214 protein-coding genes, 2 pseudogenes and 1 riboswitch (1 of these 217 cut by a window edge) are annotated in these 224,239 nt (G+C 66.2%); of the genes and pseudogenes, 132 read left to right on the top strand and 84 right to left on the bottom strand.

Features of this window, described 5'->3' with window-relative positions; translation table 11 throughout:
* The first annotated feature begins 249 nt into the window (after positions 1–249).
* The 8 genes from BSY239_RS20780 (at position 250) to BSY239_RS20745 (ending at position 7,469) form a co-directional block, all read left to right on the top strand.
* Positions 250–1,662 carry an NAD(P)/FAD-dependent oxidoreductase gene (locus BSY239_RS20780; protein WP_069048486.1) on the top strand — a complete coding sequence of 471 codons (1,413 nt, stop codon included), beginning with the start codon at positions 250–252 and terminating at the stop codon, positions 1,660–1,662.
* Complete coding sequence (locus BSY239_RS20775) at positions 1,659–2,483, top strand: DUF1365 domain-containing protein (RefSeq protein ID WP_069048485.1); 825 nt, start codon at positions 1,659–1,661, stop codon at positions 2,481–2,483. Before BSY239_RS20780 ends, BSY239_RS20775 begins: the two co-directional genes overlap by 4 nt.
* Entirely contained in the window at positions 2,480–3,709 is a 1,230-nt protein-coding gene (locus BSY239_RS20770) for an SAM-dependent methyltransferase (protein WP_069048484.1), read from the top strand. Before BSY239_RS20775 ends, BSY239_RS20770 begins: the two co-directional genes overlap by 4 nt.
* Before the next feature lie 10 nt (positions 3,710–3,719).
* On the top strand, positions 3,720–4,280 hold the full coding sequence (locus BSY239_RS20765) for a chalcone isomerase family protein (RefSeq protein WP_069048483.1): 561 nt from the start codon (positions 3,720–3,722) through the stop codon (positions 4,278–4,280).
* Positions 4,277–5,620 carry an MFS transporter gene (locus BSY239_RS20760; protein ID WP_156775547.1) on the top strand — a complete coding sequence of 448 codons (1,344 nt, stop codon included), beginning with the start codon at positions 4,277–4,279 and terminating at the stop codon, positions 5,618–5,620. Before BSY239_RS20765 ends, BSY239_RS20760 begins: the two co-directional genes overlap by 4 nt.
* 9 nt (positions 5,621–5,629) lie before the next feature.
* Entirely contained in the window at positions 5,630–6,169 is a 540-nt protein-coding gene (locus tag BSY239_RS20755) for a DUF3833 domain-containing protein (protein ID WP_069048482.1), read from the top strand.
* 83 nt (positions 6,170–6,252) lie between these two features.
* Entirely contained in the window at positions 6,253–7,032 is a 780-nt protein-coding gene (locus tag BSY239_RS20750; protein WP_069049128.1) for an SDR family NAD(P)-dependent oxidoreductase, read from the top strand.
* A gap of 8 nt (positions 7,033–7,040) precedes the next feature.
* Entirely contained in the window at positions 7,041–7,469 is a 429-nt protein-coding gene (locus BSY239_RS20745; RefSeq protein WP_069049129.1) for a nuclear transport factor 2 family protein, read from the top strand.
* A gap of 6 nt (positions 7,470–7,475) precedes the next feature.
* Here the strand turns inward: BSY239_RS20745 and BSY239_RS20740 are convergent, their stop codons facing one another.
* Positions 7,476–8,090, bottom strand: a complete 615-nt coding sequence (locus BSY239_RS20740; RefSeq protein ID WP_069048481.1) for a glutathione S-transferase N-terminal domain-containing protein — start codon at positions 8,088–8,090, stop codon at positions 7,476–7,478.
* A 110-nt stretch (positions 8,091–8,200) separates the two neighbouring features.
* On the opposite strand from BSY239_RS20740, the gene purB reads away from it, so the two are divergent.
* Positions 8,201–9,637 (top strand): adenylosuccinate lyase, encoded by a 1,437-nt coding sequence (gene purB, locus BSY239_RS20735; RefSeq protein ID WP_069048480.1) that lies wholly within the window; start codon positions 8,201–8,203, stop codon positions 9,635–9,637.
* A gap of 52 nt (positions 9,638–9,689) precedes the next feature.
* Here the strand turns inward: purB and BSY239_RS20730 are convergent, their stop codons facing one another.
* Complete coding sequence (locus tag BSY239_RS20730) at positions 9,690–10,091, bottom strand: DUF3717 domain-containing protein (RefSeq protein WP_069048479.1); 402 nt, start codon at positions 10,089–10,091, stop codon at positions 9,690–9,692.
* 415 nt (positions 10,092–10,506) lie between these two features.
* On the opposite strand from BSY239_RS20730, the gene BSY239_RS20725 reads away from it, so the two are divergent.
* Positions 10,507–11,232, top strand: coding sequence for a TerC family protein (locus BSY239_RS20725; protein WP_069048478.1), 726 nt, complete (start codon positions 10,507–10,509; stop codon positions 11,230–11,232).
* Positions 11,233–11,280: 48 nt separating this feature from the next.
* The gene (locus BSY239_RS20720; RefSeq protein WP_069048477.1) at positions 11,281–11,625 is read left to right on the top strand and encodes a phage holin family protein; all 345 of its coding nucleotides are present in this window, start codon (positions 11,281–11,283) and stop codon (positions 11,623–11,625) included.
* Between the two features lie 41 nt (positions 11,626–11,666).
* Here BSY239_RS20720 and BSY239_RS20715 read toward each other — a convergent pair whose 3' ends face one another.
* Positions 11,667–13,367 carry a M48 family metalloprotease gene (locus BSY239_RS20715; RefSeq protein ID WP_083240097.1) on the bottom strand — a complete coding sequence of 567 codons (1,701 nt, stop codon included), beginning with the start codon at positions 13,365–13,367 and terminating at the stop codon, positions 11,667–11,669.
* Positions 13,368–13,425: 58 nt separating this feature from the next.
* On the opposite strand from BSY239_RS20715, the gene moaC reads away from it, so the two are divergent.
* Positions 13,426–13,950 carry a cyclic pyranopterin monophosphate synthase MoaC gene (moaC, locus tag BSY239_RS20710; RefSeq protein WP_069048475.1) on the top strand — a complete coding sequence of 175 codons (525 nt, stop codon included), beginning with the start codon at positions 13,426–13,428 and terminating at the stop codon, positions 13,948–13,950.
* Between the two features lie 3 nt (positions 13,951–13,953).
* Here the strand turns inward: moaC and BSY239_RS20705 are convergent, their stop codons facing one another.
* The 10 genes from BSY239_RS20705 to sucC form a co-directional block, all read right to left on the bottom strand.
* Positions 13,954–14,751 carry a hypothetical protein gene (locus BSY239_RS20705; RefSeq protein WP_069048474.1) on the bottom strand — a complete coding sequence of 266 codons (798 nt, stop codon included), beginning with the start codon at positions 14,749–14,751 and terminating at the stop codon, positions 13,954–13,956.
* A 32-nt stretch (positions 14,752–14,783) separates the two neighbouring features.
* Positions 14,784–16,487, bottom strand: coding sequence for a PglL family O-oligosaccharyltransferase (locus tag BSY239_RS20700; protein ID WP_069048473.1), 1,704 nt, complete (start codon positions 16,485–16,487; stop codon positions 14,784–14,786).
* A gap of 73 nt (positions 16,488–16,560) precedes the next feature.
* Positions 16,561–17,061: a pilin gene (locus BSY239_RS20695; RefSeq protein WP_069048472.1), complete on the bottom strand. Its 501-nt coding sequence runs from the start codon at positions 17,059–17,061 to the stop codon at positions 16,561–16,563.
* 205 nt (positions 17,062–17,266) lie between these two features.
* Positions 17,267–18,070, bottom strand: coding sequence for an MBL fold metallo-hydrolase (locus tag BSY239_RS20690; RefSeq protein WP_069048471.1), 804 nt, complete (start codon positions 18,068–18,070; stop codon positions 17,267–17,269).
* Positions 18,067–19,803 (bottom strand): CHASE2 domain-containing protein, encoded by a 1,737-nt coding sequence (locus tag BSY239_RS20685; protein WP_069048470.1) that lies wholly within the window; start codon positions 19,801–19,803, stop codon positions 18,067–18,069. Before BSY239_RS20685 ends, BSY239_RS20690 begins: the two co-directional genes overlap by 4 nt.
* Positions 19,804–19,882: 79 nt before the next feature.
* Positions 19,883–20,512, bottom strand: coding sequence for an FHA domain-containing protein (locus tag BSY239_RS20680; protein ID WP_069048469.1), 630 nt, complete (start codon positions 20,510–20,512; stop codon positions 19,883–19,885).
* A 45-nt stretch (positions 20,513–20,557) separates the two neighbouring features.
* Positions 20,558–21,343 (bottom strand): Stp1/IreP family PP2C-type Ser/Thr phosphatase, encoded by a 786-nt coding sequence (locus BSY239_RS20675; protein WP_069048468.1) that lies wholly within the window; start codon positions 21,341–21,343, stop codon positions 20,558–20,560.
* 37 nt (positions 21,344–21,380) lie between these two features.
* Complete coding sequence (locus tag BSY239_RS20670; RefSeq protein WP_236944114.1) at positions 21,381–24,068, bottom strand: CHASE2 domain-containing serine/threonine-protein kinase; 2,688 nt, start codon at positions 24,066–24,068, stop codon at positions 21,381–21,383.
* Positions 24,069–24,295: 227 nt separating this feature from the next.
* Positions 24,296–25,189: a succinate--CoA ligase subunit alpha gene (gene sucD, locus BSY239_RS20665; protein ID WP_069048466.1), complete on the bottom strand. Its 894-nt coding sequence runs from the start codon at positions 25,187–25,189 to the stop codon at positions 24,296–24,298.
* Positions 25,190–25,242: 53 nt separating this feature from the next.
* Positions 25,243–26,403 carry an ADP-forming succinate--CoA ligase subunit beta gene (gene sucC / locus BSY239_RS20660; RefSeq protein WP_069048465.1) on the bottom strand — a complete coding sequence of 387 codons (1,161 nt, stop codon included), beginning with the start codon at positions 26,401–26,403 and terminating at the stop codon, positions 25,243–25,245.
* Positions 26,404–26,594: 191 nt separating this feature from the next.
* Between sucC and argC the strand changes: the two genes are divergently transcribed.
* Entirely contained in the window at positions 26,595–27,506 is a 912-nt protein-coding gene (gene argC, locus BSY239_RS20655; RefSeq protein ID WP_069048464.1) for an N-acetyl-gamma-glutamyl-phosphate reductase, read from the top strand.
* A gap of 107 nt (positions 27,507–27,613) precedes the next feature.
* Positions 27,614–29,137, top strand: a complete 1,524-nt coding sequence (locus BSY239_RS20650) for an MFS transporter (protein WP_069048463.1) — start codon at positions 27,614–27,616, stop codon at positions 29,135–29,137.
* A gap of 3 nt (positions 29,138–29,140) precedes the next feature.
* Here BSY239_RS20650 and recX read toward each other — a convergent pair whose 3' ends face one another.
* Complete coding sequence (gene recX / locus BSY239_RS20645) at positions 29,141–29,602, bottom strand: recombination regulator RecX (RefSeq protein WP_069048462.1); 462 nt, start codon at positions 29,600–29,602, stop codon at positions 29,141–29,143.
* Positions 29,603–29,675: 73 nt separating this feature from the next.
* Complete coding sequence (gene recA, locus BSY239_RS20640; protein ID WP_069048461.1) at positions 29,676–30,791, bottom strand: recombinase RecA; 1,116 nt, start codon at positions 30,789–30,791, stop codon at positions 29,676–29,678.
* A gap of 135 nt (positions 30,792–30,926) precedes the next feature.
* On the opposite strand from recA, the gene BSY239_RS20635 reads away from it, so the two are divergent.
* The 3 genes from BSY239_RS20635 to BSY239_RS20625 all read left to right on the top strand — a co-directional run bounded on the left by BSY239_RS20635 (position 30,927) and on the right by BSY239_RS20625 (position 33,749).
* On the top strand, positions 30,927–31,454 hold the full coding sequence (locus BSY239_RS20635; RefSeq protein WP_069049127.1) for a MarR family winged helix-turn-helix transcriptional regulator: 528 nt from the start codon (positions 30,927–30,929) through the stop codon (positions 31,452–31,454).
* Between the two features lie 125 nt (positions 31,455–31,579).
* A complete protein-coding gene (locus tag BSY239_RS20630) occupies positions 31,580–32,254 on the top strand; it encodes a response regulator (protein ID WP_069048460.1) in 675 nt (224 codons plus the stop codon).
* A 52-nt stretch (positions 32,255–32,306) separates the two neighbouring features.
* Positions 32,307–33,749 carry a sensor histidine kinase gene (locus BSY239_RS20625; protein ID WP_069048459.1) on the top strand — a complete coding sequence of 481 codons (1,443 nt, stop codon included), beginning with the start codon at positions 32,307–32,309 and terminating at the stop codon, positions 33,747–33,749.
* 21 nt (positions 33,750–33,770) lie between these two features.
* On the opposite strand, the gene BSY239_RS20620 is transcribed toward BSY239_RS20625, so the two are convergent.
* Positions 33,771–34,418 (bottom strand): glutathione S-transferase family protein, encoded by a 648-nt coding sequence (locus BSY239_RS20620; protein WP_069048458.1) that lies wholly within the window; start codon positions 34,416–34,418, stop codon positions 33,771–33,773.
* A gap of 17 nt (positions 34,419–34,435) precedes the next feature.
* Positions 34,436–37,402 carry a DNA topoisomerase III gene (locus BSY239_RS20615; protein ID WP_069048457.1) on the bottom strand — a complete coding sequence of 989 codons (2,967 nt, stop codon included), beginning with the start codon at positions 37,400–37,402 and terminating at the stop codon, positions 34,436–34,438.
* 97 nt (positions 37,403–37,499) lie between these two features.
* On the opposite strand from BSY239_RS20615, the gene BSY239_RS20610 reads away from it, so the two are divergent.
* From BSY239_RS20610 to BSY239_RS20600, 3 genes are read left to right on the top strand one after another with little or no spacing between them, the layout of a single operon-like run.
* Complete coding sequence (locus BSY239_RS20610) at positions 37,500–38,039, top strand: SET domain-containing protein (RefSeq protein ID WP_069048456.1); 540 nt, start codon at positions 37,500–37,502, stop codon at positions 38,037–38,039.
* A gap of 7 nt (positions 38,040–38,046) precedes the next feature.
* Positions 38,047–38,850, top strand: coding sequence for a biotin--[acetyl-CoA-carboxylase] ligase (locus BSY239_RS20605; RefSeq protein ID WP_069048455.1), 804 nt, complete (start codon positions 38,047–38,049; stop codon positions 38,848–38,850).
* On the top strand, positions 38,844–39,644 hold the full coding sequence (locus BSY239_RS20600; protein ID WP_069048454.1) for a hypothetical protein: 801 nt from the start codon (positions 38,844–38,846) through the stop codon (positions 39,642–39,644). The genes BSY239_RS20605 and BSY239_RS20600 overlap by 7 nt, the downstream gene beginning before the upstream one ends.
* Positions 39,645–39,651: 7 nt before the next feature.
* On the opposite strand, the gene BSY239_RS20595 is transcribed toward BSY239_RS20600, so the two are convergent.
* From BSY239_RS20595 to tkt, 5 genes are all read right to left on the bottom strand, one after another.
* Positions 39,652–41,655, bottom strand: coding sequence for a S8 family peptidase (locus tag BSY239_RS20595; protein WP_069048453.1), 2,004 nt, complete (start codon positions 41,653–41,655; stop codon positions 39,652–39,654).
* A 73-nt stretch (positions 41,656–41,728) separates the two neighbouring features.
* Complete coding sequence (locus tag BSY239_RS20590; RefSeq protein ID WP_069048452.1) at positions 41,729–42,628, bottom strand: alpha/beta hydrolase family protein; 900 nt, start codon at positions 42,626–42,628, stop codon at positions 41,729–41,731.
* 22 nt (positions 42,629–42,650) lie between these two features.
* The gene (locus tag BSY239_RS20585) at positions 42,651–43,244 is read right to left on the bottom strand and encodes a TetR/AcrR family transcriptional regulator (RefSeq protein WP_069048451.1); all 594 of its coding nucleotides are present in this window, start codon (positions 43,242–43,244) and stop codon (positions 42,651–42,653) included.
* Between the two features lie 112 nt (positions 43,245–43,356).
* Positions 43,357–44,355 carry a type I glyceraldehyde-3-phosphate dehydrogenase gene (gene gap / locus BSY239_RS20580; RefSeq protein ID WP_069048450.1) on the bottom strand — a complete coding sequence of 333 codons (999 nt, stop codon included), beginning with the start codon at positions 44,353–44,355 and terminating at the stop codon, positions 43,357–43,359.
* Between the two features lie 42 nt (positions 44,356–44,397).
* The gene (gene tkt / locus BSY239_RS20575; protein WP_069048449.1) at positions 44,398–46,470 is read right to left on the bottom strand and encodes a transketolase; all 2,073 of its coding nucleotides are present in this window, start codon (positions 46,468–46,470) and stop codon (positions 44,398–44,400) included.
* Positions 46,471–46,713: 243 nt separating this feature from the next.
* On the opposite strand from tkt, the gene BSY239_RS20570 reads away from it, so the two are divergent.
* The 8 genes and pseudogenes from BSY239_RS20570 to BSY239_RS20535 all read left to right on the top strand — a co-directional run.
* Positions 46,714–47,418 (top strand): nucleotidyltransferase family protein, encoded by a 705-nt coding sequence (locus tag BSY239_RS20570; RefSeq protein ID WP_069048448.1) that lies wholly within the window; start codon positions 46,714–46,716, stop codon positions 47,416–47,418.
* A gap of 46 nt (positions 47,419–47,464) precedes the next feature.
* Positions 47,465–48,862 carry an aminopeptidase P N-terminal domain-containing protein gene (locus BSY239_RS20565; protein WP_069049126.1) on the top strand — a complete coding sequence of 466 codons (1,398 nt, stop codon included), beginning with the start codon at positions 47,465–47,467 and terminating at the stop codon, positions 48,860–48,862.
* A 4-nt stretch (positions 48,863–48,866) separates the two neighbouring features.
* Complete coding sequence (locus BSY239_RS20560) at positions 48,867–49,442, top strand: MOSC domain-containing protein (RefSeq protein WP_069048447.1); 576 nt, start codon at positions 48,867–48,869, stop codon at positions 49,440–49,442.
* Between the two features lie 29 nt (positions 49,443–49,471).
* The gene (locus tag BSY239_RS20555) at positions 49,472–50,419 is read left to right on the top strand and encodes a 1-phosphofructokinase family hexose kinase (protein WP_069049125.1); all 948 of its coding nucleotides are present in this window, start codon (positions 49,472–49,474) and stop codon (positions 50,417–50,419) included.
* Between the two features lie 92 nt (positions 50,420–50,511).
* On the top strand, positions 50,512–50,988 hold the full coding sequence (gene bfr / locus BSY239_RS20550) for a bacterioferritin (RefSeq protein WP_069048446.1): 477 nt from the start codon (positions 50,512–50,514) through the stop codon (positions 50,986–50,988).
* Positions 50,989–51,187: 199 nt separating this feature from the next.
* Positions 51,188–53,515, top strand: coding sequence for an NADP-dependent malic enzyme (locus BSY239_RS20545; RefSeq protein ID WP_069048445.1), 2,328 nt, complete (start codon positions 51,188–51,190; stop codon positions 53,513–53,515).
* A 221-nt stretch (positions 53,516–53,736) separates the two neighbouring features.
* The gene (locus BSY239_RS20540) at positions 53,737–54,171 is read left to right on the top strand and encodes a ribonuclease domain-containing protein (protein ID WP_069048444.1); all 435 of its coding nucleotides are present in this window, start codon (positions 53,737–53,739) and stop codon (positions 54,169–54,171) included.
* Between the two features lie 54 nt (positions 54,172–54,225).
* Positions 54,226–54,621 (top strand): annotated as a pseudogene (locus BSY239_RS20535) (barstar family protein); the annotation flags it as partial.
* A gap of 192 nt (positions 54,622–54,813) precedes the next feature.
* Here the strand turns inward: BSY239_RS20535 and rsmA are convergent.
* The 3 genes from rsmA to BSY239_RS20520 are packed head-to-tail and all read right to left on the bottom strand — an operon-like array spanning position 54,814 to position 59,438.
* Positions 54,814–55,578, bottom strand: a complete 765-nt coding sequence (gene rsmA / locus BSY239_RS20530) for a 16S rRNA (adenine(1518)-N(6)/adenine(1519)-N(6))-dimethyltransferase RsmA (protein WP_069048442.1) — start codon at positions 55,576–55,578, stop codon at positions 54,814–54,816.
* Between the two features lie 28 nt (positions 55,579–55,606).
* On the bottom strand, positions 55,607–56,980 hold the full coding sequence (locus tag BSY239_RS20525) for a peptidylprolyl isomerase (protein ID WP_069048441.1): 1,374 nt from the start codon (positions 56,978–56,980) through the stop codon (positions 55,607–55,609).
* Positions 56,973–59,438, bottom strand: coding sequence for an LPS-assembly protein LptD (locus BSY239_RS20520; RefSeq protein WP_236944112.1), 2,466 nt, complete (start codon positions 59,436–59,438; stop codon positions 56,973–56,975). Before BSY239_RS20520 ends, BSY239_RS20525 begins: the two co-directional genes overlap by 8 nt.
* A gap of 143 nt (positions 59,439–59,581) precedes the next feature.
* Between BSY239_RS20520 and BSY239_RS20515 the strand changes: the two genes are divergently transcribed.
* The 4 genes from BSY239_RS20515 to BSY239_RS20500 are packed head-to-tail and all read left to right on the top strand — an operon-like array spanning position 59,582 to position 63,123.
* Positions 59,582–60,685, top strand: coding sequence for an aminoglycoside phosphotransferase family protein (locus BSY239_RS20515; protein ID WP_069048440.1), 1,104 nt, complete (start codon positions 59,582–59,584; stop codon positions 60,683–60,685).
* A complete protein-coding gene (locus tag BSY239_RS20510) occupies positions 60,685–61,428 on the top strand; it encodes a 16S rRNA (uracil(1498)-N(3))-methyltransferase (protein WP_069048439.1) in 744 nt (247 codons plus the stop codon). The genes BSY239_RS20515 and BSY239_RS20510 overlap by 1 nt, the downstream gene beginning before the upstream one ends.
* On the top strand, positions 61,425–62,600 hold the full coding sequence (locus tag BSY239_RS20505; RefSeq protein WP_069048438.1) for an MFS transporter: 1,176 nt from the start codon (positions 61,425–61,427) through the stop codon (positions 62,598–62,600). Before BSY239_RS20510 ends, BSY239_RS20505 begins: the two co-directional genes overlap by 4 nt.
* Before the next feature lie 25 nt (positions 62,601–62,625).
* Positions 62,626–63,123 carry a YidB family protein gene (locus tag BSY239_RS20500; protein ID WP_069048437.1) on the top strand — a complete coding sequence of 166 codons (498 nt, stop codon included), beginning with the start codon at positions 62,626–62,628 and terminating at the stop codon, positions 63,121–63,123.
* A 4-nt stretch (positions 63,124–63,127) separates the two neighbouring features.
* On the opposite strand, the gene BSY239_RS20495 is transcribed toward BSY239_RS20500, so the two are convergent.
* The 5 genes from BSY239_RS20495 to BSY239_RS20475 form a co-directional block, all read right to left on the bottom strand.
* On the bottom strand, positions 63,128–63,991 hold the full coding sequence (locus BSY239_RS20495) for an alpha/beta hydrolase (RefSeq protein ID WP_069048436.1): 864 nt from the start codon (positions 63,989–63,991) through the stop codon (positions 63,128–63,130).
* Positions 63,992–64,025: 34 nt separating this feature from the next.
* Complete coding sequence (locus BSY239_RS20490) at positions 64,026–65,528, bottom strand: M20 family metallopeptidase (RefSeq protein ID WP_069048435.1); 1,503 nt, start codon at positions 65,526–65,528, stop codon at positions 64,026–64,028.
* A 113-nt stretch (positions 65,529–65,641) separates the two neighbouring features.
* Positions 65,642–67,213 carry a methyl-accepting chemotaxis protein gene (locus tag BSY239_RS23020; protein WP_069048434.1) on the bottom strand — a complete coding sequence of 524 codons (1,572 nt, stop codon included), beginning with the start codon at positions 67,211–67,213 and terminating at the stop codon, positions 65,642–65,644.
* 28 nt (positions 67,214–67,241) lie between these two features.
* Positions 67,242–69,041 carry a methyl-accepting chemotaxis protein gene (locus BSY239_RS20480; protein WP_069048433.1) on the bottom strand — a complete coding sequence of 600 codons (1,800 nt, stop codon included), beginning with the start codon at positions 69,039–69,041 and terminating at the stop codon, positions 67,242–67,244.
* Positions 69,042–69,089: 48 nt separating this feature from the next.
* Positions 69,090–69,617, bottom strand: a complete 528-nt coding sequence (locus BSY239_RS20475) for a chemotaxis protein CheW (RefSeq protein WP_156775545.1) — start codon at positions 69,615–69,617, stop codon at positions 69,090–69,092.
* A 211-nt stretch (positions 69,618–69,828) separates the two neighbouring features.
* Here BSY239_RS20475 and BSY239_RS20470 point away from each other — a divergent pair, with 211 nt between their 5' ends.
* Positions 69,829–70,509, top strand: a complete 681-nt coding sequence (locus BSY239_RS20470) for a transglutaminase-like domain-containing protein (RefSeq protein ID WP_069048432.1) — start codon at positions 69,829–69,831, stop codon at positions 70,507–70,509.
* A gap of 6 nt (positions 70,510–70,515) precedes the next feature.
* On the opposite strand, the gene metW is transcribed toward BSY239_RS20470, so the two are convergent.
* Both metW and metX read right to left on the bottom strand, forming a co-directional pair.
* A complete protein-coding gene (metW, locus tag BSY239_RS20465; protein WP_069048431.1) occupies positions 70,516–71,097 on the bottom strand; it encodes a methionine biosynthesis protein MetW in 582 nt (193 codons plus the stop codon).
* A complete protein-coding gene (metX, locus tag BSY239_RS20460; RefSeq protein ID WP_069048430.1) occupies positions 71,094–72,263 on the bottom strand; it encodes a homoserine O-succinyltransferase MetX in 1,170 nt (389 codons plus the stop codon). Before metX ends, metW begins: the two co-directional genes overlap by 4 nt.
* Positions 72,264–72,329: 66 nt before the next feature.
* A riboswitch (SAM riboswitch) is annotated at positions 72,330–72,405 on the bottom strand.
* A gap of 51 nt (positions 72,406–72,456) precedes the next feature.
* Between metX and BSY239_RS20455 the strand changes: the two genes are divergently transcribed.
* Both BSY239_RS20455 and BSY239_RS20450 read left to right on the top strand, forming a co-directional pair.
* Entirely contained in the window at positions 72,457–73,272 is an 816-nt protein-coding gene (locus BSY239_RS20455; protein WP_069048429.1) for a formate/nitrite transporter family protein, read from the top strand.
* Between the two features lie 210 nt (positions 73,273–73,482).
* On the top strand, positions 73,483–73,914 hold the full coding sequence (locus BSY239_RS20450) for an RNA recognition motif domain-containing protein (RefSeq protein WP_069048428.1): 432 nt from the start codon (positions 73,483–73,485) through the stop codon (positions 73,912–73,914).
* 116 nt (positions 73,915–74,030) lie between these two features.
* Here the strand turns inward: BSY239_RS20450 and BSY239_RS20445 are convergent, their stop codons facing one another.
* The 4 genes from BSY239_RS20445 to BSY239_RS20430 are packed head-to-tail and all read right to left on the bottom strand — an operon-like array spanning position 74,031 to position 77,073.
* Complete coding sequence (locus BSY239_RS20445) at positions 74,031–74,837, bottom strand: SDR family oxidoreductase (protein WP_069048427.1); 807 nt, start codon at positions 74,835–74,837, stop codon at positions 74,031–74,033.
* 5 nt (positions 74,838–74,842) lie between these two features.
* Entirely contained in the window at positions 74,843–75,514 is a 672-nt protein-coding gene (gene lptC, locus BSY239_RS20440) for an LPS export ABC transporter periplasmic protein LptC (protein ID WP_083240094.1), read from the bottom strand.
* The gene (locus BSY239_RS20435; RefSeq protein WP_069048426.1) at positions 75,511–76,074 is read right to left on the bottom strand and encodes a KdsC family phosphatase; all 564 of its coding nucleotides are present in this window, start codon (positions 76,072–76,074) and stop codon (positions 75,511–75,513) included. Before BSY239_RS20435 ends, lptC begins: the two co-directional genes overlap by 4 nt.
* Complete coding sequence (locus BSY239_RS20430) at positions 76,075–77,073, bottom strand: KpsF/GutQ family sugar-phosphate isomerase (protein ID WP_069048425.1); 999 nt, start codon at positions 77,071–77,073, stop codon at positions 76,075–76,077.
* A 72-nt stretch (positions 77,074–77,145) separates the two neighbouring features.
* Between BSY239_RS20430 and BSY239_RS20425 the strand changes: the two genes are divergently transcribed.
* The 3 genes from BSY239_RS20425 (at position 77,146) to BSY239_RS20415 (ending at position 80,856) form a co-directional block, all read left to right on the top strand.
* On the top strand, positions 77,146–79,131 hold the full coding sequence (locus tag BSY239_RS20425; RefSeq protein ID WP_069048424.1) for a monovalent cation:proton antiporter family protein: 1,986 nt from the start codon (positions 77,146–77,148) through the stop codon (positions 79,129–79,131).
* 126 nt (positions 79,132–79,257) lie between these two features.
* Positions 79,258–80,220, top strand: coding sequence for an MBL fold metallo-hydrolase (locus BSY239_RS20420; RefSeq protein ID WP_069048423.1), 963 nt, complete (start codon positions 79,258–79,260; stop codon positions 80,218–80,220).
* A 90-nt stretch (positions 80,221–80,310) separates the two neighbouring features.
* Entirely contained in the window at positions 80,311–80,856 is a 546-nt protein-coding gene (locus tag BSY239_RS20415; RefSeq protein WP_069048422.1) for an adenine phosphoribosyltransferase, read from the top strand.
* 24 nt (positions 80,857–80,880) lie between these two features.
* Here the strand turns inward: BSY239_RS20415 and BSY239_RS20410 are convergent, their stop codons facing one another.
* From BSY239_RS20410 to rpmH, 7 genes are all read right to left on the bottom strand, one after another.
* Positions 80,881–81,540, bottom strand: coding sequence for a hypothetical protein (locus BSY239_RS20410; protein ID WP_069048421.1), 660 nt, complete (start codon positions 81,538–81,540; stop codon positions 80,881–80,883).
* 100 nt (positions 81,541–81,640) lie between these two features.
* Positions 81,641–82,132, bottom strand: coding sequence for a Crp/Fnr family transcriptional regulator (locus tag BSY239_RS20405; RefSeq protein ID WP_069048420.1), 492 nt, complete (start codon positions 82,130–82,132; stop codon positions 81,641–81,643).
* Between the two features lie 106 nt (positions 82,133–82,238).
* Positions 82,239–83,633, bottom strand: coding sequence for a tRNA uridine-5-carboxymethylaminomethyl(34) synthesis GTPase MnmE (gene mnmE / locus BSY239_RS20400; RefSeq protein WP_069048419.1), 1,395 nt, complete (start codon positions 83,631–83,633; stop codon positions 82,239–82,241).
* Positions 83,634–83,819: 186 nt separating this feature from the next.
* The gene (gene yidC, locus BSY239_RS20395; RefSeq protein ID WP_069048418.1) at positions 83,820–85,532 is read right to left on the bottom strand and encodes a membrane protein insertase YidC; all 1,713 of its coding nucleotides are present in this window, start codon (positions 85,530–85,532) and stop codon (positions 83,820–83,822) included.
* Positions 85,529–85,816, bottom strand: coding sequence for a membrane protein insertion efficiency factor YidD (yidD, locus tag BSY239_RS22250; RefSeq protein ID WP_083240093.1), 288 nt, complete (start codon positions 85,814–85,816; stop codon positions 85,529–85,531). The genes yidC and yidD overlap by 4 nt, the downstream gene beginning before the upstream one ends.
* Positions 85,806–86,225, bottom strand: coding sequence for a ribonuclease P protein component (locus tag BSY239_RS20390; RefSeq protein ID WP_083240231.1), 420 nt, complete (start codon positions 86,223–86,225; stop codon positions 85,806–85,808). Before BSY239_RS20390 ends, yidD begins: the two co-directional genes overlap by 11 nt.
* An 80-nt stretch (positions 86,226–86,305) precedes the next feature.
* Entirely contained in the window at positions 86,306–86,440 is a 135-nt protein-coding gene (rpmH, locus tag BSY239_RS20385; protein WP_006299042.1) for a 50S ribosomal protein L34, read from the bottom strand.
* A 222-nt stretch (positions 86,441–86,662) separates the two neighbouring features.
* Between rpmH and dnaA the strand changes: the two genes are divergently transcribed.
* The 4 genes and pseudogenes from dnaA to BSY239_RS20365 form a co-directional block, all read left to right on the top strand.
* The gene (gene dnaA / locus BSY239_RS20380) at positions 86,663–88,081 is read left to right on the top strand and encodes a chromosomal replication initiator protein DnaA (RefSeq protein WP_156775544.1); all 1,419 of its coding nucleotides are present in this window, start codon (positions 86,663–86,665) and stop codon (positions 88,079–88,081) included.
* A gap of 162 nt (positions 88,082–88,243) precedes the next feature.
* Positions 88,244–89,350 carry a DNA polymerase III subunit beta gene (gene dnaN / locus BSY239_RS20375; protein WP_069048416.1) on the top strand — a complete coding sequence of 369 codons (1,107 nt, stop codon included), beginning with the start codon at positions 88,244–88,246 and terminating at the stop codon, positions 89,348–89,350.
* 80 nt (positions 89,351–89,430) lie between these two features.
* Positions 89,431–92,049 (top strand): DNA topoisomerase (ATP-hydrolyzing) subunit B, encoded by a 2,619-nt coding sequence (gyrB, locus tag BSY239_RS20370; protein ID WP_069048415.1) that lies wholly within the window; start codon positions 89,431–89,433, stop codon positions 92,047–92,049.
* 658 nt (positions 92,050–92,707) lie between these two features.
* Positions 92,708–93,583, top strand: a pseudogene (locus BSY239_RS20365) (DUF2130 domain-containing protein); the annotation flags it as partial.
* A gap of 286 nt (positions 93,584–93,869) precedes the next feature.
* On the opposite strand, the gene BSY239_RS20360 reads toward BSY239_RS20365, so the two are convergent.
* Together BSY239_RS20360 and BSY239_RS20355 are read right to left on the bottom strand one after the other, a co-directional pair.
* Complete coding sequence (locus BSY239_RS20360) at positions 93,870–94,199, bottom strand: hypothetical protein (RefSeq protein ID WP_069048414.1); 330 nt, start codon at positions 94,197–94,199, stop codon at positions 93,870–93,872.
* 46 nt (positions 94,200–94,245) lie between these two features.
* Positions 94,246–96,156 carry a DNA/RNA non-specific endonuclease gene (locus tag BSY239_RS20355; RefSeq protein WP_069048413.1) on the bottom strand — a complete coding sequence of 637 codons (1,911 nt, stop codon included), beginning with the start codon at positions 96,154–96,156 and terminating at the stop codon, positions 94,246–94,248.
* Positions 96,157–96,502: 346 nt separating this feature from the next.
* Here BSY239_RS20355 and BSY239_RS20350 point away from each other — a divergent pair, with 346 nt between their 5' ends.
* Positions 96,503–96,910 (top strand): hypothetical protein, encoded by a 408-nt coding sequence (locus tag BSY239_RS20350; RefSeq protein ID WP_069048412.1) that lies wholly within the window; start codon positions 96,503–96,505, stop codon positions 96,908–96,910.
* Positions 96,911–97,554: 644 nt separating this feature from the next.
* On the opposite strand, the gene BSY239_RS22245 is transcribed toward BSY239_RS20350, so the two are convergent.
* Both BSY239_RS22245 and BSY239_RS20330 read right to left on the bottom strand, forming a co-directional pair.
* A protein-coding gene (locus BSY239_RS22245) for an IS3 family transposase (protein WP_236944111.1) occupies positions 97,555–98,912 on the bottom strand; the annotation gives its coding sequence in 2 pieces (ribosomal slippage) (positions 97,555–98,445 and positions 98,448–98,912; 1,356 coding nt in all).
* A 955-nt stretch (positions 98,913–99,867) separates the two neighbouring features.
* Positions 99,868–100,419, bottom strand: a complete 552-nt coding sequence (locus BSY239_RS20330) for an SDR family oxidoreductase (RefSeq protein WP_257784881.1) — start codon at positions 100,417–100,419, stop codon at positions 99,868–99,870.
* A gap of 72 nt (positions 100,420–100,491) precedes the next feature.
* On the opposite strand from BSY239_RS20330, the gene BSY239_RS20325 reads away from it, so the two are divergent.
* The 17 genes from BSY239_RS20325 (at position 100,492) to BSY239_RS20240 (ending at position 117,835) form a co-directional block, all read left to right on the top strand.
* Complete coding sequence (locus BSY239_RS20325; RefSeq protein ID WP_069048408.1) at positions 100,492–101,295, top strand: GntR family transcriptional regulator; 804 nt, start codon at positions 100,492–100,494, stop codon at positions 101,293–101,295.
* Between the two features lie 20 nt (positions 101,296–101,315).
* Positions 101,316–102,518, top strand: coding sequence for an ABC transporter substrate-binding protein (locus BSY239_RS20320; RefSeq protein ID WP_069048407.1), 1,203 nt, complete (start codon positions 101,316–101,318; stop codon positions 102,516–102,518).
* Between the two features lie 16 nt (positions 102,519–102,534).
* Positions 102,535–103,407 carry a branched-chain amino acid ABC transporter permease gene (locus tag BSY239_RS20315; RefSeq protein WP_069048406.1) on the top strand — a complete coding sequence of 291 codons (873 nt, stop codon included), beginning with the start codon at positions 102,535–102,537 and terminating at the stop codon, positions 103,405–103,407.
* Positions 103,404–104,384, top strand: coding sequence for a branched-chain amino acid ABC transporter permease (locus tag BSY239_RS20310; RefSeq protein WP_069048405.1), 981 nt, complete (start codon positions 103,404–103,406; stop codon positions 104,382–104,384). Before BSY239_RS20315 ends, BSY239_RS20310 begins: the two co-directional genes overlap by 4 nt.
* Complete coding sequence (locus tag BSY239_RS20305; protein WP_069048404.1) at positions 104,381–105,157, top strand: ABC transporter ATP-binding protein; 777 nt, start codon at positions 104,381–104,383, stop codon at positions 105,155–105,157. Before BSY239_RS20310 ends, BSY239_RS20305 begins: the two co-directional genes overlap by 4 nt.
* Entirely contained in the window at positions 105,154–105,864 is a 711-nt protein-coding gene (locus BSY239_RS20300; RefSeq protein WP_069048403.1) for an ABC transporter ATP-binding protein, read from the top strand. The genes BSY239_RS20305 and BSY239_RS20300 overlap by 4 nt, the downstream gene beginning before the upstream one ends.
* A 6-nt stretch (positions 105,865–105,870) precedes the next feature.
* Entirely contained in the window at positions 105,871–107,157 is a 1,287-nt protein-coding gene (locus BSY239_RS20295) for a 3-isopropylmalate dehydratase large subunit (protein ID WP_069048402.1), read from the top strand.
* Positions 107,154–107,657: a LeuD/DmdB family oxidoreductase small subunit gene (locus BSY239_RS20290; protein ID WP_069048401.1), complete on the top strand. Its 504-nt coding sequence runs from the start codon at positions 107,154–107,156 to the stop codon at positions 107,655–107,657. Before BSY239_RS20295 ends, BSY239_RS20290 begins: the two co-directional genes overlap by 4 nt.
* Before the next feature lie 35 nt (positions 107,658–107,692).
* Positions 107,693–109,345: a hydantoinase B/oxoprolinase family protein gene (locus BSY239_RS20285; protein ID WP_069048400.1), complete on the top strand. Its 1,653-nt coding sequence runs from the start codon at positions 107,693–107,695 to the stop codon at positions 109,343–109,345.
* Entirely contained in the window at positions 109,342–111,414 is a 2,073-nt protein-coding gene (locus BSY239_RS20280) for a hydantoinase/oxoprolinase family protein (RefSeq protein WP_069048399.1), read from the top strand. The genes BSY239_RS20285 and BSY239_RS20280 overlap by 4 nt, the downstream gene beginning before the upstream one ends.
* Positions 111,411–112,013 (top strand): cysteine hydrolase family protein, encoded by a 603-nt coding sequence (locus BSY239_RS20275; RefSeq protein ID WP_069048398.1) that lies wholly within the window; start codon positions 111,411–111,413, stop codon positions 112,011–112,013. Before BSY239_RS20280 ends, BSY239_RS20275 begins: the two co-directional genes overlap by 4 nt.
* Positions 112,014–112,017: 4 nt before the next feature.
* On the top strand, positions 112,018–113,433 hold the full coding sequence (locus BSY239_RS20270) for an FAD-dependent oxidoreductase (RefSeq protein ID WP_069048397.1): 1,416 nt from the start codon (positions 112,018–112,020) through the stop codon (positions 113,431–113,433).
* Complete coding sequence (locus BSY239_RS20265) at positions 113,430–114,329, top strand: isocitrate lyase/PEP mutase family protein (protein ID WP_172823135.1); 900 nt, start codon at positions 113,430–113,432, stop codon at positions 114,327–114,329. The genes BSY239_RS20270 and BSY239_RS20265 overlap by 4 nt, the downstream gene beginning before the upstream one ends.
* 509 nt (positions 114,330–114,838) lie before the next feature.
* Complete coding sequence (locus BSY239_RS20260; protein WP_156775543.1) at positions 114,839–115,315, top strand: Spy/CpxP family protein refolding chaperone; 477 nt, start codon at positions 114,839–114,841, stop codon at positions 115,313–115,315.
* Positions 115,315–115,572 (top strand): SHOCT domain-containing protein, encoded by a 258-nt coding sequence (locus BSY239_RS20255; RefSeq protein ID WP_083240091.1) that lies wholly within the window; start codon positions 115,315–115,317, stop codon positions 115,570–115,572. Before BSY239_RS20260 ends, BSY239_RS20255 begins: the two co-directional genes overlap by 1 nt.
* A 459-nt stretch (positions 115,573–116,031) precedes the next feature.
* Positions 116,032–116,688, top strand: coding sequence for a hypothetical protein (locus tag BSY239_RS20245; RefSeq protein WP_069048394.1), 657 nt, complete (start codon positions 116,032–116,034; stop codon positions 116,686–116,688).
* A gap of 19 nt (positions 116,689–116,707) precedes the next feature.
* Positions 116,708–117,835 (top strand): acyltransferase family protein, encoded by a 1,128-nt coding sequence (locus BSY239_RS20240; protein WP_216637489.1) that lies wholly within the window; start codon positions 116,708–116,710, stop codon positions 117,833–117,835.
* Here BSY239_RS20240 and cphA read toward each other — a convergent pair.
* Entirely contained in the window at positions 117,781–120,372 is a 2,592-nt protein-coding gene (gene cphA, locus BSY239_RS20235) for a cyanophycin synthetase (protein WP_069048392.1), read from the bottom strand. The genes BSY239_RS20240 and cphA overlap by 55 nt on opposite strands.
* 56 nt (positions 120,373–120,428) lie before the next feature.
* Positions 120,429–122,579 carry a cyanophycin synthetase family protein gene (locus tag BSY239_RS20230; RefSeq protein ID WP_069048391.1) on the bottom strand — a complete coding sequence of 717 codons (2,151 nt, stop codon included), beginning with the start codon at positions 122,577–122,579 and terminating at the stop codon, positions 120,429–120,431.
* A 213-nt stretch (positions 122,580–122,792) separates the two neighbouring features.
* On the opposite strand from BSY239_RS20230, the gene BSY239_RS20225 reads away from it, so the two are divergent.
* The 6 genes from BSY239_RS20225 (at position 122,793) to BSY239_RS20200 (ending at position 128,884) form a co-directional block, all read left to right on the top strand.
* Positions 122,793–125,090, top strand: a complete 2,298-nt coding sequence (locus tag BSY239_RS20225) for a cyanophycin metabolism-associated ABC transporter (protein WP_069048390.1) — start codon at positions 122,793–122,795, stop codon at positions 125,088–125,090.
* Positions 125,087–125,575 (top strand): cyanophycin metabolism-associated DUF1854 family protein, encoded by a 489-nt coding sequence (locus BSY239_RS20220; protein WP_069048389.1) that lies wholly within the window; start codon positions 125,087–125,089, stop codon positions 125,573–125,575. The genes BSY239_RS20225 and BSY239_RS20220 overlap by 4 nt, the downstream gene beginning before the upstream one ends.
* 77 nt (positions 125,576–125,652) lie before the next feature.
* Entirely contained in the window at positions 125,653–126,243 is a 591-nt protein-coding gene (locus BSY239_RS20215; RefSeq protein ID WP_069048388.1) for a TetR/AcrR family transcriptional regulator, read from the top strand.
* Between the two features lie 107 nt (positions 126,244–126,350).
* Positions 126,351–127,058, top strand: a complete 708-nt coding sequence (locus BSY239_RS20210) for an SDR family oxidoreductase (RefSeq protein WP_069048387.1) — start codon at positions 126,351–126,353, stop codon at positions 127,056–127,058.
* 19 nt (positions 127,059–127,077) lie between these two features.
* Positions 127,078–128,436, top strand: a complete 1,359-nt coding sequence (locus BSY239_RS20205) for an MATE family efflux transporter (protein ID WP_069048386.1) — start codon at positions 127,078–127,080, stop codon at positions 128,434–128,436.
* 31 nt (positions 128,437–128,467) lie between these two features.
* Entirely contained in the window at positions 128,468–128,884 is a 417-nt protein-coding gene (locus tag BSY239_RS20200) for a PaaI family thioesterase (protein WP_069048385.1), read from the top strand.
* Here the strand turns inward: BSY239_RS20200 and BSY239_RS20195 are convergent, their stop codons facing one another.
* Entirely contained in the window at positions 128,885–129,049 is a 165-nt protein-coding gene (locus BSY239_RS20195; protein WP_069048384.1) for a DUF1328 domain-containing protein, read from the bottom strand.
* A gap of 125 nt (positions 129,050–129,174) precedes the next feature.
* Positions 129,175–131,304 carry an AsmA family protein gene (locus BSY239_RS20190; RefSeq protein ID WP_069048383.1) on the bottom strand — a complete coding sequence of 710 codons (2,130 nt, stop codon included), beginning with the start codon at positions 131,302–131,304 and terminating at the stop codon, positions 129,175–129,177.
* A gap of 106 nt (positions 131,305–131,410) precedes the next feature.
* Here BSY239_RS20190 and BSY239_RS20185 point away from each other — a divergent pair, with 106 nt between their 5' ends.
* The 5 genes from BSY239_RS20185 (at position 131,411) to BSY239_RS20165 (ending at position 136,492) form a co-directional block, all read left to right on the top strand.
* Positions 131,411–132,568, top strand: coding sequence for an MlaE family ABC transporter permease (locus BSY239_RS20185; protein ID WP_083240090.1), 1,158 nt, complete (start codon positions 131,411–131,413; stop codon positions 132,566–132,568).
* Between the two features lie 4 nt (positions 132,569–132,572).
* The gene (locus BSY239_RS20180) at positions 132,573–133,340 is read left to right on the top strand and encodes an ABC transporter ATP-binding protein (protein WP_069048382.1); all 768 of its coding nucleotides are present in this window, start codon (positions 132,573–132,575) and stop codon (positions 133,338–133,340) included.
* Positions 133,337–134,344: an MlaD family protein gene (locus tag BSY239_RS20175; RefSeq protein ID WP_069048381.1), complete on the top strand. Its 1,008-nt coding sequence runs from the start codon at positions 133,337–133,339 to the stop codon at positions 134,342–134,344. The genes BSY239_RS20180 and BSY239_RS20175 overlap by 4 nt, the downstream gene beginning before the upstream one ends.
* Positions 134,341–134,937, top strand: a complete 597-nt coding sequence (locus tag BSY239_RS20170; RefSeq protein WP_069048380.1) for a PqiC family protein — start codon at positions 134,341–134,343, stop codon at positions 134,935–134,937. Before BSY239_RS20175 ends, BSY239_RS20170 begins: the two co-directional genes overlap by 4 nt.
* Positions 134,938–135,076: 139 nt before the next feature.
* Positions 135,077–136,492: a phospholipase D-like domain-containing protein gene (locus BSY239_RS20165; protein WP_069048379.1), complete on the top strand. Its 1,416-nt coding sequence runs from the start codon at positions 135,077–135,079 to the stop codon at positions 136,490–136,492.
* A gap of 15 nt (positions 136,493–136,507) precedes the next feature.
* Here the strand turns inward: BSY239_RS20165 and BSY239_RS20160 are convergent, their stop codons facing one another.
* A complete protein-coding gene (locus BSY239_RS20160) occupies positions 136,508–137,140 on the bottom strand; it encodes a response regulator (RefSeq protein WP_069048378.1) in 633 nt (210 codons plus the stop codon).
* A gap of 254 nt (positions 137,141–137,394) precedes the next feature.
* On the opposite strand from BSY239_RS20160, the gene BSY239_RS20155 reads away from it, so the two are divergent.
* From BSY239_RS20155 to BSY239_RS20130, 6 genes are all read left to right on the top strand, one after another.
* Positions 137,395–137,640 carry a CsbD family protein gene (locus BSY239_RS20155; protein WP_069048377.1) on the top strand — a complete coding sequence of 82 codons (246 nt, stop codon included), beginning with the start codon at positions 137,395–137,397 and terminating at the stop codon, positions 137,638–137,640.
* Positions 137,641–137,723: 83 nt separating this feature from the next.
* Positions 137,724–138,167 (top strand): BON domain-containing protein, encoded by a 444-nt coding sequence (locus BSY239_RS20150; RefSeq protein WP_069048376.1) that lies wholly within the window; start codon positions 137,724–137,726, stop codon positions 138,165–138,167.
* 38 nt (positions 138,168–138,205) lie between these two features.
* Complete coding sequence (locus BSY239_RS20145; RefSeq protein ID WP_069048375.1) at positions 138,206–138,517, top strand: BON domain-containing protein; 312 nt, start codon at positions 138,206–138,208, stop codon at positions 138,515–138,517.
* 109 nt (positions 138,518–138,626) lie between these two features.
* Positions 138,627–139,049, top strand: coding sequence for a response regulator (locus BSY239_RS20140; protein WP_442905754.1), 423 nt, complete (start codon positions 138,627–138,629; stop codon positions 139,047–139,049).
* Between the two features lie 49 nt (positions 139,050–139,098).
* Entirely contained in the window at positions 139,099–140,475 is a 1,377-nt protein-coding gene (locus BSY239_RS20135; protein WP_069048374.1) for a sensor histidine kinase, read from the top strand.
* A gap of 54 nt (positions 140,476–140,529) precedes the next feature.
* Positions 140,530–141,174 (top strand): 3'-5' exonuclease, encoded by a 645-nt coding sequence (locus BSY239_RS20130; protein ID WP_069048373.1) that lies wholly within the window; start codon positions 140,530–140,532, stop codon positions 141,172–141,174.
* On the opposite strand, the gene BSY239_RS20125 is transcribed toward BSY239_RS20130, so the two are convergent.
* Positions 141,155–141,649: a hypothetical protein gene (locus tag BSY239_RS20125; RefSeq protein WP_069048372.1), complete on the bottom strand. Its 495-nt coding sequence runs from the start codon at positions 141,647–141,649 to the stop codon at positions 141,155–141,157. The two genes, BSY239_RS20130 and BSY239_RS20125, sit on opposite strands and share 20 nt — an antisense overlap.
* 167 nt (positions 141,650–141,816) lie before the next feature.
* Between BSY239_RS20125 and BSY239_RS20120 the strand changes: the two genes are divergently transcribed.
* Positions 141,817–142,926 (top strand): 3-deoxy-7-phosphoheptulonate synthase, encoded by a 1,110-nt coding sequence (locus BSY239_RS20120; protein WP_069048371.1) that lies wholly within the window; start codon positions 141,817–141,819, stop codon positions 142,924–142,926.
* Between the two features lie 61 nt (positions 142,927–142,987).
* On the opposite strand, the gene infA is transcribed toward BSY239_RS20120, so the two are convergent.
* The 8 genes from infA to BSY239_RS20080 all read right to left on the bottom strand — a co-directional run bounded on the left by infA (position 142,988) and on the right by BSY239_RS20080 (position 147,888).
* Positions 142,988–143,242: a translation initiation factor IF-1 gene (gene infA, locus BSY239_RS20115; protein WP_056265133.1), complete on the bottom strand. Its 255-nt coding sequence runs from the start codon at positions 143,240–143,242 to the stop codon at positions 142,988–142,990.
* Positions 143,243–143,270: 28 nt separating this feature from the next.
* A complete protein-coding gene (locus BSY239_RS20110) occupies positions 143,271–143,540 on the bottom strand; it encodes a hypothetical protein (protein WP_236944110.1) in 270 nt (89 codons plus the stop codon).
* A 706-nt stretch (positions 143,541–144,246) separates the two neighbouring features.
* On the bottom strand, positions 144,247–144,507 hold the full coding sequence (minE, locus tag BSY239_RS20105) for a cell division topological specificity factor MinE (RefSeq protein ID WP_069048370.1): 261 nt from the start codon (positions 144,505–144,507) through the stop codon (positions 144,247–144,249).
* Between the two features lie 3 nt (positions 144,508–144,510).
* Positions 144,511–145,326: a septum site-determining protein MinD gene (minD, locus tag BSY239_RS20100; RefSeq protein WP_069048369.1), complete on the bottom strand. Its 816-nt coding sequence runs from the start codon at positions 145,324–145,326 to the stop codon at positions 144,511–144,513.
* 33 nt (positions 145,327–145,359) lie between these two features.
* Positions 145,360–146,130: a septum site-determining protein MinC gene (minC, locus tag BSY239_RS20095; RefSeq protein WP_069049115.1), complete on the bottom strand. Its 771-nt coding sequence runs from the start codon at positions 146,128–146,130 to the stop codon at positions 145,360–145,362.
* Positions 146,131–146,531: 401 nt separating this feature from the next.
* Positions 146,532–147,098, bottom strand: a complete 567-nt coding sequence (locus tag BSY239_RS20090) for a Spy/CpxP family protein refolding chaperone (RefSeq protein WP_069048368.1) — start codon at positions 147,096–147,098, stop codon at positions 146,532–146,534.
* Between the two features lie 65 nt (positions 147,099–147,163).
* Positions 147,164–147,685 carry a Cu(I)-responsive transcriptional regulator gene (gene cueR, locus BSY239_RS20085; protein ID WP_083240089.1) on the bottom strand — a complete coding sequence of 174 codons (522 nt, stop codon included), beginning with the start codon at positions 147,683–147,685 and terminating at the stop codon, positions 147,164–147,166.
* Positions 147,686–147,690: 5 nt separating this feature from the next.
* A complete protein-coding gene (locus BSY239_RS20080) occupies positions 147,691–147,888 on the bottom strand; it encodes a heavy-metal-associated domain-containing protein (RefSeq protein WP_069049114.1) in 198 nt (65 codons plus the stop codon).
* A gap of 113 nt (positions 147,889–148,001) precedes the next feature.
* Here BSY239_RS20080 and BSY239_RS20075 point away from each other — a divergent pair, with 113 nt between their 5' ends.
* Together BSY239_RS20075 and BSY239_RS20070 are read left to right on the top strand one after the other, a co-directional pair.
* Positions 148,002–150,272, top strand: a complete 2,271-nt coding sequence (locus BSY239_RS20075; protein WP_069048367.1) for a heavy metal translocating P-type ATPase — start codon at positions 148,002–148,004, stop codon at positions 150,270–150,272.
* A 94-nt stretch (positions 150,273–150,366) separates the two neighbouring features.
* On the top strand, positions 150,367–150,963 hold the full coding sequence (locus BSY239_RS20070) for a hemerythrin domain-containing protein (RefSeq protein WP_069048366.1): 597 nt from the start codon (positions 150,367–150,369) through the stop codon (positions 150,961–150,963).
* Here BSY239_RS20070 and BSY239_RS20065 read toward each other — a convergent pair.
* Positions 150,911–152,311, bottom strand: coding sequence for an aspartate aminotransferase family protein (locus tag BSY239_RS20065; RefSeq protein ID WP_069048365.1), 1,401 nt, complete (start codon positions 152,309–152,311; stop codon positions 150,911–150,913). The two genes, BSY239_RS20070 and BSY239_RS20065, sit on opposite strands and share 53 nt — an antisense overlap.
* A gap of 95 nt (positions 152,312–152,406) precedes the next feature.
* On the opposite strand from BSY239_RS20065, the gene BSY239_RS20060 reads away from it, so the two are divergent.
* The 3 genes from BSY239_RS20060 (at position 152,407) to BSY239_RS20050 (ending at position 155,997) form a co-directional block, all read left to right on the top strand.
* Positions 152,407–153,618, top strand: coding sequence for a YbfB/YjiJ family MFS transporter (locus tag BSY239_RS20060; protein WP_069048364.1), 1,212 nt, complete (start codon positions 152,407–152,409; stop codon positions 153,616–153,618).
* A gap of 142 nt (positions 153,619–153,760) precedes the next feature.
* Positions 153,761–154,690, top strand: coding sequence for an agmatinase (gene speB / locus BSY239_RS20055; protein WP_069048363.1), 930 nt, complete (start codon positions 153,761–153,763; stop codon positions 154,688–154,690).
* A 2-nt stretch (positions 154,691–154,692) separates the two neighbouring features.
* Positions 154,693–155,997: an NAD(P)/FAD-dependent oxidoreductase gene (locus BSY239_RS20050; protein ID WP_069048362.1), complete on the top strand. Its 1,305-nt coding sequence runs from the start codon at positions 154,693–154,695 to the stop codon at positions 155,995–155,997.
* A gap of 7 nt (positions 155,998–156,004) precedes the next feature.
* Here BSY239_RS20050 and BSY239_RS20045 read toward each other — a convergent pair whose 3' ends face one another.
* Together BSY239_RS20045 and pdxR are read right to left on the bottom strand one after the other, a co-directional pair.
* Positions 156,005–157,132 (bottom strand): beta/gamma crystallin-related protein, encoded by a 1,128-nt coding sequence (locus BSY239_RS20045; RefSeq protein ID WP_069048361.1) that lies wholly within the window; start codon positions 157,130–157,132, stop codon positions 156,005–156,007.
* A 147-nt stretch (positions 157,133–157,279) separates the two neighbouring features.
* Complete coding sequence (gene pdxR, locus BSY239_RS20040) at positions 157,280–158,761, bottom strand: MocR-like pyridoxine biosynthesis transcription factor PdxR (RefSeq protein ID WP_069048360.1); 1,482 nt, start codon at positions 158,759–158,761, stop codon at positions 157,280–157,282.
* 217 nt (positions 158,762–158,978) lie between these two features.
* Between pdxR and BSY239_RS20035 the strand changes: the two genes are divergently transcribed.
* From BSY239_RS20035 to BSY239_RS19980, 12 genes are all read left to right on the top strand, one after another.
* Positions 158,979–159,788 carry a gamma-glutamyl-gamma-aminobutyrate hydrolase family protein gene (locus BSY239_RS20035; RefSeq protein ID WP_069048359.1) on the top strand — a complete coding sequence of 270 codons (810 nt, stop codon included), beginning with the start codon at positions 158,979–158,981 and terminating at the stop codon, positions 159,786–159,788.
* Positions 159,789–159,835: 47 nt separating this feature from the next.
* A complete protein-coding gene (locus tag BSY239_RS20030) occupies positions 159,836–161,206 on the top strand; it encodes a glutamine synthetase family protein (RefSeq protein WP_069048358.1) in 1,371 nt (456 codons plus the stop codon).
* 21 nt (positions 161,207–161,227) lie between these two features.
* Complete coding sequence (locus BSY239_RS20025; RefSeq protein ID WP_069048357.1) at positions 161,228–162,667, top strand: aspartate aminotransferase family protein; 1,440 nt, start codon at positions 161,228–161,230, stop codon at positions 162,665–162,667.
* A gap of 153 nt (positions 162,668–162,820) precedes the next feature.
* Positions 162,821–163,999, top strand: coding sequence for an extracellular solute-binding protein (locus BSY239_RS20020; RefSeq protein WP_069048356.1), 1,179 nt, complete (start codon positions 162,821–162,823; stop codon positions 163,997–163,999).
* 107 nt (positions 164,000–164,106) lie between these two features.
* Positions 164,107–165,210 carry an ABC transporter ATP-binding protein gene (locus tag BSY239_RS20015; protein WP_069048355.1) on the top strand — a complete coding sequence of 368 codons (1,104 nt, stop codon included), beginning with the start codon at positions 164,107–164,109 and terminating at the stop codon, positions 165,208–165,210.
* Positions 165,211–165,212: 2 nt separating this feature from the next.
* Positions 165,213–166,124, top strand: a complete 912-nt coding sequence (locus BSY239_RS20010) for an ABC transporter permease (RefSeq protein WP_069048354.1) — start codon at positions 165,213–165,215, stop codon at positions 166,122–166,124.
* An 8-nt stretch (positions 166,125–166,132) separates the two neighbouring features.
* Complete coding sequence (locus BSY239_RS20005) at positions 166,133–166,993, top strand: ABC transporter permease (RefSeq protein ID WP_069048353.1); 861 nt, start codon at positions 166,133–166,135, stop codon at positions 166,991–166,993.
* A 119-nt stretch (positions 166,994–167,112) separates the two neighbouring features.
* Positions 167,113–168,582: an aldehyde dehydrogenase gene (locus BSY239_RS20000; protein ID WP_069048352.1), complete on the top strand. Its 1,470-nt coding sequence runs from the start codon at positions 167,113–167,115 to the stop codon at positions 168,580–168,582.
* A 61-nt stretch (positions 168,583–168,643) separates the two neighbouring features.
* A complete protein-coding gene (gabT, locus tag BSY239_RS19995) occupies positions 168,644–169,942 on the top strand; it encodes a 4-aminobutyrate--2-oxoglutarate transaminase (RefSeq protein ID WP_083240088.1) in 1,299 nt (432 codons plus the stop codon).
* Positions 169,939–171,267 (top strand): type III glutamate--ammonia ligase, encoded by a 1,329-nt coding sequence (locus BSY239_RS19990; protein ID WP_335583411.1) that lies wholly within the window; start codon positions 169,939–169,941, stop codon positions 171,265–171,267. Before gabT ends, BSY239_RS19990 begins: the two co-directional genes overlap by 4 nt.
* A 110-nt stretch (positions 171,268–171,377) precedes the next feature.
* A complete protein-coding gene (locus BSY239_RS19985; protein ID WP_069048351.1) occupies positions 171,378–172,139 on the top strand; it encodes a hypothetical protein in 762 nt (253 codons plus the stop codon).
* Between the two features lie 78 nt (positions 172,140–172,217).
* Positions 172,218–172,475 carry an SWIB/MDM2 domain-containing protein gene (locus BSY239_RS19980; protein ID WP_069048350.1) on the top strand — a complete coding sequence of 86 codons (258 nt, stop codon included), beginning with the start codon at positions 172,218–172,220 and terminating at the stop codon, positions 172,473–172,475.
* Between the two features lie 24 nt (positions 172,476–172,499).
* Here the strand turns inward: BSY239_RS19980 and BSY239_RS19975 are convergent, their stop codons facing one another.
* The 5 genes from BSY239_RS19975 to BSY239_RS19955 form a co-directional block, all read right to left on the bottom strand.
* Positions 172,500–173,270 carry a class II aldolase/adducin family protein gene (locus BSY239_RS19975; protein WP_069048349.1) on the bottom strand — a complete coding sequence of 257 codons (771 nt, stop codon included), beginning with the start codon at positions 173,268–173,270 and terminating at the stop codon, positions 172,500–172,502.
* A gap of 101 nt (positions 173,271–173,371) precedes the next feature.
* Positions 173,372–173,563 carry a YgaP family membrane protein gene (locus BSY239_RS19970; RefSeq protein ID WP_069048348.1) on the bottom strand — a complete coding sequence of 64 codons (192 nt, stop codon included), beginning with the start codon at positions 173,561–173,563 and terminating at the stop codon, positions 173,372–173,374.
* Between the two features lie 92 nt (positions 173,564–173,655).
* Positions 173,656–173,949 carry a YkgJ family cysteine cluster protein gene (locus BSY239_RS19965; RefSeq protein ID WP_069048347.1) on the bottom strand — a complete coding sequence of 98 codons (294 nt, stop codon included), beginning with the start codon at positions 173,947–173,949 and terminating at the stop codon, positions 173,656–173,658.
* A 16-nt stretch (positions 173,950–173,965) separates the two neighbouring features.
* Positions 173,966–174,556, bottom strand: coding sequence for an NADPH-dependent FMN reductase (locus BSY239_RS19960; RefSeq protein WP_069048346.1), 591 nt, complete (start codon positions 174,554–174,556; stop codon positions 173,966–173,968).
* 23 nt (positions 174,557–174,579) lie between these two features.
* Entirely contained in the window at positions 174,580–174,969 is a 390-nt protein-coding gene (locus tag BSY239_RS19955; protein WP_069048345.1) for a hypothetical protein, read from the bottom strand.
* A 208-nt stretch (positions 174,970–175,177) separates the two neighbouring features.
* On the opposite strand from BSY239_RS19955, the gene mnmG reads away from it, so the two are divergent.
* The 6 genes from mnmG (at position 175,178) to BSY239_RS19925 (ending at position 180,805) form a co-directional block, all read left to right on the top strand.
* Positions 175,178–177,166, top strand: coding sequence for a tRNA uridine-5-carboxymethylaminomethyl(34) synthesis enzyme MnmG (gene mnmG / locus BSY239_RS19950; protein ID WP_069048344.1), 1,989 nt, complete (start codon positions 175,178–175,180; stop codon positions 177,164–177,166).
* Positions 177,163–177,837 carry a 16S rRNA (guanine(527)-N(7))-methyltransferase RsmG gene (gene rsmG / locus BSY239_RS19945; RefSeq protein WP_069048343.1) on the top strand — a complete coding sequence of 225 codons (675 nt, stop codon included), beginning with the start codon at positions 177,163–177,165 and terminating at the stop codon, positions 177,835–177,837. Before mnmG ends, rsmG begins: the two co-directional genes overlap by 4 nt.
* 79 nt (positions 177,838–177,916) lie before the next feature.
* Positions 177,917–178,531: a LysE family translocator gene (locus tag BSY239_RS19940; RefSeq protein ID WP_069048342.1), complete on the top strand. Its 615-nt coding sequence runs from the start codon at positions 177,917–177,919 to the stop codon at positions 178,529–178,531.
* Positions 178,532–178,540: 9 nt separating this feature from the next.
* Positions 178,541–179,311 (top strand): ParA family protein, encoded by a 771-nt coding sequence (locus tag BSY239_RS19935; protein ID WP_069048341.1) that lies wholly within the window; start codon positions 178,541–178,543, stop codon positions 179,309–179,311.
* A 16-nt stretch (positions 179,312–179,327) separates the two neighbouring features.
* On the top strand, positions 179,328–179,867 hold the full coding sequence (locus BSY239_RS19930; RefSeq protein ID WP_069049111.1) for an RBBP9/YdeN family alpha/beta hydrolase: 540 nt from the start codon (positions 179,328–179,330) through the stop codon (positions 179,865–179,867).
* 23 nt (positions 179,868–179,890) lie between these two features.
* Positions 179,891–180,805: a ParB/RepB/Spo0J family partition protein gene (locus BSY239_RS19925; protein ID WP_069048340.1), complete on the top strand. Its 915-nt coding sequence runs from the start codon at positions 179,891–179,893 to the stop codon at positions 180,803–180,805.
* A gap of 42 nt (positions 180,806–180,847) precedes the next feature.
* On the opposite strand, the gene BSY239_RS19920 is transcribed toward BSY239_RS19925, so the two are convergent.
* From BSY239_RS19920 to BSY239_RS19910, 3 genes are all read right to left on the bottom strand, one after another.
* A complete protein-coding gene (locus BSY239_RS19920; protein ID WP_069048339.1) occupies positions 180,848–181,180 on the bottom strand; it encodes a YegP family protein in 333 nt (110 codons plus the stop codon).
* A gap of 101 nt (positions 181,181–181,281) precedes the next feature.
* Positions 181,282–182,706, bottom strand: a complete 1,425-nt coding sequence (locus tag BSY239_RS19915; RefSeq protein ID WP_069048338.1) for an FAD-binding oxidoreductase — start codon at positions 182,704–182,706, stop codon at positions 181,282–181,284.
* 79 nt (positions 182,707–182,785) lie between these two features.
* Positions 182,786–183,022, bottom strand: coding sequence for a hypothetical protein (locus BSY239_RS19910; protein ID WP_069048337.1), 237 nt, complete (start codon positions 183,020–183,022; stop codon positions 182,786–182,788).
* Positions 183,023–183,182: 160 nt separating this feature from the next.
* On the opposite strand from BSY239_RS19910, the gene BSY239_RS19905 reads away from it, so the two are divergent.
* The 7 genes from BSY239_RS19905 to hprK all read left to right on the top strand — a co-directional run bounded on the left by BSY239_RS19905 (position 183,183) and on the right by hprK (position 188,829).
* Positions 183,183–183,749: a cob(I)yrinic acid a,c-diamide adenosyltransferase gene (locus BSY239_RS19905; RefSeq protein ID WP_069048336.1), complete on the top strand. Its 567-nt coding sequence runs from the start codon at positions 183,183–183,185 to the stop codon at positions 183,747–183,749.
* Positions 183,746–184,102 (top strand): hypothetical protein, encoded by a 357-nt coding sequence (locus BSY239_RS19900; protein ID WP_069048335.1) that lies wholly within the window; start codon positions 183,746–183,748, stop codon positions 184,100–184,102. The genes BSY239_RS19905 and BSY239_RS19900 overlap by 4 nt, the downstream gene beginning before the upstream one ends.
* 359 nt (positions 184,103–184,461) lie before the next feature.
* Positions 184,462–185,454 carry an iron-containing redox enzyme family protein gene (locus BSY239_RS19895; RefSeq protein WP_216637488.1) on the top strand — a complete coding sequence of 331 codons (993 nt, stop codon included), beginning with the start codon at positions 184,462–184,464 and terminating at the stop codon, positions 185,452–185,454.
* 103 nt (positions 185,455–185,557) lie between these two features.
* Positions 185,558–186,601, top strand: a complete 1,044-nt coding sequence (locus BSY239_RS19890) for a phenylacetaldoxime dehydratase family protein (protein ID WP_069048334.1) — start codon at positions 185,558–185,560, stop codon at positions 186,599–186,601.
* A gap of 327 nt (positions 186,602–186,928) precedes the next feature.
* A complete protein-coding gene (gene hpf, locus BSY239_RS19885) occupies positions 186,929–187,258 on the top strand; it encodes a ribosome hibernation-promoting factor, HPF/YfiA family (protein WP_069048333.1) in 330 nt (109 codons plus the stop codon).
* Positions 187,259–187,401: 143 nt separating this feature from the next.
* Positions 187,402–187,872 carry a PTS sugar transporter subunit IIA gene (locus tag BSY239_RS19880; RefSeq protein WP_069048332.1) on the top strand — a complete coding sequence of 157 codons (471 nt, stop codon included), beginning with the start codon at positions 187,402–187,404 and terminating at the stop codon, positions 187,870–187,872.
* A 6-nt stretch (positions 187,873–187,878) separates the two neighbouring features.
* Positions 187,879–188,829 (top strand): HPr(Ser) kinase/phosphatase, encoded by a 951-nt coding sequence (gene hprK, locus BSY239_RS19875; RefSeq protein WP_069048331.1) that lies wholly within the window; start codon positions 187,879–187,881, stop codon positions 188,827–188,829.
* Between the two features lie 21 nt (positions 188,830–188,850).
* Here hprK and fur read toward each other — a convergent pair whose 3' ends face one another.
* Entirely contained in the window at positions 188,851–189,291 is a 441-nt protein-coding gene (fur, locus tag BSY239_RS19870) for a ferric iron uptake transcriptional regulator (protein WP_069048330.1), read from the bottom strand.
* A 158-nt stretch (positions 189,292–189,449) separates the two neighbouring features.
* On the opposite strand from fur, the gene BSY239_RS19865 reads away from it, so the two are divergent.
* The 7 genes from BSY239_RS19865 to holA all read left to right on the top strand — a co-directional run bounded on the left by BSY239_RS19865 (position 189,450) and on the right by holA (position 196,495).
* Positions 189,450–190,040 carry an outer membrane protein assembly factor BamE gene (locus tag BSY239_RS19865; protein ID WP_083240087.1) on the top strand — a complete coding sequence of 197 codons (591 nt, stop codon included), beginning with the start codon at positions 189,450–189,452 and terminating at the stop codon, positions 190,038–190,040.
* On the top strand, positions 190,037–190,855 hold the full coding sequence (gene dapB / locus BSY239_RS19860) for a 4-hydroxy-tetrahydrodipicolinate reductase (RefSeq protein ID WP_069048329.1): 819 nt from the start codon (positions 190,037–190,039) through the stop codon (positions 190,853–190,855). Before BSY239_RS19865 ends, dapB begins: the two co-directional genes overlap by 4 nt.
* Positions 190,852–191,526 carry a MotA/TolQ/ExbB proton channel family protein gene (locus tag BSY239_RS19855; protein ID WP_069048328.1) on the top strand — a complete coding sequence of 225 codons (675 nt, stop codon included), beginning with the start codon at positions 190,852–190,854 and terminating at the stop codon, positions 191,524–191,526. The genes dapB and BSY239_RS19855 overlap by 4 nt, the downstream gene beginning before the upstream one ends.
* A 79-nt stretch (positions 191,527–191,605) precedes the next feature.
* Positions 191,606–192,037: an ExbD/TolR family protein gene (locus BSY239_RS19850; RefSeq protein ID WP_069048327.1), complete on the top strand. Its 432-nt coding sequence runs from the start codon at positions 191,606–191,608 to the stop codon at positions 192,035–192,037.
* Positions 192,038–192,149: 112 nt separating this feature from the next.
* A complete protein-coding gene (gene leuS, locus BSY239_RS19845; RefSeq protein ID WP_069048326.1) occupies positions 192,150–194,882 on the top strand; it encodes a leucine--tRNA ligase in 2,733 nt (910 codons plus the stop codon).
* A 10-nt stretch (positions 194,883–194,892) separates the two neighbouring features.
* Complete coding sequence (locus tag BSY239_RS19840; protein ID WP_069048325.1) at positions 194,893–195,435, top strand: LPS-assembly lipoprotein LptE; 543 nt, start codon at positions 194,893–194,895, stop codon at positions 195,433–195,435.
* A 7-nt stretch (positions 195,436–195,442) separates the two neighbouring features.
* The gene (holA, locus tag BSY239_RS19835; RefSeq protein WP_069048324.1) at positions 195,443–196,495 is read left to right on the top strand and encodes a DNA polymerase III subunit delta; all 1,053 of its coding nucleotides are present in this window, start codon (positions 195,443–195,445) and stop codon (positions 196,493–196,495) included.
* A 4-nt stretch (positions 196,496–196,499) separates the two neighbouring features.
* Here holA and BSY239_RS19830 read toward each other — a convergent pair whose 3' ends face one another.
* The gene (locus BSY239_RS19830) at positions 196,500–197,459 is read right to left on the bottom strand and encodes a helix-turn-helix domain-containing protein (RefSeq protein WP_069048323.1); all 960 of its coding nucleotides are present in this window, start codon (positions 197,457–197,459) and stop codon (positions 196,500–196,502) included.
* 196 nt (positions 197,460–197,655) lie between these two features.
* Between BSY239_RS19830 and BSY239_RS19825 the strand changes: the two genes are divergently transcribed.
* The 7 genes from BSY239_RS19825 (at position 197,656) to BSY239_RS19795 (ending at position 204,349) form a co-directional block, all read left to right on the top strand.
* Positions 197,656–198,855, top strand: coding sequence for an amino acid ABC transporter substrate-binding protein (locus BSY239_RS19825; protein WP_069048322.1), 1,200 nt, complete (start codon positions 197,656–197,658; stop codon positions 198,853–198,855).
* A 112-nt stretch (positions 198,856–198,967) separates the two neighbouring features.
* Positions 198,968–199,870: a branched-chain amino acid ABC transporter permease gene (locus BSY239_RS19820; protein ID WP_069048321.1), complete on the top strand. Its 903-nt coding sequence runs from the start codon at positions 198,968–198,970 to the stop codon at positions 199,868–199,870.
* Positions 199,867–200,895 (top strand): branched-chain amino acid ABC transporter permease, encoded by a 1,029-nt coding sequence (locus tag BSY239_RS19815; protein WP_069048320.1) that lies wholly within the window; start codon positions 199,867–199,869, stop codon positions 200,893–200,895. Before BSY239_RS19820 ends, BSY239_RS19815 begins: the two co-directional genes overlap by 4 nt.
* Positions 200,885–201,685: an ABC transporter ATP-binding protein gene (locus BSY239_RS19810; RefSeq protein ID WP_069048319.1), complete on the top strand. Its 801-nt coding sequence runs from the start codon at positions 200,885–200,887 to the stop codon at positions 201,683–201,685. The genes BSY239_RS19815 and BSY239_RS19810 overlap by 11 nt, the downstream gene beginning before the upstream one ends.
* Positions 201,682–202,497, top strand: a complete 816-nt coding sequence (locus BSY239_RS19805; protein WP_069048318.1) for an ABC transporter ATP-binding protein — start codon at positions 201,682–201,684, stop codon at positions 202,495–202,497. Before BSY239_RS19810 ends, BSY239_RS19805 begins: the two co-directional genes overlap by 4 nt.
* Positions 202,498–202,529: 32 nt before the next feature.
* Positions 202,530–203,984 carry an aldehyde dehydrogenase gene (locus BSY239_RS19800; RefSeq protein WP_069048317.1) on the top strand — a complete coding sequence of 485 codons (1,455 nt, stop codon included), beginning with the start codon at positions 202,530–202,532 and terminating at the stop codon, positions 203,982–203,984.
* A gap of 92 nt (positions 203,985–204,076) precedes the next feature.
* A complete protein-coding gene (locus tag BSY239_RS19795; protein ID WP_083240086.1) occupies positions 204,077–204,349 on the top strand; it encodes a 2Fe-2S iron-sulfur cluster-binding protein in 273 nt (90 codons plus the stop codon).
* Positions 204,350–204,431: 82 nt separating this feature from the next.
* Here BSY239_RS19795 and BSY239_RS19790 read toward each other — a convergent pair whose 3' ends face one another.
* On the bottom strand, positions 204,432–205,136 hold the full coding sequence (locus BSY239_RS19790; RefSeq protein WP_172823134.1) for a winged helix-turn-helix transcriptional regulator: 705 nt from the start codon (positions 205,134–205,136) through the stop codon (positions 204,432–204,434).
* Positions 205,137–205,264: 128 nt separating this feature from the next.
* On the opposite strand from BSY239_RS19790, the gene BSY239_RS19785 reads away from it, so the two are divergent.
* A complete protein-coding gene (locus BSY239_RS19785; RefSeq protein ID WP_069048316.1) occupies positions 205,265–206,164 on the top strand; it encodes a class I SAM-dependent methyltransferase in 900 nt (299 codons plus the stop codon).
* 33 nt (positions 206,165–206,197) lie between these two features.
* Here the strand turns inward: BSY239_RS19785 and BSY239_RS19780 are convergent, their stop codons facing one another.
* Entirely contained in the window at positions 206,198–206,512 is a 315-nt protein-coding gene (locus BSY239_RS19780) for a flagellar basal body rod protein (protein ID WP_069048315.1), read from the bottom strand.
* A 118-nt stretch (positions 206,513–206,630) separates the two neighbouring features.
* Between BSY239_RS19780 and BSY239_RS19775 the strand changes: the two genes are divergently transcribed.
* From BSY239_RS19775 to BSY239_RS19760, 4 genes are all read left to right on the top strand, one after another.
* The gene (locus BSY239_RS19775; RefSeq protein ID WP_069048314.1) at positions 206,631–207,911 is read left to right on the top strand and encodes a glutamate-5-semialdehyde dehydrogenase; all 1,281 of its coding nucleotides are present in this window, start codon (positions 206,631–206,633) and stop codon (positions 207,909–207,911) included.
* A gap of 25 nt (positions 207,912–207,936) precedes the next feature.
* Entirely contained in the window at positions 207,937–208,212 is a 276-nt protein-coding gene (locus BSY239_RS19770) for a DUF2277 domain-containing protein (RefSeq protein WP_069048313.1), read from the top strand.
* A gap of 118 nt (positions 208,213–208,330) precedes the next feature.
* A complete protein-coding gene (gshA, locus tag BSY239_RS19765) occupies positions 208,331–209,623 on the top strand; it encodes a glutamate--cysteine ligase (RefSeq protein ID WP_069048312.1) in 1,293 nt (430 codons plus the stop codon).
* A gap of 132 nt (positions 209,624–209,755) precedes the next feature.
* Positions 209,756–211,624, top strand: a complete 1,869-nt coding sequence (locus BSY239_RS19760) for a potassium transporter Kup (RefSeq protein WP_069048311.1) — start codon at positions 209,756–209,758, stop codon at positions 211,622–211,624.
* Positions 211,625–211,743: 119 nt separating this feature from the next.
* On the opposite strand, the gene BSY239_RS19755 is transcribed toward BSY239_RS19760, so the two are convergent.
* From BSY239_RS19755 to BSY239_RS19745, 3 genes are read right to left on the bottom strand one after another with little or no spacing between them, the layout of a single operon-like run.
* On the bottom strand, positions 211,744–213,387 hold the full coding sequence (locus BSY239_RS19755; RefSeq protein WP_069048310.1) for a GMC family oxidoreductase: 1,644 nt from the start codon (positions 213,385–213,387) through the stop codon (positions 211,744–211,746).
* Entirely contained in the window at positions 213,384–213,680 is a 297-nt protein-coding gene (locus tag BSY239_RS19750) for a putative signal transducing protein (protein ID WP_069048309.1), read from the bottom strand. The genes BSY239_RS19755 and BSY239_RS19750 overlap by 4 nt, the downstream gene beginning before the upstream one ends.
* A 13-nt stretch (positions 213,681–213,693) precedes the next feature.
* Entirely contained in the window at positions 213,694–215,211 is a 1,518-nt protein-coding gene (locus tag BSY239_RS19745; protein ID WP_069048308.1) for a CoA-acylating methylmalonate-semialdehyde dehydrogenase, read from the bottom strand.
* A 111-nt stretch (positions 215,212–215,322) separates the two neighbouring features.
* Here BSY239_RS19745 and BSY239_RS19740 point away from each other — a divergent pair, with 111 nt between their 5' ends.
* Together BSY239_RS19740 and BSY239_RS19735 are read left to right on the top strand one after the other, a co-directional pair.
* Positions 215,323–216,291 carry a LysR family transcriptional regulator gene (locus tag BSY239_RS19740; protein ID WP_156775541.1) on the top strand — a complete coding sequence of 323 codons (969 nt, stop codon included), beginning with the start codon at positions 215,323–215,325 and terminating at the stop codon, positions 216,289–216,291.
* A 145-nt stretch (positions 216,292–216,436) separates the two neighbouring features.
* Entirely contained in the window at positions 216,437–217,327 is an 891-nt protein-coding gene (locus BSY239_RS19735; RefSeq protein ID WP_069048306.1) for a Tim44 domain-containing protein, read from the top strand.
* Between the two features lie 86 nt (positions 217,328–217,413).
* Here the strand turns inward: BSY239_RS19735 and BSY239_RS19730 are convergent, their stop codons facing one another.
* Positions 217,414–217,842 carry an ankyrin repeat domain-containing protein gene (locus BSY239_RS19730; RefSeq protein ID WP_069048305.1) on the bottom strand — a complete coding sequence of 143 codons (429 nt, stop codon included), beginning with the start codon at positions 217,840–217,842 and terminating at the stop codon, positions 217,414–217,416.
* 279 nt (positions 217,843–218,121) lie between these two features.
* Here BSY239_RS19730 and BSY239_RS19725 point away from each other — a divergent pair, with 279 nt between their 5' ends.
* Positions 218,122–219,405 carry a BLUF domain-containing protein gene (locus BSY239_RS19725; RefSeq protein ID WP_172823133.1) on the top strand — a complete coding sequence of 428 codons (1,284 nt, stop codon included), beginning with the start codon at positions 218,122–218,124 and terminating at the stop codon, positions 219,403–219,405.
* On the opposite strand, the gene BSY239_RS19720 is transcribed toward BSY239_RS19725, so the two are convergent.
* Genes BSY239_RS19720 through BSY239_RS19710 form a run of 3 tightly spaced genes read right to left on the bottom strand, consistent with a single transcriptional unit; the run spans position 219,381 to position 221,591 of the window.
* Entirely contained in the window at positions 219,381–220,049 is a 669-nt protein-coding gene (locus BSY239_RS19720; RefSeq protein WP_069048303.1) for a hypothetical protein, read from the bottom strand. The genes BSY239_RS19725 and BSY239_RS19720 overlap by 25 nt on opposite strands.
* Positions 220,042–221,127: an extracellular catalytic domain type 1 short-chain-length polyhydroxyalkanoate depolymerase gene (locus BSY239_RS19715; RefSeq protein ID WP_236944109.1), complete on the bottom strand. Its 1,086-nt coding sequence runs from the start codon at positions 221,125–221,127 to the stop codon at positions 220,042–220,044. Before BSY239_RS19715 ends, BSY239_RS19720 begins: the two co-directional genes overlap by 8 nt.
* Before the next feature lie 29 nt (positions 221,128–221,156).
* Entirely contained in the window at positions 221,157–221,591 is a 435-nt protein-coding gene (locus tag BSY239_RS19710) for a CopG family transcriptional regulator (protein ID WP_236944108.1), read from the bottom strand.
* Positions 221,592–221,719: 128 nt separating this feature from the next.
* Here BSY239_RS19710 and BSY239_RS19705 point away from each other — a divergent pair, with 128 nt between their 5' ends.
* Complete coding sequence (locus BSY239_RS19705; protein WP_069048300.1) at positions 221,720–222,949, top strand: AI-2E family transporter; 1,230 nt, start codon at positions 221,720–221,722, stop codon at positions 222,947–222,949.
* Here BSY239_RS19705 and BSY239_RS19700 read toward each other — a convergent pair.
* Positions 222,946–223,833 (bottom strand): LysR family transcriptional regulator, encoded by an 888-nt coding sequence (locus BSY239_RS19700; protein ID WP_069048299.1) that lies wholly within the window; start codon positions 223,831–223,833, stop codon positions 222,946–222,948. The two genes, BSY239_RS19705 and BSY239_RS19700, sit on opposite strands and share 4 nt — an antisense overlap.
* Positions 223,834–223,924: 91 nt before the next feature.
* Here BSY239_RS19700 and BSY239_RS19695 point away from each other — a divergent pair, with 91 nt between their 5' ends.
* A protein-coding gene (locus BSY239_RS19695) for a tellurite resistance TerB family protein (RefSeq protein WP_069048298.1) crosses the window boundary here: on the top strand, positions 223,925–224,239 show its 5' portion. The gene runs 108 nt beyond the window's last position; the window shows 315 of its 423 coding nt (coding positions 1–315); the start codon lies at positions 223,925–223,927; its stop codon lies beyond the right edge, outside the window.

The following is a 224,239-nucleotide window of genomic DNA, read 5'->3' as shown; positions in this document are numbered from 1 at the left end:
GACCGGAATCCCAGCCCCCGAGCACCCGTCCGGAACTTTTTCGAGCGTGTTTTTCTCTCAGTGGTCGGGCCGGTTTCAACGCCGGCCCCCGAATTTGTTTTTGCACTGCGAAGCCTGTCCGGTCCTTGTGATCGGGCTGAAATCCCGAGGCGCTTCTCCTCCTCCTCCCTCCCTCCCTTGTTCGTTTCGGGGCGCTTCGCAGGCTTTTGTATCCCGACCAGCACCGCTGGCTCCCACTGAGGTCCGACGATGTTCACGGACCTCCCCAGCACCCCGCACCTCAGCGCCAACCGCACACCACGCGTGGCCATCGTCGGCTCCGGCATCTCGGGCCTGGCCGCCGCCCACGCCCTGCAGGGCCTGGCCGACATCACGCTCTTTGAAGCGGGCGACTACTTCGGCGGCCACACGCACACGGTCGACATGACCTTGCCGAACGCGCAAGGCGTGGCCACCACCTTTGGTGTGGACACCGGTTTTCTGGTGCTCAACGAACGCACCTACCCCAACCTGCTGGCCTTGTTTGCGCAACTCGGTGTGCCCATTGCCAAGTCCGACATGTCGTTTTCGGTGCAGGCACCGGGTGCCGCGCCGGGCGGTGGGCCGCTGGAGTGGAGCGGCTGCAACCTCTCCACCGTGTTCGCCCAGCGCCGCAACCTGGTCAACCCGCGCTTCCTGCGCATGCTGGCGGACATCGTGCGCTTCAACCGCGTCACCACGAAGCTGGCCGAGCAGGGCGAAGACCTGCGCGAGAACAGCCCGCTGTTGCAACCGCTGGGTGACTTTCTCAAGGCGCAACGCTTCTCCGACGAATTCCGCGACTGGTACTTCCTGCCCATGATGGGTTGCATCTGGAGCTGCCCGACCGACCAGATGCTGGCCTTCCCGGTGGCCACCATGGTCCGCTTCTGCCACAACCACGGCCTGATCCAGGTGACCAACCGCCCGCAGTGGTACACGGTGGAAGGCGGCGCGCGCCAGTACGTGCAGAAGATCACCGACAACATCGCCGACAAGCGCCTGAACACCCCCGTGCAGCAAGTGCTGCGCGATGGCCAGGGCGTGCGCGTGGTCACCGAAGGCCACGTCGAGCGCTTTGACGCCATCGTGCTGGCCTGCCACAGCGACCAGGCCTTGCGCCTGCTCGGTGGTCAGGCTTCGGCGGATGAACGCGAGGTGCTCGGCGCCATCCGTTACCAGCCCAACCTCGCGGTGCTGCACACCGACAGCTCGGTGCTGCCCAGGAGCGAACTCGCCTGGGCCGCCTGGAACTACGAGCGCGCGCCGAGCCGAGGCGTGGAATCGGCCCAGGTCTGCCTGCACTACCTGCTCAACCGTTTGCAGCCGCTGCCGGTGGCGCAGCCGGTGGTGGTGTCGCTCAACCCGCAGCGCGAGATCGCAGCGAAACATGTGGTGGGCGAGTACGCCTACGACCACCCGGTGTTCGACCTGGCCGCCATCCGCGCGCAAGCCCGCGTGCCCGCCATGCAGGGCAAGCTCAACACGTACTTTGCGGGCGCGTGGACCGGCTACGGCTTCCACGAAGACGGCTTGAAGTCGGGTCTGCACGCGGCACGCTCGCTGATCGATGCACACCAACTGGTGCCCACGACCCAGCGGGAACAAGCCCAGCGCGCGGCCCTGCCTGGAGTGTTTGCGTGAGTTCGCCATCGGTCGCACAGATCGGCTTCGGCCAGGTGCGCCACACGCGCCACCGCCCGCAGCGCAACGCCTTCACCTACCCCACCTATTTCCTGATGCTGCCCATGCGCAGCCTGCGCCTGCACGGCCCTGGAGAGCTCGCACGCAACCGCCGCGCAGCGCTCAGCTTCAACGACGCCGACCACGGCGACGGCCGCGCCGACAGCCTGCAGTGGCTCGACGACTTGCTGAACCAACACGGCATTGATGACGCAGCTGGCGAGGTGTGGCTGCACACCTACCCGCGCGTGCTGGGCTACACCTTCAAACCGGTGAGCTTCTGGTACTGCCACCGCCTGGACGGCACGCTGCGCGCGGTGCTGGCCGAGGTGAACAACACCTTCGGCGAGCGCCACTGCTACCTGCTCGACGCGCCGCACTACGGCCAGCCGACCGAAGCGAGCAAGGTGTTCCACGTGTCGCCGTTCTGCCCGGTGCGCGGGCGTTACCGCTTTGTCTTCATGCGTGCCGATGGCGCCACGCCGCGCACCGTGGCGCGCATCGACTATTTCGACGACTTGAGCGGCGACGCCGACAGCGAGCCCCTGCTCAACACCAGCGTGAGTGGTGAACTGCAGCCGCTGAACGCGCGCAGCCTGCGCCGCGCGTTGTGGTCCTACCCCGCCATGACCTTCGGTGTCATGGCCCGCATCCACTGGCAGGCCGTGCGCCTGTGGATCAAACGCGCGCCCTTTTTCCGCCAGCCGCCCGCCCCGGGCGACTTTGTCACCGCCGCCTCCTTGCCGGCCTCTCCCGTGAACGCCGAACACAGCCACCCATGAACAGCTCCACCGCCTCCACCAGCCCCGCCGGTTTTTCGCTGCCGCGCAACGCCCCCGCCGCCGCCCGCACCACACTGCAACTGCTCCAGCGCCTGGTGCACGGCAGCCTCACACTGCAATTGCCCGACGGCTCGGTGCAGCGCTTCGGCCAGGTCGAGGGCCAGCACGCGAGCATGAAGCTCAACAACTGGAACGTCTGCTCTGCCTCGCTCAAGTCGGGCGACATCGGCTTTGCCGAAACCTACATTGCCGGCGACTGGACCACATCGAACCTGCCCGCGCTGCTCTCGCTGATGGTGGCCAACCGACGCGAAGTGGAAGACGTGATCTACGGTTCGTGGCTTGGACGTTTCGCCTACCGCGTCAAGCACCTGCTCAATCGCAACAGCAAGACCAACAGCCGCAAGAACATCCACGCCCACTACGACCTGGGCAACGCGTTCTACGGCCTGTGGCTGGACGACACGATGAACTACTCGTCGGCGTGGTTCGAAACCCCCGACCAGGCCATGGAAGCCGCGCAACACGCCAAGGTGCGCCGCGCGCTGCGCATGACCGATGTGAAGCCGGGTGACCGCGTGCTGGAGATCGGCTGCGGCTGGGGCGCGCTGGCCGAAAAGGCCACCACCGAGTTCGACGCGCACGTCACCGGTGTCACGCTGTCCACCGAACAACTGGAATTTGCCAACGAGCGCATGCAGCGCCTCGGCCGCGCCGACCGGGCCGACCTGCGCCTGCAGGACTACCGCGACATCTCCGACGCCCCGTTCGACGCGATCTGCTCGATCGAGATGGTCGAAGCCGTGGGCCGGGAGTACTGGCCGACCTACTTCCAGACGGTGTCGCGCCTGTTGAAACCCGGTGGCAAGGCCTGCGTGCAGAGCATCGTGATCGACGACGAACACTTCGAGCGCTACATCAAGGGCACCGACTTCATCCAGCAGTACGTGTTCCCCGGCGGCTGCCTGCCGTGCCCCCGCGAGTTCCGCGCCCAGGCCGCCAAGGCCGGTCTGGAAGTGGTGGACGAATTCGCATTCGGCCAGGACTACGCACGCACACTGGCCATCTGGCGCGAGCGTTTCCTGCACGAGCAGGAACGCGTGCTGCAGCTCGGCTTCGACCAGCGTTTCCTGCGCATCTGGGAGTTCTACCTGGCGTACTGCGAAGCCGCGTTCGAGCAGGGCAGCACCGACGTGGTCCAGTACACCTTGCGCAAGCCGGTTTGAGGGCCACACCATGAAGCGTGCTGCCCTTTCATTCGCATTGGCCCTTGGCTGTCTGGCCAGCGTTCCTGCGGGCGCACAGGCGCCCGAGCCCACGCTCAGCGCAGCCTTGCAGGACAAGACGACCGTGGGCAAAGCGCGCCTGCGCTACTGGGGCTTCGACGTGTACGACGCCAGCCTGTGGGCGTTGCCCGGCTTCGACATCGGCCGCTTCGAGAACCAGCGCTTCGGTCTGGAGCTGGCCTACCTGCGCGACTTCAAGGGCGCGGACATCGCCGAGCGCTCCATCGACGAGATGAAAGGGCTGGCCACCATCGAGCCCGCCCAGGCCACGCGCTGGACGCAGGCCATGAGCAAGCTGTTTCCCGACGTGAAGCGCGGCGACCGCATCACCGGTGTGCATGTGCCCGGCAGCGGTGCGCGTTTCTACTTGAACGGCAGGCTGCTCGGTGAGGTGGCGGACGATGCGTTTTCCCGCCTGTTCTTCGGCATCTGGCTGTCACCCAAAACCTCGCAGCCGCGCATGCGCGAGAACTTGATCCAGAACATCGCCGGCGCGACGCGCACGCCATGAACACCGCTGCGGTCGCGCCGCTGGATCCAGCCAGCGACTTCATGGGCGCGGGCGCCTGGCGCCGCGGCCTGAGCTACGGTCTGCTCGGCCTGCCGCTGGCGTTTGTGGCGCTGCCGCTGTACGTGATCCTGCCCAACCACTACGCGCGTGAATTCGGTGCGCCGCTGGCCTTGCTGGGTCTGGTGTTGCTGGCCGCGCGGCTGGTGGATGCGGTGCTCGATCCCATCATCGGCCGCTGGTGCGACCGCCTCTTTGCGCGCTCGATCGCGGCCGTGCTCGGCGCCTCCGCGGTGTCCGCCGTGGTGCTCGCGCTCGGCCTGTGGGGCCTGCTGTTTCCACCCGCCGGCGTGCGTGAAGCCGGCACCACGGTGTTGCTGGCCTGGGCCGGGTTGCTGATGGCCATCACCTACACCGCCTACAGCGTGGTCGCAGTGGCTCACCAGTCCTGGGGCGCGCGCCTGGGTGGCAACGAGGCGCAACGCAGCCGCGTGGTGGCGTGGCGCGAAGGCTTGTCGCTGCTGGGCGTGCTGATCGCTGCCGTGCTGCCCGCCACGCTGGGTCTCGGCGCCACCGTCTCCACCTTCGCCGTGTTGCTCACGCTGGGCTGGTGGGCCTGGAGCCGATCGGCCACACCCATCGCCCTGAAGACCACCGGACCCGCCATGAGCCTGGGCCCATCGCCTTTGCGTCAACCCGCGTTTCTGCGCCTGCTCGCCGTGTTCGTGATCAACGGCACCGCCAGCGCTGTGCCCGCCACGCTGGTGCTGTTCTTCGTGCAGGACCGCCTGCAGGCCTCGCCCTCGGTGGAGCCCGCGTTTCTGGCCACCTACTTTCTGTGCGCGGCGCTGTCCATCCCGCTGTGGGTGCGGCTGGTCGCGCGCATCGGCCTGGCACGCACCTGGCTGCTGGGCATGGCGCTGGGGGTGGCGGTGTTCATCTGGGCCGCCACCCTGGGCGCGGGCGATGTGATGCCCTTCCTCGTCGTCTGCGCGCTCTCGGGCATTGCCCTGGGCACCGACCTCACCCTGCCCAGCGCCATGCTCGCCGGCCTCATTGGCCAGCTTGGCGAACGTGGCCAGCGCGAGGGCGCCTACTTCGGCTGGTGGAGCTTCGCCACCAAGCTCAACCTGGCCCTGGCCGCCGGCCTGGCCTTGCCGCTGCTGGCGCTGTTCGGCTACGAGCCCGGCGCGCGCGACCCGGCCGCGCTGCAAACCCTGACCATCGCCTATTGCCTGCTGCCCTGTGTGCTCAAGCTGCTGGCCGGCGGTGCGCTCTACGCGCTCGTGATCCGGCCCGAGCAACGCGCCGGCCTCACCCCCCAAACCTCCCTTCCTTCCTGAGACCACCCCATGCAAAGACGACTCTTGCTCGCCGCCGGCATCACCTCCGCCGTCGCACTCGCTGGTTGCGCCGGCCCGCAGATCGGCCAGTACGCGAGCGAAAAGCCGGTGCTCGACCTGCGCACCTATTTCAACGGCACGCTGGACGCCTACGGCGTGTTCACCGACCGCTCGGGTGCGGTGGTCAAGCGCTTCACCGTGGTGATGGTCTGCACCTGGAACGGTGACGACGGCGTGCTGGACGAAACCTTCAACTACAGCGACGGCACCACCGGCAAACGCATCTGGCGCATGAAGCACCTGGGCAATGGCCGGTTCAGCGGCACCGCGGACGACGTGGTGGGCACCGCGCTGGGCGAACAAAAGGGCAACGCGTTTCGCTGGGGTTACACGCTGCTGTTGCCGGTGGACGGCAAGACCTACGAAGTGCAGTTCGACGACTGGATGTACCTGATGGACCAACGCGTGATGCTCAACAAGGCGGAGATGAGCAAGTTCGGCGTGCGCCTCGGCGAGGTCACGCTGTCGTTCGTGAGGCGCACATCATGAGCACGCCGCGCGCCTTCGTCGATGCGCCGACGCAAACAGCTGCCGTGGCCGCTGCACCGAGCGGCTTCTCGCTGTTCAAACCCATGAACCCACCCATCACCGACTGGCGCGGCCTGCGCGTGTGGCTGGTGGGGGCTTCCAGCGGCATTGGTGAGGCCACTGCCTCGGCGCTGCACGCGCGCGGCGCGCAGGTGCTGGTGTCGGCGCGCAGCCACGAAGCACTCGACCGCTTTGTGCTGAACCACCCACCGCAACACGGTGTGACGGCACAGGCCTGGCCGCTGGACGTGACGGATGCGGATGCGGTCACCGCCACCACCCGCGAGATCCTGGCGCAGGGGCCCCTGGATCTGGTGGTCTATTGCGCCGGCCACTACCGCGAGATGCGCGCCACCGAGATGGACATGGCCGACCTCAAGCGGCACATCGACATCAACTACCTCGGCGCGCTGCACGTGCTGGACGCCATCGTGCCCGCCATGAGCGCGCGCGGCCGGGGCCACATCAGCCTCATCAGCAGCGTGGCGGGTTTTCGCGGCCTGCCCAAGAGCCTGGCCTACGGCCCGACCAAGGCGGCACTCACCAACCTTGCGGAAAACCTTTACCTCGATCTGGGCCCGCTGGGCGTGGGCGTGAGCGTGGTGCACCCCGGCTTTGTGCAGACACCGCTGACGGCACAGAACGACTTCACCATGCCCGCGCTCATCACGCCGCCGCAGGCCGCGCAAGCCATGATCGACGACTGGGGCCGGGGCGTATTCGAAGTGCACTACCCCAAGCGCTTCACGCGCTGGATGAAGCTCATGCGCCTGTTGCCCTACCGCGCCTACTTCCCGGCGGTGCGCCGCGCAACCGGCCTGTGAGCGAAAACATGCGTGCGGCAGTGGACCGCCTCTGCGCGTACTTCGAAACGATCTCGCCGCAGTCGGTGGTACGCATCGGCGAGTTCTACACAGCCGACGCACGCTTCAAGGACCCGTTCAACGAAGTGCACGGCATCCCCGCGATCGAGCAGGTGTTTGCCCACATGTTCGAGAGCCTGCACGGACCACGCTTCGTGGTCACCAGCCGCATCGTGGACGGCACGCAGTGCTTTCTGGTGTGGGAGTTCCGTTTCCACTTCAAACGCTTCGACACCACCACCGAACAGGTGGTGCGGGGTGGCTCGCACCTGGTGCTGACAGCCGACGGCCTGGTCAGTGACCACCGCGACTACTGGGACGCGGCGGAAGAGCTCTACGAAAAACTGCCCGTGGTGGGCAGTTTCATGCGCTGGCTCAAACAGCGCGCCAACAACTGAGCAGACTCAATCAGGCTTCGTGTCGACGAAGCTCGGGCGCTGGTTGAGCTTTTCAGCCAGACGCGCCAAGTTGGGGTACGGCGTGCGCCAGTCGATCACCGGGAAACGGAAATCGAGGTAACCCAGCGCGCACCCCACAGCCACGTCGGACAGGCTGATGTGGATGCCCGAGCAGAAGGGCTTGTCGCCCAGTCCCTGGCTCATGCTCTTCAGGCTCGCTTCGATCTTGCCGATCTGGCGGTCAATCCAGGCGGTGCAACGCTGCTGGTCGGTACGCCCGGCCCAGGTGGATTCGAGGCGGGCCAGGATGGCGGCATCGAGCAGGCCGTCGGCCAGCGCTTCCCAGGTTTTCACCTCGGCGCGCTCGCGGCCTTGCGACGGGATCAACTTGCCCACCGGGGACAACGTGTCGAGGTATTCCACGATCACGCGCGAGTCGAACACCGCTTCGCCGCCTTCCATGACTAGGCAGGGCACTTTGCCCAGCGGGTTGGAGGTGGTGATCTGCGTGTCAGCCGACCAGACGTCTTCCTGGATGAAGTGGTAGTCCAGCTTTTTCTCGGCCATGACGACACGCACTTTGCGCACGTAAGGGCTGGTGATGGCGCCGATGAGTTTCATGAAGGGCTGGAGAGTGAAGACGGTTGCCCGTGGGAACGCGATTTTAGCCAGCCCGGCCTTCGGTCCGACTGACAAGGCCCATTGAAAGCCCCGCCTCCTACAATCACCGGATGCGCCCCACCACCCCATCGGCTTCCGCCTCCACACCCTCTGCCGCCGCTCCTTCTGCGGCCTTGTCTGCCATTTCCGCTCTGTCCCCGCTGGACGGCCGCTACGCCGGCCGCCTGGGCCAGCTGCGCCCGTTCATGAGCGAACTGGGCTACATGCACCGCCGCGTGCAGGTTGAAATCGCATGGTTCATCGCCTTGTCCGATGCGGGCCTGACCGAATTCAAGCCGCTGTCACCCGGCGCGCGAACCTACCTCATGGGCCTGGTGAAAAACTTCAGCGAAGCCGACGGTCAGGCCATCAAGGACATCGAGAAGATCACCAACCACGACGTCAAGGCGGTGGAGTACTGGATCAAGTCGCGCTTTGAAGCGCGGCCCGAGCTGGAGAAAGCCGCCGAATTCGTGCACTTCGCCTGCACCAGCGAAGACATCAACAACACCAGCCACGCGCTGCAGCTCAAGGGCGGTCGCGACGCCGTGCTGCTGCCCTCGCTGGACGCCGTCATCACCAAGCTGCGCGAGATGGCCCACGCGTTTGCCGCCGTGCCCATGCTCAGCCGCACCCACGGCCAGACCGCCAGCCCCACCACGGTGGGCAAGGAAATCGCCAACGTGGTGGTGCGCCTGGCCGCCGCGCGCGAGAAGATCGCCAGCGTGAAACTGCTGGGCAAGATGAACGGCGCGGTGGGCAACTACAACGCCCACCTGAGCGCCTGGCCCGACTTCGACTGGGAAGCCTTCAGCCGCAACGTGATTGAACAGCCCGAGCCGCTCGGCCTGGGCCTGACCTTCCAGCCCTACAGCATCCAGATCGAGCCGCACGACTACATGGCCGAGCTGTTCGATGCGATCGCACGCACCAACACCATCCTGATCGACCTCTCGCGCGACATCTGGGGCTACGTGAGCCTGGGTTACTTCAAGCAGCGCCTGAAGGCCGGCGAGATCGGCTCGTCGACCATGCCGCACAAGGTCAACCCGATCGACTTCGAGAACGCCGAAGGCAATCTGGGTCTGTCGAACGCGCTGTTACGCCACCTCAGTGAAAAGCTGCCGATCAGCCGCTGGCAGCGCGACCTGACCGACTCCACCGTGTTGCGCAACATGGGCGTGGCCCTGGGCTACGCGGTGCTGGCCTACCACTCCATGGGCGTGGGCCTGGGCAAGCTGGAGATCAACGAAGAAGCGCTGGCCGACGACCTCGACAACGCCTGGGAAGTGCTGGCCGAGCCGATCCAGACCGTGATGCGCCGCTACGGCGTGTCGGGCGCCTACGAAAAGCTCAAGGAAGTCACGCGCGGCAAGACGGTGACCGCAGAAGCCCTGCACGAGATGATCCGGGGCCTGGAGATTCCCGAGTCGGAAAAGGTCCGTCTGCTGGCCATGACGCCCGGCAGCTACACAGGCAAGGCTGCCGAGCTGGCCAAAAGGGTCTGAAACAAGGGCCCCCGCGCCGCGCCTTGGGGCGGCCCGGGGCTGGCTCGGTGTTTTACCTCGCCCGTTCCGCGTAGCGGTTGAAGCGCCAGGCGTCGTCTTCGATGGTGATGCGGCGCCACGTGGCGCGCTTCTCACCGGGCGACATCTCGGTCCAGCGCTGCACCTCGTCAAAGAGGCGGCCGCAGCCTTTGCAGACCTCATCACCTTGGCTGGTGGAGCAAATGGCAATGCACGGCGTGTCGGGCGTGGTGTCGTACCAGGCCAGCCAGGCTTCGCGCGCGGCGGCGGGCAGGGTGGCCTCGTCGGCTTCGGATTCGTGGAGATACACCATCAGCGCATACACCTCGGCCAAGGCCCGCGTGGGCTTGGGCAGGGACACACCGTCGGGCGAGGGCGCACGTTCGCGCCAGAAATTGATCGCGGCTTCGATGTCGGTGATGTGAATGCCGGCCATGGGTGGGTTTCTTGAGGGAGGCCGATCATAGCCAGATCGGCCCCCCTCCTCGGGCCCCGACGGGTGATGGCGCCGCAGGCGCTGTGGGAACTGCGTATCGCGGCAAAGCAGCGCAGGCCAGTACAATCGCGGGCTTCGAAGGGGAGTAGCTCTCCGTTCCATCGCCAAGGCCCGTGGCCCGCACCGCTGGACATTCGGTTTGTCGTCAATACGAAGCCTCTGGCTTCCGGCAACCCGGGCCTGGTGACCCCGTCACTGTGTCGAGCAAGACCTTTGATGGACTCACCGCGGGTCGATCAAGGCACTGTCCTCCCCTTTGTACGCGCAGCAGCGCCCGCAGGCGAGAACGACAGCGCCGGTCGATCACGAGATGTCCCATGCCTTGCTCTTTTGAACAAACGACAACGAGGAATTTATGGATTTCCTGACTTCGCCGGCCTTCTGGATCGCCCTCGGGCAGATCATCATGATCGACATCCTGCTCGGCGGCGACAACGCGGTGGTCATCGCGCTGGCCTGCCGCAAGCTGCCGCCCGCGCAACGCACCAAGGGCATCATCTGGGGCACCGCCGGTGCCATCGTCCTGCGCGTGATCCTGATCTTCTTCGCGATGACGTTGCTGGCCCTGCCGTGGCTCAAGTTCATCGGCGCGCTGCTGCTGGTGTGGATCGGCGTCAAGCTGCTCGCGCCTGACGAAGACGGCCACGGCGATCTGGCCACCAGCGACAAGCTGCTGGCCGCCATCAAGACCATCATCGTGGCCGACCTGGTGATGAGCGTGGACAACGTGATCGCCATCGCCGGCGCAGCGCAGAACGCAGGCGAACACCAGATGCTGCTGGTCGTGCTGGGTCTGCTGATCTCCATCCCGATCATCGTCTGGGGCAGCCAGCTGGTCATCAAGCTGATGGCACGCTTCCCGATGATCATCACCGCCGGCGGCATGCTGCTGGGCTGGATCGCTGGCGGCATGCTGGTGTCCGACCCGGTGCTGGCCAACCCCGACCGGTGGCAGTGGATGCTCAAGCTGCCGCAGAACGACATGATCAAGTACGGCGCTTCGGTCGCTGGCGCCCTGATCGTGCTGGTCATCGGCAAGTACGTGGCGTCGCGCCAGGCCAATCCTGCCCAAGCGCACTGAACCAGGCTCTCCCCGAAGCGCCTTCGGGGCCGCTGCTATGCTGATCGGATGAAACTCATCCTCAAATGGCTGCTCGCAGCCTGCGCCCTGTTGCTGGTGGCCTACCTGTACCCTGGCGTGCAGATCCAGAGCTTCACCGCCGCGCTCATTGCCGCGGCGGTGATCGGTCTGTTCAACGTGGTGCTGCGCCCGGTGCTCGTGATCCTCACGCTGCCAGTGACGGTGATCACGTTGGGTCTGTTCCTGTTCGTGATCAACGCGCTGCTGTTCTGGGCGGCTGCCAGTCTCATGGACGGCTTCGGCGTCAACGGCTTCTGGGCCGCCATGCTGGGTTCGCTGATCTACTCGGCGCTCATGCTGGTGGTGGACGCGGCGGTCAAAGCCATTCTCTGAGCCTGACACCACGCTCCGCCGCTGCGCGGGTTGCTTCCGACTCAGCGCTTGCTGTCTTCCTCTTCGCGCACGCTCTCGCGCAGCAACACCTCCACATCGCGCCGGCGGCTGTCGACGATGGCCATCTCCATCGAATCGGCACTGCGCTCGGCCACGGGCAAGGATTGTGCGGCCCGGAAACGGTCGACCGCACCCGAATAGTCGAGGTGCGCGACCCGCGCTTCCGCTTCGGCCCGCACAGCACGCAACGGCTGGCCCTGTACCTGGTAGGCCCGGGCCAGGGTCTGCCAGGCCAGCGCGTCTCGCGACTGCAGCACCACCCAGCTTTGCAAACGGCTCACCGCGCGCTGCGGCTGACCCGAGGCAATGGCCGCCTGAGCACCCAGCATGACGGCGGCTCGCGACGCGCCCGCCAGAGACCTGTCGCGCAACTCGGCCAGCAAGGCGGTCTGCGCCGGCGTGGCAGGGCTGGTGGAGGGCGACAGAAGCAACTCCAGCATCAAGGCATCGGCCGCAAAGCGGGCGTCGGGCGCCACCGTGTCGCGCAGCTTTTGTGCCAGTTCCAAAGCCTTGTCTCGCTGGCCCAGGCGCAGCGCCGACAGCGCCGCCGCGTAGCGTTCACCCGGCCTGGCAGTGGGCCCTTGGCCCACCTGCAACCAGCTGCGCATGCGATCGGGTCCGTTTTCTGCCAACACCCTCGCACGGGACGACATCAAGGTGTGCAACTCCACGCTCGGCCCTGGCCGGCCGGCAGCCACGGGAGCCGCAGCGGTTCCCGGGCGAACCCCGGGCAGGTCCAGATTGAGAATCGAGGGCGCCGGCGCAGGAGAAGCCACGAGGTTGGCAGCGGGCGCCTGGGTTGCCATCGGACCTTGAGGCAAGCGCGCCCGCATGTCGGCGATGCGCTCGCCGCTCAGCGGGTGGCTGCGCAAGTAGGGGAATGAGCCGTCGTCGTTCAGGCGCGAGGCCTGTTGCAACTTGTCGAACATGCTCACAAATCCCTGGGCATCAAACCCCGCGCCCGAGAGCACGCCGAAGCCCACGCGATCGGCTTCGCGCTCCATGTCGCGCGAGAAATTCAGCTGCGTTTGCGCCGCAGCCGCTGTGCCGCCGGCGATGGCGGCGCTGGCCACCTGCGCGTTCGACCCAGCCGCCAAAGCACCCAAAATCATCGCGCCCATCATCCAGGGCGCCATGCGTTCCTCGCGCGACATCAGGCGAGCGATGTGCCGTTGCGACACGTGGCTGAGCTCGTGCGCAAGCACCGACGCCACTTCCTCAGGCCGCTCGGTCACCGCCAGCAGCCCCAGGTTCACGCCCAGGTAACCACCCGGCAAGGCAAACGCGTTGACCGTGCGCTCACGCGAAATCATCAACTCCCAAGCCATGCGCTCGGCCAGCTCGGGCGGAACGTCCCCCCGCGCGCGAGCCGAACCCAGCAGGGGCTGCCAGAGCGCCTGCAAGTAATCGACGAGCAAGGGGTCGTCGAGGTAGTCGGGGTCCTGGTAGATGGAACGCGCAATGCGGTCGCCCAGCCGGCGCTCGGCCGAAATCGAGATGCCCTCCCCGCCACCCAGGCTGGGCAACGCCGATGTGTTCGCAGGATCGGACACCACCTGCGCGCTGGACAGCGAAACCGGCAACAACGCCGAAGCTGCCACAACCACCGCGCAGGCCCACGGCACAGGTCGGCGAACCGAGGGAGAAGTCTTGATCAACGCGGACAAGGGTGTGAAACGCATCGCCGTATGATGCCGCCAAGCCGCCCCGGTTCAGTCAAGCCCACGCAAAACACACCCGATGTCCGTTACAAACCAGCCCCCTTCAGACGCCGCAACCAGCCCGCTCACCCACTTTGACACGCAAGGCCAGGCCCACATGGTCGATGTGGGCGACAAGGCCAATACCCGCCGTATCGCCGTGACCGAAGGCCGCATCACCATGCTGCCCGAAACCCTGACACTGATTCAGGCTGGCAACGCCAAAAAAGGCGACGTGCTCGGCATCGCCCGCATCGCCGGCATCCAAGCCGCCAAAAAGACCAGCGACCTCATCCCCCTGTGCCATCCGATTGCTCTGACCCGCGTGGCGATCGAATTCGAGATCGAACCGGACACCCACAGCGTGCTCTGTCGCGCCACCGCCGAATGCACGGGTCAGACTGGTGTGGAAATGGAAGCCCTTTCAGCCGTGTCGGTGGCTTTGCTCACGATCTACGACATGTGCAAGGCGGTGGACCGGGGGATGGTGATTGGGGGGGTGCGGTTGATGGAGAAGATGGGGGGGAAGAGTGGGCGGTTTGTGGCGCACACGGCGGAGCAATGAAGGTCAAGGGACCGCGAAGGCATCGCCTGGCAAGTAGCCCAAGACAGACCCCTGCCGGTCAAGAATGGCAATCCAATATTGCCTGCCGACTACCGGCAAGAACAGTGCTTCCTCAATTCCGATCCGATGCGCGTCAAGAACAGCCTTGGCGTCTTGGACCGTCTGCGGGTAGTGATCGACGAAGCGGCTGAGTTCAAGAGCCCTATGCGAGGCCCCTTGGAAGTACGTGGCGCTATATTCAACATAAAACTCCGGACGCTGAGAAAAGTCTCGACCGCCCACCACGGCCTCCATCATGACTTTGGTGCGCTCATCGTTGTCCCGCGCTGGACGTGTCCCAACAAGAACTGGGCCAGCCAGCGATTTGGGCTGGAGCTTTCGCGGCAGACTGGCGATCGCCGAGACGACGTCCGCGCCCAAGTAATCTGCACGCGAGATGACCCTGAAACGATCCACCTCATGCACCAGAAACAAAGGGCGTGCTTGCCACGCCGTGTGCAAACCGTAGCCCAGTGCAATTAGTTGAATGACAACAACAAAACTCAGGTCACGCACCAACTCAGCCACGGGTTTGCGACGATCAAAGAGCACCATCGTTAGAACCGGACCACAGACAAGATCGACGCCCACCAGAAGTAAGAAAAGCTCCCGCCCCCCGGCTACGTAGGCGTAAGGGTACGGATACCACACCGCTATCACTAGTGCAGCAGCGAGACTGGCCACCACAAAAGTAGCAAGTAAGTGCACTCCACCCGCTGGCAGAGCACCGACAACACGCCTGTACAAAATTCCTGAATCCATCGCCTGTTTTTGTCTGAAAGGGCCACCGTCCTTTAAGGTAGCCCTGAAAGATCCACATTCGCGATACGCGCATCTCTCGCGGAGGCTATTGCCCAATCTTTTTTCACCTGCTCACACACGATGCGCGAAAAAACCGCGCACAACCCAAGCAGTTGCACAGTCGCAGCCTCTGAATGTCCCGACATGGCAAGGAGAAGCGCGTATTTGTAGCGGAACGAAGGGTAGGGGTAACGCTCTGCAACGTCCTGGACCCATTGCAGGTCTGAAGGAGAGGAATGGGTTAAAGGAGAATACCTTTGCAGTTGCATCATCCCCTGCAACTGATCAAGAAGTCGGGGCTGTACCAAGCTCTCGGTCCGGGCTCCTTCAATGCGCGCCTCTACGAACTGCTGCTCGCGCCAGTCTTCTTCAAAGGGCAAGTAGTCCCTTGTGACAACCAACAGCATGGCAACAGTTGCAAAGCTGGCACCAACGACGACCAAGCGTCCTCGACCGTACAACTTCGTTCTTTCTATTTGTGCCGCTGGCTCCGTTGCTGCGGTGACAACTCCCATCCAGAAACTTGTTGGCACAAGAAAATATGCGTAGGTGATAGGGAATTCGACCATCGAATGGCCAAAAACGATACAGACAGCCATCAGCGACAAAAATGCGTTGGCATCACGACAGCGCTGCAAGCATTTGAACAACCACCACACGAGGAGAAGCGTGCAAAGGATTGCCACTGGGAAACCTAGCCAGATTACGAGATCAAGTACTACGTTATGGGTATTGAAGAATATGTCCGTAAGTCCGGGGTGATCCTCTGCAACACGAAACTGCGCCGCACCGATTTGACCCCAGCCATATCCCCACAAAGGCTCCAACATGGCAGCATCCAAGAAGGCACGCCAAGCCAAGATACGCAATTGCGTTTGTCCTAGGCGCTCAACTGCTGCCCCCGTATCTGCCAGCACAAGCCATACTTCGATCGCTGGCATGGCATAGCTCAACGCGAAAAAGAAGAGCACAAAAGTGCCCAGGAAAGTGAGCTTCAGCCGAAGTCCACAGCGAGCCTTGGCCCAAGCAACGACTGGAACAAACCAGGCAATCGCCAGCCAAACGGAGCGTGATCCCGTAAGTACCGTACCGATTAGAAGATATACGAGCGCCAAACATGCCGTGGGTGTACTTAACCACTTCTTTTCCCAACCGTACCACACGCCAACGATTGCCAACAGAAGTAGGCTAGCAAGGTGATTGGGCTGCGCCAAATTGGCAAACGGGCGCCCTCCTGGTGGTAGGTCTGCAATGAAAATACCGCTCAGCCCAAGATCGAGCCATTGATGAGCCGCCATCCCTACTGACACGATTGCCGCAGCGATCAGTGCCAACCACAAGGGCTTCAGAAGCTCATCGTGTTCTGCGGTGGTATTGGCACGCTGTGAAATCGCATAGCCGGCGAGCATCGCCCAAACGGCAGCCATCAAATAGAGGGCATGCACCCAAGCATCCCCCCCATACGGGATGAGACCGAACGCCCACTGCAAAAAGGGAGTCACCGCGAGAACCAGGAAAAGCCAAGTCAGCCATGGGACGCGCTGAACTTTGCATGCAGCCCAAATACCTAAAGGCACTAGCGCGACTGCCGCCAGCGCCTCTTGGTGAAAACTCAGCCATGGCGAGTAGTGATTTGGCAATAGAAAAGCCAAGCACAAGAAGAGGCTCAACCATGCCAGGGGCAGCGATGCAGACATTCGGATGCCTATTGACGAAAACAAAAAGGGGCGCGTGAACACGCGCCCCTTCCAACTCAGAACCAACCAGGGATCAGGCTCCGCGGCATGAGCCAGGGAGGTACTTTGTCGACATGCCGTTGGTCGCGCCTGGGCCACACACCCACTTGAACACAGTAGCGCCCACGTCCGTGTTGACGAGTACTGCGGTGTCGCTCTTGTACGGCGTCAACGTCACCGTTTTGCTGGCAGCATCCTTCAAGTCGGCAGCGGCGCCAGTGGTCACCGTCACCAAGCCTGCTTCGGTGGTCACGATCGACAGTACATATTTGCTGGGAGCACTGGCAGCAGAGCCAGCAATGTTCTGCTCACAACCCCACCCGTTGGCAGCGGGCAGCGTGGCTCCGTTCGCAGTTTGAACGGTCTCCGTGATGCTGGTACGGCACTGAGAAGCGGCCAACACCACTTCGGACACCTTGGCACGGATGGTGTAGTCTTGGTAAGCCGGCAGAGCCACAGCAGCCAGAATACCGATGATGGCCACCACGATCATCAGTTCGATCAGGGTGAAACCTTTTTGCATGGAACGCTTCATGGAAAAAACTCCTTGGGGGTTTGGGTTGGGAACGCATGTCTATGAGCAGACGGCGTGCCAACCGGAACTGGGGTGTTTTTTGCGGCCTATTTCACGCTTAACCGCCCCACAGTGACGGTTTGTGACATCTGGGTCGGTTCTTGACCGACATTTTTTGTCACCCCGGTCGGCTTCGACCGTTTTTGTCACCCAATTTCTGCCCTTGTCAGAGGTCGAACGTCTGCCCTGCGCTCAGCCAGCGAATGTCGTGGCGGGTGCTGTCTGCACCGGTCGGCACATCGTCGAAACGGCGGATCTCGTCCATGATCAGGCCGGTTTCGGCGGGCTTGGTGTGGGTGATGTAGATGGGGTAGTGCTGGCTGGGGTCGATGTGCGCCAATTCCTCGGCGAGCAGGCCCGGCGCAAGATGCAGACTGCGTTGGGCCAGGGCCTCTTCGCGGTCGCTGAAGGCGGTTTCGATCACCAGCAGGGCCACGGGCAACTGGTTAACGCGTTTCCAGAAAGCGGGGTTGCGGCCGGTGTCGCCGCTGAACACCCAGTGGCCCGACGGCGTGTTGGCGGCGAAACCAACCGCGGGCACGGTGTGCACCGCCGGCAGCACTTCAATCGCCTTGCCACACACCTGCAGCACCTCGCCCACAGCAATGGGCACAAAACGCATGAGTGGGCGATCGGCACTGGGGATGGCCGAGAAATCGGGCCAGATCAGGTTGTTGAAGATGTGGGCCTTGAGTGCGGCGATGGTGCCGGGCAAGGCGTGCACCTGCAAGGGCTGTGCGCCTGCCGAGAGCCTGCGCGCGGCCACGGCATCGAGCATGAGGGGCAGCGAAGCCACGTGGTCCAGGTGCGAATGGGTGAGCAGCACGTGGTCGATCTGCGCCATCTCGTCCAGGGTGAGGTCGCCCACGCCGGTGCCTGCGTCGATCAGCACGTCGTGGTCGAGCAGGAACGAGGTGGTGCGGCAGCCGTGGGCAATGGCTCCTGAGCACCCCAGCACGCGGACTCTCATGGACTCTTTGACATGGTGTGGCCGGTGGAACCGGTCCGGGATGGCGGAGCTTGAAGCGAATCGAGGGTCGCTGCGCCGTCCCAAGCAGGATCGAGCGGCAACAACCTGCGTGAGGCTACTCTGTCGACATAAAGGCGGTAAAGGACTTTTTTGGCATTTTGCCGCTGGAGGTTGAGCAGATGGACATCGCACGCATCCCAGTCTTGCGCGCGCCACGCTCGCAGGGCTTGTTGCCATTGGCGCAGTTCGTCTCGCAGGTCGGTTGCCAACTCGCCGCTCGCACCCAGTGGGGCGTAGATGGGACTGGGCGGTTCCCCCGCCGTCAAGCACAGGCGGTCGAGCTCTTGCCAGACGAGGCCGGGTTGTCGCTGCCGGTCTTGTTCAAATGCGATCTGATCCACTCCGTAGATGGCGCAGAGCTTGGCCAGAAGCGGCTTCGGGAGCCCAACTGGACCGCGCTCCGCCCAGAACCGGAGGGTCAGGCCAACTGCGGCCGTGAGCAGAATCATCAACACGGAGCCCGCCAACGGCAGCACCAGGCCGTGGCGGACCTGCAGCCAGCTGTTGAGCACGATCACCAGGGCGAGGAGTGTGGTGCCCAGCGCTGCGCCGGACCAGACGCCCAGGACCGGCAACAACCAGATGAGCAAGAGGCTGGCAGCCACCAGTACCAGCATCTCGTAGCCCAAGGCGTAGTCGGGCTTCACCGGCAAGTGTCCGTCGAGCAGGCCGGTGATCAGGTTGGCGTGGGCTTCCACGCCCGGGTAATTGGCGCCCACGGGCGTGAGGCGCAAGTCTTTCAGGCTGGGGGCGGTCGTGCCCATCAGAACGATCCTGCCTTCCAGTCGAGCAGGGGGCACGCGCCCCGACAGGAGATCGACGGCCGAGACATAGGTGAACGAGCCGCCTTCGGGGCCGCCAGGCCCCCGATACGGTACAAGTGCGGAAACGCGCTCGTCCACGGGAATCGCGAGTGTCTGCCCGTCGTGCTGCAGACGCAGGCTCTCCAGACCACTCTGGCGGCGGCTCATCATGAGCCCGTTGGCGAAACCAGGCTCGACCGGCGGCGCGCCCAGCACGCGGCGGAAAACCGCAAGCGCCAACGACTCGTAGGTCTGTCCCTGGTGCTCGGCCAGCATGGGCACCGAACGCACCACGCCGTCGCTGTCGGGCAAGGCGTTGAAAGCGCCGGCAGTCGGCGCGGCCAAGGCCAGTTCAAGCAGGTTGGATTCAAACGCGTCCCAGCGTGTGATGCGCACCGGACGGCCGTACAGCACTTCGCCGCCCATCACCGGCGCAGGCAGCACCCCCTTGTTGATGGCGCCGGGTACGTTGCTGAAGAAGTAGCCCAGGACCACCGGGCGATCGCGCAGCGCGGTGGCCAGGGCGGCATCGCCGCCGGGTTGCGGGTCGGGCTTGGGGAACACGATGTCAAAGCCGAGCACGGCGATCTTTTGCTGCTCGAACAGCGTGTCCACCAGGCGCGCCAGCTGCGCGCGCGGCCAGGGCCAGGGGCCGATGGCGGCAAGGCTTCGCGAATCGACGTCAACGATCACCACCCGCGGCTCCTGTGTGCCGGGCATGGTGGCCCTCAGGCGCAAGTCGTAGGCGGAGTTGTCGAGTCGGTGGAGTGCGTTGGTGGGGACAAACCCCAGAGCGTGCAGCGCCGCCAACATCAGCGGGACAAGCATGAGCAGGACGCGCAGACTGCGCTGTTTCAGTGTCTGCGGCATGACGGGCTGGGCGGATGGCCTGAGACCGAGATGGTCAGGCGCCGCCGGGGTTCGTGGAAGGCGGGAGGCCTGTTCGGGCTTACTGCTGCACGAACTGCATCTTCGTCCCGGCCAGCTCCAGCATGTCGCCGTGGCGCAGGTTCACCGCGTCGGTACCGATGGGGCTGCCGTTGATGGTGGGCTTTTGCACACCCTCGACCATGGCCACCACAAAACCGTGGGGGCGGCGGGTGATGGCAGCAACCGCCACACCGGGCTTGCCGATGGTGGTGACCACTTTCACCAAGGGCACTTCGCGACCAGCTGCGGTGCCGGACATGACTTTGATGGCGGCGTTGGCCACCACCATGGCCACCGTGGGCTCGGGTGGAACCACCGCGCCGGCACTGATCACCATCGTCTTTTCGTGGCTCTCGTTGGCGCCTTCGTGAACGAACTTGATCTTGTACTTGCCGATCTCGACCGTGTCGCCGCTTTGCAGCTGCTGCTTCTTGATCGCCTTGCCGTTGACGTAGGTTCCGTTGGTGCTGTTGAGGTCTTCCAGGAACACGTCGCTGCCGGACATCTGCATGACGGCGTGTTCACCACTGACGGCCAGGTTGTCGATCACGATGTCGTTGTACGGACGGCGACCCAACGTGGTGCGGTCTTTGGTGAGCTGCACTTCCTTGATGACAACACCGTCGATGGAAACGATCATTTTCGGCATGGCCGACTCCTCTGGAACCTGTAAATCTGTTGGTCTGACACGAAATCACTTACCCAGCATGCGCGAAAGTAGGCCTTTGCGCACCGGTTTCGAACGAGCATACGCCAGTATCACCGATATGTTGTCCCGCCCCCCGGCATCGTTGGCAGCGTCCACCAGGGCCTGGGCTTTTTCCTCGAGTGTGCCCGCCGTCACGAGTATCGCGGCGATGCGCTCGTCGCTCATCATGTCGCTCAAGCCGTCCGAGCAAAAAAGGTAGAGATCCTCGTCCTCGACCCGGTATTCGTTGACTTCGAGCAACACCGTGTCTTCCACGCCGAGCGCGCGGGTCACGAGGTTCTTGTGGGTGGCGTACTGAGCCTGCTCCAGCGAAATCAGGCCGGCATCGATCTGCTCCTGCAACAGCGAATGGTCGCGCGTGATCTGCAGGAAGTTGCCCTCACGCAGGCGGTAGCAGCGCGAGTCGCCCACGTGCCCGATCATGGCGCGCGCGTCCAGGAACACACCCATGACGAGGGTGGTGCCCATGCCCGCGTACTGCGGGTTGGAATTGGCGGCGTTGAAGATGGAGCGGTTGGCGTTGTCGATGCAGATTTCCATGGCGCGGCGCAGTTCGCGCACGCTGGCCTCATTGCCACCTTCAGCCATCCACCGCCCCAGCTCTGTCTTGATGAAGGTGGTGGCCATGGCGCTGGCGACTTCGCCGGCGTTATAGCCACCCATCCCATCGGCCAGGACCGCAATCTGGTTCTCCGCGTCCAGCGACACGGAGTCCTCGTTGTTGTCCCGAACCAGTCCCGGGTCGGTCAGACAAAAATACTCAAAATTCATAGAGTTCAAGTTATACTCGCAGAACGAAGCTGTCTTTTCAGGAACCGCGTGACGAAGCGGGCGGCGGCGTGACAAGGGTGGCAGCCATGGCGTTTTCCGATGCGCGCGGGAAGGCGTGCGTGGCTTCAAACGTGCTCTCGGCCGCAGGCAGCACCGCTCCCGGCATGGGCGCATCGTCTCCAGAATCCACGCAGCGCCGCAGGTGGGCAGCCAGTTCGGCACCGGACTGGTATCGATCGCCGGGCGACTTGGCCAGGGTCCGCGCCAGCACGTCGGCCAGGGCTTGTGACAGATCGGGGCGCAGGCTGCGCACGCTGGGTGCGGGCTGGTTGGCGATCTGGTACATCAGCGCCGCCATGGAGTCGCCCTTGAGCGGCAGGCTGCCGGTCAGCAACTGGAACAGCATGACGCCCAGCGAATAGAGGTCGGAGCGGCCGTCCACGTGCAGGCCGGCGAGCTGCTCGGGCGACATGAAGCTGGGCGTGCCCAGCACCATGCCGGTTTTGGTTTTGCTCGACCCGGTGATGCGCGCGATGCCGAAGTCGGTGACCTTGACCGACTGGGTCGCCACATCAAACATCACGTTGGCCGGTTTGATGTCCCGGTGCACCACTTGCTGGCGGTGGGCGTGATCCAGGGCCAGCGCCACCTGCTCACCAATGCTCAGCACGGTGGTCACCGGCAGCAGGCCGCCCGGGCGCGAGAACTCCACGAGATCGCGGCCCGGCAAAAACTCCATGGCGATGAAGGCCAGGTCGTGCTCCTCGCCGGCGTCAAAAATGGTGACGATGTTGGGGTGCTGCAGCCGGCCCGCGGTTTCGGCCTCGCGGAAGAAGCGCTCGCGCACATCGACCAGCTCGGAGCCCTCGAACTCGGCGCTGAGCGCCAGCGTCTTGATGGCCACCGTGCGGCCGATCTTCGGGTCACGGCCCTGGTAGACCACACCCATCGCGCCCTTGCCGAGTTCTTTCTCGACCTGGTAACGACCGAGCATGGGTTTCTCCACGCCGCCGTTGTCCAGCAACAGCGTGCCGCCCGGGTGCGACGAACCGCCGCCCAGCACCACGGTTTCCGACAAGTTCTTTGCGCGCTTCAAGCGCCGCTGCACGTCGGCATCAGAGCGGTCCAGCTTGGCCATGTGCTCGTACACCGCTTCGGCCTTGTTGAACTGGCGCTTGCGCTCGAAATCGAGTGCGAGGTGCTTGAGGTTGTCCATCAGGGCGTCGCTGAAGGGCACACGGCGCATGCGGTCAAACGCCATGTCGAGCTGCCCCTGGCCCTGCAGCGCCAGACCCATCATGCGGTTGGTTTCGGCCGACTCTTCGTCCGACTTCGCCTTGCCCGCTTCGGTGACCAGGAAACGGCGCGTGGTGAGCGCCAAATGCCCGATGAGCAGAAGCGACGCCGGAAACACCAGTTGCAGCCACGTGGCTGCGGCCGACAACAAACCGAACTCGGCACCCAGCAAGGCCACGAACAGCGCACCGGTGCAGGCCGCGCCGGCCGCTGCAGACAGCCGTGGCAGCAGCCACACGATGTAAGCGGCGATCAGCAACAGGGCGGCGAACACCGCGTAGCCGCCCCAGAGCGGTTGCACGATGTGGTGGTTGCTCAGGATGCTGGAGGTGATGTGGGCCAGGATGGCGGCGGGCGACATGGCGGCAGACACCGGCGTGGTGAACAAGGTGCCCACCCCCGCAGCGGTGGCGCCAATGATCACGATCTTGTCGGCGTACTTGCTGGCCGGGATGCGGCCGGAGAGCACGTCGTAGAAAGAGTCCACCGCGAACGCCGCCCGGCCGTCACGGTCGGGATAGAACTGCGGCAGCAGGCGGGCCGTGTCGTCGGTCGGAATCACGTTGCGTCCCAACTGCACGCCTTCGCCGGGCAACAGTCGCAGGTCTTTGGCCGTGAGGTTCAGGCTGTTGGCAGCGATCGCCAATGCCATCGAGGGCACGGCAAAACCATCGAACTGGACCAGCAAACCCTCCTGTCGCACCGCGCCGTCCACATCGGGCAGCTGGTTGAGGTGCCCCACCGCCCGGGCCGCCTCACCAATCGCCGGCAGCGGTTGCTGCGAGCGCAGCGCCGGCACGCCAAAGGCCGCGTTGTCGGCGATGGCGCTGCGCCGTGCAAACGCGGGCAGCGGCTGATCCACCGGACCCTGGGGTTCGCCAAGTTCGTACACCGAAGGCACGACGACATTGCCCGCGCGCGCCATGCTGGCCACCAGGCGGGCGTCCGAGTCGAGTTGCTCCTCGGCCTGGCCGATGAAACCCAGCAGGCGCTGACGGCCCTGGTCGCCCAGATCGGTCAACGGCGCGCCGCCCGTTTGGGAGCCGTCGAGCAGGCCGCGCAGTTCGCGCAGTTGCACCAGACCGCGGTCGGTTTGAGGTTCAAAAAAGAAGGCGGTGTGCGCCACGGTTTTGGCGCCAGCCGCACCGAGTTGGTCGATCAGCTGGGCGTGCACCTCGCGTGGCCACGGCCAGCGGCCAATGTTGGCCACGCTCTGGTCGTCGATGGCGATGACCGCGATGCGGTCACTGGGCAGCCGGCTGGTCTGTGTGCTGGCCAGGTCGTAGAAGCGGCGCTCCAGACCACTGAAAAAATCCGTGGCGGCGTTCAGGGCAACCACCGCCAGCACAACGGCGAGCCCCATGGCGGCGTCGGAGCGCCACAAGGCGCTCTTGCGCTTGGGCCGGTTCTGGCGTTGGCTGGTGGACACGAATGAAGGGCCGGGTTGGTTCAATGCGGGCGGTCGAGCTCGCATTGAAACGCGGCCCTGCAATTCTCATCGGGTGTCAGCGGCAGGCATTGAACCCAAGATGTAGCATTTTGTTTCACGCTCGCCCCCCAGAGCAAGCATTTATGTGTGTTTGAGGCCGAACACAAACACCGGACGAAAAAAAGGCAACGCAAGCGTTGCCTTTGTCACGTCGGCCGCAGCGCAGCTTACAGCTGCGCCTTGAGCAGCTTGCCCAGTTCGGATGGGTTGCGCGTGATGATGAAGCCCGACTCTTCCATGATGGCGAGCTTGGCATCGGCCGTGTCGGCACCGCCGGAAATCAGCGCGCCGGCGTGGCCCATGCGCTTGCCGGGGGGGGCGGTCACACCGGCGATGAAGCCGACGATGGGCTTCTTCATGTTCGCCTTGCACCACAGCGCGGCTTCGGCTTCGTCCGGGCCACCAATTTCACCAATCATGATGACGGCGTCGGTGTCGGGATCGTCGTTGAAGGCCTTCATCACATCGATGTGCTTCAGACCATTGATGGGGTCACCACCAATACCGACGGCGCTGGACTGGCCCAGACCCACTTCGGTCAGCATGGCCACGGCTTCATACGTCAGCGTGCCCGAGCGGGACACCACGCCGATGCGGCCCTTGCGGTGGATGTGGCCGGGCATGATGCCGATCTTGATCTCTTCGGGCGTGATCAGGCCAGGGCAGTTCGGGCCCAACAGCAGGGTTTTCTTGCCGCCGGCGGCTTCCTTGGCCTTCATGCGGTTGCGCACTTCGAGCATGTCCTTGACCGGAATGCCTTCGGTGATGCAGATCGTCAGATCCAGGTCGGCTTCAACAGCCTCCCAGATGGCCGCAGCGGCGCCGGCAGGCGGCACGTAGATCACCGACACGGTGGCGCCGGTCTGCTGGGCGGCTTCCTTGACGGAAGCGTAAATCGGGATGTTGAAGATCGACTCGCCGGCCTTCTTCGGATTCACACCGGCCACGAAGGCATTTTTGCCGTTCGCGTATTCCTGGCACTTTTCGGTGTGGAACTGACCGGTCTTGCCGGTGATGCCCTGGGTGATGACCTTGGTGTCTTTGTTGATGTAGATCGACATGGTGTATTTCCTAGTCAGTCGGGGACAGAGCTAAAGGTCTGCCCCCAAGGTCATTACTTAACGGCGGCGACGATCTTCGTCGCGGCTTCGGCCATGGTGTCGGCCGCGATGATGGGCAGGCCGGACTCGGCCAGCATCTTCTTGCCCAGCTCTTCGTTGGTGCCCTTCATGCGCACCACCAGCGGCACGCTGAGGTTGGTTGCCTTGCAGGCGGTGATCACGCCGGTGGCGATGGTGTCGCACTTCATGATGCCGCCGAAGATGTTGACCAGGATGCCCTTGACCTTGGTGTTCTTGAGCATGATCTTGAAGGCTTCGGTGACCTTCTCGGCGGTGGCGCCACCGCCCACGTCCAGGAAGTTCGCCGGCTCGCCGCCGAACAACTTGATGGTGTCCATGGTGGCCATGGCCAGACCGGCGCCGTTGACCAGGCAGCCGATGTTGCCGTCCAGGCTGATGTAGGCGAGGTCGAACTTCGACGCTTCAACTTCGGCCGGATCTTCTTCGTCCAGATCGCGGTAGGCGACGATTTCGGGATGGCGGAACAGCGCATTGGCATCGAAGTTGAACTTCGCGTCCAGGGCCATCAGGTTGCCCTTGGAATCGCAGTTCAGCGGATTGATCTCCACCAGCGACGCATCGGTGTCCATGTAGCACTTGTAGATCTTGGCGAAGATGTCCACGGCCTGGTCCACGGAGGCGCCGGTCAGGCCGATGGCAGCCGCAACCTTGCGGGACTGTGCCTCGGTGATGCCGGTCAGCGGATCGATCATCTCGGTGATGATCTTTTCGGGCGTGGAGTGCGCCACTTCCTCGATGTCCATGCCGCCTTCGCTGGATGCGATCAGGGCCACCTTCTGCGTTGCGCGGTCGGTCACCAGCGACACATACAGTTCGTTCTTGATGTCGGCGCCGTCTTCAATGTAGAGGCGACGCACCTTCTGACCTTCGGGGCCGGTCTGGTGGGTCTTGAGCTGCATGCCCAGGATCTCGCCCGAGATGCGCTTGACGTCTTCAACGGTCTTGGCCACTTTCACGCCACCACCTTTGCCACGGCCACCGGCGTGGATCTGGGCCTTGACCACCCACACGGGGCCGCCCAGTTTCTGGGCAGCTTCGACCGCCTCCTGCACCGTGAAAGCGGGGATGCCGCGGGGCACCGGCACACCAAACTGGCGCAAGATTTCCTTGCCTTGGTATTCGTGGATCTTCATGAGGACTCTCTCAGGAATGGGTAGAGGGATCGTCGACCGATCCGCATCGGGTGGTCGAAAGAGTGGCGCTGAAAACACAGCAACCGGTAACTGTATCATGGTGCATTGCACCAAAATCGCGCACGGCGAACCGCCAGCAGGCACGATTGTTGGACGCTCTCCTGAACCCACACTGACAAGGCGGACCAGCCATGGCCAAGGTTTTCATCGACGGCGAAGCCGGCACCACCGGACTCCAGATTCGCGAGCGGCTGCAGCGCATGCCCGCCATCGAGGTGGTGAGCATCGCCCCCGAGCACCGCAAGGACCCGGCCGCCAAACGCGAATTGATGGCCCAGGTGGATCTGGTCATTCTGTGCCTGCACGACGACGCCGCGCGCGAGTCGGTGGCCATGATCGACGCGATGGTCGGCCACCAGCCCAAGATCATCGACGCCTCCACCGCGCACCGCACGGCTCCGGGCTGGGTGTTCGGTTTCCCCGAGCTCGCAGCCGATCAACGCCAGGCCGTGGTGAATGCCAGGCGCGTGGCCAACCCGGGCTGTTACGCCAGCGGCGCCATCGCCATGCTGCGCCCCCTGATCGATGCCGGCGTGCTGCCCGCCGATCACCCGGTCTGCCTGCCCGCCGTCAGCGGCTATTCGGGTGGTGGCCGCACCATGATCGAGGCCTACCAGAAGAGTGAAGCACCGGCCTACGAGCTCTATGCGCTCGGTCTGCAACACAAGCACATCCCGGAAATCATGGCCTACACCGGCCTCACGCGTCGCCCGATCTTCATCCCGGCGGTGGGCAACTTCGAGCAGGGCATGCTGGTCGAGCTGCCCCTGCACCTGGACACCTTGCCGGGTCAACCGACGCTGGCCGACCTGCACGCCGTCTATGCCAAACACTACGCCGGCAGCGAGTGGGTGAGCGTCGAGCCCGCCACCGAAAGCGGCAAGCTCGACGCACTGGCGCTGAACGACACCAACAAGCTGGAGATCCGCGTGTTCGGCAACGACGCGGCACACCATGCCCTGGTGGTGGCGCGGCTGGACAACCTGGGCAAGGGCGCCAGCGGCGCTGCGGTGCAAAACCTCCAGCTGATGCTGGGCCTGTAGCGCGCCCGCGCAGGCTGTCGAAAGACGGGGCCTGCGATCGTCGTGGGTGCACAGGCTTCCGCTTTGTTGCGGGGAGCCGCGCTCAACGAACGCCGGGGACTCTTCGCATGACCGCTGCACCGCAACTTCCTGCCATGGCGCCGCCCAAGGCCACGCGCCGCGAATGGGTCGCCCTGGGCGTGATCGCCCTGCCGTGTCTGGTGTACGCGATGGACCTCACGGTGCTCAACCTGGCCCTGCCCGCCATCAGCGCCGACCTTCAACCCACCGCAGCGCAGCTGCTGTGGATCATCGACATCTACGGCTTCATGGTCGCGGGCTTTCTCATCACGATGGGCACGCTGGGCGACAAGCTGGGGCGCCGGCGCATGTTGCTCATCGGCGCGGCCGCGTTCGCCTCGGCCTCGGTGGCCGCCGCCTTGTCCACCACGGCCCACGCCCTGATCGCCACGCGTGCCCTGCTCGGCATCGCCGGTGCGACGCTGGCACCTTCCACGCTCTCGCTGATCTCCAACATGTTCCGCGACGAGCGCGAGCGGCGCGTGGCCATCGGCATCTGGATTTCCAGCTACTCGGTGGGCGGCGCCATCGGGCCGCTGGTGGGCGGTGTGATCCTTCAATACTTTGCGTGGCCCGCGATCTTCTGGGCCGCGGTGCCGGTGATGCTGCTGTTGCTCGCGGTCGGGCCCTTTCTGCTGCCCGAATACCGCGACCCGCAGGCCGGTCGGCTCGACCTGGGCAGCGTGGCACTGTCGATGGCCGCGGTGCTCGGTGGTGTGTTCGCCCTCAAGCAGGCAGCCGAAGGGCAACCGGGTCTCACAACCCTGCTGGCCGCTGCGCTCGGCCTGGCGGCGGGCGTTGCCTTTGTGCGCCGCCAGCGCCGCATTGCTTACCCGCTGCTGGACCTGAAGCTCTTTGGCCAGCCCCGCTTCGCCGCGGCGATCTGCACCTACGCGCTCACCTCGTTCGCGATGTTCGGGGTGTACATCTTCGTGTCGCAACACCTGCAGCTGGTGCTGGGTCTCTCGCCGCTGGTCGCGGGCCTGTGCACCGTGCCGTGGGCGCTGTCGTTCGTGGCGGGATCGATGCTCACGCCCGCGATTGCACAGCGGCTCGGCGCTCCGCAAACCATGATCGCCGGGCTCACGGTGGCCGCCGTCGGCTTTGCCGCCATGGCGATGGTGGACGCTCCCCACGGGCTGGCGTGGCTGATCGGCGGCATGGTGCTCATGGGACTGGGCATGGCCCCGGTGTTCACGCTGGGCAACGACATCGTGATCGGCTCGGCACCACCCGAGCGCGCGGGCGCCGCGTCGGCGCTGTCGGAAACCAGCTCGGAGCTCTCGGGTGCGCTGGGCATTGCGGTCTTCGGCAGCCTGGCCACCAGCCTGTACCGGGCCGGCATGTCGGGGCAGGTTCCGGCCGACACCATGGCCGGCGTTCACACGCTGGGAGGTGCACTCACCGTGGCCGACGGCTTGCCCGCGGCCATGGCAGAGGCTTTGCGCCACGCAGCGCGATCGGCCTTTGTGGACGGGTTTCAAGCGGCCGCGCTGCTGGGCACGGGGATCATGGTGGCCAGCGCGCTGCTGGCCTGGCGGATGCTGCGCACGCCCGCCTTGCGCGGTTGAAGCTCAGTCGTCGGCGTCCAGACCGGGCGCGCCGCGCACCACGCGCCGCACCACGTCGGCGCCGAAACCCCGCGTGAGCAGAAAGCGCATCTGCTTGCCGTGTTCGGCCGCGTCGCGGGGCGGCTCGCCGAACTTCTTGCGCCACACCTCGCGCGCGCGCGCTTCTTCGGATCCCTGCAGACCGGCCACCGCGTCAGCCACGGCCTGCGGGTCCAGGCCCTTGGCCTGCAACTCCTGGCGCACGCGTGATGCGCCCAGCTTGACCGAGCGCCGGTGCACCACCGACTCGATCACGCGCTGCTCGCTGATGAAACCCTTGGCCTCCAGCTCGTCCAGCGCCCGGGCCAACTCGCCCGGTTCGGTTTCATGCGGGCGCAGCTTGCGCAGCAACTCGGCCTTCGAGTGTTCGCGGCCTGAAAGCAGGCGCAGCGCCCGGCCCTTCAGGGATATCTGGTCAAAGCCCATGTCGGGACCTTCGCCGGGGAGCGTGGGGGCTCATGGTGTCACTCGCTCACGGCCGAGGCCGTGAGTGCTGCTCTCACTCGGCCAGCGGGGCGGTGTTGGCTTCGGCCTTGGCAGCGGCTTTTGCAGCCTTGCCGCCTTTGGCCGGCGCCGGCGCTTCGTCCACCGGCAGCAGCGGCACGCCCAACTCGGTGCGTACCTTGTTCTCGATCTCGACGCGCAACTCGGGGTTCTCGCGCAGGAATTCGCGCGAGTTGTCGCGGCCCTGTCCGATCTTTTCGCCGTTGTAGGCGTACCAGGCGCCCGACTTCTCGACCACGCGGTGCACCACGCCCAGGTCCAGGATCTCGCCTTCGCGGCTGATGCCTTCACCGAACAGGATGTCGAACTCGGCCGTCTTGAAGGGCGGCGCGACCTTGTTCTTGACGACCTTGACCTTGGTCTCGTTGCCGATCGCGTCGTCGCCCTTCTTGATCGTGCCGGTGCGGCGGATGTCCAGGCGTACCGAGGCGTAGAACTTCAGCGCGTTGCCGCCGGTGGTGGTTTCGGGGCTGCCGAACATCACACCGATCTTCATGCGGATCTGGTTGATGAAGATGACCATGCAGTTGGTCTTCTTGATGTGCGCGGTGAGCTTGCGCAGCGCCTGGCTCATCAGGCGGGCCTGCAGGCCGGGCAGCGAATCGCCCATCTCGCCTTCGAGTTCGGCCTTGGGCGTGAGCGCGGCGACCGAGTCCACCACGATCAGGTCGACCGCGCCGGAGCGCACCAGGCTGTCGACGATCTCGAGCGCCTGTTCGCCGGTGTCGGGCTGGGAAATCAGCAGGTCCTGCAGGTTCACGCCGAGCTTCTGCGCGTACTGGATGTCCAGCGCGTGTTCGGCGTCGACAAACGCGCACTGGCCGCCGAGCTTCTGCATTTCGGCGATCACCTGCAGCGTCAGCGTGGTCTTGCCCGACGATTCCGGGCCATAGATTTCCACCACGCGGCCGCGCGGCAGGCCGCCGACGCCGAGCGCGATGTCCAGGCCGAGCGAGCCGGTGGACACCACCTGGATGTCCTCGATCACCTCGCCTTCGCCCAGTCGCATGATGGTGCCCTTGCCGAACTGCTTTTCGATCTGGGCCAGCGCGACCTGCAAGGCCTTGGCTTTTTCGCTGTTGAGGGGATTGGGCTTGACGGCTGCGTCCATGGGGGCTCCTGGGCTGGTTGGAAGGGTTGGCAAGACCTGTGTGGTTGTGTACAGGCTGGATGCTTGAACAGCAGTTTACAGGCGCATTGAAATCAAACAACCCGATATTTGGTCAGTTTGCCTTACCATTCGCCCATGATCGACAACACCCCCGAATCCCCCGCCGAACCCGACGACCGCTGGCGCGGCGGCCACCTCGGTCGGCTGATGGGCCTGGCGCTGCGCCGCTTCGACGAGCGTGTGCTCAGCCTGATGGCGCACGACGTCAACGTGCCGCTGGCGCTCTCGCACCTGGCCGCGCGCGCGCAGGTGGGCGCGGCCCACATCCACATCACGCGCCACCTCGGCCTGCACGGCTCGCGCCTGACCGAGCTGGCGCACCAGGCCGGCATGAGCAAACAGGCCATGGGCGACCTGGTGACCCAGTGCGAGGCCTGGGGGCTGGTGCGGCGCGAGCCCGACCCACGCGACGCCCGCGCGCGACGCATCGTGTTCACCGACACCGGACTGCTCTGGCTGGAGGCGTTCCGCACGGCGGTGGCGCAGGCAGAAACCGAGTTCCGATCGCAGGTGGGCGACGCGGTGGCCACGGTGGTGGCGCTGGGCCTGGAGGCCTATGGGTCGGAGGCGCCCGGTGCCCGTGCAGCCGTGCCAGCCCGGTGAAACCCTGCCAATCAACCGGCTGCAACGCGGGGTATGCGACCTAAAATGAATCCGGCCTGAATGCCGCCCGCCCACGCGCCGCGGCCCCATAACAACGCTGCCCGAGCAGCCCAGGAGACTTCACCATGCGCATCCTGATTGCAGAAGACGACCAGGTCCTGGCCGACGGCCTGTTGCGCAGCCTGCGCGCGGCCGGCGCTGCGGTGGACCACGTGTCCAGCGGCAGCGAGGCCGACGCCGCGCTCATGACCAACAACGAGTTCGACCTGTTGATCCTCGACCTCGGGTTGCCGAAGCTGCACGGCCTGGAGGTGCTCAAGCGGCTGCGCTCGCGCGGCTCTGCGCTGCCGGTGCTGGTGCTCACCGCGGCCGACAGCATCGAAGAACGCGTGAAGGGCCTGGACTATGGCGCCGACGACTACATGGCCAAGCCGTTTTCGCTGCAAGAGTTGGAGGCACGCGTGCGCGCACTCACCCGCCGCGGCATGGGCGGCAGCACCAACACCATCCGCCACGGCCCACTCGAATACGACCAGGCCGGCCGCGTGGCCACCATCGACGGCAAGATGGTCGAGCTCTCGGCGCGCGAGCTGGGTTTGCTCGAAGTGCTGCTGCAGCGCGCCGGGCGTCTGGTGAGCAAGGACCAGCTGGTCGAGCGCTTGTGCGAGTGGGGCGAAGAGGTGAGCAACAACGCGATCGAGGTCTACATCCACCGGCTGCGCAAGAAGATCGAAAAAGGTCCGATCCGCATCGCCACGGTGCGCGGCCTGGGCTACTGCCTTGAAAAAATCGCCAGCTGACGGCCGGGTCTTCAGTGAGCCGCTGCCACCGGTGGGAAGCCGGTCGGCGCCGATGCCCTTCGGGCTGTTCCAGCGCGAACAGCGCAGCCTGTTCGGCGAAATCCTGGACTGGATGCTCACGCCGCTGCTGCTGCTGTGGCCGTTGTCATTGGTGCTGACCTGGTTCGTCGCGCAGGGCATTGCCAGCAAGCCGTTCGACCGCGCGCTCGAGTTCAACCTGCAGGCGCTCACCCAGTTTGTGGTGCGGGAAAACGACCAGATCACCTTCAAGCTCAACGCACAGGCGCGCGACCTGCTGCGCGCCGACGACAGCGACCTCGTGTACTACCAGGTGCTCGATCCCCGCGGCACGCTCATCAGCGGCGAGATGGATTTCCCGCCGCCGCGCGACAACGAAACGCCGGAGCCCGGGCGGGTGATGCTGCGCGACGACGTGGTGCGCGACGACGAGGTGCGGGTGGCCTACACCTGGCTGGCGCGCAACGACCCGCAGCGCCTGGTGCTGATGCAGGTGGCCGAGACCAAAGGCAAACGCTCCACCCTGGCCGCCGAGATCGTCAAGGGCGTGATGGTGCCTCAGTTCGTGATCCTGCCGCTGGCGGTGCTGCTGGTGTGGCTGGCGCTGGTGCGCGGCATCCGCCCGCTCAACGAACTGGAGCAGCGCATCCGCGCTCGCAAGCCCGACGACCTGAGCCCGATCGAGGAATCGTTCATCCCGCAAGAAGTGGCGCCACTGGTGTCGTCGATCAACGACCTGCTGACGCGGCTGAAGGCCTCGCTCACCACGCAGAAACGTTTTCTGGCCGACGCCGCGCACCAGCTCAAGACGCCGCTGGCCGGCCTGCGCATGCAGGCCGAACTGGCGCAGCGCGAAACCGACCCGGTGGAGATCCGCGGGTCGTTGCAGCAGATCGCACGCTCCAGTGCGCGAGCCACCCACACCGTGAACCAGCTGCTGGCGCTGGCGCGCGCCGAGACCACCGGCCGCACGCTGCCGAGCGCGCGCATCGACCTCGGCCGGCTGGTGCCCGACGTGGTGCAGGACGCGGTGCCCCGCGCGCTGGAGGCCGGCATCGACCTCGGCTTTGAAGGCCCGGACGACACCCCCGACGACTGCCTGGTGAATGGCAACCCGACGCTCTTGCAGGAAATGGTGCGCAACCTGGTGGACAACGCGATCCACTACACCGGGCAGGGCGGCGTGGTCACGGTGCGCGTGCTGCTGGACCGCTTCAGCGGCGTGCAGATCCTGCAGGTGGAAGACGACGGTCCGGGCATTCCGGAGAACGAGCGCGAGTTCGTGATGCAGCCGTTCTACCGCGCGCTGGGCACCAACGTCGACGGCTCGGGCCTGGGTCTGGCGATTGTGTTGGAGATTGCGCAGCAGCACGGCGCCACGGTGTCGATGGAAGACGCGCACCCCGAGCGCAGCCGGCGCGGCCTGCGGGTGTCGGTGCGTTTCACGCCGACCAAAACGAGGGCGGCGCAGGAATAGCCGCTGTGCGGTCGGGGCGCATCAGGCCGCCTTGTACACGTTGAGTTGCAGTTTCTCGCGCTCGATGGCGCGCGCCACGCAGGGCAATTCGGCGAATCGCTGCACCAGTTCCCACGTGGCCGGGAAGTCCACAGGGTTGATGCCCGCGTAACCGCCCCAGCGCAGCAAGGTGAGCGCGTATGCATCGAGCGCACCGGGCCGGGCACCCACCATCCATGGCGCCGCTTTGGATGCCAGCGCTTCGATTTCGCCCAGCAGCTCGCGGTAACGCGCCGCACCGAATTCGCGAATGGCTTTCTGCGCGGCGTCGTCGTCGGTGAACTTCTGCGGCATGAACACATGGGTGAAGGTGGGGTGCACCGTGTTGTTCATCCAGGCCAGCACCTGCAGCGCGCGCGCACGCTCCAGGCCCGCAGGCGGCAGGATGCCGGCCAAGGGCAACTTCTCGTCCAGGTACAGCAGGATGGCCACGATCTGCGTGACGACCTCGTCGCCATCGACCAGCACCGGCACCTGGCCGCGCGGGTTGAGCGCCAGGTACTCGGGCGAACGCTGTTCACCCTTGTGCAGTTTCACCATCGAGGGTTCAAATTCAGCGCCGGCCAGCTCGAGCATGGCGTGCGGCACGAAGGAGCAGGCGCCGGGGGCAAAGAAGAGTTTCAGGCTCATGGGTCTCTCTCTCGTGGTCAGTTCAGGTGTGGGCTCAAAAGCCCGGCAATTTCAAACATCGTGACCTGCGGCTTGCCGAACACCGCCGCCAGCTTGGCGTCTGCGTTCACGCGGCGCTTGTCGCCCGCGTCCTGCAGGCCGTTGGCCTTGATGTAGTCCCACAGCTTCTTCACCACTTCGGGTCGGGACACAGCGCCCTCGCCGATCACCGCCGCCAATGCGGCGCTGGGTTGTTTGCCGGTGGCGGCGGTGGTCTTGCGGGGTGCCTTGGCCGCTTTGACCGCAGGCGTTTTTTTCGCCGCGACCTTCTTGGCCGGTGCGGCTTTGGCGGACACCTTCTTCGCCGGTGCACCCTTGGCCGGCGCGCCGGCCGCCGTCTTGCGCGGAGGGAACTTGGACGGCGCGAACTCGAAGTTCACCTTGCCGGCTTCCTTGTCCCAGGCCAGGAAGGCCTTGAACGCGCGGCGCGTGCGCATGGAGACGAACTTGTCGAGCAGATCGGTCTTGCCGGTTTCCAGCAGCTTGCTCATCTGCTCGCGCGCCACCGGCTGCTGCAGGATGATCTTGCCGCTCTTGAAGTCGCAGGTCGGTGTGGGCTGCTGCTCGGTGGGCACGGAGCGGATGCACACGTAGTTGCTGCCGTGCTCGTGCACCGCGCCGCCGCACTTGGGGCAGGCCCCCAATGATTCGCTGGCGCTGAAGTCGACGATCTCGCCGCTTTCTTCGCCTTTCTTGTCGTCGCCGAAGTCGAACTCGAGCTTCCAGTTCTTGTCGTCCTCGCTGTACTTGAGCACGATCTCGGCCACGAAGGGCCAGCCCGCCTTGGAGCGGAAACCATCCAGCGGGCCGATCTTCTTGTCGCGCAGGAGTTGCTCGGATTCATCGGGCTCGAAGGTGCGCCCGGCCGGTGATTTGCCAAACGAGAAGCCGCAGCCTTCGCTGGCGCCGTCCTTGCCGGTGCAGGTGTAGCGGCGGTAGTTTTCCTTCACCACACCGCCGCAGTTCGGGCAGGGCGTGGCCAGCGTGGCGTAGTTGCCCGGGATGGTGTCGCGGTCGTATTCCTTGGCCTTCTTCACCATGCGCTCGGTCATCTGCGCGATCTCGGCCATGAAGGCGCTGCGGCTGAGCTTGCCGTGTTCCATCTGAGCCAGCTTGTATTCCCACTCGCCGGTGAGTTCGGCCTTGGAGAGTTCTTCCACGCCCAGGCCGCGCAGCAAGGTCATGAGCTGGAAAGCCTTGGCGGTGGGGATGATCTCGCGGCCTTCGCGGAACATGTACTTTTCGGTCAGCAGGCCTTCGATGGTGGCGGCGCGTGTGGCTGGCGTACCCAGGCCTTTTTCCTGCATGGCTTCGCGCAACTCGTCGTCGTCGATCATCTTGCCCGCGCCTTCCATGGCGCCCAGCAGCGTGGCCTCCGAATAGCGCGCCGGCGGCTTGGTCTTCAGGCCCTTGCTCTCCACCGACTCGGTGCGCACCGTTTCGCCTTCGCGCACCGGCACCAGGTTCTGGCCCTTGTCGCCCTCTTTCGCATCGGCCACGTCCTCGGCCGCTTCCTTGCCGTACACCGCCATCCAGCCCGGCTTCACGAGCACCTTGCCTTCGGTCTTGAAGTGGTGGCCGACCGACGAGGTGATGCGGGTGGTGACCATGAATTCGGCGCTGGGGAAGAACACCGCGAGGAAGCGGCGCACCACCAGGTCGTACAGCTTCTGCTCGGCGTCGCTCAGGCCGCTGGGCGCCTGCAACGTGGGGATGATGGCGAAGTGGTCCGACACCTTGCTGTTGTCGAAGATACGTTTGCTCGGACGGATGTAGTTGTTGTTGAGCGCGGTGAGCGCGTGTGGCGCCAGGTGCTTCATGCCGCTGTCGGCCAGCATCTCGAAGGTCTGCTTCACCGTGGGCAGGTAGTCCTCGGGCAGGGCGCGCGAGTCGGTACGCGGGTAGGTCAGGGCCTTGTGGCGCTCGTACAGGCTTTGCGCGAGCTGCAGCGTGGTCTTGGCCGAGAAGCCGAAGCGGCCGTTGGCCTCGCGCTGCAGGCTGGTCAGGTCGTACAGCAAGCCGCTGGCCTGGGTGGTGGGCTTGCTTTCTTCCTTGACGCTCGCGGCCTTGCCGCGCACCGCGTCGGCAATCGCCAGGGCCTGGCGCTGATCCCACACACGGTCGGCGCGCTGCTCGGGGTCGGCGTCGTCACCGGTGGGTTTCTTGAAGGCGGGGTCGAACCACTTGCCCGGGTACTCGCCGGCCTCGGCCAGGAAGCTGGCGTGGATTTCCCAGTAGTCGCGGCTGCGGTGGGCGCGGATCTTCTCTTCGCGCTCGACCACGATGGACAGCGTGGGAGTCTGCACCCGGCCGACCGTGGTGAGGAAAAAACCACCGTCGCGCGAGTTGAAGGCGGTCATGGCGCGTGTGCCGTTGATGCCGACCATCCAGTCCGCCTCGGAACGGCTGCGCGCGGCGTCGGCCAGGCCCTGCATCTGCTCGTTGGTGCGCAGGTGCTCAAAGCCATCGCGGATGGCCGCGGGCGTCATGGACTGCAACCACAGGCGCTGCACCGGCTTGCCCAGGGTCTGGTAGCTGCCGCCTTTCAAGCCACCAGCGTATTGCTCGATCAGGCGAAAGATCAGTTCACCCTCGCGGCCCGCGTCACACGCATTGATGAGCTTGCCCACGTCCTTGCGTTTGGCCAGCTTGACCACCGCACTCAAACGAGACTTGGTTTTGTCGATCGGCTTGAGTTCAAAGTAAGGCGGCAGCACCGGCAGGTGGGCAAAGCTCCACTTGCCGCGCTTGACGTCGAATTCTTCCGGCGCGGCGATCTCCACCAGGTGACCCACGGCAGAGGTGACCACGTACTGGTCGTTCTCGAAGTGGTCGTCGTGCTTCTCGAACTTGCCCGCCACCGGGGTGAGCGCACGCACGATGTCCTGGGCCACGGACGGCTTCTCGGCAATGACCAGCGTTTTGGCTGAACCTTCGTTTTTCATCTCTACAATCAACTTTCCACGCGCGTGTACACGCGCACATGGGCACGCGCACACTCGCGCGCACCTGCATGAAACAACCTTACCAAATATTCCGGCCGTGACGAAAAGCCCCAAAAAGTCGACTGCGCCCGCTGAAAAACCAGCCCCGGCCGAGCAGCCCAACGGCACTGGCCGGCGCATCCAGACGCGCAAGTCCGGCGTGCACGGCCGCGGGGTCTACGCCGTGGTGGACCTGGCCGAAGGCGAAACGCTCATTGAATATGTGGGTGAGGTGATCACCTGGGACGAGGCGCTGCGCCGCCACCCCCACGACCCGACCGATCCGAACCACACCTTCTACTTCCACATCGACGAAGAACACGTGATCGATGCCAAACACGGTGGCAACTCGGCGCGCTGGATCAACCACAGCTGCGCGCCCAACTGCGAAGCCGAGGTGGACGAGGGCCGCGTGTTCATCCGCGCACAACGCAACATCAAGGCCGGCGAAGAACTTTTCTACGACTACGGCCTGGTGATCGACGAACCGTACACGCCCAAGCTCAAGGCCGAGTACCCCTGCTGGTGCGGCGCGAAGAAATGCCGCGGCACGCTGCTTGCGCCCAAGCGCGCAGGCAAAGCCTCGAAACTCGGCTGAACGGCCCATGGCCGACACCCTGACCCATCACGCCGAAAACCTGTGGCTGGCCGTTGAGCCCAGCCTGCCCGGCTTCACGGTCGAGGTGCTGCCCAGCATCGACTCCACCAGCAGCGAACTCATGCGCCGCGCACGCAGCGGCCTGATGGAGCCGGTGTTGCTCGCCGCCGAGGACCAGACCGCAGGGCGCGGGCGCTTGGGCAAGGGCTGGCACAGCAAGCCCGGTCAATCGCTCACCTTCTCGCTGGCCATGCCGCTGGCGCCTCAGAGCTGGTCGGGCCTGTCGCTGGCGGTGGGCGTGAGCCTGGCGCACAGCCTTCACCCCGACGTGCGCCTGAAATGGCCCAACGATCTCTGGCTGCACCAGCGCAAGATCGGCGGCATCCTGGTGGAAACCGCCAGCACTGGCGAGGCCGGGCAAGGCCAGCGCATGGTGGTGATCGGCGTGGGCATCAACGTCGCGCGGCCGGAGGTGTCGGCGGTGGCCGCGCTGGTGCCGGACGGCTCTGCGGTGACGGCCATGGCACCGGCAGGGCTGTCCGAAGTGCTGGTGGGCATCACGCCGGGCGAGGTGCTGGAGCGCGTGGCGCCGGCGCTGGTGCGCGACATCCAGGCGTTCGCCTCACAGGGCTTTGCCGCCTTTGCCCAGCGCTTTGCCCAGCTGGACGCCCTGCGGGGCCAGGCGGTGCAGCTGTCGGACGGCACGCGCGGCACCGCCTGCGGCGTGAACGACGACGGTGCCCTGCAAGTGCACACCGAGCGCGGCATGCAGACGGTGACCAGTGCCGAAGTGAGCGTGCGCCCATGCTGAAGTGGGCCGTCTGGTTGCTGGTGCTCGGCAATGCCGGCTACTTTGCGTGGTCGCAGGGGTACCTGGACACGCTGGGTCTCAAGCCGGAGGAACAGCGCGAGCCGCAGCGCATGGCGCAGCAGGTGCGCCCGGAAGTCTTGCGCCTGCTCAACGGCCCCCGGGCCGAGACCGCGCCCGTGGTGGCGGCACCCGCTCAGGCGGCTGAATGGCCCGCCGCCCCGGCTGCGGTTGCACCACCGGTTGCACCCCCCACTCCCGCGCCCATCGCCCCTGAACCGGCAGCGGCGGCATCCGTTCCAGCACCTCCGCCCACGGTGGCGGTCGCAGCCGGCAATGGCCCGCGCGCTTGCTGGCAAGCCGGTGGTTTCACCGACGACCAGGCCGAACTGCTGCGCGCCGAGCTGGCTCTCCTGGGCCTGCCTGCGTCGGGTTTCGTCTTCACCGAAGTGCGCAGCGGTGGCCGCTGGATCGTCTACATGGGCCGCTACGACAACCAGCAGCAGGTCGACCGCAAGAAAGACGAGTTGCGCGCGCTGGGCGTGTCGTTCCGTGAGATCAACGCCCCCGGGTTGGCCCCTGGCCTGGCCCTGGGCACTTACTCCACCGAGGCTGCGGCCCAGCAGGCCTTGCAGAAGGCCGAACGCGACGGCATCCGCACGGCCAAGGTGGCGCAGGAGCGGGCAGAGAGCCAGAGCGTCACGGTGCGGCTGCCGGCCATCACCGAGACCCAGCGCGCCGCCATCGACGGGCTGGGTGAAGCTATGGCGGGCAAGCGCCTGCAGCGCTGCGGCTGAAGCCGGCTCAGGCGTTGCGCCGGGCGCGCATTTGCTGCCAGCAGACCGCCAGCACCCAGGCCCACAGAGCGATGCCCCACAAGACGCTGGTGGAGCCACCACCGCCTCCACCGCTGGTGGCCGGGTAGGCAGCCACCACGGTCACGGTGTCGCTGCCGCTGCGAGCGGTCGGCATGAAATCGTCGGTGACGGTGAGCCGGAACACATAGGAAGCCTGCAAGTTGGGCAGGCTCACGCCGGCCACTGCGGCTTGTGCGTTGGTGATGGCCACGGTGGGTCCGCTGACCTGGGTCCACTGGTGGCTGACGATGCTGCCTGTGAGCGCCACGCTGGCCGAGCCGTTGAGGGAGATCGCGGTGCCGGGGGTGACGGTGCCGATGGGCGCGATGACGGCCGCAGGGCCGGTGGCCAGCTGGACCGAGGCGGCGGCGTCGAGCAGGCCGGCACCGCAGGTGGTGGTGGTGCACTCACACAAACCACCGCTGGGCAAGGCGCATTGGCCAAAGGCGACGTCGATGTGGCCGCGGGCGGCGGCGGCCTGCTTCATTCGTTCGATCAATGCGTTGGGTGTCAGCGCGCTGTTGACCGACAGCATCAGACTGGCCACACCCGCCGCCTGAGGGGCTGAAAAACTGGTGCCTTGTTTGTATCCGTAGTGATCAGCCGGGTCTGGCAATGCGCTGTAAAGCACAGGCGTGGTGAGTCCCGGGTTGTCGGCGGAAAGCAGCAGGTTCGCATTGCCGGCCTCATCGGAGCCGCCCGGCGCGGAGAGCGCCACCTGCGGCCCGAAACTGGAGTAGTCGGCCTTGGCGCCGTCCTTGCGCACCGCAGCCACCGCCATGACACGCTGGCAGTCGGCCGGCCGCCGGAGAGCGCCGCTGCCATTGCCCGCGGCCACCACCACCAGAGCGCCGGCGTCGGTGGCGGCGTTGATGGTGTCCTGGTAGGCCGCGCTGCAGGGAGCGTCACCACCGAAACTCAGGTTGATCACGCGCGCCGGGTTGCTGTTGATCGGCACACCCGCCACCGGCAGGCCGGCCGCCCAGCGCACACCGTCCAGCAGGTCCGACACCAGCGCGCCGCATTTGCCCGCCACTCGCACCGGCAGGATGCGTGCGCCCCAGTTGATGCCGGCCACCCCCTGGGCGTTGTCCGTGGCGGCTGCGATCTGGCCGGTGATGAAGGTGCCGTGCCAGGAGCTCTGGCTCAGATTCGGGTCCGCACCACTGAAGTCCCCGCACGCACCCGCGTCCACGTACTGCTGGACGGCCGGAGCGTTGCCAAATCTGGTCACCCAGTCTCCGGGGTCTTCGGCGTTCGAGTCCCTCCCATCCGAGTCGTTTGCAAACTCCAACTCGCTCACGAAGTCGTAGCCCCGCAACATGCGCGAGCCTGAGTTCATCGGAATGCGAGGGTCTGGCGGCAGATCCGGATGTTCAAACCGCACACCGCCGTCCACCACTGCCACCACCGGCGCTCCCACGGTGCCAGTGGTCCGGAACCAGGCACTGGGCAAGTTCATTGCCGCGGGGTTGAGCAGGTCGGGAGTCTGTAAATGCCATTGGTTGGTTAAAAAGAAAGTGTCGTTGGGCGTCACGGTCTGCAGCCGTTTCACAAGCACATTGGGCTCGACCCAGGCCACATCGGGGTGCAGGCGCACGCGGCGCATGGTGTCTTCAAGGTCGCGGCCCTTCAAGGGTCGATCGAACCTGAGCAGGGCGGCGTTGCCCGCTTCGCTGGCGCCACGCATCGAGATACCGAGGTCGCTGGCCAGGCGGGTGGTGCGGGCGCGGTTCAGCTCGGCGGCTGCCTTCCACTGCGCCGCCGCGCGCGCCCGGTCGCGTCGTGGACTGTGGTCTGGGGTTTCGGTATCGGTTTCAGCGGCCCGGTAGCCGATGATCAGCCCCAAGGCCGGTTCGCCGGATCCTTGCGCGAACGCCGAGACGCAGGTCAACAGGCTGGGCAGAAGCACCGCGGCAAGGCGGATGAAGGAGTGGGAGAGCGATGGCATTGCGGTTTGTAGCATGACCTCCCTGAGTTTCGGCGCGAGATGCCTGGGCTTTACACCGCAACACCCGGCCGGTTCACGAGGCCGCCGAACGGCTCAGCCCCTGGCTTGAAAACCAGTCCAGCGCTTCGTTCCACAGCGGCATCGCCCGTGGTCTGAAATACCCCATGTGGCCGATGGGGCCGAGCCCGGCTCGCTGGCTATCCAGCGTCACGCTGCGCACCTCGGCATTGCGGTAGCCGGCCATGAAGGCGTCGCGCGAGGCGGGCGGCGCCCAGGCGTCGTCCAGCGCGTTCACCGCCACGATGGGGAAACGCACATCGTTGAAGCGCTCGGTGGTCGCCCGCATGGCCGGGTCGTCGAAGAAGTAGCGCGGAAAGCGGCACCACTGGCGCCATTGGCGGTACACATCGATCGGCAGGTCTTCGCCCATGCCCAGCCGGCTCCACGGCAGATAGCCGGCCATGCGCGTCCACACAGGCCCCAGCACGCGCCACATGAAGAGCACGCGCAGGCGCTCCAGCGGCGGCATCCAGCCGTGCCAGCCGGCGCCGGTGGCAAAGGTGTAGGCACCGTCCACCGCACCGGGGTCGGGCAGCAGACCCAGCGCGTGGCCGCCGTAGGAATGGCCCACCAGGTACAGCGGCATGCCGTCCTGGCGCATGGCCTCCACGCCGGCCGCGAGGTCGAGCCGGCCCCAGTCGAGGTAGTCCATGCGGAAGCCCTTGAGCGTGCTGGGGGCCGACTGGCCGATGCCTCGGTAGTCGAGCGTGAGCACGTCGAAGCCGCGGCGTGCCGCGTGTTCGGCAAAGCGCTTGTAGAAGCCCTGCGGCACGGCGGTGGCGCCGCCCACCACCAGGTGACCGCGCGGCGGCGTGGGGCTGTGAAAGCGGTGTGCGACCAGCGGGTAACCGTCAGCGGCGGTGAGCGTGATGCGCTGAATGCGCACGTCCTCGGTGGACTCGAAGGGGGACATGGTGGTTCTCCTGGTGGGGCGGTCAGTGGCTCGACCGGGCGGCGAGCAGCGACAGCAAGGTGTCGGTGGCCTGCGTGATCGGCTCGGTGCTCTGGGCCACGCGGGCCTGCAGCAGCCCACCCTCGTAGGTGGCCACGATCAGCGCCGCGATGCCCCGGGCCCGGGCCTGTGGCTCGCCGTGCTGCTCCAGCGCAAGTGCAATGCGTTCGCGCAGCGTGGCGAACGCGCGGGCCAGGGCTTCGCGCAAGGCGGGATCGTCGGGCGTGGTTTCCAGCGCCACGGTGGCCAGCGGGCAGCCGGACTCGAAGCCGGTCTCGCTCAAGCGCACGGTGGCGCCCGCCATCCAGCGGCGCGTGGCATCGATCGGGTCGGCCTTGGCGGCGAGCAGGGTGTCGAGCCCGCGCAGCATGCGCGCCACCACGTCGTCGATGGCGGCCACGGCGAGCTCGGTCTTGCCGCCGGGAAAGTGGTGGTACAGCACGCCCTTGGGCGCACCAGCCTGGGCCAGCAGTTCGGTCAGGCCGATGCCGTGCAGACCCCGCCGGCGCAAGGCGTCGGTCATGGCTGCGATCAGGCGTTCGCGGGTGCCGGGGGTGTTGGGTGTGGCGTCGGGCATGTGCGAAATCTATAGACCGGTCGGTCTAGTGTCAAGTTAACGGGTGTCGCGCAGATTCACCGGACAACAAAAAAGCGCCCGAAGGCGCTTTTTGTTGGATGCAAGCGGGCGCTTACTTGGCGACCACGCGAACCATCTCCAGGCATTTGTTGGAGTAGCCCCACTCGTTGTCGTACCAGCTCACCACCTTGACGAAGGTGCTGTCCAGCGCGATGCCGGCGTCGGCGTCGAAGATGGAGGTGCGGGTGTCGCCACGGAAGTCGGTGGCCACGACCTTGTCGGTGGTGTAACCCAGCACGCCCTTGAGCGCGCCTTCGCTTTGCGACTTCATCTCCGCGCAGATCTCGGCGTAAGTGGCGGGGCTGTTGAGTTCCACCGTGAGGTCGACCACCGACACATCGGACGTGGGCACGCGGAAGCTCATGCCGGTGAGCTTCTTGTTCAGCTCGGGGATCACCACGCCCACGGCCTTGGCGGCTCCGGTGCTGCTGGGGATGATGTTTTCCAGGATGCCGCGGCCGCCGCGCCAGTCCTTGTTGCTCGGGCCGTCCACGGTTTTCTGCGTGGCGGTGGCGGCGTGCACCGTGGTCATGAGACCGCGCTTGATGCCCCACTTGTCGTTGAGCACCTTGGCAATGGGCGCCAGGCAGTTGGTGGTGCACGAGGCATTGGAGATGATGGCCTCGCCTTTGTAGGTGGCGTGGTTCACGCCGTAGACGAACATGGGCGTGTCGTCCTTGGAAGGCGCGGACAGGATGACCTTCTTCGCACCGGCGTCCAGGTGTTTCTGGGCCGTGACCTTGTCGAGGAACAGGCCGGTGGACTCGATCACGATGTCGGCGCCGACCTCGTTCCACTTCAGGTTGGCGGGGTCGCGCTCCTGCGTGAGGCGGATCTTCTTGCCGTTGACCACCAGGGTGTTGCCCTCGACGCTGACCTCACCCTTGAAACGGCCGTGCACGCTGTCGTACTGCAGCATGTACGCCAGGTATTCGGGCTCCAGCAGGTCGTTGATGGCGACAACTTCGATGTCGGAAAAGTTCTGCAGCGCGCTGCGCAGAACGTTGCGCCCGATGCGGCCGAAGCCGTTGATGCCGATCTTGATGGTCATGTCTCGTGTCTCCTGGAGGGTTTCAAACAAAGATGAACAAACTCAATTCGCCAGCACGGCGCGCACCGTGTCGGCCACATTGGCGGGCGTGAAGCCGAAGTGCTCGAACAGCACCGGGGCCGGAGCCGACTCGCCGTAGGTGTCCAGACCCACGACCGCGGCCACGCCGTATTTCCACCAGCCGTCGGTGGAGCCCATTTCCACCGCCACGCGCGGCACGCCGGCGGGCAGCACCGAGGCCTTGAAGGCGGCGCCCTGGCGGTCAAACGTGGTGGTGCTGGGCATGGAGACCACGCGCACGGCGATCTTGTGTTCCTTGGCCAGCAGCTCCTGCGCCTTCAGGGCCAGCTGCACTTCGGAGCCGGTGGCGATGATCACCGCCTGCGCCTTTTTCTTCAGACCCACTTCGCTCGGCTCGGCCAGCACGTAGCCGCCCTTGCTGATGTCGCCCAGATCGCTCTTGGGTGCGTAAGGCAGGTTCTGGCGGCTGAGCAGCAGCGCGGTCGGGCGACTCGCGTTTTCCAGCGCCACGGCCCAGGCCACGGCGGTCTCGGCCGTGTCGGCGGGGCGCCAGACATCCAGGTTGGGGATCAGGCGCAGGCTGGCCGCGTGTTCCACCGACTGGTGCGTCGGGCCATCTTCGCCCAGGCCGATGGAGTCATGGGTGAACACATGGATCACGCGCTGCTTCATCAGCGCGGCCATGCGGATGGCGTTTCGGCTGTAGTCGCTGAAGGTCAGGAAGGTGCCGCCGTAAGGAATGAAGCCGCCGTGCAGCGCCACGCCGTTCATGATCGCGGCCATGCCGAATTCGCGCACGCCGTAGTTGATGTGGCGCCCGCCCTGGCCTTGCTCGTTCTTCACCACGTCACCGGCCAGGTTGAAGCGCAGGCTGGGGGTGGACTTGGTGTTGGTGAGGTTGGAGCCGGTGAGGTCGGCGCTGCCGCCGAGCAGCTCGGGCAGTGCAGCGGTGAAGGTCTCCAGCGCGAGTTGGCTGGCCTTGCGGCTGGCCACGGTTTCGGCCTTGGTGTGGGCGGCCACCGCCGCGTCAACTGCGGTTTGCGCAAAGTTCTTCGGCAGCTCGCCCTTCATGCGGCGCACGAACTCCTTGGCGAGTTCGGGGAAGGCGGCTTTGTAGGCGGCGAAGGTGGCGTTCCAGGCGGCTTCGGCGGCCTTGCCGGCGTCCTTCGCGTCCCACGCGGCATACACGTCTTTCGGGATCGTGAACGGTGCGTGGTTCCAGCCCAGGGCCTCGCGGGTGAGCTTGATCTCTTCAGCTCCCAGCGGCTCGCCGTGGGCCTTGGCGGTGTTGGCGCGGTTCGGGCTGCCCTTGCCGATGTGGGTCTTGCAGATGACAATGGTGGGGCCGTCGGCCTTGTTCTTCGCATCGCTGATCGCGCGGTCCACGGCGTCGGCGTCGTGGCCGTCGATCGGACCGATCACGTTCCAGCCGCAGGCGGCAAAACGCAGCGCGGTGTTGTCGATGAACCAGGGCGTGACCTGGCCGTCGATGGAGATGCCGTTGTCGTCGTACAGCGCGATCAGTTTGTTGAGCTTCCAGGCGCCGGCCAGCGCGATGGCTTCGTGGCTGATGCCTTCCATGAGGCAGCCGTCGCCCAGGAACACATAGGTGTGGTGGTCCACGATGGCATGGCCGTCGCGGTTGAATTCGGACGCCAGCAGCTTCTCGGCCAGCGCCATGCCCACGGCGTTGGTGATGCCCTGGCCCAGCGGGCCGGTGGTGGTTTCCACGCCGGGTGTGTGGCCGACTTCGGGGTGGCCGGCGGTCTTGCTGCCGAGCTGGCGGAAGTTCTTCAGTTCACCGATCGGCAGCTTGTAGCCGGTGAGGTGCAGCAGCGCATAGATCAGCATGGAGCCGTGGCCGTTGGACAGCACGAAGCGGTCGCGGTTGGCCCACTGCGGGTTGGTCGGGTTGTGGCGCAGGTGCCGGCCCCACAGGGCAACCGCCATGTCGGCCATGCCCATGGGCGCGCCCGGGTGGCCCGAGTTGGCGGCTTGCACCGCGTCCATGGCCAGCGCGCGGATGGCGTTGGCCTGGGTCTGGGCTGACACGGCGGGGGCGGTGGAGGTGGGGATGCTGACGGTGTCGGACATGGGGGTGCTGGAAGTGGGGTGAAGCGGGGAAGACCGGGCTGGGCCATCGGCTTGTTCGATGGCGCAAAACAACGGATTTTATCGGCCAGCCCATTGCGGGCAGCGTTGCACGGCAACCGGCGAGCGCGTCAGCCCATAATTCTTTGACGCGTGCGGCCCTGCGCGCCCGGCACGCGCACCCACCCGCCACCCATGACCCGACTCGCCACCGCCTCCCCCTCACCATCCCCCCTGGCCACGGCCATGGTGCTCGCTGCCGGGCGCGGCATGCGCATGCGCCCGCTCACCGACGTGACGCCCAAGCCCCTGCTGCCGGTGCAGGGCAAGCCCTTGATGCAATGGCCCATGGAGGCCTTGCTCGCGGGCGGCTTCGGGCGAATGGTGGTCAACACCGCCTGGCTGGGTGAACAGATCGACGAACACTGCGTGGCCTGGAGCCGTGAGCACCCGGGCTGCGACGTGACCCTGTCGCGCGAAGGCACCGACTTCGGCTATGCGCTGGAGACGGCCGGCGGCATTGCGCGCGCCCTGCCGCTGCTGGCCGACGTGTTCTGGGTGCTGGCGGGCGACATCTACGTGCCCGACTTTCAGTTCACCCAGGCCAGTGTCGAGCGTTTCGAGGCCAGCGGCCTGCTGGCCCACATCTGGCTGGTGCCCAACCCGCCGCACAACCCGCGCGGCGATTTCGGCCTGGGCGCCGACGGACTGGCGATCAGCCGGGCCGACGAGGCCTGGACCTTCAGCACCATCGGCCTGTACCGGCGTGAGCTGTTCGAGCTGCCCTGGTGCGAGGTGCTGCCCGGCAACCCGCAAGGCACGGCCGAGCCGCTGGCGCCGCTGCTGCGCCGGGCGATGGATGCGGGGCAGGTGAGCGCTGAAATTTACAGCGGCACCTGGGTTGACGTGGGCACCCCCGAGCGCCTTGAAGAACTGAACCAGCAGGACTGATCCCCCCAACACACGGGCGTGCGCCCAAAGTCAGAGAATGGCACCCATGGACTCCACCACCCACACCCACCTCTACGCCGAACGCCGCGCCCGCGTGGCCGCCTCGCTCGGCTCCGGCGGCATCGCCATCGTGCCCACCGCGCTGGAGCGCCCGCGCAACCGCGACAGCGACTTCCTCTACCGGCACGACAGCTACTTCTACTACCTCACCGGCTTCACCGAACCCAACGCGTGGCTGGTGATCACGGCCGAGGGCAGCACCACGCTGTTCTGCCAACCCAAGGACCTGGAGCGCGAGATCTGGGACGGCATCCGCTTGGGCCCCGAGGCCGCACCGCAGCACCTGGGCGTGAGCGACGCGTTCTCGGTCGCCGAACTCGACCAGCGCTTGCCCAAGCTGCTGGAAAACCGCCAGACCGTGTGGTACCCGTTCGCCACCCACACGGGGCTGGAGAGCCGGGTCAACGGCTGGCTGCAACCGGTGCGTGCCCGCGTTCGTTATGGCGCACTCTGCCCCGAATCGCAGCGCGACCTGTGCGGCGTGCTCGACGAGATGCGCCTGGTGAAGGACGCCTTCGAGCAGGACACCATGCGCCGCGCCGCGCAGATCAGCGCCAAGGCCCACATCCGCGCCATGCAGCGCAGCGCCGCCATGCTGCGCGCGGGGCAGGACGTGCGCGAGTACCACCTGGACGCCGAGCTGCTTCACAGCTTTCGCGAACACGGCTCGCAGTACCCGGCCTACGGCAGCATCGTGGCCGCCGGGGCCAACGCCTGTGTGCTGCACTACCGCGCCGACACCGCGCCCATCCGCAGCGGCGAGCTGGTGCTAATCGACGCCGGCTGCGAACTCGACGGCTATGCCAGCGACATCACCCGCACCTTCCCCGCCAACGGCGTGTTCACCGGTCCGCAGCGCGAGTTGTACGACCTGGTGCTGGCCAGCCAGATCGCGGCGGTGCAGGCCACGAAAGCGGGCGCGCGCTTTGTTGATCCGCACGAGGCCACCGTGGCCGTGCTCGCCCAAGGTTTGCTTGACGTGGGTCTGCTCGACAGGAACAAGGTGGGCAGCGCGCAGGACGTGATCGCCAACCGCGCGTATTTCCAGTTCTACATGCACCGCACCGGCCACTGGCTGGGCATGGATGTGCACGACTGCGGCAGCTACGTGGAGCCCTCCGAACTGGGCACGGTGAACGAGCGCAAGGACCCCTTGAGCGGCGAGACCATCAAGGACCGTCCGAGCCGCATCCTGCGCCCGGGCATGGTGCTCACCATCGAGCCCGGCCTCTACGTGCGCCCGGCCGAAGGTGTCCCGGAAAAGTTCTGGAACATCGGCATCCGCATCGAGGACGACGCCATCGTCACGGAAACCGGTTGTGAACTGATCTCGCGCGGCGTGCCGGTCGAGGCGTCCGAGATCGAAGCGCTGATGCGCGGCTGAGGCCGTGCGCGTCGTCAGCGTCAATACCGGTGCGGTGCGCCCGCTGCGCATCGGTTCGCGCAACGTGGTCTCGGCCATCGGCAAAGCCGCCGTGAGTGGGCCGGTGGCGGTGATGCCGCTGGGTCTGCTGGGCGACGAGCAAGCCGACCTCAGCGTGCACGGCGGCCTGGACAAGGCGGTCTATGCCTACCCTCTGGAGCACTACGCGCGGTGGGAGGCGCAACGCAGCCAGCAGGGTGCCAGCCTCTTCAGCGAAGCGCTGCCCATGGGGTTCATGGGCGAGAACCTGACGATCCACGGCCTGTTGGAGACCGAGGTATGGATCGGTGACCTGCTGCACTTCCCTGGCTGCAGCCTGCGCGTGACCGCACCGCGCGAGCCTTGCTACAAGTTCAATGCCGTGATGGGCCTGCGCGATGCCGGCCGGCTCATGATGGAGGAGCTGTGCCCTGGCTTTTACTTGTCGGTGGCACAGCCCGGCCCCATCGAAGCGGGGCAGGCCTTCACGCTGGAGCCCGGCACACGCGGGCTGCGCGTGAGCGAAGCGTTTGCGGCCAAACGCCTGAAACACCTGCGTTGACATCGGCGCGCATGGGGTACAACGCCGGCATGACCTCACCTGCCGACACCGTGCTGTGCCTCACCATGAACCCGTCGGTGGACGTGTCCACCCACACCGAGCGGGTGGTACCCGCCGACAAACTGCGCTGCGGCCCCGCGCGGCGCGACGCTGGCGGCGGCGGCCTGAACGTGGCGCGGGTGGTGCAGCGCCTGGGCGGGCACAGCAGTGCCCTTTTTCCCGCCGGCGGCCCGGCGGGCGACTGGCTGGTGAACCATCTCCAGTCCGCGGGCCTGCCGGTGCGGCGCCTGCCGCTGAGCGAGGACACGCGCGAAAACTTCACCGTGCAGGCGCAAGACACGGGCGCCGAGTTCCGCTTTGTGCTGCCCGGCCCCACCCTGACCGAAAGCGAGTGGACGGCCTGTCTCGCCGCCATCGAAACCCTGCCGCTTCTGCCCGCTGTTGTGGTGGCCAGCGGCAGCCTGCCGCCCGGCGTGCCGACCGACTTTTACGCCCGTCTGGCCTTGATCGTGCGCTCGCGCGGGTCGCGGCTGGTGCTCGACAGTTCCGGGCCGGCGCTGGCGGCCGGCGTGGCCACGGGTGTTTACCTGGTCAAACCCAACCTTCGCGAGCTGCGCGACCTGACGAACCTGCCACTGGAAACTCCCACGCAATGGCGCCAGGCCGCTCAGACGCTGGTGGATGCGGGCCGTGCCGAGGTGGTCGCGCTCACGCTGGGCGAACAGGGCGCCCTGCTGGTCACACAAGACGGCACCTGGCGCGCGGAGGCCTTGCCGATCACCGTGGCCAGCTCGGTCGGCGCGGGCGACAGCTTTGTCGGCGCCCTGGTCTGGGCCCTGCAGCGCGGCGAGACCCTGCCCGACGCCTTCACCTGGGCCGTGGCCGCGGGCTCGGCGGCCCTGCTCACACCGGGCACCGGGTTGTGCCGGGTGGAAGACGTGCAGCGCCTGCGCCCGCTGGTTCGGCTGCAGCGCTGAGCGTTTGGGCGCACGAACCCTGCGGGCGAATCCAATGCGCCACGGTCAGCGCGCACAATGGTCCCCTGAAATCATCACTGAAAGGAACAGCCATGAAAGGCGACCCCCAAGCCATCTCGCATCTGCAGGCGCAGCTCAAGAACGAGCTGACCGCGATCAACCAGTATTTCGTCCACTACCGCATGCTCAAGCACTGGGGCCTGGACAAGCTGGCCGCCAAGGAATACGAGGAGTCGATCGGCGAGATGAAGCACGCCGACAAGCTGATGGACCGCATCTTCACGCTGGATGGCCTGCCCAACCTGCAGGACCTGGGCAAGCTCGGCATCGGCGAGGACGTGCCCGAGATCCTGCGCAGCGACCTGGCGCTGGAGACCGGCGCGCAGAAGACCATCAAGGACGGCATTGCCCATTGCGAGACGGTGCGCGACTACGTCTCGCGCGACCTGCTGCAAGGCATCCTGGACGACACCGAAGAGCACATCGACTTTCTGGAAACGCAGATCGAGTTGATCGACAAGGTCGGCCTGCCCAACTACCTGCAAAGCCAGATGGGTTCGGTCAGCTGATCGGCCCGATGAGCCAGGCCTCAAGCTCCGCACCCGCGGGGCTTTTTTTGCGCCCGCTTGTCCGCCATTCCCTCCCGAAAAGTCACGACCGCCGCCACGCTCTACGCAGTATTCCTGACTGGGGTTTTCCCGGGCACGGAACTAGAATGCGCAACTCGCTTTCACATAGCAAGAATTCAGCACGACCGGAGACAAGACCATGACGATGGACAACAGCCCAGAGAACAAGCGCGCCGAACTGCGCCGAGCCGCCCTCGAATACCACGAGTTTCCGACGCCCGGCAAGGTGGCCATTGCCGCCACCAAGCAGCTCACCAACCAGCGCGATCTGGCCCTGGCGTACTCGCCCGGCGTGGCCGCTCCGTGTGAAGAGATCGTGGCCGATCCGGTCAATGCCTTCAAGTACACCAGCCGCGGCAATCTGGTTGGCGTCATCACCAACGGCACCGCCGTGCTGGGCCTGGGCGACATCGGCCCGCTCGCGGCCAAACCGGTGATGGAAGGCAAGGGCGTCCTGTTCAAGAAGTTCGCCGGCGTCGACGTGTTCGATATCGAGATCGACGAGAAGGACCCGGTCAAGCTGGTCGAGATCATCGCCGCGCTGGAGCCGACTTTCGGCGCAATCAACCTCGAGGACATCAAGGCACCGGACTGCTTCTACGTGGAGCGCGAGCTGCGCAAGCGCATGAAGATCCCCGTGTTCCACGACGACCAGCACGGCACGGCCATCACGGTGGCGGCGGCGATGCTCAACGGGCTGAAGGTCGCGGGCAAGGACATCGGCCAGGTCAAGCTGGTCACCTCGGGAGCGGGCGCAGCAGCGCTGGCCTGCCTGAACCTGCTGCTCAAGGTCGGTCTGAAGCGCGAGAACGTGTTCGTCACCGACCTGGCCGGCGTGGTCTACGAGGGCCGCGAGGAGCTCATGGACGACGACAAGCGCCAGTACATGCAGAAGACCCAACTGCGCAAGCTCGCCGAGGTGATCGAGGGCGCCGACGTGTTCCTCGGCCTCTCGGCCGGCGGCGTGCTCAAGCCCGCGATGGTGGCGTCGATGGCACCCAGGCCGGTGATCTTCGCGCTGGCCAACCCGAACCCCGAGATCGCCCCCGAGGACGCGCACGCGGTGCGCAGCGACATCATCATGGCCACGGGCCGCACCGACTACCCGAACCAGGTCAACAACGTCCTGTGCTTCCCCTACATCTTCCGCGGCGCGCTCGACAGCGGAGCGACCACCATCACCGACGAGATGGAGATCGCCGCGGTGCACGCCATCGCCGAGCTCGCCCAGGCCGAGCAGAGCGAGGTGGTGGCCGCCGCCTACGCGGGTGAACAGCTGGCCTTCGGTCCCGAGTACCTGATCCCCAAGCCGTTCGATCCGCGCCTGATGATGAAGATCGCGCCGGCCGTGGCCCAGGCCGCGGCCGAGAGCGGCGTGGCCCTGCGCCCCATCACCGACATGGCGGCCTACCGCGAGCGCCTGCAAAGCTTCGTGTTCGCGTCCGGCACGATCATGAAACCGATCTACGCCGCGGCGAAAACCGCCGCGCGCAAACGCGTGGCCTACGCCGAAGGCGAAGAAGAACGCGTGCTGCGCGCCTGCCAGATCGTGGTGGACGAAGGTCTGGCGCGCCCCACGCTCATCGGCCGCCCGACCGTCATCGCGCAGCGCATCGAAAAATTCGGCCTGCGCCTGCGCGAGGAACTCGACTACGACATCGTCAACGTCGAGCAGGACAACCGCTACCGCGACTTCTGGCAGACCTACCACCGCATGACCGAACGCAAGGGTGTGACCCAGCAGCTCGCCAAGATCGAGATGCGTCGCCGCCTCACGCTGATCGGCTCGATGCTGCTGCACAAGGGTGAGGTCGACGGCCTGATCTGCGGCACCTGGGGCTCCACCCACAACCACCTGCAATACATCGACCAGGTGATCGGCAAGCGCGCGGGCGGCAGCCCCAGCACGGCCCAGGACGTGCGCATCTACGCCTGCATGAACGGCCTCATGCTGCCCGGACGCCAGGTCTTCCTGGTCGACACCCATGTGAACCACGACCCGACGCCCGAGCAGCTGTGCGAGATCACGGTGATGGCCGCCGAAGAGATGTTGCGCTTCGGCCTGCAGCCCAAGGCCGCGCTGCTGTCGCACTCCAACTTCGGCTCGAGCAACGAGCCCAGCGCCATCAAGATGCGCCGCACGCTGGAGCTGCTGCGCGAGCAGGCGCCCTGGCTGGAGGTGGACGGCGAAATGCACGGAGATGTGGCACTGGACCCCGAGGCGCGCGCCAGAATGATGCCGAACTCCACCCTCAAGGGCGCGGCGAATCTGCTCGTGCTGCCCAACATGGACGCGGCCAACATCGCCTACAACCTGCTCAAGACGGCAGCGGGCGGCAACATCGCCATCGGCCCTGTGCTGCTGGGTGCCGACAAGCCGGTGCACATCCTCACCGCGAGTGCCACGGTGCGCCGCATCGTGAACATGACAGCCCTCACCGTGGCGGACGCCAACGTTTCCCGTTGACGCGTAGCGAAAAAGCAAGCACTAACTTTTTCACACACTTCAGGCCTTCTGATTTGCCCGATTTTTCAGCAACCGCTTGCGTTTTCGGGCCGCCTCAGGCACACTAGCGCGCTTGGAATACAGGGTTAACCCGCCCCGTGACACCTCTGCAAATCCCGCCAGAAGCGGTGCATTTGTGGGATGTTGGTGGCGGGTTGATTGCATCAGGAGCAAGGGATTTCATGGACCTGAAGCGGATCCGGGCGCGGATCGGGGATGTGAAGGTCGTGGCCACACTGGCCTTGGCGCTGGTTCTGACGGCATCGCTGGGCACCTTTTTGGTGCAGGCTCGAACACCGACAGACCAGGCATTCTCCGGCGCGAACGCCGTCTCCCTCACCGAATCCGGCCTGCCCACACAGGGCCGACAGGTGATGGAGCAGATCCGGCAAGGCGGGCCATTCCGGTATGAAAAGGACGGCACGGTGTTTGGCAACCGGGAAAGGTTGCTGCCGAACCAGCGGCGCGGGTTTTACCGGGAATACACGGTGCCCACGCCAGGTCTGAACCACCGGGGCGCGAAAAGGATCGTGTGTGGTGGATTGCAGCCCAGGGCGCCTGAAGCTTGTTATTACACCGAAGACCACTACAGCAGCTTCAAGCTGATCGTGCAGTGAGCCTTGGGTGGTGTGAGCGGTTTTTTAACTTTGACCTTTGAAAGAGACGCGGAGATGGACACGCCACTTCGTAACGTACGACCCAATATCGTTCAGTCGATTCGCGCCCACGGCGTGAAAGACCTGCAGGCCGCGGCCGAGCACTTGGGGCACCACTTCCTGTACGCCAACCTGGCCAAAGCCCAGAGCAAGCAGGACGTGCTGGAATTGATCGCAGCGCAATACACCTTGCCCTCGCACTTCGGCAAGAACTTCGACGCGCTCTACGACTGCATGACCGACATGGTCCACAAGTCGGGCGCGCAAACCGGGTTCATCGTGGTGCTGGAGCACATCCCTGCGCACGCCAAGTTCGACAAGGAAGCGCGCGAGCAGTTGCTGGACATCTTCCGCGACGCCGCCGACTACTGGTCGGATCGCAAGATCCCGTTCCGCTGCTTCTACTCGTTCTCGGTGGCCCGCTCGCCCAAGGGTGAAGAGCCGATCGAAGTGCAGAGCGATGAGCCCATGCCCACGGACAAGATCCTGGACGTGAGCCCGATGGCGCTGCGCATGAGCAGCCCGTTCAACGCAGGCTACTGGTTGGCCGCGGCCTGAGCCCGGTCCTCCCCAAAAAAGCCGCTGCAACTGCAGCGGCTTTTTTTACGTAGGCAGTTTTTGAATCAGCCCGACGTATTCGCTCACCGGCACTTCTTCGGCCCGGCGCTGCAGGTCGAATTCGCCGGCAAAGCCTTGATCTTCCAGCCAGCGGCCCAGCGTGTTGCGCAGAATCTTGCGCCGCTGGCTGAAGGCCACCTGCACCATCGCCGAGAAACGCGCGATGTCGATCGCCGGCGGCTCGGCCAGCGGGACCATGCGCACGATGGCACTGTCCACACGCGGTGGCGGGTCAAAGCTCTCGGGCGGCACGAACAGAACGTTGTCCATGGCGTAGCGCCACTGCAGCATCACCGAGAGCCGGCTGTAATCGGAGGTGGCCGGACGCGCCACCATGCGGTCGATCACTTCCTTCTGCAACATGAAGTGCTGGTCCTGCACCACGTTCACATGATCGAGCAGGTGAAACAGGATGGGAGTGGAGATGTTGTACGGCAGGTTTCCAACCACGCGCAGCTTGGGCGCTGCCAACTGCGCGGCCAGCGAAGTGAAATCCACCTTCAACACATCGGACTCCACCACCTGAAGCTGGGCATGGGTTCGCAGCCGCACTGCCAGATCGCGATCGAGCTCGATCACCGTGAGGCGACCCAGCCGCTCCACCAGCGGCTGCGTGAGTGCGGCCAGGCCGGGTCCGATCTCCACCATGGCGTCGCCCGGTTGGGGCGCGATGGCGTCCACGATGGCGCCGATGATCGCGCCATCGGTCAGGAAGTGCTGACCAAAGCGCTTGCGGGCGATGTGCTTCATGCGCAGGCCGCCGGGATCGCGCGCGGCATCACTGCGGCGCGTCGCGGTACTCGACGTAGGCGCGACCACGCACGTCTTGTATCCAGGTGCGCAGGGCCTCGTTGATCTTCTTCTCGCGCACCAGGCCTCGCACCATTTCGCGTTGGTCGCGCGCGGTGAGCGTGCTCTGGCGGCGTTCCTCCACCCGGATCAGGTGCACGCCGAACCGCGACACGACGGGCGGCGAAACCTCGCCCGGACGCAGGCGGCTCATGGCGGCCTCAAACTCGGGAACAAACTGCCCGGCTTGCGCCCAGCCGAGGTTGCCGCCGTCCTGAGCCGAGCCGTCCTGGCTGTGCTCACGGGCCAGGGCCTCAAACGTGGCCTGACCGCTGACCAGCTGCTGGCGGAAACCCGCCAGCCGGGCCACGGCGTCTGCTTCGCTGAGCTGCGGGGTCAGGCGCAGCAGGATGTGGCGGGCGCGGGTTTCATTGACCGTGGCATCGGGCAGGCCCGACTGGCGCTTTTCGATCACCTTGAGCACATGAAAACCCGCCGGGCTTCGCACCGGGCCGGCCACGGCGCCCGCGCTCAGCGAGCGGGTCGTTTCCACGAACAATTCGGGCAGGCGCTCGGCCGGGCGCAGGCCGAACTGGCCGCCATTGGCGCGTTCCGCGCCGTCGGAGAACTCGCGCGCCAGTTCGGCGAAGTCGCCACCGGCGCGGGCCCGGTCGGCCACGCTTTGTGCACGCGCCTGCAGGGCCTGGACCCGATCAGGGGCCGCGCCTTCCGGCACCAGCACAAACACCTGTGCCAGGTTGAGCTGCAGGCTGGCCACATCGTTGTTGCCCTGCCGCTCGCGGATGAAGTCGTCGATGTCGGCTTCGGTCACGCGCACCTTCGACTCCACCTCCCGCTCGCGCAGGCGCTGCAGCAGGATCTGGTTGCGCAGATCGTTGCGCAGCTGGTTGATGTCGACACCATCGGCGGCGATGCGGCGGCGGAATTCTTCGGGCGTGAGCTGGTTCTGCGCGGCGATGGACTGCTCGGCCTGGGCCAGCGCGGCCTCGTCCACGCGGATGCCGAGTTCGGCAGCGAGCTGCAACTGGGCACGTTCGCTGACGATTTGCTCGAGCACCTGGCGGGCGAGCTGATCGCGCGGCGGCACGGGAGCGGATTGCTGGGTGAGTTGTTGCTCCAGACGCACCACGCGCTGGCGCACTTCGCTGTTGGTGATGGGCTCGGAATTGACCAGCGCCACGATGAAATCGGCGGTGCGGGCCACCGACGTGCTGGGCATCGCAGGTGCCCGAATACCCGTGGAGGGGCGCAGCGCCTGGGCCTGCACGCTGGACACGGCGAGCAGCGAGCAGCACAACAGCCACGTGGCGGAGCGGGACGAGAGGGGGAAGCGGTCAGTCATATTGTTGGAACCGGCTGGGCGGGTTGATTTCTTCGCGCAGGTACTGGTAGCGCGGCACGTTGTCTTTGAGCGTTTTCAGCGGGTTGGAACCCAGACGGGAGAAGCCGCTGAACTCCAGCTGGAACAGGATACGCTGATTGGCCGAGGCGTTGCTGCGTTGCAGGCGCTCCAGCACGATGCGCCCGAGCCAGCAACCGGCGTCGAATTCGAATCCAGCCACCAGGTCGACCACCTTGCGGTCGGGCACGCTGTAGTTGATGCGGCCCACGCTGTACCACTGGCCGGGGCCCAGGGCGCGGCCGCGCACCTCGGGGCCGGCGGGCTCACCGAACAGGTCGCCGAGCGGCCACTGCCAGCCCACATCGAACTGTTCGCTGCTGCCGCGCTGCAGGCGGTAAGCGGCGCTGAGCACGCGGAAGTTGCTGGGTGTGTAACGCCCGCTGAGCGTGGTGCGCACCGATTCCCGGTTGCCCGGGCTGTACTGCACGTTGGCGTCGGTCAACCAGCGCGGGCTCCACTGCACGCGCGCGGCCAGCAGGATGTCGCTCAGGCGCTCGTTGATCGGGTCGCCACCGGCCAGGCCCGTGGCGTTGGGCAGAAACACCTCCTGATCGCGGAACAGGTAACGCTGGGCCACGCCCAGGCGAACCACCTCGGCGCCGGTGTCGGGATCGAGCAGGCGCGAGCTCACGCCCACGGTGACGGCGCGGGTGTCGGAAATGCGGTCGTTGCCCCCGAACGCGTTCTCGGTGTAGATCGACGCGAGGTTGAAGTCGTTGGCGGCCGAGTCGTAGTTGGGCAACAGGCGCTGGTCGCGGTAGGGCGTCCAGGTGAAGAAGGCGCGTGGCTCCAGCGTCTGCGTGAAGCCGCGGCCGAAGTAACTGGCGTCGCGCTCGAAGATCAGGCCGCTGTCCACACTGACGGTGGGCAACACGCGCGAAGCGCTGCGCGAGCCGTTGGCCAGCGCGCTGTCGAAGCTGTACTGCGTGGCGTGCAGCTGGGCGCGCGGTTTGACGAACCAGCCGGGCGCCTGGAAGCGGCGGCTGATCTCGGCCACGGTGAGCGCGCGATCGCCGTTGGTCTGGCGGGTGAGCGAAGGCACCGACTGGAAGCGTGTGTACTCGGTCAACACCGACCAGTCGACCCCGCTGAGGTTGGCCACTTGCGTGTCGCTGCGGCCATAGCGAACCGCCACCGAGGGCAAACGGTCGTAGGGCGGGGTGATGGGCGCGTCAATGTCCTGCAGCGTCTGCCAGGTGTAGGCGCCCGCGCTCACCGACCACGGCCCCTGGCCCCAGCTGTAGACCGCGTCGCTGGCGAGCAGGCGGGTGGTGAGCGAGGTGGTGGCGCGCGGGAAGTCGCGCCAGTAGTCGTCGTCGCTCACGCGGTTCAGGTTGAGGTAGAGACCTGCCGAACCGCCAAACGCAGCGCTGCTGCCGGTCAGGTTCTGGTTGTGCTGCGCGGTGTAACCCCAGCGGTTGGCGTCGCGCAGCTGGTCGGAAGGCATGTAAGCGCCCCGCAACTGGCCAGCGTACGTGGGCTGCAGGTAACGCAGCTCGCCACCCAGGTCGACACCGCGCTTGCTCATCAGCGTGGGGTAGAGCGTGGCGTCCAGGTTGGGCGCGATATTCAGGTAATACGGCAGCGTGACTTCCAGGCCGCTGATGTTGTCGATGTTGAGCGTGGGCGGCAGCAGGCCGGACTTGCGCGCATCGGTCAGCGGAAAGGAGAAGTAGGGCCAACCGAGAATGGGCACGCCCTTGAACTCCAGCGCGCCGTTGGTGGCCGTGCCGGTTTCGGCCACGTTGTCGAACTCGATCTTCGTGGCGCGAACCATCCAGTCGGGCATCCAGTCGGCGCCGGGTGTGCGCGGGCAGGTGGAGTAACGCGCGTCGTACGCCACGGCCTTGTCTTCGCCCAGAAAGTCCACGCGGCTGGCGTCGCCCTTGCCTTCGTTCTTGAGCAGGTTGAAGGTGGGCTGGGTGAACGTGCCTTCAAAGGTGTCGACGTTGATATTGAGCTCAGGGCCCTCGAAGCGGTCACCATTGCGGTTGATCAGCACATTGCCCTTGGCCTGCGCCTCGTTGCTGCGCTGGTCGAGCTGCAGGCGGTCGGCGCGGATCACCATGTCGTGGCGGCGCAGTTCGGCTTCGCCCTCCACCGCCGTGACGCCGTCGGTCTGGCCTTCGATGCGCTCCCCCGAGATGAAACTGGGCGCCTGCTGCTTCACGTCTTCAGGCAAGGCCTCGAGCAGCATGCCGCTGGAGCGCAGCGACACGCCGGGCCGGGGCGCCTCGTCGCCGTCGCCCGACTGGGCGTGGCCCAGGGTGTGTGCGCCGAGCGCCAGCAATGCGATCAGTCCGCGCACCGCCAGCGCCACGGGCGCCGCCTTGAGACGAGGCTGCAGATGCCCACCGGGCAGGGCTGGAACACAGGACGGGTGGGTACGGCGATTCAAGGGGAGGAAGTGTTTGACCGAGTCGATCAAAAGCGTGCGGGGCCCGCGGATCGGCACAGGGGGTTTGTAGAATCAACGGCCATTATCCACTGCGCCATCCCGCGCGCGGCACGTTGACCAGCGGCGCAAAAACACCCTCCACCATGACCCCGTCCAACACCGCCGCCAACACCGCCGTCGAGTGGGCCGATCCCCAACGCGAGGCCTCTTTTTCGGCCTGGCTGCGCCCGCTCACCGACCGGCTGGGTTTGCTCCCCACGACCCTGCGCGCGGCCTCGGCCGACGCCAGCTTCCGGCGTTACCTGCGCATCGACACGCAGGGCGGGCACAGCCTCATCGTGATGGACGCTCCACCCGCGCACGAGAACTGCCAGCCCTTTGTGCACGTGGCGACGCTCATGCGCGAGGCCGGCCTGCTGGTTCCCGAGGTGCTGGCGTGGGACGAACCGCAGGGCTTCATGCTGCTGAGCGACCTGGGCCACCGGACCATGCTCGACGGCATCGACCCCGACAATGCACAAGCCAATCACGGACGCTACATGCAGGCGCTGGACGCGCTGCTGGCGTGGCAGCTGTCATCAAAACCGGGCGTGCTGCCGTCCTACAACGAAGCCCTGCTGCGCCGCGAACTGCAGTTGTTTCCTGACTGGTACCTGCAGCAGCACAAACAGTTTGCGTTGAACGCCACGCAGTCCAACACCTTGCAGAAGGCCTTCGACTCGATCGTCGCGCACAACCTCAACGCTCCGAGCGTCTATGTGCATCGCGACTTCATGCCGCGCAACCTGATGCTGCCACGAGAGCCCGGTGAGACGCCCGCCCAGCAGCTCGGTGTGCTCGACTTCCAGGACGCGGTGCACGGCCCCATCACCTACGACATCGCCAGCCTCATGCGCGATGCCTTCCTCACCTGGGACGAGGACTTCGTGATCGACGTGACCGTGCGCTATTGGGAAAAGGCGCGCAAGGCCGGCTTGATGGACTTCGAAGACTGGCACGCCGACTTCGGCGCCTTCTACCGCTCGGTCGAATGGATGGGTCTGCAGCGCCACCTGAAGGTGGCCGGCATCTTCGCGCGCCTCACGCTGCGCGACGGCAAGCCGAAATACCTGGCCGATGCGCCGCGTTTCATCGGCTACATCCGCCACACCGCGCACCGCTACCGGGCGCTGGGCCCCTTCCTGCAACTGATCGACGAGGTCGAGGGCCTGCAGGCCGCATCCGGCTACGCCTTCGGGCGCCTCTGATGCCGCGCTTTCACTGCCCCGCGCCGCTGCACGCCGGCCAAAGCCTGAGCCTGCCCGCGTCCGCCGCGCGCCATGTGCAGGTGCTTCGCCTGCAACCCGGGCAGACCATCACGCTCTTCAACGGCGAGGGCGGTGAGTGGAGTGCCACCATCACCCGCATGGGCCGCTCCGACGTGGACGTGACCGTCGGCACCCACGCCGCAGCCGAACGCGAACCGGGCCGCGCCGTGACACTCGCCATGGGCATGCCCGCCAACGACCGCATGGACTGGCTGGTGGAGAAAGCCGCCGAAATCGGTGTGACCGGTCTGCAGCCGCTGCACACCGCGCACAGCGTGTTGCGGCTCTCTGGCGAGCGCGCCACCAAGAAACAGGCGCACTGGCAGTCGGTGGCCATGGCGGCGTGTGAACAGTGCGGCGGCAACCGCCTGCCCTCCGTCCAACCCGTGGCCGACTTCGCCACCTGGCTCAAGGCCCTGCCGCCGGTGAACGCCACAGCGCCCGAACTGCGCTGCCTGCTCTCGCTGGCCGATGGCACACAGCCGCTCGCCCAAGCCCTGCAGGCGGTGTCCAGCGACACGCCCGTGTGCTTCCTCAGCGGCCCCGAAGGTGGCCTGAACCCGCAGGAAGACGCCCAGGCCCGCGCTGCAGGCTTCATCCCCGTGACCCTGGGCCCGCGCGTGCTGCGGGCCGAGACGGCGGCGCTGGCGGCCTTGGTCGTCGCAACAGCGTCCGTCCCATGAACAAAAACCTCTGGCTGCTCGCTGCCGCGCAAGGCCTGTTTCTCACCAACAACGTGGTGTTCATCGCCATCAACGGTCTGGTGGGCCTGTCGATCGCGCCGCTGGGCTGGATGGCCACCCTGCCGGTGATGGGCTACGTGGTGGGTGGAGCGCTGTCCACGCCACTGGTCGCGCGCACCCAGAGTGCGTTCGGGCGCAAGGTGTCGTTCCAGATCGGGCTGCTGGTGGCGCTGGCCTCGGCCTTGTTGTGTGCCTGGGCGGTGATGACGCACAACTTCTGGCTGCTGGTGGCCGCCACCGTGATCGCCGGCTACTACAGCGCGAACGGCCAGCTCTACCGCTTTGCGGCGGCCGAACTCAGCGCGCCGGCGTTCCGCGAAAAAGCCATCTCGCTGGTGCTCGCTGGCGGGCTGGTGGGCGCGGTGCTCGGGCCCAACCTGGCCAGCCGCACCCGCAGCCTGTTCGACGTGCCGTTCGTGGGCGCCTATGTGTCGCTGGCGGTGGTCGCCCTGGTGTCCATGGCGGTGATGGCTTTTGTGCGTTTCCCCCCGGTGCCACCCAAAACCGCCAGCGCCGACGCGGGCCGACCGTTGAGCGTGATCATGCGCCAGCCGGTGTTCATCGTCGCCACGGCCGGCGCCGCGCTGGGCTATGGTGTGATGAACCTGCTGATGGCGGCGACACCGCTGGCCATGCAGGTCTGCGGATTTCCGTTTGAAGACGCCGCGCTGGTGCTCGAATGGCACGTGATCGGCATGTTCGCGCCGGGCTTTTTCACCGGGCACCTCATCAAACGGTTCGGCGTGCTCAGCATCATGGGCACGGGGGTGGCGCTCAACGTGATCTGCGTGGCCATTGCACTCTCGGGCGTGGAACTGCAGCAGTTCCTGATCGCCCTGTTCCTGCTCGGTGTGGGCTGGAACTTCCTCTTCACCGCCAGCACCACGCTCTCGCTGCAGTCGTACCGGCCGGAAGAAAAAGACCGCGCGCAGGCGGCCATCAATTTCTGCGTGTTCGCCACCATGGCGCTGACCTCGTTCGCCTCGGGCGCGCTGGTGACCACGCAGGGCTGGCAGTGGTTGAACCTGGGTTCATTGCTGCCGCTGGCACTCACCGCCCTGGCCCTGGTCTGGCTTGCGTGGCGCGGTCGCCAGGCCCACAATCTCAATTGAATCAACGGCTTCACGGAGACATGCCATGGGACTGCTGGACTCTTTGATCGGCGCGGCCACCGAAGCCGCCATGGGTGCCCAGCGCGGCACGGGTGGCGCCCCGGCGGGCGCTGCAGGCGGGCTGAATCCGCAGCTGCTGATCACCCTGGTGAGCACCTTGCTCAACAACGCAGGTGGCCTGAAAGGGCTGCTGGCCAGGCTGCAGTCCGCTGGCCTGGGTGAGGCAGCGCAATCCTGGGTGGGGACCGGCGTCAACCAGCCGGTGAATCCCGACCAGCTCGGCGAGGCCCTCGGCCCCGATCTCATGGGCATGATTGCGGCCCAGCTCGGTGGCAACCGGGACCAGGCGTCCACCACCCTGGCCGATCTCCTGCCCGGCCTCGTCGACCAACTCACACCGCAAGGGCAGGTGCCCGCCGACAACGGCCTGGGTGCACTCGGCGCCTTGCTCGGTGGCCAGGACAACCCGGCGCCAGGCGACCTCATGGGCATGCTCGGCGGCCTGATGCAGCCGCGTCGCTAAAGCCTCAGGCGGCCCGGGGCAGCGGGGCCTGCACGTCCAGCCACGCCTTGAGCGTGCCGAACACGGCCGAAGGATCGGCCTCGTTGAAGATCTCGTGGTACAGGCCTTCGAAGGCCTGGGCGTGCACGGTGTTGCGCGGTGCGGCCGCCGCAAACGCGCGGCTGCCTTCGGGTTTCACCAGGTGGTCATCGCCCGCGTACATGAGCAAGGTGGGCACGCTCCAGCCGGGTGCCGCGGCCAGCACGCGCGGTCCGTTGCTGTCGATGAAATGCGCCAGTCGCGCCGAGATGCGGTCGTGCACGCGGCGGTCTTTTTCGTAGGCCGCCACGGTGGCCGGGTTGTGCGAGATCTTGCTCGCGTCCAGCCCGTTGGACAGGGTCTTGTTGGGCGCGTAGCGGTAAAGCAGCCCGATGAACTTGCGCTGCAGCGCGCCGATGCCGGCATTGAGCGCGGGCGACGACAAGACCAGGCCATCCACCTTGCCGAGACCACGCTGCACGAAGGTGGCCGACACCAGGCCACCCATGCTGTGGCCCATGAGGATCAGCGGACACGACCACGGCTCGGCGATGTGGCGACGCGTGTCGTCCAGCACCTCGTCCAGGTCTTCCAGCAGTGTGTCGTCCTCGGGCAGCGTGCCCTGAGCGCCGCCCGAGTCACCGTGGCCGCGCTGGTCGTAGGCGCGCACCACAAAACCCCAGTCGTTGAGGCGGCGCGCCACCGCGTCGTAACGCCAGGCGTGTTCGCCCAGACCGTGCACGATGAGCACCACGCCGCGCGGGCGTCGGCGCATCGGCAGCGGCCAGTCGTACAAGGCCACGTTGAGGCCGTCGCGCAGGGTGAAGGGCGCCTGGGTCGTGTCGGTCATGTCGGCACTGGGGTGGTGATGAAACGGATCGTGCTCAGGGCATGCGGGCAATGACTTGCGCCACGGTGGCGGTCAGGCGTTGCGCGTAGTCCAGGTGCAGGAATTCGTTCGGGCCGTGTGCGTTGCTCTTGGGGCCGAGCACACCGCACACCATCATCTGCGCGGTGGGGAAGCCCTTGCTGAGCATGTTCATGAGCGGGATGGTGCCACCCTGGCCGATGGTGCCGCAGCCGGCACCAAAGTGCGCCTGCGAGGCGTCTTGCAGGGCCTGCTCGAACCAGGGCGTGGTGGCCGGTGCGTTCCAGCCGCTGGCCGCGCCTTCACCTTCAAAGGTCACCTTGGCCTGGTAGGGGGCGTTGTCTTCCAGCAGGGCCTTGAGTTCCTGCACGGCCTGGGGAGCATCCACCAGGGGCGGCAGGCGCAGGCTGAGCTTGAACGCGGTGTAGGGGCGCAACACGTTGCCGGCGTTGCGCAGCTCGGGGAAACCGTCGGCGCCGGTCACGGAGAGCGTGGGCCGCCAGGTGCGGTTGAGCAGCGCGTCCACCGGGTCGGTGGTGGTGGGCAGCGCGAACACGGTGGAGCCCCCGCAGTCGTGGTGGGCCCAGGGGAAGCGTTTGTAGATTTCGTCGCCGAGGATGGCGGCGGTGGCGCGCGCCTGCTCCACGCGCTCGGCCGGCACCTCGCAGTGGAAGCTGGCCGGCAGCAGGCGGCCGGTGGCGCTGTCTTCCAGACGGTCCAGCACCTGCCGCATGATGCGAAAGCTCGACGGCACCAGGCCCGAGGCGTCACCGGAGTGGATGCCCTCGGTGAGGATTTCGACCTTGAGCACACCGCTGGCCATGCCGCGCAGGCTGGTGGTGAGCCAGAGCTGGTCGTAGTTGCCGGCACCGCTGTCCAGGCAGATCACCAGGCCGACATCGCCCAGTCGTGTCCGCAGCGCGTCCACGTAGGGCAGCAGGTCGCCCGAGCCACTTTCTTCGCAGGTTTCGATCAGGCCGACGATGCGCGGGTGCGCCGCGCCCTGCGCCTTGAGCGCCTGCAGGGCGGCAATGCTGGCGTAGACCGCGTAGCCGTCGTCAGCGCCGCCACGGCCATAGAGCTTGCCGTTGTCGATCTTGGGCGTCCAGGGGCCCAGGTCGCTGCGCCAGCCGGTGAACTCGGGCTGCTTGTCCAGGTGGCCATACATCAGCACGGTCTGGCCCGAGGCCGGCGCTGGCGTGCCGTCTTTGCCGGCGCAAGCGGGCACTTCAAAGAACAGCACCGGCGTGCGCGGCACACCGTGGGCGTCGTTGAGCTGGATCACCTCCAGCGTGAGGCCCTCGACCTTCTGCGCTCGCACCCAGTCGGCCGCGCCGCGCAACACGCGGTCCAGCAGGCCGTGGCGGGCCCAGTCGGGATCGAACGCGGGGGACTTGGCCGGCACCTCGATGTAGCGCACCAGCTCGGGGATGATGGTGTGCTGCCAGGCGGATTCGATGTGGGCCTGCAAGGCCAGGGGATCGAGCGGGGGCAGTGCGTGGGGCAGGCGGGCGTTCATGCGGCAGTCTCCAGCGGGCGCCCCGCGAAGACCGGGGCGTTACCCGGAACAGTATAGGCAGAGCGGCATCCCCCTGCCGCTCCTGCCCAAGCTGGTCAATCGCGTCAGGGGCCTCAGGCGTGTGCCGAACCCGCCAGGCGGAACACCCGCACGACCCCGGCCAGGCGGCTGGCCTGGTCCTTCAGGCTCTCGGCCGCAGCCGCACTTTGTTCCACCAGCGCGGCGTTCTGCTGCGTCATCTGGTCGAGCTGGCTCACGGCGGCGTTGACCTGGCCAATGCCTTGCGATTGCTCCTGGGCGGCGGTGGTGATGTCGCTGATGAAGGCAGAGACCTTTTCGGCGTTGGCCACGATCTCGCTGATGGTGCTGCCGGCCTGGGTCACCAGGCGAGAACCGGTCTCGACCTTGCCAACGCTGGCTTCAATCAACACCTTGATCTCCTTGGCGGCCTGCGCGCTGCGCTGGGCAAGGCTGCGCACCTCGGCCGCCACCACGGCAAAGCCGCGGCCCTGCTCGCCGGCGCGCGCCGCTTCCACCGCGGCGTTGAGCGCGAGGATGTTGGTCTGGAACGCAATGCCATCGATGACGCCGATGATGTCGCCGATCTTCTGACTGCTCTGGTTGATCTCGTTCATGGTGGTGACCACCTGGCTCACCACCTGGCCGCCGCGCACCGCCACCTCGGCGTTGGCCACCGCCATCTGCGTGGCCTGGCGCGCCGAGTCCGCGCTCTGGCGCACGGTGCTGTTGATCTGGTCGATGCTGGCTGCCGTCTGCTGCAGGTTGCTGGCGGCCTGCTCGGTGCGGGCGCTCAGGTCCTGGTTGCCGCTGGCGATCTCTTCGCTGGCGGTGCCGATGCTGTCGGTGCTGTTGCGCACCTCGCCCACGATGCGCGAGAGCGAGGCCTGCATGCCGCCCAGGGCCTGCATGAGGGCCGCAAGTTCGTCCTTGCCGACCACGTGCACCGTCTGGGTCAGGTCGCCGTTGGTGATGGCTGTGGCCACGCGCTGCGCTTCATCCAGCGGCTGGCAGATGCTCTGCATGTTGGACAGCGTCGTGGGCACCACGATCAGCGCGGCCAGCGCCACGGCAATGCCGAAGATCAGCAGGATCTGGGCGTTGATGTCTTTCTCTTCCAGCTGCAGGGTGGCGGCCTCCACCTTGAGCACCTCTTCCACCCGCTTGAGGTTGACCAGGATGCCGGCGTACTGCTCGTGCGCGCGCGCCAGCATGCGGTTGGCCACGGTGGCGGTGTCGTAGCCGTTGTCGGCCAGCTGGCGCGTGACCGGCTCCACCGCGTTGCCGTAGGCCGTGAGCTGGTCCTTCATCTCGCGCACCACGGTGTTGTCGCCGTCTTCTTCGCCCTCCAGCATGTGGTCCATCTGCTGCAGGGCCGCGTCGCGCGCGCCCTGCCACTGGGTCTTGGCCTTGGCCACTTCCTCGGGCTTCTCATAGCCGATGATCATGTCCTTCTCGAACCGGCCCATGTCGCCCAGCGCCACTTGCAGACGCGACAAGGTCAGCGTCTCTTCAAAGGCGTGATCGACAAACTCCACGCTGAGGGCGTGCAGGCGGTTCATGCCCCACAGGCCGGCGCCGCCGATCATGGTCAGCAGGACCAGAACGACGCCGATGGCGCCCATCATTCGGGTGCGGATGGAGAACTGTCGCATCAAGGCTTGCATGGTTTGTCTTCTTGTATCGGGTCGCAGATCAGAAACTTTCCCAGTCGCCTTCGGCGCCGGCGGCCACCGCGGGTCGGGCAGCGGGCGCAGGGCGCGCAGCCACCGGGGCCGCCGCTGGACGCGACGGCTCGGAGGGTGCAGCCGCCTTGGAGGCCACCACCTTGGGGGCGCCCAAGGCGAGGTTGGCGGGTTTGAGGCTGGCAGGCTTGTGAGCCACCGGCTTGAAGGTGCTGGCCGGCTTGGCCGCCACCGCCGCAGCCGCGGCCGGGGCGCTGTAGGCATGCGCAGCGTCGATGCGGAAGATCTTGATGACTTCGGTCAAACGGCTGGCCTGGTCTTTCAGGCTCTCGGCCGCCGCCGCGCTCTCTTCCACCAGCGCGGCGTTCTGCTGCGTCATCTGGTCAAGCTGCGTCACCGCCACGTTCACCTGGCCAATGCCGTCGCTCTGCTCGCCAGCGGCCGCCGTGATCTCGCCAATGATGTCGGAGACGCGCTGCACCGAACCCACGATCTCGCTCATGGTCTGGCCCGCGTCGGCCACCAGCCGGGAGCCCGCTTCCACGCGGTCCACGCTGGCTCCGATCAGGGTCTTGATTTCCTTGGCCGCCTCGGCGCTGCGCTGCGCGAGGTTGCGCACTTCTCCGGCCACCACCGCGAAGCCCCGGCCCTGTTCGCCGGCGCGCGCCGCTTCCACCGCGGCGTTCAAGGCCAGGATGTTGGTCTGGAAAGCAATGCCGTCGATGACACCGATGATGTCGCTGATCTTTTTGCTGCTGTGGTTGATCTCGTCCATGGTCGTGACCACCTGGCCCACGACCTGACCACCGCGCACGGCGATCTCCGCGGCGCTGGCGGCCAGCTGGTTGGCCTGGCGCGCAGCGTCCGCACTCTGGCGCACGGTGCTGGTGAGTTGTTCCATGCTCGCCGCGGTCTCTTCCAGGTTGCTCGCCGCCTGTTCGGTGCGCGCGCTCAGGTCCTGGTTGCCCGAGGCAATCTCAAACGACGCGGTGTTGATGCTGTCGGTGGCGCTGCGCACCTGGCCCACAGTCTGGATCAGCGAGGTCTTCATTGCCGCCAACGCGTGGAGCAGGTCGCCGAGTTCGTCCTTGCGGGTGGTCTGCACGTGACCGTTCAGGTCGCCCGCAGCCACCGCCGAAGCAATGCCCACGGCCTCGTGCAACGGTGCGGTGACCGACACCGTGATGCGCCACGCCACCAGCGAGGCCAGCACAACAGCCAGCGCCGCCAGGGCCAACATGGACATCGACTGGCGGTTGACTGTCTGTTCAGAGGCGGCCACGGCCGCCGTGACCAGCTCGCGCTGGTACTTCTGCAGTTCCCCCATGGTGTCGGTGTAGCGGTTGGCCGCCGGCAACAGCGCCGTATCCAGCTGCTGCGCCGCCACCGCGGTGTCGCCAGCCTTGAGTGTGTCGAAGTAGGTCTTGCGCACGGCAATGTATTCGGCGCGACGCTCGGAGATGTCCTTGAGCAAGGCCTTACCTCGCTCACTGGTGATCGCGGCGTCGAGATCTTTCTGTACCTCGTTGATGCGCTCGGTGGTCTGAGCGATCAGGGGTTTGAAGTAGGCGTCCACCTCCGGATTCGCACCCGACTTGGCTACGCCGAGCACGCGGTTGATGTTCAGGCGGGTGCTCGCCAGCCACTCCTCCATCGCCGAAGAACGGTGCTCCATCTCGATCACTTTTGCAGTGGCCTCATGCGCGGCCTGCAGGCTGGTCCAGGCCAGGGCCGTGAGTGCCACCAGCAGCACGAGCACGCTGGCGAAGCCGAGCGTCAGGCGTTGGCCGATCTTGAGGCGGTTGAACATGATGTGTCTCCTGCAAAAATGAAAAAGGAAGCGCTGCCGCCGGCGCGCTTACTGAAGGGACTGGGTGGTGTCCATCAGGCCCATGTCGGTGCTCGACATGAGGGCTTCGATGTCCATCAGGATCAGCATGCGTTCACCCACGCTGGCGATGCCGGTGATGAAGCTGGTGTCCACGTTGGTGTTCATCTCCGGTGCGGGCTTGATCAGCTCGCCAGCAAGTTCAAGCACGTCCGACACCGAATCGACCACCGCACCGACCACGCGGCCGTGCACATTGAGCACGATCACGACGGTGAAGCCGTTGTATTCCACCTTGTCGCAACCGAGCTTGATGCGCAGGTCCACCACGGGAACGATGACGCCGCGCAGGTTGACCACGCCCTTGATGAACGAGGGTGCGTTCGCAATGCGGGTGGGCTCTTCGTAGGAGCGGATTTCCTGCACGCGCAGGATGTCGATGCCGTATTCCTCACCGCCCAGGCGGAAGGTCAGAAATTCGGCGCTGGCCTTTTGTGCGGCCGCTGCGCGGGCGCTGTCGTGGCGGGCGATGTGGCTGGCTTCGTTGCGCATGTCCATGGGTTGGTCCTCGGTTTTTCGGGTTGGTCCATGGAATATCGGCCGGCCGGGCGCGGGCTGAAGTCGGAAAAAAGCGGACAAAGCGTGTCCATTCCCGCTGCTTGAGGCGCGACGCAGTACTTAAGTGCAAACAACAGGTCGGCGGTGTGCGCCTTGGCGTTCAGTCCCGCACGCGTCGCCAGCGATCCGCGGTGTCTGCTAACTTGCACCCATGCCCACCGCCCGCCCCACGCCCCAACACCTGTCAGCCACGCCCCAGATCAACAGCGACCACCCCGCCGTCGTGTCGTTTGCGCAGACCCATGCGCAAGGCGCAGACGACCGGGAAAAGGCGGTGGCGCTCTACCTCGCGGTGCGCGACCAGGTGCGCTACGACCCCTACCGCATCGACCTGTCCGACCACGGCATGACCGCCAGCACCGTGCTGGCGCAAGGCTTCGGCTGGTGTGTGCCCAAGGCGGTGCTGCTGGCAGCGGTGGCGCGTGCGGCAGGCATTCCGGCGCGGCTGGGGTTTGCCGACGTGAAGAACCACCTCTCCACCGAAAAGCTGCGCCAGACCATGAAGACCGACGTCTTCGCCTGGCATGGCTACACCGAGTTGTGGATCGAGGGCGCCTGGCGCAAGGCCACGCCGGCCTTCAACATCGAGCTGTGCGACAAGTTCGGCCTGCTGCCGCTCGAGTTCGACGGCGTGCACGATTCGCTGTACCACGCGTTCGACCGCGCGGGCCGCCAGCACATGGAGTACGTGAACGATCACGGCAGCTTCGACGATCTGCCACTGGAGCAGATCCGGACCGTGTTTGCCGAGGTCTACCCGTCGATCACCGCGGACCAGCGGATCGAAGGCGACTTTGCAGCCGACGCGGCGCGGGAGGCCGCGCGCGCCTGAACCGGCTCAGGTCGTGAACCTGAAGACGGCCGTGCTGGCCATGAGATTGGGCCAGCGGTGCACTTCTTCGCCCTCGTGCAGGCCGAAACTTTTCTCGATGGTCAGACCGTTGCGCCGGGCCAGCACCTCGAAGTCGGCGTGCGTGCCCACGCGGATGTTGGGCGTGTCGTACCACTGGTAGGGCAGGCGCTTGGTCACCGGCATGCGGCCCTGCACCACGGCCAGCCGGTTGGGCCAGTGGGCGAAGTTGGGAAAGGCCACCACACCGATGCGGCCCACGCGCGCCGTCTCGCGCAGCATGGTTTCGGCATTGCGCAGGTGTTGCAGCGTGTCGATCTGCAGCACCACGTCAAACGCGTTGTCGCCGAAGGTGCTCAGGCCGTCTTCCAGGTTGAGCTGCAACACGTTCACACCGCGGCGCACGCAGGCCAGCACTTTGGCGTCGTCGATCTCCACCCCGTAGCCGCTGCAGGCGCGCGTGGCCTGCAGGTGGGCCAGCATGGCGCCGTCGCCGCAGCCCAGGTCGAGCACGCGCGAGCCGGGCGGCACGAGGCGGGCGATGGATTCCATCAGGCGGGTATCGCTCATGTCAAACCTCCCGCGATGGTCTGGTCAAAGTAGGCGCGCACCGCGTTGAGGTAGCGCGGATCGTCGAGCAAGAAGGCGTCGTGCCCGTGCGGCGCATCGATCTCGGCGTAGCTCACGTCGCGCCGGTTCTCCAGCAAGGCCTTGACGATTTCGCGGCTGCGCTTGGGCGAGAAGCGCCAGTCGGTGGTGAAGCTCACCAGCAGGAACTTTGCGCGCGCCTTCGCCAGCGCGGCACTCAGATTGCCGTCGTGCTCGCGCGCGGGGTCGAAGTAGTCCAGCGCGCGGGTGATGAGCAGGTAGGTGTTCGCATCGAAGTACTCGCTGAACTTGTCGCCTTGGTACCGCAGATAGCTCTCGATCTGGAACTCCACATCTTGGGTGGTGTAGCGGTAGGCCAGTTCGGCCGCCGCTGTCGGATCGGCGTCGTTGCTCGACCTCAGGCTGCGTCCAAACTTCTCGTTCATCACGTCGTCGCTCAAGTACGTGATGTGGCCGATCATGCGGGCGATGCGCAGGCCGCGCCGGGGCAGGGTGCCCTCGCGCAGGTAGTGGCCGCCATGGAAATCGGGGTCGGTCACGATGGCGCGGCGCGCCACCTCATTGAAAGCAATGTTCTCGGCCGTGAGGTTGGGCGCGCTGGCCACCACCACCGCGTGGCGCACACGGTCGGGGTACTGCAGGGTCCAGCTCAGGGTCTGCATGCCGCCCAGGCTGCCACCCATCACGGCGGCCAGGGTCTGGATGCCCATGGCGTCGAGCAGCCGTGCCTGCGCGTCCACCCAGTCTTCCACCGTGACCACCGGAAAGTCCGCACCCCAGGGCGCTCCCGTGGCCGGGTTGATGTGGGTGGGGCCAGTGGAGCCGAAACACGAGCCCAGGTTGTTCACGCCGATCACGAAGAAGCGCTCGGTGTCCACCGGCTTGCCGGGTCCGATCATGTTGTCCCACCAGCCTTCGCTGCGCGGCATCGGCTTGCCGTGTTCGTCGGCGTGCCGGCCCGCCACATGGTGCGATGCATTGAGCGCGTGGCAGATGAGGACCGCGTTGGAGCGCTCGGCGTTGAGGGTGCCGTAGGTCTCCACCACGAGTTCGTAGGCGGGCAGGCTGGCGCCGCTGCGCAGCGGCAGCGGTTCGGTGAACCGGAACGTTTGGGGCGTGACGATCAATCTGGTGTCCTGTGGGCGGCGCGCGCCCGAAAAAAATCCCGATGCCGCCAAGAGCGAGACCGGGAAGCTGGACCAGGAGTCTCTTCTTTAGCGGCATTTTTAAAGCGCCCGCAATTCGGAACAAATCGGCGCTGTCATTTGACAGTATAAATTGAAGCGCCCGATCCCGCGGCTCCCAACACCTCCACCCGCCATGTCGGAACTCTACGGACTCGATGCCTATGCGCCGCGCGAAGTGGCCCAGCGCGTGGAAAGTGTGGGCGTGGCCAAGGCGCGCATGGCCACGCTGCCACTGTGCCTGCTGGGCGTTCTGGCCGGCGCCTTCATCGGCTTGGGCTCGCTGTTCTTCGTGATCGTCAAATCCGACCCGGGCCTGGGCTTTGCCACCGGGCAGCTGCTCGGTGGCCTGGTGTTTTCGCTTGGGCTGATGCTGGTGGTGGTGGCCGGCGCCGAACTCTTCACCGGCAACAACCTGCTGGCCATGGCCTGGGCCGACCGGCAGATCAGCACCCGCGAGCTGTTGCGCAACTGGCTGCTGGTCTGTGCCGCCAATTTCGTGGGTGCCGCAGGGCTCGCATTGCTCGTGCATGCGAGCGGCCACACCGCCATGAACGGTGGCGCGATCGGGGAACAGGTGGTGCGCATCGCGTTGGCCAAACAAGCCCTGCCGTGGTCCGAGGCGTTCTTTCGCGGGATGCTGTGCAACGTGCTTGTGTGCCTGGCCGTCTGGATGGCGATGGCGGGGCGCAGTGTGGTCGACAAGGCCATTGCCGTGGTGTTTCCCGTCACCACCTTTGTGGCGGCCGGGTTCGAGCACAGCATCGCCAACATGTACCTGTTTCCCCTGGCCATGCTGGTTCAGGCTTCCGACAGCGCCGGCGCCAACGCGGTGACCTGGGCGGGCATGGCGGGCAACCTGCTGCCGGTGATCGCCGGCAATCTGATGGGCGGAAGCGTCCTCGTGGGCCTGGCCTATCACCTGATCTACCGTCGCCGCCCCTCGTCTTGAGCTCGGTGTTGTTCAGCCGCGTCGGGGCCAAAAGGGGCGGGAGCGTCCTGAAAAATAGTTACTGTTTTCGCGGCGCTGCGCGCATAATCCTCTGGCGAGCGCCCAAGGCGCTCGTTTTGACAAGTGATCGGTCGGTTTCGCGTGCTACAGGTTTTGTGTGCTAACGGGGCTCCATCGCTATTTTCATCAGTGTTATTAGGAGTCCCGAACATGGGCAACAAACTGTACGTTGGCAACCTGCCATACACCGTCCGCGACGAAGACCTGCAGCAAGCATTCAGCGCTTATGGCTCGGTCAACAGCGCCAAAGTCATGATGGAGCGCGATACCGGCCGCTCCAAAGGTTTCGGCTTTGTCGAAATGGGCAACGATGCCGAAGCGCAAGCCGCTGTTGAAGGCATGAACGGCCAGTCCCTGGGCGGTCGCAGCCTGGTGGTGAACGAAGCCCGTCCGATGGAAGCCCGTCCTCCCCGCTCCGGTGGCGGCGGCTTCGGCGGCGGCCGCAGTGGCGGCGGCGGCTACGGTGGTGGCGGCGGCGGTGGCGGCAGCGACGGCGGCTTCCGCAGCCCCTACGGTGGTGGCGGCGGTGGCGGTGGCCGTCGTGAAGGTGGCGGCGGCGGCGGTGGCCGTGGCGGCTACTGATCGACTACCCGATCAGCTCGATGCAGCGAGTCTGAGGATTCGCTGATCAGCCAGGACAAAAAGCCCTGCGGCATGGCCCCAGGGCTTTTTTCATGGGCGCTGCAAAAGCGGTCTAGTCAAGCGTCGCTCTTGCCCCCGCCTTGGCGGTGCTTGCGCGCTCGACCCGCCAGGGCGCGATCGAACCAGGCGTTGGGCAACAGGCGCAGCAACTTGGCCACCACGCCCATCTGCCACGGAATCACGCGGTAGCTCACGCCGCCCACGATGGCATCAAACGCCCGGTCGGCAAAGGTCTCCGGGCTCAACAGGAACGGCATGGCATAGCGGTTCTCGCGCGTCAGCGGGGTGTCCACGTAGCCGGGCAACAAGGTCACCACCGACACGCCACTGCCGCGCAGTTCACCACGCAAGCTCTCGCAATACGCCACCACGGCAGCCTTGCTCGCGCAGTACGCGCCGTGCCCGGGCAGGCCGCGGATGGCGGCCACGCTGGCGATGCCCACCAGCGCGCCGCTGCCGCGCGCGGCCATGGCCGCCACGAACGGGTGGAAGGTGGCGGCCACACCGGTGTTGTTGAGTGCGAAGGTGCGTGCCATCACGTCCAGGTCGTCGCGTTCGCGCGTGTCCATGCCGATGCTCACACCCGCGTTGGCCACCACCACGTCGGGCACGCCCTGTGCTGCCAGGCACGCCTGCCCCGCGGCCACGATGCTCTGGATGTCGGCCACATCGGCACCATAGACGCGGCAGCGGTCGGGGCCCCAGCCGTGGGCATCGGCAAAGGCCTGCATGTCGGCGGTGCGCCGCGCCACCAGGGCGAGCCGGTAGCCGCTGCGGGCAAAGCGGGCCGCCAGGGCCTGGCCGATGCCGCTGGAAGCGCCGGTGATGAATGCCAATGGCGCTGGGGAATGTGGGTTCGACATGGCGCTCAGCGGGGAATCAGCTGGGCCTTCACCCGGCCCTTGAAATCGGCCACGCCGGTGTCGCCGCGGTAGTCGAGCGAGTTGGCGACCAGGCGGTCGGTGCCGCGCAGCAGGGTGACCGGCTGGTCGGAGATGACCCGTTCGGGGTCGACGAACACCTTGAGGTACTCGCCCCGGAATTCCAGCCGGGGCAAGGTCTCGCCGTCCGGCCCGACGGCGGCTTCGCGCACCACCACGGCGTCACCCTGCAGGATGAACTGGCTGTTGTCGGCGTTGGTGGTGACGAGCTTCGCCGTGGCCACGGTGGGCCGGCCTTCGGGGCCGATGTTGCGGATGCGCGCGTTGTCGATTTCGATGCGGTCGTCGTCGGGGTGGTGCCGCGCTTCGTCGCCCAGCACTTCCGATTTGAGCGAACCGTCGGCATCGAAGGCCTTGACCGAAAAACCGCGCATGAAATAGTCGGGCTCGCTGCTCACCGGGCGTGCTGCCTGCGGCGCTTCTGGTGCCGGTGTGGCGCGCAACAGCCAATACGACGCCAGCGCCAACAGGCCCATGAGCATCACGGGCAGGTAGATGGAGATGCGGTCCAGCAGCTTGGGTTTGCGCTTGGGCAGCCGGGCGGCGGGCTCGGTCAGATCAACCGTGTCCAGAAAGTCCAGCGGGTCGGACGGACTCATCGGGCCGCCGCTTCGAGTTCGCGGGCATAGACACCACTGGCCACGAGCAGCAGGTCGCACAGGTCGCGCACGGCACCCGCACCGGGCAGGCGGGTGGTGACGTGGTGCGCCACGGCCAGCACCTCGGCATGGGCGGTGGAGGGCGCGCAGGCCAGGGCGGCGCGGCGCAGCATGGGCAGGTCGGGCCAGTCGTCGCCCATGGCGGCGGCGGCCGACCAGTCCAGGCCCAGTTCGGCCAGGATCTCTTCGGCGGCGGGGCACTTGTCTTCGGTGCCGAAGCGCGCGTGTGCCACGCCCAGGGCCTTCAGGCGCGCGCGCAGCGCCGCCGAGTCGCGGCCGGTCACCACCGCCGGCGTGATGCCGGCGCGCTGCAGCAGCTTGATGCCGTGCCCGTCCAGGGTGTGGAAGCGCTTGAGGGTTTCGCCCGACTCGCTGAAGTACAGGCCGCCGTCGGTGAGCACACCGTCCACATCAAGGAACACCACGCGGATGCCCTGCGCCTGCAGCAGCAGGTCGGGTGCGAAGTTCAGCGCCGGGCGCAGGGCGGGCAAGGCGTTCATTCAGATCACTTTCGAACGCATCAGGTCGTTGGTGTTGAGCGCACCGATGAGACGACCCTGCGCATCGACCACCAGCACGCTGGTGATGCGGCTGGCTTCCATCACGCCGGCGGCTTCCACCGCGAGCGCGTCGGCCCGCACGGTGCGCGGCTGGGCGTGCATCACGTCGACCGCGCGCAGGGTGCGCAGGTCGGCGCTGCTGCCGGTCTTTTCAATCAGGCGGCGCAGGTCGCCGTCGGTGAAGATGCCGAGCACGTTGTCGTCGGCGTCGACCACCGCGCTCATGCCCAGTCCCTTGGCGCTGATGACGCCCATGAGCTCCATCAGGCTGGCCTCTGGGCTCACGCGCGGCACGTCGTCCCCGCTGCGCATCACGTCGCTCACATGGGTGAGCAGCTTGCGCCCGAGCGCGCCACCGGGATGCGAGCGGGCAAAGTCATCGGCCTTGAAGCCGCGCGCATCGAGCAAGGCCACGGCGAGCGCGTCGCCCATGGCCAGTTGAGCGGTGGTGCTGGCGGTTGGGGCCAGGTTGTGTGGACAGGCCTCCTTGTCGACCGAGCTGTCCAGCACGGCGAGCGCGTGGCGCGCCAGCGTGGAACCGGACCGCCCGGTGAGCGCGATCAGTGGCACGCCCATGCGCTTGATGAGCGGGAGGATGGCGGTGAGTTCTTCGCTCTCGCCGCTGTTGCTGATGCCCAGCACCACGTCGGCGGCGGTGACCATGCCCAGGTCGCCATGGCTGGCTTCGGCGGGGTGCACAAATTGCGCGGGTGTGCCGGTGGAGGCCAGCGTGGCGGCGATCTTGCGGCCGATGTGGCCGCTTTTGCCCATGCCCATGACGACCACACGGCCGCTGCACGACAACATGGTGGCCACGGCGGTGGCAAAGCTGTCGTTCACGCGCAGGGCCATGGCTGTCACGGCCTGCGCCTCGATGCTCAGCGTCTCACGGGCCATCGCCAGGGCGCGGGCGGCATCAAAGGTGGCGGGCAGGGTCATGGCTGGATTATCGCCGTGGGTCTGTCGGCAGTGCCGCCCCCGCCGCAAGAGCACCGGCCGTTAACATGCCGCATGACCTCGCTCGACATCGCGCTCCTGTATCTGCTGGCCTCGGTGCTGGGCGTGGTGGCTTGCCGGTTCCTGCGCCTGCCGCCCATGCTGGGCTATCTGGTGGTGGGCGTGCTGATCGGGCCCAACGCGCTGGCGCTGGCACAGGATTCCAGCGGCATCCGCTATCTGGCGGAATTCGGCGTGGTCTTCCTCATGTTCGTGATCGGCCTGGAGTTCAGCCTGCCCAAGCTGCGCGCGATGAAGCGCCTGGTGTTCGGCCTGGGTCTCTCGCAGGTGGTGCTCACCGTGCTGATCACGACCCTGGCGTCGCTGGCGCTGACTGTGCTCTTGCCCACCTGGTGGGACATCAGCTGGCAGACCGCGCTGGCGCTGGGCGGCGTGATGGCCATGAGCAGCACGGCCATCGTGATCAAGCTGGTGGCCGAGCGGCTGGAGCTGGAGTCGGAGCACGGCAAACGCGTGTTGGGCATCCTGCTGTTCCAGGATCTGGCCGTCGTGCCCTTGCTGGTGCTCATCCCGGCGCTGGCCGCCGCGCCCGAAGACCTGCTGCCCGCGCTGGGTTGGGCCACGCTCAAGGCCATCGTGCTGCTGGGGCTGCTGCTCACCGGCGGCCAGAAAGTGATGCGCTGGTGGCTCACGCTGGTGGCGCGGCGCAAGAGCGACGAGCTCTTCATGCTCAACCTGCTGCTGATCACACTGGGCCTGGCCTGGCTGACCGAACACGCCGGCCTCTCGCTGGCGCTGGGCGCCTTTGTGGCCGGCATGCTGATTTCGGAAACCGAGTTCAAGCACCAGGTGGAAACCGACATCCGCCCCTTCCACGACGTGTTGCTGGGCCTGTTCTTCATCACCATCGGCATGATGCTGGACTGGCGCCTGGTGTTCGACCGCTGGCCGCTGGTGTTGCTGCTGCTGTCCTTGTCGGTGGGCTTCAAGCTGGCGCTCATCACCGGGCTCACGCGCATGCTCGGTGCGCCCATGGGGGTGGCGCTGCGCACCGGCCTGTACCTCGCGCAAGCCGGTGAATTCGGCCTGGTGCTGCTCACGCTGGCCGGCAACAACAACCTGATCCCGCCCGCCCTGTTCAACCCCATCCTGGCGTCGATGGTGCTGTCGATGCTGGCCACGCCGTTCGTGATCCTGTACGCCAACACCATCGTGACCCGGCTGGTCGGCAGCGACTGGCTGATGCAGTCGGTGCAGATGACGACGATCGCGCGCAAGGCCATCAACGCCGACAAACACGTGATCATTTGTGGCTATGGCCGCTGCGGGCAAAACCTGGCGCGCCTGCTCGAAGCCGAGAGCATTCCCTACATGGCGCTCGACCTGGACCCCGACCGCGTGCGCCAGGCCGCCGCCGCCGGTCATTCGGTGGTGTTTGGCGATGCCGCACGGCTGCAGGCGCTCATGGCCGCGGGCCTGCACCGCGCCAGCGCGGTGGTCATCACCTATCTGGACACGCCCAGCGCGCTCAAGGTCTTGCGCCACACGCACGAGCAGGCGGTGAACGTGCCGGTGGTGGTGCGCACAGTGGACGACACCGACCTGGAAAAGCTGCGCACGGCCGGCGCCACCGAGGTCGTGCCCGAGGCCATCGAGGCCAGCCTCATGCTGGCCAGCCATGCGCTGGCACTGGTGGGTGTGCCCATGCGCCGCGTGATCCGGGTGGTGCAGGACCAGCGGGACGCGCGCTACAACCTGCTGCGCGGTTACTTCCACGGTGCCGACGACAGCGGCGCCGACGAAATCGACCACGAGCGACTGAACACGGTGACCCTGCCAGCGGCGGGGCGCAATGTGGGCAAGACGCTGGAGAGCCTGGCACTGCACGCGGTGGGCGTGCGGGTGGTCAGCCTGCGCCACGCCAGCGGCATGCCTGCGACGCTGACGGATGAGACGGTGCTCCAGGGCGGCGACACGCTTGTGATCAGCGGCAAGGCGCCGGCGCTGGCGCTGGCCGAAGACAAGCTGCTCTCGGGTTGATCCCCCTCCCACGCCGCACCGGTGAAATCCCCGAACGGTGAGTGGGCATTCAGAGTCTCGGGTATGAGTTGTGACCGTTCAGTATGTATGCTCACGGTTTTTCAACCCCCCACCCGGAGAGTTTTCATGATGGATCGCCGTTTGTTCCTGGGCGCAGGCGTGGCTGGCGCGTCTGCGCTGACCTTCTCGTCCGTGTTCTCGCAAAACACCCCCAACTTCGGCGCGCCGGTGCTGCCGACGCCAGGGTTCCGCAAGATGAAGCTGGGTGCGATGGAGATCATTGCCATCAACGACGGCGCGCTGCGCCGCCCGCTGGGTGAAGAGTTCGTGCGCAACGCGCCGCTGGAGCAGGTCAAGGCCATGCTCGCGTCGCAAAACCTGTCGACCGACTACGTGGACATCCCGTTCACGCCCTACCTCATCGTCAGCGGCAACACCAAGTTCCTGATCGACACCGGTTTTGCCGACAACGGCCCACCGACCACCGGTCGTCTGGCGACCAACATGGCCGCCGCTGGGTACAAGCCCGAGGACATCGACCACGTGGTCATCAGCCATTTCCACGGCGACCACATCAACGGCCTGGTCAAGAAGGACGGCTCGCTGATGTTTCCCAAAGCCAGGATCCACGTGCCCACCACGGAGATGGCCTTCTGGATGGACGACGCCAAGATGGCCGCTGCGCCGCCCGCCGCCCAGGGTGGTTTCCAGAACGCCCGCAACGTGTTCGGCAAGATCCCGGCCGACCGTCTGGTGCGGTTCGAGCCCGGCGCCGAACTCGCCCCGGGCATCCAGTCGTCGGCCGCATTCGGCCACACGCCGGGCATGGCGGTGTTCACTGTCCGTTCTGAGGGACAGTCGTTCATGTACACCGCCGATGTGACCAACGTGCCCTCGTTGTTCGCCCGCAGCCCCGACTGGGCCGTGGCCTTCGACATGGACGCCGAGATGGCACGCCAGACCCGTCGCCGCATCTTCGACACGCTGGTGAAGGACAAGATGGCCATGGGTGGTTTCCACTTTCCGTTCCCCGCACTCGGCACGCTGGAGGCATCCGGCAGCGGTTACCAGTTCAAACCCATGGCCTGACAGGGTCGCCATGGTCTCCTGCCCCGGCCTTCGCGCCGGGGTTTTTTTTGCGCCATCGATAATGGGCCACACCCTCACGACCCCACGCCCATGGACACCTCCGCCTTCCTCAAAGCCCACATCCGCACCGTGCCCGACTGGCCGGCGCCCGGCGTGCAGTTCCGCGACATCACACCGCTGCTGCAAGACCCGCATGTGTTTCGTGTGCTGATCGACGCCTTTGTGCACCGCTACATGGACCCGGCCCTCAAGCCCACCGTGGTGGCCGGGCTGGATGCGCGCGGTTTCATCATCGGATCGGTGCTCGCCTACGAACTGGGTGTGGGCTTTGTGCCGATCCGCAAAAAGGGCAAGCTGCCGTTCACCACCGTGGAGGAAACCTACGAGCTGGAGTACGGCAGCGCCACGGTGGAGCTGCACACCGACGCGGTCAAGGCCGGCGACAAGGTGGTGTTGATCGACGACCTGATCGCCACCGGCGGCACCATGATGGCCGGGCGGCGCTTGCTCGAGAAACTCGGTGCCGAGGTGATGGAGGGCGCGGCCATCGTCGACCTGCCCGAGCTGGGCGGTTCACAGAAGCTCAAGGAATCCGGCCTGAAGCTCTTCACCCTGGTCGACTTCGCGGGACACTGAGCGTCGCGTGTCGACAGAGAAGGGTCAGAGCTTGCCGTGCTGCGTTTCGCTCAGGGCGGCAAAGTCGCTGTGCGACTCCGGCACCGGCAGTTTGGCTTCGTCGGGTGACGGGTAAGCCGGCTTCGCCGCAGACTGCAGGACCTCACGGAAAGCCGCCACTTCGTCATCGCCCAGCGCCTGCATGGGCGCGTGTGACGAATCGATGTTGGGCTTGGGAATGGCCGTGGGATTGAAAACCTCGGCATCGCGGCGGGTCTGCGCCGACACCGCGGCGCGCAGGGCCACACCCACCTGATCGTGGGTGGCGCGGCGGCGCCAATACACCGAACGCACGAGCATGCCGTGGCGGGCCTTGGCGCTTTGCTGGATCCAGCGCTCGATCTCGAGCAGGTACTCGTCGGGCATGCCGTCGGCGGGCAGCGCCAGATCGATCAGGACCAGAAAGCAGTCTCCGTTGGCGTCCAGCGTGAGCACCTTGAATTCGTAGCTGGTGGACAGCACCCCGGCGCGAATGAGCGACTCGCGCACCACACCGAACAACTGCTCGCGTCGCAGGATGCGACGGCCCTTGCGGGGCGAGATCAGGGGCAGCGTGGTCTGGCCGAACGACTTGCGCGCTCGCGCCAGACGCCCTTTGCCCGACCCATTGGTTTTTTTGGCTTGCAGCCAGCTCATGAAGGACATGGTCAAAGTATGCAGAAAGCCAGAAACAGAATGGGTCGGAAGTGCGGCGTGAATCCGGTGCTGCTCGGGCGAATGACCGCTCACCGCACAGCCACTGGCATCAGGTGACCGCCACCCGTTTGGGTTTGTTGTACATGCGGCGCGCCAGCACGGCCGACATCGCCACCGTCAGTTCCAGCGCCACCTCGGGATGGCGGGTTGAGAGTTCACGAAAACGCAGCGGGGTCATGCACCACAGACGGCAGTCGCTGCCGGCGTGCACCGTGGCGCTGCGGGGGAGGTGACTGAAAAAAGCGCCCTCACCAAGCAACGAGCCGGAGCCCACCACCGCGATGCGAACGCGCTCCTTGTCGTCTTCGTAGTGCACGGTGAGCGTGCCGCTCTCGACAAAGTAAACCGTGCGGTCCTTCACCCCTTGTTCGATCAGCACCTGACCCTGCTGCAAGACCACAGGCTGCAGGTAGTTGGCCAACATGGGCCACTGCATGTCGGTGAGGTTCAGGGGCACCGCGTCCAGGGCGCTGCTGTGCCGCATGGACTCGGCCAGGCCCTTGATGTCGAAGCGAAGAGATGTCGGTGGTGTGACATGCATCGCGTCAAGATACCCGCGCCCCACGCCCCCACGCAAGCTGTAATTACCTGTGTTTACATCTGCACCGCCGAGCGGCATTCGCAGCGTCCCGGGCGGCGCTGCCGGTCTACTTTCCGATGCAGAAACGCGAAAAGATCTCGCCCAACAAATCGTCGGCGGTGAACTCACCGGTGATCTCGCCCAGGGCCCGTTGTGCCAGCCTCAGCTCTTCGGCCAGCAGGTCCAGGTGCTCGGCGCGGGCGGCGAGCAAGGCATCGGCTTGCACCAGATGGTCGTCCACCAGCGCCAGTGCCTGCAGGTGACGTGCGCGCGCCATGAACAAACCATCACCGGATTGCTGCCAGCCCGCGAGGGCCAGCAGGCGCCGGCGCAGCACGTCCAGACCCTCTCCCCGCTTGGCGGAAATCGCCACCCCGTCTTGCAGGGCGGTCGGCGCCTCGGGGCTCTGGTCAAGCTTGTTCCACACGTGCAGCACCGGCACCGTGGCCGGTACCGCCTGCGCCAGGTTGGCCGCAATGGCAGCGTCGGCGCGCTGGTAGGTGGCGGTGTCGGTTCGGGTCAGGTCGTGCAGGAACAGCACCACGTCGGCTTGCCGGATCCGCCCCCAGGCGCGCTCGATGCCGATCCTTTCCACCTCGTCCACATCGGGACTGTCGCGCAAGCCGGCGGTGTCGACCACGTGCAGCGGCACACCTTCGATCTGGATGGTCTGCTGCACCACGTCGCGCGTGGTGCCCGCCACCGGCGTGACGATGGCCAGCTCAGCCCCGGCCAATGCGTTGAGCAACGAACTCTTGCCGGCGTTGGGCTGGCCCGCAATCACCACCTGCAAACCATCGCGCAACAGCGCACCCTGCCGGGCTTGTGCCAGCACAGCGGCCAGCGCCTCGCGCAAGCGCCGCAGCTGCCCGGTGGCGTCGGCCTTCTGCAAAAAGTCGATGTCTTCCTCGGGGAAGTCCAGGGTGGCCTCCACCAGCATGCGCAGGTTCACCAGCGCGTCGCGCAATTCGTGGATGCGGCCCGAGAACACGCCGGCAAGCGATCGCGACGCGCTGCGCGCCGCCGCTTCGGTGCTGGCGTCGATCAGATCGGCAACCGCCTCGGCCTGCGCGAGATCCAGCTTGTCGTTGAGGAACGCGCGTTCGGTGAATTCACCCGCGCGGGCCACGCGCAAGGCGGGCAACAGCTCGCGCGACACGTCCAGGCAACGAGCCACCAGCAGCTGCAACACCACCGGACCGCCATGGCCCTGCAGCTCCAGCACGTCTTCCCCGGTGTACGAATTCGGGCCCGGAAACCACAAGGCCAGGCCGTGGTCGATGGGTTGCCCCGTTGCATCGGCAAACGGGACATAGGTGGCTTCGCGCGGCTTCAAAGCCCGCCCCAGCAGGGCCGTCACCAACGGCCCCAACCCCCGCCCCGACACCCGGACAATGCCCACCCCACCCCGACCGGGCGCGGTGGCAATGGCAATGATGGGGTCACGCGAGGCAGCGAGCATGGGAGTCGAGCATAAAGGGCCAGGCCCAGAAACAACGAGGGCCTGCAAAGCAGGCCCGGCGGGTGGAGAGAAGCTGCCTTCGCCCCAGGGGCGTCAAGGGTCCGGCTCCGCCGGCCCAAGACGCCGCCCCCTTTCAGGGGGGAAGCCGCGTCAGCGGCGCAGGGGGGTCATACGTGCCCTTGGGGGTCACGCCTTGAAATTCGGCATGCTGAACTTCAGCGGCACACCCATCTTCTTGTTGATGAAAGCCTGCTGCAGGATGGTCAGCACGTTGTTCGTGATCCAGTACAGCACCAGGCCGGACGGGAAGAAAAAGAACATCACCGAGAACATCAGCGGCATCAGCCACATCAGCTTGGCCTGCAGGGGATCCGGCGGCAGCGGGTTGAGCGCGGTCTGGATCATGGTGGTGACAGCCATCACCAGCGGGAGGATGAAGAACGGATCGGGCGAGGACAGGTCGGTGATCCAGGCCATCCATGGTGCGTTGCGCATTTCAACGCTGGAGAGCAGCACCCAGTATAGCGCGATGAACACGGGGATCTGGATCAGGATGGGGAAGCAGCCGCCCAGCGGGTTGACCTTTTCTTCCCGGTACATCTTCATCATTTCCTGCTGCATGCCCTGCGGGTTGCCCTTGAGGCGCTCGCGCATTTCCATGATGCGGGGGTTGATCTTCTTCATCTTGGCCATGCTGCGGTAGGCGCTGGCGTTGAGCCAGTAGAACGCGGCTTTGATCAGCACCACCAGCAGCACGATGGACCAACCCCAGTTGGCCACGAAGCCGTGAATCTTCTCCAGCAGCCAGTACAGCGGCTTGGCCAGGATGGTCAGCCAGCCATAGTCCTTGACCAGTTCCAGGCCAGGGGCGATGGTCTCCAGCACCTTCTCTTCTTGCGGACCGACGAACAGGCGGGCCTGCACGCTTTGTGTCTGGCCGGGCTCGATGGCCGACAGGTTGGTGATGCTGCCCGCCGCGAACAGGTTGGTGTCCACCTTGCGAACGAAGTTGTCACGCGCAACGCCTGCGTCCAGCAGCCAGGCCGACGCAAAGTAGTGCTGCACCATGGCCACATAACCATCGCTGGCGGTTTTGGTGAACTCGGCCTTGTTTTTCTCGATGTCGGCGAATTCGACCTTCTGGTATTTCTTCTCGTCGGTGTAGACCGCGGGACCGGTGAAGGTCGAATAGAAAGGCGTTTCGCTGCTGAGCTTGCTGCCGTCGCGCACCAGCTGCACGTACAGCTGCGGGCTCACGGCCTGCGTGCCCAGGTTCTGCACTTCGTGCTTCACCGCGATGTCGTAGCGACCACGCGTGAGCGTATAAGTCTTGATCAGCTTCACACCGCCCACGTCGGCCGACTCAAAGCGCACCTGCAACTCGTTCTGGCCATCGGCCAGCGCGGTCTCGGGTGTGAGCAGCGTCATGGGTGTCTTGTGGGTGGGAAAGGCACCACCGATCAGACCGGTCTGTGCCACGTAGATGCGGTCGGCGTTCTGTGTGAGCAGGGTGAACGGCTGTTCGCTCTGGTCCTTGCTCTGTTGCGTGGCTTCGGCGTGCTTGAGCAACTCTGCGCCGATCAGCGACCCGCCTTCGGTGTTGAACACCAGCTTGAACACGTCGGTGGTCACCTCGTGGCGTGCGGCCACCGGGCTCGGGGCTCCGGCGGGCGCTTCGCCCGGCACGGCGCTGGCAGCGGCGGCGCCCGCAGGCGCGGCCACCGCCGTGGGCAGGCTCGCGTCTGCAGCCGGGGCAGGTGCTGCGGCCGGTGCCGCCACGGTGGTGGATCCCGGGAAAAAGGTGGGCTGCTGCCCATTGTGGATTTGCCATTTGTCCCAGATCAGGACCATGGACAGACCAAACACCACCCACAGGATGGACCGACGGATGTCATTCATGACGCGTTCTTCTTTGCTGAGGAGGGTGAAATCAGACGGGAAAAGAGGGCGGGCCGGGACTCGGGCACCGGATCGAAACCACCTTCGCACCAGGGATGGCAGCGCACCAGACGCGCCGCCGTGAGATACGTGCCTGCTGCTGCGCCGTGCTGTTCCAACGCGCCAAAGGCGTAAACAGAGCACGTGGGCTCAAAGCGGCAACCGCTGCCCAACGAGGGACTCAGCAACAGCCGATAACCCTTGACGAGACCCACCAACGCCTGGCGCGGCCAGTCAGACCACATCACGGGCCTCCACTGGCGCGGCGGGTTGGGGCACCGGGACGCGCGCCAGCAGCTGTTCCAGCTCCTGCCGAACGGCGCGCTTGAGTGCGTCGGATGTGGCGCTCACGAACTGCTTGCGGCTGAACTCGCTGCGCAGGCGCACCACCCAGGCGGCCTGCGGCAGCGGGGCAGCGCGGTGCCTCGCCACTTCGTAGATCTGGCGGCGGATGGCGTTGCGCGTGACGGCACGGCGCGCCCAGCGTTTGGGCAGCAACACGCCCAGCCAGGCATCGGCCACCGGAAACAACGGCCTGCCCTCGACGGGGACGTCCAGGGCTGCGCGGTGCAGGGCGAAGTGGGGAGTCTTGGCCACGGGCGCTCCAGCCATGACGGCCTGGAACTGCTGGCGGGACCTCAGGCGCTGGGTCACTGCGCAACCGCCGCCGACCGGCGGCAGGCGGGCCGGGCACAGGGACGCCGGCACGACAGGCGCCGATTCAAGGCGCCGACTCAGACAGCCAGGCGCTTGCGGCCTTTGGCGCGGCGGGCGTTGATCACGGCACGGCCGCCACGGGTCTTCATGCGAACGAGAAAGCCGTGGGTGCGGGCGCGGCGGATCTTGGAGGGCTGGTAGGTGCGTTTCATGGTGGTCTCTTACAAATCGGGAAAACCCGCAATTATCGCAAAGAAATCCCTAGAGCGGCAAGCACTTGGCTGGACGTGCCGACGATTCACTTCAGGAGCACACCCCTCTTGCGGCGCCGGGGCGGTGTCTCGAACGTCTTGTGGATAAGTCGCTGGCGCCCCTACAATGCCCGACGCGCCCCGCATCATTTGTCCACAACCACAACAACACCGCATCCCAGCATGATCGAGGGCCTTCCCCCCAGCGCGTCCCTGTCTTCCGGCGGCGCAGACACCCTCTCATTGTGGTCGGCCTGCATGGACCGGCTCTCGCAGGACATCCCGGAACAGCAGTTCAACACCTGGATCCGCCCTCTCTCCGCAACCGTCGCGCCCGACGCCTCCCGGGTCACCGTGTCGGTGGCCAACCGCTTCAAACTGGACTGGATCCGCACCCAGTACGCCACCCGGATCACCGCCTTGCTGGAGGCCATCCAGGGCACACCCGTCGCGCTGGAGTTGGTGCTTGCTCCGCGCGAAGGGCCCAGCCGCACGTCACCAGCGCCCCGCACGGCACAAGAACAGGTGCTGGCCGAACTGCCCGACCTGGCACCGGCCGAAGTGGCCGCGCCCAGTGGCCCCAAGACCCGGCTGAACCCGGCGCTGGCGTTCTCCACGCTGGTGGAAGGCTCGGCCAACCGCATGGCACGCGCCGCCGCCATGCACATCGCCGGCAGCCTGGGTCAGCTGTACAACCCGCTCTTCATTTACGGCGGAGTGGGCCTGGGCAAGACCCACCTGGTGCACGCCATCGGCAACCACCTGCTGGCCGACCGTCCACAGGCCAAGGTGTTGTACATCCACGCCGAGCAGTTTGTGTCGGATGTGGTCAAGGCTTACCAGCGCAAGACCTTCGATGAATTCAAGGAGCGTTACCACTCGCTCGACCTGCTGCTGATCGACGACGTGCAGTTTTTCGCCGGCAAGGAAAAGACGCAGGAAGAATTCTTCAACGCGTTTGAAGCCCTGCTGGCCAAGAAGAGCCACATCGTGCTGACCAGCGACACCTACCCCAAGGGCCTGGCCGACATTTCCGATCGCCTGGTTTCACGCTTCGGCTCGGGCCTGACGGTGGCGATCGAGCCGCCCGAGCTCGAAATGCGCGTGGCCATCCTGATCAACAAGGCAGCGGTGGAGAACGCAGTGATGCCCGAAGAGGTGGCGTTTTTCGTGGCAAAGAACGTGCGCTCCAACGTGCGCGAGCTCGAAGGTGCGCTGCGAAAGATCCTGGCCTATTCGCGCTTCAACCAGAAAGAGATCTCGATCGCGCTGGCGCGCGAGGCGCTGAAAGACCTGCTGTCGATCCAGAACCGGCAGATCAGCGTGGAGAACATCCAGAAGACCGTGGCCGACTTCTACAAGATCAAGGTGGCGGACATGTACAGCAAGAAACGCCCGGCCAGCATTGCGCGGCCGCGCCAGATTGCCATGTTCATCGCCAAGGAACTGACCCAGAAGAGCCTGCCCGAGATCGGCGAACTGTTTGGTGGGCGCGACCACACCACGGTGCTGCACGCGGTGCGCAAGATCGGGGCCGAACGCCAGCAGAACACCGAGCTCAACCAGCAGCTGCACGTGCTGGAACAGACCCTCAAGGGCTGAGGCATGAAGCTTAAGTTTGGGAGCCGTTTTTGAGCGAGAAGCCGTTTTGCCGGGGGCGTCCTCAAAACAGCGAAAATAGCGAAGATTTGGCTCCGACAAACGCAGGGCCCGCCGGGGAGGCAACCCCCGGACCACAAGCAACCAGAGACGAAAGAGTCTGACATGATCGTTTTCAAATCGACCCAGGACAAGGTTCTGGCCGCGCTGCAATCGGTGGCCGGCATCGTGGAGCGCCGCCACACCCTGCCCATCCTGGCCAACGTGTTGTTGCGCAAGACCGGCTCGCAGGTGCAGCTGACCACCAGCGACCTCGAAATCCAGATCCGCACCACCGCCGAGCTCGACGGCGACAGCGGCAGCTTCGCCACCACGCTGGGCGCGCGCAAGCTCATCGACATCCTGCGCACCATGTCGGGCGACCAGAGCGTGAGCCTGGAATCCAGCGCCGGCAAGCTCATCCTCAAAGGTGGCAAGAGCCGCTTCACGCTGCAGAGCATGCCGCCTGAAGACTTCCCGCTGGTGCAGGAATCCGCCAGTTTCGGCCCGGTGTTTTCGGTGCCGCAGAAAACGCTCAAGAGCCTGCTGGGCCAGGTGTCGTTCTCGATGGCGGTGCACGACATCCGCTACTACCTGAACGGCATCCTGTTCGTGGCCGAAGGCAAGCAGCTCAGCCTGGTGGCCACCGACGGTCACCGCCTCGCGTTTGCCAGCGCCACGCTCGACGTGGAAGTGCCCAAACAAGAGGTGATCCTGCCGCGCAAGACGGTGCTGGAACTGCAGCGCCTGCTGTCCGACAAGGAAGGCGCGATCGAGATGCAGTTCGCCGCCAACCAGGCCAAGTTCAGCTTTGACGGCATGGAGTTCGTCACCAAGCTGGTCGAGGGCAAGTTCCCCGACTACAACCGTGTGATCCCGAAGAACCACAAGAACATCGTGACGCTGGGCCGCGTGCCGCTGCTGGCTTCGCTGCAGCGCACCGCCATCATGACGAGCGAGAAGTTCAAGGGCGTGCGCCTGAACATCGAACCCGGCATCCTGCGCGTGGCCTCCAGCAACGCCGAGCAGGAAGAAGCCGTCGACGAGCTCGACATCGACTACGGTGGCGACACGATCGAGATCGGCTTCAACGTCACGTATCTCATCGACGCGCTGCAGAACATGTCGCAGGAGATGGTTCGCATCGAACTGTCCGACGGCAACAGCTCCGCGCTGGTGACCAACCCCGACGACAACGCCTTCAAGTACGTTGTCATGCCGATGCGGATCTGATCGGCCGCGATCCCCTCTCCCCCAAGCCCGACCCGCTGCCCAGCGGGTTTGGCCTTTCTAGCGATTGAGAAAAGTCCCCTATGTCCGAAGCCAACAAGCCCGCCGATTCCGTCAACACCGGTGCGGCCAACGCCGACAGCTCCAACTTCCAGCCCACCATCGACGCCCACCAGGCCGGTGCGAGCGAAGGGTATGGCGAGGGCTCGATCCAGATCCTGGAAGGCCTGGAGGCCGTGCGCAAGCGACCGGGCATGTACATCGGCGACACGTCCGACGGCACCGGCCTGCACCACCTGGTGTTCGAGGTGGTCGACAACTCCATCGACGAAGCCCTGGCCGGCCACTGCGACGACATCGTGGTGACCATCCACAGCGACAACTCCATCAGCGTCACCGACAACGGCCGCGGCATTCCAACCGGCGTGAAGATGGACGACAAGCACGAGCCCAAGCGCTCGGCGGCCGAGATCGCGCTCACCGAGCTGCACGCCGGCGGCAAGTTCAACCAGAACAGCTACAAGGTCTCGGGCGGCCTGCACGGCGTGGGCGTGAGCTGCGTGAACGCGCTGAGCCAGTGGCTTCGCCTGACCGTGCGCCGCGAAGGCAAGATGCACCAGATCGAGTTCGCGCGCGGCTTCGTGCAGAACCGCATCATCGAGACAACCGCCAACGGCGTCGAAGTCTCGCCCATGAAAGTGACCGGCGACACCGAGAAGCGCGGCACCGAGGTGCACTTCCTGCCCGACTACGACATCTTTCGCGAGAACGCCGATTTCCACTACGAGATCCTGTCCAAGCGCCTGCGCGAACTCAGCTTCTTGAACAACGGCGTGCGCATCCGCCTGAAGGACGAACGCAGCGGCAAGGAAGACGACTTCTCCGGTGCCGGCGGCGTCAAGGGCTTTGTCGACTTCATCAACAAGGGCAAAACGGTGTTGCACCCCAACGTGTTCCACGCGCTGGGCGACCGCGCGAGCGACCAGGGCACCAACATCGGCGTGGAAGTGGCCATGCAGTGGAACAGTGGCTACAACGAGCAGGTGCTGTGCTTCACCAACAACATCCCGCAGCGCGACGGTGGCACCCACCTCACCGGCCTGCGCGCGGCCATGACGCGGGTGATCAACAAGTACATCGACGACAACGACTTCGCCAAGAAGGCCAAGGTCGAGGTCACCGGTGACGACATGCGCGAAGGCCTGTGCTGCGTGTTGTCGGTCAAGGTGCCCGAACCCAAGTTCAGCAGCCAGACCAAGGACAAGCTGGTGTCCAGCGAAGTGCGTGGTCCGGTCGAAGACATCGTGAGCCGCCTGCTGGCCGATTATTTGCAGGAACGCCCGAACGACGCCAAGATCATCTGCGGCAAGATCGTGGACGCCGCCCGTGCGCGCGAAGCGGCGCGCAAGGCGCGCGAAATGACCCGCCGCAAAGGGGTGCTCGACGGCATGGGCCTGCCCGGCAAGCTGGCCGACTGCCAGGAAAAAGACCCGGCGCTGTGCGAGATCTACATCGTGGAGGGCGACTCCGCCGGCGGCTCCGCCAAGCAGGGCCGCGACCGCAAGTTCCAGGCGATCCTGCCGCTGCGCGGCAAGATCCTGAACGTGGAGAAGGCACGCTACGAAAAGCTGCTCACCTCCAACGAAATCCTCACGCTCATCACCGCACTGGGCACCGGCATCGGCAAGGCCGGCGGTGAAAGCGCCAACGGCGACGGCAAGGACGACTTCAACGTCGCCAAGCTGCGCTACCACCGCATCATCATCATGACCGACGCCGACGTGGACGGCGCCCACATCCGCACCCTGCTGCTGACCTTCTTCTACCGCCAGATGCCCGAGCTCGTTGAGCGCGGCCACATCTACATCGCGCAACCGCCGCTCTACAAGGTGAAGTCCGGCAAGGAAGAGCTGTACCTGAAAGACGCGGCAGCACTCGACGGTTTCCTGTTGCGCATCGCGCTCAAGGATGCCAGCGTGTTCACCGGCGGCGCCACCCAGACCACGCTCACGGGCGACACGCTGGGCGAGCTCGCACGCAAGCACCAGATCGCCGAGAGCGTGATCGCTCGTCTGTCCAACTTCATGGACGCCGAAGCCCTGCGCTCGATCGCCGACGGCGTGTCGCTCAACCTCGACTCTGTGGAGCAGGCCGAGGTCAGCGCCATCGCCCTGCAGGCCAAGCTGCGCGAACTCACCACCACCGGTGTGCCCGCCGAAGTGGCCGCCGAGTTCGACGTGCGCACCGACAAACCCATCCTGCGCATCAGCCGCCGCCACCACGGCAACACCAAGAGCAGCGTGCTCACGCAGGACTTCGTGCACGGCGCCGACTACGCGGCACTCGCCACTGCGGCCGAAACCTTCCGCGGCCTGCTCGGCGAAGGCGCCAAGGTCATGCGCGGCGAAGGTGAAAAACAGAAAGAAGAAAAAGTGGCCGACTTCCGCGTGGCCATGCGCTGGCTCATCAGCGAAGCCGAGCGCACCACCGCACGCCAGCGCTACAAGGGTCTGGGCGAGATGAACCCCGCCCAGCTCTGGGAAACCACCATGGACCCGACCGTGCGCCGCCTGCTGCGCGTGCAGATCGACGACGCGATCGAGGCCGACCGCGTGTTCACGATGCTCATGGGCGACGAGGTTGAGCCGCGCCGGGACTTCATCGAGGCGAATGCGCTGCGGGCAGGGAATATCGACGTTTGATGTGTAGGTCCCTGAGAGGAACTCAAATTCGTTGGACTGAACCGATGTTTCCAAGACTCAAAGCGCTGAAATAGTCGGACTTTCTCGCCCTGTGCCGAAAAAGTGAGTTTGCGGTCACTCTCTTTCGAGTCATTGACTAAGTTACATTTTCAAGAAATGCATCCTTCGCCGGAGCTAAGCCGTTTTGTCCAGTCTGTTCGTCGGGTATGTCGACCGTTGCTCGAACGCGTACAGCGCTAGCAGTTCAGGTCCAAGCCGAAACTTATCGTCTAGTCTTCATTGAGACTTCGACCGCTGCCGAAGTCTCAAGCTGCGTACGGCGGCAGCGCCGCAACAGCCGCTGGTGAGAGCAGCGAAGTGTCCTCTTCAGGGATGCCGCGAAGCGGCATTTGGGCATGGCGACCGACGCAGGTCTGTATGGCCTCCTTACGAGGTACATCGGTTATGTGACGTTTGCGACCAGCCAGACGCCGCGCGATTGACTGCTTTCCCATTGCGTGGACTTAAGTTTTGACCCATTGAGGCCGTTCGCCTTTCGTTGCTGAATAGGCGGAATGCAGCGGAATCCGGCCGTCGCCGATGCACGCTTGATGTTTGGGGTCAGACAGTCAGCGGTCACCGGCTTGCGGGGGAGCACAAACATCCCATAAAGAACGAGTTAGACCGAGCGGAGCTCGAGAAACAACTTGCCGAGAAGTCACTCAAGGAAAAGTACGAGACGCAGATCAAGGATCGCGATGACGCCATCGAGCGTCTAAGAGACCTGAAGGCTCGGCTGTCCACCAAGATGGTGGGCGAAACCCTGGAGCAGCACTGCGAGACCGAGTTCAACCGCATTCGAGCCACCGCATTCCCCAGGGCCTTCTTCGAGAAGGACAATGACGCGCGCACGGGCAGCAAAGGCGACTACATTTTCCGTGACTCGGACGAGGCGGGGACCGAGATCGTCTCGATCATGTTCGAGATGAAGAACGAGAGCGATCGGACCGCGACCAAGAACAGGAACGAAGATTTTCTGAAGGAGCTCGACAAGGATCGCACCGAGAAGGGGTGCGAGTATGCCGTGCTGGTGTCACTGCTGGAACCCGACAGCGAGCTCTACAACACCGGCATCCTCGACGTGTTCCACCGGTACCCGAAGATGTACATCGTCCGCCCTCAGTTCTTCATCCCGATCATCACCTTGCTGCGCAATGCGGCGATGAACTCGGTCAAGTACAAAACGGAGCTGGCGCTGTTCAAGGCGCAGAACATCGACATCACGAACTTTGAGAACGAGCTCGAGGGGTTCAAGACCGCGTTTGCGAAGAATTACGACCTTGCCTCCAGGCGGTTCCAAACAGCAATTGAGGAGATCGACAAGTCGATCGACCACCTTCAGAAAACGAAGGAGGCCTTGCTTGGCACCGACAGAAACCTTCGTCTCGCGAACGACAAGGCACAGGATGTGACGATCAAGAAGCTGACTCGGGGCAACCCGACGATGGCTGCCAAGTTTTCAGAGCTGAAGAACCAAGACCCATCGGGCGCTTGATCTGTCGTAGAGACTTTGCCGGCCAAGCAAACCGTCCGGGAGACCGGGGGAAGCCCAGGTTCACCTTCAGACAGGTAGCGCCCGTATGAATCAAGTCCTCATCAAGCACCAAGAGAAGTTGGCAAAAGCGTGACGTCACCCATAAGCAAGCTGCCCGGGAAACTGGGGAAAGCCCAGCAAATACCAAAGAACCGATGAATTCTCCCAGCTCCGGCGCTTAGGGCGGCGCCCTCTTTCCGATTCAGCCGCTATGTAACAACAAGGCTTTGACATCTGGTCCGCTCGCCTACAGCTTGCCGTCAACGGCCTTGGCGCCGGCTGCGGCGCCGGCCAAGAACGCGGCAACCGCGATAGGAAACGCCTCATCGGTCATCACAGACTCTTTGTCCTTGCCGGCAAGTCGAGCCGCGGCTCCCGCCGCGAATCCGATCGCGACTGCAGCGATGGCCGGGAACTCCTGGCTGCCGTGGGCAAGCTCTTGCAGCTTGGCCTGCTGTATACCCTTGCCGCTGAACAAGCTTCGCGCTATATCGCCGAGGATCTTGGTGTCAACGGTTTCAAGCGCGACGCCAACAGCGCGGGACCCAAGGGCAGCAATCACAGTCGAATCACTCATCTTTTCCTCCATTGATAGCGTTACATCGAGCGCGCCTAAACGAAGCTCACTTGACTTTCCTCAGCACGATGTCGGACGGACCCTCAATAACTAAGAAACGGCCAGACCCCATCGCCTCCGTGGCCACTTGGCCCGCAAAAACGTCGGCCGCTCTTACGGCGGCGGAAAATCGAAGCCCTGCTTCGTTTTCAACCTTTGAGAGTGGGACTTGGTAGGTCTTGAACGGACCGTAGCGAAAGCCCTCTTCGGGCATCATGCCCTCCTGGGAAAGCATGTACGCCGAGACAAGCAACTCGCCGCTGTCGACGTCGATAGCCACCACAACCTTGAAGAAGTCCTCCGGCACCTGAATTCCAGAGTAGGTGCGATCGTCGGACCGATACACCGGGCCTGTAAACACTGAAATCTTGAAGCCCTGTGTCTTGGCGTTGCTTAGAACGTAGTCCTCGAGTGAAAGCCAGGCGCGCTGATTGAGCTGGGGCATCTGCGGGACGGCGTTGGTGTATACGAAGGTGTCGTCTTCCCCGAGCAGAGCCTCCTTCTCGGTATCGCCCCAGCCGGGGTCCTCGCGTCGCACCATGTGGCCTTTGTCAAAAGCTTCGGGCCCGTAGAACTCGGCGTGGCCCACCTGTGTATCCTTCTTGATGCGCGGGTCGTAGCCCCAGGTGTCCTTGCGCTTGAGCTTGATCTTTAAAGCTCCGTCTATGTTGACAGCGGTAATCGCAGGCAAGCGCCGGGTTGGACTCATGACGATAGAGAAGTGCATGTAATGCAGGGGTGACCCGGCGCCCTTGACCCCCGCGCCACTGCTCTTCGTAAATGAGGGCATAGAAACTCGGGGCCCCAAAAAGTCCGCGGCATATCCCGCCCGCCCGCTTAAATCAGCCTCAGTGCGCTTAACCTCCTTGAACGCCTCTTCGCCGAACTTAAGCTCGGTGCGCGAGACCGGGACCCAGGAGCGCTGCCGCAGAAGCTGGCGGATGATGCTAGCCTTGACCGCGAAGTTTGTCTTGCGGAATTGGCCGCCAAAGTGGAGGCCGACTACCTGCCCGCTGCCGAGGCCGAGTACGGCCGAGCCAGAGTTGCCGCCGAGCGTCGTGCAGTCGTGCGTCAAGTGCCAAACGCCCTTCGGAACCGCCTGGACCTTGCCCGGTGAGAAGCGCTTGACGTCATAGACATCGCCGAAAATCCGGCTCATCAAGCCCGCGTCGTTGCGGCTGTCGCGCGCAGGGTATCCGACAACGGCGATGTCCTCGCCCGCCTCAACGTCCTTGGTCGCCAGCGAGAGCGGCTTTGGTAGGCCTGCGTCCTTGTGGACTTTGAGGATGGCCATATCGGGCGCCTCGTCAACATCCGGCGCGATCCAGACGATCTCAGCGACATTGAACTCGCTGAAGTCAGGGACACGGTGCTCTTCGCGGAAGTCGATCCGAGCTCTGACGTACCTACCGACGGTATTGGTCCGGAACAAGAAGCGCTTACCCTGCTGTGCCCCAAAGACAAGCGCAACATGGCGATTGGTGACCAAGAGATCATCGTCGATGCGCCAGCCCGTGCCGACCCATTCCATAGTGTCGTGGTCCATCAGTTCCAAGCGGCCCACGGAAGAAATGGGGGCGACGAGCTTCTTGCGATGCGGCGAGATGAGTTTTTCGATTTCCTTGGAGTCCGCCTGCTCGAAAACGCCGTCCTTGATATGAAGGACCGGCCGGCCGAACGCGTGAATGATTGCCTCGCTGATGGCGCGCGAGTCGAAGAAGCGCTCGTCGGCCTTTGCGTTGGGTGCCTTGCCCAAGTGTTCCGCGACCATCTTGGCGCTGGCGTTAAGCTCAGGAAAGCGCGTCCAGCCGCCGGACGCCGCAATCGCCGCAATCTCATCGCGCAGGGGCCGATCAGCAATGACACCCGCGATCCGCGCGTTAGAGACCAACTCTTTAGCATCACTTGAATTAAGCATTTCTGCAGTCCTTCCTGTTTTTGCGTGACGGAGCTTAGTCCTGCGAAATAAGCGCCGTCAAGCGCCGTCGAGCGGCCATTGACTACTCCGATACTTTGGACGAGTCGAAATCCACCCAGGAAACTATGTGAATACATACATCATCCATTTATGGTTGCATTGCAAGCGTTTTTAATTTAGCGAATGCAGAGCAAGATATGAATCGTAAGGGCCGGCGCCGGCCTTTGGCGCCTCTTGACCGGTTCGGTGTTAAGGATCTTGAACGGCCCCGGCAGGGCGGTTCAATACTGCTGCCTCTTGCTAGAGGATAGCGTCATCACTAAGATGCCATTCGAGGAGAATCGTCATGATTGATATCGATGCCATTGTTGAATTGCATCGTCTTGTCCTTGAGCAAACTAACGACCTGTGGCTGATCGCCACTGGCCTCTTGGTGTTTGAGCTCATGCTTGTCGCCCTTGTGGTCCGAGCGACAAGTACTGCAATTGGTACGAACCACCTCGCTTGGTTTTTATCTGCATCAATTGTGGCCTGTGCCCTATCCCTTGGCTTCGGGTATGCCGCGAAGGGCGCGCTTATCGAACCTATGATCTCTTTCTCGATGACTGGGAAGTGGACATTCACAAATGTCACTCGAGTGATGAGCTTTCTGCAGATCATTTCGGTTACTGCCGCATTGCTACTGTTTGTGGTGGCCTTTTTGTGGAAGAGTAAGGTCATTGCAAGCGCAATCGTGAACTGGAGCAAAGCATGAAATCGCGGCGGTCGATCATTTCGTCAGGAGTAGCTGTTGCGCTTGGAGGCAAGTTGACGCCAGTGGCTGCACAGGCTTTTAAGGTGCCAGACCCACTTGAGTTACGAAGTTTGCTTAGGCCGTCGCCGATTCGGGTGGAATCAATTGTCTCGGGCACCCTCGCCCTTCGCACATTACTCTGGCAGATTGACCCGGGCGGTGCCGACAAATGGAGTCAGTGGCGGAGTGGGTCGGAACGCATGCAAAGACTGGTGCAGCTCGTCACGAACGCGGACGTACAAACATTGGTACTCGAGAGGCTAAAAAACTCCGACACTCTCCGGTTGACACAAGAGAGCACACAGCACGCCGTCAGAACCGCTCGCAAAATGGAGGACGATTTGAAACGCGGAGGTCTCGCCCCAGGGAGTCTGCTTGCCAACGTCTTGTTTCGGTCGTTCTTCCAGTTTGATCAGTTCTTAGTCGTTCACGGTGAAACGAAGCAGAGTTGGTACTGTGAGATCTATCCATTCAGTTTGTTCTGCTCTTGAACGAGTGCAACACCCTAAATGCGTGCAGCCTGAATGCCCACTGCTCCCGCCCATCACTGAACCGCCCCGGGTTTGAACTGACCCCCAGAAGTTGGACGGTTGCGATCCCGCCAATCAGGCGGTGTTTCTCAGCCGGTATTCCACCGGGCTGAGTCCTTGCAATCCGAGCTTGATGCGCTCGTGGTTGTAGTAATGGATGTAGTCATGCACGCCCGCTTCGAGTGCCGCGATGCCGTCATGCATCTCAAGATGGTAGTACTCGGCCTTGAGGGTGCCGAAGAAGCTTTCGATCACCGCGTTGTCAAAGCAGTTCCCTCTGCGACTCATGCTCTGTTTGACTCCGTGATGCGCAAGCATCGCGCGGTACGGCTGCATCTTGTAGTGCCAACCTTGATCCGAATGCACAATCAGTTCAGAGGCACATGCTGACCGGTCCAGGGCTTCCCGAAGCGTGTCAGACACCAGGTCGAACACAGGCCGCCTCGCCATGCGGTGCGCGATGATCTCACCGTTGTAGAGGTCCATGCAGGCCGACAGATAGAGCTTCTGCCCATGCACGTTGAACTCAGTCACATCAGTCACCCACTTCTGATTCGGAGCCTCCGCGAAGAAGTCGCGCTGCAGGACATTGGGCACGTTCACATCGCTCATGCTTGAGACATGCCGAAAGCTCTTCTTCGCCCGAATCAACGCGCGCAGTCCCATCTTTTGCATCAGGCGCTGCACGCACTTGTGGTTGACGGGCTCCGCCAGCGAACGGCATAGCGCTGCCGTGATTCGTCTATAGCCATAGCGTCCTTTGTGCTCGTCATAGATGGTGCGGATCTTGACCTCCATGTCGCTCTGCTGTTCGCTACGCAGGATCGCTTGGCATTGGTAGTAGAAGGTGCTGCGGGCAAGGCCTGCTACCTGCAACAGGTCCGCCAGTTTGTGGTGACGCCTCAACCCGGTAATCAGACGCGCTTTGTCGGCACAGCTGATCTCTTCGCCCGGATCAAGGCTTGCAATTTTTTTAGGTACGCCACCTCCGCGCGCAGTCGCGTGTTCTCTTCACGCAGGGTCTGCGCCGAATCTGTCATGACCGGACCTGGCGGCGCTGGGCAGCGTTGTTCTGGCTTCATATTGGGGCGTCCTTGCTTCCCGCTTCCAAGAGCCTCCACGCCGCCCTCATCGAGTTTGCGTCGCCAGACCACCACCTGGTTTGGATTGCGAATGTCGTAAACCGCCGCCACTTGGCGGCTTGAAAGCTGTTCGCGGTCCTGATGGGACAGCACCTGCAGCTTGAACTGAGCACTGTACGCGCTGCGTTTAGGACGCAGCCCGTCGATGCCGTGCAGGCGGTAGTGGCTCACCCAAGTGCGGACCTTCTCCTCGGGCAACGACCACCGCCGCGCCAGCAGCTTCGCCCCACCTTCGCCAGCCAGAAAGCTCTTGACGACTTCCAGCTTGAACTCTGTTTGATACTTCTTCATGGAACCCCTTGAAGTTCGTCCAACTTCTGGGGGTCAGTTCAGTTTCGTGGAGGCCAGCTGGTCAATGTCAGCCAAAGATTGCGGCCTGATCGCCGAAGTAGACGGCCGCGTCTTCACGCCGAAAGCTCAGTCGTAAGAACTTTGGCGGTGAAATAGGCCAGTCTCATCAACTCTGACCTGACCTGGGCGAGCCCTATGGCACAGGGTCCTGTAAGTCCTTGATTTCAAGGATGCGACAGAGCAACTACTCTGGCGCCCTACTGTTGCAAGCATTCGTCGTTACCTCCTCAACTTTGGGGAATGTGCTTAGCGCGTGCCGCTTACCCGCCTGGAGACGCCGCATTTGCCGTGTGGTGTCCGACAGGGAGAACTATTGACGGGGTGCCTTCAGCACCTGCGAGAAGTACAAGCATCCTGCATGGAGACGCAAGAAATATGTGCAACGGAGAAAGTCCAGCTTTCTCTTCAAGCATCTAGTAGAAAATCCAGGGAATCACCAAACATGACCTCTGGCAAGTGGAAGAATTTGCTGGACTACTATTGATTTGCTTGCACCATGCGTCCAGTCATCTTTAATTCCCCTCAGTCCCGTAGGGCGCCACAGTAATTGCTATGGCGCATTCTAGAAATCAAGGACTTGCAAGACCTCGTGCCATAGGCCTGGCCCGGATCAGGTCAGAGTTGATGAGACTGGCCTACCTCGCTGCCAAAGTTTTTGCAACTGGATTTCCGGCGTGAAGACTCTGCCGTTCATTTTGACGATCAGGGCGCAATCTTTGCCTGACTTAGACCAACTTGCCCCGACGAAAGCGGGGGCGGTTCACTCCCTTGGCAAATTTTCAGCACCTTTTCGGGGGTAAGTCACCCCTTGCCTTGAGTGAGATCGGTGATCCTGGGCCGTTCTATGAGGTCGATTTTTTTGTCATGCCGACTTAGACGGCGGCGCTCGAGTTTTTCAACACAATACTGCGAGAGCCGACATCTGCCCTGGGCAAAGGCTTGCGCGCTCTTGCAGCAATGACGCAAGGTCGGTGCTGATCGATAGGCATTCTCGGTAGACCTTCTCCGCTTCGGCCCACTTGCCGTGCGCCTGCGCTTTCGCGCCAACGATGGCGAGCGAAACTGACACGCCGCGTTGCGCTTGGGGCGTGCCGAACTGCGTCGCCAAGCCGCGACCGATTACAAAGCCTTCTCGACCGTCCACAGCTGCGGCCAAGTCGTCTACCTTACTGATTCGATCCAGTGGAATGTTCTGGGCCGCAGCGGTCAGAGCCCCGCTGCTGGTGAAGGTGCTCCGCAGCATCTCGGTGTCGATGAGGCCCGGGACAACCACTTTGGCGGTGATCCTCATGTGGGCCGCTTCACGGGCGAACGCCTTGGCATAGCTCATCACCGCCGACTTGGCACCGACGTAGGCGGCGCTGGTGCGTGGTGGACTTCCCTTGCCAATCGAGTGCGCATGTCTACCGAATCGAAACCGAGATCGGCGGCACTCTGTGGAAATCACCAATCAAATGTCCCATCAATAAGACTTGAATGTTCTATTGACGGGACATTCTGGCTACATCACGATAGCGACATGGACACACAACTGCCCCTGCCCAAGTACCACCAGATCTACTTGGTGTTGCGCCAACAGTTGCGCGATGGTCAGTTTGAAACCGGCTTGCCGGGGGAGCTGGCCTTGATGGAACAGTTCAGCGTGGCTCGTGTCACGGTGCGACGGGCATTGCTGCAACTGGCAGCAGAAGGTTTGATCTTGCGTGAGCCTGGGCGTGGCACTCGACCTGTCGTGGCCCACGGGCAGGAGGCCCACATGCAGGCCTCGACCCTGGCTTCGGGCAAGCAGGTGCGTTTGACGGGGCTGCTGGAAAATCTGGTGGCGATGGGCATGCGCACCAAGGTCAAGGTGCTGTCGGTGGAGCGCATGCGGGCTCCGGCGGATGTGACCGAGGCTCTGAGGCTGCAGCGCGGCGACCTGGTGCAGAAAGCCGCGCGCGTGCGCAGCACCTCCGATGGGCCTTTGTCGCACATCACCACCTGGGTACCCGACGCGATTTCATCAAGCTTCGGCAAGCGCGAGCTGGCACAAAAACCCATTCTGGTGCTGCTGGAAGAGTCGGGCGTGAAGGTGGGTAGGGCCGAGCAGACCATTTCGGCGCGCCTGGCCGATGTCAGCATGGCCCGGCACCTCGATGTATCCGTCGGATCGGCCTTGCTGGCGGTGCGGCGTTTAATTTACGACGAGGACGAACGTCCCGTCCAATGGCTGCATGGGCTGTACCGACCAGACCGGTACGAGTACCAGATGCAGTTATCCCGTGTTGGCGACATTGACGCCAAAGTGTGGGTAAGCCGAGAGCTGTCTGCCAACTTTCATTGACTTTCATAAAGGATGTACCGATGACCACACGTCGCAACTTCATGAGCCAGTCCGCTGCCGCGGCCTCGGCACTCGCGTTCCCTCTGGTCGCCGGGGCACAGCCCAGGCCTATCAAGATTGGTGTGTTGCACCCTGTCACGGGGGCCCTAGCCTATTCGGGTCAGCAGTGTCGCCTGGGCGCGATGCTGGCCATCGAGGACATCAACAACGCGGGCGGCATCAAGTCGCTCGGCGGCGCCAAGATCGAAGCCATGCTGGGCGACGCGCAGTCGAACCCGCAAGCCGGCACAGCCGAGATCGAGAAGATGAACGAAGCCGGCGTGAGTGCCGTGGTGGGCGCCTTTGCGTCGGCCATCTGCCTGGCCACCACGCAGGCGGCCGCCAAGTACAACCTGCCGCATGTGGTGGACGTGGGCGTGGCCGACCAGATCGTCGAGCGCGGCCTGAAAAACACCTTCCGCTTCGGCCCGGGCTACAAGATGTGTGCGCAGACGGCCGTGGCCAGCCTGCACGCGCTGAACACCGCCGCAGGCAAGCCCGCGCGCACCGTGATGATCGTGCACGAAGAGTCGCTGTTCGGCACCGGCACCGCCAACCTGCTGGCTTCCGAGCTGCCAGGTTATGGCTACGAAGTGAAAGAGATCATCAAGCACGCCAACCCCACGCGCGACTTCAACAACATCGCGCTGCGCATCCGGCAGGTCAATCCCGACATCCTGATCCCGGCCAACTACTACAACGAATACGCCTTGCTGGTGCGCACACTGCAGCAGCAAAAGATCACGCCCAAGGCGATCTATTCGGTGCTCGGAGGCGCTGCGTCGAGCTACAAGTTCGTCAAGGAATTTCCGGACGCGGCCAACGGCATCATCGACTGCAACCACTGGTTCAACCCGAAAGACAAGCGCTCGGCCGACCTGCGCAAGCGCGTTGAAGCGCAGGGCCAGTTCTTCAGCTACGAGGTGTTCATGACCTACACGGCCATGAAGCTGCTGGCCGATGCCATCGAGCGCGCCAAGTCGTCCGATCGCGCCGCCATCATCGACGCACTGACCGCCAGCAAGTTCTCCGACCACATCATGCCGTACGGCCCGACGCAGTTCGTCAATGGTCAGAACACGGGCGCGCGTCCGTTGATGACGCAGGTTCAGAAGGGCGACATCAAGGTCATCGTGCCGCGCGAGTTCCGCGAAGTGGAACCGATCTTCCCGCTCAAGGCCTGATCGCCAGGGCCCCCCGATGCTCGACATGAACATCCTGTTTCCGTCGGTGCTCAACGGCATCACCACCGGTGCCGTGTATGCGCTGATTGCGCTGGGTTTGACGTTGATTTACGGCGTGCTGCACATCATCAATTTCGCGCACGGCGCGGCCTTGATGGTGGCGCTGTATGGCGTGTACATGCTCAAGGAAAAGCTCGGGGTGGACCCCTACCTCGCCCTGCCGATCATGGTGCCCGCCATGTTCGTGCTCGGCTACGCGCTGCAACGCGGCGTGATCAACCGCGCCAGCCACGGCCGGGATGAGAACATCCTGCTGGTCACACTGGGCGTGTCCATCGTGCTGGAGAACCTGGCCCTGCTGTTCTTCAAGTCGGACACCCGCACCATCGAGACCGCATACACGCTGACGACGGTGGAGATTGGCCCCGCGTTCCTCGCGCTGCCCAAGCTGGTGGCGTTTGGTGGCGCGCTGGTGGTGTCGGCGGTGTTGCTGCTGATCGTTCAGAAAACCGATCTGGGTCGCGCCATCCGCGCGGTGTCCAAGGAGAAGCAGGGCGCGCGCCTCATGGGCATCGACGTCGACCATGTGTACGCCATGTGTTTTGGTCTGGGGCTGGCCAGTCTGGGCGCCGCGGCCTGTTTCCTCATACCGGCTTACTACGTCAACCCGACGGTCGGCAACGGTTTTGTGCTGGTGGCCTTCACCATCGTGGTGCTGGGCGGAATGGGCAGTTTTGCCGGCGCCCTGCTCGGTGGGCTGCTGATCGGTGTGGTGGAGTCGGTCGGCGGCTTGCTGCTCGGCGAGTCGCTGGGCCAGGTCGGCATTTTTGTCCTCTTCATTGCGGTGCTCATGCTCAGGCCCCAAGGACTTTTTGGAGCCAAGGCATGAAAGACGTTCGCAACATTGCGCTGTTCGTGCTGCTGGTCGGCGCGGTGCCTTTCTTCACCGAGTCGGGCGTGATCCTCAACTTCGTCATGACCGCGCTTTACGCCTGCCTGCTTTCTCAAGCCTGGAACGTGCTGGGTGGTTTTGGTGGCCAGTTCTCGTTTGGCCATGCGTTGTTCTTCGGTACAGGTGCCTATGTGCAGGCCATCGCCCAGATGCAGTGGGGCCTGAGCCCCTGGGTGGCCCTGCCGCTGGCCATGGCGTTTGCCGCCGCAGTGGGCGCCTTTGTGGGCGCAGCGTCGTTTCGCTATGGCCTCAAGGGGTCGTATTTCGCACTGGTCACACTGGCCTTCGCCGAGGTATTCCGCATCCTGGCCACCTCGGTTCCGTTCACCGGCGCGGGCGTAGGTCTGATGCTGCCGCTCAACGCTTCCACCGCCAACATGCAGTTCGTGAACCGCTCGGGTTTCATCTGGCTCATGCTGGCGCTGGTCACCCTTGCGCTGTGCATCACCGCCTGGCTGCGCCATTCCCGTTTTGGCGCTTATCTGCAGGCGGTGCGCGACAACGAAGACGCCGCGCGCGCCATCGGCGTGAACCCGTTCAGCGTGAAGCTGGTGGCCACCATCATCTCGGGCGGCCTCATGGGCGCAGGCGGCGCGTTTTATGTGCAGGTGTTCCAGTACATCGATCCGTCGATTGCATTTGGGTCACACACCTCGGTCGAGGCGCTGGTGGGCGCCATCGTGGGTGGTCTGGGCACGCTGTGGGGTCCGCTCTTGGGCGCCGTGGGTCTGCACATCCTGGCCGACCTCACGCGCAACCTGTTTGGTCAGCTGCCGGGCATCAACATGGTCATTTACGGCGTGGTGCTGATCGTCATCGTGATGTTCCTGCCGCGCGGCATTGCCGGCTTGGGCACCTTCACGCCCCTGCAGTGGCTGCGTGGCCGCAAATCTTCTGGCGGTGACCGGTCATGAGCGCCTTGCTGCAGATCGACGGTGTCGGCAAATCCTTTGGCGGCCTCAAGGCGGTGCAGAACGTCAGCCTGTCGGTGACCGAGGGGCGCCTGAGTGCCCTCATCGGCCCCAACGGGGCGGGCAAGACCACGCTGTTTGCGCTGATGTCGGGCTTCATCAAACCCGACACCGGGCGCGTGAGTTTTGCCGGGCGCGACATCACCGGCCAGGCACCGCACCTCAATGCCCGCATGGGCATGACGCGCACGTTCCAGATCGTTCAGCCCTTTGCCGCGCAAACCGTGCGTGAAAACATTGCCGTGGGTGCGCACCTGCACGTGCCGGGACGGGCGCAGGCGCTGGCGCAGGCCGAGTCGGTGGCGCAGCAGGTGGGTCTCACCGCCCAGCTCGACAAACTGGCCAGCGACCTCACCGTGGCCGGGCGCAAGCGGCTGGAGCTCGCGCGTGCCCTGGCCACCCGGCCGCGCCTGTTGTTGCTCGACGAGGTGCTGGCGGGCCTGAACCCGCAAGAGATTGCCGAGATGATCCCGGTGGTGCAGGGCATCGCGCAGAGCGGTGTCACGGTGCTCATGATCGAACACGTCATGCAGGCCGTGATGAGCCTGGCACAAGAGGTGTGGGTGCTGGCACAGGGGCAGCTCATTGCGCACGGCACGCCCGCCGAAGTGACGAACAACCCCGCGGTGGTGGAGGCCTACCTGGGCCACGGCACGGCCGAGCGTTTGCAAAAAAGTGTGGCCAGTGCAACAGCCCACAAGGAAGCCCAGGCATGACCGCTTTGTTGAATGTGCAGGGGCTCAAGTCGGGCTACGGTGCGATCGAAGTCCTGCGCGGTGTGGACCTGCATGTGATGCCCGGCGAGACCGTGGCCCTGCTGGGCAGCAACGGCGCCGGCAAGACCACGCTCAACCTCACCCTCAGCGGCCTGGTGAACACCCGGGCTGGACGGGTGCAGTTCGACGGCAACGACATCACCGGCCTGCACTACCAGAAGGTGGTCACGCACGGCCTGATCCAGGTGCCCGAGGGTCGCAAGGTGTTTCCCAACCTCAGCGTGCACGAAAACCTGGAGCTGGGCGCGTTCACCCGCGGCCGCGAGCGCCGCGTGCAGAACCTGGAGAAGGTGTACGACACCTTCCCCCGCCTGAAAGAACGGGTGGCCCAGCTGGCCGGCACGCTCAGCGGAGGCGAGCAGCAGATGCTGGCCATCGGTCGGGGCCTCATGGCCGAGCCGCGTTTGCTGATCCTCGACGAGCCTTCGCTGGGTCTGTCGCCGCTGCTTGTCGAAGAAATGTTCGGCCTGATCTCGCAGCTGCGCAGCGGTGGCCTGGCGGTGTTGCTGGTCGAGCAGAACGTGGGGCAGTCGCTCGACATCGCCGACCGCGCCTACGTGATGGAGAACGGCCACATCCGCTTCACCGGCACCCCGGCCGAGCTGCTGGCCAGCGACACCTTGCGCAAAGCCTATCTGGGCATGTGAGGCGCCATGAGCATGCCCAACCTGCCGCCTCAGACCCTGGCCCAAAAACTCATCGCCCGTGCCGCCGGCCGCAGCCAGGTCTCCGTGGGTGAGGTGGTCACCTGCGAGGTGGATCTCGCCATGTTCCACGACTCGTCCGGCCCGCGGCGACTCAAGCCCATGCTCGACGAGCTCGGCGCCTCCATCTGGGACACGAACAAGGTGGTGCTGGTGCTCGACCACTACGTGCCGGCGAAGGACGCCGACGCGCAGAAGATCGTGCAGTTCACGCGCGACACCGCCCGCCAGTGGAAGCTGCCCCACGTGATCGACAGTGAAGGCATCTGCCATGTGGTGCTGCCCGAGCGCGGCCACCTGCGCCCCGGCATGTTCGGCGTGGGCGGTGACTCGCATTCGCCCACCGGGGGTGCGTTTGGCAGCTACATGTTCGGCATCGGCGCCACCGAGATGTTGGGTGTGTGCGTGACGGGTCAGATCTGGGTGCAGGTGCCGCGCACCTTGCGCATGCACTGGTCGGGCCGCTTGCAGCCGGGTGTGGCGGCCAAGGACATGATGCTGCACACCATTGCCCGCCTGGGCATGAACGGCGGCCAGTACCAGGCAGTGGAGTTTGCCGGCAGCGGCGTGCAAGCCTTGTCCATGGCCGAGCGCATGACCCTGTCCAACATGAGCGCCGAGCTGGGCGCGCAGGCCGGCCTGATCGCCGCCGACGACACCACCCGGGACTGGCTGCAGTCGGTGGGTGTGCCGGCGGCGCAACTGGAAGGCGCTGAGCAATGGTTCACCGACGAAGACGCGGCGTTCGAGCAGCACGGCTTTGACGCCTCGGCACTGAGCCCGCAGGTGGCCGCGCCGCACAGCCCGGCCAACACCCGAGACGTGGCCGAGTTTGCCGACGTGAAACCCGGCATCGCTTACATCGGCGCCTGCACCGGTGCCAAGCTGCAAGACCTGCGGGCCGCGGCCTCGGTGCTCCAGGGCCGGCGCGTGGCCGCCGGCGTTCAACTGCTGGTGGCGCCGGCCAGCGCGCGCGAACAAGCGCAGGCCGAGACCGAGGGTGTGATGCAGGTCTTGCTGGACGCCGGGGCGACCTTGCTGCCCAACAGCTGCGGCGCGTGCGCGGGTTACGGCGCCACGTTTCCCGAAGGCGCCACCGTCATCTCCAGCACGGCCCGCAACTTCAAGGGCCGCATGGGTCCGGCCAGCGTCAACGTGTACCTCGCTTCGCCCTACACCGTGGCGGCCTCAGCCTTGCGCGGGTACATCAGCGACGCGCGCGAGGTGTTGGCATGACCCGGCGCGCTGTCGAGCACGCCCGCGCCTGGCGCCTGGGTGCCGACGTGGACACCGATGCCCTGGCACCGGGCGCCTACATGAAACACGGGCTGGACGTGATCGGCCTGCACTGCCTCGAAGCCTTGCGACCCGACTTTGCAGCCGGCGTGCGCCCGGGCGATGTGCTGGTGGCGGGCGCCAATTTCGGCATCGGCTCGTCGCGCGAGCAGGCCGCCGGCGTGCTGCGCCACCTGGGCCTGGCCGCGGTGATCGCGCCGTCTTACAGCGGCCTCTACTTTCGCAACGCCTTCAACCTGGGTTTGTTGCTGCTCACCTGCCCGCAGGCGGGCGAGATCGACGAGGGCGAGCGCATCGCGCTGCAAATGGGCGGTGCCACGCCCGAGGTGGTGCGCGCCAACGGCCAGCGCCTCGCCTGCCACGCAATCCCGGATTTTTTGATCGACATGGTCGATGCGGGCGGTTTGCTGCCCGTGCTCAAACAACGCATGCAAGGATGAACCCGATGGTTTCAGATTCAACAAGCCCGGCCGCAATGGACCCGGTCACGCTGGCCGTGTTGCGCGGCCGGCTGGAACAGATCGCCGACGAGATGGACGCCACGCTCTACCGCAGCGCGTTCAACCCCATCATTGCCGAGGCCCACGACGCCTGCCACGGCCTCTACGACGCGCTCACCGGCGACACGCTGATCCAGGGCAAGTCGGGCCTGCCGGTGTTTGTGGGTGCCATGGCCTTTGCCGTGCGCGCGGCCATGCGCGTGGCCGCGGAGCGCGGCGGCATGCAGCCGGGCGATGTGTGGCTGTTCAACGATCCCTACGAAGGCGGCACCCACGCCAACGACTTCAAGCTGGTGCGACCCTGCTTCCGCAACGGGCAGCTGTTCTGTTTTCTCGCGTCGGCCGCGCACTGGCACGACGTGGGCGGCGCGGTGCCCGGCAACTACAACCCGGCGGCCACCGAGTGCTGGCAGGAGGCGGTGCAGATTCCCCCGGTGCGCATCCTGCGCAACGGCGTGCTCGACGACGACGTGCTCGCCATCCTGAGGGCCAACACCCGCCTGCCCGACAGCCTGTGGGGCGACCTGAACGGACAGCTGGCCGCGCTGGAGCTCGGTGCGCGCCGGCTCGACGGTTTGCTCGACGAGTACACCGAAGCCAAAGTGGCGCAGGCCCTGGTGGAGCTGCGCACCCGCGCCGTGCGCCTGATGCGCTCGCACATCGCCAGCCTGCCCGATGGCAGCTACAGCTTCGAAGACGTGCTGGACAACGATGGCGTGAAAGACGAGCTGCTGACCATCGCACTCGACATGACCGTGGCCGGTGACCGACTCACGCTGGACTTCTCGCGCACCTCGCCGCAATGCGCCGGGCCGGTGAACATTTCGCGTGCCACGGCAGTGGCCGCTTGTTATGTGGCCTTGAAGCACATCTTCCCTGACGTGCCGGCCAACGCAGGCGTGCTCGACGCGGTGGACTTCGTCATGCCCGACGGTCTGGTGATCAGCGCAGCGCGTCCGCGCCCGGTGGGGGGCTACACCGAAACCATCCTGCGCATGATCGACGTGATCTTCAGCGCCACCGCGCTGGCCGACCCGCAGCGCGCTGTGGCCCACGCTTACGGCACCATCAACGCCCTGTCGATTGCCGGGCACCGCACCGACGACAAGCGCAAGGGACAGCGCTGGGTGATGTTCAGCTTCTTCGGCGGCGGCCACGGCGGCCATTCGGACGGCGACGGCCTGTCGCACGGCAACGCGCCCATCTCCACCGCGACGATTCCGCCGCTGGAAATTCTGGAGGCGGCCTACCCGGTGCGCTTCACGCAGTGGGCCCTGCGCGCGGGCTCGGGTGGCGATGGCGAGCACCGCGGTGGCCTGGGTGCGATCTACGAAATCGAACTGCTGGAAGACAGCGCCGAGGCCTTCATCTTTGGCGAGCGCGGCAAGTCCGCGCCAAAGGGCATCCATGGCGGTCAGCCCGCCATGCCCAACGTGTTCGAGTACCGCCAGAACGGCGAATGGAAGACCCCGCCCATGGTGTCCAAGATGCTGGGCATCCAGCTCAAGAAGGGTGACCGTGTGCGCCTGCAAACCCCCGGTGGCGGGGGTTGGGGAACGCCAGCCAACCGATCGATCGACGACCGCCAGCGCGACGCAGCGCTGGGCTACACGAAGGAACAGGCATGAGCGAGTCCACAATGAACCAGCCGCATTGGGTGGTCGGCGTTGACGTCGGCGGCACCTTCACCGACCTGTTCGTGCTGGATGAAAAAACCGGTCAGGCGCGCATTGTCAAAGTGCCGTCGACGCGGGGCGAAGAAGCCCGCGGTTTCATGAACGGCATTGCCCAGGTCACGGGCACCACCGGCGCACAAGGCGCCAAAGACATCGCCACCATCGTGCACGGCACGACCGTGGGCACCAATGCGCTGCTGGAGCGCAAGGTGGCGCGCACCGGCATCATCACCACGCGCGGTTTCCGCGACGTGCTGGAAATGCGCCGCCGCGACCGCCCGCAGACCTGGGGCCTGCGCGGCAGCTACACGCCGGTGGTGCCACGCGCCTGGCGCCTGGAGGTGGACGAACGCGTGCTGGCCGACGGCCAGCTGCACACCACCGTGGACCTGGAGCAGGTGCGCGCCCAAGCGCGCGCGCTGCTCGCCGAAGGCTGCGAGGCGGTGTGTGTGTTCTTCATCAACGCCTACGCCAACCCGTCGAACGAACAGGCGGCGGTGGCCGCCGTGCGCGAGATCTGGCCCAACAACTGCGTGACCGCCGCCAGCGAAGTGCTGCCGGAGATTCGCGAGTTCGAGCGCTGCTCGACCGCCACCTTGAACGCGGCCCTGCAACCGGTGGTGGGCAGCTATTTGCAGCGCCTGGACGGTGACCTGCGGGCGCAGGGCTTCGGCGGTGAACTGCTGATCGTGCAGAGCAACGGTGGCGTGATGTCGCGCCAGACCGCTTGCGATGTGCCGGTACGCACCGCGCTCTCGGGCCCGGCGGCCGGTGTGATGGCCTGCGCCGAAATCGCCCGCGCTTCGGGCTTTGCCAACGTGATCACCGGCGACATCGGTGGCACTTCATTCGACGTGTCCCTGGTCGCCGCGGGCGAAGCCGCGCTGGCCGCGCAGACGTCGATCGAATTCGGCCTGGTGGTGCGCTCGCCCATGATCCAGATCGAGACCATCGGCGCCGGTGGTGGCTCGATCGCCTCGGTCGATGCGGGCGGCATGCTGCAGGTCGGCCCCGAGTCGGCGGGCAGCATCCCGGGCCCCGCCTGCTATGGGCGCGGCAACACACGCCCCACCGTGACCGACGCCAACGTGCTGCTCGGCCGCATTGCCGCCGACCGGCCGCTCGGTGGCGGTCTGTTGCAGGCGCTGAACTCGGGTCTCTCGGAGCAGGCGATCCAGCAGCACGTGGCCGAGCCCCTGGGGCTGACGGCGCTGGCGGCTGCAGAGGCCATCCTCACGGTGGCCAACGCGCGCATGGCGGGTGCCATCCGCGTGGTGTCGATCGAGCGCGGCCACGACCCGCGCCAGTTCGCCTACATGCCGTTTGGTGGCGGTGGCGGCCTGCATGTGTGCGCCATGATGCGCGAGGTGGGTGTGACCACCGGCATCGTGCCGCGTTACCCCGGCGTCACCTCGGCGCTGGGCTGCGTGATGGCCGACATGCGCCACGACGCGGTGCAGACCTTGAACGTGGGCCTGGCCGACGTGGCCTGGCCCGCGCTGCTGCAGCGCGTGGACGACCTTGCCGATGCCTGCCAGGTGCGCCTGGATTCGGCCGGCGTGCACTTTGTGCGCGTGGACGAGGTGATCAGTTTCGACATGCTCTACATGGGCCAGACCCACACCCTGCAGGTGCCGGTGCAGCGCGAGCAGTTGAACGCGGCGGGCTTGCTGGCCGCGTTCGAGACGGCGTACCAGCACGCCTTTGGCCGCATCCTGCAGGGCCCGGTGATCCGGGTGATGAACCTGCGCTACGCGCGCATCGGGCGCCGACCCAAGTTCGACCTGGCCGTGCTCGCACCGCAGGGCGAAGGCCGCACCACGCCGGTGGGCGAACAGCCGGTGTACCACCAGGGCCAGTGGTGGACGGCGCAGCGCTTTGATCGCCTGAGCCTGCCCGTGGGCACCGTGGTGCAGGGCCCGGCGATCCTCGAGCAGCCCGACACCACCGTGTGGCTGGAGCCCGGATTTGAAGGGCGCGTGGACAAGCTCGGCAACCTGCTGGTGGAGCGTGCCGCATGAACCTGCAGAACGCGCGGCTGGGCATGGTCATCGTCGACCTGCAGAACGATTTTCTGGCGCCCGACGGTGCCTACGCACGCGGCAATACATTGAGCGCCGAGGCGGTGCAACTGCCCGCGCGCATGGCCCCGGTGGCGCAAGCCATCAAGGCGCGGGGCGGGCTGGTCACGGCCAGCCTGTTCACGCTCTGGCCCGATGCACAGGGTGAACCCATGATCTCGGCCCACCTCAAGGAGCGCCGCCCCTTCCTCCGCAAGGGCGACTTTGCGCCCGGCAGCCGGGGCCAGGCCAATGTGGACCTGCTGGCTCCGCTGGTGGATGTGTCGGTGTTCAAGGTGGCGTACTCGGCCTTCTTCAACACCCAGCTCGACTGGGTGCTCAAGAAGGCGGGTGTGGACACCCTGGTGATATGCGGCATCGTCACCAACGGCGGCGTGGCCAGCACGGTGCGCGATGCGCATGTGCGCGACTACCACGTGGTCGTGCTGTCCGACGGTTGCGCGGCCTTCAGCGAGACCGCGCACCAGGCGGCCCTGGCCGACATGGCGTCGGTGGCCGAGGTGATGGACAGCGCCACGTTCTTGAAGCAACTGGGTTGAGCGCATGACCACACCGTTGCCGCAAGTCCGCCCGGCCCACGAAATGCAGGCCGACGACCACACACCGGTGGTGATCGTGGGTGCGGGCGCCTGCGGCCTCACGGCCGCGCTGGCCCTGCACCGCCTGGGGGTGGAGTGCGTGGTGCTGGAGCGCGACGCGTTTCCGGCCGGCTCCACCGCATTGTCGTCGGGCTTCATTCCAGCGCCTCTCACGCGGGCGCAGGCCGCGCAGGGCATCCACGACAGCGTGGACCTGTTCGCCAGCGACATCCAGTCCAAGGCGCACGGCGATGCCGCGTCGCATCTGGTGCAGGCCTATGCCAGCCAGATCGGCCCCGCGCTTGATGCGCTGGAAGCGCACCACGGTGTGCCCTGGCAGGTGCTCGACAACTTTCTCTACCCCGGCCACAGCGCGCACCGCATGCACGCCGTGCCGGAGAAAACCGGCGCTGGTTTGATGAGCCGCCTGCAGGCCGCCGCCGACGCCGCCGGGGTGATGCTGCTCACACAGGCGCAGGTGACCGAACTCTGGGCCGACGAAAAACAACGCGTTCACGGCGTGGGTTTCGTGCGGCCCGGCGGCGTGGTGGAGCGCCTGCGTTGCGACGTGGTTCTGCTGGCCTGCAACGGCTTTGGCGGTGCCCCGGCCATGGTGAAGAACCTGCTGCCCGAGATGGCCGAGGCCACCTACGCCGGCCACGCGGGCAACGACGGCAGTGCCTTGCATTGGGGCGAGCAGCTCGGTGCGCGCTCGGCCGACCTGGGCGCTTACCAGGGCCATGGCTCGTGGGCGATGCCGCAAGGCGCGCTGATTTCCTGGGCGCTGATGATGGAGGGCGGCGTGCAGATCAATGCCCGGGGCCAGCGCTTTCACGACGAGACCCAGGGCTACTCGGAGGCGGCGGTGCACGTGCTGGCGCAGCCCGGTGGTGTGGCCTGGAACGTGTTCGACGACACCTTGCTGGCCTTCGCGCAGGGCTTCCCCGACTTTGTGGCCGCGCAGGGCGCGGGCGCGGTGCAACACGCAGCGGACACCGCAGCCTTGGCGCGGATCATCGGTTGTCCGGTGGACGCCTTGCAGGCCACGCTGGATGCCGTGCAGCCCGGGAGCGAACCGCTCACCGGCCGCACCTTCAAACGTGCGCTTCAGGCACCGTTTCATGCGGTCAAGGTCACCGGCGCCTTGTTCCACACCCAAGGCGGCCTCGACGTCGACGCGCAGACTCGGGTGCTGCTTCAGGACGGGACGCCCCTGCCCAATCTGCTGGCCGCTGGCGGCGCGGCGCGTGGCGTGTCAGGAGGCGCGGTCTGGGGCTACTTGTCGGGCAACGGCTTGCTCAGCGCGATCGCGGGCGGTCACATCGCCGCCCACACCGCCGCCCACTGTGTTCAAACCCTTCGACCAAGAGCGGCACCGTGAACCAGCCCCGCACACTGCCTCGACGCCTTCAGCAGCCCAAGGCCTTGCTGGCACCGGGCGTGTACGACGCCCTGACCGCGCTGGTGGCGCAGCAGGCCGGGTTTGAGGCGGTGTACCTGTCGGGCGCGTCCATCGCCTACACCCGACTCGGCCGCTCCGACATTGGCCTGACCACCGCAACCGAAGTGGCCCAGACCCTGGCCCACATCACTGACCGGGTGGACATCCCGGTCATCGTGGACGCCGACACAGGCTTCGGCAACGCGCTCAACACGCAGCGCACGGTGCGCGACTTCGAACGCGCCGGCGCCGCGATGATCCAGATCGAAGACCAGACATTTCCCAAGCGCTGTGGCCACCTGGACGGCAAGGGCGTGGTGCCGGTGGCCGAGATGCAGGGCAAGCTGCGCGCCGCGCTCGATGCGCGGCACGACCCGAACACGCTGATCCTCGCGCGCACCGATGCGGTGGCGGTCGAAGGGCTGGACGCGGCCCTGGAGCGGGCCGAGCGTTATCTCGAGTGCGGGGTGGATGCCTTGTTCATCGAAGCCCTGCGGTCCGATGAACAGATGGACCGCACCTGTGGCCAATTCGCCAGGCGCGTGCCACTGCTGGCCAACATGGTCGAGGGTGGCCAGACACCGGTGCAAAGTGCTGCCGAGCTGGGTGCGCGTGGATTCAGGATCGTGATCTTTCCGGGCGGCACCGCGCGCGCGGTGCTGCACACCTTGCAGGGCTACTACGCCAGCCTGCAGGCGCACCAGACAACGCGGCCCTGGCAAGGAAGGATGCTCGATTTCGATGGTCTGAACGCGGCCATTGAAACCCCGCAGCTGCTGGCGCAGGGCCGACGCTACGAGGATGCGGATCAGCTGACGGGGGAAACTGGCCCGTGACCTGATCCAGGCCGACTCTGGCCACTTGGGGGAGATCACCCGCTGTCGCTGCGCACGTCCACGCAGGAAACATGAAGAACGCCGGAGCGTTTTGCCGGTCGCAAGTAGGGCGCCACAATGCTGCGACCGGAGGTCGCCAGTTGTAGCGACTGCCCTGTTCAGGGTATGACATTCATCAACTGACGCGGGCAGCTGTTGGCCGCCAAGGTCTCGCGAGCGGCGGATGGCTTCGAGCCGGACACCGGTCGAGCCCTTGCCATGCCCTGCGGCCCCCTGTACTTCAAAGTCGATTCGGTAACAGCAACGAACGCACACGAGAGAAGACGCCTTGCACCAACGAGAAGGTCGCAACACCCGCTTACAGCCATCCGGGAGCCTGACGCTCACACCTTGCGGATCGGATTCGCTGGCGTCGACGGTGCCCCACCTCTTTGTCGATGTGTTGACCTGGATCAACGCGCCCGGTGGCCCGGCGTCGCAAAGTGGATGCTCGTCACAGGAGGTGCATCGTGAAATCAAGACAGACATGGGTGATGGTGGGGTTGGCGCTGCTGCTGGGCGCGTGCAGCCATCCCGGTGGTATGGGCTGGGGCTGGGGCGGTGGCCCCGGCACGATGCGCGCCTGGCCGACCATGGTGGGCGATGGTTACGGCTATGGCATGGGCATGGGCATGATGGAATCTCCAGGCGCCATGGTCTGGGGATTGGAGCGGCTTGACCTGAGCGCCGATCAGCGCACGCGCATTGCCGCCATCCAGAACGAACTGCACGAGCGCTCGTGGGCGTCGATGCAGGCGATGCACGCGGGGAGCAGCCCGATGACGACTTGGGCCGAAGAAGGCGCACAGCGTCAGCGCTTCGAGCAGATGAGCGCGCTGCGCCAGCAGATGTTCAACGCCCACCTGGAGGCGCGGAAACGCATTCTGGAGGTGCTGACGCCCCAGCAACGCGAGCGGTTGACGGGCGGCCTCAAGCCGCCGGGGTGATGAACATGTGGGGACACATGGACGGGTGGGGGCCGGGTTGGGGGTGGTTCGCTGTGGGCCACGTGCTCTGGTGGGTGTTGCTGATCGTGGCGCTGATCGCTTTGTTGCGATGGACGATCCCAAGCGGCGGGCTTCGCACCGGGGCTGCGACCGACAACGCACTGGCACTTCTGCGCGAGCGCTTCGCGCGCGGCGAGATCGACGAGAACGAGTACGAGGCGCGCAAGCGCACGCTGACGCGCAAGGATGGCCCGTGAAGATCAAGCTCTGGGACCGATGGGCGTGACCGTCGAGGTCGGCAACGGCTCCATCGCCATGGTCCACGAAACGGTGGTTTGGACCATCCAGAACGGGGCGCGGCGCTGCCCTGCGACCAGGCGACCCGCCAAGTCGATGAGAAAGCGGCCAGCCGCCCGGGCGAAGTGACCGACCTGGAGCACGGATCAGGAGGCTCGCCGACCCCGAGCCTGAAAAGCCTGGCAGGCCAGGCAAACCGTCCGGGACACCGGCGGAAGCCCATGGGTCGCACGCAACATCACGCAGTCCATCTCGCAGTCGCAACAACGCTGTGAGGGCCGAAGGCCCGTCGCATAAACTGCGTCATCCATCGACTGAACTGAAGGGAGCGCGGCTATGTACTTCGTTGATTTTGCTTGCGCGTCAGAGCAATTGCTCTGACGCCCTGCGACGGCCTGTCCACTTTCTGAGCTCCAGCGGTGCGCGGCATGCTCGATTTCAGTTCGTGGTCCACGGTCTTCACCACGCTCTTCAGCCTGATCGTGGTGTCGCTCGTGTTCGTGGGCATCCGCCTGGTGTTCATGCAGACCTTCCAGCGCCGGCGCGAGCGTGAGAACCGCCAGATCAACGAGCGCCTGAAGGTGCTGATTGCGGCCTACAAGACCTTGGGCGGCTCGTTCACCGGCGTGTTGGCGGTGGACCCGGCCCACCTGCGGGATCAGCGCCGCGATGTCGATGCCGATGAAGACGGCGAAACGGCCGCGCTGGCGAGCGCTTCCGAGCGCCGCCGCCGCATCCGCGATGCCGTGGAAGCCGCGTTGTCCGACGTCATCTTGCTGGGCACCGAAGAACAGGTGCGGCTGGCCGCACTGGCTGCCAACGAGATGGTGGCGGGGCGCAATGTCGAGGTGGCTCCACTGGTCATTTCCCTTCGCGATTTCATCCGCCAGGCGCTGGACCTGACGCCGGCACCCGCCGACCTGATCCCGAACCAGGGGCCGCTGCGTGTGAATGCGGGCGGTGCAGGTGCGCGGCGCGGTGGCGGAGCCGAGGCCCGCGGTGGACGGGGTGGTGGCGGGGGCGGCGGGGGCGGCGCGGCGGTGGCCGGCGTTTCGCAGTCGAGCGACGTCTCCTGATCCCGGTCCCTCCCGATCCATGTCAACCCCGATGTCTCGCGCGCCCGCTGTTGAGCGCCTGCCCTTCATCGACGCACTCAAAGCCGTCGGTTCGCAGTTCATCGTGTTGCACCACCTGGCGTTTTACGGCCCCATGTCGGACTGGACGTACCCGCTCGCGCCGGGTCTGGTGGGCTGGTTCAGCCAGCATGCGCGCATGGCGGTGCAGATCTTTCTCGTGGTGGCGGGTTTCCTGGCCGCACGCAGCCTGGCGCCCGACGGTGTTCTGCGCAGCGAACGTCCACTGACCCTGCTCTGGCAGCGTTTTGTGCGGGTCAGCCTGCCGCTGACGGCGGCGCTCTTGCTGGCCATGGTGTGCACCGAAATCGCACGGGTCTGGATGACCCACGACTCGCTGCCGGCGCCGCCCACGCTGTGGCAGTTCGTGGCGCACGCGCTGTTGATCCACAGCCTGCTGGGGGTGGACTCGCTGTCGGCCGGCGTCTGGTACGTGGCCATCGACGTGCAGCTGTTTGCGCTGCTGCTGGGCCTGCTGTGGCTGGGCCGGCGGCTGGGGTGGGTGGCGCCGCTGCTGGTGGTGGCCGTGGTGCTGGCCTCGCTCTTTCACTTCAACCGCGACAGCGGATGGGACAACTGGGCCCTCTACTTTTTCGGTGCCTATGGCCTGGGCGCGCTGGCCTTCTGGTTGAGCCGGGCTCAGGCAGGACGCAGCGCCGCGGTCTGGCTGGCGGCCATGGTGCTGATCACCCTGTTGTCACTCGCGCTGGACTGGCGCACCCGCATTGCGCTCGCGCTGGGTGTGGCGCTGGCGCTGGCCTGGGCGCACCGCAGCGGCTGGCTGTTCACCTGGCCGCGCAGCCGCGCGCTGGCTTACCTGGGCCGCATCTCCTACGGGGTGTTTTTGCTGAACTTCCCGGTGGCGCTGGTCGTGAACGCGTGGTTCACGCGTTACGCCAGCCCCGATGCGTGGACACAGACGCTCGGCGTGCTGGTGGCCTGGCTGGCGTGCAACCTGGCGGGCGCGGCTTTCCACCACGGCGTGGAGCAGCGCCTGGCGGGACTGGGGCGGGCTCGTCGGCCCGCGGTGCCGCTTCAGGCGATGGCGCCGGACGCTGAAGCCACCGGATCGCAGCGCTCGCGCAAATAACGCAGCGCCGCCTCCACCTGGTCGATCAGCACCAGGCAGAGGTCGCCCGGTTGCAGGCGCGCGAGCGCTGTGTCGATGGCCACGAACTCGCCCTGGATGGTGTCGATGCGGGTCGTGCGCGTGGCGCCCTCCAGGCCCTCACGCAGCAGCCCCGTGACTTCGCCCTCGGTGCGGCCACGCTGGCACGCGTCTTCGTACAGGATCACTTCGTCGAACGCCGCGCCCAAAATGCGGGTCTGCTCGCGGATGTCTTCGTCGCGCCGGTCGCCCGCGCCGCTGATGACCACCATGCGGCGCTGCGCCGGCATGGCCTCGGCGGCCGAGACCAGGGCGCGCATGGCGTCCGGGTTGTGGCCGTAGTCGGCGATCACGGTGGCGCCGCGCAACGTCATGAGGTTGAAGCGGCCCGGCACGCTGGCGGGGTCGCTCTGGAAGGTGGCCAGACCCTTGCGAATGCGGGCCCACGGAATGCCCAGGCCCCAGGCCGCGGCCAGCGCGGCCATGGCGTTGTCCACCTGGAAGCCGATGCGGCCGCCCAGGGTCATGGGAATGTCGGCCAGCGCCACTTCGTGGCGGCGTTCGCCTTGCAGGGCAACGATGTTCCCGTCCTCCACCCACACGGCGCGACGGCCCTGCGCGCGGTGCGTGGCCAGCACCGGGTTGTTGCCGTCGCCGCAAAAGAAGATGACTTCGCCGGTGCACACCTCGGCCATGCGGATGCAGTGCGGGTCGGCTGCGTTGAGCACACCGTAGCCGGTGGGCGCCACGTTCTGGATCACCACGCGCTTGAGCACTGCGATGTCTTCCACGGTGGTGATGTAGTTCAGGCCGAGATGGTCGCCCGAGCCGATGTTGGTGACCACGGCCACCTGGCAGCGATCAAACCCCAGGCCTTCGCGCAGCACACCGCCGCGCGCGGTCTCGAACACGGCCGCGTCCACCTCGGGGTGCATCAGCACGTTGCGCGCGCTGCGCGGGCCGGCGCAGTCGCCGCTGTCGGTCTGGCGGCCGTTCACGTACACGCCGTCGGTGTTGGTCATGCCCACGCGGTAGCCCTGCGTGTGCAGCAGGTGTGCGATCAGGCGCGCGGTGGTCGTCTTGCCGTTGGTGCCGGTCACAGCCACCACCGGAATGCGGCCGTTCTGGTTGGGCGCGAACAAATGATCGACGATGGCCTCACCCACCGCGCGCCCCTTGCCGTACGAGGGGCTCAGGTGCATGCGCAGGCCGGGCGCGGCGTTCACCTCCACCACGCCGCCGCTCTGGTCTTCCAGCGGCGTGAGCACGGTCTCGCACACCACGTCCACACCGCACACGTCCAGGCCCACCATGCGGGCCGCGGCCACGGCGCTGGCGGCCACCTCGGGGTGCACGTCGTCGGTCACGTCGGTGGCGGTGCCACCGGTGGAGAGGTTGGCGTTGTTGCGCAGCACCACGCGCTCGCCCTTGGCCGGCACGGTGTCGGGCGTGTGGCCCTGGATCTGCAGGCGCGCCAGCGCGATCTCGTCGATGCGCATGCGCGTGAGCGACGTCCCATGGCCATCGCCGCGCTGCGGATCGGCATTCACCTGGGCCACCAGCTGCGCCACCGTGTGCACACCATCGCCGGTCACCTGCGGCGGGTCGCGCCGCGCCGCGGCAATGAGCCGATCACCCACCACCAGCAGGCGGTAATCGCTGCCGGGCAGGTATTTCTCCACCATCGGCTGCCCGTACTCGGCGGCCACGCGGTAGGCCAGCTCCAGGTGTTCGCGCGAGACGATGTTCACGGTCACGCCCTTGCCCTGGTTGCCGTCGCGCGGCTTCACCACCACCGGCAGGCCGATGTACTGCGCCGCGGCCCAGGCCTCTTCGGCGCTGTCCACCGGCCGACCCAGCGGGACCGGCACGCCGGCGGCGCGCAGCAGGTTCTTGGTGAGGTCCTTGTCCTGCGCGATGCTCTCCGACACCGCGCTGGTGCTGTCCACCTCGGCGGCCCAGATGCGGCGCTGGCGCGAGCCCCAGCCGAACTGCACCAGCGAGCCCTGCGTGAGACGGCGAAACGGGATGCCGCGCGCCACCGCCGCGTTGACGATGGAGCCGGTGGACGGGCCCAGGCGCACGTCTTCGTCGATCTCGCGCAGGCGCGCAATCACGGCCTCCACGTCGAAGGCCTCTCCTGGCTGGGTGCGCACGGCGGCAATGAGCTGCTCGGCGGCCTTGAGGGCCTCGCGCCCCACGGCCTCTTCGGTGTACTCCACCACCACCTGGTAGGTGCCCGTCTCCACGGTCTCGGTGCAACGCGAAAAGCTCACAGGGCAGCCGGCCTGGGCCTGCAAGGCCAGCGCCACCAGCTTGAGCACATTGGCCAGCGAGAGGTCGGCGGCCGGGCGCGGGAAACGGCCGAGCTGCGGAAACTGCGCACGCAGGGCGGCCTCGAACCCAGGCAGGGAGCTCAACGAGCGCTCCTCGGGCGGGCAGTGCACGATGGCTTCGATGGCGGTCTGGCGGGTCCAGAGGTTGGGACCACGCAAGGCACGGATGCGGGAGATGTCCATGGCGGATGTCGGAATTCGGTTGGGGTGCGGTGAAAGTGCGGTGCGGGGTGACGACGTCAGACGCGCGGCAGGGTGTCAAAGCGCTGCAGGCCCGCGGCCACCAGCACCGGGCTCAGGCCAGCGGCCCAGGCCGCCGCGGCGGCACCACACAGGATGTGCGCGGTCGCCATGTCGGTGATGCCGGCCAGTGGTGCGCGGGCGATCACCTCGCCGTTGTCGATCAGGCACACCGCATCTGCCTGCCAGCGCACGGTGCGTGGCATGTCCACGCCGTCCGGCACCGCACCGGCGCCATAGCCCAGGCTGCTGCCGTCGCAATGCTCGGCCAGCGCGGCCACGCCGGGTTCGTCCAGGTTGAGCACGCAGGCTCCTTGCGCCAGCACCACGTCGACCTGGGTGCGCAGCACGCGCGGCATGCCCGAGGCATCAAGAATGTCGTGGTGCGCCAAGCCTTCCCAGCCACCGAGGTCGGTCACCACGCCCACCAGGCAGCGGTCGTAGGGCAGGCCGTGGTCGAGGATCAGCGAAGGCGGGGTTTCCACCGCCAGGCCCTGGATCTCGCGGTTCATGAGCAGGCGCTGGCACTGCTCCCAGTAGTCGGCGCCCGCGCGCTCGATGCGCCGGCGCCCGATGTGGATGCCTTCGCTCGATGCGAGGCCGGCAGGAGCGCCCGCCAGGTCGAGCAGGAAGGCTGCGGCGCGGGTCAGCAGCGCGGTGCCTCGCGTGCCGCTCACCCCGATGAGGGGCACACGCCCGGCCATGGGCGTGGCAGGGTCGAACAGCTGGGCCACGATGGCTTCACCCACCGGGCGCGGCTGACCGATGGCCGGGCGCAGGTGCATGAGCAGACCGGGGCCGGCGTTCACTTCCACAATGGCGCCGCCCACCTCGTGCAGCGGACGGCCGATGTCCTGCGTGACCATGTCGATGCCGGCGATGTCCAGGCCCACGGCGCGCGCGGCGAGGCTCGCCATGTAGGCCACCTCGGGGTGCACGTCATCCGTGCAGTCGTAGGCCATGTTGCCGTTGCGCTGCACCAGCACGCGCTGGCCCTCGGCGGGCACGGCGTCGGCCCCCAGGCCCTGGCGCTCCAGCAGCAGGGCCATGGCCGGTTCACGCTCCAGGTGGATCGTCTCGAGCGGAAACTCTTCGGCCTCGCCGCGGCGCGGGTCGCTGTTGAGCTGCAGGTCGATGAGCGTTTTCACCGTGGCCACACCGTCGCCGGTGACCCACAGGCTCTCGCCCCGGTTGGCCGCCACCACACGCCCGCCCACCACCAGCACGCGGTGCTCGTTGCCCAGGATGTGGCGCTCCACGATCACGTCGCTGCCCTCGGCATCGGCAATGGCAAACGCGCGCTCGATGTCGGCCTGCTCACTCAGTTCGAGCGACACGCCGCGCCCGTGGTTGGCGTCGCTGGGCTTGACCACCACCGGCAGCCCGATGTCTTGCGCCGCTTCCCAGGCCTCGGCCGCGCTGGCCACGATCTGGCCCTCGGGCACCGGCACGCCACAGCTTTGCAGCAGGGTTTTGGTCAGGTCCTTGTCGCTGGCGATGTTCTCGGCGATCGCACTGGTGAGCTCGGTTTCCGCCGTCCAGATGCGGCGCTGGCGCGCGCCCTGGCCGAGCTGCACGAGGTTGCCTTCGGTCAGGCGCAGGTGCGGAATGCCGCGCTCGGTGGCCGCGTTCACAATGGCCGCCGTGGACGGGCCGAGCCAGGTGGCGTCGACCACGTCGTGCAGGGCCTTCACGGCAGCAGTCACATCAAAGGCCTGGTTGTTCATCGCCGCCTGCAAGAGCGCATGGCCGTGGGTCAGGGCCGCTTCGGCGGTGGCGCGGTTGCGCGCGCGAAACACCATGCGGTAGACACCGGGCTGGCTGGTGCTGCGCGTCTGGCCAAAGCCGGTGGGCATGCCCGCCAGGTTGAGCAGTTCGATCACGCAGTGCTCCAGCACATGGCCGGCCCAGGTGCCCTCGCGCAGCCGCTGCACAAACCCCCCCACCTCGCCCACGCCGCAATGGTGGGTGGCCAGGCCGGGCAGCCACGCCAGCAGCCGGTCGGTCAGGCCTTCGATGGTGTGGGACGGGTGCTGCTCCAGCTCACCCAGGTCCAGCCACACCTCCATCGTGGAGCGGTAGGTCCAGACGTTCGGACCTCCGAGGAAACGGTGGCGAAGCACAGTCAGCGCAAAACGGTTTGAATCCATAAAACCCGGGATTGAACACACAAAAGCCGGGCAAGGGACCCGGCTGTCAATGGGGGGGCTCGCGCCTTCACACGCCGCCCTGCGCAAGTGCCTCAAACACCCGCAGCCCGCATTCTGCGCCGTCCCGGGGACGTGCGGCTGAGCCGTGCACGACAAATTGTGGCTGTATGTCACACCAGCAACGCCGGTGAGTTGGCGCACAATTTCCGGTTCATGCAAACCACGCCCGCCCACCCCCACTCCGCCGCCCTCGGCCCCGCCCAAGCCGACGCCACCCCTGCGGACGTGCTGGCCCGCATGGCCCTCGATCTGGACGCCCAAGGCCACTTCGCCAGCGGCGAACTGCTGCTCACCGCCAGCGAACTGGTGCAGTTCGACGTGGACGGTGGCCGGCAGGCCTGGCCGCTGGACAGCGCGCAGCGCCTGCAGCACACCGACCTGGCCGGTGTGGCCACGCTGGACCTGCTGGACGGCGGCGGCCTGCGCCAGCGCTGGCGTTTCACCCTCGCCCAGAACCCCGATGCGTTGCGCCTGGTGCGCCAGTTCGATCTGGCCGTCACCCGCCTGCAGGGCGGCGCGGCACCCGTGCCCGAATCGGGCCTGCGCTGTCCGACCTGCCAGTCGCTCCTGAACCCCGACAGCGAGGAGTGCGAGGTGTGTGCGCGGCAAACGGCCGAGGTGCCGTCCACCTGGGTGCTGCTGCGGCTGTGGCGTTTTGCGCGGCCTTACCGCTGGCAGTTGCTTGCGGGCTTTCTGCTCACGCTGGCGTCCACCGCCGCCACGCTGGTGCCGCCCTACCTGACGATTCCGCTCATGGACGATGTGCTGATTCCGTTCCAGAACGGCCAGCAGATCGACAGCGCTTATGTGGCCTTGCTGCTCTCGGGTTTGCTGGGCGCGGGGCTGGTGGCCTGGGGGCTGGGCTGGGCGCGCACCTGGCTGCTGGCGCTGGTGTCCGAGCGCATCGCGGCCGATCTGCGCACCAGTGCGTTCGACCACCTGCTGGGCCTCTCGCTCGACTACTTTGGTGCCAAGCGCACCGGTGATCTGATCGCCCGCATCGGCTCCGAGACCGACCGGCTCTCGGTGTTCCTCTCGCTGCACGCGCTCGATTTCGCCACCGACGTGCTGATGCTGCTCATGACCTCGGCCATCCTGTTCTCCATCAACCCCTGGCTGGCGCTGGTCACGCTGCTGCCGCTGCCCTTCATTGCCTGGATGATCCACCGCGTGCGCGACCGCCTGCGCACCGGCTTCGAGAAGATCGACCGCGTGTGGGGCGACGTGACCAACGTGCTCGCCGACACCATTCCGGGCATCCGCGTGGTCAAGGCCTTTGCGCAGGAAAAGCGCGAGTCGGGGCGGTTTCACGAGGCCAACGCGCAGAACCTGGTGGTCAACGACCGCATCAACAAGACCTGGAGCCTGTTCACGCCCACCGTGACGCTGCTCACCGACATCGGCCTGCTGGTGGTCTGGGCCTTCGGCATCTGGCAGATCGCCAAGGGCGACATCACGGTCGGTGTGCTCACCGCCTTCATTGCCTACATCGGCCGCTTCTACGGCCGGCTCGACTCCATGAGCCGCATCGTCTCGGTGACGCAGAAGGCCGCCGCCGGCGCCAAGCGCATCTTCGACATCCTGGACCACGTGTCCAACGTGCCCGAGCCGGCCGATCCGGTGCAGGGCGTGCGGGTGCAGGGCGGGCTGAGCATCCACGGCATTGCGTTCCGCTACGGCAACCGCTCGGTGATCCGCGACCTGAGCCTGGACATCCGCCCCGGCGAAATGATCGGCCTGGTGGGCCACAGCGGCTCGGGCAAGAGCACGCTGGTCAACCTGATCTGCCGCTTCCACGACGTGAGCGAAGGACGCATCGAGCTCGACGGCCACGACATCCGCCGCTTCAAGGTGGCCGACTACCGCCGCCACATTGGCCTGGTGCTGCAGGAGCCGTTCCTGTTCTTCGGCACCGTGGCCGACAACATCGCTTACGGCAAACCCGGCGCCACGCGCGAGGAGATCGTGGCCGCGGCTCGCGCGGCCAATGCGCACGAATTCATCCTGCGGCTGGCACACGGCTACGACTCGCTGGTGGGCGAGCGCGGCCAGGGCCTCTCGGGTGGTGAGCGCCAGCGCATCAGCATCGCGCGCGCGCTGCTGATCGACCCGCGCATCCTGATCCTGGACGAAGCCACCTCGGCGGTGGACACCGAGACGGAAAAAGAGATCCAGAAGGCGCTGGACAACCTGGTGCAGGGCCGCACGACGATTGCCATCGCACACCGCCTGTCCACGCTGCGCAAGGCCGACCGCCTGGTGGTGATGGACCGCGGCGAGGTGGTGGAGGTGGGACCGCACGACCAGCTGATGGCGCGCCAGGGCCACTACTGGCGCCTGCACGAAGCCCAGGCGCGCCAGGCCGCCGCCGAAGACCCCGACCACATCGACAACGCCCTGGCCCACCACCTGCCGCAGCCCTCGGCGCACACCGGCAACCTCGCGCCATGAACACGTCCACAAGCCCCATGGCCGACTTCGATCTTTTCTCCGACGCTCAGGGCCGCTGGGTGTGCCGCGTGGCCGGCGGTGAGCCGCAGGTGGGTGTGCAGGTGGTGCGCTCGTTTCCGCTGAGCGCGCCCCTGGAAGCCATCTCCATCGTCGGCCCCGACGGGCACGAGGTGGTGTTCGTGGCGCGGCTCGATGCGCTGGACGAGACGCGCCGCGCGGCGGTGGCGCAGGCGCTGACGGAGCGTGAGTTTTCGCCGGTGATCCAGCGCATCCGCGAGGTCAGCACCTTCGGCACGCCCAGCACCTGGCAGGTGGACACCGACCGCGGCGCGACCGAACTCGTGCTCAAGGTGGAAGAAGACATCCGCCGGCTGCCGGGCCAGCGCCGCCTGCTGATCACCAGCGCACACGGCGTGGTGTTCGACATCCCCGACCGCAACGCACTGGACCGCAGCTCGCGCCGCTTCCTCGAGCGTTTTCTGTGACGCCGTGAGGCCGCCCAGGCGACGAAGGGCAGGCCCGTTTGTATGACGATCATCATATTTGTCGCTACAATCCCGGCATGGAAATCGCCCCCAGCCGCAAGGCCCTGACCCACGAACGCATACTCGACACGGCGGCACGCGCCATCCGGCGAGCGGGGTTTCAGGGCGTCGGCGTGGCCGACATCATGAAAGAGGCGGGTCTCACACACGGCGGTTTCTACGCGCACTTCGCCTCGCGCGACGCCTTGCTGGTCGAAGCCCTGGAGCACGCCGGCCGGCAAAGCGCCGAGCGCATTGCGCGGGGCAACGCGGTGCGCGAAGCCAAGGGCGCCAGCCCGTTTCGTGCGCTGATCGAAGGCTACCTGTCCGATCGCCACCTGAGCAACGCCGAAGAAGGTTGTGCGGTGGCCGCACTGGCCTCCGAGATGCCGCGCCAGGCACCCGAGGTGCGCTCCGCCGCCGCCCAGCGCGTGCGCGGCCTGGTGGAACGCGTGGGTGACACGCTGCCTGCCGACGCCGCGCCGGGCACGGCCACGGCGGTGGCCAGCCAGATGGTGGGCGCATTGCAGCTCGCACGCGCCCTGGGCAACAACGCCGAGGGGCGCGCCCTGCTGGCCGCCAACCGCAGCGCCTTGCTGGCGCAGCACGACACCCCTGTCCCAGGCTGAGGCGGTCATGGCGACCCCTTTCTCCACCCAACTTTCATGTCGATCTCGAATATGACGATCGTCATAAACAAGGTCTCCTCCACCCCCATCAACAGAAAGCACGAAGCATGAAACTCCACAACGCCACCGTTCTCATCACCGGCGCCAACCGCGGCATCGGTCTGGCCTTCGCTCGCGAGGCGCTGGCCCGCGGCGCGCGCAAGGTGTACGCCGGCGCGCGCAACCCCGCGAGCGTGACGCTGCCCGGCGTCGAAGCCATCGCGCTGGACGTGAACAGCCCCGAGCAGGTGGCCGCGGCCGCCCGCCACGCCGGCGACGTGACGCTGGTGATCAACAACGCCGGCATCGCGGCCCTGGGCAGCTTTCTCGGCGAAGACAGCATCGACTCGGCCCGCCGGCACATGGACACCAACTTCTTCGGTGTGTTGCGCGTGAGCCAGGCGTTTGCGCCGGTGCTCGCGGCCCAGGGCGGCGGCGCCATCCTCAACGTGCTGTCGGTGGCGAGCTGGATCAACTCGCCACTGCTCGCGGTCTACGGCGCCAGCAAGTCCGCCGCCTGGGCGCTCACCAACGGACTGCGCAACGACCTGCGCGCGCAGGGCACCCAGGTGCTGGGCCTGCACATGGGTTTTGTCGACACCGACCTCACGAGTGGCCTGGACATGCCGAAATCGTCACCCGAGGCCATCGTGCGCCGCGCCTTCGACGCGCTGGAAGCCGGCGCCGAGGAGGTGCTGGGCGACGAGCTCACGCAGCAGGTCAAGCTCGGCCTCTCGGCCGAACCGGGCATCTACCTGCGCGACGCGCGGGCTTGAACACCGCCGGGCATTTCCCATGACCGCTTCGCTCGCCCAGTCCCGCGTGCAGCAGATTCTGCACGCCCCGCTGCTGCCCACCCTCATGCGGCTGGCCACGCCCAACGTGATGGGCCTGTTCGCCATGACCATCGTGATCGGCTACGACGGCTACATCCTCGGGCGCCTGGGCGCCGACGCACTCGCCGGCATCGCGCTGGTGTTCCCCCTGTCCATGCTGATGATGCAGATGTCGGCCGGCGGCATCGGCGGGGCCACCACGGCCGCGGTGGCGCGCGCGCTGGGCGCGGGCCGCAGCGAGGACGCGAGCCGCCTGGCGCAGCAGGCGCTGTTCATCGCGGCCGTGCTGGCAGCGCTGTTCATGGTGGCGTTGCTCGGTTTCGGTCGCGGCATCTTCGGCGGCATGGGCGGGCGCGGTGCGGCGCTCGATGCCGCGCTTGCGTATGCGAACGTGTTGTTCAGCGGCGCGGTGGTCATCTGGTTCACCAACGTGCTGGCCGCCGTGGTGCGCGGCGCCGGCAACATGCTGCTGCCCTCGGTCCTGCTGCTGGCCACGGCACTGCTGCACCTGGTGCTGTGCCCGCTGCTGGTGTTCGGCTGGGGGCCGGTGCCCGGGCTGGGCGTGGCCGGCGCGGCCGTGAGCACGCTGGTGGTGAACGGCGCTTCGGCCCTCGTGATGGTCGCCCACCTGATGCGACGCGACGGCCCCGTGCAGCTGCAGCGCTCGCCCTGGCGGCTGCACGCGCCGCTGGTGCGCGACATCCTGCGCGTGGGGCTGCCGGCGTCCATGAGCCCGGTGATCAGCAACGCGTCCATTGCGGTGGCGACCGCCTTCGTCGGCAGCTACGGCACGGCCGCGCTCGCCGGCTACGGCGTGGCGGCGCGGCTCGAATACATCCTGGTGCCAATCGCGTTCGGCTTCGGCACCGCGCTCACCGCGATGGTGGCCACCAACATGGGTGCGGGGCAATCGATGCGTGCGGTGCGCGTGGCCTGGGTGGGCGGTGCGGTCGTGGCGGCCATCACCGGTGGCATCGGCGTGGTCACCGCACTGGCGCCGGCGCTGTGGATGACCCTCTTCACCGCCGACCTCGAGGTGCTGGGATTCGGCGCGCGCTACCTCAACATCGTGGGCGGTTGCTACGCGTTTTTCGGTCTTGGTCTGGCGCTGTTTTTTGCCTCACAGGGCGCAGGCCGCATGTTCTGGCCGCTGGCCGGCAGCATGGCGCGTCTGGTGGTGCTGGTGGTGGGCGGCTGGCTGTGCGTGCACGTTTTCCAGACCTCGGCCACGGCCCTGTTTGCCGTGATCGCCTTCAGCCTGGTGCTCTATGGTTCGACCATTGCGATCGCGATCCGGCTGGGCAGCTGGACGCGATGAACCCCCTCCGACCATCACCACAGGAGACAACATGAACACACTCGCGGATCAATTCAATGCGCGCGGCGCTGACGCACTGCCCGGCCACCTGGGCCTGGTCATCACCCACGTGAGTCCCACCGAGGTTCGGTCTGAACTCGGGGTGAAGCCGACCACCATGGCGCCCAACGGTTTTCTGCACGCGGGCAGCGTGGTCACGCTGGCCGACACCAGCTGTGGCTACGGCTGCGTGGCCAACCTGCCGAAAGACGCCACGGGTTTCACCACCATCGAACTCAAGAGCAACCACCTGGGCACGGCGCGCGAAGGCACCATCGACTGCGTGGCCACGCCCGTCCACCTGGGGCGCACCACGCAGGTGTGGGACGCGACCGTCACGCACCGCGAGACAGGCAAGACGATCGCGCTGTTTCGCTGCACACAGATGGTGCTGTACCCCAAGGCTTGATCAGCGCTTTCGCACCAGGTCGGCCACGATGGTCACCAGGGCCATCACGATGAAGATGACGAAGAGCACCTTGCCGATGCTCGCGGCACCCGCAGCCAGTCCGCCGAAGCCGAGCACGGCGGCGATCAGGGCGATGATGAAAAAGACGACGGCGTAGTGCAGCATTTCTGGCTCCTGGATGGGCGCAACGACTGCCGTTGCGATGACTCCACTGTAGAAATCCCCGCTCCCGAATTCTGCAAGCCTGCGCCCTGAACCCTTGTAGGAGAACGCCGACGAGATCGCCGTGCTCAAGGCTTGCGCGGCGCCACCGGTTTGGCCCCCGACTGCTCGGGCGCTGCCGCGACGGTGCAGGGGTCGACCTTGCTGGTGGAGCCCTGTTCGATCAGTGGCAGCAGTGCCGCCGCCGGACCCACCGCCGCACCCAGCGCCACCGCGCCGAGCACGCGGCCGATCAGGCCCTGCGCCTCGATACCGACCTGCGGATCACCCAGCGTGCCGGACACGGTGACGGGCGTGCGCAGGGACAGCGGCGACCAGTCGTGCGAGCGGGTCACGACGCGCAATGCCAGCGACTCGTCGCGCAGGCTCACCTGGCCGGTGATGCGGATGGTGCTGTCGGCGCTGTCGATCACCGCCAGCGTGGGCGCCACCACCCCGTTGCGCGCGATCATGTCGAAGCGCGCGCAGCGCAGGGGCAACGGCTGGTCACCGCGGATCAGCACGCCCAGCGATTCGGCCACGTCCAGGCCCATGGCTTCGGTGGCCAGGTGGGACAGCGTGCCGTCGCGCAGGGTGAGCTGCACGGGGCCGTCGAGGCTGGCCAGGATCTCGCCGGTGGAGCGGCCCGCGCCGCGCACGTGCACGCTGCCGAACAGCAGGCCCGTGATGTAACTCTGCACCGCCTGGTCGCCGCCCTGGCGGGCCTCGTTGCGCTCTTTCCTCAGGGTGGCCGCGCCCTTGGCGTTGGGTGCGCTGGCGGGCGCTTCATCGGTCCTCAAGCCCCGCAGCCAACCGGCCATGTCGATACCTTTGAATTCGAGCCTGGCCACCCAGGCGGCCGGGCTGGCGTTGGCGTCGAGTTGCGTCGAACCCGCGATCGACCCACCCGAGACCACAGCCTTCAAGTCGTCCAGCTTCAGCACGCCGCCGGCCAGGCGCACGCGCGTCTTGAGCTTCTGCAGCGGTGCCATGGCCGTGGTGCCGAAGTCCAGCTGGTCGATGTCCACCTGCACATCGGCGTTCATCGCCTTGAGCGAGGGCAGGTCAAAACGGCGCTGCGGCAGCACGCGGCCCGGTGGGGTGGCGTCGTCTCGGGTGGTGTCGCCACCCTTGCCACCGATGGCGGGGCCCAGGTCGGCCAGGGCGAGCCGGCTGCCGGTGAGTTGGCCCGACAACTTGGACGGCTTCTCGCGCTGGTCGAACAGCAGGTCGCCCGCCAGCTGGCTGCTGCCGATGACGGCGCTCTTCGCTTTCAGACGCCAGGCGCCGGCCTCGTGGTCCAGCGTGCCGCGCAGATCGAAGGGCGGTGTCTGCGGCAGGGTGATGCCCAGCGGTTCGCCCACGGCGGCCAGCGAGCGGCCCTTGAACCGGATCTCGCCCTGCAGGCGCGGCGTGCCCAGCAACGCGGCGGCCTGGCCGTCGAACAGCAGGCGCGAGGTGCCCACGCTGCCCTCCACGCGCATCGGCACCCAGGGCGCGTCGGCGGCGCCTTCGGCGTCCTGCAGCAGAGGCAGGGTGCTGCCGGCGCGCACGTCGAGCTTGAGCGGCAAGGCCTGGTAGCGGCCATTGAACGTGGCCACATAACCCGCGTCGGCGCCCTGCACGGCTTCGCCCTCGCTGCCCTGCACGGCCACCTTGAGGTCCACGTCCTGCACCGCGTCGTTCCAGTCGATGCGGCCTTTCTTCATGAGCAGCGTGCCGAAGCGCGGCAGGCTGTCCACCGCATCGGTCTCGTCTTCGGGCTTGGGCGCACCGAGCCGCCAGTTGGCGCTGCCGTCCTTCAGGCGCACCAGTTGAGCGTCGAGTTCGTCCGCCTGCAGGCTGTGCACACGCAAACGCTCGCCCTGACGCCAGCGCCACACATCGCCCCAGGTCCAGGCCAGGGAGACGCCTTGCGCATCCAGCAGGTGCGGCACCTTGAAACGCTCGTCCGAGGCGATCTGCAGCCGGTCGACCATCAGGCGCGGACGCCAGACCAGGTGGAGCTTCACGTCACCCTGCAGCACCACCGGCACGCCCGCCCCCTTGCTCATGGCGTTTTCCATGGGCTGGCGCAACACGGGCCAACCGCTCATCTCCCCCACCAACACCCCCAGCGCCAGCAGACCCGCCACGCCTGCAGCCACCCAGGCAGGGCGGCGCCAGCGCGGGCTCGGTGCGGGGGTGGGCTGGGGGTCGGCGGTGTGGTCTGTCGGCACGGTTTGTTGCTCAAAAGGGTCTTGCGAGCCATTGTGGAGGGCCGGCCACGGGGCGTATGTGTGGCAGCGAACCGACCGGCCCACTTTGGCCGCCTAGTCTGTGGCGATGACCGAATCCCTGCCTGCCACCTCCCCGCACACAGGCGCGCCCGATGGCGCCCGGCCTGCGGCGAGTGCGCAATGGACCGAACAGGGCAACGGCTGGTTGCTCGGCATCGGCGGCGAGTGGCGCGGTCACGGCGCAGCCCTGCCTGCGGCACCCGGCGCCCTGGTGCAAGGCGAGGTGCGCTTTGACACCACGGCGCTCGGCTCGTGGGACGTGGCGCTTGCCTCCAGCCTGTGGCAGCGGCTGAGTGCACTGACCCGGCCGCCGGTGACCATCGACCTGCAAGGCCTGCCAGAGGGCCTGCGCGAGATCCTGTCGATGGCGCTGACCGAAACCCCCGCGGCCACCGCACCCCGGCGCGAGCCGGACCGCATCACCCGCGTGGGTGCCAGCACCCAGGCCTGGTGGGACGACGGGCGCCGCTCGCTCACCTTGGTGGGCGAGGTGGTGCTGTCGGTCGGCCGCTTGCTGCGCGGCAAAAGCGGCATGCGCTGGAGCGACCTGGCCTGGCAGGTGGAGCAGACGGGGCCGCGCAGCCTGCCCATCGTGGCGCTGGTGAGTTTTCTGGTGGGCCTGATCGTGGCCTACATGGGCGCGGCGCAACTGCAGCGCTTCGGCGCACAGAACTTCATTGCCGACCTCGTCACCGTGGGCGTGGTGCGCGAGGTGGCCGCGCTGCTGGTGGGCATCGTGCTCGCGGGCCGCGTGGGCGCCGCCTTCGCAGCGCAGATCGGCAGCATGCGGGCCAACGAGGAGGTGGACGCACTCACCACGCTGGGGGTGAACCCGGTCGATTTTCTGGTGCTGCCGCGTGTGCTCGCTCTGCTGATCGTGGGGCCCATGCTCACCGCGTTTGCCGCGGTGGTGGGCATGGGTGTGGGCTGGCTGGTGGCTGTGGGCCTCTACGGTGTGACGCCGCTCGAGTATGTGTATGCCAGCGCCCAGGCGCTCACCCTGCCACACGTGCTGATCGGCCTGCTCAAGGGCACGGTGTACGCCGTGCTGGTCGCGCTGGCCGGTTGCCTGCAAGGCATGTCGGCCGGGCGCAGCGCGCAGGCCGTGGGCGACGCCACCACCGCCGCGGTGGTGCAGGCCATCGTGTGGATGGTGGTCGCCGCCTCGGTGCTCACGGTGGTCTTTCAACAACTGGGCTGGTGACACGATGAGCCCCCCCCTGATCCGCGTGCAGGCCCTGACCATGGCCTTTGGCGACAACGTCGTGCAGCGCGACCTCACGTTCGACGTGTTGCCCGGCGAGGTGCTGTGCATCGCGGGCGGCAGCGGCTGTGGCAAGAGCACCTTGCTGCGCCACCTCATCGGCCTGCAGGCACCGGCCGCCGGCCAGGTCCTGCACGGCTCGCAAGACCTGTACGCGGCCGATGCGCAGACCCTGGACGTGCTGCGCCAGGGCTTCGGTGTGGCCTTCCAGGCGGGTGCGCTGTGGAGCAGCATGACGGTGGGCGAAAACGTGATGCTGCCGCTGCAGCTCTTCACCGAACTCGACGCGCAGGCCTGCGAGCAGGCCGCGCGCTTCAAGCTCGCGCTGGTGGGCCTGGCCGGCAGCTTCGAGGCCGAACCCGCCCAACTGAGCGGCGGCATGCGCAAGCGCGCAGCGATCGCGCGCGCGCTGGCTCTCGATCCGCCACTGCTGTTTCTCGACGAACCTTCGGCCGGTCTGGACCCGCTGTCGTCGGCCCATCTGGACGACCTCATCCGCCACCTGCGCGACGACCTGGGAACCGCCGTGGTGATGGTCAGCCACGAGCTGGGCAGCATCTTCGCGCTGGCCGACCGCGTGCTCTTTCTCGACGCACAAACCAAAACCATGACCGCCCTTGGCCCCCCCGACGAACTGTTGCGCAGCGGCCCCCCCGGCGTGCAGGCCTTTCTGCGCCGCGGCGCCACCGAACCCGAGACCGAAGCCGCATGAAGCGCCAGCTCAGCCCCACCCTCATCGGCACCTTCGTGGTGGTCGGTCTGGCCTTGATCGCCACCGCCATCATCGCGCTGGCGGGCAACAGCCTGTTCACACGCAAGGAGAAAGCCGTCATGTTTTTCAGTGGCTCGGTGTATGGATTGCAGGTGGGCGCCCCGGTGGTGTTCCGCGGCGTGCGGGTGGGCAGCGTGGAGTCGATCGCGGTGTTCTACGACCGCAAGACGGACGACTTCTCCATTCCCGTGGTGGTCGGGCTCGAAGGCGATGCGGTGAGCGGGCTCGACGGTCGCCGCACCAAGGGCGTGGGCCTGGCGCTGCCGGCCTTGGTCCAGCGCGGCCTGAGCGCTCAGCTGTCCATGCAAAGCCTGCTGACCGGCCAGCTGTACGTGGACCTGGACCTGCGCCCCGAACGCCCGGGCGATCTGCGCGGCACCTACAAGGGCGTGACCGAGATCCCGACCACCGCCACCGCCATCCAGGCGCTGAAGAACCAGCTCGAAGGCATGGATTTCCGCAAGATCGCCGAAGACCTGGCCGCCATCGCCGCCTCAGCGCGCGCCATGGTCTCCGGCCCCGAGCTCAAGCAGGCGCTGACCGACCTGGCCGCGATCACGGCCACCGTGAACCGCGTGGCCACCAAGCTGGACAAACGCATCGACCCGCTGGCCAACGAGCTGCAGCGTTCACTCGTGTCCACCCGCTCCGCCATGGACGGCCTGGGTCAGGCCGCGGGCTCGGTCAACAAAACGTCCGACCAGGTGGGCGAGCTGCTCGCACCCAACGCGCCGCTGGTGCAGAACCTGCAGCGCGCCGCCGACGAGGTGGGCCGCAGCGCCGCCTCGCTGCGCGAAGCCACCGCCGACGACTCCAGCCTGCGCCTGGGCGCCGACCGCGCACTCGACGACCTCTCGCGCGCGGCCCGTGCCCTGCGCGACCTGGCCGAAACGCTGGAGCAGCAACCCGACTCGGTGCTGCGCGGCCGCAAGGTGGCGCCATGAAGCGCCGCCACATCCTCACGTGCGCAGGTGCGGTGCCTCTGCTGCTGGCGGGCTGTGCGTCCACACAGGTGCCCACGCGCTGGTACGAACTCAAGAGCGAGCCGCCGGAGGCGGTGCCCTCGCCCCGGCCCGGCGACGGTTCGGTGTGGGAACTCTCGGGCCGTCTGCCCCTGCCCGGCACGCTGGAGCGCGACACCCTGGTGGTGTCCAGCGGCGCGGCCGGGGTGCTGCCGCTCTTGGGCCACCGCTGGGTGGTGCCGCTGCGCGACAGCATTCCCCAACGGCTGGCGGGCGACCTGGCGCTGCTGCGCGGCGAAGGCCTGGTGTGGCTGTCTCCCGCGCCGGCGGGTGTGGTGGTGGCGCGCCGGCTGCGCGTGGCCATCGACACGCTGGTGGCCGACGAAGCGCGCCAGACGCTGCGCCTGCGCGCGCGCTGGTGGTTCACCGACACCGCCGCAGCGGCCACCCAGCCGCCCAGCTCCGGCCAGGCCGATATCGACATCGCCCTGTCCGGTCCTTCGACCGACGAGCTGGCCGCTGCCCACCGTCTGGCCCTGTGGCGCCTGGCCCGGCGCATCAGCGGCGCATCATGACTCTGCGCGGGCGACGACGCGTTGTCGGCCTTGTCCGACACGTCCGGATTGCCCCCGCCGACACATGCCCTGCGCCAGCGCGGTCACACTCGCGCGTACGCCACCGTGGCGTCCCCTTCACCCTTCCTCTGTAGCACCCATGCACACGACACGCTCACCCCACCTGTCCGGCCCGCGTCGGCTGTGTGGCCTGGCCCTTTCCAGCCTGCTGCTGGTGGCGGGGTGTACCAGCCTGCCGCCCAGAACCGCCGACGTGCCCGCGGAACAGGCCGGCACGGTCAATGTGAGCGGCGCGTCCGGCCAGGTGTCGGCCACGGCCGAGCGCAAGGCGCTGCAAGGCATGGTCAACGAGGGCAAGAAGGACCTGGCGATTCACCACCTGAAGACGCTGGTCTCCACCGGCGAAGCCGATCTCTACCGCGGCAACCGCACGCGGCTGCTGATCGACGGACCGGCCACCTTCGGCGCCATGAAGGCGGCGATTGCACAGGCCCGCGGCCGCGTGCTGCTGCAGAGCTACATCGTGGAAGACGAGGGCGTGGCGGCCGAGGTGGCCGAGCTGCTGCTGGCGCGCGCGGCACAAGGCGTGAAAGTGGCCATGATCTACGACTCGGTGGGCTCGATCAGCACGCCCGAGACGTTCTTCAAGCGCCTGGTCGACGGTGGCGTGTCGGTCTGCGCTTTCAACCCGATCAACCCGATCAAACGCCCAGGCTTCTGGGGACTGACGCACCGCGACCACCGCAAGCTGCTGGTGGTCGACGAGGACGTGGCCTACACAGGGGGCATCAACATCAGCCGGGTCTATGGCTCCAGCTCGCTGGGCCGCAGTGGTCAGCCCACCGGCAAGGGCGCGCTCGACGACGGCTGGCGCGACACACAGATCGAACTGCGCGGCCCTGTGGTGCCGGTGATCGGCCAGGTGTTCGAGGCCACCTGGCGCGAGCAGGGCTGCCAGGGTGAGCTCGGCCAGGCAGCCCCTCGCAAGGCCGCCGCCGAGCCCGGCACGCGCGTGGTGAAGGTGATTGCGAGCGACCCGCGCGACAAGGAAAACCGCATCTACAGCTCGCTGCTGGCGGCGGTGGACGCCGCGCAGGTCAGCGTGCGTTTCACCATGGCGTATTTCGCGCCCGGCACCGACTTTGTGGACGCCCTGCGCAAGGCGGCCGAGCGGGGTGTCGAGGTGGAAATGGTGCTGCCCGGCCGCAGCGACTCGTCGCTGGCGTTCCACGCGGGGCGTTCCTACTACGACGACCTGCTGAGTTCGGGTGTGCGCATCTACCAGATGGAGCACGCGCTGATGCACGCCAAGACGGCCGTGATCGACGGGGTGTTCTCCACGGTGGGGTCCAGCAACCTCGACTGGCTGAGTTTTGTGGCCAACAGCGAGCTCAACGTGATCGTGCTGGGCGACGACTTCGGCGCCGAGATGAACCGGCTCTTTGAACGCGACCGTGACGCCTCCAGGCAGGTCACGCTGGAGGAGTGGCGACGGCGCGGCCTGAACGACCGTGCGATGGAAACGCTGAGCCGGCTGATGGAGCGGATGCTCTGAGGGCGCGAGCGCTCGTTACTGGATCAGGCCGTTCTTGAGCGCGTAGTAGGTGAGGTCGCTGTTGCTGCCGAGCTTGAGTTTTTCCAGCACACGCGAGCGGTAGGTGCTCACGGTCTTCACGCTCAGGAACATCTGCTCGGCCATGTGGCCGATGGTCTCGCCCTGGGCCAGGCGCAGGAACACCTGCAGCTCGCGCTCCGACAACAGCTCGTGGGGCGGCTGTTCGCTGGCGCCGGCCGCACCGTCGGCCAGCAATTCGGCCACGGCCTGGCTCACGTAACGCCGGCCACGCGCCACGGTGCGGATCGCGTTGACGATGTCTTCGGGCGCACATTCCTTGTTGAGATAACCACTGGCACCGTAACGCAGCAAGGTGGTGGCGTACTGTGCTTCGGGGAAGCCGCTCAGGATGAGCACAGCCAGATCGGGAAAGCGCGCCTTGATGGCCTGCAGCGCGTCCACGCCGCCGTGTTCGGGCATGGAGATGTCCATCAGCAGCACGTCGACCTCACCACCACGCACCAGTTCAAGCGCCTCGCGGCCGTTGTTCGCTTCGCCCGTCACGCGCAGGTCCACGTGCTCCGAAAGATATTGCCGCAGACCGCTTCGCACGATGGCGTGGTCGTCCACGATTCCGATTCTGATCATGAGGGCCCCGGTTGCCTGGTTGGAAATGCACAAAATCTAACAGGCCCGGTGGGCGAGCGCCGTCAGACAACGCCTACACGCCACACGCCGGGACCATCGGCCTTGTCCTACACGGCAACGGCTCCATGCCCGACACGGTTGTGTTCACCCCCCTCCTACAGTGAAGGCACGGCTTGACGCTGACCTACAGCACCGGGTCGAGGGCCGGTGATCCCACCGACCCAACACGTAAGCAACCTCAACAGGAGAAGCACATGAATTGGGACCGAATCGAAGGCAACTGGAAGCAACTCAAAGGTCGCGTGACCGAGCAGTGGGGCAAGCTGACCGATGACGACTTTGACGTGGTCAATGGCCGCCGCGAACAGCTCGCCGGCAAGATCCAGGAGCGCTACGGCGTGGCCAAGGACGAAGCCGAGCGGCAAGTGACCGAATGGGAACGCCGCGCAGGTGACGACTGGTTCGACAAAGCCACCAAACGCCCCACCGACAAGGTTTGACGCGCACCGACCACCACGCCAGAACCTGACACCCTGAATCCACGCGCCGGCTCCGGCCGGCGCATTTCCCCAAGGAGAACACCATGAAATCCACCCACCGTTACACCGCCCTGTTCGCCGCCGCTGCGGCCACCGTGCTGATCGCTGCCTGCGGCGAGAAAGTCGATGACTCGACCGTGGGCCAGCGGATCGACAACTCCACCGCCACCGTGCAGTCCGCCGCCACAGAGATGAAGAACGACGCCCAGGTGGCCGCCAACGACATGCAGGCCGCCGGTTCCAAAGCCGCCGACAGCGTGGCCGAAAGCGCCAGCGACATGGCCATCACCACCAAGGTGAATGCCGCACTCGCCGCCGACGACCAGCTCAGCGCCTTGAAGATCGACGTGGACACCGAAGCCGGCAACGTCGCGCTGACCGGCACCGCACCCGATGAAGCGTCGCGTGCCCGTGCCACCACCCTGGCCGCCGCCGTGGACGGTGTGGTCACCGTGGACAACCGCCTGACCATTGGCAAGAACAGCTGAACACAGCCCAACCAACACACCAAAACCTGGAGGACACCATGAAACTCGCACACGCCGTGTTGGCGGCCGCTGCCGCCTTCTCTCTGGTTCAGCTCACCGGCTGCGCAGTCGCCCGCGACCAGCAGACCGTGGGTGCCTACATCGACGATGCCACCATCACCACCCGGGTGAAGGCGCGCATGGCCGAAGACAAGACCGTCAGCGCAACGTCCATCAACGTGGAAACCCTCAACGGCACGGTGCAGCTCTCGGGCTTTGCCAAGTCGACCGACGAGCGCGCGACGGCCGAACGCCTGGCCCGCTCCACCCCCGGCGTGCAGGCCGTCCGCAACGACATCCTGGTGCGCTGAACGCCGCCGCACCGCACGCTGTAGGACGCCACCTACAGACGCTGCGGCCTTTTTCAACGAAGCTCACAGGGCGCACATCGCAGCAATGCGGGGCGCCCTGAATCCGTTCATGAACACCCAAACCTACATGCCCGCGCTCAAGACCTTCATCGTTGAAGACAACCAGGTGATCTACGAGAACCTGGTGTCCACGCTGCAGGAGCTGACCGAAGTGGAGGTGGTGGGTCATGCGCGCGATGAGGCCGGCGCGTTGCGCTGGCTGCGCAGCGAGGGCGATTCACTCGATCTGCTGATCATCGATATATTCCTCGTCACGGGCTCTGGCCTGGGTGTGCTCAAGGCGGCGCAGGATGCGCACCTCGGTGCCCGGCGTGTGGTGCTGACCAACTACGCCACCGCCGATATCCGCCGGCGTTGTGCGGTCCTGGGGGCAGACAGGGTGTTCGACAAGTCGTGTGAACTGGACGACCTCATCACCTATTGCGCACGCGTGTCGGATGGTTCGGCCACACAGCCCGGCGAACTGAATTAGTTTCCACAACAACGAGGCTTGCGCGGCGCGCAAGCCACCGGGAGCCGGGATGATCAAGTCGTCGATCGAGCGCGTGGCGCGCACGCGGTATGTGATGCCGGTGGTGCTGGCCCTGGCGGTGGTCGCCGTGGTGGTCATCGAAGGCGCTTTCCAGCATTCGCGCACCACGCTCACGCAAGGCATTGCGCTCACCGACGCGCGCCTGCAGGCCGGGCGCGTGTTGCAGCACCTGACCGACGCCGAGACGGCGGCACGCGCTTTCCTCATCAACGGCCAGGCCGCAGACCGCGACGACTACCGCGAATCCATCATGGCGCTGGCCGAAGCGCAGAGCGGGGCGTTTCAACTCATCGCCGATGTGGATCCGCAGCGCACCGTGTCGGTGGAGGAACTGCGCATGGCCATCCAGTCGCGCGTGACCGCCATGGAGCAGTGGATGGACACCGCCGAGCGCGGCCGGCGCACGCAGGCCCGGCTGATGGCCAGCAGCGACCGCGGCCGCACCGCCTACGCCGACCTGCGTGCCGGGTTCGATCTGGTGCTTCAGCGGGCGGCCGCCTTGCAGCAGACCGCGCGCGTGTCGCTGTTCGACGCCATCATGATCAACCGTGTGGCCTTGCACCTTCTGGTGCTCATCTCCGTGCTGGGCCTGGTGCTGTTCACGCGCCAGCTGCGCTACAGCGACGAACAGAAGGCGCGCGAGAGCGAGTACCTCGCATCGCAGGTGGCGCTGCGCACAGCCGAGTTGCGCGAACTCGCCGGCCACCTCGTGACCACGCGCGAAGACGAGCGCGGTCGCATGGCGCGCGAGTTGCACGATGAACTGGGCGGACTCTTCACCGCCATGAAGCTGGAGCTGGCGCGGCTGCGACGGATTCCCGAGCTGCCGGCGCAGGCGCAGGAACGCATGGGCGGCATCGAGCAGCGCCTCAACGAAGGCATCGCGGTCAAGCGCCGCATCATCGAACACCTGCGCCCTTCATCGCTCGACCAGCTTGGCCTGGTGTCGGCGCTGGAGGTGTTGTGCCAGGACGCAGCGAGCAACCTGGGCCTGCCGGTCAACACCGATCTGGAGTCGGTGAACCTGGACAAGGAATGTGAACTGACCGTGTTCCGCCTGGTGCAGGAGTCGCTCACCAACATCAGCAAATACGCCAAGGCGCGGCAGGTGTGGGTGAGTCTGGAGGCGGAGGGTGACTGGGTGCGGGTGGGTGTGCGCGACGACGGCTGTGGCTTTCACGCGCACACCGTGCCCGCGCGCCACCACGGCCTGATCGGCATGCGCGTGCGCGTGGAGTCGCACGCCGGGCGGCTGGACATCGTCAGCAGCCCGGGCCAGGGCACGCACATCAAGGCGGAGCTGCCCTGCAAGGCGCAGACCGAAGGCGAGGTGTGCGAACCCGGGCAGCCCGAGGTGCAGGGTTAAGCTCGTCGCATCGCCGGCTGCACCCGCCCGGTCCGCGTTCTGCTCTCCGCCCTCATGCCTTCTCCCATCGCCGTCATCGACTTCGAAACCACCGGCATCTCGCCCTCGCTCGGGGACCGAGCCACCGAGGTGGCCATCGTCATCACCGAACACGGCCGTGTGGTGGACCGGTTTCAAAGCCTCATGAATGCGGGCGTGCGCATCCCTTCGTTCATCACCCAGCTCACCGGCATCACCAACGAGATGGTGGCCCGTGCACCGAAGGCCGAGGCGGTCATGGCGGATGCTGCGCGTTTCGTGGGTGCGGTGCCCCTGGTGGCGCACAACGCGTCGTTCGACCGCCGCTTCTGGATGGCCGAACTCGCACTCGCCGGGCTGGACGCGCCACACGCGTTTGCCTGCACGGTGTTGCTCGCGCGCCGGCTCTACCCGCAGGCGCCCAGCCACAAACTGGGTGTGCTGGTGGATTTTTTCCATCTGCCACGCACCGGCCAGGCCCACAGGGCCCTGGCCGACGCCGAGATGGCCGCCGAACTGCTCGGGCGCATCCAGCACGACCTGCGCACGCAGCACGGCGTGGCCCGGCCGGACCATGGTGTGTTGATGGATCTGCAGCGCTGCACCCGCCAGCAGCTGCCGCGCTTCTTCAGTGCCCGGCGCGCCGCACTGACCGAGGCACTCAGTTCAAGCGCATCTTGAACTGCAGGATCACCGCACCGTTGACGTCCTTCATCGACGGAATCAGACCCAGGTTCACGCCGAAACGCCGACCCTCGTAGGTGGCCATGGGCAGGGCCGCGAAGAAGGTGCCTCCCCGGTTCATGGCCGGATAGCCGTTCATCAAACCCACCGCAGCGCCCAGCTTGAACGAGCCCATGGACAGGGGCTGCCAGTTGACCGCGGCGTAGGTGGTGTTCTTGCGCACGCTGTTGCGGTAGCTGCCCGCCATGAACGAGAGCTCTTTGTTGGTCCGGTACTCCAGTCCCAGGCCGAAGTTGTTTTCGTTGTGGTTGGCCTGCCGGTTGAAATGGCGCGAGAAGCCGCCCACGTTGAGCCAGATCTCGCCTCCGGGCTTCTGCCAGAAGGGTGCACCGTCGGTGGATGCCGATTCTGCGAAGGCGGGAAACGCGGTGCTGACGGCCAGCGCCACCAGTACAAAACGGAAAATCTTCATATGCTGCCTCGCTCAATGAGGCCCCGACGGGGCTGTAACCTCTTGTTTCGGTGCGCGCGCCCGGGTCTTGAACCCGCCCAACCCCCAGAATCCCCCGCAGAGTGACTTTTTCCGCAACGGTCCATCTCGGTCCGCCGCTTTTTCACACGCATGTCAATTTCACCTGTATGAAATCCCATATCCCACACGCCGCGCTCACCACCCACGACACCACCCGCATCGACGACCTGCGCATCGGCGCCGTGCGTCCGCTGATCACGCCCTCGCTGCTGCAGGAGTGGCAACCGGCCACCGATGCCGCCCAGGCCCTGGTGGAATCCAGCCGCAGCGCCATCTCGCGGGTGCTGCACGGTCAGGACGACCGGCTGGTGGTGGTGGTGGGCCCGTGCTCCATCCACGACCACGCGCAGGCCATCGACTACGCGCGCCGGCTCAAGGAACAGGCCGCCGCACTGCAAGACGACCTGATGGTGGTGATGCGCGTGTATTTCGAGAAGCCGCGCACCACCGTAGGCTGGAAGGGCTATATCAACGACCCGCACCTGGATGGCAGCTTTGCCATCAACGAAGGCCTGGAAATGGCGCGCGCCCTGCTGCTCGACATCCTGGCGCTGGGCCTGCCGGTGGGCACCGAGTTCCTGGACCTGCTCAGCCCTCAGTTCATCAGCGACCTGGTGAGCTGGGGCGCGATCGGGGCGCGCACCACCGAGAGCCAGAGCCACCGCCAGCTCGCCAGCGGTTTGAGCTGCCCGGTCGGTTTCAAAAACGGCACCGACGGCGGCGTGAAGGTGGCGTCGGACGCCATCCAGGCGGCCCAGGCCTCACACGCCTTCATGGGCATGACCAAGATGGGACAGGCCGCCATCTTCGAGACGCGCGGCAATGACGACTGCCACGTGATCCTGCGCGGCGGCGCACAACCCAACTACAGCGCCGCCGACGTGAATGCGGCGTGCGCACTGCTGCGCAAGGCGGGTTTGCGCGAGCAGGTGATGGTGGATGTGTCGCACGCCAACAGCAGCAAACAGCACCAGCGGCAGATTGACGTGGCGGCCGACGTGGCGGCGCAGGTGGCGGCGGGTGACCAACGCATCGTGGGCGTGATGATCGAAAGCCATCTGCACGAGGGACGGCAGGACATCGTGCCGGGTCAGGTGCTGAGGGTGGGTGTGAGCGTGACCGACGCCTGCATCGGATTCGAGCAGACGGTGCCGGTGTTGCACGGGCTGGCAGCCGCCGTGCGTGCGCGCAGGGAGCGCGTCAACACTGCCGCTTGAGGCGGCGCACAAAGCAAGACAGCGCCGGCCCGGGCGCTGTCATCACCAACTCAAGACAAGATCAGCGCGGCTTGCGCGGCACCATCGGGCCGCGGCCTTCGATGTGGCGGAAGTTGATGCGGCCCTTGGTCAGGTCGTAGGGCGAGAGTTCGAGCGAGACCCGGTCACCCGCAAGGATGCGGATGTGGTTTTTCTTCATCTTGCCGGCGGAATAGGCAATCAGCTGGTGACCGTTGTCCAGCGTCACACGAAAGCGCGTGTCGGGCAGCACCTCGTTGACGATGCCCATCATGTCGATCAGTTCTTCTTTGGCCATGGTGTTTCCTTTGCTTGAAGTGTATCGGTCAGTTCGGGCGGGCCGCCAGACGGGTGGTGTCGTGCACCCAGTCGATGCCCTGCGCCAGGCCGTAGTCGGCCGCGGCGGCGTGGGTGGGGAAGGCGCTGTCAAAGCGCATGACACGTGCGGTGGACGCGCTGCCGGCACCGCTGGCAATCGACACCTGGGCGGCGAACTGGCCGCAAGGCAGGGGGCGCGGCAGAGCCGCGATGCGGTACTTGCCCAGGGTGAGCGGGGAGGGAATCGTTGTCGGAATCGTGGAAATCGTGTGAATCATCAAAAACATCGTGGGGTCGGGGCGCGTGGCGTTCGCCACTGCGTCGGAAAGACCCGAATCAAAAAATCAGGAACCATTGGCAGCCCCAGCGCCGGGGTGTCTCACCGCCTGATCCGGACACGGGTCGATGCAAGAAACAATCGACCGGGACCGGCGCACGAACCACGGCAGGGGTTCAGGCAAGGCAGGGAGGGAAAGGCCACGGTGCTGTGAGAGAGCGGGGTGGCGCACCTTGTAGGGGCTGGACCAGCAGCCCCTCTGCCGGGGGCGGTGCATTTGGGCCCGAAGGCTTGGACGCGGCTGGTCGCTCAAGGCGACCGCGCATGATATCACGGTGCGCAGCATCCTGCCGTGCTTCAGAAGCGCGCGGGCGAAAGCTTCAACAGCGCAACGCGAACTGGCGATCCCGGGTGGCCTTGTGTTGGTTGCAGTGCGTGTTCGCCCAAAATGTCCCGCCGCTGTATGCCTTGCAGTGGAAGAGGGTCACCACAGCGGCGCTTGGGATCCGAGATGGCTGCCGCAGCGGTGGGTCAGGTGGACGCGTGGCTGCGGTGTTCTCCGGGCAGCCACTTGCTGAATACAGCACCTCACCAATGACGTTGCACGAGACCCAGTCGGAGGGCGCACCTTGAACAACGGGCGCTTCAGGCGTTGCGTGCTGCTGAACAAGCCCGGCAGCACGCTGGATCGACGTGCGATCGCGCCGTTACTTGCGGTCAGGCAACTCGATCTTGACTTCGAGCACGTCCAGGTTGTCCTGGCGGTCGAGCTGGACCTTGATGTCGTCCGGGTTGATCTTGATGTACTTGCTGATCACCGCGACCAGTTCACGCTGCAAGGCGGGCAGATAGTCCGGCTCGGATGCACTGCGGCCGCTGCGCTCGTGCGCCAGGATGATCTGCAGCCGCTCCTTGGCGACGCTGGCGGTTTTTTTCTTCTCGCCGAGCAGAAAGGAAAAGATCGACATGCGTCATTTCCCCCCGAACAGGCGTTTGAAGAAACCGGCCTTTTCGGCCTCGATGAAACGCAGCGGCTTGTCGGCCCCGAGGAAACGGTCGATCACGTCGCTGTAGGCCTCGGCCACGTCAGTGCCCTTGAGGTGGATGGCCGGCGTGCCCTGGTTGGACGCGGTCAGCACGTTTTCGCTCTCGGGGATCACGCCGATGAGCTTGATGCGCAGGATGTCCTGAATGTCTTCCAGGCTGAGCATCTGGCCGTCGGCCACGCGCGTCGGGTTGTAGCGCGTAATCAGCAGGTGTTCCTTGATGGGTTCCTTGCCTTCAATCGCGCGTTGGGTCTTGCTGCCCAGCATGCCCAGGATGCGGTCGGAATCGCGCACGCTGGAGACTTCGGGGTTGGTGACGATGAGTGCTTCGTCGGCGTAATGCATGGCCATCAACGCACCGGTCTCGATGCCGGCGGGCGAATCGCACACGATGTACTCGAAGCCCATGGCGGACAGGTCGGTCAGCACCTTGTGCACGCCCTCCTGGCTCAGCGCATCCTTGTCGCGCGTCTGGCTGGCGGCCAGAACGAAGAGGTTGTCGCACTGCTTGTCCTTGATCAACGCCTGGTTCAGGTTGGCTTCGCCCTGGATCACGTTGATCAGGTCGTACACCACGCGGCGTTCGCAGCCCATGATCAGGTCGAGGTTACGCAGGCCGACGTCGAAGTCGATCACGGCGGTCTTGTGGCCACGCAGGGCGAGGCCGGAGGCAAAGCTGGCGCTGGTGGTGGTTTTGCCCACACCGCCCTTGCCGGAGGTGACGACAACGATTTTGGTCATGGTGAAGGTCCTTCTGTTCGAAAAATGGAGGGATCAGGCGCCGATGGCCTCGATCAGGAGCTTGTCGCCATCGGGTCCGGGCACGAGGCGCACCTGCGCCGTCTTGCCCTGGATCGAATCGGGCAGGGCGACCTCGCTGGTGCGGTAGATGCCGGCAATCGATATCAATTCGGGCGCCATGCCGAGTGCAAAGATGCGTGCGTCGGCGTTGCCGCGCGCACCGGCGATGGCCTTGCCGCGCAACGGTGCGTACACATGGATATGGCCGTCGGCAATGACTTCGGCGCCGGGATTGACCATGGCCATGACCACCAGATCACGGCCACGCGCGTAAACCTGCTGGCCCGAACGCAAGGGCTTGTCGATCACCAGGGCGCCGGGCGACGGCGCGGGTGCCGAAGCCGCCACGGGTTCCTGGACAGCGGCGATCTCGGTGGGCTGCACAGCGGGCGCAGCACGCTGGACCGACGCATCGGGTGCATTGGTGAGACCGGCTGCCAGGGCCAGCCGGGTCTGTTCGATGGTGCCACCGCGCACCGCCAACGGCATCAAACGGTATTGGCGCAACAGCGTCTGCAAGGCGCCGAAGTCGGGCAGGGCGTTGGCTTCTGCGACGTTCAGGGGGTGCAGGTCGATGACCAGTGGATCGTTGTCAAAGAAGTCGGGCATGTCGCCGAAGCGCTGGGTCAGCTCCTGCGCCAGGCGGTCCAGGTCGGACGACTTGAGCATGAGCGCCACCAGGGGCAGGTGCGCGCTCTTGATTTCGAATGTGGTGGGCGCGTTTCCTGCGAGGGCAACAGACATGGGCGAAACAGGCTCACAAAAAAGGCGGTCGACGCGGGCGGTGCGCAGCACCGGGGCGGTCGTGAAGCGGCGCAGTTTAACAGCCGGGCTGCGACCGATCGGCAAGCGCGTGTGCCCAGGTGTCAGGGCATGTTTCCGAGGCTTGCTCAACAACCCTGTGCATATCTTTTGAACAAGCCATGACTTATCCACAGGCGTCGTGCGTTTGGGGCAGTTGTCCTTTTTTCGCTTGAGCAGGCCCGGGGTACTCCACACAGCGTTTGAATGACTGCAAGTCCTTGATCGGACAAGAGAAAGGGCGCTTGTCCACAGTGGACAGCGCCCTCTACTACTACTGCTATCTTGAATTAAATGAATCTATAAGAACAAGAAACACGGAAGGCAACAGCTTTGGCAGCCGATCAGACCGGGCCGCCCATGCGGTGGTGGCCGCCACCGTGGTGGTGGTGTTTGCCGTGGCCTTTCATGCCGGCGCGCTGAAAACCCTGCATCTGTTTGGCGTCGAACACTTTCTGTTGCTCGACATCGAGCGCCGCGTAGAAGCTCTTGATCGCGTCATGGCGCTGGGTCATGCGGGCATCGCGTTCGACCTTCATGGACGCCATCTTGTCCAGCCGTTGCGGCGTGGTCAGCTTGGACCAGTCTTCGCGCGGGCCCTGGCGCGCCGGGCGGGCTTCCGGTGCGGTGCGCGCCACAAAGGCGTTCCAGGCGGGCTCCTGCTTGGCGGTGATCTTCAGTTCGGCCTTGAGGGCCGCCTGTCGCTCGGCCATGCGTTGCTGCATCCTGACCATGCGCTCGGCGCGTCTGGCGTCGCGCTGGCCTTCTTTGGCGCCTTCCTGGGCCTGTTGGGTGGTGGCCGGTGCTGCGGGAGCTGCCGTGGTGTTCTGGGCAATGGCGGTGGCCGAGAGGCCGGCAAAAGCCGCTGCCAGGGCGGCAGCCATCAGGGCACGCTTGGGAATCGATGTCATGTTCACTCCTTGTGACCGTTGAGGAAGAGTCACCACAGCTTGGGTCGGTGGGCTGTGGAATGGCTTCAGTGTGGTCGGAGGGTGTTTCTGCGCGGTGCGGACGATGTGGCGGGCTTGTAAAGTTTTGTGCCGCTTTTCTGGTTGCCTTCGAGGGGTTCCGACGGATGCGCCAGGTCGTCCAGGATGGGACAGTCGGGCCTCCCGTCGCCCGGGCACACGTTCATGAGACCTGCCAGCGTGCGCTGCATGGCTTGCAAGGCCTCGATGCGCTGGGCGAGTTCGTCCAGGTGCTTCTGCGTGATGCGCTTGACGCTGGCGCTGCTGCGTTTGCGGTTGTGCCAGAGGCTCACCAGCTCTGCGATGGCGTCCAGGCCAAAGCCCATGTCGCGCGATCGGCGGATGAAGCGCAGCGAATGCACGTCGGCCAGGCTGTACTGGCGGTAGTTGCTGTCGGTGCGCACCACATCACCCAGCAGGCCCAGGGCTTCGTAGTGGCGCAGCATCTTGGGCGAGATGCCACTGAGTTCGGCGGCTTTGCCGATGTTGACGGGCCAGCGTGTGAGCCGGTCGATGTCGACGTCCGTCATGGTGTTCAGGCCGCCACCTGGTAACCCTCTTCGCGAATGGCTTCTGCCACGGTGTCGCGGGGCTGGGTGGTGTTGACCTCCACACGGTTGTTGGCCCGGTCGATGGTGACCTGCGCCTGAGGATCGACCAGCTTGATGGCGGTGGTCACGGCTTTTTCGCAGTGGCCGCAGGTCATGCCTTGCACGGTGAAGACTTCGTTCATGGTGTTTCCTTGAAAGGATTGTGAAAAATCCATTGTCATCCTTGACACCGTGTGAAGGTCAAGCGAAGCGTGGTGCTTGACCTTCCCATGGTGGTAAAGCCTATGCTGCGTTCATGAACACGATCACCTCATCCGTTGCCTCCGCCCAGATCGACCTGGGCATTGGGGGCATGACCTGCGCTTCCTGCGTTTTGCGCGTGGAGAAGGCTTTGAAGAAACAACCCGGCGTGTCCGAGGCCACGGTGAACCTGGCCACCGAATCGGCACGGGTGCTCTTGGCGGACGGTGAAACGCCGGAATCGCTGGCGCGCATCAAACGCGCGGTGCGTGACGCGGGCTACGAACCGCGTTCCATGGAAGCCATGGACGCAGCCGCTGAAAAACGCTGGATGGGCATTTCGGTCGACTTCCTGCCGGTGTTGATCGGCATCGTGCTGTCGGCCCCGCTGGTGCTGCCCATGGTGGGTGACCTGTTCGGCCAACACTGGATGTTGTCGGCATGGATGCAGTTCGTGCTGGCCACGCCGGTGCAGTTTGTGTTGGGTGCGCGCTTCTACCGCGCGGGTTGGCACGCGCTCAAGGCGCGCACCGGCAACATGGAACTGCTGGTGTCGATCGGCACCACCGCAGCCTGGGCGCTGTCCACCTGGTTGTGGTGGCGTTCGGAGCCCGGCGAGATGCTGCACCTGTACTTCGAGGCGTCGGCGGTGGTGATCACGCTGGTGCTGCTGGGCAAGTGGCTGGAAGCGCGCGCCAAGCGCCAGACCACCAGCGCCATCCGTGCCCTGCAGTCCTTGCGTCCTGAACGCGCCCACCTGCTGCCCGACGGCATTCGCCGCACGGAGATCACCGATGTGTCGGTGGACGAACTGCTGCCGGGTGATGTGGTGCGGGTGTTGCCGGGCGAGCGATTTGCAGCCGACGGCACGGTGGTGCAGGGCAGCACGCAGGCAGATGAATCCATGCTCACCGGGGAGGCCATGCCGGTGCCCAAGGACGTGGGCGATGGCGTCACGGGCGGTTCGCTCAATGGCGAAGGTGCCGTCGAAGTGAAGGTGCGCGCCATCGGAGCGCAGAGCGTGCTCGCGCAGATCATTGCGCTGGTGCAGGACGCGCAGGCCGGCAAGGCGCCGGTGCAGCGTCTGGTGGACCAGGTGGCCGCGGTGTTCGTGCCGGTGGTGCTCGTCATTGCACTGGTCACGATGCTGGGTTGGCTGTGGACCGGTGCACCCATGGAGGAGGCGCTGATCCACGCGGTGGCGGTGCTGGTGATCGCCTGCCCGTGTGCCCTGGGTCTGGCCACGCCGGCAGCGATCATGGCGGGAACCGGCGTGGCGGCGAAACATGGCATCCTGATCAAGGACGCGCAGGCGCTGGAGATCGCGCACAAGGTCGACACCGTGGCCTTTGACAAGACGGGCACGTTGACCGAGGGTCATCCGCGTTTGCTGGTGATCGAGGCGGCGGCGGGTGTGGACGAACTGGCGGTGCTGCAGGCCGCAGCGGCGCTGCAGGCGCAGAGCGCCCATCCGCTGGCGCGGGCCGTGGTGGAAGCCGCCGCTGCCCGCGCTCTGACCGTGCAAGCGGATGCGGCCAGCGATGTGCAGGCGGTGTCGGGTCGCGGCAGCCAGGGCATGGTGCAGGGCAGTCGGTTGGCGCTGGGCAGCTTGCGCTGGATGGAAGAGCTCAAGGTGGATTTGGGTCTTCTTGCTGCGCGTGCACAGGACCTGCAGCAACAGGGATCGACGGTGTCGGCGCTGGTCAGTCAAACCGCCGGCAGCACGGTGTGGTCACCGTTGGCCTTGCTGGCGTTCGGTGACGAGCCCAAGGCTGGCGCAGCCGCTGCCATTGCAGAGTTGCGCGCCGCCGGCATGCGGCTGTTCATGGTGTCGGGCGACAACCAGGGTGCGGCGATGGCCATGGCCGCGCGACTGGGTCTGCGGGCCGACGATGGCGAAGTGATTGCAGAAGTGTTGCCGGGCGACAAGGCGGCGGTGGTCAAGCGATTGAAAGAAGGGGGCCACGTCGTCTCCATGATCGGTGACGGCGTGAACGACGCGCCCGCATTGGCCGCTGCCGACGTCGGCATGGCCATGAGCCACAGCCAGGGCGGCAGCTCGGACGTGGCCATGCACGCCGCCGGCATCACGCTGATGCGGGGCGACCCGTTGATGGTGGCGGCGGCACTCGACATTTCGCGTCGCACGGTGAGCAAGATCCGGCAGAACCTGTTCTGGGCCTTTGCGTACAACGTGGCCGGCATTCCATTGGCTGCTCTCGGCTTCCTGAGCCCGGTGGTGGCGGGTGCGGCCATGGCGCTGAGCTCGGTGAGCGTGGTGAGCAACGCCTTGCTGCTCAAACGCTGGAAACCGCCGCAACGCTGAGCGGGGCTGTGCCGCTTGTTGATGCAGGTCAATGCGTTTTGTGTGCCCTTGAGCGAAGCTTGCGCGACCCGAACGAGGCCCGAGGAGACACCCCATGCACCACTCTGCCCTGCGCGTGATCCGCGACGAACACGCCAGCCTGGCGGCCATGCTGAAGTCGATGCTGCAGATGATCCAGCGTGGGCCGGACGCCGACGGAAAACACGCGCCCGAACAGTACTTCGACGTGCTGCGCGCCATGCTGTTCTACATCGACGAGTTCCCCGAGAAGCTGCACCACCCCAAGGAATCCGATCTGTTGTTCCCGCGCATTGCGCGCGTGGCACCGCACGTGATGGCCACCATCGAGCGGCTGGAGAGCGACCACATGAGCGGCGAGGTGCGCGTGCGCGAACTCATGCACCTGCTGATGGCTTGGGAGTACCTGGGCGAAACGCGCCGCGCGGCCTTTGAGGCGGATGCAACGCGTTATGTGCAGTTCTACCTGGAGCACATGCGGTTGGAAGAAACCGTGTTGTTGCCCGAGGCCGAGAAAAGCCTGACGGACGCCGACTGGCACGCACTCAATGTGGCCTTTGCCACGCACCGCGATCCGCTCAACGAAAAAGGTGCTCGCGATCCGCAGTTCGACCGGCTCTTCACGCGGATCGTGATGCGTGCGCCGGCGCCTGTGGGACTCGGGGAGTCTTGAGCGCGACGAGCAGTTCGTCGAACACAGCCAGCAGCCGCGCCACGTCGTCCGAGGTGGTGGCGGGTGAGATCAGCATCATGCTGTGGAAGGGTGTGAGCAACACGCCGCGGTTGAGCATGAAGAGGTGCGTGAGCGCTTCGAGTTCGCCCTGTGCGTGATCGCGCACGTCCTGCACGCTGCGTGGGGTGTGCGGCATGAACTGCAGCTCCATGCGTGCGCCCAGCCGGGTGACGGTCCATGGCTGCTCTGCGGCTGCGATGCGGCCTCGCAAGCCCTGCTCCAACACCGTGGCCAGATCGATCATGTGCGCGTAGTTCGCCGCGGTGTGCAGGTGCTCCAGCGAGGCCTGCAGCGCGGCCAGCGTGAGCGCATTGCCCGCGAGCGTGGTGCCGATGCCGCTGTGGCCTTCAGGCGCGGCGTTTTTGGCCTGCACCATGCGCTCGGCCACGGCGTGCGTGAAGCCGTACACCGCGCAGGGCAGTCCGCCGGCCACGGCCTTGCCGATCACCATGAAGTCCGGCTCCAGCCCATGGTCACGCGCGTAGCCGCCGAGCGCCGTGGAGATGGTGTGGGTCTCGTCGCAGACGAAGAGCGCGCCGTGGGTGCGGCACAACGCGCGGGCTTGTGCCCAGTAGCCGGGCTCGGGCGGCACCAGGCCGAAGTTGGTGAGGGCGGGCTCGGCCAGCAGGCAGGCCACGTCGCCCTGTTTCAAGGCGGCTTCCAGCGCAGCCAGGTCGTTGAACGGCACCACGCGCGTGAAGGCCGCGTGGTTGTGCACCTGACCCAGGACGGAACTGCGCGGCAGCGTGCCGCCCGTGACCGCGTCCATGTCGACCAGCGTGTCGTCCACCGCACCGTGGTAACAGCCGTCGAACACCAGCAGCTGGGGGCGGCCGGTGATGGCGCGCGCCCAGCGCAGCACAAAGCGGTTGGCGTCGCTGGCCGACAGGGCCATCTGCCACATGGGCAGGTCGAAGGTGTCTGAAAGCGCCTCGCCCACGGTGGCCGCGTTGGTGGCGGGCAGCATGCAGGTGAGGCCGCGTGCGGCTTGCGCGGCGATGGCCTGGGCCAGCGGCGCCGGGCTGTGGCCGAACATGGCACCGGTGTCGCCCAGACAGAAGTCGGCGTAATGCACACCGTCGGCGCAGGTGAGCGTGGCGCCCTGCGCCTGCGCCACGAAGAGCGTGGCCGGGCTGGGCCAGTCGCGCATCCAGTGCAATGGCACGCCGAAGAGGTAGTGCTGCTGTGCGGCGCGGGCCAGCGCCATCGACTGCGGATGGCTGTTGATGAAGCGCTCACGCTCGGTGTGCTGCAGGGCGCGCAGGGTGTCGGGGGCAAGGTCGTTCATGGCGTCCAGCTTAAGCCGGGCACGGTGTTCGTTGTCGCCCACGGCGCAGTGGTGGGCTCCGCGCGCACGGAATTGGCACCGACAATGGCCCGGCCATGAACCGCCCGGAACCCACCACCGACCCCACGCCTTACATCCGTCTGGCGCTCGCCTTGTCGCTCGGTGCAGCCGTCTCGCTGGGCATCACGCGCTTTGCCTACGGCCTGCTGCTGCCGCCCATGCGCGACGACCTCGGCTGGAGCTACACGCTGGCCGGCGCGATGAACACCTTCAACGCCGTGGGTTACCTCATCGGTGCGCTCGCCACGCCGTGGCTGATGCGGCGGTTTTCGCCCACCGGGCTGTTGATCGCGGGCTCGCTCGGGGCGTCGCTGTTCATGGCCTTGAGCGGGTTCTTCACGGCCGCCGCGCCCCTGCTCGCGCAGCGTTTGCTGGCCGGTGTGGCGAGTGCGCTGGTGTTCATTGCGGGTGGGCTGCTCGCGGCACGGCTGGGCGCGCGCCAGCCGCAGCGCAGCGGCTTTCTGCTCGGCATCTATTACGGCGGCACGGGGCTGGGCATCGTGATCACGGCGCTGGGCGTGCCGCCGGTGCTGGCCGCTGCCGCGCAGCAGCCGCACGGCTGGGCCTGGGCCTGGTGGGCGCTGGCGCTGGTGTGCCTGCTGGCCACCGCCCTCATGGCCTGGCCAGCGCGTGTGCTGGCGAACCAAGCCGCGCCGACTGCCAGCTCGGCGGCGGGCCCTGCCCGCGTGTTCCGGGTGCGCGACTTTGCGTTTGCGCTCGCGGGCTATGCCGGCTTCGGCGTGGGCTACATCGGCTACATGACCTTCGTGATCGCGCTGCTGCGCGAGCAGGGCAGTTCGTCGGCCGCCATCACCACGTTCTACGCCCTGCTCGGTGTGGCGGTGATTGCTTCCTCGCGCATCTGGGCGGGCTTGCTGGACCGCCACCGCAACGGCCAGGCGCTGGCGCGGTTGAACGCCCTGCTGGGCGTGGCCGCCATCGTGCCGGCGCTCACCAGTTGGCCGCCGCTGGTGATCGCCTCGGGCCTGCTGTTTGGTGGTGTGTTTCTGTCGGTGGTGGCCTCCACCACAGCGCTGGTGCGGCACAACCTGCCGCCCGCCCAGTGGGCCGCGGGCATCAGTGCCTTCACCATCGTGTTCGCGGCCGGGCAGATCGTGGGGCCCACGGTGGTGGGCTTCATCGCCGACGGATCCAGTGGTGCGCAGGGCTTGCGCGAAGGCCTGGTGTTTTCAGCCGTGGCGTTGTGGATCGGTGCGGTGTTGGCGTTGCGCCAGCGCGCGCTGTGAAGGGCTGGGCTGAGGCGCCGGCGGCCTTGCCGCGCGGGGCGCTGCGGTGGACGCCGTTCGCCCGGCCGAATTGGACTCACGACCCCGCCCCCCCGGGGGTATCTTCTGGCTCCAATTCGCCCCACCCCACCGAGGACCAAGCATGGCCATGGGTCAGTTCGCTTACGCCAACAACAGCAACCGTTTCATGGGCTGCGCGCCGCTGGCCAACCAGCCGTTCGCGGTCGCCGGGGTGCCCTTCGACGGCGTGGTGACCAACCGTCCCGGCGCGCGTTTCGGCCCGCAGGCCATTCGCGCGGCCAGCCTGATGCTGTGCGACGGCATCCATCCGGTGTTCAACGTGTCGCCGCTGGACCACCTGGGCGACGCGCTCGACATGCGTCTGCCCAACGCCTCGCCACTGTCCGAGGTGCGCCGCCACATCGAAGCGCAGGCCGCCGCGCTCATGGCGCAGCACCACTGCGTGTTTCTCGGGGGTGACCATTCGGTGACGCTGTCGCTGCTGCGCACCTTGAAAGCGCGGCACGGCGGCGAGCCGTTGGCGCTCGTCCATTTCGATGCGCATTGCGACACCTGGAGCGACCATTTCGGCGAGCCCTCGGGCCACGGCACCTGGACGTTTGAGGCCTTGCAGGAAGGCCTTGTGAGTGCGGCCCACACGGTGCAGATCGGCATCCGCTCCAGTGGGGAGCGCGCAGCGCGCGAATATGTGGCCGACCAAGGTGGGCAGATCTTCACGGCGCGCGCCTTGCGTGGGCTCGACGGTGCGGGCCTGAAGCCCACCATCGACGCGATCCGCGCACGCATCGGCCAGCGGCCGGTGTACCTCACGCTGGACATCGACTGCCTGGACCCGGCCTTCGCTCCCGGCACCGGCACGCCCGAGCCCGGCGGCATGACGAGTTCGCAGGTGCTGACCCTGCTGGAAGAACTGGCCGACCTGAACTGGGTGGGCATGGACTGCGTGGAGGTCGCTCCGGCCTACGACCACGCCGAGCTCACCAGCAACGCCGCGGCCACCTTCGTGTGGACCTACCTGAGCGGCCAGGTCGCCAAACGCCGGGGAGCCTGAACATGGCCTCGCTGATCGGGTCGGACACCCAGCTCAACCAGAAGAGTTATTACGAAGCGAGCGTGGAACGACTGGCCGCGTGTCCCGCGTTGGCCGAATCGCTGAACGTCGACGTGGTGGTGGTGGGTGCAGGCTTCAGCGGCCTGAGTGCCGCGCTCGAACTCGCGCAGCGCGGGCTCTCCGTGGTGGTGCTGGAGGCCGATCGCATCGGCAGCGGCGCGAGTGGTCGCAACGGCGGCCAGACCATCGTGGGCTATGCCAGCGGCCAGGAGCCGTTTGAAGAACAGCTGGGCGCGCTCGATGCCCAGCGCGCGTGGGACATGTCGCTGGAGGCCATCGACCTGATCGATGCGCGCATCGCGCAGCACGGCATCGATTGCGACCGGGTCAACGGCTACGTGTACGTGGCCGACTCGGCGCGCAAGCGCCACGCCCTGCAGGAGGAAATGGAAGGCCTGCAGCGGCGCGGCATCGACGTGGACTGGGCCGAAGGGGCCGACCTGCCGCGCCTGATCAACAGCCCGAGGTATGTGGCCGCGGCGCGCGAGCAGCGTTCGGGCCATCTGCACCCGCTGAAGTACGCCTTGGGTCTGGCGCGTGCCGCACAGGCCGCCGGCGTGCGCATCTTCGAACACTCGGCGGTGACCGGCCTGCAACGCGGCGCCACGCTGGTGGCCCGCACCGCGCAGGGCCAGGTGACGGCGCGTTTCGCCGTGCTCGCGGGCAACTGCATGCTGCCCGAATACGGCCCTTTGGTCGCGCCCGACATCGCGCCGCGCATCATGCCGGTGGGCACCTACATCGTGGGCACGGCCCCGCTGGACCCCGACCTCTGCGCGCGCCTGATCCCGCGCAACGCGGCGGTGTGCGACAACAACTTCGTGCTCGACTATTTCCGCTTCAGCGCCGACCACCGCATGCTGTTCGGTGGGCGCGTGAGCTACACCACGCGCACCCCTGCGAACCTCTCACGCGTGATGGCGCAGCGCATGGGTGACGTGTTCCCGGCGCTGGCGCAGACACCGATCGAATTCGTGTGGGGCGGGTTCGTGGACATCAGCATGAACCGCGCGCCCGATTTCGGGCGGCTGGGTGACAACGTCTACTACCTGCAGGGCTTCAGTGGCCACGGCGTGGCGCTCACCGGGCTGGCGGGGCAGCTGGTGGCCGAAGCGGTGGCCGGGCAGGCCGGGCGCTTCGATGTGTTCGCGCGGCTGCAGCACCACCGGTTTCCCGGTGGGCCGCTGCTGCGAACGCCCAGCCTGGCGCTGGGCATGCTCTGGCACCGCTTGCGCGATGCGCTCTGAGCCGGGTTCAGCGCTGCTGGTCTTGCTCGCGCGGCTCGCCGCGTTCGTTCACGGTGATGCGGTTGCCGGGTGCTGACGCCATCTGCACGCGGTGGTCGATGCCCTTGAAGTTGTAGGTCACGTCCCAGTACGCGGGTTGTGCGCCGCCGGGCACGGCTTCACAGCGCTGCACGTCCTGCGTTGTGGGCTTGCCGTCGCGGCCGAACTGCGCGCCGAAGGCGCCGCCGGCCACCACACCGCCCACGGTGGCGAGGTCCTGGCCCGAACCGTTGCCGACCTGGTGACCCAGGATGCCGCCGAGCAGTGCGCCCACCACGGCGCCGGGAATGTTGGCGCCGCTGCGCTCGGCCGGCACCTGCGTGCTCTCGACCCAGCAGCGTTGGCCCGAGGTGGCCAGCACGGCGCGTGAGGACGTGATGTCGGCTTCATACAGACGCTCACCGTTGCGGCGACGGGCATCAAAGGCCTGCATGGGTGCGGGCGCATAGCGGTTGTCTGCCACGCGGGCGTTGCGTGCCAGCACGCGCACCGAGGTGATCTCGCCGCTCAGACCCATCGAGACGAGCGACGGGTATTGCCCCGGACGCAGCACCATGCACTCGCCCTTGTAGCGGTTCTTTTCACAGACCTCCCAGCGCTCGCCCGAGACCACAGCCGACGAAGCGCGCTCGTTGAAGCCGGTGCGGCGCAGGTTCGGGATCTGACCGGTGGCGGTGTAGGAGCGGCCCTGGAAACGCTCGTCGTCAAAGAACGTGATGTTCATGGCGGCCGGTGCGGCGCCCGGCAGCGTTGCGTAACGGTTGTCGGCCACCCGCTCGTTGGCGGCGATCATGCGCGCCGAGGAGATGCCGTCCTCCAGGCCGATGTCGTACAGGGCGGGGTAGCGTCCCGGACGCAGCACGGTGCAGCGACCGCTGAAGTTGTCGCCTTCACACACCTCCCAGCGGTTCCCCACCACCACCACCGAAGAGGCGCGGTCGTCGAAGTTGAGGCGCTTCAGACTGGAGGTCTGGCTGGTCATGCGCACCGACTGACCGGTGAAGCCGTCGTTCGCGTAAAGGGTGGCTTGGGCCATGGCCTGGGCACTGAAGGCCACGGCGGTGGTGGTGAGCAAAAGGCCAAAAATCTGTTTCATGTCAACGTCTCCTGTGGGGGTGGAGGCGAGATTGGGGGCTGGCCTGAACGTGGTCTGTGCGTTGCCGCACGCCGCTGTGTCGCAAAACCCAGCGTTTGCAGGGTCTTTACCCGGCGGATACGGGAAGCGTGATTTGCGGCACTGCGCTCAGGCCTTCAGCGCCTGCCCCACCAGGCCGGCCAGCGCCGGTCCGCACCGTTCAATGTCGGCCAGCGGCGCGTAGCCGTATCCGATCACCAGGCCCTTGAGATCCTTGCGCTGCAGGCAGTAGACCGAGAGCGGGCGCACCGTCATGCCTTGCAGGCCGATGCGCTGGGCCAGGGCCTGGTCGTCGATGTCGCCGGGCAGGCGCAGGCACAGGTGCAGGCCTTGTTCGGCGCCGCTGATGAAGGGGCCGCCGGGCGTGAGCACCGGTTTGAGCGCTTCGAGCAGGCACTGGCGGCGCTCGGCGTAGTTCTGCCGGGCGCGGCGCAGGGCGCTCGCGAAATGGCCCATCTCGATGAACTCCGCGAGCGCGGCCTGCACCGGCATCTGGCCCGGGCGGTTGAGGTCGTAGTGGGCCTGCTTGAACGCGGCCACCAGGGGTTTGGGCACCACCAGATAGCCCAGCTTCAGTCCGGGGTAGAGCACCTTGGAGAAGGTGCCCATGTAGAGCACACGGCCGTCGGTGTCCAGGCCTTCGAGGCTGGAGATGGGCGGGCCGCTGAAGCGGTATTCGCTGTCGTAGTCGTCTTCGAGCACCCAGGCGTCGTGCGCCCGCGCCGTGGCCAGCAGCTGGTGGCGCCGCGGCAGCGTCATCACCGCGCCGGTGGGGTACTGGTGCGAGGGCGTCACGTAGATGAGGCGTGGCGGGTGGGAGCTGTCGCCGGCGCTCGGGCTGATGCCCTGCTCGTCCACCGGCACCGGGTGGATGGCCAGGCCGGTGGCCATGAAGGCTTTGACCGCACCCCAGTAGGCGGGGTCTTCCACCCAGACCGTGTCGCCGTGGTCGGCCAGCAGGCGCGCGCAGAGTTCGAGCGACTGCTGCGTGCCGCTGGTGATGACCACCTGGTCGGCCTCCAGGTGCACGCTGCGGAACACGCGCAGGTAGTCGGCCACGGCGCGGCGCAGCGGCGCGTAGCCGCCCGAGGTGTTGTAGTCCAGCATGTCCGGGTAGGTCATGCGCCAGTGTTTGTTTTGCAGCCGCTGCCACAGCGCCACGGGAAAGGCGCTGAAGTCGACCATGCCGGGCGTGAAGGGCTGCACTTCCAGTTCGGTGGCGCAAAAGGTGGTGGACAGCGCAATGCCGCGGGTGGACAGGCGCCCGGCCTGCAGCGTGGCGGGCTGGCCCCCGCTGCGGGCGCCCCGCCCGGGGGCGGCGCGCGGCACGTTGTCGTTCACATAGGTGCCGCTGCCCACGCGGCTGGCCAGGTACCCCTCCACGCTGAGCTGGTTGATCGCGGCCACCACGGTGTTGCGCGAGAGCGAAAGGTCTTCGGCCAGGTCGCGGCTGGACGGCAGGCGCTCGCCGGCGCCGAGCTTGCCGTCGAGCATGGCGCGGCGCAGCGCTTCGTAGAGCTGGCGGTGCAGCGGCAGCGCGTCCTGGGTGCCCAGGCGGTTCATTTCAGCGAGCAGGAATTCGGACAGCATTGAAAAGGGTTCCCTGAACGTTTCCGGAGCGACGTGCCCCCTCCAGACACACCGCGGAACTGGCTCTGCCAAGCCGCAGGTGTGGTCCCCCCTCCGGGGGGAAGCCGCAAAGCGGCGCAGGGGGGGGCTTTCAATTGGCACCAAGGGGTGGGCTCAACTGGCTCTGATTGTGATCCACTTCGGTGACCACAATGGGCCCCATTGCCTTGGAGTGAACATGAACAAGCCGCCGTGCATGGTCTGGCTGCCCGCCGATCACCGCCTGATGGGTGACCACGGTCACCAGATGCCCTTCCTGCTGCTGGGTGACAAATACGCCCGCGCGGTCAAGGTAGGGGCACAGGCCCAGCCTGTGATGTTTCCGCTGGCCGACACCGACCAGATCAGCGACCTGCTCGCGCTGGTGGACGGGGTGATGCTGACCGGCTCGCCCTCCAACGTGCACCCCTCCCATTTCGCCGAAGACGTGGCCGACCCCACCCTGCCGCTGGACGCCGACCGCGACCTGCTCACGCTGGCGCTGGTGAAGGCCTGCGTGCGCGAGGGCGTGCCGCTGCTGGGCATCTGCCGCGGTTTCCAGGAGATCAACGTGGCCCTGGGCGGCACGCTGCACCAGCGCGTGCAGGAGGTGCCCGGCCTCATGGACCACCGCGAGCCCAAAAGTGCGCCGCCCGACGAGCAGTACGCACCGCGCCACGGTGTGCGTTTTGCGCCCGGCAGCGTGTTCGAACAATGGGCCGGGGGCCCCGAGACGCAGGTGAATTCGCTGCACGGCCAGGGCATCAACCGCCTGGCCGACGGCCTGGAAGCGCTGGCCCACGCACCCGATGGGGTGGTGGAAGCCTTTGGCGTGCGCGGTGCGCGCACCTTTGCCTACGCCGTGCAGTTCCACCCCGAATGGCGTTGCTGGGAAACGCCGTTCTACGCCGCCATCTTCGAGGCCTTTGGTCGCGCCTGCCGTTCGCGCAGCAGCCTGCGCCTGCAGGCCGCCGACCTGAACCGCAGCGCGGCCAGTTCCAGCGCCTGACCCTGGATGCCCCTGGAAATTCCCATTGACCACAACGGAGACGGCACATGACAGCCACCGACAAAAAAATGACCTTCAACGATCTGGAACTCTGGCTCAACCAGAACCGCGTGACCGAGGTCGAATGCCTGGTGCCCGACCTGACCGGTGTGGCCCGCGGCAAGATCCTGCCGCGCGAGAAGTTCACCGAAGACCGCGGCATGCGCCTGCCGCAGGCCATCGTGGCGATGGGGGTGACGGGCGAGTTTCCGGCCAGCGGCCCGTACTACGACGTGATCGAGCCGACCGACCGCGACATGCAGTTGCGCCCGGACCCGACCACCGCCCGCATCGTGCCCTGGGCCACCGACCCCACTGCGCAGGTGATCCACGACTGCTTTGACCACGACGGCAAGCTCGTGCCCTTTGCGCCGCGCAGCGTGTTGCGCCATGTGTGCGAGCTGTTTGATGCCGAGGGCCTGGACCCGGTGGTCGCGCCCGAGCTGGAGTTTTATCTGACCGCGCGCAACACCGACCCGAACACCCTGCTCAAGCCCCCGATCGGGCGCAGCGGCCGCGCCGAGACGTCGCGCCAGTCTTACAGCATCGACGCGGTCAACGAGTTCGACCCGCTGTTCGAAGAGATCTACGACTACTGCGACAAGATGAAGCTCAACGTGGACACGCTGATCCACGAGGCGGGTGCGGGCCAGATGGAGATCAACTTCTTCCACGCCCATCCGCTGGGCCTGGCCGACGAGGTGTTCTTCTTCAAGCGCACGGTGCGCGAATCGGCGTTGCGCCACGACATGTACGCCACCTTCATGGCCAAGCCGATCGCGGGTGAGCCGGGCTCTGCCATGCACGTGCACCAGAGCATCCTGGACAAGAAGACCGGCAAGAACATCTTCAGCAACGCCGACGGCACGCCGTCCGAATCGTTCTACCACTACATCGGCGGCCTGCAGCGCTACATCCCGGCGGCCATGGTGCTGGTGGCGCCGTACGTGAACAGCTACCGCCGCCTCTCGCGCCACACCGCAGCACCCATCAACATCGAATGGGGCCACGACAACCGCACGGTGGGCATCCGCTCGCCGATCTCCAGCCCCGAAGCGCGCCGCGTGGAAAACCGCGTGATCGGCGCCGACGCCAACCCGTACGTGGCCATGGCCATGACGCTGGCCTGTGGCTACCTGGGCCTGAAGAACAAGATCAAGCCCAAGCCCGAGATGAAGGGCGACGCCTACCTCTCGCCCTACTCGCTGCCGCGCAGCCTGGGTGAGGCGCTCGACTGGCTGCGCCGCGAGACCGACCTGCACGATGTGCTGGGCAAGGAATTCATCACCATCTACACCGAGATCAAGGAGCTGGAGTTCGACGAGTTCATGAAGGTGATCTCGCCGTGGGAACGCGAGCATCTGTTGCTTCACGTCTGATCAGCCAAGCCAGGACCGACCATGAACACCTCGACCCTCATCGCCCCGCCCGCGCAGGTGCGCCGCGCCGAACAGCACGACACAAAAGCCATCCAGGCCGCCGACAGCGCGCATTTCATCCACCCGTTCACCGACCACGGGGATCTCGCCACGCGCGGCTCGCGCGTGATCACGCGCGCCGACAACATCTACGTGTGGGACTCCGAAGGCCACAAGATCCTCGACGGCATGAGCGGCCTGTGGTGCGTGAACGCCGGTTACGGCCGCAAGGAACTGGCCGACGCCGCCTACCAGCAGATGATGACGCTGCCCTTCTACAACAGCTTCTTCCAGACCACCAACGTGCCGGCCGTGCAGCTGGCCACCAAGCTGGCGGCGCTGGCGCCCGAGGTGGGTGGGCGCAAGTTCGAGCACGTGTTCTTCAGCAGCAGCGGCAGCGAGAGCAACGACACCAACGTGCGCATGGTGCGCCGCTACTGGGACCTGCTGGGTCAGCCCGAGCGCAAGGTGATCATCGGTCGCCTGAACGGTTACCACGGCAGCACCATGGCGGGGGCATCGCTGGGCGGCATGAGCGGCATGCACGCGCAGGGTGACCTGCCGATTCCCAACATCACGCACATCGGCCAGCCCTACTTCTTCGAGAATGCGCTGCCCGGCGAGAGCCAGGACGCGTTCGGCATCCGCGCCGCCGGCTGGCTGGAAGCCAGGATCCTGGAGCTGGGTGCGGACAAGGTGGCGGCCTTCATCGCCGAGCCGGTGCAGGGCGCCGGCGGCGTGATCATCCCGCCCGCCACCTACTGGCCGGAGATCCAGCGCATCGTCGACAAACACGGCATCCTGCTGATTGCCGACGAGGTGATCTGCGCCTTCGGCCGCCTGGGCCACTGGTTCGCCTACGAGAAGTTCGGGATCCGGCCCGATCTGGTGACGTTCGCCAAGGGCGTGACCAGCGGCTACATCCCGCTGGGTGGCGTGATGGTGGGCGACCGTGTGGCGAAGGTGCTGATCGAGCAGGGCGGCGAGTTCAACCACGGCTACACCTACAGCGGCCACCCGGTGGCCTGCGCCGTGGCGCTGGCCAACATCGAGCTGATGGAGCGCGAGAACCTGGTGGGCCGGGTGCGCGACGACACCGGGCCCTACCTCGCCGAGCGTTTTGCCGAGCTCAACCAGCACCCGCTGGTGGGCGTGGCCGAGACCTGCGGCTTTGTGGCCGGGCTGGTGCTGGTGAAAGACAAGGCCACCGGCGCCACTTTCGACCCGGAACTGGGTGTGGGCATGATGTGCCGCGCCCACTGCTTCAAGAACGGCCTGATCATGCGCGCCGTGGGCGACCGCATGATCATCGCGCCGCCGCTGGTGATGACGCGGGCCCAGATCGACGAGATGATGGTACTGATCCACACCTGCCTGGATGCGACATTGACCCAGCTGCGGGCCGCCGGCCAGCACGCGTGAATAGAATGCCCCCTGCGGTACCTCGGAGCGCACCGATGAGGTGCGCTTCAGGCGGCGGCGGGTCTGGAACTTGCTAGATGGTTTGCCAGTCTTTTTCCACGCCTTTTGGTTCGATTTGCCATTGATCAACCCCTCTCAGGAGCGAGCACCACCATGAAAAAACACGTTTTGGTTATTGCAATGTCGGCCGTCTTGCTGGCGTCTTGCGGCAAGAAGGAAGAGCCCGTGGCGGCACCTGCCGCCCCTGCGCCGGTGGCCGCCGCGCCGGCCGCCCCGCCCGTGCCCGCTGGCCCGGTGCTTGACGACGAGAAGGTCCTCAACATCTACAACTGGCCCGACTACATTCCCGAAGGCATGATCGCCAACTTCGAGAAGGAAACGGGCATCAAGGTCAACTACGACACCTTCGAGACCAACGAAGCCCTGCACGCCAAGCTGGTGGCGGGCAACACCGGTTACGACATCGTCGTGCCCGGCACCGTGTTCGCCAAAGGCCAGATCGAAGGCGGCCTGCTGCAGCCGCTGAAGAAAGAGCAGATCCCGAACCTGGCCAACATGGATCCGGCGATCATGACCACGCTGACCAAAGCCGACCCCGAGAACAAGCACCTGGTGCCTTGGGCCTGGGGCTTCACCACCGTGGGCATCAACAAGACCAAGGTCGAGAAGGCCCTGGGTGGCATCGCCATGCCCGAGAACGCCTGGGACCTGGTGTTCAAGCCCGAGTACACGAGCAAGCTCAAATCGTGCGGCATCGCCTACCTCGACTCGCCCACCGAGATCATCCCGGTGGCGCTGCACTACATCGGCAAGGACGCATATTCGAACGATCCGGCCGACTACAAGGCGGCCAACGAGATGCTCATGAAGGTGCGCAAGGACGTGCGCCTGTTCAGCTCCACCATGATCGACGACATCGCCGGCGGCAAGGCCTGCGTGGCCATCGGCTGGTCGGGCGACGTGAACATTGCTGCCGGCCGCGCCAAGGAAAACGGTTCCAAGGACGTGATTGAAGCCCTGCTGCCGAGCACCGGCGCGCTGATCTTCTTTGACACCATGGCCGTGACCAAGGACGCCAAGCACCCGAACAACGCGATGGCCTTCATCGACTTCTACCTGCGCCCGGAAAACGCCGCGGCCATGGCCAACGAGATGAGCTACCCCACCGGCAACAAGGCCGCGACCGACAAGATCAACCCCGAGATCGCCAGCAACAAGACGATCTTTGTCGAGTCCGACTACTTCGCCAAGATGATCCCGCCGAGCAGCTTCACCAACGAAGCGCGCGAAGCCATGGCCAACGCCTACAACAGCTTCAAGAAAGGCAAGTAAGGCGGCCCGGTTTTCTTCAGACCTGACCCAGGGCTGTTCGTACGCACCGTATGAACAGCCCTTTTTCTTATCTGCACATCAAGACATCAAGACATCAAGGACTGAACATGGATGAGACGGGCACCCAGACGGGTTATCTGGTCACCGAAAAACTGGTCAAGCGCTTCGACGAGGCGGTGGCTGTGGACGAGGTGTCCCTCTCCATCGGCAAGGGCGAGATCTTCGCCCTGCTCGGCAGCTCGGGCTGCGGCAAGTCGACGCTGCTGCGCATGCTCGCCGGCTTCGAGAAACCGACCTCCGGGCGCATTCTGCTCGGCGGCCAGGACGTGGCGGCCATGCCACCCTACGAACGACCGGTCAACATGATGTTCCAGTCGTACGCGCTGTTTCCTCACCTCAACATCTGGGAGAACGTTGCCTTTGGCCTCAAGCGCGAAGGCTTGCCCAAGGCGGAGGTGCAACAGCGCACCGACGAGATGCTGGGCCTGGTGCAACTCACGCCCTACGCGAAACGCAAACCGCACCAGTTGTCCGGCGGCCAGCAGCAGCGTGTGGCACTGGCGCGCAGCCTGGCCAAACGGCCCAAGCTGTTGCTGCTCGACGAGCCCCTGGGCGCGCTCGACAAGAAGCTGCGCGAGCAGACCCAGTTTGAACTGGTCAACATCATCGAGAAGGTGGGCGTGACGGTGGTGATGGTCACGCACGACCAGGAAGAGGCCATGACCATGGCCAGCCGGATTGCCATCATGAGCAAGGGGCGGGTCTTGCAGGTGGGTACGCCCGAAGAGATCTACGAGCACCCGGCCAACCGCTTCGTGGCCGACTTCATCGGCAACGTCAACCTGTTCGAGGGCAAGCTCAGTGTGGACGAGCCCAACCGTTGTGCGGTGAGCACCGCCATCGGCCAGATCGAGGTGGGTCATGGCGTGCCGGGCCACCTGGGCATGGCGGTGGGCCTGGCCGTGCGGCCCGAGAAAATCGAGATCAGCAAGCAGCGCCCCGAGGGCGTGGCAGTGAACCTCTTCACCGGCACGGTCAAGGAGATCGCCTACTTCGGCTCCTACAACACCTACATCGTGCAGGCCGCCGACGGTCTGCGCGTGAAGATCACCGAAGCCAACACGTCGCGCCAGGACCTGTCGGACATCACCTGGGAGGACAACGTGTTCTTCTGGTGGAACGACAAGGCCGGTGTGGTCTTGAGGGATTGACCATGGCCATCAACCTGCCCATGCCCGGCAAGCGCTTCGTCATCGGCGTGCCCTATGTCTGGCTGTTTGTCTTCTTCCTCCTGCCCTTCCTGATCCTGCTGTACATCAGCTTCGTGGACATGGGCGAGAGCATCAACCCGTTCAAGCCGATCTGGGACAGCCAGACCGGCCTGCTCAGCCTGAAGTACGAGAACTACTGGACCATCTTCCGCGACGAAGGCGGTGTGCTGTTCAAGACCATCTACATCGAGGCCTACCTGCGCTCGATCTGGTATGCGCTGTGGACGGCCGTGCTGTGCCTGGTGTTCGGTTACCCCTTCGCCTACTTCATCGCGCGTTCGCCGGCCGGCGTGCGCCCGGCGCTGCTGATGATGGTGATGCTGCCGTTCTGGACGTCTTTCCTGCTGCGCGTCTACGCGTGGAAAGGCATCCTGGCCGACCAGGGCGTGCTCAACCAGCTGCTCATGGCCGTGGGCATCACGAGTGAACCCATCCTCATGCTCTACACCAACGTCTCGATGCTGGTGGGCATGACCTATGTGTACCTGCCCTTCATGGTGCTGCCGCTGTACGCCACGCTGGTGAAGATGGATTTCCGCCTGCTCGAAGCCGCCTACGACCTGGGCACCACGCCGTTCAAGGCCTTCTGGCTGATCACCGTGCCGCTGTCCAAGGCCGGCATCGTGGCCGGCTTCATGCTGGTGTTCATTCCCTCGGTGGGCGAGTTCGTGATTCCCTCGCTCCTGGGCGGGCCGGAGAACATCATGATCGGGCGTGTGGTCTGGGACGAGATGTTCACCAGCAACAACTGGCCGCGCGCCACCGCACTGGCGGTGGTGATGATCGCGCTGATCGTCGTGCCGCTGGCGATCTACTACCACTACACCGGCGAAGCCGCCGAACCCCGCAAGTGAGGCCGTGCATGAAACAAGTTCTTGAAAAACACTTCGGCAAGTTCTGGCTCGCGGCGGTGTATTTGTTCCTTTACCTGCCGCTGTTCTTCATGATCGTGTTCAGCTTCAACAGCACACGCCAGGACGCCAACTTCACCGGTTTCTCGTTGCGCTGGTACGAAGCGCTCACGCGCGACACCAAGATCGTCGAAGGTTTCTGGCTCTCGCTCAAGATCGCGGCGGTCACCGGTGTGCTGTCGGCCGTGCTCGGCACCTTCGCTGCGTTTGTGCTCGTGCGCTACCGGCGCTTCCCGGGCCGCACCGTGTTCAGCGGCATGGTCAACGCGCCGCTGGTGATGCCCGAGGTGGTGATCGGCCTGTCGTTGCTGCTGCTCATGGTGGGCGCGCAGAACGCCTTTGGCTGGCCCGAGCGCGGCATGCTCACCATCATCCTGGGTCACACACTGCTGGGCATGGCCTATGGCATGGTGGTGATCCAGAGTCGCCTGATGGAGATGGACCGCGCCATTGAAGAAGCCGCCATGGACCTGGGCGCCAAACCCCTGCAGGTGTTCTTCCTCGTCACGCTGCCCAACATCTTCCAGGGCATTCTCGCGGCCTTCCTGCTGGCGTTCACGCTGTCGTTCGACGACGTGGTGATTTCCGAATTCCTCTCCGGCCCGGGCGTGAACACGCTGCCGCAGGTGATCTTTGGCTACGCGCGGCGCGGCATCAACCCGACCATCTACGCCGCGGCCACGCTGCTGATCGTGACCGTGACGATCGGCATCGTGGGGTATGCGGTGTGGGTGGCCCGGTCCACGCGCAAGCGCGAGCGGGAGATTGCGGCGGCCACCCGGGCAGAGCTGGTGGCGCTGAGCCCGAACTGAGGGGTGCGAGCGGGGTCACTGGATCGCTGCGGGCGAGGGCAAGTGGATGCTCTGCGGCCCGGGTTTCGGGCGTAGCATGAGGCCACTTGCGGCTTCCCGCACACCCGAGACACCGACCCATGACCACCCCGACCTTTGACGGCCGCGCCTTCATCAACGGCGAGCGCATCGCCGCGCGCGACGGCCAGACTTTTGATTGCATCTCGCCGGTGGACGGCCGCCTGCTGACCGCGGTGGCGCGTTGTGGCGAGGCCGACATCGACGCTGCCGTGGCTGCAGGCCGGGCCGCGTTTGAAGACCGCCGCTGGAGTGGCATGGCGCCGGCGCAGCGCAAGCGCATCATGATCAAGTTCGCCGAGCAGCTCAGCGCGCACGCCGACGAACTGGCGCTGACCGAAACGCTGGACATGGGCAAGCCCATCAAGTACGCCAAGGGCGTGGACGTGAACAGCGCGGCCAACTGCATCCGCTGGTACGGCGAGGCGGTGGACAAGGTGTACGACGAGATCGCACCCACGGGGCGCAACGCGCTGGCGCTGATCACGCGCGAGCCGGTGGGTGTGGTGGGCGTGATCGTGCCCTGGAACTACCCCATGATCATGGCGGCCTGGAAGATTGCACCGGCGCTGGCCGCCGGCAACTCGGTGGTCTTGAAGCCGAGCGAAAAAAGCCCGCTCACCGCGCTGCGCCTGGCCGAGCTGGCCCTGGCCGCCGGCATCCCGCCCGGCGTGTTCAACGTGGTGCCGGGCTACGGCCCCGAGGCCGGCAGCCCGCTGGCGCTGCACATGGATGTGGACTGCATTGCGTTCACCGGCAGCACGCGCGTGGGCAAACAGATCCACGTGATGGCCGGGCAGAGCAACCTCAAGCGCGCCTGGACCGAGCTGGGTGGCAAGTCGCCCAACATCGTGTTCGCCGATTGCCCCAACCTCGACCGCGCGGTGGAAGCCGCGGTGGGCAGCATCTTTTTCAACCAGGGCGAGAGCTGCAATGCACCCTCGCGCCTGTTCATCGAGGCCTCGATCAAGGACGCGTTCCTGGAGAAGGCCTTGAAGCTGGTGCCCGACTACCAGCCGGGCAACCCGCTGGACAAGGCCACGACCATGGGCGCCATCGTCGACAAGGTGCAGATGGACACGGTGCTGCGTTACATCGAGTCGGGCAAGAACGAAGGCGCCACACTGCTGGCCGGTGGCGAGGCGGCCATGCCGGTGGCCGGTGGCAACTACGTGCTGCCCACCATCTTTGACGGCGTGACGCCGCAGATGACGATCGCGCGCGAGGAGATCTTTGGCCCGGTGTTGTCGGTGCTGAGCTTCACCGACGCGGCCGAGGTGGTGCGCGAGGCCAACAACAGCGTGTATGGCCTGCAGGCCGCCGTGTGGACCAGCGACATCAACAAGGCGCACGGCGTGGCGCGTGCGCTGCGCGCGGGCACGGTGCACGTGAACCAGTACGACGAGGACGACATCACCGTGCCCTTCGGTGGTTTCAAGCAGAGCGGCGTGGGGCGCGACAAGTCGCTGCACGCGTTCGACAAGTACACGGAAACCAAGACGACGTGGATTCGCATCGACAGCCCGGTGTGACGCGAGCCCTCACCCCGACCCTCTCCCAGAGGGAGAGGGGGTAATTGCCAAGGAGACAGCCATGAACGCCATGAACGACATCAAGACCGACAGCACCAACGCCGCCTGGCACCAGCGCCGGCTCGACGCCACACCGCGCGGTGTGGGCGTGATGGGGGACTTCTTCATCGACAAGGCGAAAAACGCCGAGTTCTGGGACATCGAGGGCCGCCGCTTCATCGACTTTGCGGGCGGCATCGCGGTGCTCAACACCGGCCACGTGCACCCCAAGGTGCAGGCGGCCATCGCCGCGCAGCTGCAGCGTTTCACGCACAGCTGCTACCAGGTCGTGCCCTACACCGAGTACGTGGCATTGGCCGAGCGCATCAACGCCATCGTGCCGATCGACGGACCGGTGAAGACCGCGTTTTTCTCCACCGGCGCCGAGGCGATCGAGAACGCGATGAAGATCGCGCGCTACAGCACCGGGCGCACCGGCGTCATTGCGTTTGGCGGTGCGTTCCACGGCCGCAGCATGTTCTCGGTCGCGCTCACCGGCAAGGTGCAGCCCTACAAGGCCGGCTTCGGCCCGTTCCCGCCCGAGATCTACCACGTGCCCTTCCCCTGCCACTGCAGTTCGCTCGACGACACCAAGCACGCGATGGAGCAGCTCTTCAAGTGCGACATCGAGCCCAGCCGCGTGGCGGCCATCGTGTTTGAACCGGTGCAGGGCGAGGGCGGCTTCAACCCCATCCAGCCGGCGGCCGTGAAGTGGCTGCGCGTGCTGTGCGACCAGCACGGCATCCTGCTGGTGGCCGACGAGGTGCAGACCGGCTTTGCGCGCACCGGCAAGATGTTTGCGATGGAGCATTACGGCGTGAGCCCCGACCTCATGACCATGGCCAAGAGCATGGCCGGTGGCACCACGCTCTCGGCCGTGTCGGGCAAGGCCGCCATCATGGACGGCCCGGCCCCGGGCGGCCTGGGCGGCACCTACGCCGGCAACCCGCTGGCCATCGCCGCCTCGCATGCGGTGCTGGACGTGATGGCCGAGGAGCGCCTGCCCGAGCGCGCGCAGAAGCTGGGCGACCAGCTCATCGGCCACCTGATCGCGCAGCGCGCCGTGTACCCCAAGCGCTTGGGCGACGTGCGCGGCCTGGGCGCCATGGTGGCTTGCGAGTTCATCGACGCCAAAGGTGCACCCGACGCCGACACCACGAAGAAGGTACAAACGGCGGCGCTCAAGCGCGGCCTGCTGCTGCTGACCTGCGGTGTCTACGGCAACGTGATCCGTTTCCTGTTCCCGCTCACCATTGAAGACAGCGTGTTCGCCGAGGGGCTGGCCGTGTTTGACGCCGCGCTGGCGGAGGTGCTCGCTTGACGTTGCAGGAGCGCATGGAAGCCCTGCGCGCTCAGGGCATCCACTCGGTGCTCACCACCTTCACCGACCTGCCCGGCGGGCCCAAGGGCAAGCTGGTGCCGCTGGATGGCCTGCCCGGTGCGGTGAGCAGCGGCGCGGGGTTCTCCGGCCCCAGCATCAGCGGCACCGGCCTGCCGCGCATGGGCGCGCGCAGCGAGTACATGGGGCGCGTGGTGCCCGAGAGCCTGCGCCCGCTGCCCTTCATGCCCGGCGTGGCGCACGCGGTGTGCGACGGTTTTGCCGGCGGTGAACCGCTGGACACCTGCTCGCGCCAGGTGCTCAAGCGCCAGGTCGAACACTTGCGCGCGCGCGGCTGGACGTTGTGGGTCGGCATCGAGCCCGAGTTCTTCCTGCTCAAGCGCGATGCGCAGGGCCGCTGGCAGGTGGCCGATGCGCAGGACGGGCTTGCCAAACCCTCGTACGACCTGCAGGCCATCGGCCGCAACTTCGCGTTTCTCGACGCCATGCGCCAGACGCTCACCGGGCTCGGTTTCCAGTTGCAGCAGATCGACCACGAAGACGCGTGCGGCCAGTACGAGATCAACTACCAGCACGACGACGCGTTGGCCGCGGCCGACCGCTACCAGCTCTTCAAGCTCGCCGCGCAGGCCGTGGCGTCGCAACACGGCGCGGTGTTTTCCACCATGCCCAAGCCGCTGGCGCACGCGCCAGGCAGTGGCTTGCACTTTCACCTGAGCCTGACCGATGCCAACGGCAACGCCGTGATGGCCGACCCGGCTGGCGCGCTGGGTCTGAGCACCACTGGCCACCAGTTCGCCGCCGGCCTGCTGCACCACGCCGACGCGCTGGCCGCCTTGTGCGCGCCCACCGCCAACAGCTACAAGCGCCTGGCCGCCAGCCGCAGCGCGTCGGGCACCACCTGGTCACCGGTGTGGAAGGCCATGGGCGACAACAACCGCACGTGCCTCGTGCGCACCGTGGCCGGGCGCATCGAATGGCGCCTGCCCGACCCGTCCTGCAACGTGTACGCCGCCATCGCCGGCACGCTGGCGGCGGGACTCTCCGGCATCGAGCAGGCCCTGCCCGCCGCCACGCCTTGCACGGACGACTTGTACGAGCGGCACGCGCGCGGTGAGGCTTTGCCCGACCGGCTGCCGCGCGACCTGTTCGCGGCATTGCAGGCCCTGGAGCAGGACGCGCCGCTGCGCGTCGCCGTGGGCGACGCCTTCTGCGCCGAATTCCTCACGCTCAAGCACGCCGAATGGGCCAGCTACAGCCAGCAGGTGAGCGACTGGGAGCTGGAGCGCTACGGCAACGCGGCCTGATTGAAGTTACCCCCGCGCCGCCTGCGGCGTCACCCCCTCCAGGGGGCGCACCCTGCGGCCTGGCAGAGCCAGTTCCGCGGGTGCCCTGGCTTTCGGGATAATCCGGCTGCTTGAACACCCCCGCCGCCACTGCCGCCCCCACCGCGTCCGCCAAGACCTGGACCAAGACCGCCGACCGGCCGCTGCGCAGCTGGCGCAAGTCCGCCAGCATCTGGGTGTTCGCGCATTTCGTCGGCGTGCCGGTGCCGTGGCACGCGGTGCGCCAGACCGATGGCGCGGAGCTGCTGGCCTTTGAGCACCAGCGCCTGCTGGCCCTGGCGGCCGCCGGCGAACGCGTGCCCACCGTGCTGGCCTTCGACGGTTTCTCGCTCACCACCAGCGACATCGGCGACACGCTGGACCACGTGTTGCACCGCTCGCCCGAAGCCGCGCGCCTGGCGCTGATGTGCGCCGCCAGCGCCGACCTGGCCGCCTTCCACACACGGGGCCACTGGCACGGCGGCGCCCAGACCCGCAACCTCACCTGGAACGGCGAGCACTTCGCCCGCCTGGATTTCGAAGAGCGCCTGCAACCCGGCATGGCGCTGGCCACGGTGCAGGTGTACGACGCACTGCAGCTGTTGTTGTCGATGGCGCGGTACCTGCAGCCACTTGGCGCGGACGCGGTGCGCGCGGTGCTGCAGGCCTACGCAGACGCCGGCACCGGGGGCCCCGCGCTGCGCGACTTCATCGCCCACCTGCTGCCACGCCTGGGCTGGGTGTCGAAGCTTGCGGCCTGGTCACCGCGGCTGGATGGTTCGCGTGAGCTGATGCGCTTGCGCACGGTGCTGGACGGCATGACGGCGTTTGTGGCGCGGGGGGCAAAGCCGTAACCGTTTGCCCTGTGTCAGGTGGTTACAAACGGATCGGGCGCACGGCCTAGAATCGCCGTTTCAACCGAAGAGCCTCAGATGACCACCGACAAAAAGCCAACCGCCTTCAACCGTGCCCTCAAACCCAGCGCCGAACTGGCCGCTGTGATCGGTGCCACGCCCCAACCCCGCACCGAAGTTGTGAAGCTGATGTGGGAATACATCAAGGCCAACAACCTGCAGAACCCGAAGAACAAGCGCAACATCCTCGCGGACGCCAAGCTCAAGGCCGTGTTCGGCAAGGATGAGGTCACCATGTTCGAAATGACCGGGTTGGTGGGCAAACACCTGAGCTGATGGAAACGTCGGGGGACGAGACCCTCAGGTCTTGTACCCCGCATCCAGCTTCTCCACCTTGCGCAGGAGTGCGGGCCAGGCCACTTGTGAACCCAACCCTGCCGTGGCCACGCGCATCACGTCGGCCATGCCGGCCAGGATGGCGGGGTCGACCTGGGTGAGTTCGGTGCCGCCGGCCAGGGCGTCGATCTGGATGCGGCAGGCGTTCTCCAGCGTGTACATGGCCAGGAAAGCGTCGGGGATGGTCTTGCCCACGGTGAGCAGGCCGTGGTTGCGCAGCACCAGGTGGTTGGCCTTGCCCAGGTCGGCCTGCAGGCGCGCCTTTTCTTCGGATCGCAGGGCCACGCCTTCGTAGGCGTGGTACGCGAGCGAGGCGAGCACAAAGGTGCTTTGCTGGCTGATGGGCAGGATGCCGGCTTTCTGCGCACTCACCGCCACGCCGGCGCGCGAGTGCGTGTGCATCACACAACCGGCTTCGGGCCGCGCTTCGTGCACGGCGCTGTGGATCACGAAGCCCGCCGGGTTCACCGGGAAGGGCGAGTCCAGCAGCTTGTTGCAGGCCATGTCGACCTTGACCAGGCTGCTCGCCGTGATCTCGTCGAACATCAGGCCGTAGGGGTTGATCAGGAAGTGGTGTTCACCACCAGTCACCGAGTCGGGCAGCTTGGCGCTGATGTGGGTGAAGACCAGATCGCTCCAGCCGTAAGTGGCGACCAGCCGGTAGCAGGCGGCGAGATCGCAACGCAGCGCCCATTCTTCGGCGCTGACCACTTCTTTGAGGGACGGGATGTGCATGGTGTGTCTCCTGGCGCGCCTCTGACCGGGCGCGAGCCATGCACTGTATGCCGCTCAGGCGAACTTGTCGTGTCCCAGCGAGGACAAGTTCACCGGCGTGCTCACTTCTTCATCGAGCAGGTGTTGAAGCCCAGCATGGCGTAAGGCGGGCACCAGCCCACCAGGCCGGTGAGCAGGGGCACCACGCCGAGATAGCCCCACCAGCCCACGGTGCCGGTGGCGGCCGCGGCGATCAAGGCCAGGCCGATGGTGATGCGAAGGATGCGGTCGATGCCGCCGACGTTTTGGGTCATGGTGTGTCTCCGGTGAAGCGACGTGCAAGCCCGGCCTGGAGCAGCCGGCCCTTGATTGGGCGCTTGCTGGAGCCGGTGCGCCTTGACCTGCGTCAATGCGTCGCGAGGGGATGCACGCCGGGTTGGGTGGCGTGCTCCAGACGGGTCAGCCAGGCCATGGCCTGTTCGCGGCTCTCGCCGCACATCTCGGGCCCGGGCGCGAGCGAGCTGCACACCGCCGGGCGCTCGGGCAGGCCGAACAGGCGGCAGCGCAACTCGGCGTCCAGTTGCGGGCAAGCCACGCCGGCCGGTTTGCCCAGCGGCAACCCGGGCAAGGGGCTGCTGATGGACGGCGCGGTGCAGCAGGCGGCGCAGCCGGGGCGGCAGGCCAGTGCGGATGAATCCATGGGGATGGTGCCTGCCTCAGGCCTGCAGGCGCTGGCCAGCCCACAGGACCTGGTCGACCACGCCCTGCACGGCGTTGCGCGCGGGCTCGGCCAGCAGCTGGCCGCCGGCGTCGAAGGCGTCACCGGCCTTGGACAGCGCAAATTGCTTCGGGGCCACCCAGCACTGCAAATTCAATAGCAACGGGGTAAGGTGGGACAGGCTTCTCAGGCCACCCAGGGCGCCGGGTGAGGCGCTCAGAAGACCCACCACCTTGCCGGCGAACGGCTTGGTGCCGCTGGACCAAAGTGGGTCGCCCTTGATGGGGCTGGAGACCCAATCGATGGTGTTTTTGAGCAGGCCGGTGTAGCTGCCGTTGTACTCGGGCGAGGCGATGATCCAGGCCGGGTGGGCGTGGAAGAGCTCCTTGAGCTTGACGGCGGCGGCGGGCGTGCCGCGCGCTTCAAGGTCGGCGTTGTAGAGCGGCAGGTCGAAGTCGGCCAGCTCGATGTGGGTCACCTGGGCGCCGGCGGTGGCGGCGTGCGCGGCGGCGACGGTGGCCAGTTGTCGGTTGAAGGATTGGGCGCGGGTGCTGCCGGCGAAAACGAGGAGGGGTAGGGGTGTGCTCATGCCGCCATTGTCGCGGCCTTCGTTCAGAACGAGCTGTCAAAGAAATCGGGTGGTGGTGGCGGAGGTGGCGATGCCGGCGCTGCGACCGGTGCCGGGGCGGGTGGGCAGCGCCGGCTGGCCAGGCCCCAGGCCATCTGAAAGCGCTCCATGACCAGGTCGCGGCTGAAGGTGACGGTGGTCTGGCGGAAGTTGTAGCCCACGCCCACGTCCAGCCCGATGCGGCGGCCTTCGCCGGGGAAGAAGCTCACACCCGCGGCCAGCACCGGCCGGTTGCGGCGATCGGACGACAGGATCTTGAAGGTGACGCCGGTGTCGCCGCCGAAGTTGTGGGAGATGCCGAACATGAAGCCGGCGGCCTGCGTGTTGAAACAGGCCAGCGCGGTGGAGCTGGCCACCAGCCAGTGGAATTGCATGGGAGTTCCTTGCTGTTGTTCGCCCGGACATGGGCTGGTACTCAGCTTAGGAACCGGCGCGCGCTGTCACCATCCGCGCGGCGCGTTAGGGCGTGCGGGCTTCGGCGCGTGGCCCGATGGCGTGGTGGGGCAGAAAACGCCCAACGGTGGGACAATCGCGGGTTGCCCGGGGCGCCGGGCCAGCAGCACCCCGGAAGCGAAAACCAACATGTTGTACCCCCAGGAATTTGATGTCATCGTCGTCGGCGGCGGCCACGCCGGCACCGAAGCCGCGCTGGCGGCCGCCCGCATGGGCAGCAAGACGCTGCTGCTGACCCACAACATCGAGACGTTGGGCCAGATGAGCTGCAACCCCAGCATCGGCGGCATCGGCAAGGGCCACCTGGTGAAAGAGGTGGACGCCATGGGCGGCGCGATGGCGCTGGCCACCGACGAAGGCGGCATCCAGTTCCGCATCCTGAACAGCTCCAAGGGCCCGGCCGTGCGCGCCACCCGCGCCCAGGCCGACCGCGTGCTCTACAAGGCCGCGATCCGCCGCATGATGGAGAACCAGCCCAATTTGTGGCTGTTCCAGCAGGCGGTGGACGACCTGATGGTCGAAGGTGACCGTGTTGTGGGCGCTGTGACGCAAGTGGGTATCCGCTTCCGCAGCCGCACCGTGGTGCTGACGGCCGGCACCTTTCTGGACGGCAAGATCCATGTGGGCCTGAACAACTACGCCGCCGGCCGCGCGGGCGATCCGCCGGCGGTGTCGCTCTCGGCGCGCCTGAAAGAGCTGAAGTTGCCGCAGGGCCGCCTGAAAACCGGCACGCCACCGCGCCTGGACGGCCGCAGCATCGACTACAGCCAGTGCACAGAACAGCCCGGCGACGGTGTACCCGGCGGCATGAACGCCGACCGACCGGTGCCGGTGTTCAGTTTCATGGGCAGCACCGCGATGCACCCGCGGCAGGTGCCGTGCTGGATCACGCACACCAACGAGCGCACGCACGACATCATCCGCAGCGGCTTCGACCGCAGCCCCATGTTCACCGGCAAGATCGAGGGCGTGGGCCCGCGCTACTGCCCGAGTGTGGAAGACAAGATCAACCGCTTCGCCGACAAGGACAGCCACCAGATCTTTCTGGAGCCCGAGGGCCTGACCACGCACGAGGTCTATCCCAACGGCATCTCCACCAGCTTGCCGTTCGACATCCAGTACCAGCTGGTGCGCAGCATGAAAGGCCTGGAAAACGCGCACATCCTGCGCCCGGGCTATGCCATCGAATACGACTACTTCGACCCGCGTTCGCTCAAGAGCAGCTTCGAGACCAAACAGATCCAGGGCCTGTTCTTCGCAGGACAGATCAACGGCACCACGGGCTACGAAGAGGCCGCTGCCCAGGGTATGTTCGCCGGCATCAACGCCGCGCTGCAGTGCCGGGGCGAGGGCGCATGGCTGCCTGGGCGCGATGAGGCCTATCTGGGCGTGCTGGTCGACGACCTGATCACCCAGGGCGTGACCGAGCCCTACCGCATGTTCACCAGCCGGGCCGAGTTCCGCCTGCAGCTGCGCGAAGACAACGCCGACATGCGACTGACCGAAGCCGGCCGCCGCATGGGTCTGGTGGGCGACGCGCAGTGGGACGCGTTCTGCCGCAAGCGCGACGCTGTTTCACGTGAAACAGAGCGCCTCAAAGCCACGTGGGTGAACCCGCGCAGCCTGCCCGCCGCCGAGTCGGAGCGGGTGCTGGGCAAAGCCATTGAACATGAACACAACCTGTTCGATCTGTTGCGTCGCCCAGGCGTGGCTTACGCCGATCTGGTCGGGCTCGACGGCGGCAAGTATGTGGGCCCGGACGTTTCACGTGAAACACTGGGTGATCTGCTGGAGCCGGTGGTGGAGCAGGTGGAAATCGCCGCCAAGTACTCGGGTTACATCGACCGGCAGAAGGGCGAAGTGGAGCGGGCGTCGCACTACGAAGGCCTGAAATTGCCGACCGATCTGGACTACCTCCAGGTAACGGCCTTGTCCTTTGAGGCGCGGCAGAAGCTGGCCAAGCACCGCCCCGAGACGCTGGGCCAGGCCTCGCGCATCTCGGGCATCACGCCCGCGAGCATCTCGCTGTTGCTCATCCATCTGAAAAAGGGCGGCTTCAAGGGCTTTGCCACGTTGCCTGCAGCGGCCGCCGACCTGGCCTCCGACGTCCCGGCATGAGCGATTTGAGAACCACCCTGCAGGCCGGCCTGCAGTCGCTCCAGCTCGTGCTCGACGCGCGGCAGGTCGATCTGCTGCTCGACTACCTGGGCCTGCTCCAGAAATGGAACAAGGTCTACAACCTCACGGCCGTGCGCGATCCGGCCGAGATGATGACCCACCACCTGCTCGACAGCCTCGCAGCCATCAAGCCTTTGTTGCTGCAAGTGGGCGACCGGCCGGCCAAGCTGCTCGACGTGGGTTCGGGCGGCGGTCTGCCCGGCGTGGTGATCGCCATTGCCTGCCCGCAGATCGACGTGACCTGTGTGGACACGGTGGCCAAGAAGGCGGCGTTCATCCAGCAGGCCGCCGCCACGCTCAAGTTGCCCAAGCTGCGCGGGCTGCACGCGCGGGTGGAAAGCCTCAACGCCATGTCGGGGCAGGGCTACGACGTGGTGTGTTCACGTGCTTTCGCATCGTTGGTGGACTTCACCAACTGGTCGAAGAGCGCCTTGAACGAGGGCGGCATCTGGATGGCGATGAAAGGCAAACACCCGGGCGACGAGCTGGCCACGCTGGCTTCAGAGGCGCCTTCGGTGGACGTGTTTCACGTGGAACAGCTCCGGGTGCCGGGGCTGGACGCCGAGCGCTGCATCGTCTGGATGCGCCCCGGCCCGACCGCTGTGGCCTGAGCAACACGGTGCGCCAATGGCGCCCGTGACTGCAAAACCCTTCACGTAAACTCGACCCTCCACTTCCCGGGGGTTCTCCATGTTCGGCATCGCAGACTACGGCGCTTTTGCCGCCGCCATCGTTGTGTTCCTGCTCATCCCGGGACCGGGCAATCTGGCGCTGGTGACCTCCACCGGCAAGGGTGGAATCAAGGGCGGACTGGCCGCCACCTTCGGCGTGATCGCTGGTGACCAGGTGCTGATGTGGCTGGCGGTGGCCGGCGTGGCGGCCTTGCTGGCCGCGTACCCGGCGGCTTTCAGCGCGGTGCAGTGGCTGGGTGCGGCGTACCTCGCCTGGCTGGGTTTCAAGATGCTGATCGCCAAGCCGGGCGACGCCCCCATCCTCAACATCCGCCCGCGCCAGTACTTTCAGCAAGCCATCGTCATCACCTTGCTCAACCCCAAGGCCATCGTGTTCTACATGGCCTTCTTCCCGCTGTTTGTGGACCCCGCCCGCCACCAGGGCCTGGTCACCTTCGGCGCCATGGCCGCCACCATCGCGGTGCTCACCTTCGCCTACGGCCTGTCCGTGACCTTGCTGACCCACTTTCTCGCCGCGCGCATGCGCGCCAACCCGGTCTTCGGCCGTGTGCTGGAAAAGGTGGCTGGACTGTTCCTCATCGGTTTCGGCATCAAGCTGGCCATTTCCAAATAAGAAGACCACATGGCCAAGATTTTCTGCATTGCGAACCAGAAGGGCGGCGTCGGCAAGACCACCACCACGGTGAACCTGGCCGCCGGACTGGCCAAGGTGGGCCAGCGGGTGCTGATGGTCGACCTCGATCCGCAGGGCAACGCCACCATGGGCTCGGGCGTGGACAAGCGGCAGATGGCGCTTTCGGTCTATGACGTGCTGCTGGAGTCCGCCTCGGTGGCGGAAGCTGCCGTGTTCTCCGAGAAGTGCGGTTACCACGTGCTGGGCGCCAACCGCGAACTGGCGGGCGCCGAGGTGGAGCTGGTGGAGGTGGAGCGGCGGGAGAAGCGCCTGAAGACCGCGCTGGCCGAGGCACTCGACAGCTACGATTTTGTGCTGATCGACTGCCCACCCAGCCTGAGCATGCTCACCCTCAACGGCCTGTGTGCCGCGCACGGCGTGATCGTGCCCATGCAGTGCGAGTACTTTGCGCTCGAAGGCCTGACCGATCTGGTCAACACCATCAAGCAGGTGCACGCCAACCTCAACAAGGACCTGGCCATCATCGGCCTGCTGCGCGTCATGTTCGACCCGCGCATCACCCTGCAGCAGCAGGTGAGCGACCAGCTCAAGGCCCACTTTGGCGACAAGGTGTTCGACACCGTGATCCCGCGCAACGTGCGCCTGGCCGAAGCCCCGAGCTACGGTCTGCCGGGCGTGGTCTTCGACCCGTCCGCCCGCGGCAGTCAGGCCTTCGTGGCGTTCGCCAAGGAAATGGTCGATCGCATCGACAAACTTTGAAACCAGGATGTTTCACGTGAAACCTCAAAACGTCCTCATCCTGCCCGGCTGGCAGAACAGCGGGCCCGATCACTGGCAAAGCCGCTGGGAAACCGCTCACGGTTACCGCCGGGTGGACCAGCACGACTGGCTGCAGCCTCGCCGCGGCGACTGGATTGCCCGCCTGGAAGAAGTGCTGTTCACCTGTGACGAGCCAGCGGTGCTGGTGGCCCACAGCCTCGGCTGCCTGCACACCGCCGCCTGGGCGGCGCATTCCCAGAACACCTCCCGCGTGAAGGCGGCGTTGCTGGTGGCGCCCGGCGACGCCGAACGCGAAGAAATGCGCCCGGTGTTGCCCAGCTGGGCGCCCATTCCCATGGAGCGGCTGCCGTTCCCCAGTGTGCTGATTGGCAGCCGCAACGACCTGTATTGCAGCTTCGAGCGCGTGCAGGCCTTCGCCGCCGCTTGGGGCTCGCGCTTCGTCGACCTGGGTGAAGCCGGCCACATCAACGCCGAGTCCGGCCTGGGCGACTGGCCGGCCGGCCATGCGGTGCTCGCCGAGCTCATGAACCTCTGAACCTTTCGAAAGCACGAAGACCCATGGTCACCAAAAAACCCAAGGGCCTCGGCCGCGGACTCGAAGCCCTGCTGGGCCCCAAGGTGGTGGACAGCGCACCGGCCGATGCCGACAGCCTGCCGTCGAACCTGCCGCTGACCGAACTGGTGGCCGGCCAATACCAGCCCCGTACCCACATGGACGAGGGTGCGTTGTACGAACTGGCCGAAAGCATCAAGGCCCAGGGGGTGATGCAGCCGATCCTGGTGCGCCAGCTGGCCGGCGGACCGAACGCCGGCAAGTACGAGATCATTGCTGGCGAGCGCCGCTTCCGCGCCTCGAAGCTGGCGGGGCTGGAGAGCGTGCCGGTGCTGGTGCGCGACGTGCCCGACGAGTCGGCTGCGGCCATGGCGCTGATCGAAAACATCCAGCGCGAAGACCTGAACCCACTGGAAGAGGCCCACGGACTGCAACGCCTGGTGAAAGAGTTTGGACTCACTCACGAACAAGCGGCCCAGGCCGTCGGCCGTTCGCGCAGTGCCGCCAGCAACCTGCTGCGCCTGCTGCAACTGGCCGAGCCGGTGCAGACCATGCTGATGGCCGGCGACCTCGACATGGGACACGCGCGTGCGCTGCTGGCGCTGGACAAAGCCCACCAGATCACCGCGGGCAACCAGATCGCGGCGAAAAAGATGTCGGTGCGCGAGGCCGAGAGCCTGGTGAAAAAGCTCGGCGCCGAGTTCGCGCTGTCGCCGCAAAAGCTCAAGAAGGACAAGTCGCGCGACATCCGCCGCGTGGAAGAAGAGCTGGCCGACCTGCTGATGGCGGAGGTCGAGGTGCGTGTGAAGAAGCGCCTCAAGCGGCACGGGCGCATCGAAGAAATGGGCGAAATCGCGATCCAGTTCGGTTCGCTTGAAGCGCTCAATGGCCTGATCGACAAACTGCGCGGCGGCCATTGAACCGGCTGGGCGGTCCCACCGCCCGCCGCCCATCCAAAGCTTTCAGGACGGGTGCTTGATCTCCGTGGTCGGGCCGTTGGTACGAACCGACTCCATGCCGGCGCGCCTCGCCGCCGCCGTTTTGTACATCTGGCTGGTGCCGATGATCTGGTGGTTGGCGGCCTTGAGGTTGAAATAGAAGCGGCCGTCCGAGGCGTCGCTGTGCGTGTAGGCCGTCTCCACGGCGCTGTTCTTCTGCACCGAGGCGATCCCGTTGTCGGCAGCAGCGCGCGATTCGTAGCTTTCGCTGCGCAGAATCACTTCGCCGTTCGCCGCCTTCAGGACAAACGAAAACCCGCCCTTGTCGTTCTTGTTCAGTTCGTACCAGCCTGCCATGTGACCTCCAAAACGTGGTGAATCGAGAGGCTTATCGTACCCATGCCGGCGCGGTTGAACAGCCTTCCGATGTCGCAGGCTCGGCACCCGAGACGAGGCCGTTACATGGAAAAGATCTTGCCCGGATTCATGATGTTGTCCGGATCGAGTGCACGCTTGATGGTGCGCATCATGTCCACCGCGCCGCTGCCGGCTTCGGTGAGCAGGAACTCCATCTTGTGCAGACCCACGCCGTGTTCGCCGGTGCAGGTGCCCTCCAGGCTCAGCGCGCGCGCCACCAGCTGGTGGTTGAGCTGTTCGGCCAGGGTGTGCTCTTCCGGTTTGGTCGGGTCGATCAGGTAGCCAAAGTGGAAATTGCCGTCGCCCACGTGGCCCACCAGGAAGTAGGGCAGGCCGGCGGCGTCGGCCTCGGTCACGGAGTCGAGCAGGCAGTCGGCCAGGCGGCTGATGGGCACGCAGGTGTCGGTGCTGATCGCGCGGCAGCCGGGCTTGCTCTGGATGGCTGCAAAGTAGGCGTTGTGACGCGCGGTCCACAGGCGGGTGCGTTCCTCGGGCGTGTCGGCCCACTCGAAAGCCTGCCCGCCGAAGTCGCCGGCGATTTCCTGCACCGTCTCGGCCTGTTCCTTCACGCTCGCGGGCGAGCCGTGGAACTCCATGAGCAGCATGTTTTCTTCGCGCAGGCCCAGCTTGCTGTGCGCGTTGACCATGCGCACGGTGTTGTGGTCGATCAGCTCGCAGCGCGCGATCGGCACGCCCAGCTGGATCACCTGGATCACGGTGCGCACCGCGGCCTCGATGCTGGGGAACGAGCAGGTCGCGGCCGAGATCGCCTCGGGCAGCGGGTAGAGCTTGAGCGTCACTTCGGTGATCACGCCCAAAGTGCCTTCGCTGCCCACCATCAGGCGCGTGAGGTCGTAGCCAGCCGATGATTTTTTGGCGCGCGTGCCGGTGCGGATGACTTCACCGCTGGCCGTGACCACTTCGAGCGCCAGCACGTTTTCGCGCATGGTGCCGTAGCGCACCGCGTTCGTGCCGCTGGCGCGCGTGGCGGCCATGCCGCCGATGGATGCGTCGGCACCCGGGTCGATCGGGAAGAAGAGTCCTTCGCTCTTGACCGCTTCGTTCACCGCCTTGCGCGTCACGCCGGGCTGCACCGTCACCGTCAGGTCTTCAGCGTTGATGGCCAGCACGCTGTTCATGCGGCTCACGTCGATGCTGATGCCGCCCTGCACCGCGAGCAGGTGGCCTTCGAGTGAGGAGCCCACGCCGAACGGGATCACCGGCACGCGGTGCGAAGCGGCCAGCTTCACCGCATCGGCCACATCCTGCGTGCTTTGCGCAAACACCACCGCAGCCGGCGGCGGCACCTCGTACACCGACTCGTCGCGCCCGTGCTGCTCGCGCACCACCAGGGCGGTGGAGCACTGCGCGCCGAAGTGGGCCTGCAGCGCCGCGATCAACTCGGGCGGCACCACACGCTGGTGCACTTGCGGAGCGAGGTGGCTGTGGGCGGTGGGGGCGTTCATGGGCGTGTCTCCGGCGCTGTTGTGTCAGCCCGCCAGTTTAAGCCCGCAGCTCCGGGCGCGGTGCCTTGCGCGGGCGCAGTCAGCTGCGTACTTTCCCGGCTTGCAGCAAGAGGGCCGGGGTTCGGTGGGTCCGCGTGTTGCCGGTGGGCGTGGTGTTGTGGCCGGTGGTGCCGGTGAGGCTGGTGGCCTGGCCGGTGATGCGCGCAGCGTGGCTGGGCGGCGCGCTGGCCATGCCGGCCAGACCCAGCGTGCAGGCGGCGATCAGTTGCACACTGCGGGCTTCGAAGTCGGCGAGTCGTTGTCGGCGTTGCGTCATCGGGATCTCCTGAGGGTGAACAGGCGGCCATTACCGCTCGCATCCCCGATCAAGGCCAGCGTTCTTGCCTCACGTTGCCTCGCTCACATTTCCCTGCGCTCCGTTACGACGGGGCAACGCTGCACAATCGGGCAACCCCCATTCAATTCAAGGACGTTCCATGGGCAACCGCCTCACCCAGATCGCCACCCGCACCGGCGACGCCGGCACCACCGGCCTGGGCGACAACACCCGCGTCTCCAAGAACAGCCTGCGTGTGCACGCCATGGGCGACGTGGACGAACTCAATTCCCACATCGGCCTGTTGCTGTGCGAAGAGATGGCACCCGATGTGCGCGCGCTGCTGGTGGAGATCCAGCACCAGCTCTTCAACCTCGGTGGCGAGTTGTCCATCCCGGGCTACGAGCTGCTCAAACCCGAAGCCGTGCTCGCGCTCGACGAGGCCCTGGCCACCCACAACGAAGCGCTGCCGCGTCTGCAGGAGTTCATCCTGCCCGCCGGCTCTCGCGCTGCCAGCCAGGCGCACGTGTGCCGCACCGTGGCCCGCCGCGCCGAGCGCGCCGTGGTGGCGCTGGGCAACGAAGAAGCCTTGAAAGACACGCCGCGCCAGTACCTCAACCGCCTGAGCGACCTGATGTTCGTGTTGTCCCGCGTGCTCAATCGCATGAACGGCGGCGACGACGTGTACTGGAAGAGCGAACGCATGGCCAAGGGCGCGGCCGAATGAAAGCGTCCTTGATCTCCGCGGCCTGCCTGGCCGTCGCAGCGCCCTTCGCCACGGCGCAAAACAAGCCCGCCACCAAACCTGCCGCGCCGGCCGCCGAGGTGACGCTGGTCTGCGAAGCGGTCTACCTGCCCGCTCGCACCACCTGGACACGCACCGTGGGCATCGCCTACGACAAGAAGCGCGTGCGCGCGGTGCAGATCGACGGCGTGCCGGTCTACACCTTCGCGATCCAGGAAACCATGATCCTCACGGCGGTGGACAACGAACGCATCCAGATCGACACCGCCGCCCAGACCTGGAGCAGCGATTTCCGTGGACAGGCCACCGCGCAGGGACGCTGCGAGCGGCAGTAAAAGGATCGCCAGTCTGATCTCTGTCATGGCATGAAGGCGCGGAGCAGCGCTTGTGCCAGCGGATGCAACCCCTCCCTACGGGCGTCGAAGCGGGGCGAGTCGTTTTTCGTTCGCCGGGTAGCTGGTTGAGCCTTGCGGATGGATGGAGCGTGTTGGGGGTGACGCAGGTTTTCATGCCTTCATCCAAGCCTTCCCAGGTCGGGCGCCACGCCGATACACCCGCACAAAGGGTAAACGGAACCGGAGGCTGCTTTGTGCCGCCGTAAATTAGCAACAAGGTTCCAAAAAATTCAAAGGAAAATAGTATTTATTGACTATTATTGTGCGCGCGCGAATGTCGGCGTACATGCCATCTGTCGATGGAGATGCCCACCAAAGTGCTCACCGGTCAGCGCGACAACACTTTGAAAATCCAGGGAGACTCCATGATCAACCCAGACGACCAAAAGCGCCTTGCCTCGATTTACACGAGGCACTTCAACACCGCAGATCAGCTCAGTGCCACTTACGAAACCTTGACCACCGATTTGAATGTGGCCATAGCTATAGAAAAGGAAATGCTGGCGCTCGAAGACCTTCAAATCGTCATGAGGAAGGGCGTGCAGAGCGGAGCAGAGCACAGTGGGGCAGAGTTCGTCAGCCTCGTCAAGGATGACATCAAGCGGCACGCTGCTAACCAGCACGAGTTTTACGAAGAATTCCTTCCGAACCGCGCAACGGTTGAAGATCTTGCTTTCTATCTTGCCCAGGAGACTTTGCAAGACCCCAGATTTGACGACTTCATCGCAGCGTTGCAGATGGGTCTGCCTGCTCGGCCGAAACTTGAACTGGCCAGCAACTATTGGGACGAGATGGGCAATGGGGAAATCGCGAGAATGCACACGGTCATGTTCCAGAACGTCGCGGACTCTCTTGGACTTACCGATGAGTACATTCAAGACAGCCTGACAACCGACGGACTCTGGTGCGGCAATCTTTCGACCATGCTCGTGCTCCGTCGTCACCTCATCTATCGCGGCATGGGCTACTTTGCAACCATCGAGCACATGTTCCCCAAGCGATGCCTCAGCCTGATCGCGGCATGGCAGAGATTGGGGCTGCCCACCCGTCTTCTCGAATACCACGAGGAACATGTTCGGGTGGATGCGCGGCACGCATCGGGGTTTTTCCAGCGCGTCATTGCGCCGTTGGTGGACATGACGCCTGGATGCGCTCGGGAGATGCACTGGGGGGTGCTGGCCAGACTGAACTCTTCGGGGCGCCACTTGGACGCACTTCTGGAGAGGTTCAAGTCGGGTGTCAACGATGCTCAGTCCCTTGGACCTCATTGCCGCAATGCATCTTCCACGTAGGTTGTTCGGCGCGCACTGACAAGCCATTCAACCGGTGAGTAGAGAAGTGTTTGCGCCAGCAGGCCGGCCTTCTTTTTCCCTGTCCTCACGATAGAAGTCCCACATGGAATCTGCGATCCCGGAACATCTGCGTCGCACGCGCACGCGGCACGCAAGAATCAGCGAGAACCACCGTCCCGTGGGCCAGGGGGTGGTTCCCCGTTTCGCTGCCTCGGTCTCCCGCGTTTCGATTGCCCACCTGGGCGTTCAACATCGACCCGAAGAAGACGCCTCGCAAGTTGACGGTGCCGTGCGGTGGTTGATGGACCAGTTGGCCCTTGAGGCCGGGCCGTCTCTGGTCGAGCGGTCCTCGTTCGTCGATCGGGCCGGGTTCCACAACCAGTTGCTCACCTGCTACTCGACCGATGATGTGCTGGATCGATGGTGGCAGAAGATAGGTCATCGCTGGACGCGTGATCACTCCCTGCTGCCCGGGGTGGGACGCTTCGCAGAGATCTTTCAACCCAGCGTGGACCGCGTCGAGGCGATCGCCGAAGGGGTCATCTGGCACGGGCTGACCCGCTTGGCGGAGCGTGTGAGCGAACCTGTGCTGGAACAGGGCTACTGGGGATCGATGCGCGACCGCATTCCCTTGTCCCAGACCGACGCGTTGTCACCCAGCGGCGCCTTTCGGTGCACCACTGAAGGATCGTTGACCAGGGTGCAGCCGCCTTCCAATCTCTGCCTGATCCGCACGGGACAAGACTGGTCGCTGGGCGACCTGGAGGAGCAGCAAGCCTACTGGCTCAACATCGAGCCCACGATGAAGGCCAGCATGGATCTGCTGGACGGGTCGGGTCCCCGCTTGGGGTGTCTGTCCAACCGCTATGCCTGGGTCCTCGACGGGGACGGCCGCGTTCGCCAGGAAACCTTTGGCCTCAGTCTGTGGCGCAGCTTGGAGCAGCTTGAACGGTGGGCCGAGGGGCATTTCAATCACCTGGCTTCCTTCCTGGGCGCGGTTCGGCATGGCCAGCGTTTCGGCGCCGCCGCCCGGTTCTCGCGCTACCACGAGGTCATCGTGCCGAGTGCCGAACAGGTGCTCCTGGAGTACCGGAACTGTCATGAGACAACAGGCCTGCTGGCCGCGATGGCGGCGTCACCCTCATGACCCACGCGAATTTGGCCTCACTGCCAGGCGGGTTGATGGCTCTTTGTGGTGCCGCCGGTCGGTCCGATCACAGCGGCATTGCGATCGCCCCCAACAAGGCCGCCAGCCCCGCCCACAGCGCGGTGGCGCAGCGCTTGCAGGCAGTACATGCGCGGCACTCATTGGATCGAGCAACGCCGATGCTGGTCAGGAAGTCACGTTTTCTTTCCACCGAGGCTTGCGCCGGGGTGTCTTCGTCGGCATAGTGGGCTCAAGACATCCCCGTGGCCGTCGGGAGGTCTTGCCCCAGGCGGCTTGTCTCAACCCGGAGCAAATGGAGGCTCTTTTATGAACCTGACGATCAGCGGTCACCACCTTGAGGTCACACCCGCCCTGCGCGGCTACGTCACCAGCAAACTCGAACGCATATCCCGACACTTCGACCAGGTGGTCGACATGAAGGTGCTGCTGACGGTGGACAACCTGAAGGAGAAAGACCTGCGGCAGAAAGCGGAGTGCAACATCCACGTCAAGGGACGTGACCTGTTCGCTGAAAGTGCACACGCCGATCTGTACGCCGCCGTTGACGAACTGGCCGACAAGCTGGACCGGCAAGTTTTGCGCTACAAGGACAAGACGCAAGACCACCACCACGACTCGGTGAAGCGTTTGATGTGACGGATGTCACGGGCTGCGGCCCGTGCGGGAAAACCCGATGCTGCACTGCAGCAGGCCGCTTGGAAAGTCAAGCGGCTTTTTTGTGCCCCCAGTCTAGCCAACAGCGCTCAACTGGTCATAATTTGCGCTCCAAGAGGGCTCACATGAACCGACTATCCGCCATACTGCCCGCTGCGCAAGTGCTCGTCAGCGTTGACGCCACCAGCAAAAAACGCGCATTCGAAGAAGCAGGTTTGCTTTTCGAGACCCTTCACGGACTCAACCGTGCGCTCATCACCGACAGCCTGTTCGCCCGCGAACGGCTGGGCTCCACCGGTCTGGGCCATGGCGTGGCCATTCCTCATGGCCGCATCAAAGGGCTGAAGCAACCACTGGCCGCCGTGTTCCAGCTCGCCAGCCCCATCGGGTTCGATGCGCCCGACGAACTGCCGGTACAGTTGATGATCTTCTTGCTGGTGCCCGAAGCGGCCACGCAGAAGCACCTGGAAATCCTGTCCGAAATCGCCGAGTTGCTGAGCGACAGCGGCCTGCGCGAACAGATGAAAACCTCGGCAGACGCCGTTGCGTTGCACAAACAAATCACCTCTTGGCAGTCCGCGCACGCGGCAGCCTGAGCCAGATTGAAACCCACCGTCGTCAGCGCCGATGTCCTGTTCGAGGACCATCGGGATGCCCTGAAGTGGCAGTGGATCGCCGGACTCGGGGCTTCAGAGCGGCGGTTTGACGAAGTCGCCATCCGCGCCGCCCGTTCCGGCGCCGACCTCGTGGGTTACCTCAACTACATCCATCCTTACCGGGTGCAGGTGTTCGGCGAGCGCGAAGTCGCCTACCTCACGAGCCCGAACGAAGAAGACAACAAACGCCGCGTGGCGCGCATCGTCACACTGGAGCCCCCGGTGCTGGTGGTGGCCGATGGCCAGACCGCGCCCGACGCGCTCACCGCCATGTGCGAGCGCGCGCAGATTCCGATGTTCTCCACGCACGAGTCGGCGGCCTTTGTCATCGACGTGCTGCGCGCCTACCTCTCGCGCCACTTCGCAGACCGCGCTTCCATGCACGGCGTGTTCATGGACATCCTGGGCATGGGTGTGATGATCACCGGCGAGTCGGGCCTGGGCAAAAGCGAGCTGGGGCTGGAGCTCATCTCGCGTGGTCACGGTCTGGTGGCCGACGACGCGGTGGATCTCTACCGCATCAACCAGACCAGCATTGAAGGCCGTTGCCCCGAACTGTTGCAAAACCTGCTGGAGGTGCGCGGCATCGGCCTGCTCGACATCAAGGCCATCTTTGGCGAGACGGCGGTGCGCCGCAAGATGCGCCTCTCGCTCATCGTGCACTTGGTGCGCCGCGAAACGCTGGAGCGCGACTTTGAGCGCATGCCCCACGAGCCGCTGTACCAGGATGTGCTCGGCGTGCCGGTGCGCAAGGCGGTGATTCAGGTGGTGGCGGGGCGCAACATCGCCGTGCTGGTGGAAGCTGCGGTGCGCAACACCATCCTGCAGTTGCGTGGCATCGACACTTACCAGGAGTTCGTCTCACGCCACCGCGCGGCCATGTCACGCGGCGAATAGCGAGACACCCGCAACGCGCTTTCAGGCGCGGTGTGAATGGCCCCTGTGGGGGCAGTCGGTCTTGGTGCAGTTGGCGTAGAGCGAGAGCGCGTGCTCCTGGAGCACGAAGCCCCGCGTCTTGGCCACCATCTGCTGGCGCTTCTCGATCTCTGCGTCAAAGAACTCTTCCACGCGACCGCAGTCCAGGCACACCAGATGGTCGTGGTGCTGGCCTTCATTGAGTTCGTACACCGCCTTGCCGGACTCGAAATTGCTGCGCGTGAGCAGACCGGCCTGTTCAAACTGCATCAGCACGCGGTAGACCGTGGCCAGTCCGATGTCGGAGCGTTCTTCGAGCAACACGCGGAACACGTCTTCGGCCGTCATGTGGCGCTGCTTGGCGTTCTGGAACACCTCCAGGATCTTCAGCCGGGGCAGCGTGGCTTTCAGTCCGGTGTTCTTGAGCTCTTCGATGTTGGTCATGGCGGTGCGCGCGGGGCGTGGATTCGGGCGGTCGGGATCTTTGCGGTGCCCTCAAGCCCCAAGACTACAATGAAAGCATCATATCGCCAGCGTCTGGCGCACGCTGCACTTCTGCCCCGGCAACGCCTGCGCGCGCGCCCCTTCCACGGTCCGATCCCATGCTCCACCACTCACCCGATTGCGCCTCCCCGACCTCGCGTGGTCAGCCACTTCGCCGCCCGGTTGCCCTGCTCTGCGCGGTGGCCTCGCTGGTCGCTTTGTCGGCATGCTCCAGCGTCACCAGCCGCCTGCCCAGCGTCGTCACGCCGTACAAGATCGACATCCTGCAAGGCAACGTGGTCACGCGCGAGCAGGCCGCCGCCTTGCAGGCCGGTATGAGCCGCGACCAGGTGCGCGACATCCTGGGCTCGCCTTTGCTGGCCAGTGTGTTCCATGCCGACCGCTGGGACTACGTGTTCACCTTCCGCCGCCAGGGCCAGACGCCCCAGCAGCGCCGCCTGACCGCTTTCTTCAAGGCCAATGTGCTCGAGCGGTTCGAGGCCGACGAGTTGCCGAGCGAAGCCGAGTTCGTGGCTTCGCTCGACGCCGGTCGCAAGTTCGGCAAGGTGCCGTCGCTGCAGGCCACCGAAGCCCAGCTCAAGGCCTTTGACGATCGCAACAAGACCACCGCACCGGTTGAACCGGCTGCACCCGCAGCCGCGCCTGCCACCAGCTACCCACCCCTGGAGACGCCGGGGACCGCCCGATGAGCAGCGCGGCAGGTCTGCACCGTGTGTGTGTGGCGGGCGCCAGCGGCCGCATGGGTCAGATGCTGGTGGAGGCCGTGCGCAGCAGCGGCGATTGCCAGCTCACCGGCGCGCTCGACATCCCGGGCAGCGCCATGCTGGGTCAGGACGCCGCCGGGTTTGCCGGCCAGGCCAGCGGTGTTCTCATCACCGCCGACCTCGCCCAGGGCCTGCGCGGCAGTCAGGTGTTGATTGACTTCACCCGCCCCGAAGGCACGCTGGCGCACCTGCGCGAGTGTGTGAAACACGGCGTGAATGCGGTCATCGGCACCACCGGTTTCAGTGACGATCAGAAGGCCGAGATCGCCGAGGCCGCGAAGACCATCGCCATCGTGATGGCGCCCAACATGAGCGTGGGCGTGAACGTCACGCTCAAGCTGCTGGAGATGGCGGCCAAAGCCATGTCCACCGGCTACGACATCGAGATCATCGAAGCGCACCACCGCCACAAGGTGGACGCGCCCAGCGGCACGGCGCTCAAGATGGGCGAAGTCATTGCCGACGCGCTGGGCCGCGACCTGAAAGACTGTGCGGTCTACGCGCGCGAAGGCGTGACCGGCGAACGCGATCCCTCCAGCATCGGCTTTGCCACCATCCGCGGTGGTGACATCGTGGGCGACCACACCGTGCTGTTCGCCGGCACCGGCGAGCGCATCGAAATCACCCACAAGTCGAGCAGCCGCGCCACCTATGCGCAGGGCAGCCTGCGTGCCGTGCGTTTCCTGGCCGGCAAGCCGGCCGGGCTGTACGACATGTTCGACGTGCTCGGCCTGAAATGATCGACAGCGCGGGCCAGGGTCTGTTGCAGACGCTGGCGCAGGCCGATGCGCTCGGCCGGGCGGTGGCGTTGCTGCTGCTGGCCATGTCGGTCGCGAGCTGGGTGGTGATTCTGTGGAAGGGCTGGCTGCTGCGCCGCGCTGCGCGCGATCTGCAGTTGAGCACCGCCGCTTTCTGGCAAGCCGCCGACCTGGAGGACGCGCAGCGTCGCCTGGGTACCTTCGATGCACAACAACTCGTGTTGCCCTTGCTGCGGGCGGCCCTGGGTTTGAACACCACCGCGCCCCACACCCTGGCCGCCGCGGGCGACCGGTCACAACAACTCACCCGCGTGCTGCGCGATGCCCTGCACCGCGTGTTGCACCGCCTGCAGTACGGCCAGGTGCTGCTGGCCACCGTCGGCTCCACCGCGCCTTTCGTGGGGTTGCTGGGCACCGTCTGGGGCATCTACAACGCGCTCACCGGCATCGGGCTCGACGGCGGTTTTCGCATCGAGCAGGTCTCGGGCCCGGTGGGTGAAGCGCTGGTGATGACGGCCGCCGGTCTGGTGGTGGCGATTCCTGCGGTGCTGGCCTACAACGTGCTGGGCCGCCAGATCGCGCGCATCGAGGCCGACCTCGAAGGCTTCGCGCGCGACCTGCGCGAACTCATGGTGCATGAGGGCCGGGCATGAGACCCGCCGCCGGGCCGCCCCAAGGCGGGTCAGCCCCCTCGGGGGGCAGCGACCCGCGCAAGCGGCGGAGCGTGGGGGCATGAGCTTCGGCCGGCTGGAGCGGCCCACCGGCCACAAGCCCATGAGCGAGATCAACGTCACGCCGCTGGTGGACGTGATGCTGGTTCTGCTGGTGATCTTCATCATCGCCGCGCCCTTCATGGCCGACCGGCTGGCGCTGGAACTGCCCAAGGCCGAGCTGCCTCAGGCGGCCACGCCCGCGCAGCCCGGGCCCTTCGTGTCGCTGTCGGTCGACGGCCAGGGCCGCATGCAGTGGAACGGCGAGGCCGTGGACGACGGCAGCTTGCGCCAGCGCCTCGGTGAAGCCGCCCGACGCGACCCGGCCACCGAGGTGCAGCTGCGCGCCGACGCCAGCGTGCCCTATGGCCGCGTGGTGTCACTGATCGGCATGGCGCAGTCGGCAGGCCTCTCGCGCATCGGCTTCGTGGCAGACGCAGCAGCCCCGCGCTGAATGGCCGCGCTCTCGGGCGCGGCGCAGCCCAAGGCCTAAAATCCGGCATCTCCCCGCGCCACCGCGCGCAGCTTCTCCCCTCACCGTCGCCGGCTGGTCCGGACCCTGGTTCATGCAAGAAAAATACGCCCACAAGGAAGTCGAGCGCGCCGCGCACGCCCACTGGAACGCCACCGACGCCTACCGTGTGACGGAAGACGCGGGCAAGCCGAAGTTCTATGCCTGCTCCATGCTGCCTTACCCCAGCGGCAAGTTGCACATGGGCCACGTGCGCAACTACACCATCAACGACATGCTCGCGCGCCATCTGCGCATGAAGGGCTTCAACGTGTTGATGCCCATGGGCTGGGACGCGTTTGGTTTGCCGGCGGAAAACGCAGCGCTGAAAAATGGCGTGCCACCGGCCAAGTGGACGTTTGAGAACATCGCGTACATGAAGCAGCAGATGCAGGCCATGGGCCTGGCCATCGACTGGTCGCGCGAAGTGGCCACCTGCGACCCGAGCTACTACAAGTGGAACCAGTGGCTGTTCTTGAAGATGCTGGAGAAAGGCGTTGCCTACCGCAAGACCCAGGTGGTGAACTGGGATCCGGTGGACATGACTGTGCTGGCCAACGAACAGGTGATCGACGGCAAGGGCTGGCGCACCGGCGCGGTGGTCGAGAAGCGCGAGATCCCGGGCTACTACCTCAACATCACGTCGTACGCGGAAGAGCTGCTCGACCACGTGCAGATCGGCAACCCCAAGGCCACGCTGAACGGCTGGCCCGACAAGGTGCGGCTGATGCAGGAGAACTGGATCGGCAAGAGCGAGGGCGTTCGCTTCGCGTTCCCGCACACCATCCAGGGCAGCGATGGCGCGCTGATTGGCGACGGCAAGATGTACGTCTTCACCACGCGCGCCGACACCATCATGGGCGTGACCTTCTGCGCCGTGGCGCCCGAGCATCCGCTGGCCTCGCACGCCGCATCAACCAACCCGGCGCTGGCCGCGTTCATCGAGGAATGCAAGACCGGTGGCACCACCGAAGCCGAGCTCGCCACGCAGGAAAAGAAGGGCATGGCCACCGGCCTGACCGTGACGCACCCGCTGACCGGCGAGGCCGTGGCGGTGTGGGTGGGCAACTACGTGCTCATGAGCTACGGCGACGGCGCGGTGATGGGCGTGCCCGCGCACGACGAGCGCGACTTTGCGTTTGCGAAAAAGTACGGAATCGAAATCAAGCAGGTGATGCAGCGCGCGGTCGTTTCGACTGCAGCGTTGAAGGCGCAGCACCCGATCGAGGAAGACCCATCTCTTTACTTTGACGTAGAGCAATGGAAGGAGTGGTACTCCGATAAAGAGAAGGTTGTGGCTGTCAAATCGGGTGATCTTGACGGAATGACGCACAAAGAGGCCGTGGACGCCGTGGCGGCCCAGCTCGCGGCCAAGGGCCTGGGCGAGAAGAAGACCACCTGGCGCCTGCGCGACTGGGGCGTGAGCCGCCAGCGCTACTGGGGCACGCCCATCCCCATCATCCACTGCGCCGAACACGGTGCGGTGCCGGTGCCCGAGAAGGACCTGCCCGTGGTGCTGCCGCAGGACTGCATCCCCGACGGCTCGGGCAACCCGCTGCACAAGCACGAAGGTTTTCACGCCGGCGTGGTGTGTCCGGTGTGCGGTCAGCCCGCGCGCCGCGAGACCGACACCATGGACACCTTCGTGGATTCGTCGTGGTACTTCATGCGCTACTGCGATCCGAAGAACAGCGAGCAGATGGTCGCCGACGGCGCGGACTACTGGATGCCGATGGACCAGTACATCGGCGGCATCGAACACGCGATCCTGCACCTGCTGTATGCGCGTTTCTGGACCAAGGTGATGCGCGACCTCGGCCTGGTGAAGGTGGACGAGCCCTTCACCCACCTGCTCACGCAGGGCATGGTGCTCAACCACCTCTACAGCCGGCGCACCGAGAAGGGCGGCAAGGATTATTTCTGGCCGCACGACGTGGAAAACGTGCTCGACGAGACCGGCAAGGTCGTGGGCGCGAAGCTCAAGAACCCGGCCACCAGCGGCGACGGCATGCTGCCCGTGGGCACGCCCATCGACTACGAGGGCGTGGGCACCATGTCCAAGTCCAAGAACAACGGTGTCGATCCGCAAGACCTGATCGAGAAGTACGGCGCCGACACCGCGCGCCTGTACACCATGTTCACCGCGCCGCCCGAGGCCACGCTGGAATGGAACGACGCGGCGGTGGAGGGCAGCTACCGTTTCCTGCGCCGCGTCTGGGCCTTCGGTCTGAAGCTCTCGGCCACCAGTGGCCTGGGCGCACTCGCGGCCGGTGTCTCGAAGCAGTCGCTGTCCAAAGGCGCCAAGGCGCTGCGGCTGGAAATGCACACCGTGCTCAAGCAGGTGGACTACGACTACCAGCGCATGCAATACAACACCGTGGTCTCAGGCGCGATGAAGATGCTCAATGCGCTGGAAGACTTCAAGCCCGACGGCTCCGCCGGCGACAACGCCGCGCTGGCCGAGAGCTTCGGCATCCTGCTGCGCTGCATCTACCCCGCCACGCCGCACATCGCGCACACGCTCTGGACCGAGCTCGGCTTTGCGGGCGAGCTGCTCGACGCCGCATGGCCCCAGCCGGACGAAGCCGCCTTGCAGCGCGACGAGATCGAACTCGTGCTGCAGATCAACGGCAAGTTGCGCGGCAGCGTGCTGGTGCCGGCGAACGCCGACAAGGCCGCCATTGAAGCGGCCGCGCTGGCCCACGAGGCCTTCGTCAAGCAGGCCGCCGGCGCCGCGCCGAAAAAAGTGGTGGTCGTGCCCGGCCGCCTGGTCAACGTGGTGATCTGAAAGCCCCTGCATGACGAACCAACGCTCCACGAATCCTCGCCGCCGCGTCTGGCTGCAGCTGGCCCTGGGCGCGACCGCGCTGGGCCTCTCGGGCTGCGGCTTTGCGCTGCGCAAGGCGCCGACCTTCGCGTTCGACACGCTGCGCCTGCAAGGCATGGAGGGCACGCAGGTGAGCCGCGAACTGCGCGAGGCGCTGCAAGCCAACGGGATCCGTGTGCTCACCTCGACCACACCCGCTACCGGCCCCGGCGCCCAGACGGGGCAAGCCGTGCTCACGGTGCTCACCGACCAGCGCGAGCGTGTGGTGGTGGGCCAGACGGCGGCCGGCCAGGTGCGTGAACTGCAGTTGCGCACGCGCTTCGTGTTTCGCCTGCGCACGCCCACCGACAAGATCCTGATCGACGACACCGAGCTGCTGCTCGAGCGCGACATCAGCTTCAACGAAACCCAGGTGCTCGCCAAGGACGCCGAAGAACAGCTGCTCTACCGCGACATGCGCAGCGACATCGTGCAACAGGTGGTGCGGCGCCTGGCCGCGGTGAAGACGCTCTGAGCGCTGCATGCAGATCGTTGCCAACCAGCTCGCCGCCCAGCTGCAACGCGGCCTGAAAAGCCTCTACACGCTGCACGGCGACGAACCCTTGCTGATCCAGGAAGCGGCCGACGCGATTCGCGTGGTGGCGCGCGAGCAGGGCTGCGGTGAGCGCACGGTGCACACCGTCGCGGGCGCGCACTTCGACTGGGGTGAGGTGCTGGCCAGCGGCGGCTCCATGAGCCTGTTTTCCGACAAACAGCTGATCGAGATCCGCATCCCCTCGGGCAAGCCCGGCAAGGACGGTTCGCAGGCACTGCAGCAGATCGCACAGAGCGCCGAGAACAACGACAGCACGGTCACGGTGGTGATCCTGCCCCGTCTGGACATGGCCACGCAAAAGGGCGCCTGGTTCGCCGCGCTCGACAGCTTCGGCACCGTGGTGCGCGTGGAAGCGGTGGACCGCAAGTCTTTGCCACAGTGGATCGCGCAGCGCCTGCAGACACAGGGCCAGCGCGTGGTGGCGGGTGAAGAAGGGCAGCGCACGCTGCAGTTTTTTGCCGACCGGGTGGAGGGCAACCTGCTCGCCGCGCACCAGGAGATCCAGAAGCTCGCGCTGCTGCACCCGACGGGCGAGTTGTCGCTGGAGCAGGTGGAATCGGCTGTGCTCAACGTGGCGCGTTATGACGCGTTCAAGCTGGCCGAGGCGGTGCTGGGCGGGCAGAGTGTGCGTGTGCAGCGCATGCTCGACGGCCTGCAGGCCGAGGGCGAAGCACCGGTGCTGGTGCACTGGGCGCTGTCCGAAGACATCCGCACCTTGCACCGCGTGCGCACCGCGCTGGACGCCGGCCGCCCGCTGCCCATGGCGCTGCGCGAGAACCGGGTGTGGGGCGTGAAGGAGAAGCTCATGGAGCGCGCGCTGCCGCTGCTCAACATGGCCACCCTCACGAAATGGCTGGACGATGCGCACACGGTGGACGGCATCGTCAAAGGCCTCAAGTCACCTGGTTGGCCGGCCGATCCCTGGCAGGCCTTGCAGCAGATGGCGATGAAAGTGACGCTGGGCTGCAGCCTGCGTTGACGGCTCAGGCGCGCTGCTGGGCCGCTTCCCGAAAATCGCTGGGCGACACGCCCGTGTGCTCCCGAAACACCCGGCTGAAATGCGCCGTGTTGTTGAAGCCCCAGGAGAACGCGATGTCGGTGATGGTGCGTTGCGCGCCGCCGGTCTGGCCCAGCTCCCGCATGCAGGCCTGGATGCGCTGGCGCTGGATGTAGTGCGCGGGCGTGTCCTCTTCGGCGCTGAAGGCGTTGTGCAGGTGGCGCTTGCTGCAGTTGAGCGCTTGCGCGATGTGGTCGAGCGTGAGTGAGGGGTCGCGCAGGTGCTGGCCGATGTGTTCGCGGATGCGGTCGCGAAAGGCTTCGAGCTGGGTCACGTTGCTCTCGCGGCCCGCGAGTTCCTGCAAGGACAAACGCACCAGTTCCACGATCAACTCACCCGCGCCCCGCGCCGCCGTCTCGCTCATCTGCGGCAGCTCCTGGTAGGTGCTGCGCATGGTCTCCAGCGCCACGCGGGCGATGCCGCTCACGCCGCCCACATGGCGCGCCATCAATGGCTCCAGTTTGATGCCACGCTCGGTCAGCTGTTCCTTGGGCAGCATCACGATCAGGTGTTCCACGCGCTCGGGGTTGGCGATTTCGTAGCTGCCCGTGGTGTCGTAGATGGCCCAGCCGCCGGGCCGCACCCAGGCCTCGCGGCCCTGCTGCTGCACCGCTGCGCTGCCCTGCCACGGCGCCACGATCTTGAGGTAGGCACGGTCGTTGGCGCGCGCCAGTTGCGGACTTTTCAACACGCGGTGGCGGTTGGCTTCGAGTTTGGTGAGCACCACATCGCCGGCGGTGGATGCGCTCATGTGGCCATCAAAACCGGTGTCTCCGTAGAGGTCGGATTCCAGCCCGCCGAAGTGCGTCCAGATCCAGTCGCGCCAGATGGCGGCGCGCTCGATCGGTTCGACGCTGTCGGTGCTCATCACGGAGGCGGCTGTCATGGTGGGGGCTCCGGCGGTGGTCAGGAAGCCAAATTATCGGCCGCGCTGCCCATCCCTGTCTCCCGCCCGGTCAAGGGTTTTCCCGGGGCGTCATGCACGTTCCGTCAAGCAGGTAGTGCACCCACAGCACAGCACACGACGGCGGTCGTGCCTACCATTCGGCTCTCAGCCAACCCACACCCGCAGGAGACACAACATGGTTCAAGCCAATCGCCGTCTGGTCATCAAGAGCGCCGCCGCCGCGGTGGGCGCCATGTCCTTCGCTCCCCAGCTCCTGGCGCAGTCCGCGCCGGTGCGCATCGGGTATTCGATGTCGCGCACCGGCCCCTGGACGGGCGGCGCGCAGGTGAGCCAGGAGCCCAACTACCTGCTCTGGGCCGAGCAGCAGAACGCCGCGGGTGGCCTCGACGTGAAGGGCGTCAAGCGCCAGATCGAACTCATCAGCAGCGACGACCGCAGCGACACCGAGACCGTCGTGCGCACCTACGAAAAACTCATGGGCAGCGACAAGGTCGACCTGGTGCTGCCGCCCTGGGGCTCCAACGCCAACTTCGCCGTGGCCCCGCTGGCCAACCGCTTCCAGTACCCGTTCCTCGCGCCCACCGCGCTGTCGCGCCGCCTGGTCGAGATGCGCCTGCCGTACTTCTTCCTGTTGCTGCAGCAGCCCGCGCCCATGACCAACGCGCTGGTCGACATGCTCAAGGCGAACGGTGTGAAGACCGTGGCACTGATCTACGTGGACGACCTGTTCGGCCTGGAGAACTACGCCGCCTTCAAGGTGGCGCTGCAGGGCAGCGGCATCACCATGGTGGAAGACAAGAGCTACCCCGGTGGCGTGAAAGACCTCTCGCCGGTGTTGCGCTCCATGAAGGACAAGAACCCCGACGCCTTCGTGGGTTTCACCTACCCGCCCGACACCATCCTGGCCAGCCGTCAGGCCAAGGAAGTGGGCTTCAACCCGAAGTTTTTCTACGCCTCGGTGGGCACGGCCTTCCAGCTCTACCGCAACGTGATGACCCCGGCGGGCGCCGAAGGCGTGCTGGGCATGGGTTCGTGGAACAGCAAGACCAGCCCCGGCGCCAAGGCCTACTTCGACGCCCACACCAAGAAGTTCGCCGGCAAGGAACCCGACCGCTGGGCCAGCGGTGCCTGCTGGGCCGGCCTGGAAATCCTCACCAACGCGGTGAAGGCCCAGGGCCTGGACCGCAAGGCCATCCGCGACTACGTGGCGGGCACGACCCACAAAACCATCATCGGCGACGTCAAGTTCAACGGCAGCGAAAACGTGGGCACACCGGGCACGGTGGGTCAGTGGCAGAACGGTGAGTTCGAGGTGGTGTGGCCGAAGTCGGTCGCAACGGCAGCGTTGAACCCCAACAAGCCCGCCTGGAAGTGATTTGAACCACCCCCGCGCCGCGCCTGCGGCGCGTCACCCCCTCCAGGGGGCAGCGCGTGCGGCCCGGCAAAGCCGGTTCCGCCGCGCTCCCGGATAACTCCCCTTCACCCGCATGTCTTTCTCCGCCTGGCTCGAACTCCTCGCCTCCGGTCTCATCACCGGTGGCATCTATGCGCTCGTCGCGCTCGGGCTGAACCTGCAGTACGGGCTGATGCGCATCCTCAACATCGCGCACGGCGAGTTCCTCATGGTGGGGGCGTACCTTACGTGGATGGCGCAGACCTCGCTCGGGCTCAATCCGCTCTTCATGGTGCCGGTGTCGTTCGCCATGCTGTTCGTGCTGGGCTGGGTGATCCACCGCCTGTGTTTCCGCCGCCTCACCGTCACCTCGCCCAACCTCGACATCTTTGAAGCGCGCGGGCTCATGGTGGCCTTTGGCCTCATGTTCCTGGTGCAGAACTTCGCTTCGTGGATGTGGGGCGGCGACCTGCGCGGTTACGACTTTCTCACCGAGCCGGTGCAGATGCCGCTGCCCGACGGCACCGCGCAGTTCGCCGGCAACAAGCTGCTGGTGTTCGCGCTGGCCCTGCTGTTCTCGGGCGCGCTCATCGTGCTGATGCGCACCACGCTGCTGGGCAAGGGCGTGCGCGCGCTCATGCAGTCGCCCACCGGCGCGCAGCTCATGGGCATCAACACGCAGCGCCTGCACCCGCTCATGTTCGGCATCGGCCTGGGCCTCTCGGGTGTGGCCGGTTGTCTGATTTCGATGTCGTACACCATCTCTCCGTCGATGGGCGAGCCGTACACCATCACCGCGCTCATCGTCATCACGCTGGGCGGCTTCGGCAGCATGGGCGGCGCGCTCGCTGGTGGCCTGCTGCTCGGCGTGATCGAAGCCCTGGGCATGCACTTCACCAACCCCTCGCTCAAGGCCTTGTTGAGCTACGTGGTCTTTATCAGCGTGCTGCTTCTGCGGCCTGAAGGACTCTTCACCAGAAAGAGCCGCAAGTCATGAACTCCCGTCAATTCCTCATCCGCGACCTGCTGGTCCTCTTCGGCCTCACCGGCTGGGCCTTGGCGTTGCCCAGCTTCGCCAGCGAGTTCGCCGTGTCCATGGCACTCACCTGCCTGATGTACATCGCGCTGTCGTCGAGCTGGGCGCTGTTCTGCGGCACCACGCGCTATTTGTCGCTGGCCACCTCGGCCTTCTTCGGCATCGGGGCGTACACCAGCGCCATCCTGCTGGAGCAGTTGTCGTGGGTGCAGGCCATCGCCATGGGCTCCCTGATCGCGGCAGCGGTGGCCGTGGTCATGGGCGCGGCCGTGCTGCACCTTCGCGGCACCTATTTCGCGGTGCTCACCTTCGGCATGACCGAACTCATCCGCCACGCCATCAGCTACTTCGAAAAGAGCGTCACCGGCACCGTGGGCCGCGTGCTCATGGTGGTGCCCGAGCGCGACACCATCTACCTCACCGTGCTCGCGCTCGCGGTGATCACGGTGGCGCTGTCCATCACCATCCGGCGCACGCGGTTTGGTCTGGCCATGCTCGGCATCGGGGCCGACGAGCAGCGCGCCCAGACGCTGGGTGTCAACACGCGCTGGGTCAAGGTGGCGGGCTTCGCGCTCACCGCCGCCGTGGCCGGTGCGGTGGGTGCGGCCATGTCGGTGCGCTGGACCTACATCGACCCGCACACCGTGTTCAACCCCTTCATCGGTTTCCAGACCGTGCTGATCGCACTCATCGGCGGCGCGGCCACGCTGTGGGGCCCGCTCATCGCGGCCATCGTCTTCAGCGTGCTGGCCGAAACCCTGCGCCTGCAGGTGCCGCAGATCTACATGATGTCGCTGGGCTTGCTGCTCATCCTCTCGGTGCTGTACCTGCCCGGTGGTCTGGCGTCGCTGCGCGCCGAGACCTTCCGCGGCTGGCGCGATGGCGCCAAGGCGTGGTGGATCGAAACGCGCGACGACCTGAGCGGTGAGACCAAGCGTCGCAAGCAACTCGAGAAAAGCCTGAGGGAGCGCCGCGATGTCTTCTGATCGCCAGCCCCTGCTCGACGCCCGCGACATCACCGTGCGCTTCGGCGGCCTCACCGCGGTCGACGCGGTGAGTGCGCGCTTCATGCCGGGCGAACTCGTCGGCATCATCGGCCCCAACGGCGCCGGCAAGACCACCTTCTTCAACGCCATCTCGGGCGTGACCCAGGCCACCAGCGGCAAGCTGCTGATGCAGGGGCGCGAGCTGAGCGGCAAAGGTCCGCACCGCTTTGCCGCCAACGGTCTCGCCCGCACCTTCCAGACGCCGCGCACCTTCGCCGACATGCTGGTGCGCGACAACATCGCCTTCGGCCTCAAGTTCGCCGGCCGGCGGCCACGCAAGTACATCTGGTGGGGCGAAGAGACGACCGTGCCCTGGGTGCTGCGCACGCCCGAGAGCATCCTCGGCCTCATCGGCCTGAGCGCCCAGGCCGACCTGCCGGCCGCGGCCATCACGCCGTCGCAGCAGCGCCTGCTGGAGATCGGCATGGCGCTGGCCACGCGCCCGCGCATGCTGCTGCTCGACGAGGTGGCCGCCGGCCTGACCGAAAACGAGGTGGAGGAGATGGCGCGCCTGATCCGCCGCCTGCGCGACGAGCTCGATCTCACCGTGGTCTGGATCGAACACGCCGTGACCACACTGTTGCGCCATGTGGAGCGCGTGATCGTGCTGCACCAGGGCAAGAAGATCGCCGACGGCACGCCCGCCGAGGTGGTGCGCAACCCCGAGGTGATCGAGGCCTACCTGGGCGACGAGATGAACGAACCGGCCGCCGAGGAGTCCATCGCATGATGTGGTACCGCCCAACCCCCTTCGAACTTGGCGGCGGCGCGCGCGCGCGCCTCAAGGTCGACGGCCTCTCGGCCGGCTACGGCGCCTTCCTGGTGCTGCGCGACATCAAGCTCGACATCCAGCCCGGTCTCACCGTGGTGCTCGGCCCCAACGGTGCGGGCAAGACCACGCTGCTCAAGGCGCTCAACGGCTTGATTCCACGCGGCGGCTCGGTCTTGCTTGACGGCGCCGAGATGCCCGAAAAAACACACGAGATCGTGCAGGCCGGTGTGGCCCTGGTGCCCGAGGGCCGCCAGCTGTTTCCCCAGCTCACCGTGGCCGAGAACCTTGAACTCGGCGGCTGGCTGGTGCCCAAGGCGCAACGCTCCGAACGCCTTGTTCAAGCCTTTGAAGACTTCCCCAAACTCAAGGAGCGCGCCACCCAACTGGCCGGCACCATGAGCGGTGGTGAGCAGCAGATGGTGGCGGTGGCGCGCGCCATGATGTGCGCGCCGCGCCTGCTCATGCTTGACGAACCCTCGCTCGGTCTGGCGCCCAAGATGGTCGACGAACTGCTCACGATCGTGCGCCGCATTGCCGATGCCGGCACCACCGTGCTGATGGTGGAGCAGAACGTGAAGAAGGCGCTGACTGTTGCCGACCGCGGCTACGTGATGGAGCGCGGCACGCTGGTGGCCAGCGGCCCGGCCAGGCTGCTTGCGCGCTCCACCGTCATCCGCGAGGCGTATCTGGGCGCCGACAAGGACCCCGCCACCGGCACCACCAGCGCGTCCGATGCGGTGCAGCGCCGCAAGGCCGTGGCCACCACCTGACCAGCTTTTCATCTGTACCCAAGGAGAACCCCATGTCCGACATGTCCATGCTCATCAACGGCCTCAAGGTCACCGCTGAAAAAGGCGCCACCTTCGAACGCCGCAACCCGCTCGACGGCAGCGTGGCCACGCGCGCGCCCGCCGCTTCACCGGCCGACGCCGTGATGGCGGTGGAAGCCGCTGCCGAAGCCTTCAAGACCTGGAGCGAAACCGGCCCGAGCGCCCGCCGCGCCCTGCTGCTCAAAGCGGCCGACGCGCTGGAAGCCAAGACGCCCGCGTTCATCGAAGCCGTGTCGGCCGAGACCGGCGCCACCGGCATGTGGGGTGGCTTCAACGTGATGCTGGCCGCCGGCATGATCCGCGAGGCCGCCTCGCTGACCACGCAGGTGGGCGGAGAACTGATCCCGTCCGACGTGCCCGGATCGCTGGCCATGGGCATCCGCCAGCCCGCCGGTGTGGTGCTCGGCATTGCGCCGTGGAACGCGCCCATCATCCTGGCCGTGCGCGCCATCTGCGTGCCGCTGGCGTGCGGCAACACCGTCATCCTGAAAGGCAGCGAGAACTGCCCGCGCACCCACCAGCTCATCATCGAAGCGTTCCAGGACGCGGGCTTTCCGCCCGGCGTGGTGAACTACATCACCAACGCGCCGGCCGATGCCGGTGCCGTGGTGGAAGCCATGGTGGCCCACCCGGCGGTGCGCCGCGTGAACTTCACCGGCTCCACCAAGGTCGGCAAGATCATCGCCATGACCTGCGCCAAGTACCTCAAGCCGGTGGTGCTGGAGCTGGGTGGCAAGGCGCCGCTGGTGATCCTGGACGACGCCAACCTGGACGACGCCGTCAACGCCGCCGCCTTCGGCAGCTTCGCCAACAGCGGCCAGATCTGCATGAGCACCGAACGCATCATCGTGGACAGCAAGATTGCCGATGCCTTCGTGAAGAAGTTCAGCGACAAGGCCAAGGCGCTGCCGCTGGGCGACCCGCGCAAGCCCGAGCCGGTGGTGCTGGGCTCGGTGATCGGCATGGGCACGGTCAACCACTGCAATGAACTCATCGACGACGCACTGGCCAAGGGCGCCAAGCTTGCCTGCGGCGGCAAGGCCGACACCACGCTCATGCCCGCCACCGTGCTCGACCATGTGACGCCGGCCATGCGCATCTACCACGAAGAAACCTTCGGCCCGGTGAAATGCGTGGTGCGCGTGAACGGTGTGGAAGAGGCCATTGCCTGCGCGAACGACAACGAGTACGGCCTGAGTGCCGCGGTGTTCGGCGGCGACATCGCACGTGCCTTCAACGTGGCGCGCAAGATCGACAGCGGCATCTGCCACGTGAACGGCCCGACCGTGCACGACGAAGCGCAGATGCCGTTTGGCGGCGTGAAGGGTTCGGGCATCGGCCGCTTCGGCGGCAAGGCCGGCATTGCCGAGTTCACCGAGCTGCGCTGGATCACGCTGCAGACGACGCCGCGGCACTACCCGTTCTGATTGCTGGAGGAGAAGCTGTGCGAAGGCCCTGGAGGCGGTGCTTCCAGGGCCTTTGTTCATGGCGTGTCCACGACATACCATCGCCAGCACACATGAAAACCTTCCGTGTCCGGATTGATGGCGAGGTGGCTGACGCCGAGGCCGACAGCGAGACCAGCTTGTTCGCTGCCCTGGCGCGCGCGGGCATGGCATGGCCGGTGTCCTGTCGCAACGGTACCTGTCGCACGTGCATGGCCCGTTTGCTGCAGGGGCAAGTGCGTTACGACATTCCCTGGCCGGGCCTGAGTGCAGAGGAAAAGACGGAGGGCTACTGCCTGCCCTGCGTTGCGCGACCCATCGCGGATGTTGTCATCGCCCGGGCCTGAAAACCGGGCCACACACGACGTTCACCACCCTCTCCAGGAAGAGAAGGCACAGCGCTCCAACCGCAAGCAGCTTGCCTTCGAGCTACGCCCGTCCATCGCTCACCGCCGGCTGCGCCACGCGCGTGGGCGCGAACATGCTGCGCCCCAGCCATCGCCAGAGCCGCTGGCCGTTGCGCCCCGCTCCCTGCACCGTCAGGTCGCCCGACTGGATCTCACGCTCCGGGGCGCTGTCGCCGGTCCAGATTTCGGTGAGCGCGCGCACCGTCGAGTCGACCAGCACGCTCACGTCGTGGCCCGGGTCGTCCCGGCACAGGTCGGCCACGTGGTGTTCCACCACCAGCCACCACTGCCGCTCGGTCGCGGGGCCGTCGCTGAACCGGAAATGGACCACCGTGCGGCCTTCGTCGGGGAACTCTTCCATGCGTGCGAAGCGGCGGATGTCCCACATGAGGAAACCGGCGTCGAGTTGCTCGGGGCGCAGCCGGCTGCCGATCCAGCGCGCGCCCCAGTGGCCCAGACCCACCACGATCGGTCGCAGTTCCTCGCCCGCGGGGGTGAGGTGGTATTCCCAGTTCTTCTCGACGCGCCGCCGCTCGACGACGCCGATCTCTTCCAGTTTGCGCAGGCGCTGCGTCAACAGCGTGGACGACATGCGCGGCACGCCACGGTGGATGTCGTTGAAGCGATGGCTGCCGCACAGCAGCTCGCGCACGACCAGCGGCGTCCACAGTTCGCCCAACACCTCGGCACCCCGGGCGACGGTACAGAACTGCATGTAGTCGATCATGCGGATCAGTCTAGTCGTGTGCCGGCAGAACGCCTACTCCAGATTCTGGACTTGAGCGCACCCGCCACCCGGCATACCTTGACGACCGACCGTGCATGTCGCATCGGTCAAGTCCAAGGAGCACTGCCATGACCGAAGCCCTCGTTTCCGCCCCCGCTGCACCCGCTGCACCAGCCGTCTTCGACGCCGAGAAGTTTCGCCAGACCACGCGCGCGCAGTGGGAAAACGCCGCTGAAGCCTGGGATCGATGGGGGCCCTTGCTGGCCCGCTGGCTGGGCCCGGCGACCGAGGCCATGCTGGACATGGCGGCCGTTGGCCCCGGCGCGCGCGTGCTTGACGTGGCGGCCGGCGCGGGCGAACAGACCCTGGTCGCCGCGCGCCGCGTGGGCGCGACGGGTCATGTGCTGGCCACCGACATTTCACCGACGATTCTTCGACATGCGAGGCAGGCGGCCGAACAGGCCGGCCTGTCGAACGTGGAAACCCGTGAGCTCGATGGTGAGTGCCACGATCTGTTGCCCGGTGGCTCCTTTGATGCCGCGGTGTCGCGCGTCGGCCTGATCTACTTTCCCGACCAGCAGCGCGCGCTCGCCGGCATCCGCCACGCACTGAAGCCGGGCGGGCGTTTCGCCGCGGTGGTGTATTCCACGGCCGAACGCAATCCCTTCTTTGCCGTGCCGGTCGGCATCATCCGCCGCCGCGCGCAGTTGCCACCGCCCTTGCCTGGACAACCAGGGCCTTTTTCCTTGGGCGGTGAAGGCGTGCTGGCGACAGTGCTGGAGCAAGCGGGTTTTCGCGACGTGGAGGTGCGCAAGGTTGACTCCCCGGTGCGTCTGCCCACGGCCACCGAGTGCGTGCGGTTCGAACGGGAATCCTTCGGCGCGCTGCACCAGATGATGGCCAGTCTGAGCGACGACGAGCGTACCGACACGTGGAGAGAAATCGAGGAAGCCTTGCACCGCTTCGAGACCCCGGCGGAGGGTTTTGTGGGTCCGTGCGAGATGCTGGTGGGCGCGGGCACGCGGTGACCGCGCCTCATGCTGATGCAGCCGACCGGAGGCTCAGGCCTTCGTGTCCAGCAGCGTTCCCAGCATGCGGTCTTCCGTCTGCACGGTGCGCAGGTTGGCGGCGAAGCTGTAGAGGCTCATGCGCTGGCCCACCAGGTCGTCGGCCAGTCGGTCGAAGGGCGCTGACACGTCGGCCTCCCGACCGATCCGTGTGTCCACACCGCCCCTCTCGGGCCGAGCCGTCTGCACCGTGACCTGGCGCCGGAAGTCCGGTGTCTGCACGTTGGCCACGTTGTGGGCGTGCGAGTCCAGCTTGAGCTGCGCGGCGCGCATGCCGCTCAGGCCGATGGCGGTGACGGACATGGACATGGTGGTCGTGGTGCTGGAGGGCGGATGGGTGGGGATCTCAACCAGCCTATCGGCCACCGCCGCGGCAACTTGAGCCCTTGGCCGACACAATCGCCGCCCCTCTGCGAAAATCGGGCCCATGAACGCGACCAACACCACCGAACTCATGCACACCCTGGGCCAGCAGGCCAAGGCGGCCTCGGCGCTCATGGCCAAGGCCAGCTCGGCCACCAAGCAGCGGGCCCTGCTTGGCCTGGCCGCCCTGCTGCGCGCCAACGTGGACGCCCTGCAGCGGGACAACGCCAAGGACCTCGAACGGGCGCGCGCCGCCGGCCTGGCCGAACCCATGGTGGACCGACTCAAGCTCACGCCCAAGGTCATCGAGACCTGCGCCCAGGGCTGCGAGCAGCTGGCCGCCATGCCCGAGATCATTGGCGACATCACCGGCCTGAAGCAGATGCCCAGCGGCATCCGCGTGGGGCAGATGCGCGTGCCCATCGGTGTGTTCGGCATGATCTACGAAAGCCGCCCCAACGTGACCATCGAGGCGGCGTCGCTTTCCATCAAGAGCGGCAACGCGGCCATCCTGCGCGGTGGCTCGGAAGCCATCGAGTCCAACCGCGCGCTCAACAACCTGGTGCAGCGCGCATTGACGGACGCCGGCCTGCCCGCCGACGCAGTGCAGCTCGTGCCCACCACCGACCGCGCCGCCGTGGGCCAGCTCATCACCATGCCGCAGTACGTGGACGTGATCATTCCGCGCGGCGGCAAGGGCCTGATCGAGCGCATCAGCGCCGAGGCCAAGGTGCCGGTCATCAAGCACCTGGACGGCAATTGCCACACCTACGTGGACGATCCGTGTGACGTGGCCATGGCGGTGACGGTGGCGGACAACGCCAAGACCCAGAAGTTCAGCCCCTGCAACGCCACCGAGAGCCTGCTGGTGGCGCGCGCCGTGGCCGCCAGCTTCCTGCCGAAGATCGGTGCCATCTACGCCGCCAAAGGGGTCGAGATGCGCTGCTGCCCCGAGAGCAAGGCGATCCTTTCGGCGGTGCCAGACGCCGACCTGAAAGATGCGACCGAAGCCGACTGGTCCGAGGAATACCTGGCACCGGTCATCAGCATCAAGCTGGTCGAGGGCGTGGACGAAGCCATTGCCCACATCAACCGCTACAGCAGCCACCACACCGACGCCATCCTCACCACCGACCACAGGCACGCCCAGCGGTTTTTGCGTGAAGTGGATTCGGCCAGCGTCATGGTCAACACCAGCACCCGTTTCGCCGACGGTTTCGAATTCGGTCTGGGCGCCGAAATCGGCATCAGCACCGACAAGTTCCACGCCCGTGGGCCGGTGGGGGTGGAGGGCCTGACTTCGTTGAAGTACGTGGTGTTGGGCGAGGGTGAAGTTCGGGGCTGATCAAGGCCCATCGGAGGGAGTGAACATGTGCCGCAACATCAAGACCCTGTTCAACTTCGAGCCACCCGCCACGGAACTGGAAATCCGCGACGCCGCGCTGCAGTTCGTGCGCAAGCTCAGCGGTTTCAACGTGCCGTCACAAGCCAACGAAGCCGCGTTTGATCGCGCGGTGGCCCAGGTGGCCGACTCTGCCCGCGAACTCATCCAGTCGCTGCGCACCAGCGCCGAGCCCCGCGACCGTGAGGTGGAAGCGGCCAAGGCCCGTGCCCGCACGGCGGCGCGCTTCGGCACTGCCCGCTGATGAGGCCCCGGCCTGCGCAAAAGAAGCCAGACAACCACGCGGGCCTGGCTTGAAATGGGTGCCATCCGGCCCCATTACACTGATTACCCCCACCCGTTGCCGCCGCAGGCCTTTTCCTATGGTCCCCCACCTCGTCACCGCCCTGACCGGCCCCATCAACGAGCTTGAGCAGCGCATCCTCGAGTCCACGCCGGTCATCGAGCGCTGGTTCCGGCTGGAGTGGATGGAGCACACGCCGCCGTTTTACAGCTCGGTGGACGTTCGCAATGCCGGCTTCAAGCTCGCGCCGGTGGACACCAACCTCTACCCCGGCGGCTGGAACCACCTCACGCCCGAGATGATTCCGCTGGCGGTGCAGGCGGCCATGGCGGCGATCGAGAAGATCTGCCCCGAGGCCAAGAACCTGCTGCTGATCCCCGAGAACACGCGCGACACCTTTTACCTGAGCAACTTGGCCCAGCTGCAGCGCATCTTCTACATGGCCGGCCTCAACGTGCGGCTGGGCTCGATGTCCAACGACATCAAGGTGCCCACCACCATCGAGCTGCCCGGTGGCGAAAAGGTGGTGCTGGAACCGCTGATCCGCACCAAGCGGCGCCTGGGCCTGAAAAACTTCGACCCCTGCACCATCCTGCTCAACAACGACCTGAGCGCGGGCGTGCCCGGCATCGTGGAAGACCTGCACGAGCAGTACCTGCTGCCGCCGCTGCACGGTGGCTGGCCCACGCGGCGCAAGAGCCACCATTTCAAGGCCTACGAAGAGGTGTCCAAACGCTTCGGCAAGCTGCTGGGCATGGACCACTGGCTCATCAACCCGATGTTCAACCAGTGCGGCGAGGTCGACTTCAACACCGACGCCGGTCTTGAATGCCTGCGCAGCAACACCGACGCGCTGCTGGGCAAGATCCGCCGCAAGTACAAGGAATACGGCATCAACGAGAAGCCGTTCGTGGTGGTCAAGGCCGACAACGGCACCGGCGGCATGGGCATCCTCACCGTGCGCGATGCGCGCGAGATCGACAACCTCTCCGCCAAGACCAAGGCCCACATGGCCGTCACACAGTCGGGGCAGGCGGTGCACGAGGTGATCATCCAGGAAGGTGTGCTGACCAACGAGCGCATCAACAGCGCGGTGGCCGAGCCCGTGGTCTACATGATGGACCGCTACGTGGTGGGCGGGTTTTACCGCGTGCACGCCGATCGGGGGGTGGACGAGAACCTCAACGCCCCGGGTTCCAGCTATGTGCCTTTGGCGTTCGAGCAGAGCGCGCAGCTGCCGCAGCCCGGCGTGAAGCCCGGCGCGAGCGTGCCCAACCGCTTCTACATGTACGGCGTGATCGGCCGCCTGGCCATGCTGGCCGCCAGCTACGAGCTCGAAGCCACCGACCCCGACGCCGAGGTCTACGAGTAAGTTGCTGCAGCGCAACATAAGCGCTGCGCCACGGCTTTAGAGCCCCTGGCCCACAGACACGGGGGACCGGGCGGGCGCAAAATCGCGGTCCCCAGACAACCTGCCCCGAGCCCGCAAGGCCGGGGTTGTTTTGTGTCAGCAAGCAAATCGTCTCTCACAGCGCTCACCCTGGGCGCCATCGGTGTGGTCTACGGCGACATCGGCACCAGCGTGCTGTACGCCGTCAAGGAGGTCTTCGGATCCGGCCACGTTGAGTTCACCCACGCCAACGTCTACGGCGTGCTGTCCATCCTGTTCTGGACGCTCACCGTCATCGTCTCGCTGAAGTACGTGGTGCTGGTCCTGCGGGCCGACAACCACGGCGAGGGTGGCCTCATCGCCATGCTGGCGTTGGCCTCCACCGCGGTGAAAGACCGGCCCGAGTTGCGCCAGACGCTGCTGGCCATCGGCATCTTCGGCACCGCGCTGTTTTACGGCGACGGTGTCATCACCCCGGCCATCTCGGTGCTTTCCGCGGTGGAGGGCCTGGAGGTCATCTCCCCCGCCTTCCGCCAGTACGTGGTGCCCATCACGCTGGTGGTGCTGTTTGCCTTGTTCGCCGTGCAGAAGCGCGGCACCGGCGGCATCGGCAAGTTCTTCGGCCCGATCACCGTGGTGTGGTTTGTCACCATCGCGGTGCTGGGCGTGGTGCAGATCGTGGACCACCCCGAAATTCTGGCCGCGCTGAGCCCGCACCACGCGCTGCGCTTCATGTGGCAGCAGCCGGGCACCACCTTCATCATCCTGGGCGCGGTGGTGCTGTGCGTCACCGGAGCCGAGGCGCTCTACGCCGACCTCGGCCACTTCGGCAAAAAGCCGATCCGCCTGGCCTGGTTCCTGGTGGTCATGCCCTGCCTGACGCTGAACTACTTTGGCCAGGGCGCCTTGCTGCTGGCGCGGCCCGAAGCGGTGAAAAATCCGTTCTTCAACATGGCACCCGACTGGCTGCTGCTGCCGCTGGTGCTGCTGGCCACCATGGCCACGGTGATTGCCTCGCAGGCGCTCATCACCGGCGCCTTCAGCGTGACCAAACAGGCCATGCAGCTGGGTTATCTGCCGCGCCTGCAGGTGCAGCACACCAGTGAACACGACACCGGCCAGATCTACATGCCCTTCGTCAACTGGGGCCTGTTTGCCGCCATCGTGCTGGCGGTGGTCATGTTCAAGTCGTCCACCAACCTGGCCGCGGCCTACGGCATCGCCGTCACACTGGACATGCTGATCACCACCGTGCTCACGTTCTACGTGATCCGCTACGGCTGGAAGTACCCGCTGTGGCTGTGCCTGGCGGCCACCGGTTTCTTCTTCGTGGTCGACCTCGCGTTCTTCACATCCAACCTGCTCAAGCTGTTCGCCGGCGGCTGGTTCCCGCTGCTCATTGGCGGTCTGGTGTTCACGCTCATGATGACCTGGAAGCGCGGCCGAGGCCTCATGGGTGAAGCCCAGCAGGCTGAGGCGCTGGACCTGCCGAGTTTTCTGGAGGCGGTGTTCGTGAGCCCGCCGGTGCGTGTGGCCGGCACCGCGGTGTTCCTCACCGCCGAGCGCGGCACCGTGCCCAACGCAATGCTGCACAACCTCAAGCACAACAAGGTGTTGCACGAGCAGAACCTGTTTGTGACGGTGCGCAGCCATGAGGTGCCGTGGATCGCCGCCGGGCAGCGCCTGCAGATCGACCCGCTGGGCCACAACTGCTGGGCCGTGACGCTGAACGTCGGCTTCAAGGACGAGCCCGACGTGCCCAAGGCGTTGCAGCTCATGCGCGGGCACGGCTGCGAGATGGAGACCATGACCACCAGCTACTTTCTCTCGCGCGACGTGGTCACGCCCACGCTGGGCAGCGGCATGGCGCCCTGGCGCGAGAAGCTGTTTGCGCAGATGCACCACAACGCCAGCGCCGCGGCGGAGTTCCTGCACCTGCCGAGCAACGCGGTGATCGAGCTCGGCTCCAAGATAGAGATTTAGAGAAAAAGGGCCCCCACGCTCCCCCGCTGCGCGTGGTCCGCTGCCCCCAGGGCGGGGAAGGGCCCCGGTCCTTGCCGGGTCCGGGGGCTGACCCGCCTTGGGGCGGCCCGGCGGCGGGTCTAGCGCCCGGTCCGGATCCAGCGCGCTGCCTTCTCCGCAATCATCAAGGTGGGGCTGTTCGTGTTGCCGCTGGTGATGGTGGGCATCACGCCCGCGTCCACCACCCGCAAACCGGCCACACCGCGCACACGCAGGTGGCTGTCCACCACCGCCATCGGGTCGTTGGTCGCTCCCATCCTGGTGGTGCCCACCGGGTGGAAGATGGTGCTTGCAATGTCGCCGGCCAGGCGCGCCAGCTCTTCGTCGCTCTGGAACTGCACGCCGGGTTTGTGCTCTTGCGGCTGGTATTTCGCGAGCGCCGGTTGGGCCACGATGTGGCGCGTCACGCGCAGGCTGTCGGCCGCCACCTGGCGGTCTTCGGGCGTGCTCAGGTAGCACGGCGCAATGGCCGGTGCCGCGCCGGGCAGGGCCGAGGTGATGCGCACGTGGCCGCGGCTGGTGGGGTTGAGGTTGCACACGCTGGCGGTGAACGCTGGAAAGCTGTGCAGCGGTTCACCAAAGGCGTCCAGGCTGAGCGGTTGCACGTGGTATTCGATGTTGGGCCAGGGCTGGCCCGGGTCGCTGCGGGTGAAGGCGCCGAGCTGGCTGGGCGCCATGCTCATGGGGCCGCTGCGCTTGAGCGCGTACTCCAGCCCGATCTTGGCCTTGCCCCACAGGCTGCTGGCCAGCACGTTGAGCGTGGTCGCGCCCTGCACCTTGAACACCGCGCGGATCTGCAGGTGGTCCTGCAGGTTTTCGCCCACACCGGGCAGATCGTGCTGCACGTTGATGCCGTGCTGTTGCAACAGCGCGGCCGGGCCGATGCCCGAGCGCTGCAGGATGGCCGGTGAACCGATGCTGCCGGCACTCAGCACCACCTCTTGCGCGGCCGACACGCGCACGCGTTGCCCGCCACGCAAGAGCTCCACGCCGGAGCAGCGCAGTCCGCCGTCTGCATCGCGCTCGAGCACAAGTTTGTCGGTGGCGGTTTCGGTCCACACGGTGAGGTTGGGGCGGCCTTGCGCCGGGCGCAGGAAGGCCTTGGATGCGTTCCAGCGCCAGCCGCTTTTCTGGTTCACCTCGAAGTAGCCCACACCTTCGTTGCTGCCGCTGTTGAAGTCGGTCGTGGCGGGCACACCGGCTTGTTGGGCCGCCTGTGCGAAGGCATCGAGAACGTCCCAACGCAGGCGTTGTTTTTCGATGCGCCATTCGCCGCCGTGGCCGTGCAGCTTCGCGAATGCGGGGTCTTGCGCGGCGTCGAGCCGGTGGTGGTTTTCGTGCGCCTTGAAGTCGGGCAGGCAGTTGTCCCAGCGCCAGTCGTCGTCGCCCGTGAACTGCGCCCACTGGTCGTAGTCGCGGCTCTGGCCACGCATGTAGATCATGCCGTTGATGCTGGAGCAGCCGCCCAGGCCCTTGCCGCGCGGGTAACGCAGCCGGCGGCCGTTGAGCCCCGGGTCGGGCTCGGTCTGGTAGAGCCAGTCGGTGCGCGGGTTGCCGATGCAGTAGAGGTAACCCACGGGGATGTGGATCCAGTGGTAGTCGTCCTTGCGGCCGGCTTCCACGAGCAGGACGCGCTTGGAAGCGTCGGCACTCAGGCGGTTGGCCAGCAGGCAGCCGGCGGTGCCGGCGCCGATGACGATGAAGTCGAAGGTGGTGTTGTTCATGGAGGCGTCTCCTCGCCTGGGTGGTCGTCGCTGAGTCCGTAGTCGCCGCGCTCGAACGCGACCAGCACCGCCTCGGCCTGTACCCGTCGGTGCTCGGGCACCTGCACCCGCACAGGAATGGCACTGGCGAGCAGTGTGTAGGCCTGCACCAGGTGCGCGTCGGCCACGGCCGCCGGCACACCGGCGGCTTGCAGCACCCCGCGAAGCAGGTAGGCCTCGGTCGGGCTGAACACGGTGATCAGCGTTTGCCAGTCACCGTTGTCCGGGTCGTAGGGACTGTTGCCGTCGCTCACGCCCGGCTCCGGTTCACTTTGCGGTGGGCATGACAAATTCAGCGCCCTTGCCGATCGACTCCGGCCAGCGTTGCATGATCGATTTCTGCTTGGTGTAGAAGCGCACGCCTTCCTCGCCGTAGGCGTGCATGTCGCCAAACAGGCTCTTCTTCCAGCCACCAAAGCCGTGCCAGGCCATGGGCACGGGAATCGGCACGTTGATGCCGACCATGCCCACCTGGATGCGGCGCGCGAATTCGCGCGCCACGTTGCCGTCGCGTGTGAAGCAGGAAACGCCGTTGCCGAACTCGTGGTCGTTGATGATCTTCACGGCCTGCGCGAAGTCGGGCACACGCACACAGCTGAGCACCGGGCCGAAGATCTCTTCCTTGTAGATCTTCATCTCGGTCGTGACGTGATCGAACAGCGTGCCGCCCATCCAGAAGCCCTTGCCGCATCCTTCGCCGGTGTTCGACGCATCGAAGCCGCGGCCGTCCACCAGCAGCTTGGCGCCTTCTTTCGCGCCCGCCTCGATGTAGCCGGTGATGCGCTGGTGCGCGGCGGCGGTGACGATGGGGCCCATCTCGGCGGCCAGGTTGGTGCCGTTGAGCACTTTCAGCGCCTTGGTGCGCTCGATCAGCTTGGGCATGATCTTGTCGGCCACGTCGCCCACCAGCACCGCCACGGAGATCGCCATGCAGCGTTCGCCGGCCGAGCCGTAGGCCGCGCCGATCAGCGCGTCCACCGCCTGGTCCAGGTCGGCGTCGGGCATCACCACCATGTGGTTCTTCGCGCCGCCCAGGGCCTGCACGCGCTTGCCGTGGTGCGCGCCGGTTTCGTAGATGTAGTTGGCAATGGGCGTGGAGCCCACGAAGCTGATGGCCTTCACATCGGGGTGAACCAACAGCGCGTCGACAGCTTCCTTGTCGCCCTGCACCACGTTGAACACGCCGTCGGGCAGGCCGGCCTTCTTGAACAGCTCGCCCATGAACAGCGAAGCCGACGGGTCGATCGGGCTGGGCTTGAGCACGAAGGTGTTGCCCGCTGCGATGGCCACCGGGAACATCCACATAGGCACCATCACGGGGAAGTTGAACGGCGTGATGCCGGCCACCACGCCCAGGGGCTGGCGCAGCGTCCAGTTGTCCATGCCGGTCGACACCTGGTCGGTGAAATCGCCCTTGAGCAGCTGCGGAATGCCGCAAGAGAATTCGATGATGTCGATGCCGCGCGCCACCTCGCCCTGCGCGTCGGTGAACACTTTGCCGTGCTCGGCGGTGATCAGGTGGGCCAGCTCGTCCTTGTGCTGGTTCACCAGCTCCAGGAACTTGAACATCACACGCGCCCGGCGGATGGGCGGGGTGTCGGCCCAGGCCGGGAACGCGGCTTGCGCCGCGGCCACGGCGGCGTCCACATCGGCGTGGTTGGCCAGCGCGACCTGGCCACTGACGGCGCCGGTGGCGGGGTTGAACACGTCCTGGCGGCGCGGCGAGGTGCCCGGGGTCACCTGGCCGTGAATGAAATGGTCGATCGAGCGGGGGGTGTTGGCCATGGCGGTCTCGTGTGAATGGAGTCGAAGAGTGAAGGCAGTGTAGGCACCGCACACCCCCTCGCCTAGTGGCAAGGACTGAACTGATTGTTTGAAATGGTGAACAATCCAGGCATGGATGAGAAAAAAGTCGAAGCCCTCTGGATGCACCTGCACTGGCTGACCGTGCTGGCGCAGCAAGGCAGCTACACCGCGTCGGCACAACGCCTGGGCGTGAGCAAGGCCGCCATGAGCCAGCGCATCAGCGAACTGGAGCGGGCCGCGGGCGTGCCCCTGGTGCAGCGCACCACGCGCAGCGTGCGCCTGACCGAAGCGGGCCAGCAGTTGGTGGACGGCATGCGCGAGCCCTTCGAGCGCATTGCGCAAAGCTTCTCCAGCGTGCGCGATCTCGCCGAAGAGCCAGCGGGGCTGGTGCGCGTCACCGCGCCGGTCGCGTTTGCGCGCCAGCAGCTGGTGCCCAGAATCGCCTCGTTCGTGCAGGCGCATCCGCGCATCCGGCTGGAGCTGGACATGTCGGACCGTCTGAGTTCGCTGGCCACCGAAGGCTTCGACCTGGCGATCCGCCACACCGCCTCGCCGCCCGACACCCACGTGGCCTGGCCCCTGTGCAGCACACGCTCGGTGCTGGTGGCCAGCCGCGAGTACCTGCGCCAGCACGGCACGCCGGTCGCACCCCAGGACCTGGCCCGACACGCCTGCCTGCACTACCCGCGCGCGCAGGACACATCGGCCTGGCACTTCACGCCCGCCGAGGGGCGCAAAAAGCCGCAGGCCCAACGCGTCACGGTGCCGGTGAGTGGCCCGTTCAGTGCCAACAACAGCGAAGCCCTGCGCGACGCGGCCATCGCGGGCCTGGGCATCGCGCTGGTTCCTGATTTCAGCGCGCAGGCGGCCTTGCAGTCGGGCCAGCTGGTGGAGGTGCTCACGGGTTGGGCGTCCGTGGGCACGTTCAGCGCCCAGATCTACGCGGTGCGGCCCTACGCCAGCCACGTGCCGCGGTCGGTGTCGGCGTTCGTGGCCTGGTTGCGGGTGGCGTTGGCGGATGGGTTCGACGTGCGGGCTGCTGCGCCCCGGACGCGGTGACGCACCGTCGACCAACGGCTTCGGGCGGTCTGTTGGCCTGACGACGCTTGCTTTTACGAACTGATCATCCCGATATCTCTGCTTTTTCAGAACCCATTGGAGGCCTACCCTACTGGGTATTCAATGTTCCTTGAAGGAGACTCTGATGAAAAAGTGGATTTCCCTGTTGGCCGTGGTCATGACCCTCGGCCTTGGCGCGGCGCATTTCGACGCTGAAGCTCGACGCATGGGTGGCGGCAAGTCGTTCGGCATGCAGCGCCAGGCCGCGCCGCCGGCCAAAGCGCCTGCCGCACCCACCGCCGCGCCAGCCGCAGCGGGTGCCGGTGCCGCAGCCGCCAGCACCGGTCGCAGCTGGATGGGCCCGATCGCGGGTCTCGCCGCCGGCATTGGCCTCATGGCCCTGGCTTCGCACCTGGGCTTCGGTGAAGGCATGGCCAACATCCTGATGATCGGCCTGCTGATCGCCGCTGCCGTCGCCGTGTTCGGCTTCATCATGCGCAAGCGTGCGCAGGCCCAGCAAGGTGGCTCGGGCGGTCTGGCCTACGCGGCAGCGGGTGCCAACCGCCAGAGCACACCCGACCTGAACGCCTTTCGCACGCCGGTGAACGCGGGTGGCGGCTCCATGATCGGCAGCTCGCTGGGTGGTGGTGTCGCCAGTGCCATCCCGGCCGACTTCGACGTGGCCGCTTTCGAGCGCAACGCCAAGGTCAACTTCATCCGCCTGCAGGCCGCCAACGATGCGGGCAACCTGGACGACATCCGCGCCTTCACGACGCCGGAAATGTTTGCCGAGCTGCAGATGGACCTGAGCGAGCGTGGCGCTGCGACCCAGCACACCGACGTGGTGCGCATCGACGCCTCGGTGCTGGAAGTGGAAGAAGGCGACAGCCGCTACGTGGTGAGCGTGCGCTTCACCGGCGAGACGCGCGACAGTGGCGCCGAACTGACCGAGAGCTTCGACGAGATCTGGCACCTGACCAAGCCGCGCCAGGGCAACGGCGGCTGGCTGCTGGCCGGTATCCAGCAAAGCACCTGATGCCGCTGCGGGATCATCCCCGCTGCTGAACAAGCGACAAGGCCCCTGCACTCACGTGCCGGGGCCTTGTTGTTGGCGCCTGCGGTTCAGGTCGGCTTGGGCGGCGCCGCCTGGCGCTGCAACCGGTCCCAATCCTTCAGCGTCTGTTGCAGCCGGTTTTTCGAGTCGGGATGGCCCTTGGCAAAGGTCTTGGTGAGGAAAGAGCGCAGCCCTTCCTCGGGCGCGGGCGCACCGCGGGCCTTGAGCGCGTCGATCAGCAGCATCACCACCTGAAAACTGTGGGCGCGCGCCGCCATGTGCAGCATGGCCTGACCGGCCGGCGTGCGGTCCTGCGGGTCGGCGCCGTTGTCCAGCATGTAGCGCACGAGGCCCGTCTTGCCCTCGCTGCAGGCCCAGTGCCAGGGCACGAGGCCGCCCTCGGCCGGGGCGCTGAAATCGGCGCCAGGCGCGAGCAGCTCGGGCGCCAGCGGCCAGCCCGAGGCCTTGATCATTTGTTGGGTCTTCCAGTCGGTCATCGGTTCGCAGGGTGTGGGTGGATGGTGGGTTATCTCATGAATTCGCCACATGAATGCCTTCGACTGACTTTGGCGGTACATGCTTGATTTGCAACACCCGTTTGTGCTTTTTCGGGCTCGGGTAAACCTTGCTTGACAGGGAATTGGACGCGGCCGGATCATGCCTTCGGTCGAGAGTTCCCAGGTCTGATTGCAAAGAACGGTCAGAGCGCATTTGAGCTTCGAATCAAAGCTTCGATTCGAGCTTCCCCTGTTCCCGCCAGCCCACCCGAGAGCGCCGTGTTGCCCCGCCCCTCCAGTTCCCTGTCTGCCTTTGCCCAGGCCAGCGCACAGCCGGCCTTGGCAACGCTTGTCTACCGAAGCCGCTGCGTCACGCCCCTGGACGGCCCGGCACTGAATCAGTTGGTGGAGGCTGCGTTCCAACGCAACCTGGCCGAGTCGGTCACCGGCTTGCTGATCTACGACGGCGGGCGGTTCCTGCAGTGGCTGGAAGGCCCGGCCGAGAGCGTGGACCGGATCTGGCAGTCGATCCGGGTGGACAGCCGGCACACCGACGTGGAGATCCTGGGCCACATGCCCACCACCGTGCGCTGTTTCCCCGACTGGGGCATGAAGCTGGGGGACCGCGACCCGAGCGAGCGGCCCGATGCCGCCAACGACGCGCACATGAGACCGCCGCACAACCTGATCGAGCTGCTGCGCAGCCAGCAGGGTGTGCCGCACGCCAGCGCCACCGACTTCTGGCAGAGCGCCCCGGCGCAACCCGAGTTCGAACACGAATTCGCCCGGCTGGACCACGAAATCCTCAAGCGCGTGGTGGACTCCACCGTGCTGCCCCAGGTGACGCCGCGCTACGGTGTCGAACAGCCGCACACCGAGGCCGATCGCGATCCCCGCATGGCCAGTCTGGCGCGCCTGCTGGTGGCGACGGACCCGGCCGAGGCGTTCGCGCTGCTCGATGTGTTGCACGCCGAAGCGGGCTCGCTGCGCGCATCCTGCATGTGGGTCTCGGAGCCGGCCGCGCGCGACCTGGGCGATTTGTGGGCGTCCGACGAGGTGTCTGAATTTGACGTGACGCTCGGGCTGGGCCGCCTGCAGCAGTCGTTTCGCAAGCTGTGCCTGGAGGCGGACCACAACGACCGGCCCCAGGAGCGCCTGCGCGGGCGCATCCTGATCGCGCCGCTGCCGGGTGAGCAGCACCTGATGGGCGCGGTGTTCGACGCCGAGATGATGTGGCGCGAGGGCTGGGACACGCACTGCGAGTTTCCCGAGGACAACGCCGCGCTGATCAAGCTGGTCAAGCGCCAGTGGTTCGACGTGGTGGACCTCTCGCTGAGCCTGGCCTTCAACCGCGAGGACTGGATGCCGCGCATGGCGCAGACCATCACCGACGTGCGCCGCGCCTCGCTCAACCCGGCCCTGGTGGTGGTGGTGCGCGGCCGTGTGTTTTTTGACCACGACGGGCCGCTGCCCGAGCTGATCCACAGCGTGGGCGCCGACGGCGCGAGCACCGCCGCGGTGCTGGTCGTGCCGTCGTTTCAGGCCTCCGCAGCACGCGGCTGAAGCACGGTCGCCGGCAGCGCTGCGGCGCGCAGCCGCTCGGTGATGGGACCCGGGTCGCGTTGAACGACCAGCCAGCGCACCGGGTGCAAGAACCTTGACGACGAACCTTGCATCTCGTTCAAGGTCTCCACCAGGGCATCTGCCGGCCAATCCACCGCCACCACCAGCGTGGACCGCCGCGGCTCGAACCGCGCCAGCGCCGCGCGTGCCTCAGGCTCATTCAGCGCGTAACCGCAGTCCCACGGGTCGGAGATCATGCGGCTGCGCCACCACGCCACGTCACACGCCTTCACGCGCAGGCGCAGCAGCAGGCCTGACAGCGCGCCGCCGGCTTCGAGCAACTGGTGACTGCCATCCAGGTGGCGGCTGAAGGCTTCGATCAGGGCGAGCGCGGCGGGGTCGTCTGCTGGCCAGACCGCGACCGAAAGACGGGGATCCACCTGCGGGGCTTGCGTGGGCCGCAGCAGCGGGCTGCGGCCGTTGCCTGCGCCCTCGAAACACCAGGCTTGCAACCCGGCCCACTGCGCAGCGGTGGGCCGGGCCAACGGCGGGGCGGGATGGCCGGGCAAGCTCACGCTCAGGGCCGCGCCGTCAAAGCGCGCGCGCAGCGTGGCCAGCAGGCGGCGGCGCGGGTGTTCAGCCACGCGGCGGTTGCGCCAGAAAGAAGCGCAGCATCTCCGCCGAGGCGTCCGGCCCGGCGTTGTCGGTGTAAGTGCCAGCGGCATCGCCGCCCGACCACGCGTGGCCCGCGCCGTGCACGGTCCACTGCTCCACCAACACCCGGCCAACGGCGTCGGTGTGCCGTTCGCGCGTGTAGCGGCGCCCGCCGGCGGCGGTGCCGGTGTCGCGGCTGACGTCCAGCGCGGGCGTGGCCCGGCGGGCCTGCTGCGCGATGTGCTCGCCGTTGCTGTGCTGCACGGTGTGGTCGCGGTCGCCGTGAAAGACGATGGTGGGCACGGCGTGCGCTGCGCTGTGGCCCGCGACGCCGCGGCCCTTCATGGCGGCCATGGCCGAGGGGATGTCGTACGCGGCCGCGTACGGCAAGCCCGAGTGCGCGCCCACGGCCGCAAACAGCTCGGGCCAGGTCTCGCCCAGCACCACCGCCATGGCGGCGCCGGCAGAAAGCCCGGCCACAAACACACGCTGCTTGTCGACTGCTTGCTCGTTCATGACCGCTCGAACCATGGCCGCGATCAGCGCGGGTTCACCGCCCTCGCGCACCTGGTCTTGCGGGCGAAACCAGTTCCAGCAGCGCGAGGCGTTGGCGCTGGCCGATTGTTCGGGGTAGAGCACCAGAAAGCCGTGTTCGTCGGCCAGGCGGTTCATCTGCGTGCCGGCGGCAAAGTCGTCGGCCGACTGGGTGCAGCCATGCAGCATCACCACCAGCGGTCGTGCGCCGCTGGCGTCGCCGGCCCGCGCAGCCGGCTGGTAGAGCTTGTAGTCACGCGCACCGGCCGGGTGCTGCACTGTGCGGCGCATGAATGAGCCGGCAGCGTGCGTCGCCGCAGGCTTGGCGTTGACGTCGCGTGCCACCACATCGATCACGTCGGCTTCGGCCTCCGGTGTTCCACCCCCCAGGCCGGCGGACGCCAGCGCCTTGCGGATGGTGTCGGTCACGCCCTTGAGCGGACCGCTCCGGGTGTCGAGCCCGGCCTGCGCAAGCGCCTGGCCGATGGTGTCGTTGATGTTCATGGCCAGCGTGGTCGAGAGGGGTGTTTTCAAGGGATGTGTTTCGTGAACGTGAAAAGGATTCAGACGGTGCGGGGCGCCAGCGCGCGGCGCACAGCGGGGCTGGCGTGGAAGGCGCCGAGCACGGAAACGGAGTCGATGGCGGCCAGGGCGAGTTCGGGCGTGACGTCGTCGTCGATGCGGGCCAGGCCCACCACCTGGATGCGCAGGCGCTCACCGGCGGCCAAAGCGCGTTCCAGATCGGCGCGCGTGAGGTGCTGCAGGCCGAGCGTGAGCGTCTTGCGGGCCACGGTTTGTCTGAGCGTGTCGGCGTGGGTGGCGAGCAGGTTGCGCACCGCCGTGCGCACCAGATCCGAACGGTTGGAATAGAAGCCTTCCTGCACCAGCAGGTCGACCTGACCCAGGTCGACCACGCCGAGATTGACGGTCATCTTTTCCGAATCGCCCACCCGTGGGCGCACATCGAGCTGCCGGTTTGTCATTGTTTTGCCATCCATGTGGAATCCATATGGATGGCATTTAAGCACGGATCGGCGGATTGCAAGAGCGTGCCGAACACTCAACGCGGGGGTGCGCTGGCGAACAGCGCCATACTCGGCGCGCCCCCACACTCCCGGCCGTGACCATGACAACACCTGCCACACCCGCCTCACCGCCCGCGCCGGCCGCCGCTGTCGAATCCGCGTCCAGTGAGCCGCAGGCGCTCTCCCCGCTGATCACGCCGGCGGTCTCGGCTCCGCTCACCTTGCGCCTGATGCTGGCCGCGGTGACCGTGGCCTTCTTCTGGATCCTGCTGCCCTTCTTCGGCACCATCCTGTGGGGCGCGATCATCGCGCTGATGTTTGCGCCGCTCTACCGCTGGTTGCTGCCGCGCATGAACCATCGGCACACACGCGCCGCGCTGGTCACCATGGGTGCCGCGGTGCTCGTGGTGGTGCTGCCGGCGGTGCTGGTGTTGATGTCCCTGGCGCGCGAGGCCACGCAGATGTATGCGCGCATCCAGTCGGGCGAGGTCAACCCGGCCTTGGTGTTGCGCGGGCTGTTCAACGCCTTGCCCGATGGCGTGATCTCCTTGCTGCGGCGCTTTGGTCTGGGCAACTTCGACCAGGTGCAGCGAAAGTTCAACGCCTTGCTCACGCAAGGCAGCGAACTCATCGCCACCCACACCTTCAACTTCGGTCAGGACCTCTTCACGCTGGTCATCAGCCTGTTCATCACGCTGTACCTCGCGTTTTTCCTCACACGCGATGGCGCGAGCATCGTGCGCAGCATCCGCATGGCCATTCCACTGCCGCCTGACCACAAACAGGAACTGCTGGAGCGTTTCGGCACCGTGCTGCGCGCCACCGTCAAGGGCAACCTGGTGGTCGCTTTGGTGCAGGGCTTGCTCGGGGGCCTGGCGTTCTGGGTGCTGGGCGTCAACGGGGCGTTGCTGTGGGCGGTGCTGATGGCCGCACTCTCGCTGCTGCCCGCCGTGGGCGCCGGCCTGGTGTGGGTGCCGGTTGCGCTGTACCTGTTTGCGGTGGACCAGGTCTGGCAGGGCGCGGCCCTGGTGGCCTGGGGCGTGCTGGTCATCGGGCTGGCCGACAACGTGCTGCGACCGCTGCTGGTGGGCAAGGACACCGGCATGCCCGACTATCTGGTGCTGATCACCACGCTGGGCGGCATTGCGGTCATGGGCATCAACGGATTTGTGATCGGCCCGACCATCGCGGCCATGTTCGTCGCGGTCTGGCACATCCAGACCACCACACGGCAGACCATCCCGCCACACAAGCCGATGGTGTTCGCGCCGCCACCGGACCCTGACGCGGTGGACACGGTTTCACCCCCTGCGCCCACGCCCGCTCCCTAGACCGCCGGCACGCTGAGCAGGCTCTGCACCAGCGGGTGCTGCACCTTGCGCGCGGTGCCGATGGCGTAGAAGTGTTCGCGCACGCCGTCGCACGCGCCGATCCACTGCAGGCCGTAGCCCTTGGACAGCTTCTCGCGCATGCGCTCGGAGGCCGGGAACACGCCCATGCCCGAGGAACCGAAGGTGGCCAGCAGGGCGCTGTCTTCAAACTCGCCCACCACGCGCGGCAGCACGCCGTGGCCCTCGAACCACTGGTCGATGCGCAGGCGCACGGAAGCGTGGGCTGTGGGCAGCAGCACCGGCACGTTGGCCAGGCTGTGGGGAAAGTCCTGCCGCGCCTGGGCCAGCCAGGCCTTGGGCGCGTACCAGCCCAGTGCCGACGAGCCCAGCGCATGGCTGTAGAGCCGCAGGTTGGGGTTGGCGGGCGCCGGCCGGTCGGCCAGCACCACGTCGAGCCGGTGCAGCGCGAGCTCGGCCAGCAGGTCGTCGAACTCGCCTTCGTGGCACAGCAGGCGCAGGTTGGGCTCGGTGAGCGCGGGCTCCAGCAGGTCGCGCACGGCGAGCTTGGGCAGTCCGTCGGAAATGCCCACCACCAGGCGCACCTCGCTGGCGCGTGTGGCGTCGCGCACGGCGGCGGGCAGTTGCTCACCCAGATGGAAGATCTGCTCGGCCACCTGCAGCGCAGCCTGCCCCGCTTCCGTGAGCGCCAGTCCGCGCCCGGCGGGTTTGAACAGCGCGTGGCCCAGCGACTGCTCCAGCAATCGCACCTGTGCGCTCACCGTCTGTACCGCCAGCCCCAGGCGGTCCGCCGCGTGCGACATGCCGCCTTCTTTGGCCGTGACCCAGAAGTAGTACAGGTGCTTGTAGTTGAGTTCCGTGTGCATTGTTCGACTTATAAGGATGAAATTGCAGTGATTTTCTGCTTTTTGAGAAGTGTCTGCACGCCTAAGCTCGCGCTTTTCGTCAGGAGATCCCATGCACACCTACCCCGTCAACAGTCCCCAAGCCGCTGCCCGCCTGCTCGCCATGGCCTTGGTGGCCGATGGCAACTACGCCTTGAGCGAGATCCGGGCGCTGGACCGGCTGGACGCCGCGCGTCAACTGGGCCTGTCGCCGCAAGACCTCAAGGCCGTGATTGAAACCTTTTGCGAAGACCTGCTGCTCGGCGCGCACGGTGAATGGCTGGGATCGTCGCAGCTCGATGCCACCACCCGCCAGGCCCTGCTGGCCGAGGTGACCGACCTCACCCTGCGCACGAAAATCGTTGCCTTGTGCGAAGCTGTGGTGGCT

Source organism: Hydrogenophaga sp. RAC07 (genome assembly GCF_001713375.1).
Taxonomy (GTDB): domain Bacteria; phylum Pseudomonadota; class Gammaproteobacteria; order Burkholderiales; family Burkholderiaceae_C; genus Hydrogenophaga.
The sequence above is the reverse complement of the archived record's forward strand: the minus strand, read 5'-3'. Positions and strand labels throughout refer to the sequence as shown.

Coding starts and splice junctions, on each gene's coding strand:
- BSY239_RS20780 (WP_069048486.1), top strand. CDS start 250: ATGTTCACGGACCTCCCCAGCACCCCGCACCTCAGCGCCAACCGCACA.
- BSY239_RS20770 (WP_069048484.1), top strand. CDS start 2,480: ATGAACAGCTCCACCGCCTCCACCAGCCCCGCCGGTTTTTCGCTGCCG.
- BSY239_RS20765 (WP_069048483.1), top strand. CDS start 3,720: ATGAAGCGTGCTGCCCTTTCATTCGCATTGGCCCTTGGCTGTCTGGCC.
- BSY239_RS20760 (WP_156775547.1), top strand. CDS start 4,277: ATGAACACCGCTGCGGTCGCGCCGCTGGATCCAGCCAGCGACTTCATG.
- BSY239_RS20755 (WP_069048482.1), top strand. CDS start 5,630: ATGCAAAGACGACTCTTGCTCGCCGCCGGCATCACCTCCGCCGTCGCA.
- BSY239_RS20750 (WP_069049128.1), top strand. CDS start 6,253: ATGAACCCACCCATCACCGACTGGCGCGGCCTGCGCGTGTGGCTGGTG.
- BSY239_RS20745 (WP_069049129.1), top strand. CDS start 7,041: ATGCGTGCGGCAGTGGACCGCCTCTGCGCGTACTTCGAAACGATCTCG.
- BSY239_RS20740 (WP_069048481.1), bottom strand. CDS start 8,090: ATGAAACTCATCGGCGCCATCACCAGCCCTTACGTGCGCAAAGTGCGT.
- purB (WP_069048480.1), top strand. CDS start 8,201: ATGCGCCCCACCACCCCATCGGCTTCCGCCTCCACACCCTCTGCCGCC.
- BSY239_RS20730 (WP_069048479.1), bottom strand. CDS start 10,091: ATGGCCGGCATTCACATCACCGACATCGAAGCCGCGATCAATTTCTGG.
- BSY239_RS20725 (WP_069048478.1), top strand. CDS start 10,507: ATGGATTTCCTGACTTCGCCGGCCTTCTGGATCGCCCTCGGGCAGATC.
- BSY239_RS20720 (WP_069048477.1), top strand. CDS start 11,281: ATGAAACTCATCCTCAAATGGCTGCTCGCAGCCTGCGCCCTGTTGCTG.
- BSY239_RS20715 (WP_083240097.1), bottom strand. CDS start 13,367: ATGCGTTTCACACCCTTGTCCGCGTTGATCAAGACTTCTCCCTCGGTT.
- moaC (WP_069048475.1), top strand. CDS start 13,426: ATGTCCGTTACAAACCAGCCCCCTTCAGACGCCGCAACCAGCCCGCTC.
- BSY239_RS20705 (WP_069048474.1), bottom strand. CDS start 14,751: ATGGATTCAGGAATTTTGTACAGGCGTGTTGTCGGTGCTCTGCCAGCG.
- BSY239_RS20700 (WP_069048473.1), bottom strand. CDS start 16,487: ATGTCTGCATCGCTGCCCCTGGCATGGTTGAGCCTCTTCTTGTGCTTG.
- BSY239_RS20695 (WP_069048472.1), bottom strand. CDS start 17,061: ATGAAGCGTTCCATGCAAAAAGGTTTCACCCTGATCGAACTGATGATC.
- BSY239_RS20690 (WP_069048471.1), bottom strand. CDS start 18,070: ATGAGAGTCCGCGTGCTGGGGTGCTCAGGAGCCATTGCCCACGGCTGC.
- BSY239_RS20685 (WP_069048470.1), bottom strand. CDS start 19,803: ATGCCGCAGACACTGAAACAGCGCAGTCTGCGCGTCCTGCTCATGCTT.
- BSY239_RS20680 (WP_069048469.1), bottom strand. CDS start 20,512: ATGCCGAAAATGATCGTTTCCATCGACGGTGTTGTCATCAAGGAAGTG.
- BSY239_RS20675 (WP_069048468.1), bottom strand. CDS start 21,343: ATGAATTTTGAGTATTTTTGTCTGACCGACCCGGGACTGGTTCGGGAC.
- sucD (WP_069048466.1), bottom strand. CDS start 25,189: ATGTCGATCTACATCAACAAAGACACCAAGGTCATCACCCAGGGCATC.
- sucC (WP_069048465.1), bottom strand. CDS start 26,403: ATGAAGATCCACGAATACCAAGGCAAGGAAATCTTGCGCCAGTTTGGT.
- argC (WP_069048464.1), top strand. CDS start 26,595: ATGGCCAAGGTTTTCATCGACGGCGAAGCCGGCACCACCGGACTCCAG.
- BSY239_RS20650 (WP_069048463.1), top strand. CDS start 27,614: ATGACCGCTGCACCGCAACTTCCTGCCATGGCGCCGCCCAAGGCCACG.
- recX (WP_069048462.1), bottom strand. CDS start 29,602: ATGGGCTTTGACCAGATATCCCTGAAGGGCCGGGCGCTGCGCCTGCTT.
- recA (WP_069048461.1), bottom strand. CDS start 30,791: ATGGACGCAGCCGTCAAGCCCAATCCCCTCAACAGCGAAAAAGCCAAG.
- BSY239_RS20635 (WP_069049127.1), top strand. CDS start 30,927: ATGATCGACAACACCCCCGAATCCCCCGCCGAACCCGACGACCGCTGG.
- BSY239_RS20630 (WP_069048460.1), top strand. CDS start 31,580: ATGCGCATCCTGATTGCAGAAGACGACCAGGTCCTGGCCGACGGCCTG.
- BSY239_RS20625 (WP_069048459.1), top strand. CDS start 32,307: ATGCCCTTCGGGCTGTTCCAGCGCGAACAGCGCAGCCTGTTCGGCGAA.
- BSY239_RS20620 (WP_069048458.1), bottom strand. CDS start 34,418: ATGAGCCTGAAACTCTTCTTTGCCCCCGGCGCCTGCTCCTTCGTGCCG.
- BSY239_RS20615 (WP_069048457.1), bottom strand. CDS start 37,402: ATGAAAAACGAAGGTTCAGCCAAAACGCTGGTCATTGCCGAGAAGCCG.
- BSY239_RS20605 (WP_069048455.1), top strand. CDS start 38,047: ATGGCCGACACCCTGACCCATCACGCCGAAAACCTGTGGCTGGCCGTT.
- BSY239_RS20600 (WP_069048454.1), top strand. CDS start 38,844: ATGCTGAAGTGGGCCGTCTGGTTGCTGGTGCTCGGCAATGCCGGCTAC.
- BSY239_RS20595 (WP_069048453.1), bottom strand. CDS start 41,655: ATGCCATCGCTCTCCCACTCCTTCATCCGCCTTGCCGCGGTGCTTCTG.
- BSY239_RS20590 (WP_069048452.1), bottom strand. CDS start 42,628: ATGTCCCCCTTCGAGTCCACCGAGGACGTGCGCATTCAGCGCATCACG.
- BSY239_RS20585 (WP_069048451.1), bottom strand. CDS start 43,244: ATGCCCGACGCCACACCCAACACCCCCGGCACCCGCGAACGCCTGATC.
- gap (WP_069048450.1), bottom strand. CDS start 44,355: ATGACCATCAAGATCGGCATCAACGGCTTCGGCCGCATCGGGCGCAAC.
- tkt (WP_069048449.1), bottom strand. CDS start 46,470: ATGTCCGACACCGTCAGCATCCCCACCTCCACCGCCCCCGCCGTGTCA.
- BSY239_RS20570 (WP_069048448.1), top strand. CDS start 46,714: ATGGTGCTCGCTGCCGGGCGCGGCATGCGCATGCGCCCGCTCACCGAC.
- BSY239_RS20565 (WP_069049126.1), top strand. CDS start 47,465: ATGGACTCCACCACCCACACCCACCTCTACGCCGAACGCCGCGCCCGC.
- BSY239_RS20555 (WP_069049125.1), top strand. CDS start 49,472: ATGACCTCACCTGCCGACACCGTGCTGTGCCTCACCATGAACCCGTCG.
- bfr (WP_069048446.1), top strand. CDS start 50,512: ATGAAAGGCGACCCCCAAGCCATCTCGCATCTGCAGGCGCAGCTCAAG.
- BSY239_RS20545 (WP_069048445.1), top strand. CDS start 51,188: ATGACGATGGACAACAGCCCAGAGAACAAGCGCGCCGAACTGCGCCGA.
- BSY239_RS20540 (WP_069048444.1), top strand. CDS start 53,737: ATGGACCTGAAGCGGATCCGGGCGCGGATCGGGGATGTGAAGGTCGTG.
- rsmA (WP_069048442.1), bottom strand. CDS start 55,578: ATGAAGCACATCGCCCGCAAGCGCTTTGGTCAGCACTTCCTGACCGAT.
- BSY239_RS20525 (WP_069048441.1), bottom strand. CDS start 56,980: ATGACTGACCGCTTCCCCCTCTCGTCCCGCTCCGCCACGTGGCTGTTG.
- BSY239_RS20515 (WP_069048440.1), top strand. CDS start 59,582: ATGACCCCGTCCAACACCGCCGCCAACACCGCCGTCGAGTGGGCCGAT.
- BSY239_RS20510 (WP_069048439.1), top strand. CDS start 60,685: ATGCCGCGCTTTCACTGCCCCGCGCCGCTGCACGCCGGCCAAAGCCTG.
- BSY239_RS20505 (WP_069048438.1), top strand. CDS start 61,425: ATGAACAAAAACCTCTGGCTGCTCGCTGCCGCGCAAGGCCTGTTTCTC.
- BSY239_RS20500 (WP_069048437.1), top strand. CDS start 62,626: ATGGGACTGCTGGACTCTTTGATCGGCGCGGCCACCGAAGCCGCCATG.
- BSY239_RS20495 (WP_069048436.1), bottom strand. CDS start 63,991: ATGACCGACACGACCCAGGCGCCCTTCACCCTGCGCGACGGCCTCAAC.
- BSY239_RS20490 (WP_069048435.1), bottom strand. CDS start 65,528: ATGAACGCCCGCCTGCCCCACGCACTGCCCCCGCTCGATCCCCTGGCC.
- BSY239_RS23020 (WP_069048434.1), bottom strand. CDS start 67,213: ATGCAAGCCTTGATGCGACAGTTCTCCATCCGCACCCGAATGATGGGC.
- BSY239_RS20480 (WP_069048433.1), bottom strand. CDS start 69,041: ATGTTCAACCGCCTCAAGATCGGCCAACGCCTGACGCTCGGCTTCGCC.
- BSY239_RS20475 (WP_156775545.1), bottom strand. CDS start 69,617: ATGGACATGCGCAACGAAGCCAGCCACATCGCCCGCCACGACAGCGCC.
- BSY239_RS20470 (WP_069048432.1), top strand. CDS start 69,829: ATGCCCACCGCCCGCCCCACGCCCCAACACCTGTCAGCCACGCCCCAG.
- metW (WP_069048431.1), bottom strand. CDS start 71,097: ATGAGCGATACCCGCCTGATGGAATCCATCGCCCGCCTCGTGCCGCCC.
- BSY239_RS20455 (WP_069048429.1), top strand. CDS start 72,457: ATGTCGGAACTCTACGGACTCGATGCCTATGCGCCGCGCGAAGTGGCC.
- BSY239_RS20450 (WP_069048428.1), top strand. CDS start 73,483: ATGGGCAACAAACTGTACGTTGGCAACCTGCCATACACCGTCCGCGAC.
- BSY239_RS20445 (WP_069048427.1), bottom strand. CDS start 74,837: ATGTCGAACCCACATTCCCCAGCGCCATTGGCATTCATCACCGGCGCT.
- lptC (WP_083240094.1), bottom strand. CDS start 75,514: ATGAGTCCGTCCGACCCGCTGGACTTTCTGGACACGGTTGATCTGACC.
- BSY239_RS20435 (WP_069048426.1), bottom strand. CDS start 76,074: ATGAACGCCTTGCCCGCCCTGCGCCCGGCGCTGAACTTCGCACCCGAC.
- BSY239_RS20430 (WP_069048425.1), bottom strand. CDS start 77,073: ATGACCCTGCCCGCCACCTTTGATGCCGCCCGCGCCCTGGCGATGGCC.
- BSY239_RS20425 (WP_069048424.1), top strand. CDS start 77,146: ATGACCTCGCTCGACATCGCGCTCCTGTATCTGCTGGCCTCGGTGCTG.
- BSY239_RS20420 (WP_069048423.1), top strand. CDS start 79,258: ATGATGGATCGCCGTTTGTTCCTGGGCGCAGGCGTGGCTGGCGCGTCT.
- BSY239_RS20415 (WP_069048422.1), top strand. CDS start 80,311: ATGGACACCTCCGCCTTCCTCAAAGCCCACATCCGCACCGTGCCCGAC.
- BSY239_RS20410 (WP_069048421.1), bottom strand. CDS start 81,540: ATGTCCTTCATGAGCTGGCTGCAAGCCAAAAAAACCAATGGGTCGGGC.
- BSY239_RS20405 (WP_069048420.1), bottom strand. CDS start 82,132: ATGCATGTCACACCACCGACATCTCTTCGCTTCGACATCAAGGGCCTG.
- mnmE (WP_069048419.1), bottom strand. CDS start 83,633: ATGCTCGCTGCCTCGCGTGACCCCATCATTGCCATTGCCACCGCGCCC.
- yidC (WP_069048418.1), bottom strand. CDS start 85,532: ATGAATGACATCCGTCGGTCCATCCTGTGGGTGGTGTTTGGTCTGTCC.
- yidD (WP_083240093.1), bottom strand. CDS start 85,816: ATGTGGTCTGACTGGCCGCGCCAGGCGTTGGTGGGTCTCGTCAAGGGT.
- rpmH (WP_006299042.1), bottom strand. CDS start 86,440: ATGAAACGCACCTACCAGCCCTCCAAGATCCGCCGCGCCCGCACCCAC.
- dnaA (WP_156775544.1), top strand. CDS start 86,663: ATGATCGAGGGCCTTCCCCCCAGCGCGTCCCTGTCTTCCGGCGGCGCA.
- dnaN (WP_069048416.1), top strand. CDS start 88,244: ATGATCGTTTTCAAATCGACCCAGGACAAGGTTCTGGCCGCGCTGCAA.
- gyrB (WP_069048415.1), top strand. CDS start 89,431: ATGTCCGAAGCCAACAAGCCCGCCGATTCCGTCAACACCGGTGCGGCC.
- BSY239_RS20360 (WP_069048414.1), bottom strand. CDS start 94,199: ATGAGTGATTCGACTGTGATTGCTGCCCTTGGGTCCCGCGCTGTTGGC.
- BSY239_RS20355 (WP_069048413.1), bottom strand. CDS start 96,156: ATGCTTAATTCAAGTGATGCTAAAGAGTTGGTCTCTAACGCGCGGATC.
- BSY239_RS20350 (WP_069048412.1), top strand. CDS start 96,503: ATGATTGATATCGATGCCATTGTTGAATTGCATCGTCTTGTCCTTGAG.
- BSY239_RS20325 (WP_069048408.1), top strand. CDS start 100,492: ATGGACACACAACTGCCCCTGCCCAAGTACCACCAGATCTACTTGGTG.
- BSY239_RS20320 (WP_069048407.1), top strand. CDS start 101,316: ATGACCACACGTCGCAACTTCATGAGCCAGTCCGCTGCCGCGGCCTCG.
- BSY239_RS20315 (WP_069048406.1), top strand. CDS start 102,535: ATGCTCGACATGAACATCCTGTTTCCGTCGGTGCTCAACGGCATCACC.
- BSY239_RS20310 (WP_069048405.1), top strand. CDS start 103,404: ATGAAAGACGTTCGCAACATTGCGCTGTTCGTGCTGCTGGTCGGCGCG.
- BSY239_RS20305 (WP_069048404.1), top strand. CDS start 104,381: ATGAGCGCCTTGCTGCAGATCGACGGTGTCGGCAAATCCTTTGGCGGC.
- BSY239_RS20300 (WP_069048403.1), top strand. CDS start 105,154: ATGACCGCTTTGTTGAATGTGCAGGGGCTCAAGTCGGGCTACGGTGCG.
- BSY239_RS20295 (WP_069048402.1), top strand. CDS start 105,871: ATGAGCATGCCCAACCTGCCGCCTCAGACCCTGGCCCAAAAACTCATC.
- BSY239_RS20290 (WP_069048401.1), top strand. CDS start 107,154: ATGACCCGGCGCGCTGTCGAGCACGCCCGCGCCTGGCGCCTGGGTGCC.
- BSY239_RS20285 (WP_069048400.1), top strand. CDS start 107,693: ATGGACCCGGTCACGCTGGCCGTGTTGCGCGGCCGGCTGGAACAGATC.
- BSY239_RS20280 (WP_069048399.1), top strand. CDS start 109,342: ATGAGCGAGTCCACAATGAACCAGCCGCATTGGGTGGTCGGCGTTGAC.
- BSY239_RS20275 (WP_069048398.1), top strand. CDS start 111,411: ATGAACCTGCAGAACGCGCGGCTGGGCATGGTCATCGTCGACCTGCAG.
- BSY239_RS20270 (WP_069048397.1), top strand. CDS start 112,018: ATGACCACACCGTTGCCGCAAGTCCGCCCGGCCCACGAAATGCAGGCC.
- BSY239_RS20255 (WP_083240091.1), top strand. CDS start 115,315: ATGAACATGTGGGGACACATGGACGGGTGGGGGCCGGGTTGGGGGTGG.
- BSY239_RS20240 (WP_216637489.1), top strand. CDS start 116,708: ATGTCAACCCCGATGTCTCGCGCGCCCGCTGTTGAGCGCCTGCCCTTC.
- cphA (WP_069048392.1), bottom strand. CDS start 120,372: ATGGACATCTCCCGCATCCGTGCCTTGCGTGGTCCCAACCTCTGGACC.
- BSY239_RS20230 (WP_069048391.1), bottom strand. CDS start 122,579: ATGGATTCAAACCGTTTTGCGCTGACTGTGCTTCGCCACCGTTTCCTC.
- BSY239_RS20225 (WP_069048390.1), top strand. CDS start 122,793: ATGCAAACCACGCCCGCCCACCCCCACTCCGCCGCCCTCGGCCCCGCC.
- BSY239_RS20220 (WP_069048389.1), top strand. CDS start 125,087: ATGAACACGTCCACAAGCCCCATGGCCGACTTCGATCTTTTCTCCGAC.
- BSY239_RS20215 (WP_069048388.1), top strand. CDS start 125,653: ATGGAAATCGCCCCCAGCCGCAAGGCCCTGACCCACGAACGCATACTC.
- BSY239_RS20210 (WP_069048387.1), top strand. CDS start 126,351: ATGAAACTCCACAACGCCACCGTTCTCATCACCGGCGCCAACCGCGGC.
- BSY239_RS20205 (WP_069048386.1), top strand. CDS start 127,078: ATGACCGCTTCGCTCGCCCAGTCCCGCGTGCAGCAGATTCTGCACGCC.
- BSY239_RS20200 (WP_069048385.1), top strand. CDS start 128,468: ATGAACACACTCGCGGATCAATTCAATGCGCGCGGCGCTGACGCACTG.
- BSY239_RS20195 (WP_069048384.1), bottom strand. CDS start 129,049: ATGCTGCACTACGCCGTCGTCTTTTTCATCATCGCCCTGATCGCCGCC.
- BSY239_RS20185 (WP_083240090.1), top strand. CDS start 131,411: ATGACCGAATCCCTGCCTGCCACCTCCCCGCACACAGGCGCGCCCGAT.
- BSY239_RS20180 (WP_069048382.1), top strand. CDS start 132,573: ATGAGCCCCCCCCTGATCCGCGTGCAGGCCCTGACCATGGCCTTTGGC.
- BSY239_RS20175 (WP_069048381.1), top strand. CDS start 133,337: ATGAAGCGCCAGCTCAGCCCCACCCTCATCGGCACCTTCGTGGTGGTC.
- BSY239_RS20170 (WP_069048380.1), top strand. CDS start 134,341: ATGAAGCGCCGCCACATCCTCACGTGCGCAGGTGCGGTGCCTCTGCTG.
- BSY239_RS20165 (WP_069048379.1), top strand. CDS start 135,077: ATGCACACGACACGCTCACCCCACCTGTCCGGCCCGCGTCGGCTGTGT.
- BSY239_RS20160 (WP_069048378.1), bottom strand. CDS start 137,140: ATGATCAGAATCGGAATCGTGGACGACCACGCCATCGTGCGAAGCGGT.
- BSY239_RS20155 (WP_069048377.1), top strand. CDS start 137,395: ATGAATTGGGACCGAATCGAAGGCAACTGGAAGCAACTCAAAGGTCGC.
- BSY239_RS20150 (WP_069048376.1), top strand. CDS start 137,724: ATGAAATCCACCCACCGTTACACCGCCCTGTTCGCCGCCGCTGCGGCC.
- BSY239_RS20145 (WP_069048375.1), top strand. CDS start 138,206: ATGAAACTCGCACACGCCGTGTTGGCGGCCGCTGCCGCCTTCTCTCTG.
- BSY239_RS20140 (WP_442905754.1), top strand. CDS start 138,627: ATGAACACCCAAACCTACATGCCCGCGCTCAAGACCTTCATCGTTGAA.
- BSY239_RS20135 (WP_069048374.1), top strand. CDS start 139,099: ATGATCAAGTCGTCGATCGAGCGCGTGGCGCGCACGCGGTATGTGATG.
- BSY239_RS20130 (WP_069048373.1), top strand. CDS start 140,530: ATGCCTTCTCCCATCGCCGTCATCGACTTCGAAACCACCGGCATCTCG.
- BSY239_RS20125 (WP_069048372.1), bottom strand. CDS start 141,649: ATGAAGATTTTCCGTTTTGTACTGGTGGCGCTGGCCGTCAGCACCGCG.
- BSY239_RS20120 (WP_069048371.1), top strand. CDS start 141,817: ATGAAATCCCATATCCCACACGCCGCGCTCACCACCCACGACACCACC.
- infA (WP_056265133.1), bottom strand. CDS start 143,242: ATGGCCAAAGAAGAACTGATCGACATGATGGGCATCGTCAACGAGGTG.
- BSY239_RS20110 (WP_236944110.1), bottom strand. CDS start 143,540: ATGATTCACACGATTTCCACGATTCCGACAACGATTCCCTCCCCGCTC.
- minE (WP_069048370.1), bottom strand. CDS start 144,507: ATGTCGATCTTTTCCTTTCTGCTCGGCGAGAAGAAAAAAACCGCCAGC.
- minD (WP_069048369.1), bottom strand. CDS start 145,326: ATGACCAAAATCGTTGTCGTCACCTCCGGCAAGGGCGGTGTGGGCAAA.
- minC (WP_069049115.1), bottom strand. CDS start 146,130: ATGTCTGTTGCCCTCGCAGGAAACGCGCCCACCACATTCGAAATCAAG.
- BSY239_RS20090 (WP_069048368.1), bottom strand. CDS start 147,098: ATGACATCGATTCCCAAGCGTGCCCTGATGGCTGCCGCCCTGGCAGCG.
- cueR (WP_083240089.1), bottom strand. CDS start 147,685: ATGACGGACGTCGACATCGACCGGCTCACACGCTGGCCCGTCAACATC.
- BSY239_RS20080 (WP_069049114.1), bottom strand. CDS start 147,888: ATGAACGAAGTCTTCACCGTGCAAGGCATGACCTGCGGCCACTGCGAA.
- BSY239_RS20075 (WP_069048367.1), top strand. CDS start 148,002: ATGAACACGATCACCTCATCCGTTGCCTCCGCCCAGATCGACCTGGGC.
- BSY239_RS20070 (WP_069048366.1), top strand. CDS start 150,367: ATGCACCACTCTGCCCTGCGCGTGATCCGCGACGAACACGCCAGCCTG.
- BSY239_RS20065 (WP_069048365.1), bottom strand. CDS start 152,311: ATGAACGACCTTGCCCCCGACACCCTGCGCGCCCTGCAGCACACCGAG.
- BSY239_RS20060 (WP_069048364.1), top strand. CDS start 152,407: ATGAACCGCCCGGAACCCACCACCGACCCCACGCCTTACATCCGTCTG.
- speB (WP_069048363.1), top strand. CDS start 153,761: ATGGCCATGGGTCAGTTCGCTTACGCCAACAACAGCAACCGTTTCATG.
- BSY239_RS20050 (WP_069048362.1), top strand. CDS start 154,693: ATGGCCTCGCTGATCGGGTCGGACACCCAGCTCAACCAGAAGAGTTAT.
- BSY239_RS20045 (WP_069048361.1), bottom strand. CDS start 157,132: ATGAAACAGATTTTTGGCCTTTTGCTCACCACCACCGCCGTGGCCTTC.
- pdxR (WP_069048360.1), bottom strand. CDS start 158,761: ATGCTGTCCGAATTCCTGCTCGCTGAAATGAACCGCCTGGGCACCCAG.
- BSY239_RS20035 (WP_069048359.1), top strand. CDS start 158,979: ATGAACAAGCCGCCGTGCATGGTCTGGCTGCCCGCCGATCACCGCCTG.
- BSY239_RS20030 (WP_069048358.1), top strand. CDS start 159,836: ATGACAGCCACCGACAAAAAAATGACCTTCAACGATCTGGAACTCTGG.
- BSY239_RS20025 (WP_069048357.1), top strand. CDS start 161,228: ATGAACACCTCGACCCTCATCGCCCCGCCCGCGCAGGTGCGCCGCGCC.
- BSY239_RS20020 (WP_069048356.1), top strand. CDS start 162,821: ATGAAAAAACACGTTTTGGTTATTGCAATGTCGGCCGTCTTGCTGGCG.
- BSY239_RS20015 (WP_069048355.1), top strand. CDS start 164,107: ATGGATGAGACGGGCACCCAGACGGGTTATCTGGTCACCGAAAAACTG.
- BSY239_RS20010 (WP_069048354.1), top strand. CDS start 165,213: ATGGCCATCAACCTGCCCATGCCCGGCAAGCGCTTCGTCATCGGCGTG.
- BSY239_RS20005 (WP_069048353.1), top strand. CDS start 166,133: ATGAAACAAGTTCTTGAAAAACACTTCGGCAAGTTCTGGCTCGCGGCG.
- BSY239_RS20000 (WP_069048352.1), top strand. CDS start 167,113: ATGACCACCCCGACCTTTGACGGCCGCGCCTTCATCAACGGCGAGCGC.
- gabT (WP_083240088.1), top strand. CDS start 168,644: ATGAACGCCATGAACGACATCAAGACCGACAGCACCAACGCCGCCTGG.
- BSY239_RS19980 (WP_069048350.1), top strand. CDS start 172,218: ATGACCACCGACAAAAAGCCAACCGCCTTCAACCGTGCCCTCAAACCC.
- BSY239_RS19975 (WP_069048349.1), bottom strand. CDS start 173,270: ATGCACATCCCGTCCCTCAAAGAAGTGGTCAGCGCCGAAGAATGGGCG.
- BSY239_RS19970 (WP_069048348.1), bottom strand. CDS start 173,563: ATGACCCAAAACGTCGGCGGCATCGACCGCATCCTTCGCATCACCATC.
- BSY239_RS19965 (WP_069048347.1), bottom strand. CDS start 173,949: ATGGATTCATCCGCACTGGCCTGCCGCCCCGGCTGCGCCGCCTGCTGC.
- BSY239_RS19960 (WP_069048346.1), bottom strand. CDS start 174,556: ATGAGCACACCCCTACCCCTCCTCGTTTTCGCCGGCAGCACCCGCGCC.
- BSY239_RS19955 (WP_069048345.1), bottom strand. CDS start 174,969: ATGCAATTCCACTGGCTGGTGGCCAGCTCCACCGCGCTGGCCTGTTTC.
- mnmG (WP_069048344.1), top strand. CDS start 175,178: ATGTTGTACCCCCAGGAATTTGATGTCATCGTCGTCGGCGGCGGCCAC.
- rsmG (WP_069048343.1), top strand. CDS start 177,163: ATGAGCGATTTGAGAACCACCCTGCAGGCCGGCCTGCAGTCGCTCCAG.
- BSY239_RS19940 (WP_069048342.1), top strand. CDS start 177,917: ATGTTCGGCATCGCAGACTACGGCGCTTTTGCCGCCGCCATCGTTGTG.
- BSY239_RS19935 (WP_069048341.1), top strand. CDS start 178,541: ATGGCCAAGATTTTCTGCATTGCGAACCAGAAGGGCGGCGTCGGCAAG.
- BSY239_RS19925 (WP_069048340.1), top strand. CDS start 179,891: ATGGTCACCAAAAAACCCAAGGGCCTCGGCCGCGGACTCGAAGCCCTG.
- BSY239_RS19920 (WP_069048339.1), bottom strand. CDS start 181,180: ATGGCAGGCTGGTACGAACTGAACAAGAACGACAAGGGCGGGTTTTCG.
- BSY239_RS19915 (WP_069048338.1), bottom strand. CDS start 182,706: ATGAACGCCCCCACCGCCCACAGCCACCTCGCTCCGCAAGTGCACCAG.
- BSY239_RS19910 (WP_069048337.1), bottom strand. CDS start 183,022: ATGACGCAACGCCGACAACGACTCGCCGACTTCGAAGCCCGCAGTGTG.
- BSY239_RS19905 (WP_069048336.1), top strand. CDS start 183,183: ATGGGCAACCGCCTCACCCAGATCGCCACCCGCACCGGCGACGCCGGC.
- BSY239_RS19900 (WP_069048335.1), top strand. CDS start 183,746: ATGAAAGCGTCCTTGATCTCCGCGGCCTGCCTGGCCGTCGCAGCGCCC.
- BSY239_RS19895 (WP_216637488.1), top strand. CDS start 184,462: ATGGAGATGCCCACCAAAGTGCTCACCGGTCAGCGCGACAACACTTTG.
- BSY239_RS19890 (WP_069048334.1), top strand. CDS start 185,558: ATGGAATCTGCGATCCCGGAACATCTGCGTCGCACGCGCACGCGGCAC.
- hpf (WP_069048333.1), top strand. CDS start 186,929: ATGAACCTGACGATCAGCGGTCACCACCTTGAGGTCACACCCGCCCTG.
- BSY239_RS19880 (WP_069048332.1), top strand. CDS start 187,402: ATGAACCGACTATCCGCCATACTGCCCGCTGCGCAAGTGCTCGTCAGC.
- fur (WP_069048330.1), bottom strand. CDS start 189,291: ATGACCAACATCGAAGAGCTCAAGAACACCGGACTGAAAGCCACGCTG.
- BSY239_RS19865 (WP_083240087.1), top strand. CDS start 189,450: ATGCTCCACCACTCACCCGATTGCGCCTCCCCGACCTCGCGTGGTCAG.
- dapB (WP_069048329.1), top strand. CDS start 190,037: ATGAGCAGCGCGGCAGGTCTGCACCGTGTGTGTGTGGCGGGCGCCAGC.
- BSY239_RS19855 (WP_069048328.1), top strand. CDS start 190,852: ATGATCGACAGCGCGGGCCAGGGTCTGTTGCAGACGCTGGCGCAGGCC.
- BSY239_RS19850 (WP_069048327.1), top strand. CDS start 191,606: ATGAGCTTCGGCCGGCTGGAGCGGCCCACCGGCCACAAGCCCATGAGC.
- leuS (WP_069048326.1), top strand. CDS start 192,150: ATGCAAGAAAAATACGCCCACAAGGAAGTCGAGCGCGCCGCGCACGCC.
- BSY239_RS19840 (WP_069048325.1), top strand. CDS start 194,893: ATGACGAACCAACGCTCCACGAATCCTCGCCGCCGCGTCTGGCTGCAG.
- holA (WP_069048324.1), top strand. CDS start 195,443: ATGCAGATCGTTGCCAACCAGCTCGCCGCCCAGCTGCAACGCGGCCTG.
- BSY239_RS19830 (WP_069048323.1), bottom strand. CDS start 197,459: ATGACAGCCGCCTCCGTGATGAGCACCGACAGCGTCGAACCGATCGAG.
- BSY239_RS19825 (WP_069048322.1), top strand. CDS start 197,656: ATGGTTCAAGCCAATCGCCGTCTGGTCATCAAGAGCGCCGCCGCCGCG.
- BSY239_RS19820 (WP_069048321.1), top strand. CDS start 198,968: ATGTCTTTCTCCGCCTGGCTCGAACTCCTCGCCTCCGGTCTCATCACC.
- BSY239_RS19815 (WP_069048320.1), top strand. CDS start 199,867: ATGAACTCCCGTCAATTCCTCATCCGCGACCTGCTGGTCCTCTTCGGC.
- BSY239_RS19810 (WP_069048319.1), top strand. CDS start 200,885: ATGTCTTCTGATCGCCAGCCCCTGCTCGACGCCCGCGACATCACCGTG.
- BSY239_RS19805 (WP_069048318.1), top strand. CDS start 201,682: ATGATGTGGTACCGCCCAACCCCCTTCGAACTTGGCGGCGGCGCGCGC.
- BSY239_RS19800 (WP_069048317.1), top strand. CDS start 202,530: ATGTCCGACATGTCCATGCTCATCAACGGCCTCAAGGTCACCGCTGAA.
- BSY239_RS19795 (WP_083240086.1), top strand. CDS start 204,077: ATGAAAACCTTCCGTGTCCGGATTGATGGCGAGGTGGCTGACGCCGAG.
- BSY239_RS19790 (WP_172823134.1), bottom strand. CDS start 205,136: ATGATCGACTACATGCAGTTCTGTACCGTCGCCCGGGGTGCCGAGGTG.
- BSY239_RS19785 (WP_069048316.1), top strand. CDS start 205,265: ATGACCGAAGCCCTCGTTTCCGCCCCCGCTGCACCCGCTGCACCAGCC.
- BSY239_RS19780 (WP_069048315.1), bottom strand. CDS start 206,512: ATGTCCATGTCCGTCACCGCCATCGGCCTGAGCGGCATGCGCGCCGCG.
- BSY239_RS19775 (WP_069048314.1), top strand. CDS start 206,631: ATGAACGCGACCAACACCACCGAACTCATGCACACCCTGGGCCAGCAG.
- BSY239_RS19770 (WP_069048313.1), top strand. CDS start 207,937: ATGTGCCGCAACATCAAGACCCTGTTCAACTTCGAGCCACCCGCCACG.
- gshA (WP_069048312.1), top strand. CDS start 208,331: ATGGTCCCCCACCTCGTCACCGCCCTGACCGGCCCCATCAACGAGCTT.
- BSY239_RS19755 (WP_069048310.1), bottom strand. CDS start 213,387: ATGAACAACACCACCTTCGACTTCATCGTCATCGGCGCCGGCACCGCC.
- BSY239_RS19745 (WP_069048308.1), bottom strand. CDS start 215,211: ATGGCCAACACCCCCCGCTCGATCGACCATTTCATTCACGGCCAGGTG.
- BSY239_RS19740 (WP_156775541.1), top strand. CDS start 215,323: ATGGATGAGAAAAAAGTCGAAGCCCTCTGGATGCACCTGCACTGGCTG.
- BSY239_RS19735 (WP_069048306.1), top strand. CDS start 216,437: ATGAAAAAGTGGATTTCCCTGTTGGCCGTGGTCATGACCCTCGGCCTT.
- BSY239_RS19730 (WP_069048305.1), bottom strand. CDS start 217,842: ATGACCGACTGGAAGACCCAACAAATGATCAAGGCCTCGGGCTGGCCG.
- BSY239_RS19710 (WP_236944108.1), bottom strand. CDS start 221,591: ATGGATGGCAAAACAATGACAAACCGGCAGCTCGATGTGCGCCCACGG.
- BSY239_RS19705 (WP_069048300.1), top strand. CDS start 221,720: ATGACAACACCTGCCACACCCGCCTCACCGCCCGCGCCGGCCGCCGCT.
- BSY239_RS19700 (WP_069048299.1), bottom strand. CDS start 223,833: ATGCACACGGAACTCAACTACAAGCACCTGTACTACTTCTGGGTCACG.